This window comes from Moraxella sp. CTOTU47915 (genome assembly GCF_031986685.1).
Lineage (GTDB): Bacteria > Pseudomonadota > Gammaproteobacteria > Pseudomonadales > Moraxellaceae > Faucicola > Faucicola tetraodonis.
The window spans coordinates 115,344-346,029 of record NZ_DAMAAE010000001.1; the positions used below are offsets into that span (position 1 = coordinate 115,344).

200 protein-coding genes, 6 tRNA genes and 3 pseudogenes (2 of these 209 only partly in view) are annotated in these 230,686 nt (G+C 44.0%); 100 read left to right on the top strand and 109 right to left on the bottom strand.

Going from position 1 to position 230,686, the window contains the following annotated elements; genetic code table 11:
* Nucleotides 1-360: the 5' end (the start) of a glycerol kinase GlpK gene (gene glpK / locus RTL34_RS00530; RefSeq protein ID WP_312113748.1), read on the bottom strand. 1,239 nt of this gene lie to the left of the window's left edge; the window shows 360 of its 1,599 coding nt (coding positions 1-360); it begins with the start codon at nucleotides 358-360; the stop codon falls past the left edge of the window.
* Nucleotides 361-663: 303 nt separating this feature from the next.
* Between glpK and RTL34_RS00535 the strand changes: the two genes are divergently transcribed.
* Nucleotides 664-3,315: an AAA family ATPase gene (locus RTL34_RS00535; protein ID WP_312113750.1), complete on the top strand. Its 2,652-nt coding sequence runs from the start codon at nucleotides 664-666 to the stop codon at nucleotides 3,313-3,315.
* 19 nt (nucleotides 3,316-3,334) lie between these two features.
* Here the strand turns inward: RTL34_RS00535 and RTL34_RS00540 are convergent, their stop codons facing one another.
* Both RTL34_RS00540 and ftsY read right to left on the bottom strand, forming a co-directional pair.
* Complete coding sequence (locus RTL34_RS00540) at nucleotides 3,335-3,868, bottom strand: methylated-DNA--[protein]-cysteine S-methyltransferase (RefSeq protein ID WP_312113752.1); 534 nt, start codon at nucleotides 3,866-3,868, stop codon at nucleotides 3,335-3,337.
* 1 nt (nucleotide 3,869) lies between these two features.
* Nucleotides 3,870-5,027 (bottom strand): signal recognition particle-docking protein FtsY, encoded by a 1,158-nt coding sequence (gene ftsY / locus RTL34_RS00545; RefSeq protein ID WP_060995291.1) that lies wholly within the window; start codon nucleotides 5,025-5,027, stop codon nucleotides 3,870-3,872.
* A 313-nt stretch (nucleotides 5,028-5,340) separates the two neighbouring features.
* Here ftsY and RTL34_RS00550 point away from each other — a divergent pair, with 313 nt between their 5' ends.
* Nucleotides 5,341-6,855, top strand: a complete 1,515-nt coding sequence (locus RTL34_RS00550; RefSeq protein ID WP_312113754.1) for a M16 family metallopeptidase — start codon at nucleotides 5,341-5,343, stop codon at nucleotides 6,853-6,855.
* 97 nt (nucleotides 6,856-6,952) lie between these two features.
* On the top strand, nucleotides 6,953-8,425 hold the full coding sequence (locus RTL34_RS00555; RefSeq protein ID WP_312113756.1) for a M16 family metallopeptidase: 1,473 nt from the start codon (nucleotides 6,953-6,955) through the stop codon (nucleotides 8,423-8,425).
* Nucleotides 8,426-8,457: 32 nt separating this feature from the next.
* On the opposite strand, the gene RTL34_RS00560 is transcribed toward RTL34_RS00555, so the two are convergent.
* Nucleotides 8,458-9,396: a D-Ala-D-Ala carboxypeptidase family metallohydrolase gene (locus tag RTL34_RS00560; RefSeq protein ID WP_312113758.1), complete on the bottom strand. Its 939-nt coding sequence runs from the start codon at nucleotides 9,394-9,396 to the stop codon at nucleotides 8,458-8,460.
* 337 nt (nucleotides 9,397-9,733) lie between these two features.
* On the opposite strand from RTL34_RS00560, the gene rodA reads away from it, so the two are divergent.
* Nucleotides 9,734-10,879, top strand: a complete 1,146-nt coding sequence (rodA, locus tag RTL34_RS00565) for a rod shape-determining protein RodA (RefSeq protein WP_203171722.1) — start codon at nucleotides 9,734-9,736, stop codon at nucleotides 10,877-10,879.
* Nucleotides 10,880-11,305: 426 nt separating this feature from the next.
* On the top strand, nucleotides 11,306-11,890 hold the full coding sequence (locus RTL34_RS00570) for a septal ring lytic transglycosylase RlpA family protein (RefSeq protein WP_099833790.1): 585 nt from the start codon (nucleotides 11,306-11,308) through the stop codon (nucleotides 11,888-11,890).
* A gap of 113 nt (nucleotides 11,891-12,003) precedes the next feature.
* On the opposite strand, the gene RTL34_RS00575 is transcribed toward RTL34_RS00570, so the two are convergent.
* The 5 genes from RTL34_RS00575 to leuA form a co-directional block, all read right to left on the bottom strand.
* The gene (locus RTL34_RS00575; protein WP_312113762.1) at nucleotides 12,004-13,191 is read right to left on the bottom strand and encodes a vWA domain-containing protein; all 1,188 of its coding nucleotides are present in this window, start codon (nucleotides 13,189-13,191) and stop codon (nucleotides 12,004-12,006) included.
* 9 nt (nucleotides 13,192-13,200) lie between these two features.
* Nucleotides 13,201-14,103 carry an AAA family ATPase gene (locus RTL34_RS00580; RefSeq protein WP_312113764.1) on the bottom strand — a complete coding sequence of 301 codons (903 nt, stop codon included), beginning with the start codon at nucleotides 14,101-14,103 and terminating at the stop codon, nucleotides 13,201-13,203.
* Nucleotides 14,104-14,251: 148 nt separating this feature from the next.
* Nucleotides 14,252-14,707: a resolvase gene (locus tag RTL34_RS00585; RefSeq protein ID WP_076774248.1), complete on the bottom strand. Its 456-nt coding sequence runs from the start codon at nucleotides 14,705-14,707 to the stop codon at nucleotides 14,252-14,254.
* Between the two features lie 66 nt (nucleotides 14,708-14,773).
* The gene (locus RTL34_RS00590; RefSeq protein ID WP_312114226.1) at nucleotides 14,774-15,094 is read right to left on the bottom strand and encodes a YcgL domain-containing protein; all 321 of its coding nucleotides are present in this window, start codon (nucleotides 15,092-15,094) and stop codon (nucleotides 14,774-14,776) included.
* A 206-nt stretch (nucleotides 15,095-15,300) separates the two neighbouring features.
* Nucleotides 15,301-17,031, bottom strand: coding sequence for a 2-isopropylmalate synthase (gene leuA / locus RTL34_RS00595; protein WP_312113765.1), 1,731 nt, complete (start codon nucleotides 17,029-17,031; stop codon nucleotides 15,301-15,303).
* 164 nt (nucleotides 17,032-17,195) lie between these two features.
* On the opposite strand from leuA, the gene RTL34_RS00600 reads away from it, so the two are divergent.
* Entirely contained in the window at nucleotides 17,196-17,666 is a 471-nt protein-coding gene (locus RTL34_RS00600) for an Lrp/AsnC family transcriptional regulator (RefSeq protein WP_065263477.1), read from the top strand.
* Between the two features lie 65 nt (nucleotides 17,667-17,731).
* On the opposite strand, the gene RTL34_RS00605 is transcribed toward RTL34_RS00600, so the two are convergent.
* Entirely contained in the window at nucleotides 17,732-18,541 is an 810-nt protein-coding gene (locus tag RTL34_RS00605) for a hypothetical protein (RefSeq protein ID WP_312113767.1), read from the bottom strand.
* A gap of 500 nt (nucleotides 18,542-19,041) precedes the next feature.
* Between RTL34_RS00605 and ahcY the strand changes: the two genes are divergently transcribed.
* Both ahcY and metF read left to right on the top strand, forming a co-directional pair.
* Nucleotides 19,042-20,430 (top strand): adenosylhomocysteinase, encoded by a 1,389-nt coding sequence (gene ahcY, locus RTL34_RS00610; RefSeq protein WP_312114229.1) that lies wholly within the window; start codon nucleotides 19,042-19,044, stop codon nucleotides 20,428-20,430.
* Between the two features lie 157 nt (nucleotides 20,431-20,587).
* On the top strand, nucleotides 20,588-21,439 hold the full coding sequence (gene metF / locus RTL34_RS00615; protein ID WP_312113769.1) for a methylenetetrahydrofolate reductase [NAD(P)H]: 852 nt from the start codon (nucleotides 20,588-20,590) through the stop codon (nucleotides 21,437-21,439).
* A 240-nt stretch (nucleotides 21,440-21,679) separates the two neighbouring features.
* On the opposite strand, the gene dld is transcribed toward metF, so the two are convergent.
* The 3 genes from dld to mdh all read right to left on the bottom strand — a co-directional run bounded on the left by dld (nucleotide 21,680) and on the right by mdh (nucleotide 25,034).
* Nucleotides 21,680-23,383 (bottom strand): D-lactate dehydrogenase, encoded by a 1,704-nt coding sequence (gene dld / locus RTL34_RS00620; protein WP_312113771.1) that lies wholly within the window; start codon nucleotides 23,381-23,383, stop codon nucleotides 21,680-21,682.
* 37 nt (nucleotides 23,384-23,420) lie between these two features.
* Nucleotides 23,421-23,720, bottom strand: a complete 300-nt coding sequence (locus tag RTL34_RS00625) for a hypothetical protein (protein WP_312113772.1) — start codon at nucleotides 23,718-23,720, stop codon at nucleotides 23,421-23,423.
* 141 nt (nucleotides 23,721-23,861) lie between these two features.
* Complete coding sequence (gene mdh, locus RTL34_RS00630) at nucleotides 23,862-25,034, bottom strand: iron-dependent methanol dehydrogenase (RefSeq protein WP_312113773.1); 1,173 nt, start codon at nucleotides 25,032-25,034, stop codon at nucleotides 23,862-23,864.
* A 554-nt stretch (nucleotides 25,035-25,588) separates the two neighbouring features.
* Here mdh and lldP point away from each other — a divergent pair.
* The 3 genes from lldP to lldD all read left to right on the top strand — a co-directional run bounded on the left by lldP (nucleotide 25,589) and on the right by lldD (nucleotide 29,324).
* On the top strand, nucleotides 25,589-27,262 hold the full coding sequence (gene lldP / locus RTL34_RS00635; RefSeq protein ID WP_409455427.1) for an L-lactate permease: 1,674 nt from the start codon (nucleotides 25,589-25,591) through the stop codon (nucleotides 27,260-27,262).
* A gap of 13 nt (nucleotides 27,263-27,275) precedes the next feature.
* Nucleotides 27,276-28,049: an FCD domain-containing protein gene (locus RTL34_RS00640; protein ID WP_239741939.1), complete on the top strand. Its 774-nt coding sequence runs from the start codon at nucleotides 27,276-27,278 to the stop codon at nucleotides 28,047-28,049.
* A gap of 126 nt (nucleotides 28,050-28,175) precedes the next feature.
* Nucleotides 28,176-29,324: an FMN-dependent L-lactate dehydrogenase LldD gene (lldD, locus tag RTL34_RS00645; protein ID WP_138019086.1), complete on the top strand. Its 1,149-nt coding sequence runs from the start codon at nucleotides 28,176-28,178 to the stop codon at nucleotides 29,322-29,324.
* 266 nt (nucleotides 29,325-29,590) lie between these two features.
* Here lldD and exaC read toward each other — a convergent pair whose 3' ends face one another.
* The gene (gene exaC / locus RTL34_RS00650) at nucleotides 29,591-31,102 is read right to left on the bottom strand and encodes an acetaldehyde dehydrogenase ExaC (protein WP_312113780.1); all 1,512 of its coding nucleotides are present in this window, start codon (nucleotides 31,100-31,102) and stop codon (nucleotides 29,591-29,593) included.
* A gap of 197 nt (nucleotides 31,103-31,299) precedes the next feature.
* Between exaC and RTL34_RS00655 the strand changes: the two genes are divergently transcribed.
* The 7 genes from RTL34_RS00655 to RTL34_RS00685 all read left to right on the top strand — a co-directional run bounded on the left by RTL34_RS00655 (nucleotide 31,300) and on the right by RTL34_RS00685 (nucleotide 42,463).
* Nucleotides 31,300-32,475: a transcriptional regulator gene (locus RTL34_RS00655; protein WP_312113781.1), complete on the top strand. Its 1,176-nt coding sequence runs from the start codon at nucleotides 31,300-31,302 to the stop codon at nucleotides 32,473-32,475.
* A 133-nt stretch (nucleotides 32,476-32,608) separates the two neighbouring features.
* A complete protein-coding gene (locus RTL34_RS00660; RefSeq protein ID WP_065252473.1) occupies nucleotides 32,609-33,970 on the top strand; it encodes a CitMHS family transporter in 1,362 nt (453 codons plus the stop codon).
* 221 nt (nucleotides 33,971-34,191) lie between these two features.
* Nucleotides 34,192-35,583 carry an adenosylmethionine--8-amino-7-oxononanoate transaminase gene (bioA, locus tag RTL34_RS00665; protein WP_312113784.1) on the top strand — a complete coding sequence of 464 codons (1,392 nt, stop codon included), beginning with the start codon at nucleotides 34,192-34,194 and terminating at the stop codon, nucleotides 35,581-35,583.
* A 277-nt stretch (nucleotides 35,584-35,860) separates the two neighbouring features.
* Entirely contained in the window at nucleotides 35,861-36,745 is an 885-nt protein-coding gene (locus tag RTL34_RS00670; protein WP_312113786.1) for a 16S rRNA (uracil(1498)-N(3))-methyltransferase, read from the top strand.
* A 2-nt stretch (nucleotides 36,746-36,747) separates the two neighbouring features.
* Entirely contained in the window at nucleotides 36,748-38,592 is a 1,845-nt protein-coding gene (locus RTL34_RS00675; RefSeq protein WP_312113788.1) for a putative bifunctional diguanylate cyclase/phosphodiesterase, read from the top strand.
* 148 nt (nucleotides 38,593-38,740) lie between these two features.
* A complete protein-coding gene (locus tag RTL34_RS00680; RefSeq protein WP_312113790.1) occupies nucleotides 38,741-40,534 on the top strand; it encodes an acyl-CoA dehydrogenase C-terminal domain-containing protein in 1,794 nt (597 codons plus the stop codon).
* A 144-nt stretch (nucleotides 40,535-40,678) separates the two neighbouring features.
* Nucleotides 40,679-42,463, top strand: a complete 1,785-nt coding sequence (locus RTL34_RS00685) for an acyl-CoA dehydrogenase C-terminal domain-containing protein (RefSeq protein ID WP_312113792.1) — start codon at nucleotides 40,679-40,681, stop codon at nucleotides 42,461-42,463.
* Between the two features lie 59 nt (nucleotides 42,464-42,522).
* On the opposite strand, the gene RTL34_RS00690 is transcribed toward RTL34_RS00685, so the two are convergent.
* The 3 genes from RTL34_RS00690 to clpB form a co-directional block, all read right to left on the bottom strand.
* Nucleotides 42,523-42,765 (bottom strand): hypothetical protein, encoded by a 243-nt coding sequence (locus RTL34_RS00690; RefSeq protein WP_312113794.1) that lies wholly within the window; start codon nucleotides 42,763-42,765, stop codon nucleotides 42,523-42,525.
* A 200-nt stretch (nucleotides 42,766-42,965) separates the two neighbouring features.
* A complete protein-coding gene (gene dcd, locus RTL34_RS00695) occupies nucleotides 42,966-43,541 on the bottom strand; it encodes a dCTP deaminase (protein WP_007116249.1) in 576 nt (191 codons plus the stop codon).
* A 105-nt stretch (nucleotides 43,542-43,646) separates the two neighbouring features.
* Nucleotides 43,647-46,244, bottom strand: a complete 2,598-nt coding sequence (gene clpB, locus RTL34_RS00700; protein WP_312113803.1) for an ATP-dependent chaperone ClpB — start codon at nucleotides 46,242-46,244, stop codon at nucleotides 43,647-43,649.
* 655 nt (nucleotides 46,245-46,899) lie between these two features.
* Here clpB and RTL34_RS00705 point away from each other — a divergent pair.
* From RTL34_RS00705 to RTL34_RS00740, 8 genes are all read left to right on the top strand, one after another.
* Nucleotides 46,900-48,063 carry a zinc-dependent alcohol dehydrogenase gene (locus RTL34_RS00705; RefSeq protein ID WP_036605031.1) on the top strand — a complete coding sequence of 388 codons (1,164 nt, stop codon included), beginning with the start codon at nucleotides 46,900-46,902 and terminating at the stop codon, nucleotides 48,061-48,063.
* 49 nt (nucleotides 48,064-48,112) lie between these two features.
* Complete coding sequence (otsB, locus tag RTL34_RS00710; RefSeq protein ID WP_096488725.1) at nucleotides 48,113-48,946, top strand: trehalose-phosphatase; 834 nt, start codon at nucleotides 48,113-48,115, stop codon at nucleotides 48,944-48,946.
* Nucleotides 48,934-50,349: an alpha,alpha-trehalose-phosphate synthase (UDP-forming) gene (locus tag RTL34_RS00715; protein ID WP_312113807.1), complete on the top strand. Its 1,416-nt coding sequence runs from the start codon at nucleotides 48,934-48,936 to the stop codon at nucleotides 50,347-50,349. The genes otsB and RTL34_RS00715 overlap by 13 nt, the downstream gene beginning before the upstream one ends.
* 54 nt (nucleotides 50,350-50,403) lie before the next feature.
* Nucleotides 50,404-51,501 carry an acyl-CoA dehydrogenase gene (locus tag RTL34_RS00720; RefSeq protein ID WP_312113809.1) on the top strand — a complete coding sequence of 366 codons (1,098 nt, stop codon included), beginning with the start codon at nucleotides 50,404-50,406 and terminating at the stop codon, nucleotides 51,499-51,501.
* Nucleotides 51,489-52,310, top strand: a complete 822-nt coding sequence (locus tag RTL34_RS00725; RefSeq protein ID WP_201664374.1) for a PIG-L deacetylase family protein — start codon at nucleotides 51,489-51,491, stop codon at nucleotides 52,308-52,310. Before RTL34_RS00720 ends, RTL34_RS00725 begins: the two co-directional genes overlap by 13 nt.
* The gene (locus RTL34_RS00730; RefSeq protein WP_138019072.1) at nucleotides 52,303-52,905 is read left to right on the top strand and encodes a class I SAM-dependent DNA methyltransferase; all 603 of its coding nucleotides are present in this window, start codon (nucleotides 52,303-52,305) and stop codon (nucleotides 52,903-52,905) included. Before RTL34_RS00725 ends, RTL34_RS00730 begins: the two co-directional genes overlap by 8 nt.
* A gap of 14 nt (nucleotides 52,906-52,919) precedes the next feature.
* Nucleotides 52,920-53,651, top strand: coding sequence for a glycosyltransferase family 2 protein (locus tag RTL34_RS00735; RefSeq protein ID WP_312113813.1), 732 nt, complete (start codon nucleotides 52,920-52,922; stop codon nucleotides 53,649-53,651).
* Nucleotides 53,652-53,995: 344 nt separating this feature from the next.
* Nucleotides 53,996-54,208 carry a cold-shock protein gene (locus RTL34_RS00740; RefSeq protein WP_007116258.1) on the top strand — a complete coding sequence of 71 codons (213 nt, stop codon included), beginning with the start codon at nucleotides 53,996-53,998 and terminating at the stop codon, nucleotides 54,206-54,208.
* 210 nt (nucleotides 54,209-54,418) lie between these two features.
* Here the strand turns inward: RTL34_RS00740 and RTL34_RS00745 are convergent, their stop codons facing one another.
* Together RTL34_RS00745 and RTL34_RS00750 are read right to left on the bottom strand one after the other, a co-directional pair.
* A complete protein-coding gene (locus tag RTL34_RS00745) occupies nucleotides 54,419-54,979 on the bottom strand; it encodes a response regulator transcription factor (RefSeq protein WP_312113816.1) in 561 nt (186 codons plus the stop codon).
* Nucleotides 54,980-54,988: 9 nt separating this feature from the next.
* The gene (locus tag RTL34_RS00750) at nucleotides 54,989-56,296 is read right to left on the bottom strand and encodes a sensor histidine kinase (RefSeq protein WP_312113818.1); all 1,308 of its coding nucleotides are present in this window, start codon (nucleotides 56,294-56,296) and stop codon (nucleotides 54,989-54,991) included.
* A gap of 326 nt (nucleotides 56,297-56,622) precedes the next feature.
* On the opposite strand from RTL34_RS00750, the gene msrAB reads away from it, so the two are divergent.
* The gene (gene msrAB / locus RTL34_RS00755; RefSeq protein WP_312114231.1) at nucleotides 56,623-58,356 is read left to right on the top strand and encodes a bifunctional peptide-methionine (S)-S-oxide reductase MsrA/peptide-methionine (R)-S-oxide reductase MsrB; all 1,734 of its coding nucleotides are present in this window, start codon (nucleotides 56,623-56,625) and stop codon (nucleotides 58,354-58,356) included.
* A 129-nt stretch (nucleotides 58,357-58,485) separates the two neighbouring features.
* On the opposite strand, the gene RTL34_RS00760 is transcribed toward msrAB, so the two are convergent.
* The 5 genes from RTL34_RS00760 to RTL34_RS00780 all read right to left on the bottom strand — a co-directional run bounded on the left by RTL34_RS00760 (nucleotide 58,486) and on the right by RTL34_RS00780 (nucleotide 63,825).
* On the bottom strand, nucleotides 58,486-59,298 hold the full coding sequence (locus RTL34_RS00760; protein WP_062334977.1) for an SDR family oxidoreductase: 813 nt from the start codon (nucleotides 59,296-59,298) through the stop codon (nucleotides 58,486-58,488).
* Nucleotides 59,299-59,709: 411 nt separating this feature from the next.
* Nucleotides 59,710-60,513, bottom strand: a complete 804-nt coding sequence (locus tag RTL34_RS00765; protein WP_159375678.1) for an SDR family oxidoreductase — start codon at nucleotides 60,511-60,513, stop codon at nucleotides 59,710-59,712.
* Between the two features lie 100 nt (nucleotides 60,514-60,613).
* A complete protein-coding gene (locus RTL34_RS00770; protein WP_096488717.1) occupies nucleotides 60,614-61,390 on the bottom strand; it encodes a histidine phosphatase family protein in 777 nt (258 codons plus the stop codon).
* Between the two features lie 8 nt (nucleotides 61,391-61,398).
* On the bottom strand, nucleotides 61,399-62,466 hold the full coding sequence (locus tag RTL34_RS00775; RefSeq protein WP_312113821.1) for a phosphotransferase family protein: 1,068 nt from the start codon (nucleotides 62,464-62,466) through the stop codon (nucleotides 61,399-61,401).
* 120 nt (nucleotides 62,467-62,586) lie between these two features.
* Entirely contained in the window at nucleotides 62,587-63,825 is a 1,239-nt protein-coding gene (locus RTL34_RS00780; protein WP_312113823.1) for an acyl-CoA dehydrogenase family protein, read from the bottom strand.
* A 135-nt stretch (nucleotides 63,826-63,960) separates the two neighbouring features.
* Here RTL34_RS00780 and RTL34_RS00785 point away from each other — a divergent pair, with 135 nt between their 5' ends.
* Nucleotides 63,961-64,908 carry a LysR family transcriptional regulator gene (locus RTL34_RS00785; RefSeq protein WP_312113825.1) on the top strand — a complete coding sequence of 316 codons (948 nt, stop codon included), beginning with the start codon at nucleotides 63,961-63,963 and terminating at the stop codon, nucleotides 64,906-64,908.
* 39 nt (nucleotides 64,909-64,947) lie between these two features.
* Here RTL34_RS00785 and gmk read toward each other — a convergent pair whose 3' ends face one another.
* On the bottom strand, nucleotides 64,948-65,565 hold the full coding sequence (gmk, locus tag RTL34_RS00790) for a guanylate kinase (RefSeq protein ID WP_312113826.1): 618 nt from the start codon (nucleotides 65,563-65,565) through the stop codon (nucleotides 64,948-64,950).
* Nucleotides 65,566-65,761: 196 nt separating this feature from the next.
* Here gmk and ispH point away from each other — a divergent pair, with 196 nt between their 5' ends.
* Nucleotides 65,762-66,730 (top strand): 4-hydroxy-3-methylbut-2-enyl diphosphate reductase, encoded by a 969-nt coding sequence (gene ispH / locus RTL34_RS00795; RefSeq protein WP_312113827.1) that lies wholly within the window; start codon nucleotides 65,762-65,764, stop codon nucleotides 66,728-66,730.
* Nucleotides 66,731-66,974: 244 nt separating this feature from the next.
* Nucleotides 66,975-68,945, top strand: a complete 1,971-nt coding sequence (gene htpG / locus RTL34_RS00800; protein ID WP_312113829.1) for a molecular chaperone HtpG — start codon at nucleotides 66,975-66,977, stop codon at nucleotides 68,943-68,945.
* Between the two features lie 138 nt (nucleotides 68,946-69,083).
* Here htpG and RTL34_RS00805 read toward each other — a convergent pair whose 3' ends face one another.
* Complete coding sequence (locus RTL34_RS00805) at nucleotides 69,084-70,031, bottom strand: pilin (protein ID WP_050324205.1); 948 nt, start codon at nucleotides 70,029-70,031, stop codon at nucleotides 69,084-69,086.
* A 126-nt stretch (nucleotides 70,032-70,157) separates the two neighbouring features.
* On the opposite strand from RTL34_RS00805, the gene trmB reads away from it, so the two are divergent.
* Nucleotides 70,158-70,994, top strand: a complete 837-nt coding sequence (gene trmB / locus RTL34_RS00810; RefSeq protein ID WP_409455428.1) for a tRNA (guanosine(46)-N7)-methyltransferase TrmB — start codon at nucleotides 70,158-70,160, stop codon at nucleotides 70,992-70,994.
* 211 nt (nucleotides 70,995-71,205) lie between these two features.
* Nucleotides 71,206-72,693, top strand: coding sequence for a sodium/proline symporter PutP (putP, locus tag RTL34_RS00815; RefSeq protein ID WP_312113835.1), 1,488 nt, complete (start codon nucleotides 71,206-71,208; stop codon nucleotides 72,691-72,693).
* Between the two features lie 202 nt (nucleotides 72,694-72,895).
* Here putP and RTL34_RS00820 read toward each other — a convergent pair.
* Nucleotides 72,896-72,972, bottom strand: a tRNA-Met gene (locus tag RTL34_RS00820).
* Between the two features lie 346 nt (nucleotides 72,973-73,318).
* On the opposite strand from RTL34_RS00820, the gene RTL34_RS00825 reads away from it, so the two are divergent.
* The 6 genes from RTL34_RS00825 (at nucleotide 73,319) to RTL34_RS00850 (ending at nucleotide 79,219) form a co-directional block, all read left to right on the top strand.
* Entirely contained in the window at nucleotides 73,319-74,503 is a 1,185-nt protein-coding gene (locus tag RTL34_RS00825) for a PhoH family protein (protein ID WP_312113837.1), read from the top strand.
* 3 nt (nucleotides 74,504-74,506) lie between these two features.
* Nucleotides 74,507-75,133 (top strand): rRNA maturation RNase YbeY, encoded by a 627-nt coding sequence (ybeY, locus tag RTL34_RS00830; RefSeq protein ID WP_312113839.1) that lies wholly within the window; start codon nucleotides 74,507-74,509, stop codon nucleotides 75,131-75,133.
* A gap of 8 nt (nucleotides 75,134-75,141) precedes the next feature.
* Nucleotides 75,142-76,236 carry an asparaginase gene (locus RTL34_RS00835; RefSeq protein ID WP_312113841.1) on the top strand — a complete coding sequence of 365 codons (1,095 nt, stop codon included), beginning with the start codon at nucleotides 75,142-75,144 and terminating at the stop codon, nucleotides 76,234-76,236.
* A 61-nt stretch (nucleotides 76,237-76,297) separates the two neighbouring features.
* Nucleotides 76,298-77,104: a tRNA pseudouridine(38-40) synthase TruA gene (gene truA, locus RTL34_RS00840; protein ID WP_138019055.1), complete on the top strand. Its 807-nt coding sequence runs from the start codon at nucleotides 76,298-76,300 to the stop codon at nucleotides 77,102-77,104.
* Between the two features lie 127 nt (nucleotides 77,105-77,231).
* Nucleotides 77,232-77,453 (top strand): translation initiation factor IF-1, encoded by a 222-nt coding sequence (infA, locus tag RTL34_RS00845; RefSeq protein WP_007116282.1) that lies wholly within the window; start codon nucleotides 77,232-77,234, stop codon nucleotides 77,451-77,453.
* Nucleotides 77,454-77,698: 245 nt separating this feature from the next.
* On the top strand, nucleotides 77,699-79,219 hold the full coding sequence (locus RTL34_RS00850) for an OmpP1/FadL family transporter (protein WP_312113845.1): 1,521 nt from the start codon (nucleotides 77,699-77,701) through the stop codon (nucleotides 79,217-79,219).
* Nucleotides 79,220-79,353: 134 nt separating this feature from the next.
* Here RTL34_RS00850 and RTL34_RS00855 read toward each other — a convergent pair whose 3' ends face one another.
* Complete coding sequence (locus tag RTL34_RS00855) at nucleotides 79,354-80,478, bottom strand: energy transducer TonB (protein WP_312113847.1); 1,125 nt, start codon at nucleotides 80,476-80,478, stop codon at nucleotides 79,354-79,356.
* Nucleotides 80,479-80,822: 344 nt separating this feature from the next.
* Nucleotides 80,823-80,984, bottom strand: coding sequence for a hypothetical protein (locus tag RTL34_RS00860; protein ID WP_157819367.1), 162 nt, complete (start codon nucleotides 80,982-80,984; stop codon nucleotides 80,823-80,825).
* A 167-nt stretch (nucleotides 80,985-81,151) separates the two neighbouring features.
* Between RTL34_RS00860 and RTL34_RS00865 the strand changes: the two genes are divergently transcribed.
* The 4 genes from RTL34_RS00865 to pncB all read left to right on the top strand — a co-directional run bounded on the left by RTL34_RS00865 (nucleotide 81,152) and on the right by pncB (nucleotide 85,074).
* The gene (locus RTL34_RS00865; RefSeq protein ID WP_312113850.1) at nucleotides 81,152-82,129 is read left to right on the top strand and encodes a DUF1852 domain-containing protein; all 978 of its coding nucleotides are present in this window, start codon (nucleotides 81,152-81,154) and stop codon (nucleotides 82,127-82,129) included.
* Nucleotides 82,130-82,206: 77 nt separating this feature from the next.
* The gene (locus RTL34_RS00870; protein ID WP_138019049.1) at nucleotides 82,207-83,262 is read left to right on the top strand and encodes a methionine synthase; all 1,056 of its coding nucleotides are present in this window, start codon (nucleotides 82,207-82,209) and stop codon (nucleotides 83,260-83,262) included.
* A 20-nt stretch (nucleotides 83,263-83,282) separates the two neighbouring features.
* Complete coding sequence (locus tag RTL34_RS00875; RefSeq protein WP_144917429.1) at nucleotides 83,283-83,789, top strand: flavin reductase; 507 nt, start codon at nucleotides 83,283-83,285, stop codon at nucleotides 83,787-83,789.
* Nucleotides 83,790-83,880: 91 nt separating this feature from the next.
* On the top strand, nucleotides 83,881-85,074 hold the full coding sequence (pncB, locus tag RTL34_RS00880; RefSeq protein ID WP_007116292.1) for a nicotinate phosphoribosyltransferase: 1,194 nt from the start codon (nucleotides 83,881-83,883) through the stop codon (nucleotides 85,072-85,074).
* 104 nt (nucleotides 85,075-85,178) lie between these two features.
* Here the strand turns inward: pncB and RTL34_RS00885 are convergent, their stop codons facing one another.
* From RTL34_RS00885 to RTL34_RS00940, 12 genes are all read right to left on the bottom strand, one after another.
* Nucleotides 85,179-86,633 (bottom strand): NAD-dependent succinate-semialdehyde dehydrogenase, encoded by a 1,455-nt coding sequence (locus tag RTL34_RS00885; RefSeq protein WP_312113854.1) that lies wholly within the window; start codon nucleotides 86,631-86,633, stop codon nucleotides 85,179-85,181.
* Between the two features lie 515 nt (nucleotides 86,634-87,148).
* A complete protein-coding gene (locus RTL34_RS00890; protein WP_312113856.1) occupies nucleotides 87,149-87,640 on the bottom strand; it encodes a GNAT family N-acetyltransferase in 492 nt (163 codons plus the stop codon).
* Between the two features lie 27 nt (nucleotides 87,641-87,667).
* The gene (locus RTL34_RS00895) at nucleotides 87,668-88,282 is read right to left on the bottom strand and encodes a hypothetical protein (protein WP_312113858.1); all 615 of its coding nucleotides are present in this window, start codon (nucleotides 88,280-88,282) and stop codon (nucleotides 87,668-87,670) included.
* Nucleotides 88,283-88,293: 11 nt separating this feature from the next.
* Entirely contained in the window at nucleotides 88,294-92,406 is a 4,113-nt protein-coding gene (locus RTL34_RS00900) for a Pls/PosA family non-ribosomal peptide synthetase (RefSeq protein ID WP_312113860.1), read from the bottom strand.
* A 252-nt stretch (nucleotides 92,407-92,658) separates the two neighbouring features.
* On the bottom strand, nucleotides 92,659-92,991 hold the full coding sequence (locus tag RTL34_RS00905; protein ID WP_312113862.1) for a hypothetical protein: 333 nt from the start codon (nucleotides 92,989-92,991) through the stop codon (nucleotides 92,659-92,661).
* A gap of 266 nt (nucleotides 92,992-93,257) precedes the next feature.
* On the bottom strand, nucleotides 93,258-94,829 hold the full coding sequence (locus RTL34_RS00910; protein ID WP_312113863.1) for a sensor histidine kinase: 1,572 nt from the start codon (nucleotides 94,827-94,829) through the stop codon (nucleotides 93,258-93,260).
* A complete protein-coding gene (locus RTL34_RS00915; protein ID WP_312113865.1) occupies nucleotides 94,826-95,494 on the bottom strand; it encodes a response regulator transcription factor in 669 nt (222 codons plus the stop codon). The genes RTL34_RS00910 and RTL34_RS00915 overlap by 4 nt, the downstream gene beginning before the upstream one ends.
* Before the next feature lie 110 nt (nucleotides 95,495-95,604).
* Entirely contained in the window at nucleotides 95,605-96,549 is a 945-nt protein-coding gene (locus RTL34_RS00920; protein ID WP_312113867.1) for an alpha/beta hydrolase, read from the bottom strand.
* Nucleotides 96,550-96,711: 162 nt separating this feature from the next.
* The gene (locus RTL34_RS00925) at nucleotides 96,712-96,915 is read right to left on the bottom strand and encodes a hypothetical protein (RefSeq protein WP_312113869.1); all 204 of its coding nucleotides are present in this window, start codon (nucleotides 96,913-96,915) and stop codon (nucleotides 96,712-96,714) included.
* 192 nt (nucleotides 96,916-97,107) lie between these two features.
* A complete protein-coding gene (gene cydX, locus RTL34_RS11540; RefSeq protein WP_219298841.1) occupies nucleotides 97,108-97,320 on the bottom strand; it encodes a cytochrome bd-I oxidase subunit CydX in 213 nt (70 codons plus the stop codon).
* Between the two features lie 32 nt (nucleotides 97,321-97,352).
* Nucleotides 97,353-98,489 (bottom strand): cytochrome d ubiquinol oxidase subunit II, encoded by a 1,137-nt coding sequence (cydB, locus tag RTL34_RS00935; RefSeq protein WP_203172548.1) that lies wholly within the window; start codon nucleotides 98,487-98,489, stop codon nucleotides 97,353-97,355.
* On the bottom strand, nucleotides 98,482-100,110 hold the full coding sequence (locus RTL34_RS00940) for a cytochrome ubiquinol oxidase subunit I (RefSeq protein WP_076774300.1): 1,629 nt from the start codon (nucleotides 100,108-100,110) through the stop codon (nucleotides 98,482-98,484). The genes cydB and RTL34_RS00940 overlap by 8 nt, the downstream gene beginning before the upstream one ends.
* Before the next feature lie 456 nt (nucleotides 100,111-100,566).
* Between RTL34_RS00940 and cydD the strand changes: the two genes are divergently transcribed.
* The 7 genes from cydD (at nucleotide 100,567) to RTL34_RS00975 (ending at nucleotide 110,589) form a co-directional block, all read left to right on the top strand.
* Entirely contained in the window at nucleotides 100,567-102,264 is a 1,698-nt protein-coding gene (gene cydD, locus RTL34_RS00945; RefSeq protein ID WP_312113872.1) for a thiol reductant ABC exporter subunit CydD, read from the top strand.
* Nucleotides 102,265-102,268: 4 nt separating this feature from the next.
* Complete coding sequence (locus tag RTL34_RS00950; RefSeq protein WP_312113874.1) at nucleotides 102,269-104,068, top strand: amino acid ABC transporter ATP-binding/permease protein; 1,800 nt, start codon at nucleotides 102,269-102,271, stop codon at nucleotides 104,066-104,068.
* A 224-nt stretch (nucleotides 104,069-104,292) separates the two neighbouring features.
* Nucleotides 104,293-105,198, top strand: coding sequence for a PepSY domain-containing protein (locus tag RTL34_RS00955; RefSeq protein WP_312113876.1), 906 nt, complete (start codon nucleotides 104,293-104,295; stop codon nucleotides 105,196-105,198).
* Between the two features lie 131 nt (nucleotides 105,199-105,329).
* Nucleotides 105,330-105,998 (top strand): response regulator, encoded by a 669-nt coding sequence (locus RTL34_RS00960; RefSeq protein ID WP_312113878.1) that lies wholly within the window; start codon nucleotides 105,330-105,332, stop codon nucleotides 105,996-105,998.
* Between the two features lie 68 nt (nucleotides 105,999-106,066).
* Nucleotides 106,067-107,947, top strand: a complete 1,881-nt coding sequence (locus RTL34_RS00965) for a sensor histidine kinase (protein WP_312113880.1) — start codon at nucleotides 106,067-106,069, stop codon at nucleotides 107,945-107,947.
* Nucleotides 107,948-108,079: 132 nt separating this feature from the next.
* A complete protein-coding gene (locus RTL34_RS00970) occupies nucleotides 108,080-109,861 on the top strand; it encodes a TrkH family potassium uptake protein (protein WP_312113882.1) in 1,782 nt (593 codons plus the stop codon).
* A 23-nt stretch (nucleotides 109,862-109,884) separates the two neighbouring features.
* The gene (locus tag RTL34_RS00975; RefSeq protein ID WP_065263424.1) at nucleotides 109,885-110,589 is read left to right on the top strand and encodes a potassium channel family protein; all 705 of its coding nucleotides are present in this window, start codon (nucleotides 109,885-109,887) and stop codon (nucleotides 110,587-110,589) included.
* 365 nt (nucleotides 110,590-110,954) lie between these two features.
* Here the strand turns inward: RTL34_RS00975 and RTL34_RS00980 are convergent.
* From RTL34_RS00980 to RTL34_RS00995, 4 genes are all read right to left on the bottom strand, one after another.
* Nucleotides 110,955-111,031, bottom strand: a tRNA-Asp gene (locus tag RTL34_RS00980).
* Nucleotides 111,032-111,067: 36 nt separating this feature from the next.
* Nucleotides 111,068-111,143: transfer RNA gene (locus RTL34_RS00985), tRNA-Val, on the bottom strand.
* Between the two features lie 87 nt (nucleotides 111,144-111,230).
* On the bottom strand, nucleotides 111,231-111,905 hold the full coding sequence (locus RTL34_RS00990; protein ID WP_312113886.1) for a DUF2059 domain-containing protein: 675 nt from the start codon (nucleotides 111,903-111,905) through the stop codon (nucleotides 111,231-111,233).
* Between the two features lie 8 nt (nucleotides 111,906-111,913).
* Nucleotides 111,914-112,363, bottom strand: a complete 450-nt coding sequence (locus RTL34_RS00995) for an acyl-CoA thioesterase (protein WP_312114239.1) — start codon at nucleotides 112,361-112,363, stop codon at nucleotides 111,914-111,916.
* Between the two features lie 394 nt (nucleotides 112,364-112,757).
* Between RTL34_RS00995 and RTL34_RS01000 the strand changes: the two genes are divergently transcribed.
* The 4 genes from RTL34_RS01000 to RTL34_RS01015 all read left to right on the top strand — a co-directional run bounded on the left by RTL34_RS01000 (nucleotide 112,758) and on the right by RTL34_RS01015 (nucleotide 114,285).
* Nucleotides 112,758-112,833 (top strand) — tRNA-Asn (locus tag RTL34_RS01000).
* A gap of 193 nt (nucleotides 112,834-113,026) precedes the next feature.
* Nucleotides 113,027-113,102: transfer RNA gene (locus RTL34_RS01005), tRNA-Asn, on the top strand.
* A gap of 174 nt (nucleotides 113,103-113,276) precedes the next feature.
* On the top strand, nucleotides 113,277-113,765 hold the full coding sequence (locus RTL34_RS01010) for a hypothetical protein (RefSeq protein ID WP_312113888.1): 489 nt from the start codon (nucleotides 113,277-113,279) through the stop codon (nucleotides 113,763-113,765).
* 214 nt (nucleotides 113,766-113,979) lie between these two features.
* On the top strand, nucleotides 113,980-114,285 hold the full coding sequence (locus tag RTL34_RS01015; protein ID WP_312113890.1) for a CopG family transcriptional regulator: 306 nt from the start codon (nucleotides 113,980-113,982) through the stop codon (nucleotides 114,283-114,285).
* Between the two features lie 76 nt (nucleotides 114,286-114,361).
* Here RTL34_RS01015 and RTL34_RS01020 read toward each other — a convergent pair whose 3' ends face one another.
* Nucleotides 114,362-115,699 (bottom strand): dicarboxylate/amino acid:cation symporter, encoded by a 1,338-nt coding sequence (locus RTL34_RS01020; protein ID WP_007116316.1) that lies wholly within the window; start codon nucleotides 115,697-115,699, stop codon nucleotides 114,362-114,364.
* A gap of 478 nt (nucleotides 115,700-116,177) precedes the next feature.
* Between RTL34_RS01020 and RTL34_RS01025 the strand changes: the two genes are divergently transcribed.
* From RTL34_RS01025 to RTL34_RS01040, 4 genes are all read left to right on the top strand, one after another.
* A tRNA-Ser gene (locus RTL34_RS01025) sits at nucleotides 116,178-116,267 on the top strand.
* Nucleotides 116,268-116,330: 63 nt separating this feature from the next.
* Nucleotides 116,331-117,041: a 16S rRNA (uracil(1498)-N(3))-methyltransferase gene (locus tag RTL34_RS01030; protein WP_312113893.1), complete on the top strand. Its 711-nt coding sequence runs from the start codon at nucleotides 116,331-116,333 to the stop codon at nucleotides 117,039-117,041.
* A gap of 242 nt (nucleotides 117,042-117,283) precedes the next feature.
* Nucleotides 117,284-118,066 (top strand): acetoacetate decarboxylase, encoded by a 783-nt coding sequence (locus RTL34_RS01035; protein WP_188875108.1) that lies wholly within the window; start codon nucleotides 117,284-117,286, stop codon nucleotides 118,064-118,066.
* Between the two features lie 80 nt (nucleotides 118,067-118,146).
* Nucleotides 118,147-118,947: a 3-hydroxybutyrate dehydrogenase gene (locus RTL34_RS01040; RefSeq protein ID WP_036589350.1), complete on the top strand. Its 801-nt coding sequence runs from the start codon at nucleotides 118,147-118,149 to the stop codon at nucleotides 118,945-118,947.
* Nucleotides 118,948-119,086: 139 nt separating this feature from the next.
* Here RTL34_RS01040 and RTL34_RS01045 read toward each other — a convergent pair whose 3' ends face one another.
* The 7 genes from RTL34_RS01045 to dnaQ all read right to left on the bottom strand — a co-directional run bounded on the left by RTL34_RS01045 (nucleotide 119,087) and on the right by dnaQ (nucleotide 127,421).
* Nucleotides 119,087-120,460, bottom strand: a complete 1,374-nt coding sequence (locus RTL34_RS01045; protein ID WP_312113898.1) for a 3-deoxy-D-manno-octulosonic acid transferase — start codon at nucleotides 120,458-120,460, stop codon at nucleotides 119,087-119,089.
* A gap of 131 nt (nucleotides 120,461-120,591) precedes the next feature.
* A complete protein-coding gene (locus RTL34_RS01050) occupies nucleotides 120,592-121,125 on the bottom strand; it encodes an inorganic diphosphatase (protein ID WP_065252420.1) in 534 nt (177 codons plus the stop codon).
* Between the two features lie 199 nt (nucleotides 121,126-121,324).
* The gene (gene nth, locus RTL34_RS01055; protein WP_312114241.1) at nucleotides 121,325-121,969 is read right to left on the bottom strand and encodes an endonuclease III; all 645 of its coding nucleotides are present in this window, start codon (nucleotides 121,967-121,969) and stop codon (nucleotides 121,325-121,327) included.
* Nucleotides 121,970-122,050: 81 nt separating this feature from the next.
* Entirely contained in the window at nucleotides 122,051-122,860 is an 810-nt protein-coding gene (locus RTL34_RS01060; RefSeq protein WP_312113900.1) for an RnfABCDGE type electron transport complex subunit B, read from the bottom strand.
* Between the two features lie 126 nt (nucleotides 122,861-122,986).
* The gene (gene nudC / locus RTL34_RS01065; RefSeq protein WP_312113902.1) at nucleotides 122,987-123,796 is read right to left on the bottom strand and encodes an NAD(+) diphosphatase; all 810 of its coding nucleotides are present in this window, start codon (nucleotides 123,794-123,796) and stop codon (nucleotides 122,987-122,989) included.
* An 18-nt stretch (nucleotides 123,797-123,814) separates the two neighbouring features.
* Complete coding sequence (locus RTL34_RS01070; protein WP_312113904.1) at nucleotides 123,815-125,491, bottom strand: hypothetical protein; 1,677 nt, start codon at nucleotides 125,489-125,491, stop codon at nucleotides 123,815-123,817.
* 247 nt (nucleotides 125,492-125,738) lie between these two features.
* Complete coding sequence (dnaQ, locus tag RTL34_RS01075; protein WP_312113906.1) at nucleotides 125,739-127,421, bottom strand: DNA polymerase III subunit epsilon; 1,683 nt, start codon at nucleotides 127,419-127,421, stop codon at nucleotides 125,739-125,741.
* A gap of 135 nt (nucleotides 127,422-127,556) precedes the next feature.
* On the opposite strand from dnaQ, the gene RTL34_RS01080 reads away from it, so the two are divergent.
* The 3 genes from RTL34_RS01080 (at nucleotide 127,557) to RTL34_RS01090 (ending at nucleotide 129,888) form a co-directional block, all read left to right on the top strand.
* Nucleotides 127,557-128,102, top strand: a complete 546-nt coding sequence (locus RTL34_RS01080) for a hypothetical protein (RefSeq protein ID WP_312113908.1) — start codon at nucleotides 127,557-127,559, stop codon at nucleotides 128,100-128,102.
* A gap of 111 nt (nucleotides 128,103-128,213) precedes the next feature.
* Nucleotides 128,214-128,501 carry a hypothetical protein gene (locus RTL34_RS01085; protein ID WP_312113910.1) on the top strand — a complete coding sequence of 96 codons (288 nt, stop codon included), beginning with the start codon at nucleotides 128,214-128,216 and terminating at the stop codon, nucleotides 128,499-128,501.
* Nucleotides 128,502-128,562: 61 nt separating this feature from the next.
* Complete coding sequence (locus RTL34_RS01090) at nucleotides 128,563-129,888, top strand: LD-carboxypeptidase (RefSeq protein ID WP_312113912.1); 1,326 nt, start codon at nucleotides 128,563-128,565, stop codon at nucleotides 129,886-129,888.
* Nucleotides 129,889-129,982: 94 nt separating this feature from the next.
* On the opposite strand, the gene apbC is transcribed toward RTL34_RS01090, so the two are convergent.
* A complete protein-coding gene (gene apbC, locus RTL34_RS01095; RefSeq protein WP_312113914.1) occupies nucleotides 129,983-131,209 on the bottom strand; it encodes an iron-sulfur cluster carrier protein ApbC in 1,227 nt (408 codons plus the stop codon).
* Nucleotides 131,210-131,421: 212 nt separating this feature from the next.
* Between apbC and metG the strand changes: the two genes are divergently transcribed.
* Complete coding sequence (gene metG, locus RTL34_RS01100; RefSeq protein ID WP_312113916.1) at nucleotides 131,422-133,533, top strand: methionine--tRNA ligase; 2,112 nt, start codon at nucleotides 131,422-131,424, stop codon at nucleotides 133,531-133,533.
* 158 nt (nucleotides 133,534-133,691) lie between these two features.
* On the opposite strand, the gene RTL34_RS01105 is transcribed toward metG, so the two are convergent.
* Nucleotides 133,692-133,853 carry a hypothetical protein gene (locus RTL34_RS01105; protein ID WP_007116336.1) on the bottom strand — a complete coding sequence of 54 codons (162 nt, stop codon included), beginning with the start codon at nucleotides 133,851-133,853 and terminating at the stop codon, nucleotides 133,692-133,694.
* A gap of 454 nt (nucleotides 133,854-134,307) precedes the next feature.
* On the opposite strand from RTL34_RS01105, the pseudogene RTL34_RS01110 reads away from it, so the two are divergent.
* A pseudogene (locus tag RTL34_RS01110) lies at nucleotides 134,308-135,365 on the top strand (ABC transporter substrate-binding protein).
* A gap of 79 nt (nucleotides 135,366-135,444) precedes the next feature.
* Here RTL34_RS01110 and RTL34_RS01115 read toward each other — a convergent pair.
* Nucleotides 135,445-135,954 carry a hypothetical protein gene (locus RTL34_RS01115; RefSeq protein ID WP_312113918.1) on the bottom strand — a complete coding sequence of 170 codons (510 nt, stop codon included), beginning with the start codon at nucleotides 135,952-135,954 and terminating at the stop codon, nucleotides 135,445-135,447.
* 492 nt (nucleotides 135,955-136,446) lie between these two features.
* Between RTL34_RS01115 and RTL34_RS01120 the strand changes: the two genes are divergently transcribed.
* The 4 genes from RTL34_RS01120 (at nucleotide 136,447) to RTL34_RS01135 (ending at nucleotide 139,959) form a co-directional block, all read left to right on the top strand.
* Entirely contained in the window at nucleotides 136,447-137,439 is a 993-nt protein-coding gene (locus RTL34_RS01120) for an ABC transporter substrate-binding protein (RefSeq protein ID WP_409455429.1), read from the top strand.
* 180 nt (nucleotides 137,440-137,619) lie between these two features.
* Nucleotides 137,620-138,525, top strand: a complete 906-nt coding sequence (locus RTL34_RS01125) for an ABC transporter permease (protein ID WP_050324121.1) — start codon at nucleotides 137,620-137,622, stop codon at nucleotides 138,523-138,525.
* A gap of 78 nt (nucleotides 138,526-138,603) precedes the next feature.
* Complete coding sequence (locus RTL34_RS01130) at nucleotides 138,604-139,398, top strand: ABC transporter ATP-binding protein (RefSeq protein WP_036593505.1); 795 nt, start codon at nucleotides 138,604-138,606, stop codon at nucleotides 139,396-139,398.
* 228 nt (nucleotides 139,399-139,626) lie between these two features.
* The gene (locus RTL34_RS01135) at nucleotides 139,627-139,959 is read left to right on the top strand and encodes a hypothetical protein (protein WP_312113925.1); all 333 of its coding nucleotides are present in this window, start codon (nucleotides 139,627-139,629) and stop codon (nucleotides 139,957-139,959) included.
* A gap of 77 nt (nucleotides 139,960-140,036) precedes the next feature.
* On the opposite strand, the gene radA is transcribed toward RTL34_RS01135, so the two are convergent.
* From radA to RTL34_RS01195, 12 genes are all read right to left on the bottom strand, one after another.
* On the bottom strand, nucleotides 140,037-141,434 hold the full coding sequence (gene radA, locus RTL34_RS01140) for a DNA repair protein RadA (RefSeq protein ID WP_138019017.1): 1,398 nt from the start codon (nucleotides 141,432-141,434) through the stop codon (nucleotides 140,037-140,039).
* Between the two features lie 171 nt (nucleotides 141,435-141,605).
* Nucleotides 141,606-142,040, bottom strand: coding sequence for a PACE efflux transporter (locus RTL34_RS01145; protein WP_312113927.1), 435 nt, complete (start codon nucleotides 142,038-142,040; stop codon nucleotides 141,606-141,608).
* A gap of 38 nt (nucleotides 142,041-142,078) precedes the next feature.
* Nucleotides 142,079-142,822 (bottom strand): LPS export ABC transporter ATP-binding protein, encoded by a 744-nt coding sequence (gene lptB, locus RTL34_RS01150; protein WP_312113929.1) that lies wholly within the window; start codon nucleotides 142,820-142,822, stop codon nucleotides 142,079-142,081.
* 57 nt (nucleotides 142,823-142,879) lie between these two features.
* Nucleotides 142,880-143,389: a lipopolysaccharide transport periplasmic protein LptA gene (gene lptA / locus RTL34_RS01155; RefSeq protein ID WP_409455430.1), complete on the bottom strand. Its 510-nt coding sequence runs from the start codon at nucleotides 143,387-143,389 to the stop codon at nucleotides 142,880-142,882.
* Nucleotides 143,390-143,572: 183 nt separating this feature from the next.
* Nucleotides 143,573-144,145, bottom strand: a complete 573-nt coding sequence (gene lptC / locus RTL34_RS01160; protein ID WP_096489616.1) for an LPS export ABC transporter periplasmic protein LptC — start codon at nucleotides 144,143-144,145, stop codon at nucleotides 143,573-143,575.
* Between the two features lie 177 nt (nucleotides 144,146-144,322).
* The gene (locus RTL34_RS01165) at nucleotides 144,323-144,847 is read right to left on the bottom strand and encodes a KdsC family phosphatase (protein WP_312113932.1); all 525 of its coding nucleotides are present in this window, start codon (nucleotides 144,845-144,847) and stop codon (nucleotides 144,323-144,325) included.
* A 57-nt stretch (nucleotides 144,848-144,904) separates the two neighbouring features.
* Nucleotides 144,905-145,873, bottom strand: a complete 969-nt coding sequence (locus tag RTL34_RS01170) for a KpsF/GutQ family sugar-phosphate isomerase (RefSeq protein ID WP_312113934.1) — start codon at nucleotides 145,871-145,873, stop codon at nucleotides 144,905-144,907.
* Between the two features lie 341 nt (nucleotides 145,874-146,214).
* The gene (gene hfq, locus RTL34_RS01175) at nucleotides 146,215-146,760 is read right to left on the bottom strand and encodes an RNA chaperone Hfq (protein WP_219333040.1); all 546 of its coding nucleotides are present in this window, start codon (nucleotides 146,758-146,760) and stop codon (nucleotides 146,215-146,217) included.
* Nucleotides 146,761-146,918: 158 nt separating this feature from the next.
* Entirely contained in the window at nucleotides 146,919-147,971 is a 1,053-nt protein-coding gene (miaA, locus tag RTL34_RS01180; protein WP_312113937.1) for a tRNA (adenosine(37)-N6)-dimethylallyltransferase MiaA, read from the bottom strand.
* Between the two features lie 27 nt (nucleotides 147,972-147,998).
* Nucleotides 147,999-149,594, bottom strand: a complete 1,596-nt coding sequence (mutL, locus tag RTL34_RS01185) for a DNA mismatch repair endonuclease MutL (protein ID WP_312113939.1) — start codon at nucleotides 149,592-149,594, stop codon at nucleotides 147,999-148,001.
* Nucleotides 149,587-150,024: a tRNA (adenosine(37)-N6)-threonylcarbamoyltransferase complex ATPase subunit type 1 TsaE gene (gene tsaE / locus RTL34_RS01190; RefSeq protein ID WP_076774430.1), complete on the bottom strand. Its 438-nt coding sequence runs from the start codon at nucleotides 150,022-150,024 to the stop codon at nucleotides 149,587-149,589. Before tsaE ends, mutL begins: the two co-directional genes overlap by 8 nt.
* A 78-nt stretch (nucleotides 150,025-150,102) precedes the next feature.
* Nucleotides 150,103-150,696, bottom strand: coding sequence for a 6-pyruvoyl trahydropterin synthase family protein (locus tag RTL34_RS01195; protein ID WP_007116356.1), 594 nt, complete (start codon nucleotides 150,694-150,696; stop codon nucleotides 150,103-150,105).
* Nucleotides 150,697-151,022: 326 nt separating this feature from the next.
* Between RTL34_RS01195 and RTL34_RS01200 the strand changes: the two genes are divergently transcribed.
* From RTL34_RS01200 to RTL34_RS01210, 3 genes are all read left to right on the top strand, one after another.
* Nucleotides 151,023-151,658: a response regulator gene (locus RTL34_RS01200; protein ID WP_040403691.1), complete on the top strand. Its 636-nt coding sequence runs from the start codon at nucleotides 151,023-151,025 to the stop codon at nucleotides 151,656-151,658.
* A gap of 3 nt (nucleotides 151,659-151,661) precedes the next feature.
* Nucleotides 151,662-153,305 (top strand): sensor histidine kinase, encoded by a 1,644-nt coding sequence (locus RTL34_RS01205; protein ID WP_312113943.1) that lies wholly within the window; start codon nucleotides 151,662-151,664, stop codon nucleotides 153,303-153,305.
* Nucleotides 153,306-153,509: 204 nt separating this feature from the next.
* Complete coding sequence (locus tag RTL34_RS01210) at nucleotides 153,510-154,676, top strand: acyl-CoA desaturase (protein WP_312113945.1); 1,167 nt, start codon at nucleotides 153,510-153,512, stop codon at nucleotides 154,674-154,676.
* An 89-nt stretch (nucleotides 154,677-154,765) separates the two neighbouring features.
* Here the strand turns inward: RTL34_RS01210 and RTL34_RS01215 are convergent, their stop codons facing one another.
* The 9 genes from RTL34_RS01215 to RTL34_RS01255 form a co-directional block, all read right to left on the bottom strand.
* Complete coding sequence (locus RTL34_RS01215) at nucleotides 154,766-155,515, bottom strand: histidine phosphatase family protein (protein ID WP_312113947.1); 750 nt, start codon at nucleotides 155,513-155,515, stop codon at nucleotides 154,766-154,768.
* Nucleotides 155,516-155,630: 115 nt separating this feature from the next.
* On the bottom strand, nucleotides 155,631-156,422 hold the full coding sequence (locus RTL34_RS01220) for a metallophosphoesterase (protein ID WP_312113948.1): 792 nt from the start codon (nucleotides 156,420-156,422) through the stop codon (nucleotides 155,631-155,633).
* Between the two features lie 17 nt (nucleotides 156,423-156,439).
* On the bottom strand, nucleotides 156,440-157,141 hold the full coding sequence (gene pyrF, locus RTL34_RS01225) for an orotidine-5'-phosphate decarboxylase (protein ID WP_312114246.1): 702 nt from the start codon (nucleotides 157,139-157,141) through the stop codon (nucleotides 156,440-156,442).
* Nucleotides 157,142-157,218: 77 nt separating this feature from the next.
* Nucleotides 157,219-157,578 (bottom strand): lipopolysaccharide assembly protein LapA domain-containing protein, encoded by a 360-nt coding sequence (locus RTL34_RS01230; RefSeq protein ID WP_050324106.1) that lies wholly within the window; start codon nucleotides 157,576-157,578, stop codon nucleotides 157,219-157,221.
* Nucleotides 157,579-157,739: 161 nt separating this feature from the next.
* Complete coding sequence (locus RTL34_RS01235) at nucleotides 157,740-158,036, bottom strand: integration host factor subunit beta (RefSeq protein WP_007116365.1); 297 nt, start codon at nucleotides 158,034-158,036, stop codon at nucleotides 157,740-157,742.
* Between the two features lie 270 nt (nucleotides 158,037-158,306).
* Nucleotides 158,307-159,977: a 30S ribosomal protein S1 gene (rpsA, locus tag RTL34_RS01240; protein WP_312114248.1), complete on the bottom strand. Its 1,671-nt coding sequence runs from the start codon at nucleotides 159,975-159,977 to the stop codon at nucleotides 158,307-158,309.
* Nucleotides 159,978-160,099: 122 nt separating this feature from the next.
* Nucleotides 160,100-160,849, bottom strand: a complete 750-nt coding sequence (gene cmk, locus RTL34_RS01245; RefSeq protein ID WP_312113951.1) for a (d)CMP kinase — start codon at nucleotides 160,847-160,849, stop codon at nucleotides 160,100-160,102.
* A 297-nt stretch (nucleotides 160,850-161,146) separates the two neighbouring features.
* Nucleotides 161,147-161,494 carry a PilZ domain-containing protein gene (locus RTL34_RS01250; RefSeq protein WP_007116499.1) on the bottom strand — a complete coding sequence of 116 codons (348 nt, stop codon included), beginning with the start codon at nucleotides 161,492-161,494 and terminating at the stop codon, nucleotides 161,147-161,149.
* 61 nt (nucleotides 161,495-161,555) lie between these two features.
* Entirely contained in the window at nucleotides 161,556-162,719 is a 1,164-nt protein-coding gene (locus tag RTL34_RS01255) for a DNA polymerase III subunit (protein WP_312113954.1), read from the bottom strand.
* Nucleotides 162,720-163,017: 298 nt separating this feature from the next.
* On the opposite strand from RTL34_RS01255, the gene RTL34_RS01260 reads away from it, so the two are divergent.
* The 4 genes from RTL34_RS01260 (at nucleotide 163,018) to RTL34_RS01275 (ending at nucleotide 169,035) form a co-directional block, all read left to right on the top strand.
* Nucleotides 163,018-165,405 (top strand): site-specific recombinase, encoded by a 2,388-nt coding sequence (locus tag RTL34_RS01260; protein ID WP_312113956.1) that lies wholly within the window; start codon nucleotides 163,018-163,020, stop codon nucleotides 165,403-165,405.
* Between the two features lie 52 nt (nucleotides 165,406-165,457).
* Nucleotides 165,458-166,234 (top strand): Nif3-like dinuclear metal center hexameric protein, encoded by a 777-nt coding sequence (locus RTL34_RS01265; protein ID WP_409455423.1) that lies wholly within the window; start codon nucleotides 165,458-165,460, stop codon nucleotides 166,232-166,234.
* Between the two features lie 684 nt (nucleotides 166,235-166,918).
* A complete protein-coding gene (locus RTL34_RS01270) occupies nucleotides 166,919-168,382 on the top strand; it encodes a transglycosylase SLT domain-containing protein (protein WP_312113957.1) in 1,464 nt (487 codons plus the stop codon).
* 131 nt (nucleotides 168,383-168,513) lie between these two features.
* Nucleotides 168,514-169,035 (top strand): thioesterase family protein, encoded by a 522-nt coding sequence (locus RTL34_RS01275; RefSeq protein WP_312113959.1) that lies wholly within the window; start codon nucleotides 168,514-168,516, stop codon nucleotides 169,033-169,035.
* A 27-nt stretch (nucleotides 169,036-169,062) separates the two neighbouring features.
* On the opposite strand, the gene RTL34_RS01280 is transcribed toward RTL34_RS01275, so the two are convergent.
* Nucleotides 169,063-169,893, bottom strand: coding sequence for a symmetrical bis(5'-nucleosyl)-tetraphosphatase (locus tag RTL34_RS01280; protein WP_312113960.1), 831 nt, complete (start codon nucleotides 169,891-169,893; stop codon nucleotides 169,063-169,065).
* Nucleotides 169,894-169,942: 49 nt separating this feature from the next.
* Complete coding sequence (gene rsmA / locus RTL34_RS01285; protein WP_312113961.1) at nucleotides 169,943-170,797, bottom strand: 16S rRNA (adenine(1518)-N(6)/adenine(1519)-N(6))-dimethyltransferase RsmA; 855 nt, start codon at nucleotides 170,795-170,797, stop codon at nucleotides 169,943-169,945.
* 324 nt (nucleotides 170,798-171,121) lie between these two features.
* On the opposite strand from rsmA, the gene ychF reads away from it, so the two are divergent.
* The 16 genes from ychF to RTL34_RS01365 all read left to right on the top strand — a co-directional run bounded on the left by ychF (nucleotide 171,122) and on the right by RTL34_RS01365 (nucleotide 187,642).
* Entirely contained in the window at nucleotides 171,122-172,213 is a 1,092-nt protein-coding gene (gene ychF, locus RTL34_RS01290) for a redox-regulated ATPase YchF (protein WP_062334373.1), read from the top strand.
* A 192-nt stretch (nucleotides 172,214-172,405) separates the two neighbouring features.
* Entirely contained in the window at nucleotides 172,406-172,834 is a 429-nt protein-coding gene (gene rplM / locus RTL34_RS01295) for a 50S ribosomal protein L13 (protein ID WP_007116509.1), read from the top strand.
* A 10-nt stretch (nucleotides 172,835-172,844) separates the two neighbouring features.
* The gene (gene rpsI, locus RTL34_RS01300) at nucleotides 172,845-173,231 is read left to right on the top strand and encodes a 30S ribosomal protein S9 (protein ID WP_007116510.1); all 387 of its coding nucleotides are present in this window, start codon (nucleotides 172,845-172,847) and stop codon (nucleotides 173,229-173,231) included.
* Between the two features lie 250 nt (nucleotides 173,232-173,481).
* Complete coding sequence (gene petA / locus RTL34_RS01305) at nucleotides 173,482-174,066, top strand: ubiquinol-cytochrome c reductase iron-sulfur subunit (protein ID WP_007116512.1); 585 nt, start codon at nucleotides 173,482-173,484, stop codon at nucleotides 174,064-174,066.
* Between the two features lie 19 nt (nucleotides 174,067-174,085).
* Nucleotides 174,086-175,303 (top strand): cytochrome b, encoded by a 1,218-nt coding sequence (locus RTL34_RS01310; RefSeq protein WP_175405749.1) that lies wholly within the window; start codon nucleotides 174,086-174,088, stop codon nucleotides 175,301-175,303.
* Entirely contained in the window at nucleotides 175,303-176,016 is a 714-nt protein-coding gene (locus RTL34_RS01315; RefSeq protein WP_007116514.1) for a cytochrome c1, read from the top strand. Before RTL34_RS01310 ends, RTL34_RS01315 begins: the two co-directional genes overlap by 1 nt.
* 148 nt (nucleotides 176,017-176,164) lie before the next feature.
* A complete protein-coding gene (locus RTL34_RS01320; RefSeq protein ID WP_312113966.1) occupies nucleotides 176,165-176,776 on the top strand; it encodes a glutathione S-transferase N-terminal domain-containing protein in 612 nt (203 codons plus the stop codon).
* 25 nt (nucleotides 176,777-176,801) lie between these two features.
* Nucleotides 176,802-177,236 (top strand): ClpXP protease specificity-enhancing factor, encoded by a 435-nt coding sequence (locus RTL34_RS01325; RefSeq protein ID WP_312113968.1) that lies wholly within the window; start codon nucleotides 176,802-176,804, stop codon nucleotides 177,234-177,236.
* A gap of 81 nt (nucleotides 177,237-177,317) precedes the next feature.
* The gene (gene rpoZ / locus RTL34_RS01330; RefSeq protein ID WP_007116517.1) at nucleotides 177,318-177,584 is read left to right on the top strand and encodes a DNA-directed RNA polymerase subunit omega; all 267 of its coding nucleotides are present in this window, start codon (nucleotides 177,318-177,320) and stop codon (nucleotides 177,582-177,584) included.
* A gap of 368 nt (nucleotides 177,585-177,952) precedes the next feature.
* Nucleotides 177,953-180,118 carry an HD domain-containing protein gene (locus RTL34_RS01335; protein WP_081454559.1) on the top strand — a complete coding sequence of 722 codons (2,166 nt, stop codon included), beginning with the start codon at nucleotides 177,953-177,955 and terminating at the stop codon, nucleotides 180,116-180,118.
* Between the two features lie 27 nt (nucleotides 180,119-180,145).
* Complete coding sequence (locus tag RTL34_RS01340; RefSeq protein WP_224053597.1) at nucleotides 180,146-180,526, top strand: Rid family detoxifying hydrolase; 381 nt, start codon at nucleotides 180,146-180,148, stop codon at nucleotides 180,524-180,526.
* 148 nt (nucleotides 180,527-180,674) lie between these two features.
* Nucleotides 180,675-182,915, top strand: a complete 2,241-nt coding sequence (locus tag RTL34_RS01345; protein WP_312113973.1) for a primosomal protein N' — start codon at nucleotides 180,675-180,677, stop codon at nucleotides 182,913-182,915.
* Between the two features lie 131 nt (nucleotides 182,916-183,046).
* Nucleotides 183,047-184,117 carry a cation diffusion facilitator family transporter gene (locus RTL34_RS01350; protein ID WP_312113975.1) on the top strand — a complete coding sequence of 357 codons (1,071 nt, stop codon included), beginning with the start codon at nucleotides 183,047-183,049 and terminating at the stop codon, nucleotides 184,115-184,117.
* A gap of 292 nt (nucleotides 184,118-184,409) precedes the next feature.
* Nucleotides 184,410-185,165, top strand: coding sequence for a hypothetical protein (locus tag RTL34_RS01355; protein WP_312113977.1), 756 nt, complete (start codon nucleotides 184,410-184,412; stop codon nucleotides 185,163-185,165).
* A gap of 18 nt (nucleotides 185,166-185,183) precedes the next feature.
* The gene (locus RTL34_RS01360; RefSeq protein ID WP_312113978.1) at nucleotides 185,184-187,052 is read left to right on the top strand and encodes a monovalent cation:proton antiporter-2 (CPA2) family protein; all 1,869 of its coding nucleotides are present in this window, start codon (nucleotides 185,184-185,186) and stop codon (nucleotides 187,050-187,052) included.
* Between the two features lie 62 nt (nucleotides 187,053-187,114).
* A complete protein-coding gene (locus RTL34_RS01365; RefSeq protein ID WP_050324091.1) occupies nucleotides 187,115-187,642 on the top strand; it encodes an O-acetyl-ADP-ribose deacetylase in 528 nt (175 codons plus the stop codon).
* Between the two features lie 109 nt (nucleotides 187,643-187,751).
* On the opposite strand, the pseudogene RTL34_RS01370 reads toward RTL34_RS01365, so the two are convergent.
* The 3 genes and pseudogenes from RTL34_RS01370 to RTL34_RS01380 all read right to left on the bottom strand — a co-directional run.
* Nucleotides 187,752-187,853: pseudogene (locus RTL34_RS01370) on the bottom strand (hypothetical protein); the annotation flags it as partial.
* Between the two features lie 88 nt (nucleotides 187,854-187,941).
* Nucleotides 187,942-188,226, bottom strand: coding sequence for a YbdD/YjiX family protein (locus tag RTL34_RS01375; RefSeq protein WP_007115971.1), 285 nt, complete (start codon nucleotides 188,224-188,226; stop codon nucleotides 187,942-187,944).
* Between the two features lie 85 nt (nucleotides 188,227-188,311).
* Nucleotides 188,312-190,402 carry a carbon starvation CstA family protein gene (locus tag RTL34_RS01380; protein ID WP_409455431.1) on the bottom strand — a complete coding sequence of 697 codons (2,091 nt, stop codon included), beginning with the start codon at nucleotides 190,400-190,402 and terminating at the stop codon, nucleotides 188,312-188,314.
* A 535-nt stretch (nucleotides 190,403-190,937) separates the two neighbouring features.
* On the opposite strand from RTL34_RS01380, the gene RTL34_RS01385 reads away from it, so the two are divergent.
* From RTL34_RS01385 to scpB, 5 genes are all read left to right on the top strand, one after another.
* Nucleotides 190,938-191,927 (top strand): LpxL/LpxP family acyltransferase, encoded by a 990-nt coding sequence (locus RTL34_RS01385; RefSeq protein WP_312114253.1) that lies wholly within the window; start codon nucleotides 190,938-190,940, stop codon nucleotides 191,925-191,927.
* A gap of 136 nt (nucleotides 191,928-192,063) precedes the next feature.
* Nucleotides 192,064-193,143: a tryptophan--tRNA ligase gene (gene trpS, locus RTL34_RS01390; RefSeq protein WP_312113985.1), complete on the top strand. Its 1,080-nt coding sequence runs from the start codon at nucleotides 192,064-192,066 to the stop codon at nucleotides 193,141-193,143.
* A 10-nt stretch (nucleotides 193,144-193,153) separates the two neighbouring features.
* Nucleotides 193,154-193,759, top strand: a complete 606-nt coding sequence (locus RTL34_RS01395; RefSeq protein WP_312113987.1) for an O-methyltransferase — start codon at nucleotides 193,154-193,156, stop codon at nucleotides 193,757-193,759.
* Nucleotides 193,759-194,547 carry a segregation and condensation protein A gene (locus tag RTL34_RS01400; protein ID WP_312114255.1) on the top strand — a complete coding sequence of 263 codons (789 nt, stop codon included), beginning with the start codon at nucleotides 193,759-193,761 and terminating at the stop codon, nucleotides 194,545-194,547. Before RTL34_RS01395 ends, RTL34_RS01400 begins: the two co-directional genes overlap by 1 nt.
* A complete protein-coding gene (scpB, locus tag RTL34_RS01405) occupies nucleotides 194,544-195,089 on the top strand; it encodes an SMC-Scp complex subunit ScpB (protein ID WP_065252380.1) in 546 nt (181 codons plus the stop codon). The genes RTL34_RS01400 and scpB overlap by 4 nt, the downstream gene beginning before the upstream one ends.
* 53 nt (nucleotides 195,090-195,142) lie before the next feature.
* Here scpB and RTL34_RS01410 read toward each other — a convergent pair whose 3' ends face one another.
* Complete coding sequence (locus RTL34_RS01410) at nucleotides 195,143-195,841, bottom strand: DUF805 domain-containing protein (protein WP_099833685.1); 699 nt, start codon at nucleotides 195,839-195,841, stop codon at nucleotides 195,143-195,145.
* Between the two features lie 234 nt (nucleotides 195,842-196,075).
* Between RTL34_RS01410 and rluB the strand changes: the two genes are divergently transcribed.
* Nucleotides 196,076-196,939 (top strand): 23S rRNA pseudouridine(2605) synthase RluB, encoded by an 864-nt coding sequence (rluB, locus tag RTL34_RS01415; protein ID WP_036591148.1) that lies wholly within the window; start codon nucleotides 196,076-196,078, stop codon nucleotides 196,937-196,939.
* A gap of 96 nt (nucleotides 196,940-197,035) precedes the next feature.
* Here the strand turns inward: rluB and RTL34_RS01420 are convergent, their stop codons facing one another.
* The 5 genes and pseudogenes from RTL34_RS01420 to RTL34_RS01440 all read right to left on the bottom strand — a co-directional run bounded on the left by RTL34_RS01420 (nucleotide 197,036) and on the right by RTL34_RS01440 (nucleotide 201,126).
* Nucleotides 197,036-197,758, bottom strand: a complete 723-nt coding sequence (locus tag RTL34_RS01420) for a hypothetical protein (RefSeq protein ID WP_203171622.1) — start codon at nucleotides 197,756-197,758, stop codon at nucleotides 197,036-197,038.
* A gap of 200 nt (nucleotides 197,759-197,958) precedes the next feature.
* On the bottom strand, nucleotides 197,959-198,279 hold the full coding sequence (locus tag RTL34_RS01425) for a hypothetical protein (protein ID WP_007115494.1): 321 nt from the start codon (nucleotides 198,277-198,279) through the stop codon (nucleotides 197,959-197,961).
* Between the two features lie 117 nt (nucleotides 198,280-198,396).
* Nucleotides 198,397-198,705, bottom strand: coding sequence for a hypothetical protein (locus tag RTL34_RS01430; protein WP_188875439.1), 309 nt, complete (start codon nucleotides 198,703-198,705; stop codon nucleotides 198,397-198,399).
* A 35-nt stretch (nucleotides 198,706-198,740) separates the two neighbouring features.
* Nucleotides 198,741-199,493: a ribulose-phosphate 3-epimerase gene (rpe, locus tag RTL34_RS01435; RefSeq protein ID WP_312113996.1), complete on the bottom strand. Its 753-nt coding sequence runs from the start codon at nucleotides 199,491-199,493 to the stop codon at nucleotides 198,741-198,743.
* 556 nt (nucleotides 199,494-200,049) lie between these two features.
* Nucleotides 200,050-201,126: pseudogene (locus tag RTL34_RS01440) on the bottom strand (endonuclease/exonuclease/phosphatase family protein).
* A gap of 317 nt (nucleotides 201,127-201,443) precedes the next feature.
* Here RTL34_RS01440 and asd point away from each other — a divergent pair.
* From asd to RTL34_RS01455, 3 genes are all read left to right on the top strand, one after another.
* The gene (gene asd / locus RTL34_RS01445; RefSeq protein WP_312113997.1) at nucleotides 201,444-202,586 is read left to right on the top strand and encodes an aspartate-semialdehyde dehydrogenase; all 1,143 of its coding nucleotides are present in this window, start codon (nucleotides 201,444-201,446) and stop codon (nucleotides 202,584-202,586) included.
* Nucleotides 202,587-203,028: 442 nt separating this feature from the next.
* Nucleotides 203,029-204,462, top strand: coding sequence for a type IV pilus assembly protein FimV (locus RTL34_RS01450; protein WP_312113999.1), 1,434 nt, complete (start codon nucleotides 203,029-203,031; stop codon nucleotides 204,460-204,462).
* Between the two features lie 157 nt (nucleotides 204,463-204,619).
* Entirely contained in the window at nucleotides 204,620-206,125 is a 1,506-nt protein-coding gene (locus tag RTL34_RS01455; RefSeq protein ID WP_312114001.1) for a hypothetical protein, read from the top strand.
* Between the two features lie 81 nt (nucleotides 206,126-206,206).
* On the opposite strand, the gene RTL34_RS01460 is transcribed toward RTL34_RS01455, so the two are convergent.
* The 4 genes from RTL34_RS01460 to RTL34_RS01475 all read right to left on the bottom strand — a co-directional run bounded on the left by RTL34_RS01460 (nucleotide 206,207) and on the right by RTL34_RS01475 (nucleotide 209,650).
* Nucleotides 206,207-206,743 (bottom strand): gamma carbonic anhydrase family protein, encoded by a 537-nt coding sequence (locus RTL34_RS01460; protein WP_096488635.1) that lies wholly within the window; start codon nucleotides 206,741-206,743, stop codon nucleotides 206,207-206,209.
* Between the two features lie 105 nt (nucleotides 206,744-206,848).
* A protein-coding gene (gene prfB, locus RTL34_RS01465; protein WP_099807750.1) for a peptide chain release factor 2 occupies nucleotides 206,849-207,944 on the bottom strand; the annotation gives its coding sequence in 2 pieces (ribosomal slippage) (nucleotides 206,849-207,871 and nucleotides 207,873-207,944; 1,095 coding nt in all).
* Between the two features lie 101 nt (nucleotides 207,945-208,045).
* Nucleotides 208,046-208,750 (bottom strand): HAD family hydrolase, encoded by a 705-nt coding sequence (locus tag RTL34_RS01470; protein ID WP_312114006.1) that lies wholly within the window; start codon nucleotides 208,748-208,750, stop codon nucleotides 208,046-208,048.
* 30 nt (nucleotides 208,751-208,780) lie between these two features.
* Nucleotides 208,781-209,650, bottom strand: a complete 870-nt coding sequence (locus RTL34_RS01475; RefSeq protein ID WP_312114008.1) for an energy transducer TonB — start codon at nucleotides 209,648-209,650, stop codon at nucleotides 208,781-208,783.
* A gap of 344 nt (nucleotides 209,651-209,994) precedes the next feature.
* Between RTL34_RS01475 and RTL34_RS01480 the strand changes: the two genes are divergently transcribed.
* Complete coding sequence (locus RTL34_RS01480) at nucleotides 209,995-210,711, top strand: hypothetical protein (RefSeq protein ID WP_312114009.1); 717 nt, start codon at nucleotides 209,995-209,997, stop codon at nucleotides 210,709-210,711.
* An 88-nt stretch (nucleotides 210,712-210,799) separates the two neighbouring features.
* Here RTL34_RS01480 and RTL34_RS01485 read toward each other — a convergent pair whose 3' ends face one another.
* The 17 genes from RTL34_RS01485 to rplU all read right to left on the bottom strand — a co-directional run bounded on the left by RTL34_RS01485 (nucleotide 210,800) and on the right by rplU (nucleotide 229,804).
* Nucleotides 210,800-211,669: a ferredoxin--NADP reductase gene (locus tag RTL34_RS01485; RefSeq protein ID WP_312114011.1), complete on the bottom strand. Its 870-nt coding sequence runs from the start codon at nucleotides 211,667-211,669 to the stop codon at nucleotides 210,800-210,802.
* A gap of 94 nt (nucleotides 211,670-211,763) precedes the next feature.
* The gene (locus tag RTL34_RS01490) at nucleotides 211,764-213,284 is read right to left on the bottom strand and encodes an NADH-quinone oxidoreductase subunit N (protein ID WP_060996377.1); all 1,521 of its coding nucleotides are present in this window, start codon (nucleotides 213,282-213,284) and stop codon (nucleotides 211,764-211,766) included.
* Nucleotides 213,285-214,871 (bottom strand): NADH-quinone oxidoreductase subunit M, encoded by a 1,587-nt coding sequence (gene nuoM, locus RTL34_RS01495; RefSeq protein ID WP_312114015.1) that lies wholly within the window; start codon nucleotides 214,869-214,871, stop codon nucleotides 213,285-213,287. It lies immediately after the preceding gene.
* Nucleotides 214,872-214,876: 5 nt separating this feature from the next.
* On the bottom strand, nucleotides 214,877-216,778 hold the full coding sequence (gene nuoL, locus RTL34_RS01500) for an NADH-quinone oxidoreductase subunit L (RefSeq protein WP_036591264.1): 1,902 nt from the start codon (nucleotides 216,776-216,778) through the stop codon (nucleotides 214,877-214,879).
* Nucleotides 216,779-216,785: 7 nt separating this feature from the next.
* Entirely contained in the window at nucleotides 216,786-217,109 is a 324-nt protein-coding gene (nuoK, locus tag RTL34_RS01505; RefSeq protein ID WP_007115476.1) for an NADH-quinone oxidoreductase subunit NuoK, read from the bottom strand.
* Nucleotides 217,109-217,753, bottom strand: a complete 645-nt coding sequence (gene nuoJ, locus RTL34_RS01510; protein ID WP_312114018.1) for an NADH-quinone oxidoreductase subunit J — start codon at nucleotides 217,751-217,753, stop codon at nucleotides 217,109-217,111. The genes nuoK and nuoJ overlap by 1 nt, the downstream gene beginning before the upstream one ends.
* On the bottom strand, nucleotides 217,750-218,301 hold the full coding sequence (gene nuoI, locus RTL34_RS01515; protein WP_007115474.1) for an NADH-quinone oxidoreductase subunit NuoI: 552 nt from the start codon (nucleotides 218,299-218,301) through the stop codon (nucleotides 217,750-217,752). Before nuoI ends, nuoJ begins: the two co-directional genes overlap by 4 nt.
* Before the next feature lie 15 nt (nucleotides 218,302-218,316).
* Nucleotides 218,317-219,372 (bottom strand): NADH-quinone oxidoreductase subunit NuoH, encoded by a 1,056-nt coding sequence (gene nuoH, locus RTL34_RS01520; protein ID WP_007115473.1) that lies wholly within the window; start codon nucleotides 219,370-219,372, stop codon nucleotides 218,317-218,319.
* Nucleotides 219,372-222,374: an NADH-quinone oxidoreductase subunit NuoG gene (gene nuoG, locus RTL34_RS01525; RefSeq protein WP_312114021.1), complete on the bottom strand. Its 3,003-nt coding sequence runs from the start codon at nucleotides 222,372-222,374 to the stop codon at nucleotides 219,372-219,374. The genes nuoH and nuoG overlap by 1 nt, the downstream gene beginning before the upstream one ends.
* A 9-nt stretch (nucleotides 222,375-222,383) precedes the next feature.
* The gene (gene nuoF, locus RTL34_RS01530) at nucleotides 222,384-223,856 is read right to left on the bottom strand and encodes an NADH-quinone oxidoreductase subunit NuoF (protein WP_065263348.1); all 1,473 of its coding nucleotides are present in this window, start codon (nucleotides 223,854-223,856) and stop codon (nucleotides 222,384-222,386) included.
* Nucleotides 223,853-224,362 carry an NADH-quinone oxidoreductase subunit NuoE gene (nuoE, locus tag RTL34_RS01535; protein WP_076774498.1) on the bottom strand — a complete coding sequence of 170 codons (510 nt, stop codon included), beginning with the start codon at nucleotides 224,360-224,362 and terminating at the stop codon, nucleotides 223,853-223,855. Before nuoE ends, nuoF begins: the two co-directional genes overlap by 4 nt.
* 13 nt (nucleotides 224,363-224,375) lie before the next feature.
* Complete coding sequence (gene nuoC, locus RTL34_RS01540; RefSeq protein WP_284034369.1) at nucleotides 224,376-226,160, bottom strand: NADH-quinone oxidoreductase subunit C/D; 1,785 nt, start codon at nucleotides 226,158-226,160, stop codon at nucleotides 224,376-224,378.
* 164 nt (nucleotides 226,161-226,324) lie between these two features.
* Nucleotides 226,325-226,987: a NuoB/complex I 20 kDa subunit family protein gene (locus RTL34_RS01545; RefSeq protein WP_007115468.1), complete on the bottom strand. Its 663-nt coding sequence runs from the start codon at nucleotides 226,985-226,987 to the stop codon at nucleotides 226,325-226,327.
* A 93-nt stretch (nucleotides 226,988-227,080) separates the two neighbouring features.
* On the bottom strand, nucleotides 227,081-227,614 hold the full coding sequence (gene ndhC, locus RTL34_RS01550) for an NADH-quinone oxidoreductase subunit A (protein ID WP_159374373.1): 534 nt from the start codon (nucleotides 227,612-227,614) through the stop codon (nucleotides 227,081-227,083).
* Nucleotides 227,615-228,143: 529 nt separating this feature from the next.
* On the bottom strand, nucleotides 228,144-228,833 hold the full coding sequence (gene lolA / locus RTL34_RS01555) for an outer membrane lipoprotein periplasmic chaperone LolA (RefSeq protein WP_312114024.1): 690 nt from the start codon (nucleotides 228,831-228,833) through the stop codon (nucleotides 228,144-228,146).
* A 355-nt stretch (nucleotides 228,834-229,188) separates the two neighbouring features.
* On the bottom strand, nucleotides 229,189-229,452 hold the full coding sequence (gene rpmA, locus RTL34_RS01560) for a 50S ribosomal protein L27 (protein WP_036591251.1): 264 nt from the start codon (nucleotides 229,450-229,452) through the stop codon (nucleotides 229,189-229,191).
* Nucleotides 229,453-229,492: 40 nt separating this feature from the next.
* Nucleotides 229,493-229,804: a 50S ribosomal protein L21 gene (rplU, locus tag RTL34_RS01565; RefSeq protein WP_062334263.1), complete on the bottom strand. Its 312-nt coding sequence runs from the start codon at nucleotides 229,802-229,804 to the stop codon at nucleotides 229,493-229,495.
* 443 nt (nucleotides 229,805-230,247) lie between these two features.
* On the opposite strand from rplU, the gene RTL34_RS01570 reads away from it, so the two are divergent.
* Nucleotides 230,248-230,686: the 5' portion of a polyprenyl synthetase family protein gene (locus tag RTL34_RS01570; RefSeq protein ID WP_312114258.1), read on the top strand. It continues 482 nt past the right edge of the window; only the first 439 of its 921 coding nucleotides appear in the window; it begins with the start codon at nucleotides 230,248-230,250; its stop codon lies off the right edge, out of view.

The window sequence follows — 230,686 nt, forward strand, 5'->3', positions numbered from 1 at the left end:
ATCACGCCAATCTCTGCACCACTGATGGGTACGTCTATCTTGCCAGACAATGGCGGGTGCGACAGGCTTACCCGTCTTTTTATGCCAAATTATGGTGGTCTCACGTTGGTTGGTGATACCGATGGCTGAAATATCTGTCGCCAATAATCCTGCTTTGGCAATCACTTCTTGGGCGGTACTAATTTGGGTTTGCCAGATGTCATTGGCATTTTGCTCGATAAACCCGGCTTTTGGGGTGATGATACTCAGCGGCTTTTGGGCAATGGCGATGGGTGTTAATTGGTTATCAAAGATGATACTGCGGCTTGAGGTAGTGCCCTGATCTAGCGCTAAAATAAATCCGTTTTCTGTTTTAGCCATGTTGTTGTCTCAAACGATTGTGTTAAGCGTCAATATGTTATCTTAGCAAATACTTACCCATCAACTTTTATATTACTGCGGCTGAAACCTTAAGGCAACGATTCGCGAAAAAATAGCCATTGATTTTATCAACAAAAAACCACATCATACTGATACTTTATTACCACTTACCAAAACCTATCTGTTAACTATAAGTGACCCTAAAGCTTAGACTTCAGACCCTAAGCATTGTCACTCTAACTGTCACTGTCATTGTTTATCTTTACTACTACCGCTTTTTAATGCGTTGATGAAACTTGTTTTATGAAAAATACCCTTGCAAAATCTGTTCGTACTACCCCTGTGACTACAAAATCCTCTTCTATCATTACCGATACCATCAAATCTGACAATTTACAGCCTGTTGCAATCTCGCAGTTGCGCCGTTATACCGACCCAGCGACCTTGCCAAAAGATAGCCACCATACCAAAACCCTTGAAATTGGCTTTGGGCAAGAGCGCGCCTGTAAAGCGATTGCCACTGCGCTTGATATCAATGCCAATGGTTATCATATCTTTGCTGCAGGTGAAAACGGACTGGGCAAACGCACCTTAATCACTCGCCTGCTACAAGCACACGCCAAACAAAAACCTACACCCAATGACTGGGTATATGTGCATAATTTTGTTGATGCGCGCACCCCGATTGCACTTGACCTTCCTGCTGGCATGGGTAAGCAATTAGCGGAAGATGTCAAAACCTTTTGGCTAACCACCAAGCGTCAGCTCAATCAGCGTTTTCGCAGTGAGCACTATCAAAGTAAAGTAGAAGCGATAAAGAATGAAATTAGCCTTCGTGAAGAACAGGTCTATCATGCGCTGCATGAAGAAGGCAAACAGTATTCACTTGCATTGGCGCTGCGACCTTCGGACAACAAACCGATTTTTATCAAATCTGATTTTAGTGACAACCGAGCCGATGGCAATGACAATGACAGTTACAATGATATCGAGCCAAGCGATGGTTATTTATCAATCAAACCTGCTAATAAATTGGGTCGCCAAAAATCCAGCGGTAAAGCACCAGTTTTACCACTTAAAGCCAATCAAACCTCTAGCACCACTAATAATACCTCAAGCGCAACCAATCAAGCCAGCTTTGGCTTAACCCCAAAATCGCCGTATGTTGCCAATTATCAAGATAAGAACCACATGCAAAAACGCTTGAGCCAACTGACCGTTGAGCTTGAGCAAATTGAAGATGAAGCCAATCAGACCCTACAAGCGCTACACCACTCATTGACTCGGCGTACCTTAAAACCATTGATTGAGCCGTTATTTGACAAGTATCAAGCCTTACCAAAGGTTCGTAAGTATTTGCAAGACGTGCATGACGATATCGTCAATCATGTAGAACGAATCATCAATGAAGATGATGAAGAGTTTTTGCCCAGCCATTTCTCGCCATTACCAGCGCGCTATTTTGTCAATGTGATTGCCAGCCATGCGCCCGATCAAGGCGCACCGATTGTGTTTGAAGACTTACCCACCCATCTAAATTTACTCGGTCATGTCGAGCAAATTACCCATTTGGGTACTGTCTCAACGGATGTCAGTCTGATTCGCGCCGGTTCACTGCACCGTGCGAATGGCGGTTATTTGGTGCTTGAAGCAACTAATTTGCTTGAATATCCGTATGCGTGGCAAGGTCTCAAACGTGCGCTGCAAAGCCGCCAAATCAAGATGTCGAGCCTTGAGCAAATGCTGACATTGACAGGCAGTATCAGCCTTGAGCCACAACCGATTAAGCTTGATGTCAAAGTCATTTTACTCGGTGAGCCAGACTTGTATTATGACCTGCTAGATTTTGAGCCTGAATTTAATGCGGTATTCAAAATCCGTGCAGATTTTCACGATCGCGTGGTACGCAGTCACGCCAACGAACAAGCGATGACCGCCAAAATTGCTGATATGATAAGCAAATATCAATTGCTAACGTTTGATAACACCGCGTTGGCGTGTTTATTGGATTATCTTAGTGAGCAAGCGGAAGACCAGCATGAGTTAAGCCTACATGGGGACAGATTGGCGCAGCTATTACTCGAAGCCAATCGTCATGCTATCATCAATCAAACAGAGCTTATGCCTGAAAACACAGTAACCGCTAGCCATGTCCGTCAAGCCATTGAGGATATTCGCCACCGCTCGGGCTATTTACGGCAATTGTTCTGGCAAGAACTAGAAAAAGGGCAACAGCTGATTAGCACCCAAGGCAAAGCGATTGGTCAAATCAATGCGCTGACAGTCATCAGCTACGCAGATAGTGAGTTTGGCATGCCTGCACGATTGACGGCATCAGTGCATCACAGTGCCGCGCATGCCGATATTGTTGATATCGAGCGCGATGTGGATTTAGGCGGCTCTATCCATGCCAAAGGGGTGCTGATTATGAGCAGTTACCTAAAAGCATTGTTTGCAGAAGACCACACGCTCAACTTTACCGCATCGCTGGCTTTTGAACAAAGTTATGGCGGTATCGATGGCGATAGCGCAACAGTAGCCGAAACTTGCGCGCTGCTGTCTGCCCTATCGCAAACCCCGATTAATCAAAGCTTTGCAGTTACAGGATCGATGAACCAATTTGGTCAAGTCCAAGCGGTCGGCGGCGTCAATGCCAAAATCGCTGGGTTTTATGATGCGTGTGTCGAGCAAGGTTTGACGGGTAAACAAGGGGTGATTGTGCCCAAAGCCAATTTGGCGCAATTGATGCTACGTCAAGATATCATCGATAGCGTGACGGCAGGTAAATTTGCCATCTATGCCGTAGAGCATGTCAATGAAGCCATGTATCTATTGACGGGTCTAGCGCCGGATGAGATGACCAAAAAAGGCAAATATCGTAAAAATACCGTTTATGGTCGTATTTATGAACGCTTAGAAACTTGGGAAGAAAAAGATGCAGATGATAAAGAATAACGCCTCATTGGGTTATTGTTTATCGCTGATAACTTGCTTGCTCTATATCAAGCAATGTTTGCTTAATCTCAATCCCACCGGTATAACCGCCCAATTTGCCATCGCTGGCAATCACGCGATGGCAAGGAATGATGAGACTTAGTGGGTTGCGGCCATTGGCCTGCGCGACTGCGCGAAAGCCTTTGGGATTATTCACTTGTAGCGCAAGCTGTGCATAGCTGATTGTTTGACCGTAAGGGATTTGTCGTAATGCTTGCCAAACTTTTTGCTGAAAAGGTGTGCCTGTGTAGATGGCGATGCGCATATCAAACACTTGTCGCTGACCTGCCTGATACTCTTTTAGCTGAGTGATGGTCTCTACTAGCACTTTTGCATCGGCATCAATCGAATGACTTAATGCTACCGAATTCATGACGGCTACTTTTGCCTTGTGCTTAGCTAATAGGTCATGGGTCTTTTGCGTATGCCAATCGAGCGCAATCAAACAGCCTTGATGCGCCACAAGTGTCACGGTTGGCAAATTTTTCGCAAGTTGATAAGACGTCATTATCATGTTATTCATCTTTTTCAAATAGCGCTTTGACAAAATCATCGGCTTGAAATGGGCGCAAATCATCAATTTTTTCACCCACACCAATAAAACGAATCGGCACATTGGTATTTTCAGCGATATTAAATACCACGCCGCCTTTTGCCGTGCCATCTAATTTGGTGACGGTCACGCCTGTCAGTGGCACTGCTTCATTGAAGATTTCTACTTGATTTAGGGCATTTTGTCCTGTACCGGCGTCGAGCACAATCATGGATTCATGCGGCGCTGTCGGATCGGCTTTTTGCATGACGCGAATCACTTTTTTCAGCTCTTCCATCAAATTAGTTTTATTTTGTAGACGCCCTGCGGTATCGGCAATCAGCACGTCAATGCCACGGGCTTTGGCAGATTGAATGGCATCAAAAATCACCGAGGCACTGTCTGAACCATGACCTTGGGCGACAACTGGGATATTATTGCGCTCCCCCCAAACTTGCAATTGCTCGGTGGCTGCCGCACGAAACGTATCGCCCGCTGCTAACATCACTGATTTGCCTTCACCTTGCAGACGTTTGGCAAGTTTACCGATGGTGGTGGTTTTACCCACGCCATTGACCCCCACGACCAAGATAACAAACGGTTTTGTGCTAGCATCCACCACCAGTGGCGCAACTTTGGGTGTCAAGATATCGGTGAGTTCTTTTTGCAGCGCTTTATACAGTGAATGAGAATAAATCAAATCACCGCGGGCAGTGGCTTCGGTCAAGTTTTTGATAATGCGATTGGTGGCATTCACACCGATGTCGGCGACCAACAGTTGGTCTTCGACTTCTTCTAGTAGTTCATCATCAATTTCTTTACCACCAATCAAAATATTGGTTAAGCCTTCGGTCAAGTTTTTACGACTTTTTGACAAGCCTTGCTTCATGCGGCTAAACCAGCCACCTTTTTGTTCAGGTTCTGCGGTTGGCTCAGCCGTATTGGCAGATGGCTGTTGTGTGGGTGCAGGTGTTTGCAGCGTTGACGTTTGGGCGGCTTCAGCGATACGCGGCGTTTCAATAATTGGCACATCTTGCACAGGCAGATTGGGCATCGTAGCATCATCAAAATTAGTCGGTTGGTTATTAAAATTAATTACCACCTTATTAGAAGCATTGTTATTAAATTGGTTGCTACTCATATCATCGCCTATGGTTAAATTTGTCATTAAAATATTGAGATGTATAAAATTATAACAGTGTTTGTTCGCAGTTTGAAATAAACATGCTGTCAATCCCTTACACTCAGATTAATCATGGTCTTGCAAAAAACTATCCGTTCACAGCTTGTTGCGCTAAAAATTTGCAGGTGGTATTTATTCAGATTTAATCGTGCAATGGGCTTTCAAATAGCAATCAATGCCAACATCCGTTATCATGGTTTATCTTTTATAATGCCTGCAAACCCCATTGCCCCACAATCAAAAAAACCAGATTAAAAGTTAAAGAGAAACTATGTTAAATCAAAAACCTGTGTCAAAACCCACATTTTTTAACCTTACCCTCCTCGCTGCCGCCTTGACCTATACGCTCTGTGTATCAGGTTGCAGCACTGCGCAGACCATCGCAGCCAAAACCATGCCGACTAAAACTACCCCGACTTTAGCCAATACGCCTATTAACGCGCATCCAACTGCTAACGCGGTAACTGACACAACCCAGCAAACGCCGAGCCCCACAGATTTTGACAGCGCTAGGGCAGCAACGCGCCATGAATATACGCTGGATAATGGATTAAAGGTGATAATCAAAGAAGATCACCGCTCTCCTGTGGTGATAAGCCAAGTATGGTATCACGTGGGTGCTGCGGATGAACCCACTAACTTAGGCGGTATGTCACATTTGCTTGAGCATATGATGTTTAAGGGAACAAAAAACGTGTCCTCAGTAGATTTTGAACGCCTTATTGCCAAATTTGGCGGTAGCAATAATGCCTTTACCAGCTATGACTACACCGCATATTATGAAATTTTCCCTGCCAATCGCTTAGCGCTCGCCCTAGAGCTTGAAGCCGATCGGATGACCCATTTACAGCTAAAGGACAGCGACTTTACCGCTGAGCGCCAAGTGGTGATGGAAGAGCGCCGCCAGCGAACCGATGATAACCCAAACGCCCGCGCCTATGAGCAATTTAGCAAAATGGCTTACCCCAATAGCCCAAAAGGAGAATCGGTCATTGGTCCCATGGCAGAAATCGAATCCATTAGGTTAAACGACCTAACCGATTGGTATAAAACATGGTATGCACCCAACAATGCGACCTTAGTAATCGTGGGCGATGTCAATCCCACAAACGCCATCAATGAAGTCAAAAAATACTTTGCCGATAAAAAACCGCAAACCCTGCCAACGCGCCCCAGTGTGATACAGCCAGGGTTTCGTGGTTATCAAGAAAAAACCACCCAATTGCCGGTACAGGTGCCTATGGTCATGATGGCGTTTAATGTGCCAACACTTACCACAGCAAAAGACCCCAAAACCGCCTATAGTCTATCACTACTAGCCGATGTGCTCGATGGCGGTCTATCTGCACGCCTAGAAAAACGCCTAGTACGGGAAAAACAGCTACTAGCGTCAGTCGGTAGTGGTTACAGTGCCTTTAGTCGGGGCGATGGGCTATTTTTAATCCAAGCCACCCCACGAGACGGCGTTACACTTGCCCAAGCCAAACAAGCAATCATTGCTGAGATTGACGCGCTCAAAACCCAACCGATTGCACAAAGTGAACTGACCCGTGCCAAAACCAACACCATGACTAGCTTGATATATAGCCAAGATAGTATCAGCGGACAAGCGCAGATGATTGGCAGTCTAAACAGCATTGGGCTTGATGACCGGATGGTGTTTAACCTGCCCAAAACCTTAGATGGCATCACAGAAAGTGACTTACACGCCGCCGCTAACAAATATTTGGTTAACGACAATCTAACCGTGCTCAATGTGGTGAAAGCAAACAAACCCACCCAATAGCTGTAAACTCGGCAAATAAACTTGCTCTCATTTAATTTGCCCTCACTTGACTTGCCCACATTGCTGTCAGACCATCCTTAGAATTTTGAGAAAAAAAATGAAATCACGCTTAGCTAAAATCTTATTACTAATGACCACCATTGCCACGCAAGCGGGCTATGCTGAACCTGCCACCCATAGCGATGCTCACAGTAGTGGCAATATTGACCCCACTGCACCCATTGCCGCTTTAGACAAATTAACCAGCCTAAAAACCACAGCGCCGTTAAAAGTGACATTACCCGATATCATCCACTTTACGACGGATTCGGGTACCCCAGTCGCTTTGGTACAAACCCACAATTTACCGATTGTGGATGTCAGTGTGTATTTTAATGCAGGCTCGGCTCGTGATGAAGCCATTAAAAAAGGCGGTTTTGGGATCGCCAGTCTGACCGCGAGTATGCTCGATCAGGGCACACGCCATAAAAGTGAAGATGAGATTGCCGAGACTAGTGAGCAGCTTGGGATTGATTTATCTGCCCGTGCTTATAAAGACATGTTTATCGTGAGTTTGCGCAGTCTATCCGATGAGGCGCGTTTATCCTCTGCGCTTGGTTTAATGAGCGATATGATGACCGAGCCTACGTTTCCAAACAAAAATTTTGAACGTACCAAAGCCCAGTATTTAATTAGCCTGCAACAGGCCAAAGAAGACCCAGATAGCATCGCAAGCAAAGCCTTTGCTGCGGCGCTTTACGGGAATCATCCCTACGCCCACCCCACCCAAGGTACGCAAGACAGCATTGCCAAAATTAATACCACCGATCTTAAAGCTTTTAGCCAGCAGTTTTTGGTAGCGAAGAATGCGAATATTGCTATTACAGGCGATATCAGTCTTGAGCGCGCGCGGGCGCTTGCCAATCAGCTAACCGCTCAAATGCCCGTTGGCACAGCTGCCCTAAAGCTTGCCGATGCCAAGCCTTTGAACGCCGCTAAAACGATTCATATTCCATTTGACAGCACCCAAACCACCGTATTGATGGGGCAATTGGGTCAAAAACGCGTGGCGGATACCTTAGGCTTGCAGCATCAAACCAACTTTGCCATTGCCGATGAAATCGTCGGGGGCGGCAACTTTCAAGCCAGATTGATGGAAGATATCCGTAAAAAACGCGGGCTCACCTATGGCATTTATAGCAGCACCACGCCGATGCTTGCCCAAGGTAGCTATACCGTTAGCTTTTCTACCCGTAACCAAAAGTCGCAAGAAGCAATTGAGGCGACCAAGCAAGTCATCAAACATACGCTAGAAAAAGGGGTAACGCCAAACGAATTGGCTTTAACCAAAGACAGTCTAATCAACAGTTTCCCAACTAGCTTTGCTAGCAATGCCGCCATGAATTCCACGATTGGTATGATGGGGTTTTATCAGCTGCCAGATAGTTACTTGACCGATTACGTGATGCGCGTACAGCGCGCCGACCTTAACGCTGTCAATCAAAGCTATAAAGACCTCATTGACCCTAACAAGTTTTTGATTGTGACGGTTGGCAGCGCCACGCCAAACACAACAAAAACCGCTAAATAGCCAATGTCAACAGCTTAACAGTTGCGACAGGGTTAAAAACGACAGGGTGATGAGCTTGAGCTATGGCTTGCGCCCCATTTTCGAAAGCCTTGCGTATCAAGATGCACTGAGCCTGTCGGATACAAGCCAAGTCCAAAATTATAGCTTTGCCCGTTGGACTGCCAAAACTGGCAAAGCCCATCAAAGGTGCTTTCTATCGCCCATTTATTGGCTTCGTTTTCAGGTATCCAAATATCAATCGCGCCATTGGTCATGTGCTTACTCTCGCCCGCACCGCCCGCACAATCATTCAATGCAGGGTTTCGATACACGGAGCGTATCACTGTCGAATACGGCAAATAACCTTGTTTTTGCAGTTGCTGCAGCATTTGTAGGGTGGGCACGATATTTTGCCATAGTGACGCAGGCGGTACTTCATACGGCTCAAAACCGCAGCGGCGCGCATCTCTGGCACTCGCGATTAACTGATCCATCGGCGGAATGGTGCCTAATTGGCTTTGCAAGTAATTTTGATACGCCAACACTTCTGATTGCTGATAACTGTGGCTAGCTAACCAATCCTTAAAATCTGCATCATTGGTATAGACAACGTTACTATTGTATCGTGTGCTATTTTTGAGTGCGCCATAATCTGTTGTAGGTCGGGTTGTGTTTTGACGGTTGAGAATAAGGCCGCGCATATTGTCAGTCTGCGTGACAGTGGTATTTTTAGGGTTTGGCTGGGTTTGACGAACGATGGTCGTAGTCGGTTTTCGGTTATCGATGGGTGTGACCGGATGATTACACGCGATAAGCAATGTCATTATCATCCCTGAGCCAACAATGCCTGTTAAAATCTTGGTTTTGGTATTCTGAGTCTTGGTAGTGTTGATATTCTTGGTCTTGGCACTTTTGATATTGCCATACTTTGCTGTTTGCGCATTATCTTCGATAATGGTTGGTTTATTTTTGGTCTTGTTTTGATGTGTCATGGACTGCCTATTCACGTTTCGTCAAAATGGAAAAACACCACGGACTTATGAGCAACTGTCAAAAAAGTAGGCTTAATATACTTAGCTAATCATGCCTACTTGATAATTATTTTCACTTAACTTTTACTTGATAGTTATGTTCACTACATAATTAAGACATAATTAAGCTTAATTGATAGCTCACTTAATATAGTGACTTATTTCTATGAAACAAGTGTTATAAACTATTACATTATTAAGACTACCAAAATCACATTAAGCCATATAAACTATTGAGCCTATTTTTGTGTCTTTTTACAGACTTATTGTCACCGGGTTAATTTGATGTTTGGTGTGTATGGTAGATAAGATTGGACAGTACCGTTTTTCTAGGCAAGCTCATCACTTTGGTAATGACAGTCTACCCTCTTTTTGGCAGCGCGTGCATTTAGACCCTTGGTTATTGATGCTATTGTTTGTCACAGCTTTGTTTGGTTTAGCCATTTTATATAGTGCCTCTACTCAAGACATGGGAATGGTCATCCGTCAAACCATTAGTTTTACCATCGCGTTTGTGGTGATGATTGTCATGGCGCAAATCCCGCCCAGTCTTTACCGTGATTTTACCCCGTTTTTTTATGTGGGTGGTGTGGCGTTACTGATACTGGTCAAAATTATTGGTGAGGTGCGACTGGGTGCGCAGCGCTGGATTGGTATTCCTGGGTTTGGTAGTGTGCAGCCGTCAGAGTTTATGAAGCTTGGCATGCCGATGCTCACTGCTTGGTTTTTATCCAAACGCGACTTGCCGCCAAGTTTATCGACAGTGCTTATCACGCTGGTGGCGATTGGTATTCCAGTGCTGCTAATTGCTGAGCAGCCCGACTTGGGCACCTCTTTATTGGTGGCGTCTAGTGGCTTATTTGTGCTGTTTTTGTCGGGTTTACCTTGGTGGATGATTGGCTCTGCGGTGGCGCTGTTTATTCCCTTTGTTTTTGTGGCTTGGGAATACCTGTTACACGACTACCAGCGCAAACGCGTCCTAACTTTGCTAGACCCTGAAAGCGATGCCTTGGGGGCTGGATGGAATATCATGCAGTCAAAAACCGCGATTGGCTCAGGGGGGCTCACAGGTAAAGGCTACTTGCAAGGCACACAATCTCATCTACATTTTTTACCAGAAGGTCACACCGATTTTATCATTGCGGCTTTTTCTGAGGAGTTTGGCTTAATCGGTGTCAGTTTACTGATGTTCCTGTATTTTTGTATTCTATGCCGCGCCTTATTTATTGCTTACTCCAATACTGCTGTCTATAGCAAATTACTCTCGGGCGCGATTGCTATGTCATTTTTTGTGTATGTGTTTGTAAATGCCGGCATGGTGGCAGGCATTTTGCCAGTGGTCGGCGTTCCTTTGCCATTTATCAGCTATGGCGGTACCGCTTTAATTACTTTGATGGCAGGATTTGGTTTAGTGATGTCAATTGCCTCGCATAATGGTAAATAACTCTTAGGCTATTTTCGAAACTATTTTGTTTGTAAATAAGCTATTTATAAACAATTTTTTATGTAACTATTTATGTAAATAGGTATTTTTAAATGTAAAAAACGTAAAAGAGTTAGCATAAAAGATATCATTTTTATGAGTAGTTTTAAACAATTATTATGGTAAAACTTAATAATTTTTACCATTTATCTATTTTTTTATACCGTTTATCTAAATAAATCGTGATTTTAATCACGTAATTGCTTATTGTGGGTCATCAAGATTGAGCAATTACATACCGAAACAAAGTAAAATTTGTAAACTAATTGTTAAATCTCATAAATTTTCTTGGTGCCCTATAAGCGATTTGTATGCATGACATATCAAGGCTTATTGGCTCCCAAATATAAGGCGCTCATTGTAAAGAGCGATTGTTCAGAGGTCATTATGTCAAAGCGTCAATCGAATTTAGCTAATGTAGCGACGTTACTTTGCTTTTGTGGCGTAACGGCGCTTAGCTCAACTACCCAAGCAGCCACGAGCAATTTAGATCACGTACTTAATGAGTTAACCCGCCAGCACAACAATGCATCAGACTTAGTCAAATCCGCGCGTCAACCTCGCAACCTTGCCTTAGAAAGCCAACTTATCAGCCAAGACACTTCACAAGCTAGCAAAGATGCAGACGTGTTAGAGCGTCTTTCTGCCGTTGCATCTAATACGGTCAATCGTTTTAGCCAAACGGGTGTCGCCTCTTGGTATGGTCGTCAGTTTCAAGGTCGTAAAACTGCTAGCGGCGATACTTTTGATTCCAATTCGTTGACAGCTGCCCATCGCTCATTGCCAATGAACTGTTATATCAAAGTGACCAACAAATCAAACGGCAAAAGCGTTGTGGTAAAAGTCAATGACCGCGGTCCATTTTCAAGCCATCGCGTATTAGATTTATCGTATGCCGCCGCCAAACAAATTGGCTTAGCAAGCACGGGTACAGGCAACGTCGTTATTGAGCGTGTGGCCGGTCCAAACTAATATTAGCTGACTAGCAGCTTTTAGCTTAGTATCAACTTTTAAGTGACTATCAGCCGTTCATCACAAAAAAAAGCATGAAATTGATTCATGCTTTTTTAATTGACTTAACCATATTACCGCGCCAAATACTTGGTCATATCTTCAATACCATGCAAGGTCATCGGGTACATATGACCTTGCATGATATCTTTGATTAAGCCGATAGTCTGCGTGTATTGCCAGTAGCTTTGTGCCTCAGGGTTGAGCCATGCGACTTTATCAAAGTGGTTAGTGATACGTTTTAGCCACGCCTGCCCCGTATCTTGGCTCATATACTCAACGCTGCCGCCGACAGATAACAACTCATAAGGCGACATTGCGGCATCACCCACAAAAATCACCCGATAATCACTGCCATATTTGTGTAGCACATCTAATGTGGGCACCGCGCTGGCGTTACGGCGGGCATTTTCTGTCCAAACATACTCATACACGCAGTTATGAAAATAAAAAAATTCAAGCGTCTTAAACTCATTTTTTGCAGCGGCAAATAAGCGCTCACACGCTTCGATATAGCTATCCATGCTACCACCGATATCAAATAGCATGAGCACTTTGACACGATTGCGGCGTTCGGGACGCAGCTGCACATCGAGCATCCCCGTTTGCGCGGTTTTCTTGATGGTTGAGCCAATATCAAGCTCATCAGCCGCCCCATCACGGGCGAATTTACGTAGTTTTCGCAGTGCCATCTGCATGGAGCGGGTTTCTAACTGGTTATCCGTGTCCAAATCGCGGTATTTGCGCTGCTCCCACACCTTAACCGCGCTGCGTTTTCGGCTTTCACCCCCTACTCGTACACCTTCAGGATGGTCGCCATACGCACCAAAAGGCGATGAGCCGCCTGTACCAACCCATTTGCTACCGCCTTGGTGTCGCTCTTTTTGTTCTTTTAGCCGTTCCTCTAGGGCTTTCATGAGTGCTTCAAGCGAACCATATTTTTTGAGTAGGCGCCGCTGGGCTTCGGTGAGATTGTTGGGGTCAAGTTTAAGTTCCAGCCATTCTTTGGGGATATTACCCAATTTTGCCATCAGCTCGTCGATATCGAGTGTATCAATACCTTCAAAATAATCCGCCATGGCACGGTCAAATTTATCAAAGTATTTTTCGTCTTTGACCATACATAGGCGAATCAGCTCGTAGAATTGTTCACGGTCGGCAAACACAATGCCTGTTTCTAGCAAAGCATAAAGGTCTAGCAATTCACGGGTGGTCACAGGCACGCCATAAGTGCGTAAGGTGTAAAAAAGATTGATAAACACACCAATCCCCTATCGACTACGACGCAGCATAAAGCCCATACGTTCAAGTAAACTCAAGTCATTTTCATTCTTTAATAACGCCCCCGCCATGGGCGGTAAGTTATCGCTTGGATTTTTCAACCGCTCAATCGCATTTTGACTGCCCGCTTGCAACTCATCTGCCATCAGCAAACTAATCCAATCTACCAATTCAGAGGTGGATGGCGGTTTTTTTAAGCCTTTGACTTCACGCAGACCGTAGAACACCTTGAGTGCTTCATCCACCAAGTCTGCCTGTAGATTGGGGAAATGCACATCCACAATTTCGCGCATGGTTGCTTGGTCAGGAAAATCAATATAATGAAAAAAGCAACGACGCAAGAAGGCATCAGGCAGTTCTTTTTCATTGTTTGACGTGATAATAACGACAGGACGATGATCGGCGGTAATCGTTTCGCCAGTTTCATACACATAAAATGACATTTTATCGAGCTCATGTAGCAAGTCGTTAGGGAACTCAATATCCGCTTTATCAATCTCATCAATGAGCAGTACCATACGCTCAGGACTGGTAAATGCTTGCCATAGCTTGCCTGCCTTGATGTAGTTAGCAATATCATACACGCGGTCATCGCCCAATTGACTATCCCGCAGGCGTGATACCGCATCGTACTCATACAAGCCTTGTTCAGCTTTGGTGGTTGATTTGATGTGCCAAGTTAACAGTGGCATATCTAAACTTTTTGCCACTTCTTCAGCCAGTAGCGTTTTACCCGTGCCAGGTTCCCCTTTGATGAGTAACGGTTTTTGCAATCGAATCGCAGCGTTGACGGCAAGTTTTAGGTTGTCAGTGGCGATATAACTATCGGTGCTTGCAAAACTGCTTTGGGTTGCGCTGTTTTGGATGGCAGCATTTGGCTGATGGTCAGACATAAAAAAACCTATGATAATCGTCAAAAATGAGTTTCAGACTATCATAAGTTTTAGGGAAAGTTAAGCTATAAGTAAAAGGTTAAGCTGTAAAAGATTAAGCTATAAAAAGTTAAGCGGTTACAGCTTGCTGGCTTATCACTATCATAGCTTAGCGGCTAGGCTGGCTGATATTGGCGTTATTTAGCGCATGTTTTTTGTTGGTTTTATCGATGCCCATTCGAAGAATTTGCCAAATAAAACCCAAAATACAGCCCACTGTAATGACAACCATAATTGGTAGCAACCCATTAAAGATAATTGCTGGATCTTTGAGTAAAATCCCATACACCACGGAAATACTCGCTGGTGCGATGTCAGGCGGGGTGCCAAGGGAAGTGGTGGGCGTGAGCAAAATCGCAAATAGAATAATCCAACTCAAACCTGCAAGCGTTTTTGGCAAAATCCGTACCACTAAAATCCAAAGCAGTAATACCACAATGGAAGATCCCACATAAGCATATAAGGGTAATTTGTCTGGCGGCACACCTTGAACCAGCTGCGCCCACCAAATGATGATTTCGCCTAGCACATTACCGATTTGCTCGAGTGATAAAAATGCAAACATAATTTTGCCTTGCCAAAAATAGATAGATTATTTTAGCATGATTCAACTCATTTTGTTAAAATTTTGCTACTGCCACTTGTTCTGCTGCGCTTCTGCCATATTCAATTTTGCTTGGCGTAACAGCACATCTTCAGGCGGCATTTGCACAAAATACCCCTGACTTTGCAGTTTTTCTAACACTTCTGCTTTATTGACTCGTGCAAGCTTTGTCGTATTCGTCAAATCCAAATGCATCACAAAGGTTTCGCGTCCAATCGCTTGGCGAAAATCCTTGGGTAACACTGACAACCAATCACGAATCTCGTCAGTGTCATTGGGATAATTTGGACGAGCAATGTACACATACAGGTCATCTTTTTTGCTAAATTTATAAATATCGCAATGCATCATACAACTCTATTATTACTGTAAAATTTAAAGTGCCTCTATCATACCATAAAATAGTATGTCTGGAATTGCACCCCTTTTGCTATTAGCCCTGTTTACTATTAATCTAGGCATTTCACATGTTAGCCCATAAAAAAAGAGCAACTAGGGCAATTGCTCTTTTGGGGATAAAAGCTACTGATAAATTTGCGCTTTATAAAAGCTAATTAATGATGCTCAGTATCGGCAATCTGCGCTTGTGCCAACGCAGACAATGCGGCTTTTAACATGGCTGATACAGTGCTTGAGCAAGTGCCGATACCTGAATAAATCTCACCTTCAATATTCAACTGTAAGTAAGCAACGGCATTGGCATCACTGTTATTTTGGGTGAGCGGGCTTTGACTTTCAACCGTTAACGCATGTTCTGCATAGTTGATAACGTGAATATTTTTGTTCAATTTGGCGGAGATGGCATTGATAAAGGCAGACAACGGACCATTGCCATTACCAACGACGTCTATGATATCATCCCCCATGCGCACAGAGCCTGCAAAGCTTACTGAGCCAGCCGTGTTTTTGATTTCATAATCTTGCAATGCCAAAGTAGATTGGTTCAAATAGGTGTTTTCAAACACGCTAATGACATCATCTGATGTCAACTCTGTCTGGCGGCTTTCGGCTTCTTGCTGAATAACACGGCTAAAGTCAATTTGCGTCCAACGTGGCAAATGAAAGCCAAAGTCACGTTGCAAGATATAAGCAACACCGCCTTTCCCTGACTGGCTATTGATACGTACGACATCCTGATAGCCGCGTCCGATATGAGCAGGATCAATTGGCAAGTACGCCACATCCCACAAGCCTTGGGTGGTTTCGGCATTTTGCTCATTATAATCTAGCGATTTTTTGATGGCATCTTGGTGCGAGCCACTAAAAGCGGTAAATACCAACTCGCCCACATAAGGATGGCGTGGATGAATCGGCAACTGATTGCACTCGCTTACCACTTGGGCGATTTCGCTCATGTTACTAAAATCAAGCTGTGGGTCTACGCCTTGGCTATACATATTCATCGCCATGACCATGATGTCCATATTGCCTGTGCGCTCGCCATTGCCAAAAAGCGTGCCTTCAATACGGTCAGCCCCTGCCATCAAACCCAACTCACTGGCAGCCACGGCACAGCCACGGTCATTATGGGTGTGAAGGCTCACAATCACATGCTCACGCATGGGTAAGTTTTGGCAAAAATATTCAATCTGATCGGCATAGATATTGGGCGTTGAGCTTTCTACTGTTGATGGCAAGTTAAAGATTACCTTCTGGCCTAAGTCCGGGCGCCAAACTTTACACACTTCATCACAGATTTTGACCGAAAAATCGACCTCGGTTTGTGAGAAACTTTCAGGGGAATATTCAAAAATCCATTCGGTTTCAGGGTATTCTTTCGCCAAATCACGCAACAATGTCGCGCCTTCAACCGCAATCGCAATGATGTCATCATAATCTTTTTGATACACTTTTTCACGTTGCACTTTTGAGGTTGAGTTATACACGTGGACGATGGCACGTTTGGCACCTTTTAACGACTCAAAAGTACGGCGAATCAAATGTTCGCGTGCTTGCACCAATACTTGCAAGGTCACATCGTCGGGTACGTGTCCGCCTTCGATCAATTTGCGGGTAAAGTCATATTCAACCTGCGCGGCTGAGGGAAAACCAATCTCAATTTCTTTAAACCCCACTTGCACCAACAAATCAAAGAAGCGCATTTTTTGTTCAATGCTCATCGGCTCAATCAAGGCTTGGTTACCATCTCGCAAATCCACCGACGTCCATATGGGCGCTTTGGTGATCGTTTTATCGGGCCAAGTACGCTGGGTCATCTTTGGTGCAAATGCAAAGGGTTGGTATTTTTTATGATTAAAAGCCGTATTTTTGGGTTGTATTGACATGCTAATGCTCCACATTTAATTTTACTTAAAATTCTATGATGAAATTATATCCATTTTTTTGTAGTTGAAGTAACTAAATTTTGCTATAAAAAACATAGAATTTGATATTTATGGCTACTATAATTATATTGTTTAGTTAAAATCACTAATATTGAGAATTTATGATGGCTTCATTAGATAAAATAGACAGACAAATTTTAGCGCTATTACGAGAAAATGCACGCATGAGTAACCTTGAATTGGCAGAAAGCGTAAACTTAAGCCCTACCCCCTGTGCGCGCAGAGTCAAGCAATTAGAGGATGCCGGTGTGATCACGGGTTATAGTGTCACCACCGACCCTAGAAAATTAGGCTATCAACTGTCAGTCTATATTGCCATTAGCATGGATAAACATACGGCAGAACGCTTTAGCAATTTTGAAAAAAAACTACGAGAATTTCCTGAAGTGGTCAGCTGTAGTATAGTGACAGGGCGCAGCGAAGACTATCTTATCAAAGCTTTGGTCAAAGATATGGCGCATTATGAAGAATTTTTATTGCATCGTCTAAACCGTATCGAAGGTATCGCACAAGTGCATACCAGTTTTGAATTACGAGAGGTATTTTCTCTTCCCGTTATCACAGATACTATATGATGCTGTATTAATCATATAAAAAAAGATACCCACGAATGAGTATCTTTTTTAGTAATTGACTGAAATTAGAAACGGTAAGTTGCACCGATTTTAGCGATTGGATACCATTTTGAATAATTTGAATCATCCAAATCTTGTTGTAAGTCAGATTTTAGACGATTATTATCAAATACTGCAGCTTCTTCACCATTGGCATCTAGAACTCGTGTTTTAGCATCAGTCACTTTTAAGCCACCAGTATAAGCTGCACCGATTTCACCAAATACACCAAAGTTATTAGTGATATTAGGACGGAAACCGATAGTTAAGTATGGATTTAAAGTGTTTTTATTTTCAGCTGACGCTTCAATGTTACCATAGTAAGTGTTACCATTGATTTTAACTGGTTTGGTTTCAGTTGCTTGTTTTTTCAAAGTGATTTCGTTGTCACCAAAAATAGTACCAACACCCACAGTAAACCAATTTCCAGCAGGGCGTAAATTCACACCAAGATACGGATTGCTTGAATCTGTTTCTAAATCATATTTAACATCTTCAATTTTGATAGTGTCTTTTAAATCACCGATATCGCCACCAGCCCAACCAGCTACAAGTTCAGTTTTATCGTTTAAAGCCCAACCAATATTGACACCATAACCTAAAGTACCTACTTCGGCACTGATAGCAGCAGGATTTGTTACGGTATCAAAAAACGTTCTAGTACCAGTAACCAATTGAGTTGTTGTGTTTCTTACTACACCTGCGTTTGGATCGTAAGTGGTAGTAGATACGGCAACCGGCTCTGCAACAATTTGTTGATCAACAACGACAGTTTCAGCAAAAGCAGAAGTTGCGATTAAAGCAGCAGGAATAGCAGCTAATTTCAAAACTTTCATATAAATCTCCTAAGGACAGGATAAAGTAAATTTACCATTTCTCTTAAAAATCTAAAAGACTTTCAAGCGACGAATGACATATAAAGAAAAAGTAAATTAGTTGACATATTTTGTTACGTTTCTCTTAGGTATATTAAAACGTAATTTTTCAGCAATGTCTTTTAATTTTGTATAACTTTTCTATATGTTTATGTAATTACATAGGATGAAGTGTAATATTTTATCAAAAATGTTGCTTTTTTAAAAGACTTAATGTTGCTTTTTTAAAAGACTTAAGTTGATGTTGCAATTAAGAGAATGACTTTTATGTTAATTTTTTTTACAATACACCTATCGAGAGATGCTGCAGCTTAAGGTTCGCTTAATTTATATTTGCTTGCCTGCGCTAGGCTCGTTTTTTGTATTTTAACCAAAATAAATCCAAAATAAATAACGGCATCTGCGTTTTTACTTTAACTTTTTTTACTGGTTATTAAGGAGTGGACGCAGTGTCCCTGTCTATCAATTCTACCGATTCAAATTTTTCTGATTATAAAGTTGCCGATATTAGCCTTGCCGACTACGGTCGCAAAGAAATCAAACTGGCCGAAACTGAAATGCCTGCTTTGATGGGCTTACGCCAGCGCTACCAAGCCGAGCAGCCTTTAAAAGGCGCCAAGATTGTGGGTTGTATCCACATGACCATCCAAACGGCTGTCCTCATTGAAACGCTCGTGGCGCTGGGTGCTGAAGTACGCTGGACTTCTTGTAATATTTTTTCAACCCAAGACCATGCCGCTGCCGCCATTGCAGCAGCCGGTATTCCTGTGTTTGCTTGGAAAGGCGAAACTGAGGAAGAATACGAATGGTGTCTTCGCCAGCAGATTTTTGAAGGCGGTGAAGCCACGGGCAAGCTGTGGGATGCCAATATTATTTTAGATGATGGCGGTGACTTGACGGCGCTGATTCATAACGACTACCCGCAAATGCTCGACAACATCCACGGTATCTCAGAAGAGACAACAACCGGGGTACATCGTCTAATTGAAATGCTCAATGCAGGCACGCTAAAAGTACCCGCCATTAATGTCAATGACGCAGTGACCAAATCAAAAAATGACAACAAATATGGCTGTCGTCATAGCCTAAACGATGCCATTAAACGTGGTACCGATATGCTTTTAGCGGGTCGTCGTGCGCTTGTTGTCGGTTATGGCGATGTGGGTAAAGGTTCTGCTCAAAGCCTACGTCAAGAAGGTATGATAGTACGAGTGACGGAAGCCGATCCAATTTGTGGTATGCAAGCTTGTATGGATGGCTATGAATTGGTCTCGCCATTTGTGGAAGGCGACCCTGCCAAAGGTATCAACAACACCCTTATGCAAGATACTGACTTGGTAGTCACTACCACTGGTAACTACCATGTCTGTAATAGCGATATGTTAAAAGCCTTAAAAGCCACCGCAGTGGTTTGTAATATTGGTCACTTTGATACCGAGATTGATACCCAGTTTATGCGCGACAACTGGAAATGGGTGGAAGTGAAGCCTCAAGTACACCAAGTCTATCGCTCAGAAGATGAAAACGATTACTTGCTTTTATTGTCGGAAGGTCGTTTGGTCAATTTGGGCAATGCCACAGGTCACCCATCACGTATTATGGATGGCTCTTTTGCTAACCAAGTATTGGCGCAAATGCATTTATTTAAAGAAAAATTTGCCGATTTGCCTGCGGACAAAAAAGCGGACAATCTATACGTCAAAGTGTTGCCAAAAAAACTCGATGAAGAAGTGGCAGCGGCGATGGTCGCAGGCTTTAATGGGGTACTGACTAAATTAACGCAGCAACAAGCCGATTATATCGGTGTACCAGTTGAAGGTCCTTTCAAACCTGATAGCTATAAATACTAATAGCTGAAAATACTATTTGTTAAAGGTTCAATCGAAGTCATGCCCATGTGCATGACTTTTTTATGCCGTTTAACTCAATATTTATGCCAAAAAATTCAATTTTTTCACTGTTATACCCGTTATAATGGTGCTATGTTTTATCATTTTGGATACTTTTATGACCACCCTGACAACGCCGTTTTCTTTTGAGTTTTTCCCCACCAAGACCGATGACGGTCAAACCAAATTATTGACAACCTTTGATGAATTAAATGCTTTAAAACCTAAATATTTTAGCGTCACGTATGGCGCAGGTGGGTCAACCCGTGAGCGCACCTTAGGCATTGTTAAGGCACTGAGTGAAAAAAGTGACACGCCCATTACCCCGCATTTATCCTGCATTGGCGATGATAAAGCCAAAATTGGCGAGTTATTGGATTATTATAAATCGTTAGGCATTAATCGCTTGGTGGCGCTGCGCGGTGATTTGCCATCAGGTATGGTAGGTCTTGGCGAGCTGCCGTTTGCTGTCGATTTGGTTAAATACATACGTGAGCATAGCGGTGATTATTTTCGTATCAAAGTCGCTGCTTATCCAGAAATGCACCCGCAAGCCAAAAGCTTTGACGCCGATATCCAAAATTTACTCAATAAATACCACGCAGGCGCGACTGAAGCGATTACCCAGTTTTTCTACAACGCTGACAGCTATCTATATCTGCGTGATGCCCTTGCCAAAAAAGGGGTGACACAAGATGAGTTCCCGATTATCGCAGGCATTATGCCCATCACCAATGCGTCAAATTTGATTCGATTTGCCGATGGCTGTGGGGCAGATATTCCACGTTTTATCCGTAAACAGCTTGCCGACTATAGCGATGACAAAAAAGCCATTCGTCAATTTGGGTTTGAAGTGGTGGTCAATCTATGTGAGCGTTTGATTGCCGAAGGCGTGCCGTCAATGCATTTTTACAGCATGAACCAAGTCAACCCAAATAAACAACTGATTGAAGCGCTTGGATTGGTTTAATTGCGGATAGACCTTACCCACTATCTGGCAGTAAACCTGCCACTAAACAAAAAAATGATAATGGCGATGTTAAACTGTCTGTTCAACATCGTAAAATTGGGGCATCGCAAGATAACGCTTATCTTAAACAATTTATCTGGAACAGTTTATCTTGAGCGGTTACTGTTCGATAAAATTTTATAGTGCGATTGCCCTGATAGTCGGATGCTTACCTAATTATGCTTGCCTAGTTAAATGTCTTCATACGTTAGGTTTGCGCCAATATTTTAACTTTGAAGTGTGACCAATTCCCACATTAAAGGTGTTGGTAGGGTCTAGCTTGCGATAAAAATTGGCTAATGCTGGCTTAGCAACATATAAATGACCCACATTGTGTTCTGCGGGATATTCTGCTCTACGCTCGTCTAGCAGCTGCCACATCTGATGTTCAATATCCAGTGGATTAGTGCCTTTTTTGACAATGTAATCTTGATGAAATACATGACAAAAAAAGTGCCCATAATATAATTTATGTAACATATGTTGTTCGAGATCTGCTGGGATTTTTTCTACCCATTCTCTATCGTTACGTCGTAACGCAATATCCAATGCCACAATATCCTCAACCTCTGCTCGGTGGGTATCACGATATCGTATCGCCGCCCCGGCAACAGCAAAACGGTGTAAGAAAGCTTTGCGACCTTCTTCCTCCGTACAGGCAAAATACGAGCCAGTAGAATGAACGGCAAAATACTCATTTAAAAACTGCTGTGTCTGTTCTGCGCTTTGCTCATCTACTCGTAGAATCAAATGATGCTCAAAACGCTGATGAAACGCTAGCATGCGCTGCGGTAAATGACTGGGTAAGAAAAAGGTAATAGCTTGTAAAATTTGATCAGTCAAACCCCGTATCTTGATTTTCTCTAACCACCCGTCAATGCGATCTTTGAGTGCTAATGCTCTGGGTATATTCACCGTGCCAAAACGCTCAATAAACAAGAAAGTGTCTTTGCCATACTTTGCACCAATACTAAAGGCATCACGATGAATATATTCCCCAGCAATCGGCAAGCTGGGTAGTGATGTCAGCAAATAACGACGTATCGCCGTTAAGTCATCATGGTCATTTGAGCCGATATAAAAAACCTTACTCTCAACTTTTTCAAAGGTATCGAGTCGTACCGCAAACACACAGACTTTACCCGCTGAACCCGATGCTTCATATAATCGTGTCGGATCTGCATTAAATCTAGCAGGACTGTCTGCATCGACTTGCTTAACGTCATGCGCGTAACGATTGTCTGATGCTAGCTGAGTGGTTTGCGTGGTTATCTGACCGGTTTCATAGTCTTGTTTTTGCAGTCTGGTGAGTATTTCTTCGGCCGTGTTGCCTAAATCAATACCTAGATGATTAATCAATTCTAACTTACCCGATTCATTGACACGCGCATACAACGCCATTTCAGTATAAGCAGGTCCACGACGTACCAGTGCGCCCCCTGAGTTGTTACACACCCCACCTAAAACTGATGCGCCAATACATGATGACCCAATCACAGAATGCGGTTCACGATTATAAGGCTTTAAAGTACGTTCAAGATTATCCAAAGTAGCGCCGGGTAAACACACCACTTGTTTGCCATCTAAAATCACTTGGATACCTTGTAGGCGCCGAGTACTCATAATGATGACTGGACGATCATATTCATCCCCATAAGGAGTAGAGCCGCCTGTCAGTCCTGTATTGGCGGCTTGCATAATTACCACACAATCTGCCTCAATAATTGTTTGTAGTGCCTGCCATTGTTCAAGTAAGGTGCCGGGACATACCACAGCCAACACTTTTCCCTCACCAAAACGTATGCCTTGTCGATAATGACGGGTATCTTGTTCATCGATGAGTACATGAGACTTCCCTACGATCTTCGCTAATTTATCGAGTGTCGGCTTATACTGTTTTAACATGATAAATATCCTTATTGATTAAATGAGTCATGATGTTTTATTGGCGATTATATTGACTTGTTGATAGTTGAACCGGTCTGGTTTTATCAAAGATAGGATTGTGTTTGATAGTAGAGCTACGCATAGCGTTAAAATGGTCAAGTGTGCGTCTACCATCGGTGGCTCGCTTGTAGATGCGGTTATCGCTGATTTGTGGTACTAGATTTTTTATTAGGAGATTTTTTGCTACCAGATTTTTTGCTAGATGAGGCTTGGCATAGTGACTAAGTGGGTAGCTTTCTTGGGTTAGCAGTAAGCATTGGCAATGGTATAAGCGAGTGATAAGTTTTTGTTTCATCCCTTTATGCTACTATATTTTAATCAATTTACGCAAAAATTTATGCGCTTTGTATCAGCGCTCAATGTAAAAGGAGACTATTAAAGTCCCCTTTTTCACTGCTGTGAGTCTGTTTTAGTTTGATGTTAGATTGTTACAATGTTACATCGCAGCTGCGAAGATTGCTACGACCTGTTCATGATTTGCCTTACGTGGGTTGGTGAGCATACAAGCATCGTTCTGGGCATTGGTTGCCATGATGGCAAGGTCTTCTTGTTTAACACCAAGTTCAGTAAGTCCCGTAGGAATACCTACCGATTGGGATAGCTCACGAATTGCATTGATGCCTGCCTTACCTGCTTCTGCTCGAGTCATGCCTTTGATGTCAATGCCCATAAATTCTGCAATATCTGCATAACGCTCAGGTGTTGAAATCAGGTTAAATTCACAGACGTGCGGTAACAAAATCGCATTACAGACACCATGTGGCAGATTGTAGAATCCACCTAACTGGTGCGCCATTGCATGTACATAGCCTAGCGAGGCGTTATTAAACGCCATGCCTGCTAAGTATTGGGCGTAGCTCATAGCCTCACGCGCTTCAATGTTTTCGCCATTCGCTACTGCTTGACGCAACCATTGTTGAATCATTCGAATGGCTTTTTCAGCACAAGCATCTGTAATCGGATTTGCAGCAGTCGATACATACGCCTCTACCGCATGGGTTAGCGCATCCATACCTGTTGCCGCAGTTAAAGATGCAGGTTTTGCAGTCATCAGTCGAGGGTCATCAATAGCAATGAGTGGGGTACAACGCCAATCTACAATCGCCATTTTGACGTGGGTATCGGTATTGGTGATAATACAAAAACGTGTCATCTCTGATGCCGTTCCTGCAGTGGTATTGATAGCAATCAATGGTGTCATTGGCACTTTACTTTTATCAATACCTTCATAGTTACGGATATGACCACCGCCTGCCGTCACTAGACCAATCCCTTTTGCACAGTCATGTGACGAACCACCACCCAATGAGATGATAAAATCACAGCCGTTATCCTGATACGCTGTGACGCCATCGTGGACATTTTTGTCAGTTGGATTTGGCTCTGCGCCTGCAAATACGTAGCTATCAATACCTTGTTCGCTTAAATGTTTAATGATGATGTCTGGAACACCTGCTTTGTTCAGCCCTTGGTCAGTTACAATAAGCGCTTTTTTAGCACCTAGATCTTTGGCTTTTGAGCCCACTTCTTTGACACAGCCAGGTCCAAATAATGATACACAGGGAATAAAAAAGCCACTGGTTTGATCGGAGATTTGCTTATAAGCCATGATTAAATTCCTTTTAATCTTTTATGTTAGGGGTCTATAGTAATTTTATTCGTACGCCTAGTTTTTTGTCATCATTACAACTAGATAAGATGTACCAATATATTTTTATAAAATCACTATGACTTGATTTTAGTTCAGTCATCCAATGCGCTCTACCTACTATTAACCTACCTTAGTCAAAAAATTATTCTAGTTGATGTATTTTGAAAAAATAAAGCACGCTACTTGCGTCCCTCATGGCTTGTGCTGTCAACCATACAGCAAAATACTGGGTAGCTTTCATCACGCACCCTGACAGTAAAAACTTGAAACTCTGCTGACTTCAATAACAAGCTTTTTTGTATCTATCTACACAATAAATCACATTACTACCACAAACTGGTATTACCAATTTACAAAAAACCTTATAAATATCGCTGTTTTTTTAAAATTCAATTGAATTAAAGCATAATTTTCTTTATTATTTGACCAATTATTGACACTCAGACTATTTTGGTAATACCAATTATTTCATGGAGGAAATGATGCAACATTGGCAACAAATTTATGATCCCATGGGTAATATTTGGCTTTCAAGTGCCATTGCCCTCATTCCGATTATCTTCTTTTTTCTAGCCTTGGCGGTATTTCGTTTAAAAGGTAGTGTCGCAGGCACCATTACCGTTATTTTGGCGTTGCTTGTTGCTTTATTTTTATATCAAATGCCGGTGACGTTAGCGTTATCATCCGCGATTTATGGATTCTTCTACGGGCTTTGGCCCATCGCATGGATTATTATCGGTGCGGTATTTTTATACAAAGTCACGGTAAAAACAGGGCAATTTGATATTATCCGCTCCAGTATTTTATCGCTGACCGAAGACCAACGCTTACAGATGTTATTGGTCGGGTTTGCCTTTGGTACTTTTTTGGAAGGCGCAGCAGGCTTTGGTGCCCCTGTGGCTATCACAGCAGCGTTATTGGTCGGATTAGGGTTTAAGCCTTTGTATGCCGCTGGACTTTGCCTCATCGTCAATACCGCCCCTGTTGCCTTTGGTGCGATGGGAATTCCAATCATTGTGGCAGGACAAGTATCTGGGGTAGAAACCCATGCCATCAGCCAAATGGTCGGCCGTCAGTTGCCTTTTATTGTGCCGATTGTGTTAGTGTGGATTATGGCGATTATGGATGGGTGGCGAGGGGTTCGTGAAACCTTCCCAGCGATTGTGGTCGGTGGTGGGTCATTTGCTATTGCGCAGTTTTTGACCTCAAACTACATTGGACCTGAGTTGCCTGATATTACCGCTGCTATTGCCTCGTTAATTAGTTTGACGTTGCTATTTAAAGTGTGGCAGCCCAAGCATGTGTTCCGTTTTGAAAATCAAGTCGATGGCAAAAATCAGATGGGTGATACCACAAGCGTATCAGCACCGTTGCCAACCACCCATTACTCGCCCGCTCAAATCATCAAAGCTTGGATGCCGTTTGCCATTTTGACAGCGATGGTGTCGTTATGGAGCATTAAGCCGTTTAAAGATTTGTTTGTCAAAGGCAAAGATGGTCATCCTGATGGGGCGTTGGTCGATATGGTGATGAGTATCAATGTGCCGTATTTGCACAATGCAGTACAAAAATTACCCCCAGTCGTCACCAAAATTACCGACTATGCGGCCATTTATAAATTTGATTGGTTCTCAGCAACAGGTACTGCCATCGTGCTCGCGGCGATTATCTCCATCGTGATGCTAAAAATGCGTCCTAAAGAAGCGTTAGCGACGTTTGGCGAGACCGTTAAAGAACTACGCACCCCGATTTATTCTATTGGTATGGTGTTGGCATTTGCGTTTATCGCCAATTATTCGGGGTTGTCTGCTACATTAGCGTTAGCATTGGCGCACACGGGCAAAGCTTTTACCTTCTTTTCACCATTTTTGGGTTGGTTAGGGGTATTTTTGACAGGCTCAGACACTTCAGCCAATGCGTTATTTGCCGCACTTCAAGCCACCACCGCTCAGCAAATTGGGGTGCCTGAGGTGTTGTTAGTGGCAGCAAACACCTCGGGTGGGGTGACCGGTAAAATGATTTCTCCGCAATCCATTGCCATTGCCTGTGCCGCTACAGGTTTGGTCGGTAAAGAGTCAGATTTGTTCAGATTTACCGTCAAACATAGTATTATTTTTACCATTATGATGGGCGCACTCATCACGCTACAAGCGTATGTCGTGCCTTGGATGATTCCACACGGATAATGATGGGTAAGTTATGAAGGTTGCAACGCAGGTTATTGAACAATTAATTTCGCTAATAGACCGTGAAGGGCTAAAAAATGGCGATAGATTACCTGCCGAGCGCCATTTGTGTGAGCGACTAGGCGTATCTCGTACCGCACTGCGTGAAGCGATACAGCAGATGAATAGTGTCGGTATTACCGAAAGTCGTATTGGGTCGGGAACGTTTGTCAAAGATGTGCAAAAAATCAAACAGAACCAACCCCTTGTAGCGCTGTCTGATAATCTGATATTACAAACCCTAACCCCGCTATTGGATGCTGATCCACTGTATCGACTTGATGTGCAAGAAGCAAGAATTGTACTAGAAGGCGGTACAGCCTGGTACGCTGCCAAAAGAGCTACAAAACAAGACATTGAGAAAATCCGCTTTTACTACGAGCAGTTAGCAAATAGTCAGGCACATGGCGATACCGAACAAGCCGCTATTGCCGATGCCAATTTTCATTTAGCGATTGCCGAAGCTTCCCAAAATGCGGTATTGTTGCAGATGATGAAAAATGTTTTTCACCTAATGAGACATAACGTGGTATTAGCTCGGCGAAAAATTTACACCGAGCATTATGGCTTTGAAACTTTACATACGCAGCACATGGCAATGATGAATGCGATTATCGCGCGTGATAGTGAACTAGCTCGCAAAGCCGTGGGTGAGCATATTGAGTTTGTGATAAAACAGGTTGCCAAAATCGATGAGGCAACGGCTCGCAGACAGCGAGTTTCCCGGTTGGCCACTGATGCTTTTTAATACAGATGCTTTTTAATACAGATGCCTGTTAATGCAGGCGCATTTTATAAACGTATGTTAGTGTAAACAGTTTTGAGTGCCAGTGGCTATTTCTACCATTAATAACATAGTTAAGATAGGGATATTATGATTATTTCCTCTGCCAATGATTACCGAGAAGCGGCTCGCCGCCGTTTACCCCCCTTTTTATTCCACTACATTGATGGTGGCGCGTATGCAGAATACACCCTAAAACGTAATGTTGAAGACTTATCAAGTATTGCCTTACGTCAGCGGGTATTAAAAGACATGACGCAGCTTGATTTATCTACTGAGATTTTTGGTGAACAGCTGTCTTTACCTGTGGCGCTCTCGCCGGTGGGTTTGACAGGGATGTACGCTCGCCGTGGTGAAGTCCAAGCAGCCATGGCTGCCGACAAAAAAGGCATTCCATTTACCATGTCAACGGTATCAGTCTGCCCTATCGAAGAAGTCACCCCAAAAATCAATCGCCCTATGTGGTTTCAGCTGTATGTGTTGCGTGACCGTAAGTTTATGCAAAATGTGCTGGAGCGTGCCAAAGCGGCAGGCTGCTCAACGCTGGTGTTTACCGTCGATATGCCTGTACCTGGGGCGAGATATCGCGATGCGCACTCTGGTATGAGTGGACCCAATGCCGCCATGCGCCGCTATCTACAAGCATGCACCCATCCGCACTGGGCAATGAACGTGGGATTGCTAGGAAGACCCCATGACTTGGGTAATGTTTCTAAATATCTTGGTAAAGCAATCGGATTAGAAGATTATATCGGTTGGCTTGGTAATAACTTTGATCCCTCGATTTCTTGGAAAGACTTAGAATGGATTCGTGATTTTTGGGATGGCGCTATGGTCATCAAAGGTATTCTTGACCCACAAGACGCCAAAGATGCGGTACGTTTTGGCGCTGATGGTATTGTGGTTTCCAATCATGGTGGACGTCAGCTTGATGGGGTGATGTCAACTGCCACTGCCCTACCCAAAATTGCCGATGCTGTTAAAGGTGATATCAAAATCTTGGTCGATTCGGGTATCCGTAATGGCTTAGATGTGGTGAGAATGCTGGCATTGGGAGCGGATTTATGTATGTTAGGACGTGCATTTATCTATGCGTTAGCCGCCGATGGTGAGGCCGGGGTGACCAATTTACTCAACTTGATAGACAAAGAAATGCGCGTGGCAATGACATTGACCAGTGCAAACCGAATTCAAGATATCAATCGAGACTGTTTGGTAGATTTTAGTACTTTGACTTGATAGACTGACAGTGACTAGTCAACCTTAGCGTCTTTTTGGGATTTTTTTATTTTGGTAGATGCTAAGATTTTATGGCTAAACTATAAGTTTTTTAAACTAAGTACGCCACTTGCTTCTTTAAAATCTATCAACTTAATTGCTCAATAACCGCTTATTGTGATTGTCTGATTGAGCAAGTGTGAATGAATTTAATATTGATACTTTTTATTTTCGATAAAAAAACCGCTCTATAAGAGCGGTTTTTGTTGTTTATGACCTATCAAATTCTAGAAAAAGCCCATCGGTTTTTCAGAATAGCTAACAAGTAAATTTTTGGTATTTTGGTAATGCTCTAACATCATTTTGTGGTTTTCACGCCCAATGCCTGATTTCTTGTAACCACCAAATGCGGCATGGGCTGGATAAATGTGGTAACAGTTTGTCCATACTCGCCCAGCTTCAATGCCACGCCCCGCACGGTAAGCAGTATTACCACTACGTGCCCACACGCCAGCACCTAGCCCAAACATAGTATCATTGGCAATACGCATCGCATCATCAAAGTCCTTGAAGGTTGTCACAGACAATACTGGGCCAAAAATCTCTTCTTGGAAGATTTTCATATCATTATTGCCTTTAAAAATCGTCGGCTCGATATAATAACCTTCACCCACCTCATGTCTTGCATTACCACCGGTTAAAAGCTCGGCGCCTTCTTGTTTACCTGTGGCGATACAGCCTAAGATTTTGTCTTGTTGTTCCTGAGAGGCTTGCGCACCAATCATGGTTTCCGTATCCAATGGATGACCTGTTTTGATACGTTTTACCCGTTCTACGGCTTTCGCCAAAAAGGCATCGGCGATACTTTCATGCACTAAGGCTCTCGAAGGACAGGTACATATTTCACCTTGATTGAGCGCAAACATAGTAAAACCTTCAAGCGCTTTTTCTAGGTAATCATCTTCTTTATCCATAACATCGGCAAAGAAAATATTGGGTGATTTACCGCCTAATTCTAAAGTAACTGGAATAATATTCTCTGTCGCATACTTCATAATAAGCTGGCCGACAGGGGTTGAACCAGTAAAGGCAATTTTTGAGATACGTGGGCTTCTAGCTAAATGACTACCCACCTCTTCGCCATACCCATTCACAATATTTAAAATACCGGCTGGTAGCAAATCTTGAATCAATTCAACAAGCACCAATAAGCTTACAGGCGTCTGCTCGGCAGGTTTTAAGACGATGCAGTTACCCGCGGCTAGTGCAGGCGCTATTTTCCAAGTAGCCATTAAAATTGGAAAGTTCCAAGGAATGATTTGTCCAACCACACCTAAAGGTTCATGAAAGTGATAAGCGACCGTGTCATCATCAATGGGTGAAACACCGCCTTCTTGCGCGCGGATTGCACCGGCAAAGTAGCGAAAATGGTCAATGGCAAGTGGTATATCCGCAGCCAAGGTTTCACGGATGGGTTTACCGTTTTCCCATGTTTCAGCTACCGCCAATAACTCAATATTTTGCTCAAGGCGATCTGCGATTTTTAATAATAGATTAGAGCGCTCTGTGGGTGAAGCCGCATTCCACTTAGTTTTAGCGGCATGGGCGGCATCAAGTGCAAGTTCAATGTCTTCTGGACTTGATTTGGCGACTTTGGCGAAGGGCTTGCCGTTGACGGGTGAGATGTTATCAAAGTACTCACCTTTAACAGGCGCAACCCATTGGCCGCCAATAAAGTTGTCATACTTTTCTTTAAAATTGATTTTAGCACCGTCAGTATTAGGGTCAGCATAACGCATAATGACATTTCCTTTTGTCAGTTGATAGATAAACTGCTTCGTGCAGTTGGGGGTTTACAAATTCATATTATTACAGAAACGGTAGGTAAAAGGTAGGTGTTTAATTATCCTTTACAATAAGGGATGGACATTATACTATTGAGGATAGCTTATTTTAGAAACCAAGGATTGGTTAGTGCATTAGGATATTTTAAAATATGAATAAAAATAGACTGTTAGAGCTAAGGCATCGGATTGATAAGAGGCGTTTTAACATTACCTTTACCGATAATAATGCAGACCTTATTCAACAAAGTATCGTTCAGTCATGGCACCGCTCAGACAGTGCTAACATTCCAACTGAGCGCCAACAAGCACCCATTAACGCTACCAAAAGCGATCAATCGTATTATCTAAAAAAAGCCTTAGGCTATTGTCAAAATCAATTACAACATATTACCTTGCAATCCTCCATGGTGATGGCTGTGGCTGATATCGGTAGTACGATTATCTGGACGACTGCCAGCAAGTCTATGCAAAAAGCGGCAGAAGCGGTTAACTTTATTGAAGGTGGATGCTGGGGGGAAAGCCAAGTTGGCACAAATGCGCTTGCTTTATCGCTAAGAACGCAGCAATCAACTTGCGTTTTTTCCAATGAACACTATATGCCTTCGGTTCATGAATGGGTCTGTTATGCCACGCCTATCATTGAACCGCATACCAAACAGGTCATTGGCGTACTGGATTTATCGACCACTTGGCAGAATCACAACCATTTTGGCATATTTGCTGCCGAACGCTGTGCCAGTATTTTACAATCCGCTTTGAATGAGTGCCAAAGACACTATCTGTATATTCAAGGATTTAATGAACCCAGGGTGATATTCAATGGCAAAACTTTGCGGTTGACCCCTCGGCAAGTCGAGATATTGACAGTGTTAGCACTTTGTCCCCAAGGCATGAGTTTAGATGCGTTACACCAAGCGATCTATGGTGAGCGTAAAGTGTCACAAGGTACGCTAAAGACTGAAATGTCGCAGTTACGTGATACACTTACTGGTTTATTGGGTTCGCGTCCGTACCGGCTGTTAATGCCTATTGATGGTGATTTTTTACGGGTTGAACAATCATTAAATGCAGGTTATTTAGAAGCGGCCATCAAATTGTATACTGGTATATTTTTTAGCAAAACTGAAAGCCCTTTTTTATGCACTTGGCGCACTTGTTTAGAAGCTCGCTTGAGCCAAGCCATATATCATTCAGATCAGGTTGATTTATTACTCATGCATTTGGCAAATTGCCCCGATGCTAGCGATGCTATAGAAAGGCTGATTGAGTTAATGCCAGATAACCTCTCAATTCACCAACATTTAGAGGTACTGTCAAGTCGGTAACCATCAATTTTTGCTTAACCGTCAATTTTCCCCTAATCATAAATTTTTCGTTGAAATAGAAATTATCAAAAAAACACAAATTATTATGCTAATATTGCCACCTTTGTAAATGACCATGTAAAGGATTACAACTATGTTAGCGCTGTTTGGATTATTAATTGTGATCGGGTTTATGATACTTATCATGACCCGCAAAGCGTCCCCTTTTACCTCTCTTATTTTAGTGCCTTTAATTATTGGTGTTATCGCCGGAGCCATAAACCAGTGGGGGTTTTCTGCACTTGATATTCCTAAATATGCTATTGCAGGGATGATCAGCGATGCCGATTTAAAAATTAAAGGTGTTGCAGGTACAGCACTTATGCTGTTATTTGCGATTTTATACTTTGGTTTAATGCTGAGTGCTGGATTGTTTCAGCCATTGGTCAATTTTATTGTCCGAGCAGTCAAGGGCGACCCTTTAAAAGTCTTGGTTGGCACAGCGATTCTTGCACTAGGCATCTCAGTTGATGGCGATGGATCGACGACCACTCTTGTGGTCTGTTCAGCCATGCTACCTGTATATCGCAAATTGAATATGAAAATGATGGATTTAGCAGTATTAATTGTCTTAGCAAACTCTATCATGAATTTATTACCCTGGGGAGGACCCACCGCACGTATCATCACAGCGCTGCATGTTGATGAGGGGGAGTTATTACGTGCAATCATGCCGGGGATGATTATCGCCGCCATATGGGTCATTGCTGTGGCTGTCATACGGGGTTTAGCAGAGAGAAAACGACTGGGTATCACCAATCTAAACACAGACGGTATGGTACATCTAATCGATACACCACATGAGGACGATGCTAAATTTACTAGACCCCACCTCATTTGGTTTAATTTTGGCTTGACGCTGCTTGTCATGATTGAACTTATTTTTGGTGGTATGTGGTTTCTACCAAAGGTAAATTCAGCATTAATTTTTGCGATTGCATTAGCCGTTGCTTTAATGGCCAATTACCCGAAACAGGCCGATCAACGTGAAATTATTGAAAAATATGGCTCATCAGCTGTACAAGTAATTTTCATGGTGCTGGCAGCGGGTGTGTTTATGGGGATTTTATCTGGCACAGGTATGAGTCATGCCATGGGCGAAGCCCTAGCGACTTGGATTCCTGAGCGATTTGGTAATCACTGGCCGTTGATTGTTGCCTTGATCTCTGTACCTGGTACGTTTTTGCTAAGTAATGATGCTTTTTATTTGGGTGTGTTGCCAGTATTAAACCAAGTTGGGATAAAATATGGTTTTAGCTCAATGGATATTGCGATTGCTTCAACCGCTGGTCAAGCATTTCATTTATTAAGTCCATTGGTTGGATTTATCTATCTATTGCTGCATATTACAGGTGTTGAGATGGGTAAATGGCAGATTCAATCAGCCAAATGGGCGATTGGTATTTTTGTCGCATTTTCCTTAGCGATATTCACGGTGGGTGGTGTGCCACTTTGACAGGCTATCATCGGGTATTTTAATTATACGATTTTAGTAACCATTATAAATTTACTGTTTATACAGGCGTCTAAAAACGACATTTTTTAGACGCTTTTTTATCGAAAATTTATAGTACGTAAATTCTGTGATAATTACCGTTCCTATTATTACCATATAACTCATAGCATTAGAAGGCTGGCATTTTCAAGCCTTTTTTCTTGGGTCAAAAGTGCTACAATGTGACAAAAAATTTTGAGACCCTTATGAATAACGCGTTATGGCTTCCTTGCACCCAGATGCAAGCCCTTGAAAACAATCCCCCACTCCACCTCGTCAAAGCTCAAGGCAATCAATTATACGACCACGACGGTAACGCCTATTACGATATGATTAGCTCATGGTGGGTCAATTTACATGGACATTGCCATCCCTTTATCAACGAAAAAATAAAACAGCAGCTCGATACGCTTGAGCATACTTTAATCGCTAGTGTCACTCACCCGCCGATTTTGACGCTTGCAGAAAAATTGGTTGCCATCACGCCCAAATCATTCACCAAAGCTTTTTTTGCCGACAGTGGCTCAGGGGCGGTGGAAGTCGCACTTAAAATGAGTTTGCAGTACTGGCAGCAATCAGGGCAAACGCAAAAAACCAAATTTATCTCATTGGAACACGGTTATCACGGTGAAACCGTTGGCAGTCTTGCGGTGACAGATATCCCGCTGTTTAGTGAGCAATACAAAGATTTGATTGTCAGTCAAATTCGTATTCCTTCCCCCGCGCATATTTTCAATACTGACGCTATCGCAGCGCAGCTGCATGAGCAAAAAAGCTTAGATGCACTAGAACGCATCTTGGCAGAAAAATCCCGCGATATCTGTGCGATTATCCTTGAACCTCTGGTACAAGGGGCGGCGGGCATGGCGATGTATTCTGCTAATTATTTGCTTGGCGTTGCCAAACTTGCGCACCATTATCACATCCATGTGATATATGATGAGATTGCCGTGGGTTTTGGTCGTACAGGTACTATGTTTGCGGTAGAACAAATGCTAGCCTTGGCAGATGCGGATAAACAAGACGATTATTGCCCTGACTTTATCTGTCTGTCAAAAGGTCTAACGGCAGGCTATCTGCCAATGTCTTGCGTCATGACAACCGATGATGTTTATCAAGCGTTTTATGATGACAAAGTGGAAAAAGGCTTTTTACATTCGCATAGTTTTACTGGCAACCCATTGGCTTGTAGCGCAGCTTTGGCATCGCTTGAACTGTTTGAACGCGATAATGTCTTGCTACACAACCAATCCCTTATCCAAGCGATGGCGCATGGCTTACAGCAATTAGCTGATGCCAATTTACCCATAAAGTTTGTACGTCAAACCGGCATGATTGCAGCTTTTACCTTGGATTTTTCTCAAAATTTGGGCAAAGCCTTTGCCCAGTTATGCCTTGATCAAGGCGTGATGATTCGTCCGATTGGCAACCATGTTTATCTTATTCCGCCTTATTGCACCACCCCAGCAGAGATTGGGCACATTTTTGGCATATTAAATCATTGTTTGCAAAAGCTTTGTGACAATATTCCCCAAATCCCCCAAGGCTCGTTGCAAGCGATTGATTTGCCTTAACGCCTTTACTAACGCCGCATGAAATTTACTGACTAATTAACCAATCAATTGTAAATAGATGTTTGTTATTATAATTTATCGTCAAAAGTTAGGATTTGTTACAAAGGTTCAATTCTTACAGCATTCTAAAAAATTGTATTAAAATTCACAGCTTATGTCTACATTGCTAATATTTAACGTATAATCAATGAGATTATCGTCAAAAAAAATATTTAACTTTTGTAGGCATTTTAACCTACTTAACTTAACTCAATCGTGAAACTTACTTAGATGATTTATGCGTAGATTTTTTTATAACCAACCAAATTTGCTACAAGTTGGCAGCACTGTGCCTTTGACCGAAGATATTTTTCATCATTGGTGTAAAGTGTTAAGAGCAAGTATGGGTGAACAAGCGTTATTCTTTGATGGTCAAGGTGGTGAATATACCGTCACTTTAACGGATGTCACTAAAAAACAAGCGCTCGTTACCATCAACGATTTTAATCCAATCAATCGGGATTTGCCATTTACTGTCAACATTGCCTTGGTTATGAGCCGTGGCGAGCGCATGGATTATGCCATTCAAAAAGCCACAGAGCTTGGGGTGTCATCGATTCAACTACTCACAAGCCAACATGGCGAAGTACGCCTAAAAGTAGACCAAACCGATAAAAAACTTGCCCATTGGCAGCAGGTTGCGGTATCGGCTTGTGAACAATGTGGGCTTAATATCGTGCCAACATTACTTGCACCAAAATCTTTTAGCGACTGGATTGGTGAGCCAGCAGGCATGCCCACTTCTACCAACGTGACCAAATTAATTTTAGCCGTTCCTCCTGATGACAGTGGCGTAGTGACATCTTGTAATCAAATTGAAGGTAGCGACATTGAGCGTAGCGATGTTGAGCATAACGATATTGAACCCATCACGCCCTATACCCCATATCCCAACCCACTACCTCAGATAACAAACCAGTTTAGACAGTGTTCTTTAGCCCAATTTTGGTTACTTATTGGGGCAGAAGGTGGGTTTTCAGAGCAAGAAATAACGCAAGCTATCGAGCGAGGTTTTATGCCTTGGCAAATTGGCGAGCGTGTGCTACGAACTGAGACAGCCCCTGTCGTCGCATTGTCTTCATTGTTAACGTTACATCAAACTTTGACCCTTGCACAGGAATAATCATGTCACCGAACAACGATCCCGTCATGCCAATAGACCATCGTGATTGCTTTGCGGGAGCTAACAAATTTTGTCATGATGAGTTAAGTCAGTATGGGTTTATTGTCGATAGCCATTTTTTTGATCAACAAATTTCGCTTGAACATCAAAATGCGGTGTTTGCCTCGGTTTTTTCAAAAATCCATGATGGCATTTTTATGCTTGATGAACATCTACGTTTTATCTGTGTCAATCAGCAATTTTTAAACATTACCGCCTTGCCACGCGATCAGGTGATAGGTAGCCCGTTTTATTTTTATCCGTATAAGACCTACGCCCCACACTTACAGCAAGCGATTGCCACCATCATTACCAAACTGGATAATCGACAATCAATTTCGACCAATTTAGTGCTTTGTTATCACAATTCACCTGAAGTGGCGGTTTGGCTAGATATCTGCGTGTGTGAAGTCGATGATAATCGGGTGGTGTATGTCGGGCTACTTACCAATTTAACCAAAAAAGATGCGCAGCTTAGCCACACCTTACACCTCTACAATTATGATGAATTAACGGGTCTGCCCAATTACGATACTTTTTATGACAAGTTAAAAAGCTGTATTGACTATTACCAGGCAGCTGATAATCAGCGCGAGTGTATGGGGGTATTGCTACGCATCAATATTGATAAATTGCAATCTTTTAACATCAGCCTTGGCATTGAAAATACCAATACGCTGATTCAAGGTTTTGTCAAACGGGTAAAATCCTTAAAAATTTCGGGTGCCAGTTTAGTCACTTTTTCGCGGTTTGGGGGTGATAGTTTTGCGGCGATGATTTCGGTACAACACCTTGATGCCGCGCATCACTATGTGGCAGCGCTCAAACAGTTATTTGACTTACCTTTTAGCATTGACAACCAATCAATTTATTTAAGGTTGTCGATTGGTGCTTCGGTTTTCCCAACCCATACCCAAGATGCTCAGACATTGCTATTGCAAGCAGACACGGCGTTAAAACATGCGCGGCTTATCAGTGATGAAGATTGTGTTTGGTATGATGCCAACCAGCAAAAAGGCAATTTTAAAGACATTCATTTGCTCAGTGCCTTTAAAAATGCGTTATTAAAACAGCAAATTTTGCCCTATTTTCAGCCTAAGTTAGAGTTTGCACAGCCTGACTTGCCGATGTTTGAAGCGCTGGTGCGCTGGGAGCATCCCACCCTTGGACTTCTCTATCCCAACGATTTTTTGGCGGAGGTGCTCGATAAGTCATCGCAGCCGCTATTTGAAAAAATCGTGTTAGTTTGTATCGAGCAGATTTTGACATGGCGTGAGATGGGCTATAACTGCCTCATCTGTATCAATATTGATACTCGCCAATTGATTAGTGACAAATTTATTGCGTTTATTGAAGGGACGATACAGCAGTATAGTTGGCTTGCCCAATTAATCAGTTTTGAAATCACCGAAGTCTGCAACATTCAAGATGAAGTAAAAGCGCAAGCGATGTTATCAAAACTGCGCCAGTATGGTTTTAGTATATCGATTGATGACTTTGGTACAGGCTTTGCCGCGATGCAATATTTGATTAAATATCCGATTGATGTGCTCAAAATTGACCGCTTATTTATCACGGATATTTTACAAGACCCAAAAAAACAAGTGATTGTCAAATCAGTGATTGAGATGGCGCACTCGTTATCCATGAAGGCCTTGGCTGAGGGCGTCTCAAACCGTGAAGAAATCGAATATTTGCGTAGCCTTGGTTGTGACTTGATTCAAGGCTTTGGTTTTGCTAAACCCATGTCTAGTCAAGATACCACTGAGTGGCTTAAAGCCAACTATAAACCAAACTATTTGCTATAAGTTTAAATTAGACTAATTAGATTTTTTTATGACCCTATAGTCATGTTAGTACCTTGTCACCTTTGTCAAATTTTCCTATCTTAGAGATATAAAACCTTAGTATTGGGGTAGGTTTTTTTCTTTTTAAAACACTAATCAAGGATATCGTATGCAATATAAAGCACCGCTTCGTGATATGAAATTTGTCATGCATGAATTATTAAAATTTGAAGATCACTACAAAACCATTCCTAGCTATGCCCATACGGATAAAGAAACGATTGATAGTTTCATAGAAGCAGGTGCAAGCTTCTCAGAAGCAGAATTGTCACCCCTTAACCGTTCAGGCGATGAAGAAGGCTGTCGTTTTGAAAATGGTAATGTATATACGCCAAAAGGCTTTAAAGAAGCCTATAAGCAATACTGTGAATTAGGCTTTCCTTCTTTATGTGCCGATGAAGAATTTGGCGGTCAAGGCATGCCATTGTCATTGGGTTCAGCGGTCAGTGAAATGGTAGGTACGGCTAACTGGTCTTTCTCAATGTACCCAGGTCTATCTGAAGGTGCTATCCGTACGCTAGAACACCACGGTACCGATGAACAAAAACAAAAATATTTATTGAAACTCGTCAGCGGTGAGTGGACAGGTACCATGTGTCTGACTGAAGCACATGCAGGTTCTGATTTAGGTATTACCCGCAGCAAAGCTGAACCCAATGAAGACGGTTCATACGCTATCACCGGTCAAAAAATCTTTATCTCAGCCGGCGAACACGACATGGCAGACAACATTGTCCATATCGTACTAGCGCGTTTACCGGGTGCGCCAGCAGGTACCAAAGGTATCTCATTGTTCATCGTACCAAAATTCAATGTCAACGAAGATGGCTCTATCGGTGAGCGTAACACCGTTACCTGTGGTTCGATTGAACACAAAATGGGTATTAAAGCCTCTGCAACTGCGGTACTAAACTTTGATAAAGCCAAAGGTTACTTGATTGGACCTGAAAACAAAGGTCTAAACTGTATGTTTACCTTTATGAATACCGCCCGTATTGGTACTGCGATTCAAGGTCTAACTGCGGCGGAATTGGCTTTCCAAGGTGGCTTAAGCTACGCCAAAGATCGTCTTGCGATGCGCGCATTAAGCGGTGCAAAAGCCCCAGAACAAGTGGCTGACCCAATCATCGTCCATCCAGCAGTGCGTAACATGGTATTAACTTGTAAAGCGTTTGCAGAAGGTGGCCGTGCCCTCGTCTACTATCTATCACAATTCTCTGATGTGGTAACTAAAGGTGAAGGCGAAACACAAGCTTACGCTGACCAAATGTTGTCTTTTTTAACCCCAATTGCTAAAGCCTTCTTAACTGAAACAGGTTATGAAGCAGCCAATCACGGTGTGCAAGTGTATGGTGGTCACGGCTTTATCCGTGAATGGGGCATGGAACAAAACGTACGTGATACGCGTATTGCTTGTATATACGAAGGTACCACTGAAATCCAGTCACTCGACTTGTTAGGTCGTAAAGTATTGGGTTCACAAGGTAAAATGCTAGCTAACTTTAGCAAAGTCATTTATCAATTCTGTGAAGAAAACAAAGACAACGATGCGATGGGTGAATTCATTCGTCCACTGGCACGTCTGAATAAAGAATGGGGCGATTTAACTGCTCGCATTGGTATGCAAGCCACTGAAAATCCTGATGCAGTGGGTGCAGCGGCTGTTGACTACATGTACTATAGTGGCTACATCACCCTAGCTTACTTATGGGCGCGTATGGCGTTAGTCGCTCAGCAAGCGCTCCAAGGCGAAACCACTGAGACCAAATTCTATCAAGCGAAAATCAAAACTGCTCAATTCTACTTTGCAAAACTATTGCCTCGCACCTTAACTTACGTCAAACGTATTGATACAGGGCTTGAGCCATACATGACTATGGAAGTTGACGAATTCCAATTCTAATTTTTTACTAAGCTTTCCAGTGTAGTAATAAAATTATGATAGAATCATTGATAGTATAATTTTTTATTCAATCCTTAGGTAGCAAAAGCTATTTAAGGATTTGTCTCATTTCGAATTACGAGCTAACCCATAAAAGGAAATAATATGCCTATTTATAATGCGCCAATTCAAGACATGAAATTCATTTTAAATGATGTATTCAATGCATCTGATTTTTGGCAAAAAAATGAACAGTTAGCCCATGTTGACAGTGATACGGTCAATATGATTTTAGAAGAAATGTCAAAATTTGCTAAAAATACGTTACTGCCCATCAACCGCTCAGGCGATGAAGAAGCAGCACAATATCTAGGTGAAGGCAAAGTAAAAACCCCAACTGGTTTTAAAGCAGCATTTGACGAATACGCACAAGGCGGCTGGATTGGTTTGGGCGGCGATCCAAATCATGGCGGTCAAGGCATGCCAAAAATGGTGACTATGCTCGCTGAAGAGATGGTATTTACCGCCAACCAATCATTCGCGCTCTATCCAAACCTATCAGGTGGCGCGTGCATGTGTATCTATAACGCAGGCTCTGAAGAACAAAAACAAACCTACTTAGAAAAAATCTACTCAGGTGAGTGGACAGGTACGATGTGTTTGACCGAACCGCACGCAGGTACGGATTTGGGTATCATCAAAACCAAAGCCGTGCCAAACCAAGACGGTAGTTACAGTATCACAGGTACCAAAATTTTTATCACCGCAGGTGAGCATGACTTAGCGGACAACATCATCCATTTGGTATTGGCAAAAACCCCAGATGCCCCAGCAGGCTCAAGAGGGATTTCATTGTTTATCGTACCCAAATTCCATGTGAATGCCGATGGCTCATTGGGCGAGCGTAACGCGGTAAGCTGCGGCTCTATCGAGCACAAAATGGGTATCAAAGCGTCAGCCACTTGCGTCATGAACTTTGATGGTGCCAAAGGCTTTATGGTAGGCGCAGAAAATACAGGGCTGGCATCCATGTTTATCATGATGAACTATGAGCGTTTGACCATGGGGTTACAAGGTATCGGTGGCGCTGAGTTAGCGTATCAAAACGCCACAGCTTATACCCTTGACCGTATCCAAGGTCGCGCCGATAGCGGTATCCAAGAGCCAAACAAAGCCGCTGACCCAATCGTATTTCATGCCGACGTTCGCCGTATGCTGTTAAATGCTAAAACCATCAGTGAGGCCTCACGCTGCTTTGCGATGTATGTCGCCAAAGAGCTTGATACCAACAAATATACCGATGATGCTGAAGCAAGAAAAGCCGCTGATGACCGTGTTGCTCTTTTGACGCCCGTTGCTAAAGCATTCTTAACCGACCGTGGTCTTGAAGCGTCAATTGACGCACAGCAATGCTTTGGTGGTCATGGCTATATCCGTGAATGGGGTATGGAACAAATCGTACGTGACACCCGTATCTCGCAAATTTATGAAGGGACCAATGGTATCCAATCACTTGATTTGTTGGGTCGTAAAGTGGTGAAAAACGGCGGTGCGTTTGTGACAACGTATGTGCAAGAAATGCGTGATTTTGCCAATAACATGAAAGCAGACCATGCCATCAAACAAGCAATTTTAACATCAGCGGATAAACTTGAAGACGTAACCAAAGCGGTGGTAGCGGCGGCAGCGGTCAACAAAGACGAAATCAATGGCTGTGCGGTTGATTATTTACAAGCCTTTGGTTATGTCAGCTTTGCTTATATGTTTGGCTTGATGGTTGAAGCCGCAAATGGCAAAGAAGGCGACTTCTATGCCAACAAAGCAAAATTAGCAGACTACTATGTCGGTCGTATGTTGCCGCGCTTAGATGCGCATATTGCGATGGTAAAAGCAACAAGCCAACCTATCATAGCGTTTGACCGCGATTATTTTGCGGCAACCATTGCTTAATCCCTACTTAAACATAAAAAAATCGGCGCTAGTAGCCGATTTTTTTATGAATTAACATGTTAGCGAAGCATATCGTCATCGTCATCTGCCAACGATTCATTTTCATCAAAATCGAAGTCTTCATATTCAAAATCCGCTGAGTCGTTTTCTTCAACGACAGCAACACACTCTTCATATAATTCAAAAATATATTCTTTGATATCACTTTCTTGCTGGTGTTTATTTGGCGTGAGTTTGGCTTCTTCTTCATAGATGAATTTTGCCAAATTTAGCGCGACATAGTTATTACTTAGTTCAATCATGGTGTTATCCTTCTTATGTGCGGTATTATTATGTTAAAACGATAGCGATAGCGCATCGTTAGTATGACATATTCAAAAATAGAAAGCTTAAAGCAGTTGTAAGCTCGTGTAAAATTTGAGCGTTTAACAATTTAACGCCATAAAATATAAAACCCACCGAAGTGGGTCTATATGACTGCTTACTGCTTATCGTTTGCCATTTACGCTTTGGGTAAGGTCACGCCCATTTGACCTTGGTACTTACCACCACGGTCTTTGTAGGAAGTTTCGCACACATCATCCGCATCACTTTGGAAAAATAGCATTTGCGCCACACCCTCGCCGGCATAGATACGCGCGGGCAAGTTAGTGGTATTACTAAATTCAAGCGTCACATGCCCTTCCCATTCTGGCTCAAGCGGCGTGACATTGACAATAATACCGCAGCGCGCATAGGTAGATTTTCCCAAACAAATGGTCAATACATCGCGGGGAATACGAAAATACTCGACAGTACGAGCCAAGGCAAATGAGTTGGGCGGGATGATACATTCATCGCCCACGATATCAATAAAGCTACGCTCATCAAAGTTTTTTGGGTCAACGATGGCAGAATGTACATTGGTAAACACTTTAAATTCGCGCGCGCAGCGCACATCATAACCATAGCTTGAGGTGCCGTAGCTGACCAATTTTTGTCCCTGCTCGCCCACACGTACTTGACCTGCTTCAAATGGCTCAATCATGCCATGCTCTTGTGCCATTTGGCGTATCCAGCGGTCGGATTTGATCGACATTTTGTTTCCTCAAATTTTAAATTTAGGCAGAATTATACTGTAATTTACTACATATAGGCGAAAAAAAACGGCTCTCACTCGAAAGCCGTTTTTTCTGTGAGAAAATTAACTCATACGCAATTTATCAAAGGTCAATTTATCTTGGGCATCGACATCCACTTTGATGGTATCACCCGCCACAAACTCGCCCGATAACAATTTGACTGATAGCGGATTTTCGATTTCCTGCTGGATGGCGCGTTTTAGCGGTCTTGCACCATACACAGGGTCATAACCCACAGCGACCAATTGACTCATGGCTTCATCTGACAATACAATATTCATGTCACGCTCTTGAAGACGTTTGCGTAAGCGTGACAGTTGAATATCTGCAATACCTGCCATTTGCTCTTGCCCAAGTGGATGGAATACCACGATTTCATCAATACGGTTGACAAACTCTGGGCGGAAATGCTGATTGACTGAATTCATTACTGCCGCTTTGATTTCTTCGTAGCTATCGCCTGCCATCTCTTGGATTTTATGCGAACCAAGGTTTGAAGTCATGATAATGACGGTGTTTTTAAAGTCCACAACGCGACCTTGACTGTCGGTCAAGCGACCATCGTCTAGCACTTGCAGTAAGATATTAAACACATCAGGATGCGCTTTTTCTACTTCATCAAACAATACCACACTGTAGGGTCGGCGGCGTACCGCTTCGGTCAATACCCCACCTTCTTCATAACCCACGTAACCTGGGGGTGCACCGACAAGACGGCTGACACTGTGTTTTTCCATAAATTCAGACATATCAATACGAATCATGGCATTTTCATCATCAAACAAGAAACTTGCCAACGCTTTGGTCAATTCAGTTTTACCCACCCCTGTCGGACCTAGGAACAAGAACGAACCGCTAGGACGATTGGGGTCAGATAGCCCTGCACGACTACGGCGCACCGCATTGGCGACTGCTTGTACCGCTTCATCTTGACCGACTACGCGCTCATGCAATTTTTCTTCCATGTGCAGCATTTTTTCACGTTCGCCTTGCATCATTTTGGTAACAGGGATACCTGTTGCAGCAGCAACGACTTCAGCGATTTCGTTTTCGGTGACTTTGTTACGTAGCAGTTTGACGCTTGGCGCTTCCCCTGCTTGCTCTTTTTGCTCAGCCAAGTCAGAATCTTTAATACGTTTTTCCAGTTGTGGAATGGTTTCGTATTGCAGTTTTGACATGGTCTCGTAGTCACCTTCACGCTGGGCTTTTTCATAGGCGATACGTGCTTTATCAAGCTCATCTTTGAGCTGTTGGCTACCTTTAACGAGGGCTTTTTCTGCTTGCCAAATTTCATTTAAATCTGCGTATTCTTTTTCAAGCTCGCTGATTTGGGTGTCGAGCAGTTTTAGCTGTGATTTTGCGCCTTCGTCATCTTCATGCTTTAAGGTTTCACGTTGCATTTTGAGCTGAATCAAACGGCTGTCTAGTTTGCCCAAGGCTTCTGGTTTACTATCAAGTTCCATTTTTAGACGGCTAGCCGCTTCATCCACCAAGTCAATGGCTTTGTCAGGTAGCATACGGTCGGTGATATAACGGTTACTCATCCGCGCGGCGGCAATAATCGCACTGTCTTGGATATCAACCCCATGATGCAGTTCATAGCGCTCTTTTAGACCACGCAAAATGGCAATGGTATCTTCCACGGTAGGCTCATCAACCAATACTTTTTGAAAACGACGCTCAAGGGCGGCATCTTTTTCGATATATTGTCGGTATTCATCAAGCGTAGTGGCGCCCACGCAGTGCAGCTCGCCACGTGCTAACGCAGGTTTGAGCATATTACCCGCATCCATCGCGCCATCGGCTTTACCCGCACCGACCATAGTATGAATTTCATCAATGAATAAAATGACTTGCCCTTCGCTTTTTGCTAGGTCATTAAGTACCGCTTTTAGGCGTTCTTCAAACTCACCACGGAATTTTGCGCCCGCTATCAGTGCCCCCAAATCAAGCGATAATACACGTTTGTTACGCAAGCCTTCTGGCACGTCACCATTGACGATTTTTTGTGCCAATCCTTCGACAATGGCAGTTTTACCCACACCCGGCTCACCAATGAGCACAGGGTTGTTTTTGGTACGGCGTGACAATACTTGAATGGTACGGCGGATTTCGTCATCACGCCCAATCACGGGGTCAAGTTTGCCCGATTCAGCACGTGCGGTTAAATCGATGGTATATTTGTTTAAGGCATCACGTTGGTCTTCGCTATTTTGTGTATCCACTTTATCACCCCCACGAATAAAATTAATAACTTGTCTTAGTTTTGGCTCATTGACCCCTGCTTTTGTGAGCAGTTTTGCGGTGTCGCCCGTCTCTGCTAGGGCAACCAGCACCCAGTCAGTAGATAAGAACTGATCGCCCGCTTTTTGCGCATGACGCTCGGCTAGATTTAAAATCTTAACCGTATTTGGGCTGAGATTGACATCACCTGTGGGTGTACCAATCACCGCTTGGTTGTTGAGCGATTGTTGCACTTCGGTTTTTAACTGATTTAAGTTTGCGCCTGCCTGTTCATACACATTGGCATTACTCGGTTCATTGAGTAGCACTGACAACAAATGAATCGGCTCAATCGCGGTATGATCACGAGTGACAGCGAGCGTTTGTGCCTGCTGAACCGCGTGTTGTAAGGCATTAGTAAATTTATCAAATTGCATTATTATTTTTCCTTTTAGCTTTTAACTAAAATTGATATGGTGTTTTGATAAATCGTTTCAATATCCACCTTTAAATTTTTTTAATTGTCAATGTTTTTTTTGATGATTGATGATGGCTGTATTTTCAATTATCACTTGTGTCAATAGCTTGCAGAATTCATCGTGTTACCTATTAAAAATTGACAATAAAAATGTCAATAAAGTCATGGATAACCAAAGCTTGGCTTAATATATAACTTCCAAAGGGATACACCTAATCAGTTTTACTGACTAAGTTGACTGACTGGGTTTTGTTGTTGGCTGATATGCGTTTCCTTTTAATACCTAATAGCGAATTAGCGGCTTGACTTTTATTATGCGCGTTGACCGTTATTTTTTAAAAAAATTACGCGAACTAAAGTTTAAGCCATAGCTAAAAATTGATACTAAAATTTTATGGACAATTATTAAAATTATATAATATTTTCAATGGTTTATTTTAAGATTACTTACATTACATTAACCTATCTACTACATGAATAGACAACAACCATGCATGGCGCATGTTACTCTGCAAAACGTCAAATGATAACGCCACATAATATATCAGTTCAGTGGCGCTGCTTTATTTGGTCAAATAACAATAACAGCAAAACAACAATCAGGAGTAATACCCATGCGCGCATTAACCTACCACGGTGCCAAAGATGTTCGAGTCGACAATGTTCCCGACCCACAGTTACAAGCCAAAGATGATATTATCTTAAAAGTTACTGCTACCGCCATTTGTGGCTCGGACCTACATTTATACCGCGGCAAGATCCCTGCGACCGAAGAAGGCGATATTTTTGGTCATGAATTTATGGGAGTGGTCGAAGAAGTGGGCGCTGACGTCACGGCGGTAAAAAAAGGCGATCGCGTGGTGATACCCTTTGTAATCGCCTGTGGTAGCTGCTTTTTTTGTCAAAATGATTTGATGGCAGCCTGTGAGACCACCAATGAGGGTCCCGGCGCGGCGATGAATAAAAAGCTTATCCCACCACCTTCGGCATTGTTCGGTTTTAGTCATTTATACGGCGGTGTGCCGGGTGGACAAGCAGAATATGTGCGTGTCCCAAAAGCCAATTTTGGTCCTTTCAAAGTTCCAGGCTCATTGCCTGATGAGAAAGTGTTGTTCTTATCGGATATTTTGCCGACTGCATGGCAAGCGGTGACGAATGCCAACGTCACCAAAGGTTCGACTTTGGCTATCTATGGTGCAGGACCTGTGGGCTTGCTATCAGCCGCTTGTGCCAAAATGTTAGGCGCGGCACAAATATTCATCGTTGACCACAATGACTATCGTCTGCAATACGCACAAGATACATATGGCGCAATTCCTGTCAATTTTGACAAAGTTGATGCCGCAGAAGCTATTATTGAGCAAACTGCGGGGCATCGTGGTGTCGATGCGGTGATTGATGCCGTTGGTTTTGAATCAAAAGGTAGCATAGTTGAAACGGTATTGACGACGCTCAAACTCGAAGGCTCAAGTGGCGCGGCATTACGTCAGTGTATGGCAGCGGTACGCCGCGGTGGTACAGTCAGTATTCCTGGGGTATATGCAGGTCCAATTCATGGTTTCTTGATGGGTGATGCGTTTGACAAAGGATTAACCTTTAAAATGGGTCAAACTCATGTACATAAATACTTGCCACAACTGCTGGAACATATTGAAAATGGGGATTTATCGCCTGAAGCGATTATTACCCATCGTATGAATCTATCGGATGCGGCAAAAGGTTATGAAATCTTTGAAAAACGTGAAGAAGAATGTCGAAAAGTGATTTTGACACCGTAATTTTACCTTGTCATGGATAGATTTAGCATGGTTAATTTAGAATGATAAAATGAGCGTTAATCAGCTTGATACCATGATTAAGCATTCCATCACTAGCCCCTCACAACTTTTAGCCAATAATTTAGCCAAAGTTGTGCAAGGGGTTGGTGATTTTTTGCTATTGTTAGATATTGATGGGACGCTTAGTGAATTTCACTCCGATCCCCAACAAAGTTTTATCAGCAATGATAATTTAGCAATTTTAGCGCAGTTACAAAATCATCTACCCCTTTGGCTAGTAACAGGGCGGTCGGTTGCTGATGCTAGGCGTTTGACAGCGCCGTTAAAACTGCCTGTGATTGGTAGTCACGGTTTGCAATGCGATACTCTAATCGATAGCTATTGTTTGGTGGATATTGATTCAGCGCAGCTACAACAAATTAATCAAAGTATCGTTAACGCCACTGGTAATCATCCACACTGGCGCATTGAGCAAAAACCTTTTGGTGTGGCACTGCATTTTCGTGAGCATCCCGAACTTGCCGATAGCGCTTTAACTATCATGCAAGCTATTGGGCATGATTTTAATGATTGGCAACTTAAAGCGGGCAAATGTGTGTATGAGCTATTGCCGCAAGGTGTCGATAAGGGCAGTGCCATTAACCATGTTTTAAAACACTATCACCCTCATTGCCGTCCGATATTTATCGGCGATGATGTGACCGATGAAGCAGGATTTATTGCCGTACAAAGTTATGGTGATACATCAAATAAGAAAGGTAGTGATATCAAAGGAATTGGTGTCAAAGTCGGTTGTGAACCCACCCATGCCCATTATTATGTGAGCGACGTCTCAGCCGTTACCGCGTTACTTCAAGGATTATTGACCCTATGTCAAAGTTGATTGTGTTATCGAATCGGGTTAATTTACCTAGTAAAAAGTCACCTAAAGCCGTAGCAGGAGGGTTAGCAGTAGCGCTTCAAGAAGCCCTTGCCAAAGATGGCGGTATTTGGGTCGGTTGGAACGGTCAAGTAGTGACAAATATCAGCGATATGCCCGATACCGTCAATCAATTTGCGACTGAGCAGCATGACAAGGTCACCTATGTCACGACGGCTTTTTCACCCATGCAATATGAAAAGTATTATTGTGGTTACGCCAATAATCGACTTTGGGCGGGGATGCATGACCGCACGGATTTGATTGTATCAAGTAGTGAAGATTTTAGCGTTTATCAAGCTGTCAATCGTATGTTTGCCAAACAGCTACAGCAAATCACGCAGCCTGACGATATGATTTGGATACAAGATTATCATTTTTTTGCGGTAGCAAGGCATTGCCGTGACTTAGGCATGAAACAGCGCATTGGCTTTTTTTTGCATATTCCGTTTCCCCAGTTATGGGTGTGGGATTTTTTGACTTATGGACAAACTTTAATCCATCAATTACTCGATTATGATGTGGTTGGACTACAAACCCAACAAGACGCTCAAAATTGTGTCGCGGTGGTTGAGCAGCTACTCCCCCACGCCAACCAGATTACTCAAACAAATGGGCGTACGCTGATTAGCCATGGCAATCATACCACCTTAATACAAGCCTATCCGATTGGTATCAATCCCGTCTATATTCATAAACTTGCCAGTCAACCGCTGTCCGACCAAGCTGTATTAAAAAATCTCAATTCAACCATCACCACGATTTTAGCGGTGGAACGACTGGATTACACCAAAGGCATTCCCGAACGCTTACAAGCTTTTGCCGCCTTTTTGCAGCGTTATCCGCAATATCTTGAACAAATTCAGCTGTATCAAATTGCTTGCCCGTCCCGTCTCGATATTCAGACCTACCAACAGTTACGACAACAAGTGCACACCCTAGTTGAGCAAATTAATAGCCAATTTGCTACTGCCAGTTGGCGACCGATTATCTATCAAGAAGACCCTGTCAGTCATGACAATTTAATGCCTTTATTTAGGCAATGCCAAATTTGTTGGGTTAACTCGCTAAAAGACGGCATGAATTTGGTGGCAAAAGAATACATTGCTGCACAGGATGAACAAAACGCAGGGATTTTGATTTTGTCTAAAAATGCGGGGGCAGCGCACCAACTTCAGCAAGCTATCTTGGTCGACCCGAATAGCAACGACAGCATGATAGAGGGCTTATACCAAGCATTGACCATGACCAAACAACAACGGGAACAACGTCACCAATCGCTACTAAAGAGCATCTATGAGACCGATATTGACACGTGGCGAGCGCATTTTTTGGCAGATTTGACCCACATGGAAAAAACTCCATAACCCAATGAAAGAGACAATAAAACAAACCATAAAACAGCCAATGAGAAACTCACAATGACACCAGTGTTGGATCATGCTTTACCTACCGACTATCACCAATCGGACTTGAGTAAATTAATCACCGCTATCTTGCAAGACTTTCGCAGAACGGTTGATACATCACCTAAACTAAGCGATGCTGCTTATGTCACACAATTAAAGCAAACTTTGTCGCAGTTGGTGCTTTTATCCGCTCAAATTGCCTTGCCCGCAAACGGTCATACTTTACAGCGCTGGCAAGTATTGGCACAGGTTGCCGCTTGTGATTTGAACTTGGTCAAATTTTTTGAGTCCCATCTTGATGCATTGGCGATTCTGGCAGAATTGGGCGTGGACGATATCGCTGAAGGCCTATGGGCCGTATGGGCAGCAGAAGGCGGTGATGAGCCACTGCGTTTTGATGGCGAAACATGCACGGGACAAAAACTGTGGTGTTCGGGTGCAACCTTTGTCGATCATGGCTTGGTTAGTTTCCGAGATGCCCAAAATAACGCCCAATTGCTGATGTTAGCCATGAACCAACCGCAAGTGACCATTGATGACAGCGGTTGGTACGCGGTTGGTATGCCCTACACGGCGACAGCCACGCTCCATCTAAAAGGTGCTAACGCCACCCAAGTCATATCAAATGCGCTTGCCAAAGGTAGCAGCCCTTATCTCGACCGCCCAGGATTTTGGCAGGGTGCGGCAGGGGTAGCGGCTTGTTGGTATGGCGCGGCAGCCCAGTTGGCACAGTTTTTATTGGACAGTTATCAGCAAAAACCCCAAGCCTTTAAAGCACTTTATCTTGGCGAAGTGTCGCAAGCACTCAGTGTCACCCAAGCGTACTTTTATCAAGTTGCGCAATTAATCGATAGTGAGCCTACCCAAAGTCATGCACTCCCCATCCGTATCTTAAGAGCGCAAGTGGAGACTACCGCCATGCTAGTGCTTGAAAAAGTTGGTAAAGCTTTGGGCGCAACGCCTTATTGTAAAAACGCCCATTTTGCACGGCTAGCGGCAGATTTATCGGTATTTATCCGTCAAACCCATGGCGCATTTGACAGTGAAGCGATTGGCAAATTGACTGCCGAACAGCTAGGCGATTCACAAGGGGCATTATGGCAACTGTAGATTCTAAGCCATCCCCACTGCATCCGATTGTGGGTGACCGTTTAATTGCAGGCGACGGCACCTCTGCACAAGACTGGCAAGCGTGGCAAGGGTTGCACAGTATCACCAGACTAGATATATCGACCCATTTTCCCACCCATCGGCGTGTGTGTATTTTTGCGCCGCACCCAGATGATGAGATTTTGGGCTGTGGGGGACTGCTGCAAGCGTTGGTGGCTCAAGGTAATCAGGTATTGATTGTTAGTGTCACCCAAGGCGAGAAAAGCCACCCTAACTCACCGCTGTATCCGACCGACAAACTGGCAAAAATCCGCGCACTTGAAAGCCAGCTTGCACTTGAAACGCTCGATAGCAGTTTAGATTTGCCCAATGTGTCGATGACTACTTTGAATTTTCCTGATGGCGAAGTTTTTGGGCGACAAGCGGATTTTTTTGACAAGTTAACATCGCTGATTCAGCACGCTGATATTTTAATCACCCCATTTGCGTACGATGGTCATCCCGACCATGAAGGCACTGGGCAAGTGGTGCAGCGTTTTGCCCATGCATTTAAAAGTCGCTTAAATTTGACCTGCTATCAAGTGCTGATTTGGGCATGGCATTGGGCAAAACCTGGCGATAGACGTATTCCATGGCACAAGGCATGGCGATTTGATTTAAGCGAATTGCAGGCGCAGCGAAAAAGTTATGCCATGCGCTGTTTTAGCAGCCAAATCTATGCTGACCCAACAACAGGAACAGCGCCTATTTTGTCAGATACCACGTTAACCAGGCTTAGCCAACCATTTGAGGTATATCTTCATGACTGATGTGTCAGCGTATTTTGCCCAAATTTATGCCGATAGTAGCGACCCTTGGCAATATGAAAAACGCTGGTATGAAGTGCGAAAACGCGCGATTTGCTTGTCATTGTTGCCCTATCCGCATTTTGCCAAGGCGATTGAACTGGGCTGTAGCAATGGCGTATTTAGTGAGCAGTTAGCCCAGCGCTGCGATTATTTGCGGTGTGTGGATGGGCAACTTGAGGCAGTCAAACTTGCCAGTGAGCGTCTGCAAAACCAGGCACATGTGCAAGTTATGCAAGGTTTGATACCGCAGGATTTGCCCAGTGAGCGATTTGATTTGATTGTGGTCAGTGAGATTTTATATTACTTGGCGCCTGCAGCCCTGACCGAAGTCATCGCTTGGCTCAACACTGCATTAACCGACAATGGCGTGATTTTAGCCTGTCATTGGCGCTATCCGATTGACGGGTTTCAACTGACAGGCGAAACAGTCCACGACAGTTTGCAACAACAGCTGCACTACCGTCAGCAAAGCCATGTGATTGACCAAGATTTTTTGTTGACCATTTGGCAAGCCAATCACCAAAGCCTTGCCAAGCAAGAAAATCTAGTGGAATAACTGAGAAAAGCATTATGGCAAATACTACTGTCCCACAGCGGCTACCCAAAAAAATCGGCATAGTCATCCCTGCCCATAATGAAGCCGATAGCATCAGCGCGTGTTTGGATGCCATTAAACAGGCGATTGCTCAGCTATCAAGCGACATAGCGGTACAAATGGTGGTCGTGCTAGATAGCTGTGATGATGATACTTTATCAAAAGTACAAAACGCCCACGTAGACTGGCTGCGCTGTGAGTTTCGCTGCGTGGGTAAGGTCAGAGATTTGGGCGTGCGTTACTTGATTGAACAGGGGGCTGATTGGATTGCTTGCACCGATGCCGATAGTATGGTGGAAGCTGATTGGTTAATGGCACAAATCAAACATCTAAAAGCTGAGCCCACAACTACGCCCACCACTAGGCCCACAGCCATGATATGTGGCGTAGTGAGCATCGATTGTTGGGATGCGTTGTCAGAGAGTACCAAACAGCAATACCTCGCCCATTATCAAGATTGTATGGATCATCGCCATATTCATGGGGCAAATTTGAGCTTTGCCAGTCAAGATTATCTGGCGGTGGGTGGTTTTGATGAATTAACTTGCCATGAAGATGTGGGTTTGGTGAAAAAATTTGAGCAAGCCAATTTACCCATTATTTGGAGTAATTTGGTACGCGTGGTGACTAGCAGTCGCCTTGATGCTCGTGCGGATGAAGGGTTTGCCCATTTTTTAAGGGGCTTAGAGAATCAGCCTTCGGCTTAAATAAGAATCCGCCTTTGTTTTAAATGAAAACCAGCCTTTGGCTTAAATAAAGGTAAAAAGTTGGGTTTAACACAGTTCACTTACAAAACTATTGTGATATTCCTTGCTATCTGCCGGTATTACTATATACTGGACAACAGCTAGAAAGCAGTCAGAAGTTTCAATCGCATTACATTAAGTCTATTCTAAGTTCGTTTCCATTACGCTTGTGTCCTAGATTTTAAGTCAATCGTGTATCAAAACTACCGCAATTCTTTCATACCGAATAGAATCGTGTTGTGGCTTAGTTCCAGCTTTAGGGTCAGATGACCACTTTTAAAATCTATCTAATCAAGGACAATCCTATGTCAAATACTGTAAACGGCACCGTAAAATGGTTTAACGAATCAAAAGGCTTTGGCTTTATCGAACAAGACAATGGCGGCAAAGACGTTTTCGCACATTATAGCCAAATCGCAAGCTCAGGTTTCAAAACATTGAGCGAAGGTCAACGCGTATCTTTCGTTGTGACCCAAGGTCAAAAAGGCGATCAAGCTAGCAATATCGTTGCTATCTAAGGTTAGCTAAGCCTACTATCGTAAATGGTTTGATAACGCGTGGCGTGAATAACGCTGCATTGATTGATTAGCCATTTGCCTAGATATCAGAAAATAGCTATCAAAAAAGCGCTTATTTATTATAAGCGCTTTTTTTGTGTCTTTTGCTCACCCAACTTTTTGGCTGCCTCGGCCGATAATTTGTGGGCTGCTGTGTGCGGTTAAAAAAGGTTATTGCGCATCCACTTTACGTTTTTTTTGTAGTTTGCGCTGTAGTGTGCGCCGGTGCATTTTTAGTACCCTCGCGGCTTCACTGATATTGCCTTGGCATTCATCTAATACTTGGTGGATGTATTCCCATTCGTGATGTTCAAGTGACAAACGTTCATCTGTGGCATTACCGATTGACTTTGTAGGGGCTGCTACAATATCCAATACTTTATAGATTTCATCTAGACTACAAGGCTTAGGCAAATAATGATATGCGCCCATTTTGACCGCACTGACGGCGGTCGCAATGCTGGCATAGCCAGTAAGCATTAAAATTTTGGCGTTAGGCGTAATAGCGAGTAATGGCTTAATCAGATGAATGCCGTTGTCATCACCGATGTTGAGATCCAATATAATAAACTTGGGTAATTGCTTCTTTGCCAGTTGTAGCGCGCTATCGGCATTGGTGGCAGTCAATACCTGATTGCCCTGTTTTTCCAACGACTTTTTTAAAATACGGCAAAACACCTCATCATCATCAATGATAAGCCATGTCTCTGCTAACAGGGGTGGGTGTTGCAACCTAGTCTCCTACAACAAACTGGCGGGCGCATCGATTACTGGTAACGTTATCTTCACGCACGTACCTGAATCATCTAACCTTTTTTGCAGGGGTGAATTTTGCTTATTGGTCAGCTCAAGGTGTCCGCCAACATATTCTATAACTGTTTTGGCAATCGTCAAGCCAAGCCCTAAGCCATGATCAGATTCGATGGCGATTTGGTGTTGGATACGCTGTACCATGCTACTGTCGATACCCTGTCCGTTGTCTTCAATTATAATCATCACGTTTTGAGCAAGCTGTACGCTAATACTAAGCATTGTGGCTTGTGCCTGCATGGCATTATTGAGCATATTCATCACAATAGAATACAGCTGTTCTTCACTCAAGGGCACATCGATCGGTTGTGGTGGTACATTGAGTGCTACTTCAACATGGGGGTTGATAAATTGCCAATCATTGACGACTTTGGGCAATAGCGTTTGTAAATTTGATGACGTTACCCATGCCAATGGCTCTGATTGCGCTGGCGGGAGCGCATTGGATTGGATATGGGATTTGAGCTTGTGCAGCGATTGGCGGCAGACGTCGATTTGTGACTGTAACAGTTTTATGTCATCCAACAGTTCGTCGTCTTCCTCTAATTGCTGGGCAATATCATCGCTTAGTAATTGCATCGACGCAATCGGCGTGCTCATCTCATGGGCGATATTGGCCGCAAGACTACTGATGGCAAGCAACCGACGTTGTTGGTGAATGGCTTGCTGCGCTTGCTCAAGCGCCTGATAACTACGGCTCATCGCTTGTTTAAAATAAACCGTTAAGGCAGTTAACATGATGGCGGCAAAAATAAACACCCCAAACATACCGAGTAAATGGAGTTTTTGACCCACCGCATGATCATGGTGGCTCAGGGTCAGCGGCACATAACAATACCATAACAGCGTATATAGCCCAACTGACAGCACCGACAAGCTGATGATGTGCATGGTTCGCATCACCATAGACGCCACAGCAATCACCGTCAAAAATAAGGTAATCAACGGATTGGCAGCCCCACCTGAATAATAAATAAAGGCTGACCACGCCAGTAAATCCCCGATAAATCCCGCCAACATGAGCCAAGATTGTTGTGGGTTAAAGTGTCGAATAGCCATTAGGCGTTTAGTTAGCTCAACGCTGACCCCATAAATAATGGTAATCGTGAGTAGATGATTGATTTGCTGTTTGGCAACGCCCCATTGGTCAGCACAAATCATAGCGGCGACCATAATAGCTAACCACGTATAGCGAGCAATCATGGGGGCTTTTGCGACGTTCTTGATGGCTTGATGCATGGGCAAACTTTTGACGAACCATAAAACAAAATTTTAGCATGAAGCAGCCGCACTGTGAGCGAACTTCGAGCGAATTAACGTGTCAAAAGTAAATCAATGGCTAGTCAATGCTAGGATAACCATCAATACACCAAAAGTTTTCTTCTTAAACCCTATGGATGATGGCATAATTTTTTTAATGTTAATTTTTAAAACTTTAAAGTGTGCTTATTTGCTGATTCAGTTACAATCAGATAAAGACTCACTTTATGTTTGTAATCAAAAATTTATTTGAGTGCCAACTCACCGCTATCTTTGACGCTTTACAAATAGATGAGAAATGTACCATGGTCAATTTTCCTCAAAGTGCTAAGAATTTAACCGTTACCCTGCTAATAACCAGCCTGCTGTTGCTGGGTTGTCAAAAAATGAATGCCAAAGAAAACGCTGGCTCTGCGCGTACTACCAGCAAAGCGGATGTATTACCGACCGATACGTTAGCAACCTTACAAGGTTTGAGCCAAATCAATCCCAAATTAGGCAAAATGGGTCATCATGTGATTGACCCCAACAAGCCAACTGTGGTGAAATTTTGGGCAAGCTGGTGCCCGCTGTGTTTGGCAACGCTCCAAGAAAGCAACGCATGGGCAAAGCAGTATCCCAATATGAATGTCATCAGCGTAGTCAGTCCAGGTCATTTGAGTGAAAAATCCCCCCAAGATTTTCAAACTTGGTACACAGTGCTTGCCAAAGACTATGCTAACCTACCGGTGCTTATGGATAACAATGGCAAGCTGATTAAACAATTTGGCGTGCAAGTCTATCCCAGTTTTGCGATTTTGGATAAACAAGGCAATTTATTAAAACTGGTCAAAGGCAATCTTACCCCAACACAAATCCAAGCCTTATCAGACAATGCTAGCAACGACTTTGCAGAACTCAAAGCCATGAATCAAGCAAAAACTCCGCCTAGCCAGTCTGACCAAGCTGATGAGCAGGCTAATAACCAAGCTAACAAGCAAGCCGCTAGCGCCAAAGCTTTAGCACCGATTAACCATAACGGTGTATATTATCAAGCAGATGGTAAAACTCCGATTCGCACGCATACTATCTATCTAGCGGGTGGCTGTTTTTGGGGACTAGAGGCCTATATGGAGCGCGTGGATGGCGTGGTCGATGTGATATCGGGTTATGCCAATGGCAATAGCGCGAACCCGAGCTACGAGCAGGTGATAGCAGGCTCAGGGCACGCAGAAACCGTCAAAGTTATTTATGATATCGATAAAACCAATCTTGAGACCCTCTTGGCGTACTACGTGCGAGTGATTGACCCGACCAGTCTCAACAAACAAGGCAATGACCGCGGGGCGCAATACCGCACCGGCATTTATTATACCGATGCCAATGATAAGCCAATCATTGATAAAACCCTTGCCGATTTGGCAAAAAAATATCCGCAAAAAATTGTGGTAGAAAATAAACCCTTGGCGAATTTTTATGACGCAGAAAATTATCACCAAGATTATCTGAGCAAAAATCCCAATGGCTACTGCCATATTGATATTAGCCTTGCCAATCAAAAAATCCCCGTTATCAAAGCCTTAGCGCCTGCCACGACGGTCACCGAGGCGCTCAATCCTACCCGCTATCAAAACTACGATAAAAATGTAAAAAGTCGGTTGACCCAAGCGCAGTATGATGTCACCCAAAACGCAGCTACTGAGCGCGCCTTTAGTCATCAATACGACCATTTATTTGCTAAAGGTTTATATGTGGATATCGTCAGTGGCGAGCCGTTGTTTTTATCTACGGATAAATATGATTCGGGGTGTGGCTGGCCGAGTTTTACCAAACCCATTAGCGTAAACGTCATTACCACCTCAACCGATAGCAGTTTTAACATGACACGAACGGAAGTGCGCTCGCGGGTCGCCAACTCACATTTAGGGCATGTGTTTGATGATGGCCCCAAGGATAAAGGCGGATTACGCTACTGCATCAATGGCGATGCGCTACAATTTATCGCTTTGGCAGACATGCAAGCGGCAGGCTATGGCGCACTTATGCCATTGGTAAAATAGCCAGTCAATTAGGTAGCACGTTGACTGGTAACGATATCAAAAACGCTTTGACAAGCCATCAGCTGCCAATGCGTTTTTAATAAGGCGTTTTTGATTATGCCGAGACTTTAAAATTTTTTAAAAATGCGCTTATAAAAATTTGGTCATCACCCTGAGCGGTAATATTTTCATACCAATTCCAATCGGCAGCCAAGGCCATGCTGGGACAAAGGCTTCATTCACTTTGGCTTCAATCGCTTCGACAATCGCCTCGACGCCCTCTTCTTCTGTACTTTCAAACGGCAAATATTTGGCACCGATATTGAGCTCGGTACGGATATACCCAGGGTAAATCGTGGTGACAGTTATCGGACGTTTTTCCTGCATCATATCAGCGCGAATGCCTTCGGCTAGATTTGCCAGTCCCGCTTTGGCAGCGGCATAGGTGGTAAGATGACGGGGTAAACCGCGCACCGCTGACATACTTGAGATGACCACCAACTGACCGCTGTTTTGCTGGCGAAAAATCTTCATCGCCGCCTCACACTGGGCAATCGCTGCGATAAAATTGACTTCAGCGGTATGGCGATTGGTCTCAAAGCGTCCATGACCAATGACGCGGCTATCGCCCACCCCTGCATTGACGATAATTTTATCAATCGTTTTCCCTCGGGTTTTGCAGTCACTCACAAAGCTATCAAATACCGTAAAAATCTGATTATAGTCGGTCACATCCAAAGTTTTGACAGAGGCTTTGACAGGGTACTTGCTTTCAATGTCTTGCTTCAACGCATTTAATCGCTCTTCTCGTCTCGCGCAAATTGCCAAATCATAGCCTAGATAGGCAAATCGGCGTGCCATCATCGCGCCAATCCCTGAGCTGGCACCGGTAATCAATACGGTTTTGCCTTGACCGATACCTTGTAGCTCAGCTAATGAGCGTCGATTGACCAGTTTTTTCATCACAAATTGACCGTATTTATCAATTTTTTGTAGCGCGTTTTCAAGTTTTTTCATCGTTTGGTTGCCTGTACCACTCAGTTATCGTAACAATAAAGAAAATTCATCAAGGAGTCGCTGATTTTATCATTACGACCCTTGTTTAGCCTACTGCAAATATCGCTATAGGCGTTAAATGCCTCACATGAAAAACTATAGGTACAGTATAGGTATATGGTTAATGATGACTGAAACCCTTTAATCCTACATACTGGTTAGCCCTTCATACTCATTATTTTTATAACATCCTTTTACTGGGTAATGTCAAATCTGTCGCCAAAGGCAAATATACAGGCTGGCAGTACCCTATATGAAGACAATAAAAAACCCAAATCAGCGCAAAGTCTCATTTGGGTTGTTTTAGAAATTTTTGGGTTATGCCAAACCATTGACCCATGTCAGTGGGGCGTTTTTCATCCAGTCACTCATCAGTGTCCACGGTTGTTCAGGGACGCACGCTTCATCAGGCTCACCTTCAATCGCGATTGCCAATGCTTTGGTGCCGATTTCTTCACTCACTTCAAAGGGTAACGGTTTAGCACCTTCGTTAATCTCAGTGCGTATATACCCTGGATATATCGTTGACACTTTAATCGGTAACTCAGATAGCAGCATATCGGCACGAATCCCTTCAGCAAGCTGTGCAATCGCTGATTTACTTGCCGCGTATACTGACATATGTTTTGGCAGACCACGGAACGCCGACATACTTGAGATAACCACTAAATGACCGCTATTTTGGGCGCGAAAAATTTCCATCGCCGCTTCACACTGGGCAAGACCTGAGATAAAATTGATTTCGGCAGTTTTGCGATTAATCTCAAAATTACCCTTGCCAATACGGCGACCCTCACCGACCCCTGCATTGATGATGATACGATCAAGCTTGCCAAACTCTTGGGCAAATTCATGAAACACTTTAAAAACCTGCGTATAATCAGTCACATCGAGTGCCTTGACACTGACTTTAATCGTCGGATTATCCGCTAACAGGTTGGCTTTGAGTTGTTCCAGGCGTTCGGTGCGGCGTGCACAAATTGCCAGATTATAGCCCATGCGAGCAAAATGGGTCGCCATGCCTGCCCCCAGTCCTGAGCTTGCGCCAGTAATCAAAATAGTTTTACCTTTGCCCACTTGGTTATCGATAAAACCAGATAAGTCAGTGTTCGGGGGTGTCATTGTGGTTTGAACTTGCTGCAGTAATTCCGGTAGTGTTTGCATTATTTCTTCCTTAATTATTTATTAAATTTTTTTAAACGTTAAAATGATAAGCTAAATTTTAGCGCCAAGTCACCATCTGCTCGCCTTGTTGATACAAATAGCTAAACTCATTAAAGGTCTGTAAAAAAACACCCTGGTCACTCACGCGAAATTGGTGAACACTGGCGTTGGCGATATGCCAGTTTAAATCAAAAGCTTGGACATCTGATAGTTTCATCACTTGCTGCATGATACTGGCAATCACGCCACCTGAGGTAAATACCATCGCATGTTCATGCTCCCCAGTTTGCGCCATCAAACGCTCAAAACCGTTCCAAGTGCGCTGTAAAAAGTGTTGCCAACTTTCATCATAATCACTGTCGTACTGACCGCTTTGCCAACGGCTCATGGCTTGGGTAAAAATCTCAGTAAAGCTAATTTCAGGGTGTGTTTGACTGGACAAATACGCCATAAAACTGGCCTTATCCGCAAATGGCAACCCCGCTTTATAAAGAATTTGCTCATGATTAAACTCATTAAAACTGCTATCTTCACCCAACAATAGCGGCATGGTCAAACTGGGATTTGCCTGATTTTTTAAAGCGTTTTGCACATGGTGGGTGATTTCGGTCAGTTCAATGCCTTCACGGGTGACATAATAATGGCTCAAAAAATGCTTGAGACTATCCTTTTGCCGCGCCATACTGCCTGACATCAGCGCGTGTACTTGCCGACCTGACTGGCGAAAACTATCACCAAGCCATTGGGTCTGAGCGACACCTTTTGGGGACAGTTGGTCATAATTGTCTGCGCCAAATGACGCTTGCCCATGACGGACAAGGCTGATGAGTTTCATGAGAATCCCTATGATTTATTGTTATTTTTTTCGATGAGTTCGATACAGCGGTCGTGCAAGGCGTTGACAATCACGCCAAAATCTTTGAACGCCGGATTATCCGTCTGCCCATGATAATAGCGGTAATAAATCTGCTGCGCAATCGCTGCCAAACGAAATACCCCAAACACTTCGTAAAAGCGCCAGTTGTCCACTTTCAGCCCTGTTTTTTGCAGGTAATATTCGACCACTTCGGCACGGGTCATCATGCCTGGCAGATTGGTCGGCTGACGGCGCGTAGCTTTCATCACCGCATTGTCATCGGCTTGAATCCAGTAAGCTAACGCACAGCCCAAATCCATCAAGGGATCGCCTATCGTTGCCATTTCCCAGTCGAGCACGCCAATGATGTTGGTTGGATTGCTTGGGTCTAAAATCACATTGTCAAAACGCCAGTCATTATGAATCACGCTAGTTTTGACATCGGTTGGGGTGTTGGCTGTTAACCACTGACGCACATCGGCAAAATCAGGCACATCAGGCGTGCGGGCTTGCTCATAGCGCTTATCCCAGCCCATGACTTGGCGCTCGCAGTAGCCTTCACCTTTGCCAAGTGCCACCAGATCAGGGTTTTGGGTGTAATCGACCTTGTGTAAATCAATCAGCGCATCAACCACCTGCCGGCACAGCTCGCTGACTTGCTGTTCGCTTAACGTCAATGCTTTTGGCAAATTGGCGCGGGGAATAATGCCTTCGATGCGATCCATGACATAAAAATCGCAACCAATCACGCGGTCATCGGTACACAGGGCGACCATATTGGGGACGCGTGGGTATTGTGATTGCAGTGCTTTTTGCACTTTGTACTCACGCACCATATCATGGGCGGATTTGGCTTTGGTACCTTTGGGTGGGCGGCGTAAAATCAAATCACGGTTGGCATATTTTAGTCGGTATGTCCAGTTGGATGCGCCCCCTGAAAACTGGGTGACTTCTGGCTGACCTTGCAGAGCGATGCCTTGGCTCATTAAATACTCGGTGACCGCGTTGCTGTCAATCTCTTCGCCTTTGCGTACTGGGTTTGCAGTATCAAGCATAGTTTCATCCTTGTTTTTTTATCTTGTTTTTTAACTTGTATTTTTAACTAGGTCAAATAGCAAAATGACGTAAACTGACATTACGTCTTTTTTGTTAACTAGCTATTAGTTATCTATTAGTTATTTGGTCGTCGCTTGTTGGCGTTTTTTCACTTCCAGTTTGGCAATCATGCCTTTATGCACTTCATCAGGTCCATCGGCAAGGCGTAGGCTGCGGGCTTGATTAAAGAACATCGGCAACAGCGTATCTTGGCTTACACCCATCCCCCCATGCAGCTGAATCGCCATATCGACGACTTCTTGTAGTACCGTTGGGGCGACCACTTTAATCGCTGAGATTTCGGTCAACGCTGCTTTGGTGCCAAGTTTATCCATTTTATAGGCAGCATACAGGGTTAACAGACGCGCTTGGTCAATTTTGACACGGGCATCAGCGATACGTTCACGGTTGCCACCTAAATCAAGCAGTGGTTTGCCAAATGCACTACGGCTTAGCCCCCGATCGACGGCAAGCTCCAGCGATTTTTCTGCCGCGCCAATACAGCGCATACAGTGGTGAATCCGACCCGGTCCTAAGCGCCCTTGTGCAATCGCAAATCCCTCGCCTGCCCCGCCGATGACGTTGCTAAGCGGCACACGCACATTGTCAAAATGCATTTCGCCATGCCCATGCGGTGCATCATAATCATTAAATACTTTGAGCATACGTTCAATCTTGACGCCTTTGGCATCAATAGGTACCAGTACCATGGTGTGCTGATGGTGGCGATCTTTGCTCTCATCTGGGGTGTGTGCCATAAAAATAATAAGTTTAGCATTTGGATCGCCCAAACCTGAAGACCACCATTTGCGACCGTTGAGCACAATTTCATCGCCTTCGACAATCGCCGTGGCTTGCATATTGGTGGCATCACTACTGGCCACTGCAGGCTCTGTCATGCCAAACACGGAGCGAATTTCCCCTGCCAATAACGGCGTTAACCATTGCTGTTTTTGGGCGTCGTTACCGTAGCGCCAAATCAATTCCATATTGCCACTATCGGGCGCATTACAGTTAAACACATGGGGGGCAATAAGACTTCTGCCAGACAACTCAGCAATATGGGCGTATTCTTGAACGCTTAATCCTTGACCCAGTTGCTCATCTGGCAAAAACATATTCCATAAATTTTGCGCACGGGCTTTGGTTTTTAATTCTTCAAGTTTGGCAGGCCATTGCCAAGTCGTCCAATCGCCTGTGGGATTAAGCTTATGCGCGGCTTGCCAAAATTCTGCTTCAATCGGTTCGATTTCGGTTTCAATAAAAGCTTTGGTACGGGCGATGTAGTCTTTTGCTTTATCGCTAAGTTGGAATTCCATTGGGCGTTGTCCTTATTTGGCTAAAACAATCATTGAATCAGCTTAACGGATTTATTATCATGAATAAAATGATTTTAATTAGTAGAATACTATAAATAAAATTCATACAACTGAGGTATATCTGGTGTTATCCAAATGTTGCATAAAAACCCGTTAAAGCAGCTTGATTTAAATTTGCTTAGGCTATTTATTTATATTTTTGAGCTTAAAAATCTTACTCATACTGCAGAAGCTTTGCATTTGAGCCAATCTGCCATTAGCCATGCGTTAGGTCGGTTACGCCAAGCGCTGGGGGACGAACTTTTTTATCGGGAAAAAGGTGAACTGCACCCCACCCTGTATGCCAAACGGCTTTATCCCACCGTCAAACAAAGCTTTGAAAATCTCGAACAAATATTTCAAACTAACCATTTATTGAGCGAGGACAAACTTGGCGAGCTGGCGCAGCAGAGCTTTGCTACGTTGACGATTGCCATGCACGATGAAATTGAATTGATTGTGTTTAACAAATTGGTCAGCCAAATTCATCAAGTCCTGCCCAATTGTCAAATCACCAGTAGCCGGCTCAATCGCTCAGCGCTTGTGCATGAACTAAAAGTTGGACAGCTGGATTTTGCCATTGATGTGGCGCGGGTGGTGGATAGTGAGATTGTGCATCAACCCTTGTTGCGAGATGAGTTTGTGCTGGTGTTGTATGCGCCAAATTTTGCGGCTGAATTGGCGAATGAACCAACTATCACCCAAGCCCAGTATTTTGCCAGTCAACATATAACTGTGTCATCAAGGCGGCTAGGTCTGTCGATTGAAGATAGTTTATTGTCCAAAGCAGGTTGGCAGCGGCAGAGTAAAATCCGTTGCCAACATTATGCCACGGCTTTTCAATTGCTAAAACAAGACAAGCTATTGCTTACCTTGCCGCGCCAGTTAGCCACCACATTTTTGCCACCCGCCCAAGGCTGGCAGATTTTGGATTTGCCAATTGAATTGACTCATATCGAGTTACACGGCTATTGGCACCAACAACAACAGGTTGACCCGCTGTATGGGTGGCTAAGACAGCAGATTTTTAGTGCGTTTCATTAGCGCGTTGCGCTTATTGATTATTTATAGGCTATTGATGATTTATTCAGACAATAGCTGCTCAATACGGCCAGCGTGACGCTCTTGCTGTTTAGCGAGAGTCAAACGATTGGCGATGATGATTGATTTTAACTCCGCTAATGCCACGTCGAAATTGTCATTAATCACCACATAATCAAAATTCACGTATTGCGACATTTCATTGACCGAACCGGCAAGACGTCTTTCAATCACTTCTTGACTGTCTTGTCCGCGATTGGAAAGCCGCTGGCGCAGCGATTGGCGGTCGGGCGGTAGGATAAAAATGGTCGTGGCATCGGGACGTAATTTTTGCACTTGCAGCGCGCCCTGCCAGTCGATTTCTAAGATGACGTCTAAGCCATTGCTCAGCATAAATTCTACTGTGGACTGGGCGGTGCCATAGTAGTTTTCAAACACTTCGGCATGCTCCAAAAACTCACCTTGCTTAATCATATCAGCAAATATCTCGCGGCTGACAAAGTGATAATGCTGCCCATCAATCTCACCAGGACGCGGCTGGCGAGTCGAATGCGAGATACTAACCGCCAAGTCATTGGTCGTTGCAATCAGCTGTTTGACCAGCGATGTTTTGCCAGTACCGCTTGCTGCGGTGATGATAAATAATGAGCCTTTGGTCATGACATATCCTTAGGGGTTTGATTAAATAAGTAGTAGCCATTTTTGAATCGGCTATTTTAGCAATTTTTGCTAACAATTTCTGCGTAATTTAGCCCTTCAATACCGATTCGCTGATTTTTTACGTTTAACATATTTTGCGTGTATGAACTCATGGTAAACTAGCCACATGAATCATCAATGACTGAAGAACTGCGTTATGAAAATTTTACTCGCCAATCCCCGTGGTTTTTGTGCTGGGGTCGATAGAGCCATCGAAATCGTTAATGTCTGCCTTGAGCGCTTTGAACCGCCTATTTATGTGCGCCATGAAGTGGTACACAACAAGTTTGTGGTGGAAGACCTTGCCAATCGCGGTGCGGTATTTGTCGAAGAGTTGGATGAAGTGCCAGATGGGGCGATTGTGATTTTTTCAGCGCATGGCGTATCCAAAGCCGTGGAAGATGAAGCCGAACGCCGTGATTTGACGGTGTTTGATGCCACTTGCCCACTGGTTACCAAAGTCCATATCGAAGTCAATAAATTTGCTAAAACAGGCGTAGACGCGGTGTTGATTGGTCATGCAGGTCATCCAGAGGTAGAAGGCACGATGGGGCGCTTCGATCCACAATACGGTGGGCGTATTCACTTAATTGAAGATGTGGTGGATGTTGCCAATCTTGACCTACCGACCGATACTGATTTGGCATTTGTCACCCAAACCACCCTATCGATGGATGACACCGCAGAAGTGATTGATGCGCTAAAAAATAAATTCCCAAAAATCCATGCGCCGCGTAAAGATGATATTTGTTATGCCACCCAAAACCGTCAAGATGCGGTCAAGGAGCTTGCGGCGCGTTGTCAAGTGGTGTTAGTGGTGGGCTCACCCAACTCATCCAACTCTAACCGCTTGCGTGAACTCGCGGAGCGCTTGGGCGCCAAAGCGCATTTGATTGATAATGCCGGCGAAATGCAAAAAGACTGGTTTGCCGGTGTGGATACGGTAGGCGTGACTGCGGGTGCATCCGCGCCTGAAGTATTAATTCAAGAAGTGTTAGATACCTTACAATCTTGGGGCGGCGAAAAACCTGAAGAATTATCAGGTATTTTGGAAAACGTGATTTTTAGCTTGCCCAAAGCATTGCGTTCACCACAACTGCGTAATCCTAGTGAATCCAAGATTTAAAAGAGATATAGCATCGGATAGATAGCAAGTAAAGCCGGGTATAAGTCTGCTCGGCTTTTTATTGGTCATTTAATTATTGAATATTTAAATCCTGCTTGCATCATTATTTTCATTTTTTAAAAATTAAAAAATTGTGCCGCTTGTGCTTGAAATAGTTTTGCATTCACCCTAACTATGACAACGAACCATCATAAATTGGGTTAATTATTTTTATTGTTATTCTTATTTTTAGGAGTTACTTACTATGGCAGATTCAAACAAACCTGAGCCAAAAAAACATAGCTTTGAAGCTGAAGTCGCGCAACTATTACATCTAGTCACCCACTCGCTTTATTCAAATGCGGATATCTTTGTGCGTGAGCTGGTCTCAAATGCGTCTGATGCCTGTGACAAGTTGCGCTTTGAAGGCAATCAAAACGACGCGCTGTATGAAGGTGACAGTGAACTACGCATTCGCATTGATATTGATAAAGATGCCAAAACCATCAGCTTTATTGACAATGGTATCGGTATGAACGAAGCCGATGCGGTAGAGCATTTGGGTACTATTGCCAAATCAGGCACCAAAGCTTTCTTAGAAAAATTATCCGATGCACAAAAACAAGACGGCAATTTGATTGGTCAATTTGGGGTGGGTTTTTATTCAGGTTTTATCGTAGCGGACACCATCACGGTGGAATCGCGTAAAGCAGGTGAGCCTGCCAGCCAAGGCGTACGCTGGGTTTCAGACGGTACCGGTGAATTCACCACCGAAACCATCGAAAAGCCTACCCGTGGCACGACAGTGATTTTACATATCACCGATGAACACAGTGAATACCTTGACCGCCAAAAAATCAAATCTTTAGTCAATAAATACTCTGACCATATCAGCCTGCCAATCCAAATGCGCAAAGAAGTTTGGCAAGAAGAAGAACTCACTGACGCGCAAAAAACTGCTAATTCAGAACCAGGGGGCGAAACTGTCAAAGGTGAGATGCCCCAAGGTCAAATGATAACCACTGACGAATGGGAAACCATTAACCAAGCCAATGCCCTATGGACGCGCTCACCTTCAGAAATAGAAGACGAAGAGTATCAAGAATTTTATAAAAATCTTACCTACGACTATGATGAGCCGCTAACTTGGACGCACAACCGTGTCGAAGGACGTCTACAATATACCCAGCTGCTATATATCCCTAAAAAAGCGCCGTTTGACCTGTACCAACGTGAGCAAAAACACGGTCTAAAACTGTACGTCAAACGTGTATTTATCATGGATGATGCCGAGCAGTTATTGCCGATGTATTTGCGTTTTGTCAAAGGGGTGATTGATACCGCTGATTTACCGCTCAATGTCAGCCGTGAAATCCTGCAAGAGTCTCGCGATGTCAAATCTATCCGCGATGGTAACGCTCGCCGTATATTGACCGTGCTAGCTAGCCTAGCCAATAGCGATGAAGCCGAAAAACAAGAAAAATATAAACAATTTTATGCTGAATTTGGCAACGTCTTAAAAGAAGGCTTGGGTGAAGACCAGAGCAATATGGATAAAATTGCCAAATTATTGCGCTATGCCACTACCACTGATGACAATGTGGTCACCAGCTTTGACGACTATAAAGGTCGTATGAAAGACGGTCAAAAGGCGATTTATTATCTAACAGCTGAAAACCTTGCCGCCGCCAAAGCCAGTCCGCAACTTGAAGTGTTCAAGAAAAAAGGCATTGAAGTCATCTTGATGACCAACCCGGTTGATGAATGGGCAATGAACTTTATGTTTGAGTACGATGGCACACCGCTACAAAACATCGCCAAAGGCGCGGTAGACTTGGGTGATTTGACCGATGAAGCCGAAAAGGAAGAAGCCAAAAAAGCGGAAGAAACCTTCAAGCCTGTGGTAGAAAAACTCAAAGGCGTGTTAGGTAGCCGTGCTAAAGATGTGCGCGTGTCAAATCGTTTGGTGGATAGCCCTGCTCTGCTCGTTACCGCTGATGGTGAACTATCACCACAGATGATGCAAATGCTCAAACAAATGGGTCAGCCTGTGCCGGAGAGCAAGCCAATTTTGGAAGTCAACCCAAACCATCCACTCATTCAAAAATTGGAAAGCGCAGAGCAGTTCGATGACCTCGCGCAAGTGATTTTTGACCAAGCATTACTTGCCGAAGGCGGTCAGCTTGAAGACCCAGCCGCTTATCTAAAACGCATCAATGCGTTGTTGATGAAGTAAGTTATTTTGCTGGCTTCAAAATAAAGCCGATAAATAAAAATAAATAAATACCGAAGCCTAGGCTGTTACTTAGGCTTCGGTTTTTTTTGAAAACCACCGCCATCGTATCGGCTAGTGGTTGTAAACACTATTATTTCATCAGCGCTCTGCCAGCATACATTGTTTGGGGATTTGCTTGCGATTGAGTGAGGTGATACAGCCCCAACTACCATCGACTTTACTATCACCAATACGGTACATGGTCAGCGTCTGACCATTGAGCCAGCGATTGGGAAACGGCACGCCTCGTACTGTCGCTTGAATCATGCAATGACTGTCAGTTGGAATACTTTCTGCTTGGGTCAACACTTTTAACACCACTTTTTGGTTATCTGTGCTTAGCGGTGTATTGACAGGACATTGACCGGTGGCTTTGTAGATGGCATCGACTCGTCCCTGTGCGCTTTCTACGATATCAAGCACCTCAAACAGCGTGGCATTGGCTTTTTGTTTGGCATAAATCGGCAAAAACTGCACTTGAATCACAAACAAAGAAAACGCATAAAACCCAAACGCCAGCGCCAAACCTACCAAACTCACGCCGCCGTGCCTGCGGATATGAGCCAGCTGTTTTTCTTCATCCCGCGGATACATTTCAATCGCATCGGCGATTTCACGGCGCGCCATCCGATAATAATAAGCATCGCTCCAACGTGCTACCATTACCGACCAAAACAGCCAAATCGCAAGCCCAATGCCAATACGTAGCGGCATACGAATCGCTTCATCAAGATTGCGTATCAATAAGTACTCTATCGCCACCAAAATGATGGTGACATTAAGCTGAATAAATGACCATCCCGCCACCGAATAGACAATGCTATCTAAGAATCGCTTACGGTATAACAGCCAAGGAAACGTCATCAAAAAACCTGCCCAATGCCACTTTGCCGTCAATCGCCCTGCTTGATCAAACTGGGCAAAACGCTTGAGATAATACGCCTGCGAACGATTGCCGATAAAGGCTTTGTCATACATCAGACGCTGTTTATCAGTTAGCTGTGGCTGCCAAAATGGCGGCGGTGATGTTTTTTCAAGAAATAACATGGCGATTAGGGATTATCCATTGGTTGTTTTCACTTGTTGAGGTTTTCACTTTTTGGGGTTTTCACTTATAATAGCCGAATTTTATCACAACCACCCCTTATCACACCAACTACGATTTTGCAAATGATGACACCCCAACACACCCAAATTTCTGAGACAGTCGATGCGGCTAAACCCGATGCCCAATGCCTTTCTCCCAATCCATCCACTGCCCTACAACCAAATGATGAAAACCCTGATTCATCCCTGCACTATCGCGCCATTCAAACTTTTATGAAGCGCAAAACCCATGTGGGCAAAAAGGCAGAAGCTGGGTTACAGTCAGACTTTGCCCATTTTTTTGTTCAGCCCAATTTGGATGCAATTCAAGCAATGGATATCGGCGGCATAACCAATTTGCGTGAGCTATTTTCAAACCCTGATGCGCCTTTGACACTCGAAATTGGCTTTGGTATGGGCACAAGCTTGGTGGAAATGGCAAAAAATGAGCCAACACGAAACTTTGTCGGCATTGAAGTGCATGAGGCAGGACTGGGTAATTGTGCATTTTTGGCAGGGGAACTCGGTCTAAATAACCTCAAACTCATCAGTGGCGATGCCATTGCCCTGATGCAGCAATTACCGGCGGCGCATATTGACACGCTGCAGTTGTATTTTCCCGACCCTTGGCAAAAAAAGCGCCATTACAAACGCCGTTTTGTCAGTGCTGATCGCATGAGTGTGGTGGAACAGGTGCTTAAAAAAGGCGGCATATTTCATGCTGCCACCGATTGGGAACATTATGCCCACTGGATGATTGAAGTCATGGATGGTTTAACCGCGTTTGCAAATGTAGAAGGCAAAAACAGCGAAGGTATAGGTAACTTTTTGCCACGTCCTGATTTTCGCCCACTAACTAAATTTGAAAAACGGGGTATGGAGGAAGGTCGCGCTATTTACGATATTATGTATCGCAAAGTTTAGCGCGTTGACAATTTTATGCCATAAACAGGATAATCACAGCGATTATCCTTTTTTTATGCCTAAAATTTTTCTACAATGTGACTTTTCGTTATTAGATGGTATCTATCAGGATGTCGATTAGCGTGTGATGCCAATTGTAAAATCTCTATGACTGCTATCAATTTTTAGTGGTTTTATTACCTTGAATCGGGATGACTTTAGGAGTGATGGGATGACACCCGTTTATATTACATTTACGTTGTATTTGATTTTGGTATTGGGCATCGGGTTTGCGGCATATTTTGCCACGCGTAACTTTGATGACTATATTTTGGGTGGCCGTAGTCTAGGCAGTTTTGTGACCGCGATGTCGGCGGGTGCGTCAGATATGTCAGGATGGCTGCTGATGGGGTTACCTGGGGCGATTTATGTATCGGGGTTGAGTGAATCTTGGATTGCGATTGGCTTGGTGATTGGTGCGTATTTTAACTGGCTTTTGGTGGCGGGTCGACTGCGGGTGCATACTGAGTTTAATAACAATGCGCTGACTTTGCCTGAATACTTTCACCACCGTTTTGGCGCCAACAATAAATTGATTAAAATTGCTTCAGCGGCGATTATTTTGTTTTTCTTTACGATTTATTGCGCCTCAGGCATTGTCGCAGGTGCGCGACTATTTGAAAGCTTGTTTGAAATTGACTATGCCACGGCTATGTGGCTAGGGGCATTTGCCACCGTTATCTATACCTTTATTGGGGGCTTTTTGGCGGTAAGCTGGACGGATACGATTCAAGCAAGTTTGATGATTTTTGCGCTGATATTCGCGCCCATCATGGTTTATTTAAATTTAGGCGGTATGGATGAGATTCATGCGGCGGTCAGTATGGCGGCACAGGCAAACAACAAAAACTACGGTAACTTGCTGTTTGGTACGTCATTCGTCGGTATCATCAGTGCGGCTGCGTGGGGCTTGGGTTATTTTGGTCAGCCGCATATTTTGGCGCGTTTTATGGCGGCAAATTCGGTCAAATCACTAAATAATGCCCGCCGTATCGGTATGACTTGGATGATTTTGTGCCTAGCAGGCGCGGTGGCGGTCGGTTATTTTGGGCTTGCCTATATGACGGTGCATCCTGAACAAACTGCCATCTTAAAAGATAACAACGAGCGTATCTTTATCGGTTTGGCACAAGTATTATTTAACCCTTGGATTGTCGGTGTGGTGTTGTCGGCTATTTTAGCGGCGGTCATGAGTACCCTAAGCTGTCAATTATTGGTATGCTCAAGCGCGATTACAGAAGATTTTTATAAAGGCTTTATTCGCCCTACTGCCACGCAAAAAGAGCTGGTTTGGATTGGTCGCTTCATGGTGCTTTTGGTCTCAGCAATTGCCATTGTCATCGCCCAAAACCCAGACAGCAAAGTGTTGGGATTGGTCTCGTATGCTTGGGCAGGTTTTGGCGCGGCGTTTGGTCCTGTGGTATTGATGTCATTATTTTGGCGACGTATGACTGGCACAGGTGCGTTGGCGGGCATGCTTGTAGGCGCGTTGACGGTCATCGCTTGGAAACCATTAACCGGTAGTAGTCTGTATGAAATCGTACCAGGCTTTATTTTAGGCATGATTGCCATCTATGTGGTGTCGCTGTTAACGCCAGTGTCGGATAAAGTCATGGCACGTTTTGATGATGCCGATAAAGCCTATAACGATGCTCGTTAATATTGGATGCCAATTTAAATAGTCATTTAAATGACAAAAAGGGTGATACAGCTATCGCCCTTTTTTTGTTTTTCTTTTTCATTTTTTTATTGTCAAATGACAAACAACCAAATGACAAGCAACAAAAAAGCCAAACATCAAAATGCTTGGCTTAGCAAAACACGGGACTTGTCAAAATAGCGTGCGTTAAGTTATTTGCAAATGGTGGCGATGAAGAGACTTGAACTCTTGACCTCACGATTATGAGTCGTGCGCTCTAACCAGCTGAGCTACATCGCCATGTTTGGCAAATTTGCAGGATTTAGGCAGAATTTTGAAAGTATTTCTTGCCTGTCATGGGGTGCATATTATGCGTATTTAACCCTATGTCGTCAAGCATTTTGTCACATTTTTTTTCATTTTTTCAAAATTTAATTTTTTGCCTGTCGTGGCTGAGCATTGGCTGAGTATTGGCTTCAAAATCACTTGAAATGACAAAAACCCGTGAACGTCACTTGAATTTTTGCATATATTTACCATAATAGTATCAACGTGCCAAAATATTATATTGGTTACTGTGATACTCCCCTAATCTCTCAACCTTATGATTTATCACAACTATAAAAACCCATAAAAGGAAGCACTCTTGAGCGATACCATCAGCAGAACGGTCGATTTATCATCTCTAAAAGCCCACCAACTCAAAACCTTACTTGGCGAATACAATAACCACATTAAGTACCTTGAACATCGTCTGTCAGTCCACATTCACCAACGCAAAACCGATTTTGTGATTTCAGGTGAGCTTGATTCAGTCACACGTGCTGAGCGTATCTTGGCACAGCTTGCCGATGAAGCACAAAGCAACGACGTCATCTCGCCAGAAGATTTGCACCTGCTCGTGCAAACGAGTTTTAGCCGCGAGCAAGATTTAGCGCTAGAAAATGATGCCGCTAGTGAAAATGGCAGCGAGCGCGCAGATAGTACTGATTTCACCCCAATTAGTTTGAGAACCCGTAAAGGAAAAATCATTCCCCGCGGTTACAACCAACAGCAATATGTCAAAAAAATCTTACTGTCTGATGTTTCGTTTGGCGTAGGGCCTGCAGGGACGGGTAAGACTTACTTGGCGGTGGCTTGTGCGGTGGATATGCTAGAGCGCAATGAGATTGAGCGTATTTTGCTTGTGCGCCCTGCGGTAGAAGCAGGGGAAAAACTGGGCTTTTTACCAGGGGATTTGACCCAAAAAATCGACCCTTATTTACGCCCACTTTATGACGCTTTATATGAAATGCTAGGGTTTGAAAAAGTGGCAAAACTGATTGAAAAACAAGTCATTGAAGTAGCCCCCCTCGCCTACATGCGCGGTCGTACCTTAAATAATTCGTTTGTGATTTTGGATGAAGCACAAAACACCACCCCTGAGCAGATGAAAATGTTCTTGACTCGTTTGGGTTTTGGCTCACGGGCGGTCATCACGGGCGATATGTCACAGGTGGACTTACCTCGCGGCACCAAGTCAGGCTTGCGGCATTCGCTAGAAATCTTGGCGGATATTGAAGAAATTCATGTGACGCGGTTTGATAGCAAAGATGTGGTACGCCATCAATTGGTTCAAAAAATCGTGCAAGCCTACGATAAATACGATGAAGCGCAAGAAGCGATTAAAGAAGCCAAAAAGCAATCGCGCCTACTTGAACAAAGCCAAGCACAGTCCCAAGCCGCAAGTTCGGCTATCGGGGTAACGGATAACAACGCCCCGATTGATAAAGCACCGGTTGATAACGCTCCGATTAATAACGCACCCATTGATATAGGTATTGCGGAGTAGCTTATGTCATCAGCTTTGCCAACCCAAATTGATTTAACAGGTGATTTAGCAGGTGCTTTGCCGCAAGCGCCGATGAGTCAAGTGCCGATGAGTCAAGTGATAATTAGTTTCGCTGAAGACTTAATTGAACTGCCAAATTTTGGCGAACTTGAAGCCTTGTACCAACAAGACAAGATTGTCGCTATTTTGCAACAAGTGATGCATTATTTTCAAACCCACGGAGATACCACCGAAATACCTAGTCAACTGGGTGAATTTATCTTTCAAAAAACCGTTGAATTAGAAATTTATGTCACGGAGCCTGTGGAAGCTCGCGCCATCAATTTGGATGCGCGTGGCAAAGACTACGCCACCAATATTTTATCCTATGCCAGTGAATTGCCTGAAGCTGTACTAGAATTACTGCCTGCATTGCCGCTAGGTGAATTAGTGATTTGCCATGCGGTGGTGGTCAGTCAAGCCGCTGAGCAAGGCAAAACGGCTCAGCAGCATCTGACCCATTTGCTGGTGCATGGTATGCTGCATTTGCTGGGTTTTGACCATGAACTTGGGCAAGCTGAGCAAGATGAAATGGAAGCGATTGAAATCGCTGTCCTTGATAAGTTATCCGTTGCCAACCCTTATGAGTAAAATTTCAATTGAGTAAATCTATCACCAAATCAGGTATTGGCATTATCTACGCGGGCGGCACTTTTGGCAGTTATGGCAAACCGCTTGCTAGCTTAGATGCCGATATTTTTTTACCTGTGTTATCACATATTTTACACACCCATTTTGCCACCTACCCAAACCATGCACACGACCCTGTGGATTGGCAAATATTGGATAATGATGTCATTAAAGACAGTAGCCAGTTAACGCCTGCCGATTTTGCGCATTTTTATCAATTAATTGTACAAGCCATTGCGCAAGGGATTCGCCAATTTGTGGTGCTAACAGGCACCGATACGCTCAGCTACCTCGCGGCTTTTTTGGCAGAGTGTTTTGCGGGTAGTCATATCAGTATTGTGGTGACAGGGGCAATGAGACCTTTGCTTGATAGCAATGTGTTAACTGATTACCTTATCGACACGCAGAGCGATGCCACGCAGAATTTATTTGATGCCTGCAAATTAGCCCGTCATGGTGAGCCTGGGGTACGGGTGTGTTTTTCTGGTGAAGATTGGCCTGCCCAAACTGTGCAAAAAATTCATAGCCATGATTTAATGGCGTTTGTGGGGCACCACCGTGCTGGTTATCCCGCCAATAGCTATACCGCAAAAATCACCCAGGCTCAGCATCAACTTTGGCTAGAAGATCGGTTGAGTGAATTGCCGCAAGTGTTTGACAGCTTGTCCCATGCCAACATTGCCACACTCTATTTGACGCCCGTAGATACGCAGTTGCTCGCCACTCGCTTGGATAATTTATTGTCTGAAAAACCTGATGCCATCATTATTTTGGCATTTGGTGCAGGCAATGTGCCGTATGCCGAATCCATCAAAAACCAATTATTACAGGCGAAAAAACAAGGCTGTCTGGTTGCAGTGACGACCCAATGCGCGTATGGCGGCGTCAGCCAAGCGTATGAAGCGGGGGCATGGCTGGCTCAATGTGAGGTTTTGATGACGGGACGATTGACCTTACCTGCCATATTTGCCCGTCTGCTTTGGTTGATTGGCAGTTATGATAACCCTGCTCGCCGCCGTCAGCGCTGGGCGCATTGTCTAAAAGATACCCACACCGTCGCCTAATAACTGATTAGTTGTTATACTAGGCTTTTTTATCGTAGGTTTTGGCAAAATTGGCTTTTTTATGACTGTAAATACTTATGCGATCAGCATCGAATTTATTGGTACTCGCTATCGCGGCTGGCAACGACAACAAGAAGTTGATAGTATTCAGCAGCATGTTGAAGCAGCGTTATCAAAGATAGCCAATGAACCCATAGAAGTCATTGCTGCAGGTCGTACTGATGCCGGCGTCCATGCGTCAAATATGATTGCCCATTTTCAAACCAGTGCCACGCGTCAGCCTTATAATTGGCTGCGTGCCGCAAATTCTCTACTACCTGATGATATCGCGGTGCGCTGGATACAAGTGATGCCTGCTGAGTTTCATGCGCGCTTTTCTGCCATTGCTCGACGCTACCGCTATATTACCCTCAATCACCCCTTTCGACCTGCGATACTCAATCAGCAAATTACTCATGAATACGCCCCACTGAATGTCCAACTGATGCAGCAGGCAGCGACCTATCTGGAAGGCACTCATGATTTTACCAGTTTTCGTGCCGCTTCCTGCCAATCTAATCAGCCTGTGCGCCATGTCCATTTTGCCAAATTGATTCAGCATGGTGAGCTATTGGTACTGGATATCCAAGCCGATGGTTTTTTGCATCACATGGTGCGAAATATTATGGGTACGTTATTTGAAATTGGGCGCGGTGAAAAGCCAGTCGCATGGATTGAAACATTGCTACTGAGCAAAAACCGGTCACTTGCGGCAGCGACGGCCTCTGCTGATGGGCTGTACTTTATCAACGCGCTGTATCCACCCCAATTTCAATCACTGTTGCCGGTAACAAGGCTATCCCCTATTTGGCTAAATTTGCCTGAATAAGGGCGCGATGTGCGCAAATCTTCTAGCTGTTTTTTTCAATTGATTGATTTAGGGCTTAAAAGTTGCGATAACACACGCATCAGCGTATAATCTGCATTTATACATTTGACTCATAGATATAGGTATTATGGCAAAAAAAGACGATGTAATTGAATTTGAAGGCGAAGTGGTTGATACTTTACCTAACACATTATTTAAAGTGCGTTTAGAAAATGGGCATGAAATTATTGCGCATATTTCTGGAAAAATGCGTAAAAACTATATTCGTATCTTAACAGGCGATAAAGTTAAAGTTGAAATGACACCTTACGACTTGTCGAAAGGACGTATTACTTACCGCGGTCGATAGTTGTTTAGCTAGATATAGTCAGTAAAAAGAGGGTGTTAACTCATTGGGTTAACACCCTCTTTTTTTCGTGACTGCTCAGGTCAATAAATTCTTACAAAAATGTGATTCTATGGTTGTCAATTGTTAAAATTTTGATTATTCTTTGACTGACGAAAGGAAGGTATTACGTCAATTCTAATTTATTGATAAGTTTTTATTAAATTAGCTGTTAGACGTGATGATTAAAATCAAACAGGGAGCTTCACATGTCATTTAAAATTTCTTCTCTTGCGCTAGCCGTTGCTACGCTTTCTACTGTTTCTATCGCAAACGCCGCTGGTCTAGACCGCTCTACCCAACCAAGCTGGGCTTTTACCGAGCAAGGTACTTTTGCCTATGTTGAGCACATTACTATTGATCCAACAATCGAGGGTAAAGATAACGCAAAGGTTGCGACGACTGAGGCAAACTTTACCGCTGGTCGCAATGTCCCTGATATGGCCGATGACTACCAGTTTTTAAATTTCGGGGCAAAAGCCGATGTCAATGATACCATCAGCGTAGGGGCATTTTTTGATCAGCCTTGGGGCGCAGATGTTAATTACTCAGGTGACAATAATTTTGTGGGTGCGCCAACAAATGTTGTTAATGGCATTTATTCAGATGTCACCAAAGCCTTACAAGCCAGTAATTCTGAGGCACTACCCGTAACCAATGCCAATGATTTGCAAGGAGTGATTGACACAATTAATGCAGGACAGGCGAGTTTACCCACCCTACAAAACCAGCTTGCTCAAGTTAATGCAGGTTTAACCACCCCCAATTTGCCCACTGCCGTTAAAGATCAATTGACGTTTCAAAAAACCCGGCTTGAAACAGGTATTGCTACTATCAATAAAGGGGTAGCAAGCCTACCAACTTTATTACGGGCGCAGGAAGTCACAGGCAATCTGTCGAAAGTTGATGGTGGTACCAATGTGAGCATCACTAGCCAAAATTTCACAGGACTGTTGGGGGTAAAACTGGGTGAAAAGAAAAACATTCAAATCTATGGTGGTCCTACGATTCAGCGTTTAGAAGGTGATGTCCACTTACGTGGTAACGCGTATGGTACTGCATCAGGATATGATGCAAATATTACGCGTGATACGGCTTATGGTTGGATGGCTGGGATTGCTTATTTAAAACCTGAAATTGCCCTCAAAGCCGCGTTAACCTATCGCTCTGAAATCGACCATGATGTCAATATGGCGGAAAATTTTCCTGCACTTGGTGCAGCGGGTGTCGGCACCAATGAAATTACTATCACCACGCCAAAATCTGTTAACTTAGATTTCCAAACAGGTCTCAATCCAACAACCCTTTTAACTGCAAAAGCGCGTTGGGTTCCATGGAGTGATTTTGCAATTAAACCAAAAATTTATAATGCAGCAGCAATAGCTAGTGGAAATGGTGACCTTAATTTGGTTGATTATTCTAAAGACGCTTGGACTGCTGAAGTCGGTCTAGGTAAGAAACTATCGCCACAATTGGCTATTTCGGGCGCTGTGGGTTATGACTCAGGCGCAGGCAATCCCATCACTTCTCTAGGACCTGTCGAAGGTAACTGGAATGTGGGCTTGGGGGCAAAATACAATTTGACACCTGAATGGGCTGTCTCAGGTGGCGTTAAATACTTAATGTTTGGTGATGCCAAAGCAAATCTACCCGATGGTAGTATTGTTGGCGATTTCCAAGATAATGATGGCTGGGTATATGGTCTACGTTTATCTTACCAAAAGAAATAAGCTAACTTTCAATAACATGAAAGCCAATCTGTTCATCAGGTTGGCTTTTTTTATGTGTCTAGTTAATCAATATTGACACAGTAAGCCTTTCATGATTATCACATAGATGCCGCTTCAACGATATATTCTATAATTTAATTTGCAAGATTGGTCAGTGCTATGGTGAGATTGCCAATGCTTGGTACCGTGACGCCATTGGTTTTTTTTGGGTAAAGTTTGGCTTTTTGCACTTGTTGGCAAATAAATTTATCCACCTCTGGATCACCCGATGTTTGCGTAATCCTGCATTTTTCCACGCCACCTTGGGCATTGACATTGAGTTTTACTTGTAGGCTGGATAGCTGTTTTAGTGTCACAATACGGGATAAATTGGGTGGTAACTGCGTGTTAGGTCTTTTCTGCCAACTTGCCTCCGCATTGCCAAAGGTGATGGGTGTTGCTGGTTTTGGTGACGAATTAATAGTTGGGACAGCGGGGAAAGCTGAAATAATTGGGCTAACGGGCCGATTTGGCGTTTTTTGTATTTGAGAACGCATCGAGTCTTTAGATGATTTAGCAGATAATTTAGCACGCTCATCGTGAGTTATAGGTTTTAAAGCATACTCAGCATTGGTATGGCTTTGGTCAGTAGTAGCTGAGTTGGTGATAGTAGCTGATTTGGGTTGAGCAAGAGATTGGCTAGTGTTTGAACTTATGTTACGTTCTATTTGCACCGCTTGCTGTTGTTCATAGTGAGCGTTATTTTCATGGGCGTTTATTAATGGCGGGTTAGGAATATCCAGGGTTTTTGCTTGATTTTCAGTTTGAATATGACTTGCTGTAGATAACGCAGTTTTAGGTTGACTGGCTTTTTTTTGGTGAGTCGAATTATCTATCGTTGGTCTGCGTTCGTTTGGCTTGTGGTTATTATCTTTTGCTGGGTCATTTACCGGTTTAGCGGGTGTAGGGTTTGGTGTTGGGAACGTTTTTTCTTTAATATCAGCCGCTTGTGTGTTAGTGCTAGGATAAGCTTGCTTGGTAGGGTTTGCATGATTAATGGCGACAGGCGGTTGTGAATGGTAGGTCTGTGAAGGGTGAGGCTTCAGCTGGATAAAGCTGATTTCGAGCGGCTGTGTGGTTTGCGGTTTGATTTTTAATGGCGTTTGGTACTGAAAAAATAGATATAGCAGCAGCCCATGCAACGCGGTAACGATGCCAACTACCACTACCCTAATATATAGTTTTGACGATTTGTTATGAGATGATGGGGTAGATAGCATAACAGGGGAATCGCTTGATGCACGCTTTAATGATGACAGATGATATTGCCATCTTAATTTGACTTCCTCCCCTCCCTAAAGCGAGGGGATTCCTTCTGCAAGACGGTGAAGCCCCACCGCAAACCTTAAATAGTGGCAACCGCCCGTACGACACACCGTACATTTAAGGTTCTTATTTTAAACTAATCCTACCATTAGGATTGTCAATAGACACGGATTAGCTTAAGTGTGTGTTTGGAGTGCCTTACCAGTTAAGTTACTGCGTACTCGCAATTTAGTCTTAACTTAACTGTTGAGTGCAAGACATTAAATATAGTGATATGAGTATAGCAAATCTTATAGAGTTAAGCAATTGCCTTATATCCACCACCTGAAGTCGGTGGTTTTACGGCAAGGTCAGATAAAGCCGCTTGTCCAATAATGACGCTTTTTTGCCTATCAATTGATTCAGCGGGCTTGGCAAGGCAGGCATTTTTTGCATGGGTGGCAATCCAATCTTTATGCAAGAAAAAACCTAAAATGAATAAAATTCATCATTTTTAAATTTTAATTCGTTTTTATTCATCTTAATTTTAGCGTATAACTGTCTTTGTACTTTTAGCCGTGACGATTTTTAGTAATCGTAGGGTGCTAAAAGAAAATTTTTTGCGCGACTATTACGGAGATTATAGACATGACTTTACCGATTGATTGTCATATCAAAACCACTGCATTTGATGAAAACTACCAACCTGCCAAAGATACTAGGCTGACTACCAACTTTGCCAATCTGGCACGGGGTGAACACCGCCAGCAAAACTTACGCAATACCCTGCAAATGATTAACCATCGATTTAATGACTTGGCACATTGGGACAATGTGACGGGCGACCGCTATCAGGTCGAGCTTGAGATTGTCTCTGCCAATCTTGAGATAGCGGGTACGGGAGACAGCTTTCCGGCTATTGAGATTTTAAAAACCGTTATCTTTGACACCCAGACCCAGCAGCGAATCGATGGCATCGTGGGTAACAGTTTTTCTTCCTATGTGCGCGATTATGACTTTAGTGTATGGCTATTGGCGCATAACAAAAACCAGCCATCGTTTAGCGTGCCTGAGCGCTTTGGGGATTTGCATGGTAAGTTGTTTGAGTATGTGCTGAACTCGCCTGCCTATCGTGAGCAATTTAACAAACCACCGGTGATTTGTCTGAGTGTATCGACCACTAAGACCTACACCCGAACCGCCAATTGTCATCCGATTTTGGGCACTGAATATGTACAAGACGCGTATTCGCTGACAGATGAGTACTTTAGCAAAATGGGGTTATCGGTGCGTTATTTTATGCCGCCAAAATCAGTGGCGCCTTTTGCATTTTATTTTAAAGGTGATTTGCTCAATGACTACACCAACCTTGAGCTTATCAGCGCGATTAGCACGATGGAAACGTTCCAAAAAATCTATCGTCCTGAGATTTATAACGCCAATAGCGTGGCAGGTCAAAGCTATCAGCCGAGTTTAAATCATGAGGATTATTCACTGACCAAAATCGAGTATGACCGTGAAGAACGTAGCCAGCTAGCGATTCAACAAGGTCAATACACAGAAACCCACTTTATTAAACCCTACCAAACCTTATTACAAAACTGGTTAAATTCGCAAGTCGCTTAACCCAAGTAACTTAACCCAAGTAGCTTAATAAGTCGCTTAAGCAGTTTTGCTAACACCAAACAATTAAAGAGAAAACAATGACGACACTTTTTCCAACATCAACGGCAGGTAGCCTGCCTAAACCAAGCTGGCTTGCTGAACCTGAACAACTTTGGTCACCTTGGAAGCTGACAGACAGCGCGCTTGTCCAAGGCAAACAAGACGCGTTATTGGTATCATTGCAGCAGCAATTAGCGGCAGGCATTGATATTGTGAGTGACGGCGAGCAAACCCGCCAACATTTTGTCACCACCTTTATTGAGCATCTAGATGGGGTTGATTTTGCCAATCGCGCTACGGTAAAAATTCGCAATCGCTATGAAGCCAGTGTGCCGACTGTGGTAGGTGCGGTGTCGCGCCCGCAATCGGTATTTGCTGAGGACGCCAAGTTTTTACGTCAGCACACAGACAAACCTATCAAATGGGCGCTACCTGGACCCATGACCATGATTGATACCTTAAGTGACCAATACTACGGCAGCCGCGAAAAACTGGCTTGGGAATTTGCTACCCTACTCAACCAAGAAGCCAAAGAACTCGAGGCGGCAGGGGTTAATATTATTCAATTTGATGAGCCTGCCTTTAATGTATTTTTTGATGAAGTTAATGATTGGGGCATTGCGGCACTTGAACGTGCTATCGAAGGGTTGAAATGTGACACTGCCGTCCATATCTGTTATGGTTATGGTATCAAAGCCAATACTGATTGGAAACAAACCTTGGGCAGTGAATGGCGACAATATGAAGCCATCTTCCCCAAACTACAGCAATCGGCGATTGATATGGTGTCGCTAGAATGTCACAATTCGCGCGTACCGATGGAACTTATCGAATTGATTCGTGGCAAAAAAGTGATGGTGGGCGCGATTGATGTGGCGACGCATCAGATAGAAACGCCTGAGCAAGTGGCAGCAACGCTACATAAAGCCTTGCAGTTTGTGGATGCTGAAAATTTGTACCCTTGTACCAATTGCGGGATGGCGCCGCTCCCCCGTCATGTGGCACAAGGCAAGTTGTCTGCCTTAGCACAAGGCGCCAAGCTTGTCCGAAATGACTATTTAGCCACGCATCAATTGGACGACCTCATAATTTAAAAAGTACTTTGGAAAAAATAATGGTTGACGTTACTGATTTTAGAAATGCCATGTCGATGTTATCGGCTGCGGTCAATGTGGTCACTACTGATGGCCCTGCGGGTCGTCATGGCTTTACTGCATCGGCGGTGTGCAGTGTAACCGATACCCCACCGACCTTGCTCGTATGCATGAATACCGCCTCACGCTCGTATGAATATTTCGTGCAAAACAAGGTATTGGCGGTGAATGTGCTTGCCGATCATCATGCACCATTATCTGCGGTTTTTGCATCAAAACTCGAAGCGCAAGCGCGCTTTGAGCATGGCACATGGCATACCTTGATGACCCAATCACCGATTTTGGACAATGCCTTGGTGAGCTTTGATTGCCAAATCGAGCAAATCCAAGAAGTCGGCACACACGGGATTTTTATCTGTCGTATCGAAGCCATACAACAAGGCAAAGACCAGACAGGCTTGGTGTATTTTAACCGTGAATACCATGCCGTCAATAAAATTAAAGTCGATACGCCCAGCCAACCATAATGCCAAGCACAGAGTCAGATTTTGTACAATCCAAGCGAATTAATGCTAAAGTAGTCACTCTTATCAATAGTTACAGAATTTAGGATGGGTAATGGCGATTATTAAGTCTTTGTTGGACACGGATTTATACAAATTTACCATGCTACAAGTGGTACTACACAAGTTTCCACAGACGCATAGCGTATATGCGTTTCGCTGTCGCAACCTTGAAGACACCGCCTATCCTCTATCAACGCTACTCGATGAAGTCAATGCCGAGCTCGATGCGCTTTGTGAACTACGCTTTACAGCTGATGAGCTGCAATACCTTCGTGGTCTGCGCTTTATCAAAAGTGATTTTGTTGATTATCTGGAATTATTTCAACTCAAACGGCGTTTTATCAAAGCGACCCTTGATGCCGAAGGTCGGTTAGACATTCGTATTGAAGGCCCGATGATTCAAGCGATGATGTTTGAAATCTTTGTGTTGGCGATTGTCAATGAACTGTATTTTAGTCACCTTGATCAGCAATCGGCTTGGCAAGTCGGTGAACAACGGCTAAACGATAAACTGCTACTGTTACAAGATTATCGTCGCCAAATGGCGGCTTATGACGTCCCGTTTTTGGTATCAGATTTTGGTACGCGTCGACGTTATAGTGTCGCTTGGCAAGAACAAGTGATTGAGCGGTTGATGGCAGTGCCGGAAATATTTCGCGGTACCAGCAATGTGTATTTTGCCAAACAGTTCGATATCACCCCAATTGGCACAATGGCTCATGAATTTCTGCAAGCCTTTCAGGCGCTCGATGTGCGCTTGCGTAATTTCCAAAAAGCGGCACTCGAAGCTTGGGTTCAAGAATATCGAGGAGACTTAGGTATTGCATTGACAGACGTGGTCGGAATGGATGCCTTTTTGCGCGATTTTGACTTGTATTTTGCCAAGCTATTTGATGGACTGCGTCATGACAGTGGTGACCCGTATGAATGGGGCGAAAAAGCCTACGCGCACTACCAACAACTCAAAATTAACCCAAAAACCAAAATGTTAAATTTTAGCGATGGGTTGACGTTGCAGAAGGCGTGGGCGCTGTACTTGCATTTTAACGACCGTTTTCAACTTGGGTTTGGTATCGGGACTCACCTGACCAATGATATGGGGCAAACACCGCTCAACATCGTCCTAAAACTGGTTGAATGTAACGGGCAATCGGTTGCCAAAATATCCGATAGCCCGGGCAAAACCATGACCGATAACGATACCTTTTTGGCATATCTGCGCCAAGTATTTGATATCGCTGAGTAAAAATTCTAAAGCGCTCATTGCAAAAAACCAATAAACTAAATCTGCGCGTTCAATCTCACGCCCAATCATGGCAATGTATGCCATGAATTTGGACGATTGAACTATTATTGCACATCAATACACCAATATTTGGTAGTCACATAATCTTCAATCCCATATTTTGAGCCTTCACGACCGAAACCGGATTGCTTCACACCGCCGAATGGTGCAACTTCAGTTGATAACAGTCCTGTGTTTTGCGCAACCATACCATATTCGAGTCCTTCACACACTTTCCACGAACGCGCAACGCTTTGGGTATAAGAATACGCCGCTAGTCCATAAATCGTATTGTTGGCATGGGCAATCACTTCGTCATCGGTATCAAAAATAAATACCGGGGCGACGGGACCAAAAATCTCTTGGCTAGCGATGTCCATGTCATCGGTGATACCCGTGATAATGGTTGGCTCAAAACTTAAATCTGACGCGCTGTGTTTCTTTCCACCGGTGACCACGGTCGCGCCTTTGTTGACCGCATCTTCAAGTAACTGCTCGACTTTGTCCATTGCATCTTGGTTGATGAGCGGACCGATATTCACGCCCTCTGTCATACCGTTACCAACTTTTAAGGCTTCTACTTTTTGTTTGAAGATGGCTAAAAATTTGTCTTTAATACTTGATTGCACATACACGCGGTTTGCACAGACACAGGTTTGCCCCGCGTTACGGTATTTGGAAGCAATAAGACCGCTTGCCGCTTTTTCTAAGTCGGCATCATCAAAGACGATAAATGGGGCATTACCCCCTAGTTCCATCGAGAGTTTTTTGACCGTGGAGGCGCACTGCGCCATCAGCACGCGACCAACTTCGGTAGAGCCGGTAAAGGATAGTTTATGGATACGTTCATCTTGGGTGAGCACTTCGCCAATGACGGATGACTTGCCGGTGACGATTTGTAGCAAGCCTGCAGGTAAGCCTGCACGTATGGCAAGTTCGCCCAGTGCTAATGCGGTCAAGGGTGTTTCAGTGGCAGGTTTGACAATTATGCTACAGCCAGCAGCTAAGGCAGGGGCAACTTTGCGGGTAATCATGGCGGCAGGGAAGTTCCACGGGGTGATTGCGGCACAGACACCGACGGGCTGTTTTAACACGACGTAGCGTAAGTCTTGGTTGGTTGAAGGGATGACATCGCCATAGATGCGTTTGCCTTCTTCGGCAAACCAGCGGATAAAGCTGTTGGCATAGCCAATTTCACCGCGCGATTCGGTGAGTGGCTTGCCTTGTTCGGCGGTCATGATGGTGGCTAAGTCGTCTTTGTGTTGGTCGATTAAGTCGGCCCATTGGGTTAATATGTCTGCTCGCTCTTTGGCGGTTTTTTGTGCCCAGGCAATTTGTGCGTGATGCGAGATGGCAACGGCGTCTGCAACTTGGGCTTTTTGTAGACTCGGTACGCTACCAATCACTTGGTTGTCAAATGGGTTGGTGACGTCGATGGTTTCGCCATTGGTCGCCCCTATCCATTGGTTGTTAATGAGTGCTTGGGTTTGCAGTAAGTTAGGGTCTTTTAGGTTTAGCATGTCAAGTCCTTGTGTGGTTGTTTATATTATCTGACTCATTATAGGCTGTTACCTACGGTCTGCAATACCCCTATAATGTTGCATTATATGTCTCGCCTGCAAACATTTGAGATAAACAATTGAGAAAAAACCGAGTTGATTTACTCAGCTCGGTTTTTTTATAGCAAGGTTCAAACTGTCAGCAACCTACGCTATTAGCATCTGATGGCTTAAAGTGTTATCACATACACATCAAGTTTATCAATTTGGCTGATGAATAACTGCCCGATTAAATAATGCAAATATTGAGTAAAAATTTTAATTTCATGCAATAAATTGTTATGCCAAAAAAACACATACCAGCAAATACCAACGCTGCAATGCCTTTTAAAATTTCATACAGCGCGACTAGCAGCATGGATCGACTGGTTGCAGCGTGGTTATTTTTTGATGAAAAAAACATAGTTTTCTGATTATGATCGTTTTTGATTAGCCATCGCCTAATAGGATTGATAAATTATCATACCTGTCTTAATTTAATCAGGCTGTACCATGACATTGACCGTTTCGCCTTGAAAGTCAAGCGTTTGAATCATCTGCCAGCCCCAGTGTTGGTAGCGCGCCGTTTCATCACTGGCATATAAATAAACCTTGTCAAAGCCTAATCGATGCGCTTGTGTCACCGCATAGTTGGTCAACTGCTTGGCATGGCCTTGCCCGCGATACCGTGGCTCAACATATAAATAACCCAGCCAAGGATTACGGGCGGCTGGTTGGCATTGACCCATCTCATCAAAGCTTAATGTCACCGCCCCGACCAAATCGTTGGGAAAGCGTTTATCAGTGTCAACTAACAGCCAAGTGCGAGGCATCGCCGCGCTAAATTCTTGCGCAAAAAATTGTAGCAAGTCTTCACGCCTATCATAGCCCCATACTTGCCATTGTTGATCTACTAACGCATCAAGATAGTTGGGATGGTTTGTCAAACTTAATAGGTTGAAATGCGCGGGTAAGGTTGTATCTGTCATAAGCTTTTGATGCTCTAATTAAGCAAATTAATTGCAACAAGGTGAAAATTGATGATTAACCGTTAATTGTGACAAGCTCAGCCAATAGCGTTGATTGCGGTAAAAAAATGACTCGTGCATACTATCAACTTGCGCAAATTGCTCTGCCAACTGACCGTCAAATTCTTGTAACGGTAAGTTTAAGGCTTTCAGGTTGGCTTCATACGCCGACCACTGTTTTGCCAAGTCATTTTTATTGGGTATCCCGTTTTTTAGTAAGTCTGGAAAATATAATTGACAAAAATCATTAATCTCATCATCACTCATGTCACTAAACGCCGATGGTGGGCAAATATCTAGGGCAAGAGGCTGCGCCGACCAAGTCACCGCCGCCAATGGCAATGCATAGCTGATTGCCAAGCGGTAGTCCTGTGTGTCTACCTGTTTTGGCTCTGTTAAGCTTTGCAGTACCAATGGCTCAAGTCTCAGCTTGGCAGGTTGCGCCGGTTGGTGATACAGATAACTTGTTTGGGCATTGTCAAAAAAATAATCGGTAAGCTCACTGTCCAACATAGTGCGTCGTCGGTGTCGCTGCGCGCTTGTGATGCCTAAGTCAAACAAGTGAATGGTTTGACTGCCAAGGGTTAGGTGATCGACATACATGGCTAAGCTCCTTATGGAGTAGACACACCGCGGGTAATCGACTGCGCAGGCGAGCCACTCCAAACGCTATCGCTTGGCAACTCCTCACCTTTCATCACCAGCGTCATCGGTTCAATGATGACGTTATCATGAACTTGGGTGTCATACAGTACCGTACTACGCGAACGCACTGTGACCCCATTACCGATTTTGACGGTGCCAATTTTCATAATACGGTCTTCAAACAAATGGGTTTGCGGCCCGGTATGGTTGTTTAACTCACAATCATCGCCAAGGCTGACACAGTCAAACTCCGTCATATCGGTGCTATCAAGCCAGGCACGTTTACCGATTTTGGCACCGAATAACCGCATCACCCAAGGCAAATATACCGTGCCACGTAGGTAGTTATTGATACTGGGTACCACAATTGCTTCGTATAGACTGGTCACCGCTTCCGATAGCCACACAAACAGTGTCCACATCGGCGCCGAACGTGGGCGATAACGTCCAACCAATAGCCATTTGAGCAGTGCCACAAACACAATACTGCCAAGTCCATACAGCACACCACAGCCCAATAAGGCTAGCAGCGCAATGCCCGTGTTATAGGCATCTTCCATATTAAGCACGACTTGGACTATCGTATAACCCACCCCAATGGTAAAGGCAAGCGGCAAAACAATACGCAGTCCTTCAATCAAGGCACGGCTCATACGCCTGCCGATACTAGGCGCAAAGGTCAACGCTGGCGCATAACTGTTAATCACTTCACGCGCTGGTAAACGAATCGCTGGGGTACCAAACCAGGTGTCGCCTTGTTGCATTTGCTCATTAACAGGCACGCGAGATTGCACACCAATGAGCACATTATCAGGGATGTTACTACCATCTGGTACATAGGCGCCATTACCAATAAATGAGCGATTGCCCACCACGGTTGGTTTTAGGTGCATCCAGCCTTGGCGCACCTCTTCATCACCGAGCATGACCGCATCGGCGATAAAGCTGCCTTCACCCAAGGTGAGCATATCAGGTACCACGCCCATAGCCGTCGAGATTTCGGCATTCTTGCCCACGGTTGCCCCAAGTAAACGATACCATGACGGCGCATACACTGTGGCATATATCCCATGCAAGGTCTGCAAACTTGCCTCTTGGATTAAATTGGCCAGCCATTTACGGCGATATAGACTACCGTGTACCGGATGCATACCAGCTTGCAACTTTGGTACGGCTATCCAACGAATCATGGCAGAGACAATGACTGTTAAAAAAATCATCACCGCAGTGGCAGGAATGGCCAACACAAAATAGCGTAACATGATCCAGTGATAGTCTACAGTCTGGAAAAACGGCATCACAAATTTATCATCAAACCAATCCACCATGATAAAGGTCGGGAAAATAGGCATAAAGAATAGACAAGCAATCGCCATCATCCCTAAAATGTAATATAAATGCAGTCCCAGCGTGATCGTTTGCGGATGTGAGGCAGGCATCGGCGCAGGTTTGTTCATGGCTTGAAGCGGCGCCCCTTGCCACGCACTATTTTCAGGCAAAACAGCCCCGCTTACGAGGGCTGATAACCCGTCTAAATGACTGCCCTCTTTCATCATGGTATTGCCTTCAAGCACGGCATACGAGCCCACGTAGGTATGATCGGCCAAGTCAATATTACCAAGGTGTAGCCAGCCTTTTTCCACATAGGCGTTATCAAGATTGACCCCATTACCGATATCCACATGACTGCCAATACTCAGTAAATGCGCATTGCGAATAGTAATTGAGCCAATGTTGACATGCTGTCCCACCGTCGCGCCCAACGCTCGCAAATAACTGGGGTAAAGACTTGAGCCTGCGAGCAAATAATTTGGTGCTAAATCGGTCAACCGGTCGGCAAGCCACCAACGGGTATATACCATGCCCCACAATGGATATTTCCCTGCTTTTACCCCAGTCATCAGTAAGCGATTGCCGATAATCGCGACCACAAACCCCAAGACTTCCACCACGATAAAGGTCAATAACGACCAGACTATCGCTAATATCATTGAATCATTGGAACCACCGGTAAAATAATGGTAAGTAAAGAAAGGTGCCAGCCACTTCATGATTTGTAAGGCGATAATCACCGGCAAATACAGGGTTTGCAATACCGTTGCTGTCAAGCGCTGCATGCTAGTTGCTTGATAGCGTTCATGCTCTTGGCGATCTATTGATAAAACATCTGACAAATTGCGCTGTTGACTTCGCATTTTTTCGCTAATGCCTGCCACCGTGCGCGCTTGGTAGATATCAGCAATGGTCAAATGGCTATAGGCAGGCACTTGACGTAGCTGGGAAATCAGCCGAGCCACTAAGAGCGAATGCCCGCCCAAATCATCAAAAAAGTCGGCTTGTCGTGAGATGGCCTGCAGACCTAACAAGCTTTTAAGTTTATCAAACAACACGGCTTCAGCCTCATCCGTAGGCTCATCGCCTGCCACATCGCTTTGCAGATCGGCTAACGGCATGGCTTTTAGGGCTTTGCGGTCGATTTTGCCCGATGGCAAACGCGGTACTGCACTATCTTCAAGCCACTCAAAGCGTGCAGGCACCATATAGCTTGGCAAGCGTTGCCGCAATAAATGGCGTAAATCTTGTTGACTATAGCCTTCGCTTGATTGTTGTTTTTCGGCGTCATCTGCCACCACAAAGGCGACCAGTTGGTCAACCTCATTGAGTGGACGCAACACCACCGCTGAGGTACCGATATTGTCAATATCCACCAACGCCGATTCGATCTCGCCAAGCTCTACCCGAAAGCCACGGATTTTGATTTGGTCATCGGCGCGCCCAAACATATAGATGTTGCCAGTGGCATCAATTTTTGCCAAATCGCCAGTGCGGTATAAGATTTTTTCATCGTCAGTCTCAGCGACTGGGTTATCAATAAATTTTTCAGCCGTGAGTTCTGGGCGACCCAAGTAACCGAGCGCCACACCACGACCAAAGATACACAACTCGCCCGTTTCGCCCAAGGGTAAAATATCCCCGGTTTCGCTTCGCACCAACATACCGTAATTGGGCAAAGGAATCCCAATGGTGACCGGCTCATTGGGCTCAAGCAGCGCCAGACTTGCCGACACCGTGGCCTCAGTCGGGCCATAGGTATTAAACAATTGGCGATTGGGGATATTAGCAGGTTTGGCAAAACGACGCACCACCGCATCGGGACACATCTCACCGCCCAAATTCATGATGCGAATACTGGGCACATCATTAGGCAATAACGCCACCAAGGTGGGTACGGCATGCAGTACGGTGATATGTTGTTCGGTTAACGCTTGATACAACGCCTCAGGGTCTGCCACAATCGCTTTTGGCGCAATCCAAAGACTTGCCCCAACCAAATAGCTGATCCAAATCTCTTCAAACGACATATCAAACGATACTGAAAACCCTTGATACACTTTATCGTCAGCAGTAATGCCTAGACGGGCATTTTCTGAGCGCAAAAAGTGGCAAATACAGGCTTGCGACAACAAAATGCCTTTGGGTTTGCCCGTACTACCCGACGTGTAGATGACATAGGCAGGGTCGCTTGGTTTTACCTCACCCCGTCGTCGCCAACTGTGCTGTGGATAATCGCTTATACTTGGCATACTGCTCCGCAGTTGTTCTACCGTCCATAGGCTTATCGGTAGCGGTGCTAACAGCTCAGTAACCACCGGCGCTAAATCATCGGATGTGACCAGCCCCACAGCATTGGCATCTTCCAGGCAGACCAAAATCCGCTCGGGCGGGATATCGGCATCCATCGGCAGCCAGCCGGCGCCCGTTTTGGCAATCGCAAGCTGGCTAATCAGTAAGTCTAAGCCACGATTTTGCCAAAGCCCTACCAACTGCCCTGCAGTTACCCCTTGCGCCATCAGTCTGTCAGCCAGTAGATTGGCAGCGTCATCAAGCTGTTGATAAGTCAAGCTTTTACAGCCAAAGGTTAACGCGGTTTTTTGTGGGTAAGCTTGCGCGGTTGTCTCAAAGATATCTGCAAGTGATTCATTTTTTATAATACTAGGGACAGTCGCACCACGCACAATCGATAAGGTAGGATGGGTTTGGGCAACAGAAAGGTTAAAGGGGTTTAACACCAAATTATTCATAGCAATAGGCTCTTTTTTCGCCGGCTATTTCGCTTCGCCGATTTCAATTCATCAGTGCCATGATAAAGGGTCGTTATTAGTTCGAAATTAGCAGATTCCGCACTAATGTAATTTTATGTAAACGCGATTTGTGCCATTTTTGAATAAAAAAAAGACTGGTATTGACCAGTCGTTTAAGGTGTTTAGATGAAGTTTAGACAAAGTTTTTAGACCTTGTTTTTTAATCCTTGTTTTTTAATCCTTGTTTTTTGCTTATTTAGCAATACCGCCATGACCTGAGCACGCACCACGGGTTGACTTAGCATTCGATACTGCGCCATCTTTACATTTAAAGCCAGTGTTTACTGTAGTGTTTGCAGGTACGGCTTTGGTGGCTGGCACAGCGGGTGTCGCTTTAACAGGCATAGGTTTAGTAGCTGTTTTGGTAGTCGTTACTGACGCTGTTTTTGCAACAGGCGCAGTGCTTTTCACAACAACGGCTGGTTTTGCAGGGGTCGCAGGCATGGTTGATTGCGTAGTAGCGGCAAAGCTTGCAGTCGCAACGGCACTGGCTAGGGTTAATGCGATAACTTGAGTGATTTTCATAATATAATCCTTTAAACAATAGGCAACGGTGAGTATACGTTTACCAAACAAGTCTTGATAATCGCTTGTTTGTTAGGGTTATTATGACAATGCTCACTTAGGCAAGACTTAGAAAATGAAATTTTATCGCCAAATTTTCTCAAAAGATGTAAGCAATCTTGCTATAGTTTCTCAGCAAGTAGGTTTACCACACCCCTATATGCTAAGTTGTCAATGTTACAAGGTCTTAGCATTAAATATTACAAGGATTTACTATTATAAGGCATTTATACGGTGATATCCCACGTGACTGTGACATCAAGCCCAGTAATGCTGGTAGGTTGGGAGGGCGGGTAGCGATTTTGCATCATAAGCTTACCACCACTATTGGCAATCAGATTGCTCACAATGGACAAGCCGAGCCCAAAGCCGTTTGCCGTATGGTCGGTTTGTGTTTGATAAAATGGCTCAAGCACTTTGGCGATGTCAGCCTCTTCGATACCCTGCCCAGTGTCTTTTACCGATAACACAGCTTGCACAGTGGTGCCACTGACTTGTTGGTAGACGGCGACATCAATACTGCCGCCGCTTGGCGTGTATTTAATGGCATTTTCAATAAGATTTTGGGCAATGATGTTAAAGCCTAATTCACTTATTGGTAATTGAACATCCATTAACTCATCAACACCCAGATTGAGCTGTTTTTGCTCGGCCAATGGGTAATAATCAATTAATAGCTGTGAAATAATCGCACTGGTTGAAAACGCCGTTAACTTTTCAAACGGATGCAGTTGTTCAGTTTTGGCAAGTAGCAATAACTGGTTCATTAAATGGTTATTTCGCTTGATACTGGCGAGTAACTCATCAACCGCCTGCTCAAAATTTGGTGTGCCAACCGTTAAATTTTTAAGTTGTTCTGCTTGCAACAACACGGCGGTCATTGGCGTACGCAGCTGATGCGAGGCATTGGCAATAAAGCGCTGATTGCTTGCCATCATGGTCATTAAGTCATTAATCTGCTGCTGAATCAGTCGTAAAAACGGCTGAATTTCGGTGGGCAGATTAGCAACCAAGTCATCATTGATAAGTAAGCTTAAATCATTACGGTAGGCAGTCTTGGCAAGTTTTTGTGGCGAGTTGGCACTGTGCTGCAAAATCTCTGTGACGGTGCGTAATGGTAAGAATAGCTGGTTGATGGTTAACACCAATACCAACACGAGCAGTGGAATCAATAATAGTAATGGCAAAATAATTTGTTTGGCGCTTTGCCAAGCGAGGGTATGACGAATGCCAGATTTTTCGGCAACCAGTAGCCGCCTTGTCAGCAAATTATTGTCTGCATTGTGAGGATCTGCCGTAAACAAATATACCCGCCAACCCCCTGTCTTGGTTTGTATGTCATACAGACCATCAGCCCGATTTTTCAACGCTTCTAACTGACTGACACCAAAAAAAGATTGCAGCCGTGGGTCGTGCAGCCAATAAATAATGGTTCGATTTTTTTGCTTATCGTTATTAAATAATTCAATATCAATGGCATTTCTATCATTATCGCTTTTTACCTCTGATAACGACGGCAAATCATAGTTAAAGTTTACATTGACTTGATCTTGTTGAAACGTCAAATCATGGCTTTTTGCCAAGCTCACCAAACTCGCTAATTTCATATCTTGTAGTTTTTGGGCTTGTTTGTAGCCTTGCCACGCACCAAACCCTGCAACCACACAGCTAAAGAACAGCACAACGATTGTCAACGTGACCACCAATCGCCATTGTAGCGAATGGCGAAATTTGGCTTTTGGCATTGTCGGTTGACTGTTAGCTAACGGGGCTAAAGTAGTAGTGAGCGGCTCACTCACGATTTTTTATCCACAAACCAGCCCAAGCCTCGAATATTTTTAATAACATCGGGGCTTAATTTTTTGCGAAGGCTATGAATGATAAATTCAATGACATTGCTTTCAATGTCATTGTCCCAAGCGTAAATTTTATCTTCAAGCGCTTGCCGTGATTGCACCGCGCCTGCATGGCTCATTAACGCGTACAGTACGGCATATTCTCGATTGCTTAAAAATTTCCACTCGCCTTGAAACTGCACTTGCCGGCTGTCCATATCAAGTGTTAATACATCATTGCTGAGCTGATTGGACTGATAGCCAAGTTGCCGACGTTTAACTGCACGAATGCGCGCGAGTAGCTCACTTAAATCAAACGGTTTAACCAAATAATCGTCTGCGCCCAAATCCAAGGCCTTGACCCGCTCTTGCACACTGTCATTGGCAGTAATCATAATGATGGATAAATCTTTGCCATACGGCTGTTTACGCGCATGGGCAATTAAACGAATGCCATCTTGATATGGCATATTCACGTCCAGCAAAATCACTTCATAGACGTTATCTCGTATCGCAAAATTGGCTTGTTTGCCATCGGTGACCCAATCAATCGCATCGCCATTGACTTCAAAGGCGCCTTGCAAGGCTCGCCCAATTTGTTTGTCATCTTCGGCTAATAAAATACGCATAATTTCCAATGTTTATATTTTAATGGCTTATCTTATGTCAGTTAACCGCTGAATAAAAGGCCTAACAACTTAAAACTCACTTAGCGAATACTCGCCATCGCTACCACCGATCACTTAGCGTTTGGTAATTGACGCTGCATAAACGCATTGACCTTGTTAAAGGTGGGATAAAACGACTGCAACGGTGTTGCCAGTCCAATGACGACGCCTGCATGAGTGGCAGGGACTTGCACCCGCTCCACCTTGCCGCCTGCTTGGGTCAGCGCTTTTTGTAGGCTATCAGCATTTTGTGGGTAGACAAGCATATCTTTACTGCCTGTGACCAACAAATGCGGGGGTACATCTTGGCGGATATGATACACAGGCATCACTTGCTGGCGGGTGCTATCAGCTGGAAAGGCGACTTTGGTAGTACCGCCACGAAAATCATAATCATACGGCCCTGCTAGTCCAATCACGCCTAACACCGCTTTATCAGGAATGCCTGCTTGTGACCAAAACCGTTTATCATCAACCGCTGAGACCACATTAAAAGCACCGGCTGAATGCCCCATGACAAATAGCTGATTAGGGTTGCCGCCATACTGATTAATATGTCGATACACCCAACCCATCGCATTGGCCGTGTCTAGCACATAATCAGGGAATACGTTTGCAGGGGCTAAGCGATAATCCACCACCACTGTGGTATAGCCCGACTTGGCAAACTGCTTACCGACAAAGCCATAGGTTTGGCGTTTGCCATGTTGCCAGCTGCCCCCGTATACAAATATCAACACAGGGTGACGCTGACCGTCTGCAGGGGTATAAATATCGAGTTGTTGACGAGTATCCGTGCCATAGGCAATATTTTTGATGATTTTAATACCATTTGATACCGTGCTAGTGCTATCAGCTTTTGCAGCAATTGGTGCGTTTTTTGTCGCCATGGCATGACAGCCTGTCAAACTTAACCCCACAAGGGCTATAACCGCAGCAGCCCCAAGTTTGAATTTATTCAAGCGGACGGTGGCGGATGACAGGTGTTTTGTAGCGTGGGTCGATGAATTCGGCATAGGTTTCGCTTTTTTAAGGGTTTCGCTTTTTTAAGATTTTCGCTTTTTTAAGATTTTTGCTTTTTTAAACAATTACGTTTTTGAGTCAGGACGTTAAATTTGAAATGATTAAATATTTATGTAAGAGGATGGCTTTTTGTTAAGTATAATCGCTTATAAGCGTTAATCAAATGCCCGCTGTAGTGAATTGGTAACAGCGGTAACCACCCACATCACATTTTGGTAGTCATATAGCTGCTCATTGGTGGGCGTCGCAGCGTACACCGAGGAATGTTGATAAAAAACCATCACGGATAATAGCCATTTATAGGCTTTATTAAGCCGTTTACCCGTATGCCGTTGAACCGTATTGTTTAACTTTCTCATGAAGCTTTTACCCTTATGCCCTTATGCCCTCGATAAAAAATTATCGCTCAAGTATTAATCAGTTTTGCCAAGACAGGGAATGCAAATTGTGTACCAAATAAGAAAATAATTAAAAAATAGCGGGTTTTGAAAACGCATAAAAAAGCGCTTTAAGCCGTGATGACTTAAAGCGCTAATGGTTGAGGTTGATGGCTATAAGGACTCGTTATCTGAAGTGTTACCTGTTTTATGGATATCTTCAGTGGGATTGCCTTCTGTCACCGTACCATCATTGGTGGGATTATCGCCCTTTGCTTTTGGATTAAAGGCTTTATTACGCGCATCGGCATTTTCAAGCCATAGCGCGTTTAAAATCGCCAATAATACCGCAAACCCCAATCCTAATATCCACGCAAAATACCACATTGTGTTCTCCTATTGAGTTGCCTTGATTTGGGTCAGTAAAGTGAATGCTCTTGCTCTCGAACATAAGCCTTGGTCACTTTACCGCGCATCACGCTATATGCCCAGCTGGTGTAGCCTACAATCATCGGTAATAACACCACCACGACAAACAACATAATCATCAAGGTAAGATGACTCGATACACTGTCCCAAATCGTCAAGCTTGAACGTGGATCGCTAGAGGATGGCATGACAAACGGAAATAATGCCACCCCTGCGGTCATAATCACACTAAGCACAGCAATACTGGAGGCAATAAATGCGGTTAAGGTTTTACGCGCTTTTAACAATATCGCCGTGACAATCGGCATGATGACACCAAGTACAGGGAATGCCCATGCCAGCGGATACTCATGATAATTTGCCATCCATGCGCCCGCTTGACGCGTCACCTCTTTATTAAGCACATTTGGTAAGGCTTGGGGGTCAATGTGGCTGGTGATACGATAGCCGTCAATCGATTGTATCCATACCCCTGCTATCACAAACAGTACTGCCATCACCATACTACTGATAGCAGCGTAGTTAAGGGTACGATTTTGTACCTCATCAAGGGTGCGATGCGCCAAATACGCCCCACCTTGCATAATCAACATAGACGCGCTGATCAAGCCGCACAGTAGGGCAAATGGATTAAGTAATGCCCAAAATGAGCCTGTATAAGTCGATACCAAATGGTTATTAAAACTAAAAGGCACGCCTAAAAACAAGTTGCCAAATGCCACGCCAAACACCACAGCCGGGATAAATGAACCGACAAACAACCCCCAGTCCCACGCTTTGCGCCAGGTTGGATTGTGTATCATACTGCGATATTTAAACCCCACCGGGCGGAAAAATAACGCCCACAATACTGCCATTAACGCCCAATAAAAACCGCTAAAAGCGGTGGCGTACACCATCGGCCATGCCGCAAAAATCGCGCCACCTGCCGTGATAAACCATACTTGGTTACCCTCCCAGTGCGGACCAATGGTATTGATAATCACCCGCCGCTCTTCATCATCTTTGCCGACAAAAGGCAGTAACGAACACACGCCCATATCATGCCCATCCATGATAGCAAACCCAATGAGCAGCGCACCGACTAATAACCACCAAATAATTTTGAGTGTTTCATAATCAAACAACATGATTCACCTCGGCTGTATCATGGGGCAAATTTAATGAAGGACTCACATGAACCTTGTGAGTATCTTCGCCGTAGTATTTGCCTGTACCTAGACTTGCGGGTCCTTTACGGGCATATTTCACCATCAAGTACATTTCAATCATCAGCAGCACCGTATAAAAACCAACAAATCCCGCCAGCGAGGCATACACATTCGCCACGCTAATGTTGGAGACTGAAAAATAGGTCGGTAACATGCCATAAATCGTCCAAGGTTGACGCCCATACTCGGCAACAAACCAACCAAATTCCGCAGCAAGCCAAGGCGCAGGCAGCATCAATAATGCCCAACGTAACAGCCAAGGTTTTTGGATAAAGTTATCTTTGACACTTGACCAAAGACTAATCGTAAACAATGCCAACAATAAAAAACCCAAGCCCACCATGGCACGGAATGACCAAAACATCGGAATAATAGGTGGAATAGTGGCATCGGTGGCCTGTTTAATCATGGCAGGCGTGGCTTTGCTGACATCTGGCGAATAGCGTTTGAGCAATAACCCAAAGCCCAAGTCTTTTTTTACCTTTTCAAATTCTGCCACTGTCACAGGATTTGGGGTTGAACCTGGGGGCGCACTGCGTAATTGATCCAGTAGCAACACCGCTTTTTGACCATTGATGATGCGTTTTTCATTGATGATTTTGATGTCATGGATACCCAAAATCGGGGTATCTAGTGAGCGCGTCCCAATCAAGCCCATCACATACGGAATTTGCACTGCCCAGTTGTTTTTTTGCTCGGCTTGGTTGATATCTGCAATCAAATTAAAACTGGCAGGCGCAGGCTCGGTTTCCCACATCGCCTCTATCGCTGCCATTTTGGTTTGCTGTGCCAAGCCAATGGAATAACCCGACTCATCACCCAGTACGATGGTGCTACAAATCGACGCAAAACCAAATGCCGCCGCGACTTGAAAGCTGCGTTTGGCAAATTCGACATCGCGTTTTTTGAGCAGATACCACGCTGAGATGGCAAGCACAAAGGTCGCTCCCACCGTATAGCCGGCAGAGACGGTATGCACAAATTTGTTTTGCGCATCAGGGTTAAATAATACTGCCGCAAAATCGGTCATTTCCATGCGCATGGTTTGGTAACTAAACTCTGCGCCAACCGGATTTTGCATCCACCCATTGGCAATCAAAATCCACAACGCGGATAGATTGGTACCCAGTGCCATCAATATAGTCACCAGCAAATGCTGTCCGCGTGACAGTCTATCCCAACCAAAGAAAAACAGTCCGACCATGGTCGATTCTAAAAAAAATGCCATCAAGCCTTCAATGGCAAGCGGTGCACCAAAAACATCGCCGACATATTGTGAGTAGTACGCCCAGTTGGTACCAAACTGGAATTCCATAGTGATGCCTGTGGTGACACCCAAGGCAAAGTTGATGCCAAACAGTTTGCCCCAAAAACGCGTCATGTCCTTCCACACTTCTTTGCCTGTCATCACGTACATCGATTCCATGATGACCAGCAGCCACACCATGCCCAGTGTGAGTGGTACAAATAAAAAATGATATAACGCCGTGACTGCAAACTGCAGACGGGAGATATCGACGAGATGTTCTGTTATCATGTTGACTCCTTGGTTTGACAACCAATTCAGATGTCAATTACCCTCATGCGTGGTTTAAAAAAGGGTAATTTTTTATTTACAAACATTATATAAATCTATAAATTATTTGTCATGCGGCATAATGTCGCACCCGACTACAAAATACTATGATTAGTATTCCGTTGCTGCTACCATCTTCTCATACCATGTCAAAGATGGTGATAGTTGAATGAGCGATAGTTTATGGGTCTCTTGAAGGTAATATTTTAAAGTGGGCTCGTTCATCGCTTTACTTATTTAATTGTCTTTTATATGGCTTTTTATATGCCTTTATCAAGGTTTTATCAACCCTCATTGGTGGGCACGGTGTTTACACTTTTTTGTCTCATTGCCTTGATGAGCATGATTTGTCGTACCTAACCCGTGCTTGATACGCTATGATATGTCCATTGATTTTATCGTTACTGTTAACCAACCATGTCTGAAAATTCTGCTGTCAACCAAACCCTTCGTCACTATGCTGCTATGGCAAAGCGACCGATTTATATAGCATGGGGACTGTCAGTTGTCTCTACGCTGATATTGATCCTTCAGTCTTGGCTGATTGCGGTCATCTTTGCAGATTGGTTAACACAAATTACCCATCACCGCCCTGCCACTGACGTATTTTTTAATTATCTGCCGTGGCTGATGGGGTGTCTGTTGCTACGTCCTTTACTGCATTTTTGTAAAGACCAGCTGGCGTTAGACGCGGGGCTACAAGTAGCCGGCATCCTACGAAAAACGCTAGTTGAAAAACTGGCACAAGTAGGTGCGGCGCGCTACCAGTATGGCAGTGATGGCGGGCTTGCCAGTATGGTGATTGAGCAATGTGATGCCTTAACGGGCTATGTCAGCCGTTTTTATCTGCAGCGACTGATTGTGGTGAGCACGCCTATAATGCTATTAGTCGCCGCTGCGACCCAAAGCTGGATAGCGACGCTGATTTTACTGCTGACTGCACCGCTAGTCCCTGTATTTATGGTATTAATTGGTCATGCCACCGCCCGTAAAAGTCGGCAACAATTTGCCGCGATGGCACAGCTGAGCGGGCGATTTTTGGATTGGTTACGTGGCACGGCGACATTGCAACGGCTGTATGCTGTCGGGCACGCGAGTCAAGACATCGACGCCTCAGCCGAAGCCTATCGTATGCGCACCATGTCGGTACTCAAAATTGCGTTTTTAAACACCGCAGCGCTAGAGCTGTTAGCAGCGCTGTCGATTGCGCTACTTGCCGTATATTTGGGTTTTGGTTTAATCGGTATTTTACCTTGGCAAAAAAACATGGTGCCTGTGCCTTACCAATCGGCCCTATTTTTACTGCTGTTGGCACCCGAATTTTATGCCCCGCTACGTCAGTTGGGCGCGGATTATCATGTTAAAGCGCAAGCGGAAGGTGCGATTGCTGAATTATCACCGTTGTTAGCGTTTGCGTCAGCGGAAAAAACAAAAGCTAACCCCTTTATATTAACTGCGCCCCCTGCCATTGACGCAGATAATATTTGGGTCAATCATCAGCAGCGCACACGGCTCGCGCCGTTAAGTTTCGCTATTGCCGCAGGGGAACGATTAGCGATTGTCGGTCAAAGTGGCAGCGGCAAATCCACCCTATTGCAAATTTTTTTGGGTTTTTGTGCCTACCAAGGCGATATTTTTATTGACAACCAAAATTTTAACACCATCAATTCCACGCAATTTCGCCACCAAATCGCCTATTTGTCACAGCAAACCATGCTACTGCCGATGAGTATCGCCGATAATTTGCGCCTGCCAAACCCAACCGCCAGTGATGACAAATTATGGCAAATTCTTGCGCAAGTAGGATTAAAACCTTTGATAAAAGCCCTACCAAATCAGCTAGATACTCAGTTAGGTGAGCGTGGTAGCGGGTTGTCCGGTGGACAACAGCGACGACTGGCAATAGCCCAGTTACTATTACAAGACGCGCAGCTTTGGCTGCTCGATGAACCCACTGAGCATTTAGATAGTGATACCGCAGCCGAGATTAATGCGCTATTACAACAAGTGACTAGCGGTAAAACCGTGTTATGGGTGACGCACGATGCCACAAAACTACCTTGGCTGGATCGGCAAATAAGCCTTGATATTGCATCTACTTTGGCGAAGGCGTAACGGTATGACAGCCCCTAATAGTGAAAATAAACTTGCTAGTGAAAATAGGCTTATTAATCAAAATAACTTTGTCAAAACTCACCCGCAAAAAAAAGCAAACAGTCATCAAACCTTTCGTTTAACCCAGCTGTTTAGCACGCAGCTAGATAAATGGCTCATTGCTGCCTGTTTAGCCATGATGACTGCGTTATCGGTGATTGGGCTATTGATGACGTCAGGATGGTTTATTTCTGCGGCAGCAATGGCGGGGATGGTGGCGCTGGGCTCACACAGTTTTAATTATCTGGTACCGGCAGCGATTATCCGTGTGATGGCGATGATACGTACCGCAGGACGCTATGGTGAAATGATGGTGTCCCACCATGCGGTGTTTGGTTTGTTGCAGCGGCTGCGAGTGCGGTTTTTTAACCAGTTTGCACGCCTGCCACTGGCAAATTTATCAAGTACCCTACAATCTACCCATGCCATGCACCGTTTAACCCATGATATTGAGGTACTCAATGAGTTGCCACTGCGCGTGGTATCGCCTTGGCTAGTCGCGACAACCGCTAGCTTGCTAGTAGCCACCTTACTTTATCAGTATGAGGTTAACCCCGTCTTGATTGCCACATTTTTAATCGCGGGTTTGATGCTACCTGCCTTGCTGACATGGCGCAGTATCAAGCACGCCCGCGCTCATCAGGCATTGGCAGAGTCTAGGCGTGTCAGTTTGCTCAATCCGCTATCGGCGCTTACCCATTTATTGATTTGGCAGCGCTGGCAATCCGAATTGACTGCTTTTAACAGCGTCGACACTCAACATACGCATCAGCAAAAGCGCATCCAGCGCGCCCAATCATTGGTCATGCTAATCATGCAGTGGCTGATTGCAGCGGTTTTGGTCGGCTTGTTAGTGGGTTTTTATCACACGCCCCTTGTCATCAGTGTGCCGATGTTGCTTGCGCTATCCCTCGGTATTATGGGCATGACTGACTTGCTAACACCGTTAGTCACCCATTCGCTAGCCCTTGGCAATAGTTTGGCAGCAAAACACCAACTCAATGAATTACTCAATCCTTCGCTACAACCTAGCCATCATTTAACGCCTGATTTAACCAATCACTTAAACCATGATTTAGCCCCTTTACCCATCGATGTTGCGCGCCTAAGTGCACCACTCACACTCACCATCCATCAGCTAGCTGCCAAAATGCCGCAGGCGATTGTCGGTTTCAAAGCTATCAGCTTGACTGCCACCCAAGGCATCCCTGTATTGATTACTGGGCGCTCGGGCGCGGGCAAATCAACACTGTTACAAGCGCTGGCTCGTGAACTAGCACCGCAACAAGGCAGCATAGAGCTCAATGGTAGGGATTGGCTAGCGTTACACGATACGCCCGCGCTCACAGGTTATTTGGGGCAACAGATTGATATTTTTGACCAGACCTTGGCGACCAATTTAAGATTGGGCAACGCCGATGCCAGTGATGAACAGCTTTGGCAAGTGCTGGGTAAGGTTGGACTCAAAGACTGGGCGCGCAGTCAGCCGCTACAATTACAGACCCCGCTAGGGGAATACGGGCAAGCTATTTCCGGTGGACAAGCCAGACGTATTGCCTTGGCACGGCTATTACTTAGCCCAAAAAAAATCTTGCTGCTAGATGAGCCATTTGCGGGACTTGATAAAAAAAGCCGTGAAGCACTGTGGCAAATGCTGGTACAGCATCAGCAGCAAGGCATTTTAATCATTGTCACCCACCATCTTTGGCAAACTGAGTGTCCAATTAATATCGTGCAATTACCTGAGCCTGGTGTTTTTATTTAACCTGTCAGGGGTCAGGTTTGATTTGACAGACAAAAAAATTGATAAAAACATTTTTGAACGTTGCTGTGGGCGTTTATGCAAAACAAATTTTTTTAATCCGATTGCTATAACCTACCTAGCCCGATTCTGCGTTATCGCTAAGTTTCTGCTGTCTTAATTTCTGTATGATAGTACTATCCAATCAAGGGTTATCAACAACTATATTAACAACCGCAGGAAAACCTATGAACTTAGCAAAATTTAACCCCTCATTTTTAGCCACTGGACTTAGTGTAGCTCTGCTTAGCATCGTTACAGGTGCGACAGTCACCGCCTGTGCGAGCACCTCAGCGGCACCACAAGCGCAAAAAATGCAAAAGCGCCATCCAGCCAATGCCAAGAACTTTGAGCAACGCTTACAAGCCATGCAAGCCAACGCCCGAGCAGCCGCCAATGCGAGCATCAGTGCCTCTCAAGCGGTCGCCTTGGTACAAAAACAAACCGCGAACACACGCATTGTTGGTGTACATTATTATGACAGTAGCAACCGACCCAACCCAAACCCTGCCCGTATCGCCAACAACGCCAATAACAACATCGTCGGCTACCGGGTCATGACCCTTAATGCGAATGGTCAGCCACAGCTATATATCGTCAATGCCTCTAATGGTCAAGTGAGCCAAGCAACTATGCCATCACGGCCATCACGGCCATCACGGCCATCACGCCCAGCGCGTCCGCCACAACCTAATACCCCCAATAACCCTAATAGCCCCAACAACATCGGCAACCCCAACAATCAACTAACTGCGCCGCCTGCCATCAATATCAGCCTAGAACGCGCCATGCAATTGGCAGCGAACCAAGTCGGTGGTGAAGCCATTGGCGCCCATTTAGGTGGGAATAAAATGGGTGGTCATGGTCCTCGTGACGGTCAACGCCGCCCTAACAGAGACCCACAAATGGACAATACAGGCATGCCGCCTGCACCAAACCCTGCCCAGAATCAATCACCAAGAACCCCAAGCTATCAGATTGAAGTGGTAAAAGGTAAAGAAGTCTACCATGTTAAAGTTGATGCCCAAACAGGTGCCGTGAGCGATGTCAAATCATTGAACGACTTCAAACGTCGTGCGCCCACTCAGCCATAATTGAGCGACAAATGGCAACCTTGCTTATGAGCAACTATGAGCAACTATGAGCAACACCGTCATTCTTAGAATGGCGGTTTTTTGTGTTATAGTCTATTTGTTTAACAGTATTCGTGTATAAAGGTAACCCAATGAGAGTATTACTCGTCGAAGATGACGTCTTTATTGCCGACAGTCTGATTGATAGTCTAGAAGAAGAAGCGTATGCGGTAGACTGGGCAAAAGATGGGCGAGAAGCGATTTTGACCCTCAAAGTCGAAGCGTATGACGTGATTTTGCTGGATTTGGGCTTGCCAGAAATTGACGGCATGAGCGTGTTAGAGACGCTTCGCAGTGCCAAAATCGATACGCCTGTACTGGTGCTGACCGCCCGAGACCAAATCAAAGACCGCGTGAAAGGGCTGGATGCTGGGGCAGATGACTATATGACTAAGCCATTTGCGATGAGTGAATTACTCGCTCGTATGCGTGTGTTGGTGCGCCGCTCACAGGGCAATAGCCAAAACACCCTACAAGTCGGCGACTTAACCCTTGATATCAATGCCAAACGCCTCAAACGTGACGGCATAGAAATCGATATTACTGCCAAAGAATACATGCTGCTCACCACTTTTATGACCGCGCCCGATAAAGTGTTTTCTAAAAGTGAATTGGAAAATTCTATCTATAATTGGGAAGCCGGGATAGAGAGCAATGCCATTGAATTTTTAATCTATGGACTGCGCAAAAAAATTGGTCAAAAACGGATTAAAAACATCCGCGGTTTAGGCTGGTATATCAGCGCAGAAGCCCAAGATTAACAAAAAGTGATACCAAAAGGCTAAAAAAACATCCAGACAATGGCCGCCAAATAGCCGCGAAAATGACCATGACTACCCCTACAAAAACCGCCCTGCCGCTGCAAAAATCGTTGCAAAAATCACTGCAAAAACAGTTGCTGGTCTGGATCCTTGGCACGTTACTATCGATTGGCATTTTGGTACAGATTGCGGTATTTTGCTATACCTATCAAGAGTTTAACACCTCACAAGAAACCAATCTTAGCTATCTTGCTGAGCTGGTTAGCTCGCGCGCGGCCCTGCGACCCCCTCCCCGTAACCTGAAGCCTAATAGGCGTCTATCAAACCCAGATAACGATTTTGCACCGCATGACTTACCACCGCCTAGACCACCTCTACCAGCTAAGATAGCTTCTGCCCCTAGCAGTAGCACGCCGACCACGGTTTTCTCATCCAATGATGAAAGCAACGTACTACAGTATCAAGGCGTTAAAGACGGTGTGCAAGTTGATATCTTCCCGGCCCGTTTTGGCAAAATTGACACCAATTTTATTGAGCCAATGGCTCACCCGCAATTGATTAACACCCCTATTGGTTTTAGTGAATTAACCCTCGATGGTGAAATCTGGAAAGTCTTTCGTAAAGACACCCCAAGGCGGGTGATTTTTGTGCGTCAACCTGTCGAATGGCAGAAAAAAATTGCGTTAAAATCGGCTTGGCAATCTATTATTCCAATTTTACTAACGACCCTATTGCTGCTTGCCCTATTGCCTTGGGTATTAAAGCGCGTATTGCGTCCGATTCAGATATTAGCTAGGCAAATGGCAAAACGTCATGGTCAAGATCTCAGCTTGATCGAGCTACCCACTGACAGCCAACATCGCTCGATTCTGCCCAGCGAGCTCATGCCCTTGGTCATTGAAATCAATGCCTTGTTACAACGGCTTGACACGCATATCCAAAACCAAAATCGCTTCATCGCGGATGCCGCGCATGAGCTACGCTCGCCATTGACCGCCATCTCGCTGCAAGTGCAACAACTGCAAAAATACAGTCAAGACGCGGCGATGTATAGCGACCCTGCAAGGCAAGCCAAATTCAAACAAAACATTCATAAGCTCGCTGTCAGAGTGGAACACAATCAACATCTGGTGGAACAGCTACTTACCCTTGCCCGTATGGACGCCCAGCAATCACAGCTGACCGAGCGCACCAACACGCCCACCGCCACCGATTTAATCGCAGTGCTACGAGAAGCCATCAAACTGCTATTTCCGATTGCCGATAGCAAAGACCAAACCCTGTCGGTTGACAACCATCTCGCCGCGCTGGGTACGTCAGCGACGCAGGTCAGTCTAGATGAAACTGCCTTGTTTATCCTCCTCAAAAATTTACTGCAAAATGCCATTTTATATACCCCAACCACAGGCAATATCGCTGTTGTCATTGACCACATGACTATCGAAGATTTAACGCAGTCGTCAAGCAGCACCGATTCGACCCATGCCACCCATACCAACTTCGCCAACGCATTGACCCCGACCCCGGTGTTGGTGAACAACGCTAGCAACACACCCAATCACCGCGCAAAACGACTCATCGTCCAAGTTGCCGATACGGGCATTGGCATTGATGCAGCCCATTATCAAGACGTCTTTCAACCTTTTTACCGCGTCAATCAAAATGCGTCGAGCGCATCACTAGCACAAGGACAAACAAGCAGTACACAAACCCATAGTGATACTGCCAAAAAATCTTTTTCCTCCAAAGACACAAGTACCCATTCAGGTTTCACGGTAATTGGCGGTACAGGCTTAGGTTTATCGATTGTTTATCAAATTTGTCAACAAGCCCATATCGATATTTATTTGAGTCCTACGCAAGTGGTTGAGAATAACGCCCAAACCACTGCCACCACCCAAGGCTTAACGGTAACCTTGGTGTTTCAGCCTGCCTCAAAAACAACGTAATTTTATCAAATCATCGCTGCTTTTTTTAAATCATTGCTCAATCTAGTTTTCTCAAACGTATAATTGCGGTATAAAGTACAACAACTATGCTTGGGTAAAACGGAAGTCAACTTTACGATGTTTGATTTTATATTGAAAAAAAATAAAAAAAATGCGCTGGAGTCAATGCATGACAAGCCATCGGGTGTGTTTAATAAACTGGTATTTTATAGCAGTTTATTCGCTGTATTGCTTGCGATTATTGAGACAGGGTTTGATTTTAAAGTTTGGTTGCATGGCGTGGCTTCGACGTTTTATTTAATCGTGCTTGGGCTTAATTTTATTGAGTTATTGAGTCAATATGTGCAAAAAGGTATACGCTCAAAGCTTGTGCTAACGTTTGATTTGTCCATTGCTTTATTAGTCATTGCGCTATTGGTGACACATTTTTTTGCCGATAATAGTTCTTTTTTATACAAATTCCTGTTTGAAAAATCGCTGATAAAAATTGCGTTGTTGGTTTCTTTTATTCGTAAGTTATTGGTGATGGAGTTCAGCTTTAAGATAGTCGTTGCCCATCCTGCCCAGTTGTTTATTTTAAGTTTTCTATTGCTTATTTTGCTCGGCACGTTTTTGCTGATGATGCCAAATGCCACTTATGGTCATATTGCGTTTGTTGATGCTCTATTTACTGCCACGAGTGCGGTGTGTATCACAGGTCTGGCGGTAAAAGATACAGGCGCTTTTTTTACCCCATTGGGTCAAATCATTATCATGTGTTTGTTTCAATTGGGCGGCTTAGGGATTTTGACTTTTGCCACTTATTTTAGCTATTTTTTTCGAGGGCGCATCAGTTATCAGACACAGCTACAGATTGGGCATGTGACCTCAGCCAATCGTATGAGTGATGTGCTAAAGACGCTCAAAGTAATTTTTGCGGTCACGTTTGCGGTGGAGTCCGTGGCAGCCATGGCGATTTATCTCAGTATGCTTGATGTCCCTATGAGTATCCATCGCCGCATCTTTTTTTCGGTTTTTCATGCCATCTCTGCATTTTGTAATGCAGGTTTTTCAACGATGAGTGATAGCTTATATGAGTTACAACTGCGCTTTAATTATCCGTTACAAATGGTTGTGGCGGTGACGTTTTTGTTTGGGGGGTTGGGGTTTGCGATAGTTGCCAATGTCGTGGAATATTTGCGCCATCAGGTGATGCGCCTGCTGTTTCCTAACCGCTCACGATATGGTGCCAAGCCGTGGTTACTAAGTATCAATAGTCGCATTAGTTTAGTGACGACCCTGTCCTTGCTAGTGCTTGCCTTTGTCAGTGTGCTTGCCTTTGAGTGGCAAGGTACCTTAACTGAGCATACCAGTGTCATAGGCAAACTTGTGACAGGGTTTTTTGTGGCAGCTGCACCGCGCTCATCAGGAATCAACGTGGTAGACATGGCACAGCTAGCGCCACCGACTGTGATGCTTACCATTGCATTGATGTGGGTCGGGGCAGCCCCAAACTCTACAGGCGGTGGTATCAAAACCACGACTTTTGCGGTCGCTGTGCTCAATATTGTGTCACTGGCACGCGGCTATTCTCGTATCGAAGTATTTCGTCGTGAAATTGCGGATATCTCAGTGAAGCGGGCATTTGCGATTATCTGTTTGTCAGTGATTATCATTGCGTTTGGTTGTACGTTAATACGCTGGGCAGAGCCCAACATGAGTATGACAGAAGTGTTATTTGAAAGTGTTTCTGCTTACACCACCACAGGTTTAAGCTTAGGTATTACCCCGCATTTAAGTGCGTTTAGCAAATCCGTACTGATTGGGCTGATGTTTTGTGGACGGGTTGGGGCATTGACCATCTTAATTGCCTTATTAAATCGCCCAAGGCATCAAAGCTATCGCTATCCTAGCGAAGAGATTATTATCACCTAAAGATAAATTGATAAGGTATAGATATGAAATACATCATCGTCGGTCTAGGCAATTTTGGCTCATCACTCGCCACCAAACTCACCAGTCAAGGGCATGAGGTCATTGGTATTGATATCGATATGGATAAGGTTGAGCGCTACAAAGAATCCATTTCGCACACGATTTGTATCGATTCTACCAGCGAAAACGCCGTCTCAGGGTTACCCATTGCCCAAACAGATGTGGTGCTCATTACCATTGGTGAAGACCAAGGGCAAAACGTGATGGTCACTGCCCTATTCAAAAATCTTAATGCCAAATATATCATTAGCCGAGCGATTAACCCACTGCATGAAAAAGTGCTACAAGCATTGGGGGTGGATGATATTATCCAACCTGAAAACGAGGCGGCAACCCACTGGGCAAAGAAACTGTCGCTAACTGGCTTAATTGATTCGTTTGAACTCGATAACGATTATAGTATCGTTCAAATACAGACACCGCCTACATTTTACGGTAAAACAGTTCACGCCCTTGATTTAATCAATCAATTTAATGTGATGCTGTTAACCACCATTTCATTTCACCAAACCCAATTTGGTTTTGGTCGAAATCAAACAAAATCCAAAATCGATGGCATTGTGCATCCAGATTTTGTCATTGAGCCTGATACAGTTTTAGTATTATTTGGGGAAACCAATGACTTAAGACGGCTGTTCAAGTATATGCACGCCTCACAGAATAGTTGACAATACTCCATCAAAGCACTTATTCATTGTCGCCAATGTTTTTGATTTTCGATAGACTTCTTGTGTTTTAACAACGGCTTGCGACCTTGTAGGTCGTCAGCCAAAATTTTTGGTCACAAAATGGTCACGTTTTGGTCACAAGCATTTGGTGACGTTAGTTTTACTAACCTATCTTTCAGAACATGTTTGGTAATTTAACAATCAGTCAGTAAAAACACAGTTGATAAGTAAAAGATTTATCGAAAAAATAATATTTTTTATATTCAATTACTTAACTAAATACCAAGACGAAAAAAAACCTCAAATCAGGGGAGATTTGAGGCATAAAACTTTAAAAATTTCGTTTTTAAATCCACTAAAATAAGTGGCGCAGCGGACGGGACTCGAACCCGCGACCCCCGGCGTGACAGGCCGGTATTCTAACCAACTGAACTACCACTGCACGGTAGTTGGCGACGATGACCCAAACTTGTCAAATTGGTGGGTCGTGACGGATTCGAACCGCCGACATTCTGCGTGTAAGGCAGACGCTCTACCAACTGAGCTAACGACCCTGACAGGCAATCTATAAGCCAATCAAGTTGCTTCAATATCATCGAAGTGACGCGTATTATATAGACTTATCATGGATTGTCAACTAGTTATTTAAAGATTTTTTCGATATCTTTTTGCAAACTTGGCATCGCTTTTTCAAATTGGCTTGTGTCACCTATCAGGGTCGGCATCATCACCTGCACAAACTCACTGGAAACTTGCGATTGTTTGCTCAAGATGCGTTGTCCCATTGGGGTCTCATAGAATTGGTTAAGGGCATCGACTTCAGCTTGGGTATAGGTTTTTTTGGCAATCGCCTGATAAGCTTGTTGCAGTTGCTGTTTAGAGATGGGTTGGTCTAATTGCTGTCCCAAGACGGTGCTATATTTGACAAAGATATTTTTAAGCTGTTTTTGCGCATGACGGCTAAAAATGCCTGCGTTTTCATCTGTAGGGAATTCTTGGGGTAACCCTTTCATCATACTGGCCGCTTGCTGGCGTTGGGCAATCATTTCATCAATCATTTTATCGATATGTAGCACCTTGATAAGCTTGTCAAGCGATGCATCCGTGGGCTGGGTTTGCAATTCGTTAATAGTCGTAACTGGTGGTTGAGCACTAACTGGGTTGTTCTGAATGATTAATTCGGCGTAAGCAGGATGAACCAGCATAGTCATACCAGTCGAGGTCAATAAGGCTAGCAAGGCTAATTTTTTAGCATTTAATGCCCCTGATGGATTTAACGGTTTGTTGGGTTTTTTAGAGGGATATTGATGACGCATTTTTCTGCCTATTTGATATCACATTGGGGAATGTTATCACTTTGAAAACGCAATGCTTTACGCATCTGTGCGGCTTTTTGGCGGCATTCTTGTGGGCTATCTTTGATTTCAAGGGGTGGTACACGGGTTGGCTTGCCATGTTGATCCACCGCTACCATGGTGAAATAACAACTGTTGGTATGGCGTATCGTACGGTTTTGGATATTTTCTGCCTGCACTCGAATGCCTACTTCCATCGAAGTTTTGCCCACATAATTGACGCTTGCTAAAAAGGTGACTAACTCCCCTACATGAATCGGCTCACGAAAAATCACTTGATCCACCGATAGCGTCACCACGTAGCTACCGCTATAGCGACTGGCACAAGCATAAGCCACTTGGTCAAGCATCTTTAATAAATCGCCGCCATGCACATTGCCGGTGAAATTTGCCAAATCAGGCGTCATCAGTACAGACATGGTAAGTTCGTTTTGTAAAGGGGCAACTTGCAAATTTTGCTGTAATTCAACCGAATTGGCCACAATGAAGATCCTTCTTAATTCATATAACAACTATCATAAAAAATTATTAACCTCGGCATCTCAGATGTGAACTAACATAGCTGTAAATCAATGCTGTGAGCCAACTTGACCCATATGGCGATGCCTTAATCGCTAAAGTAGCAAATTCGTCTTATCACCACAATAGCCAATCAGTAACTGACTGATTACTAGCTACAATCTGGTCAAAAATAAAAATTTCCAAAGAATTTTTTGATATAGGGCTTGACAGTCACGGTTAATTTGCTAAAATACGCACCACTTAAACGCTGCGATGATTTTTGCAGGTTTAACAAAAAATTCTACCGCTTATTCTCCAATAGCTCAGTCGGTAGAGCAATGGACTGTTAATCCATGTGTCCCTGGTTCGAGCCCAGGTTGGAGAGCCATATTAAGAAGACCTTTAACATCGCTTGTTAAAGGTCTTTTTTTTATGTAGCATTTTTCTCTATCGTTATTGCTATGAATCATTTTGATTACTATAGGTCATTTTGCATCATGAATTTTATTGATATTTTTTGCTAAAAAATGCTTGACTCATTTTTTAAATCTCAGTAATATACGCACCACTTGATTATCTGTTCTCCAATAGCTCAGTCGGTAGAGCAATGGACTGTTAATCCATGTGTCCCTGGTTCGAGCCCAGGTTGGAGAGCCAATCAAGCCAAATTCTGTTGTATATTTTGAACCCGTTCCCTTGTGAATGGGTTTTTTTATGAGCAAAGTTTTTTATGAGCAAAGTTTAACAATTTGCTGTTTAATACGCCTTTGTTTGATACCCTATTCTCTCACTTGCTAAAGTACTTAAGATACTATTGATAAGGTACTAGTTATGACGCTGTCGTTTTCCCCTACCCAATCTCAATTTTTGACCCTACAACAAGCGATTAATAAAGACCGCATCACCCAGCTAGTGAGCGATCAGCAGCAAGGTAAACTGTCATCAGATGATAAATCTTACTATGAAAACTTAATCACCCAATTTATCGAGCTAATCAAGCTGCCTGATAGCGCGCATTTAGCCATGCAGCTTTTACCAGAATTCAAAATCACCGTGCCAGCCTTGCTTGATGGCATGGCTTATCGCGCAGTGTCCGATAAAAGCCCGAAAGCGTGTGTGTTTGCGGCATATATGATTGACCAATCGCTGTTGCAGCGCGATATGACGCCCCTGTTTAATGTGATTATTGAACTCGGTACGCCTGAGCTGTGGGTTGAATTGGTAAAAAAAGTGAATAATGCCCCTGCCGATCGCATCGTTGAGAAGGTTTATCAATGTGATAAATCGGTACAGGCCTATTGGGAACAACAAATTTTGTAAAGAAATTTCGCCTGATTGTCGCGTGCAGCGTTAAGCTAATGCAACATTTGGCTAAGATTTTTGTAGGAATTTTACGTTTGCCTTGCTTGTTTCTCGCCAATGAAATAATTACACTAGGTTAAAGATATCTAATTGTGCTAAATTTTCCGTCTAATTGATAAACTGGTTACATCTAGCTTCATTGCTAAAAATTGATCACACGCGAGGCATGCAAATGATTACTAAAATCAAAAAAAATCAACAAGTCATGGTTCCTATTCATATCAAAATCACTGAAGAAATGCGGGATTTGTTAACCCAAGTCGCCAAAAATCATGGTTTTCCACGTATTCAAGGCTTGATTCGCTTATATATTCGCCGGGGACTCGATGCCGAGAATGTCGGCTACTCACTCGCCAAAGACAGCCGTTTTATCGAAAAGCTGAAGCGTCAAGGGGTGGCTGATGAGGTGATTTTTGAAGCGATTGAAGAGACAGCCAATGAGCCAGAAGCCAAAGCAAACGATACGGCAAAACCTTAGGCATTTTTAGCCCCATAAAAAAACCCAAAACGCATATGTTTTGGGTTTTTTACGATTCATCAACGCTTTTATACGCTTATACAGTGGGATGATGCTCAATAGGCGGTAATGGCTGACCATTGAGCGCTGCGTCCAAGCGCTGTTTGTCTAGCGCATTTTCCCAACGTGACACGACAATCGTCGCACAGGCATTACCCGTTAGGTTGGTCAATGCACGGCACTCTGACATAAAGCGGTCAATCCCTAAGATAAGCGCCATACCTTCGATGGGCACAGTTGGCACCACCGCCAAAGTCGCTGCCAAGGTGATAAAACCAGCGCCCGTGATACCTGCCGCGCCTTTTGAGCTTAACATTGCGACCAATAATAACGTAATCTCTTGGGTCAATGTCAAATCAATATTACAGGCTTGCGCGATGAATAACGCTGCCATGGTCATATAAATGTTGGTACCATCTAGGTTAAATGAATACCCTGTTGGAATCACCAAACCGACCACTGATTTTTCGCAGCCTGCGCGTTCAAGTTTTTGCATCAAGGTTGGTAGTGCCGCTTCTGATGAACTAGTCCCTAACACCAATAGCAATTCATCTTTGATGTATTTAATCATCTTGATGATTGAAAAGCCGTTGTAACGTGCCACAGCACCGAGCACCACCAGCACAAATAGCAATGAAGTGATATAAAAACAGGCTATCAAAAAGGCTAAGTTACCCAGTGAGTGCACGCCATACTTACCAATGGTAAATGCCATCGCACCAAACGCCCCAATTGGCGCAGCTTTCATCAAGATTTCAACCGCTTTAAACACAGGCGCAGATAACTCTTGAAAGAAGTTTAACACGGGACGAGCACGATCACCCACGGATGCTAATGAAACACCAAACAGCACTGAAACAAATAACACTTGCAGGATATTCCCTTCCGTCAGTGGACTTACCATGGTTTCCGGAATGATATTCATCAAAAAACCGGTAATGGTACTATCGTGCGCTTTGCTAACATACTCAGACACTTTAGCCGCATCTTTCCCTGTTGCCAGTGTGGCTGGATCAATATTGAGACCCGCGCCGGGTTGCAACACATTGGCAACCACAAGACCGATGATCAATGCCAAGGTTGAAAAGGTAATGAAGTACAGCATTGCTTTACCAGCAACACGACCGACTCGCTTCATATTGCTCATACCAGCAATACCCGTCACCACTGTCAAGAAAATAACGGGGGCGATAATCATTTTAACCAATTTAATAAATGCATCACCCAGTGGTTTCATTGCCTCGCCCACTTCTGGGGCAAATACACCAAGCAAGATACCCAGTACAATGGCGATAATCACTTGTACATACAAAATTTGGTACCATTTACGGGGTTTGGGGGGTTCCACGAGTGTCGTGGTATCGATAGGTATCATGACAGATACACTCCTTTATCTGACGAACCCTAAAACTGGGATAAGGTTACATTTTCGATAAAAATTGTGGAACAAATTTAGCCAAATAGTCGCACAACCTTTAGAATTTTATCAACAATCATTAGAAAATCTAATGGATTGCAGTGCTGCGTATATTAACAATGTGATAACGTATCAGCAAGGTAATTTTCAACATTATTGTTAAGCTGCAATGGGTCACATGGAGGCACTAAAACAATCCGTTGTATTAATATGTTTAGACGGAGGATTAGTGGGTTTTTGAGCGTTTTTCGCTTCAATATTTTGCTTAACATCAGCGCAAGTTATGAAGCCCAGATATTAAGCCAAAGTGTTCAGCATAGTTATCCAACTTTCTGTTTAGCTTTCTATTTAGCTTTCTTTCGCTAATATTTTTTGCATTAACGTAAAATAATGCTTGCATTGTTATTTCACTTGTATATAATAGCCACCACAATTTGGAAGCTTGGCAGAGCGGTTGAATGCACCGGTCTTGAAAACCGGCAAGGGTGCGAGCCCTTCGAGAGTTCGAATCTCTCAGCTTCCGCCATATTTAAAAAAACCCCTAACTTGATTAAGTTTTGGGGTTTTTTATTGCCTAAGATTTATCCTTATGAATATCATTCTTTTACCGCAAAATACCTTATCGACCGCTATTATTGATGATAAAACGAGCGTGATGCACTTAAAACAGGTGCTTAAAGTGACATTGGGCGATACGGTGAAAGTCGGTATCAAAAATGGTCATTTAGGCACAGCGGTTGTCAGTAATATCCACGATTCAAGCATCGAATTATCGCAAATCCACTGTACTATTGCACCACCTGCCAAACTGCCGCTGACTGTTATTTTGGCAATTCCCCGCCCCAAGGTATTGCGTCGTCTATTTTTGGACATGACGGCGATGGGTGTCCAGCATATTATCTTGGTCAATAGTTACCGTAGTGAAAAAAGCTACTGGCAGACCCCTTTTTTAACTCAGCTCGATAACTATATCCATGAAGGCCTACAACAAGCCTGCGATACCGTAAGCCCGACCGTGAGCCTCAAAAAACGCTTAAAACCCTTTGTTGAAGATGAACTCCCTGCTTTAATCGCAGGCAAACAGGCGATTTTGGCACATCCTTATGCCAAGGAGCAGTTTACCCAAGTGTGGGACAATGCCCTGCCACATGTGCTAGTGATTGGAGCTGAAGGCGGCTGGCTCGATTATGAAGTCGAATTATTCAAAACTGCTGGCTGCCAAGCGGCGCATATTGGCAATCGCATCTTACGCACTGAGAATGCCGTGAGTGTGCTCTGCGGTCATGCCCTGTTATGTTAACTAGCCCATAAAATAGCCCATAAGAACAGCCCTACATTGCCGTCAGATAACCTGCTATCGCCAAAGTTAAGCCGATGCAGGTGTGAAAAAATCATTACAAAATCATAACAATTTTGTCTTGGGATTGATTTTGCATAAGGGTGTATGATATTTCCTGCTTTATGTCATAACGATAAAATTAAATAATATTGCATAACTAAACAACATGACTAGATAACATAACGAGATAAAAAGGAAAGCTCATGAAAGCGAGTGATATCTTAGATAACGCAACGTTTATGCCTTTTACTGCCCCACCTTGTTCGAATGGTCCTTACGAATTTTTTGACCGCGAATACTTTATCATCACCTACCGCACCGATGCCGAAAAACTGCGCGCTATTGTACCTGAGCCACTCCAAATCACTGATGACGCGCTGGTGAGTTACGAGTTTATCCGTATGCCCAACAGTACAGGTTTTGGCAACTATACTGAATCAGGACAAGTGATTGAAGTGATTGATGCCGAAGGTCGTCATGCCAATTATACCCATTGTATGTTTTTAGATGACTTTGGACCTACCGCGGGCGGGCGTGAGCTGTGGGGTTTTCCAAAAAAAATGGCATCGCCTGTATTAACCGTTGACAATACCGACACCCTACTTGGCACCCTCGACTATGGCAGTGTGCGCGTAGCCACAGGTACTATGGCGTATAAATATGATGAGCTGGACAAAGCCACTGTCAAAGCCAATATGGAAAAAACGCCCAATTATTTGTTAAAACTTATTCCCCATGTCGATGGCACGCCGCGTATTTGCGAGTTGGTGCGTTATTATTTGACTGATGTAGAAGTTAAAGCAGCCTATACAGGGCCTGCTACCTTACAGTTATTTGACCATGTGATGGCACCCGTGTCAAAATTACCTGTGCTAGAAATCGTCAAAACCTCTCATATTATTGCAAATCTCACCCTGGCGTTGGGTGAAGTAGCGGTAGACTATATTGCCGATGCGCAAGCCCGTCCCGATAGTAACTTTCAATAATTAACTTTTAATAATTAATTTTCAATAATTAAAACCGTCATAATAAAACCACTTTGTCATAAAAAATTAAGGAGAAAATCATGGCTACTCAACTCACTACTGATTTAACAGGTAAAGTCGCACTCGTCACTGGCTCTGCAAGTGGTATCGGCCGCGATATCGCAGAAACCTATGCCAAAGCAGGCGCTGCGGTAGGTATTGCAGATATCAACCCAGATGCGGCGCAAGCAACCGTGGATGCAATCAAAGCTGCAGGCGGCAAAGCGGTTGCCATTGCCATGGATGTGACCAATGAAGACGCGGTAAATGCTGGCGTGGATAAACTGGTACAAGAATTTGGGGATATTGATATCTTGGTGTCCAATGCCGGTATCCAAATCATCAACCCAATCGACCAATTTAGCTACGCTGATTGGAAAAAAATGATTGCCATTCATCTAGACGGTGCTTTTTTGACTACCAAAGCGGCACTTAAATACATGTATCAAAATGACAAAGTAGGTACCGTCATTTATATGGGCTCAGTACACTCGCATGAAGCATCAGCCCTAAAAGCGCCGTACGTCTCTGCCAAACACGCGCTATTAGGTCTAGCCCGCGTATTGGCTAAAGAAGGCGCCGCTCACAATGTGCGCTCATATGTGGTATGCCCAGGCTTTGTCAAAACCCCACTGGTTGAAAAACAAATCCCAGAACAAGCCAAAGAAAAAGGCATTTCTGAAGAAGAAGTGGTGAAAAATGTAATGCTGGGTCAAACCGTTGACGGTGAATTTACCACAACCGATGATATCGCTCAATTAACCTTATTCTTAACGGCTTTCCCAACCAATGCAATGACCGGTCAATCATTTATCGCAAGTCATGGTTGGTTTATGAAATAGCTGAATGCTGTCCTATAAAACCAAAGTACAAGAAAATCTGAAGTACAAAAATAAATTACAAAACTGACTGATAAAAAAGGACTAGCTTGGCTAGTCCTTTTTTTGTGTTTGCAATCTATATAAATGGTTAATTCATGAGTTACAAATCGTCAATGAGCTTTCGACCATCACTCACCACAGGTTCATGGTCAATTTTTTGAATCTCTGATTTTATAAGCTGTTCCTTATTATCAGCGATACATTGCATGATCATGGCAAGTTGTTGCTTGGTCGCATCTTGATATTTTTCTGCTAAAATTTGCCCGACGTGACCCGCGGTTTGGGCAGATTTTGGGTTGGCAAGCCAGCGAGCTAGTTGCTGCGTTAATTCATCACTACCATTGACTTGCACCAATGCACCGGATTGTTTTAACTGATCCACAATCAGTTGGCAAGATTGGGTATATTGCCCCATAATAATCGGCTTGCCGACAATGGCTGCTTCAATCGGATTATGCCCCCCAATGTTGACCAAAGTCCCACCGACAATGGCAATGTCCGAAAGAGCATACCACACGCCAAGTTCACCCATACTATCTGCCAAATAAACGCTTTCATTTTTGGCAGGTTCGCCATCTTGACTACGCCGAATCACCGGCAAATTTTTGGAATCAATCAATTTAGCAACATCATCAAAACGCTCGGGGTGACGGGGTACGATAATGAGCAGCGGATGACGGTTGGCATACTGGGCTTTCACGGTTAAAAAACTGTCTAAAATTGCCAATTCTTCGCCTTCATGGGTGCTGGCTGCCAAAATCACGGCACGATCTGACAAGTTCCAAGTTTCTCGTAACTTTTCGGCACGGCTTAGCATCAACGGGTTGGTTTTACTAGACCATTTAAGCGAGCTGGCAATACGAATTTTGTCACTGGTAGCGCCCAATTGGCGAAAGCGTTTGGCAGAATCGCTGTCTTGGGCGATGATAAGGCTTAAATTCTCCATCATACTTTGGCTCAGCTTGGCAGCTTTTTGATATCCCTTAAAAGATTTTTCAGACAAGCGACCATTGACCAAAATCGTGGCAATTTGACGATTGTTGAGTTCAGCAAGCGTGGTGCCCCACAATTCAGTCTCGATAAATAACGCGGCGACGGGTTGGACATGGGTCAAAAATTTATCAATCACTGCTTTGCTATCGACCGGTACAAAACTATGGTACGCCTTACCTGCTGCTATCTCAGGCGCAAACAGCTGCTCGACGCGGTTAAAGCCTGTATGGGTGGTATTGGTCACCCACAACGCATAGCCTTGCGCGAGCAAATCTCTTAAAATCGGTTCGGCGGTATTGGTTTCACCGAGGGACACCGCATGACACCAAATTATCGGCTGATGGGTGTGAATCTCGGGAAACACTTGACCGAAGCGTTGCTGCTTTTCATTAGGCAAGGTGGTTTTGCTCGCAAGTTTTAGTTGGTATAGTGGCTTTAACAGCGACATGGCGAGACGATAGTATAACGGTGTGGCTTGCATAACGACTCTTGAAACAACTCAATAAAAAATGGCGTTATTGTAAAAAACGAGGGCTTAAATAGCAATAAAAAAACCCTACTTTGTGGGTAGGGTTTTTGAACTTAAGCGTTAGCTAAATTCAAGACCAGCCATTAGGCTTGTTCTGTCCAGCGTTTTTGTGATTCTTTAATCACCGCTTTGGCTTCTTCAATGTCGCCCCAGCTTTCAACTTTGGTTGTGCCCGCTTTTTTCAAATCTTTATAGTGATTGAAATGGAACTCGATTTGCTTAATCAGCTGCTGTGGTAAATCTGCTAGGGTATTGATAGCGTTACCGTTGTTGCGGTCATCTGCAGGTACGACGACTACTTTATCATCTACTTCACCATCATCGACGAATTTCATCACGCCAATGACTTTGGCTTCCATAAAGATGCCTGTTGGTAGCGGGGTGTCAGTGATAATCAGTGCGTCTAATTCGTCGCCATCTTCATCAAGGGTTTGTGGGATAAAACCATAGTTGGTAGGTTTGGCAAATAATTGTGGCTCTACGCGGTCAAGTTGCATCACGCCAAGTTTACGATTCCATTCGATTTTGTTGTTTGAACCCGCTGGAATCTCGATAACCACGTTAATCACGCCGCCATCAACATCACCCGCATCAAGAATTTGGTTAAAATCTGCCATGAGTTTTTCCTTTTTGTTAGTAAAGTTGTTTACAAAACTGCTTGTAAAAAAGTAGCCTAAAAGTGGGTCGATTATAGCAAAGTCTGTTGGCTTTCTCTATTTATTCCCGCCACAACTTGTAGGAGATTATGAATATGCATAGGCAAGTTTGGAATTAAAAAAATTGCTCGTTTAACATCCTGTGTGAATTTAAATACACTTACTTTTCAATAAACTTGGCTTTGTCTTTAAACATACATTCGTCATACACCGGGCATTTGCCACATTCGGGACTTCTGGCTTTACAAGTATAACGCCCATGCAAAATCAAATAATGGTGCGCGTCCAATATATAGTCCTGTGGTATGCGGGCGATGAGTTTATCTTCCACTTCTCGCACATTTTTACCCGTTGCCAAGCCTGTGCGATTGCCGACACGAAAAATATGGGTATCCACTGCCATGGTGGGCTGCCCAAAGGCGGTGTTGAGCACCACATTGGCAGTTTTTCGCCCTACCCCTGCCAGGCTTTCAAGCTCGTGGCGGGTTTGCGGTACTTTACTAGCAAATTTATCCACCAAGTCTTGGCAGCATTTCATCACATTTTTGGCTTTGCTATTATATAGCCCAATGGTTTTGATATAACTTTTTAGCCCAGCTTCACCCAAATCCAAAATTGCTTGCGGGGTATTGGCAACGGCATACAATTTACGGGTAGCCAGATTGACACTGACATCGGTGGCTTGTGCCGACAGTATGACCGCGATCAACAATTCAAAGTTGCTCTGATATTCCAGTTCCGTCTCTGGTTTTTCAATGGCTGCGGCTAGCTTTTGGAAAAACGGCAACACGTTTTTATTGGGCATGCGCCGTGATGGCGGCGTCTCTGCGGTTTTGGGCACTTGGATTTTTGGTTTGATGTTGGCAACCATGATGCACTCTTTAGGTTATGGCAGTGTCGCAAGTTGCTGCTGCAAGGCTTGCACCAAGGCTTGTTTGTTGTCATCAGCGCGTACGGCAAGTTGTTTTTCTAATTTTTTGATTTGGGTGCGTAGTTTTGCCGCTTCAATGGCGTTTTTAGCCGCTGCTTCATCGATATCGACTTTGATATCGTTGAGTTTGGCTTGTACCATACTGACCACAGGTTTGGCATTGGTGTTGTCATTGACCTGACGTTCAATACGCTCAAGGTGGGCGTAATAGCGCGCGCGTAATCCATCTTGCTCGGTTTGCCTTGTCGCGTCATCCATTAACCGTGTGAAGGGCACCAGCTCGATGCAGTCCACGGGACAGGGTGGCAGACACAGCTCACAACCTGTGCAGAGGTCGGTAAAAATGGTGTGCATACGTTTGCCTGAGCCAATAATGGCATCGACAGGACACGCAGGAATACATTTGGTACAGCCAATGCAATCTTCTTCTCGAATGATGGCTCGCATTTCCATCGGACGATTGGTAGCGGGATCGGTTTGCCACTTTGATACTTCAGCCGTCAGCGGGATACGCCCAAGCAACTTGCCGATTTGGTCGGTGACTGATTGTCCACCGGGCACGCATTGGTTATGCGATTCGCCCAGTGTGACAATGGCGGTGGCATACGGCAGACAGCCTTCAGGATGACCGCATAGCCCGCATTGGGTTTGCGGCAGGACTTGGTCGATTTGTTGTATTAATCGTTGATGCTCGATACTTAGGCTATTTAAGTTTAAATTATTAAATAGATTGGGTACCTCGAAAACAGGTTGGCTATCAGACATGGCTCAATTTTTATTCACTATAATCATCAATGTGTATTTTAGCATAGCTCATGCCTATTTCGCCTATAACCTATTAATACAAATCATCAAGACAAATAATGAAGACAAATCACTGAATCAATCTGTTTAAGATTGGTAATGCTGTTTAACCCATTGGATCAGTTGGTAAGCAATCGTGCCTTTTGGCGGAATGATAGGGCCGTTTTCATCTAAGCTATCTATATCAAAAAATTGGGCATCCATCAGCTCATTGTTATCTATGGTGATATCGCCACTTTGGTACTCTGCAATAAACCCTACCATTAAATTGCTGGGAAAAGGCCACGGTTGGCTGCCAAAATAGCGCAAATTACTGACAGATAACCCCACCTCTTCCATCACTTCACGATGCACGCATTGCTCTAAGCTCTCACCGACTTCCACAAAACCTGCCAGCACGGTATACATTTTGCTATCTGTCGCCCGTAGATGATGCGCCAACAAAATCTGTGGTTTGTCCGTGGTGGTTTTGATGATGGCGGTGATCATACAAGGCTGCACTCTAGGATACTGGTGATAATGGCAGCTGGGGCAAACGGTGGCATTTTCAGTGGGGTGTAAGTCCGTGGGCGTACCGCAGCGGCTACAAAATTGATGATCTTGATGCCAGCGCAATAACTGCATGGCTTTGGCTAATTGGCTGGTTTGTAGCGCATCAAGGCTGCCAATCAGATGTCGAAAGCGCAGAAACTCAATCTGTCCTGTAATTTCTTCTGGCAATTGTGACAAGTCGATATCTTGATGGGCAATGGCATAAATACTGTTGCCTACCTCATCGGTGTTCACCTTAACTGCCTGAGCGGGCACGTCCTCACAACGATAAAAAAAAGGAAGTCCGCCTATACAAGCGAACTTATCGTTATCACAAATAAGCAAATAATGGTGTAATGCGGTCATATTGGTTACCAAATCACCCTAAGCCACAAGCATGTGTTGTAAGCTGCGATAGCCTACATACATTGCATGGTTGCCGGCGGGTTTGTTCGTTTCAAGACTTTCTAAATAATAATCTGCTGACATCACAATATCAGCAATTTTAGCAAGCTCATGCTCTGATAACTCACGACCCTGTTGCTCAATTAAGTTTTGTAGCACTGTGGCACCGCGTTTGAGCAGTTGGCTTTGTCGAGGTAAGTTTAAAAATAAGCAAGCACCCGAGATAGTGCGCATGATATCAGGCACAGGCGTGATATGTAAAATATCTTTGTCGGTGTCATTTAGATAATCATTGAGCGCAGTTTCAATGGTGGCAATCGCGGTACGGCTTTCTTGGACGAGGGTGTTGTGCGCTGTTTCGATTTGATGTAGCGAAATAGTTTGGTTGTACACGGGCAATGTTACCGCACCTGGGGTATGTGATTTTGCCAGGTTAATTGCCGCATTTTCCGCCATCATTAAAGTGCCAAGCAATTCATCAAAATCATCAGGCGTTGGCTGTGTCCAAGTTTTTAATTTGCCAATTTGTTGAGTCAGTGCTGCACTCACCTCATTTAAATTTAAGGTTTTAAACACGCTACTTAAATCATGCAAATGCTGCGCCATGCTATCAATCTCATCTGTACTTGAATTGAGATTAACTTGGCGAGCATAACTGTCACTGGCAGATTTAATCAAATCAATTTCTTGCTGGATGAGCTGGTTAAGCGTACTGGTCACTTCACGGTCAGGTCCAAACAAGAAGCGGCGCATGGTTTTTAGCTGGGTTTCGTCTAAGGTATTGGCCGAGAATTTGCGCTGAACTTGCAAGGCAAGCTGGCTATCTCTTGAGCTGGCAAATTGCACCAAATCAGCAAAACGAGAATCATTGACAGGTAGATAGTCATTAAACTGTTGTTCGACAAAAATGAGCGCCCGCTTTTGCAGGTTACTAAGCGGTAACACCCATGCCAAATCTGATACCGCAGCATCAGCGGCATGCCAAAACAAACTGTCGGTACGTTTTGAAACCATTTCACACGCAGCTTGCATGGCGTTGAGTTTTTCTAGCTCTTTTGGCGATAATTGATTGCTCTGTGCAGTGAGTGCTACGCTCAGACCTGCGCGATAAGCTTCCACCAGTTTTTTTGGGTCAATGCCAAGTGATTTTAACGGTTGGTAATTTTGTTCTGGATTGGCAATCACGATACTGCTGTTTTTGTTGGCAGTTAAGTCTGATAGCTGCAGCGCTGGCTGATTCAAATCGCTGTGAAGTTGATTGATAATCGGCAACAACAACGAAGGTTCAATGGTCTCTTTAAGTAATACAAACTCGATATAACGCGCCAACGTCATGATACCTTCTGACACATCCATCATCATGTCATTATTGGATTGGTCGCGTTCGTCATAGAGTTTTTGCAGTCCTGCTGATAGACTATTGGCGAGTTCATAGCCTTCCTCTAATTGAATCAACCGCAATACTTTTGCCAGTTGTGCCAAGGTATCCACGGAATCGAGTAGCAACGGCGCTTGACTACTGTCGTCATTAAACTCACTTAAATGCATCTCGGCATCATGTAGCGTCACGGCAATTTCAGGTCTTAATAAATGCAATGAAGGCAAATCAAAATTGGTGGCCGTTAGTTTTTGTGAGTTAGGACTTGGCAGACTCATGTTTTTTTATCCAAAATGATTTTAGGGTGATAAAGATAAAATGACAGTGTTTAGGCGTTTCTAACGTAGACTTGCATATTAATCCAACGCGCCTATGACAGCTACGCTTATTGCTGATTATTGTAAGACGTCCCTATGCCAGTGTCTATGTCAAAGTGTTAATACCCGCACAATAATTACACTTTATCATGAAATTTTGCCCATCAAAGAAATGACGTGACAAAATTTAATGAGGCATTTTTTATTGTTAAACACTCGCCCAGTTTTCAGCCAGCTGTGGGTTGTTATCTTTTAAGGCGTTAAGCCACTCTAGATGCGCCTGCTCAGCCTCGCTACTCGCCAAAAAGCGCTTGATAGTCGTGCTAAAACGCTGATGCTCAGTCGCACCGCCCACACCGCCGCCGACCTCATCATCGATGGCTAACGCAACCTGTCCGCCAGTCATCGCCAGATACACTTCCGCTAAAATCTCGGCATCGAGTAACGCCCCGTGGAAGGTACGGTCTTGTTTACCGACATTGAGACGTTTAACCAGCGCATCCAAGGTATTGCGCTGCCCTGCGAACATGCGTTTGGCGATGGCAAGGCTGTCTGTCACGGTGACGGTTTGGTTGATATCGGGCAAGCCAAGGCGCGCAAACTCAGCTTGCAAAAAGCTCATGTCAAACCCCGCGTTATGCGCGATGAGTTCTGCGCCTTGCAAAAAGTCATAAATCGCTTCACCGACTTGCTCAAACACGGGCATATCATTTAAAAACACATTGTGAATGCCATGAACGCGAATGACTTCCTCACCCATTTCAATTTTTGGGTTGATATACACATGCAGTTTTTCACCGGTAAAACGTCGATTAATCATTTCAACGATACCGACCTCAATGATACGGTCACCATTTTGCGCTTCAAACCCTGTGGTCTCAGTATCGAGAATCAGCTGGCGATTGGCAGTCCCTTTGTGTTTGGCAATGGGTAATAAAGGTATAAAGGTCGGGTTGGGCTGACTGGTAATACCGTTAAACACGGGACGCTGAGCAATCAAGCTGTCATCTTGCGCGACAAATTGCCCTTGTGGATTGGTGAACACCGCAAAATGTGGGTTAGCACTGGTTGGCAAGTGAGTTGTCTGCCCCCCTAACGATGATTGAGTGGATACATCGATGCTGGTTTGAGCCTTGCTTGTTTGGGTGGTGCTTGTTTGAATAGTGCTTGCGGCGGGTTCACCGTCGAGTGCCTGCAAAAAGATATCCCCCATTATCTCACTGTCGGCAAACTCTAGGTCTTGCGCGTCATCAAAAGACGTATCGCTAAAATCACGGGTTGACTCTGAGTGATTGAGGACTGGGTTGTTATCGGTTGACATTGGGTTCATGGGCGGGTCTTTTTTTTTATCATCAAAATCAGGGTTTTTATCACTAAAATCCGATTTAACATCTAAATCAGTGATAGGATTGGGTGGATTTTTAATCACTTTGTTAAAGGTTTTGGGCAGTTGGTCAATGCCTTGGTTTGCAAGCTTATCGGCATACTCATTGCCATCATGACCGGCATGTCCTTTGACCCATTGCCAGTCAATTTGTCGCTGCTGGCACAGCTTATCAAGTCGCTGCCATAATTCCACATTTTTGACATTTTTCCAATGTTTCTTTTTCCACCCTGCCAGCCATTCGCTGATGCCTTTGATGACATAGCTAGAGTCTGACCAGATTTGAATCGGTAACGCTTTTGGGCTGTTTTCCAGTGCCGCAATCGCACCCATCAGCTCCATGCGGTTGTTGGTGGTATGCGCCTCACCCCCGCAAATATCAATTTGCTCACCCGTAGGTAAAATCACCACAGCACCAAAGCCGCCTTTACCAGGATTGCCACGGCAGGCGCCATCAGTGTAAGCAAGGGTTCGACCCACAAGGGGCGTTAAGGCATGATTTGACATAGATAACAACCCATATGAAACAGCAAAACAATCAAAAAAACAGCCCTCAGTATAAGAAAAAAAAGCATAAAAAGCCATGCCAAAACGTCTATAATAACCGCCTATAGTTGCTATCTGCAGGTTTAAAGGACGTCTATGCAAAAAAAATCTCGTGCGCGCGTGTCAGCTGTGTTGACCAAGTTGGGTATGGCTATGGTCTGTGCGCTAAGCCTAAATTTGGCGGCTTGTAACAAGCCCCAATCGCCTGCAACGACTAGCAGCGATGGCGCAAAACAGTCGCCAGCGTTATCACAACCTGCCGCTAGCGATGATGTGTTTGTGGGCTGTTACACAGTCAGCCATACGGAACCTGCCCAAATCAAAATTATCAAAAATGGTGACAACTATGCTATGCAAATGCGCGAATTTAACGACCCCAGCAAAAACTGGGACAAACCTGAAGCCATGCAAGTCATCGCAACTGACAGCCCAGATATACAAAAATACTTTGACATCAAAGCCGATGAACATCAATACTTAGAAAAAGTCATCGCCCGTCCCGATCGCGTGTTCGTGCTCGCCAAAATCACCGATAGTTTTGCAAGCCTAAACCCGCAATTTGACAGTCCCTATCTGGGTTATATCTACAAAGGTAGTAATACGGTCTATAAAGTGGCATGCGAGCAAACCACCAAACTTTAATCACCTGAGTCGCTGCTTGATTTGATGAGCTTGATTTGATGCTTGATTTTATGCTTGAATTAATATATCTCATCCAAATTTTAACCCCAAACGATTGATAGAGAATAAGCGATGAATTTTTTTGCATGGTTAGTGCTGGGCTTGGTGGCATACACTAGTGGCTTTAGTATCCGTCATTTTCACTACAAAGACGCCGCCATCCCAACTGATAAAAAATGGCAATACACGGCGATTTTTTTTGTGATCGCACTCGTGGTCTTTGCGCTATTGAATTTATATGTTATGCACAAAGCTGCGCTTGATATGATGTTTGTGTTGGTATCGAGTTTGGTGGCGACAGGGGTTTTTTATTATGGTATTTCGGCAGATACCAACAACAAGATGAATATACCTGATTAAACATACCCGATTAGTTGAACCATGATTTTTTGTAAGTCGATGAATTTGTTTGGATAATAAAATGTCTCAAAAAACGGCGAATACTCACGCCCCCATGACTACCACCCACTTGGCTGGCTTAACGCGGCGCCGACTGCTAAAGACAGGGATAGCGCTATCGGCAGCGACGGTAACGGGTGCAAAAGCGGATTTGACCATTAGCGGGCAAGTGATTAGCCAACCTTCACAGCGGTATGGGTCAAACAATGATGCTGATAACATGGCTTTTGGCGAGCCAAGCGCTATGCCCAATGGCAATACGCCCATGGAAACAGTGCCCATCAATCCCCAATGGCCCCAATGGGACTTTGCGACAATCAAAGCCAATTGTGAAGCCCTCAAAGGTCGCGGCGTCCACCTCCATCTGGTAGCACCATCGGGATTTGGCAGTGATGAACAGCGTAACTTACTGGCGATTCACCGACTCACCCAAGCGGGATTTTATATCGACAATCCAGAAGTGATTAGCCGACGTTATTTGCGTTTTGCAGGTTCAGACAGTGAGCGCTTGGGCGATATTACCGCGTTACTCAATCGACCTGTACACCAATTGCCCAAGGTATTACTCGGCGTGCGTGGCGGCTATGGTGCAATGCGTTTGCTCAACAAACTAAGTGATCATCAGTGGCGAACGTTGACACAAAAACTCAAAGATCGCGGCACACTGCTGATGGGATTTAGTGATTTTACTGCGTTGCAACTTGCTATGTACGCCAAAGGTCATCTCCCTTATGTAGCAGGGGCAATGCTCAGTAGTGACTTTGGCAAAACAGCGGTGAATACCGATACCATCCAAAGTTTTATCAACCTTTGTACCCAAAACCAGCTACGTATCCAAGTGCCAGAAACTCAGCTGTATCGTGACACTGCGCGTCCTTTGGCTAAGCCGATAAAAGGCATCTTATGGGGCGGTAATCTTAGTGTGTTATCTGCAATGGTAGGCACGCCGTATATGCCAACTGTCGACAATGGGATTTTATTTTTGGAAGATACCGGTGAGCAGCCATACCGTATTGAGCGTATGCTACAAACCTTGGTGTTATCAGGCATTGTGGCAAAACAGCAAGCGATTGTGCTGGGCAAATTTAATTTTAGCGGCATCAGTGATGCTTATAATGGCGATTACACCTTTGATACCGTCATCCGTACTATCCAACAAGCGACAGGGCGACCCATCTACACCGATTTTCCCTTTGGGCATGTGGCAAGACGCATTAATTTTCCGTTGGGGGTTCCTGTCACACTTGACAATGTGGGTAGTGGCTATCAAGCGACATTCAACCAGTTTTATCATCTTAAAACCGATGCAAACTTTGGCAATTTAGATTTACGCCAATTGTTGGTCTAGGGTATAGCGGTGTCTTATGTATGTTAGTTAAAACCTGTTTGTATGCTACCCAAACAGGTTTATTTAACACATATTCTTTGACTGTCCAATCGCGCTAGAAAATCCGATTGTTATCATGCGTTTTGGCAAATTTGGTGATATTGGCTTCGATATTTTTAGCGATATTGAGATAATAGTCGGCAAATTCATCGCCTGCGCCTTGATTAGCAATGACGGACGGCTCGCCCTTATCGGCTTGCTCGCGGATGCCTTTCGCCAGTGGTAATTGCCCCAGCAGCGGCACTTGATACTGTGCTGCCATTTTATCACCGCCGCCTTCGCCAAAAATCGCTTCGGTATGCCCACAGCTGCTACAAGTATGCAGCGCCATATTTTCTACCACGCCCAGCACAGGGATATGGGTTTTGCGGAACATCTCAATGCCTTTTTGCGCATCTAGCAAGGCAATATGCTGCGGTGTGGTCACAATCACCGCACCGGTCACAGGAATACGCTGGGCGAGCGTCAACTGAATATCCCCTGTCCCAGGTGGCATATCAATCACCAAATAATCAAGATTTGGCCAGTTGGTTTGGTTGTAAAGTTGCATCAGTGCGCCTGTGGCTTTGGCACCGCGCCAAGCAATCGGGGTGGTGTCATCACTCAACAAGCTACCGATAGATAGCATCGGTATGCCTTGCGCGGCAATCGGTACGAATTGCTCATGCTCGAGCTGCGGCTGCTGACCTGCCACGCCAAGCATACTTGGAATACTGGGGCCGTAGATATCGGCATCCAGCACGCCCACGCGTTTGCCCAATTTTTGCAGCGCCAAGGCGATATTCACTGTCGTCGTCGATTTACCAACGCCGCCTTTGCCCGAAGCCACCACAATAATATGCTCGATACGTGGATGCGGTGTTAATTCAGCTTGGGTGGTGGCTTTTTTGGCAATCGCAGGTTCAGGGGTTTCTGTGACTAATTTGTCACTTTGTGGCGCGGCCTGAGTGACGGGTGGCATGGCATTGGTGGTTTTGGGTAGGGTTGAGCCACTACCTTTGGTCGTAGGTTTTGGCGCAGTAGTGCTGTCAAACAAGGTAATATTCATATTCACTTCACTGACCCCATGAATATGTAGCTTTTGGCTCAAATCATGATGGATTTGTTCAGGATTGCAGTCATCGGGCAAGCGCAAATCCAATGTCAGACTATTACCTTGCTGTTTAACCCCTTTGACATACTGGCGAATTGGCTGGTTATTGACGCGATAGTCATCAAATAACTGATTAAGCGTGGATTCATCCACTGTCGCCACGGTTTTTGGTTTGATAAAGTTAAACATGATAGTTGCTTACCCCAATGTTGTAATTTTAACGATTTTAACCCCTGTTAAGTGGGGTTTATTGCCAATTTTCACAGAGACAGATTGAACATATCTGTGTGAAAAGTAATTTTTCTTGTTTGATTGATGCCCATTGGTTGGGAAATGATGCGATTTAAGCTATCATACAGCAATAATGACATTTTTTTAAACAAATCAATGATAGGTGTATTGTGAGAAAAATTTTAGTTACTAGCGCCCTACCCTATGCCAATGGTCCGATTCATTTGGGGCATTTGGTTGAGTACATCCAGACCGATATTTGGGTACGCGCCATGAAATCATTGGGTCATCAAGCGACGTATGTGTGTGCCGATGATGCCCATGGCACAGCGATTATGCTCAAAGCAGAAGCCAACGGTGTCACCCCTGAAGAGCAAATTGCCGATGTCAAAGCCTCCCATGAAAAAGATTTTGCGGGATTTTTGGTTGATTTTGACAACTACTACTCAACCCATAGCCCAGAAAATGAGCATTACTCTCAGCTGATTTATAATCGCTTGTATGAAAACGGTCATATCTCGCACAAAGCAGTTGAACAGCTGTATGACCCAGAAAAAGGCTTGTTTTTGGCAGACCGTTTTGTCAAAGGCGAATGCCCAAAATGCGGCGCAAAAGACCAATACGGCGATAACTGCGAAGTCTGCGGCACCACCTACAATGCCACCGAACTCAAAAATCCATACTCAACGCTTTCAGGTGCAACGCCTGTTTTGAAATCATCCATCCATTACTTCTTTAACCTGCCAAATTTTAACGAATTTTTGCAAAATTGGACGCGTAAGGAAGGTCGCCTGCAGACCTCTATCGCCAACAAATTACAAGAATGGTTTGATGCAGGGCTTGCCAACTGGGATATCAGCCGCGATGCGCCGTATTTTGGCTTTAAAATCCCAAACACCCCAGCCAGTGAACCCGACAAGTATTTTTATGTGTGGCTCGATGCGCCTGTCGGTTATATGGCAAGTTTCAAAAACTTGTGTGACCAACAAGGTGCGCAGTTAGGCTTAAATTTTGATGAGTATTGGTCAAAAGAAAATCATAACAACACGGAAGTTTATCACTTTATCGGTAAAGATATTGTGTATTTCCACGCCCTGTTTTGGCCAGCTATGCTTGAAGGCGCAGGATTTAGAACCCCAACTGCCATCAACGCGCATGGCTTCTTGACCGTCAATGGCGAGAAAATGAGTAAATCTCGCGGCACCTTTATCAAAGCCGATACCTATTTACAAAACCTTGACCCTGAATACTTGCGTTACTACTTTGCTAGCAAATTATCAGCCAGTGTCGAAGATATCAATCTGGATCTTGAAGACTTCATGCAAAAAGTCAATTCTGACTTGGTGGGTAAGGTCGTCAATATCGCTAGCCGCTGCGCAGGATTTATCCATAAAAATCATGGCAGTAAACTAGCACTGACAATTAGCGAGCCTGCTTTGGTGCAACAAATCATTGATGCGGGCGAAGATATCGCTGCCGCTTATGAAGCGCGCGAATTTAGCAAAGCCATGCGTCTGATTATGGCGTGCGCAGACAAAGCCAATGAGTACATCGATGACAAAAAACCGTGGGCTCTTAACAAAGTCGAAGGTCAACAAGCTGAAGTACAAGCGGTGTGTACCGTCGCGCTTAATATCTTCCGTCAGTTGGTGGTTTATCTTGCCCCTGTATTGCCATTGATGTGTGAAAAAGCACGAATTTTTCTCAATGTTGACAGCCTAGATTTTGATAGCCGTCATGCGTTATTGGTCGGGCATACCATCAACGCCTTTACCCCATTGATGCAGCGTGTTGACAAAGATAAAGTTGCTGCGATGGTGGACGCTTCAAAAGAAGATTTAAACAAACAGCCTGCTATCGCCAATCAACCAGCAAATGGGCAAGCGGGCACTAGCAAAACCAAAGCCGCCGCTAGCGAACAACCCACTGATGCTAACGCATTGATTGGTATCGATGACTTCGCCAAAGTCACGATGACCGTAGCAAAAGTACTAGCCTGCAACAACGTGGAAGGTGCAGATAAATTGCTGCAATTTACCCTAGATGTGGGTGAGACAGATGCGCAGGGCAATGTGAAAACGCGCAATGTGTTTAGCGGTATCGCCAAATTCTATAACCCTGAACAATTGGTGGGCAAAACTGTGGTGTGCGTCACCAACCTTGCACCACGAAAAATGAAGTTTGGCATTTCTGAAGGTATGATTTTATCGGCTGAAAAAGCCGGTCAATTGACCGTGGTTACTTTAGATGACCATATCCCTGCGGGTGCGACCCTTGCTTAATGGGCTTAACTGGCTTAACTGTGATTGATTGCGATGAGCTGAAACATTTTGACACATTCTTAATCATTTTTTTGATCACAACAAAAAACCGCTGATAATTACCAGCGGTTTTTTTATTAAGCTATCCTAAATATCAAAAAATCGATAATGTCGCCCGATTAACGGTCGCTTTTGCTAACGCTAATGCGAACAGGTATAGATTTTCGATTGGCTCTAACCGGATTAGCTGACTTATTGTATTGGCAATAATGGGGTGCTTCAGCCGAAGGTAGAATAGCACCAACTACTAATACGCCTGCCATCAAGTTTGATGAGTTCATATAGCCTCCTTGTTGAGTTAGTGTACGATGATTCCATCTGTGAATCATTTACCTTTACTAAGCACAGACATGTTTAACTTAATCAACGCTGCAACGAATCGTTTAAAAAAGATAAATAATGCTGCGAGTAGAAGTTCTATTCTAAAAGATATCGAAAGATTTTCATACCATTTTATTATGACAATTTCATGAAATATTCAATAATATTTATACTTTATGTTTCAATTAAGGTCTTTTTGTTTCCACTAAGCGCTTTATGTAATTAAACCTACTCAGACAGCAATATTTACAACATTTTTTTAATAGACCAATATTCATAAAAACCGCTAAACAATAAAAAAACTTATGTATGATATGTATAGAGGATAGCAAACTTTCATTTATGTTATAGCAAACTAGTACATTGAAATGATATACTCTGCTCACAAAACAATTTTGATTATTGGGGAATACTATGTTGTCATTCACACGCGGTCAATTATCCGCTATCTGCGCCCTTCTTGGTTTATCTTTAGCCGCCTGCTCACCTCAGAAACCACCCGCGCAAGCTGCAGACACGTCTAGCAAACCCTCAGCCACTGCCAGCCAAAAACCCAATAAAACCATCGCCATTTCTGCGATTGTGGCGCACCCATCGCTCGACGCCATTCGCCAAGGTATCCTTGATGAATTGGCTGCTGAAGGGTATATCAAAGGGCAAAATCTGACGGTAAATTTTCAATCTGCACAAGGCAATACGGCAACGGCAGGACAAATATCCAAACAATTTGTTGCTGACAAACCTGATGCTATCGTGGCAATCTCCACCCCTACCGCTCAGTCGTTGGCTGCCGCTAGCAAAGAGATACCGATTGTTTATACAGCGGTGTCAGATCCTGTTGCCGCCAAACTCATTACTCAACAAAACACCCCGACTCAGCCCAACATCACAGGTTTATCCAGCCAATTACCGCTAGCACCGCAGCTTGACTTTATACAAAAAATCATGCCGTCAGCCAAATCCATTGGCTATGTGTTTAGCGCAGGTGAAATGAATTCAGTGGCGCTGCGAGATAAACTCAACATTGCGCTGCCAGAGCGTGGCATGAACTTAGTGGATATCCCAGCCAACCGTCCGACTGATATTGCCATGGCAACTAACAGTCTTGGCGGCAAAGCCCAGTGATTTATACCTCAATGGACAATAACGTGGCATCGGCATTTGAATCAATGGTGCAATCAGCCAATGCGTTAAAACTTCCCATCATCGCCTCCGATGAGTTTAGCGTCCGCCGCGGTGCTACGGCAGCACTCGGTGTCAATGATTATGACTTTGGACGTACCACAGGCAAAATGGTAGGCAAAATTTTGGATGGTACACCTGTCACTCAAGTTAAACCCGAAGTGATGAACCAATTAACTTTATACGTGAGCCCAAAACACGCCCAAGCACAAGGCTTAACATTAAATCCTGAACTATTAAAAGGTGCGATTAACGTTGATACTACACCCGAGCGAAAAATTGACAAATAATTGTTATGGGTAAATAAGAAAAAACCCGCCTAACTAAATAGACGGGTTCTTCAAACTGGGCAGTAAAATGATGCGTTATTTAAAGCACATTTAAAATAACACGTGTCGCTTCAATGACATCAAGTACGCGATTGTCAACACGTAGGCGAACTTCACCTGGGCGCGGGTGACTGATAACCTTTGCCTGGCGATAAGCATTGTTATTTAACACATAGACATTACGGTCATTATATCGCTTGACGCTGTAATAACGACTATCTAGTTTTTTTGCCCAGCCTGGTGGTACCGCTTTACCATGTGCAACATTTTTTTGCAGACCTGGGGGCAATTGGCGATACTGCTCGTGGGTTAGGTAGCGACCCGTACGACTATCGTAGTATCGATTGTCGCTTCTGTCGCGGTCTCTATCATGGTTCGTGTTGTAGCGTTGGTTTTCTTTGCGGTCATCTTTATAGTGTTTTTGTTGCTGTTTCCAGTTTTTTTCTTGTTTATATTGAGCTTTACCATGACCGGGGTCTGCCAAAACAACGGGTGAAGCCACGAACGAGCCCGCTAAAAGTAAGCTAGTTAATAATGTCGATTTTTTCATTGTCATACACCTTTATCTGTACCTTGTATAAGTAATTTTGTATGAAGCTATATTATTATGAAATTAAAATGTAACTTAATATGACAATGCTGTGGTAATTTTCTTTCTACTTAAAAACAATACGCTATGGCTTATTGGTGAGCTTATGACTTAGCGAATTATTATTGAAAAATGATACATTAGCGAAATGAGGCAGATTGTTATGTTATAGGAATTTATCAGATAATGCCTTTTTAATCAGTTACCCAAAGCTTTAATCATGGTTGGCAAACTTGCCTGCTGCATATAACGCTATGCGACTGCAAGATTAGCTGATAAAATGTAAATAATGTTTAACAATGCTGTATGATATTGTTATTGAAGTGTAAGATTTACCTTTTTAATTGTTACCCTATGGATGGATTTTTGGAGTGATATATGTTGAACGCTACATTTGGTGTTTCTCGTTTGACCAAAGCAATGATGCTAGGTGGAATTTGTATGGCAAGCCTGATGGGTTGCAGCCAATCTAACAATAAAACAGCTGATGCCAATACTGCAAGCACAGCAAGCGCAACGACAGCTGCGTCAGGCGATACCAAGTCTGTCGCTATCACGGCAATCGTTGAGCACCCAGCATTAGATGCCGTCCGTCAAGGTGTGATTGAAGAGCTGGGCAACGAAGGCTTTAAAGAAGGTCAAAACCTAAAAGTAAATTTCCAATCAGCCCAAGGCAATACGGCGACTGCCGGTCAAATTGCCAAACAATTTGCTGCGGATAAACCCGATGCCATCGTTGCTATTGCTACCCCATCGGCGCAATCCGTCATTGCAGCGACCAACTCAATTCCTGTTATTTTCTCTGCGGTTACCGACCCTGTCGAAGCGAAACTGATAAAATCTTGGGAAGCATCTGGCACCAACGTGACAGGCGCATCAGACATGTTGCCACTTGAGCCACAGATTGAGCTGATGAAAAAAGTCGTACCAAATCTCAAATCAGTCGGCTATGTATACAGCCCAGGGGAAGTCAACTCAACGGTAGTACTCAAAGAGCTTGAAACAAAATTTAAACCGATGGGTATCAACATCGTTGCGGCACCTGCACAGCGCACTACCGATATTCCCCAAGCCACTCGCGGTCTACAAGGTAAAGTTCAGCTCATCTATACCTCACTTGACAACAACGTGGTATCCGCTTATGAGTCGCTTTACCAAGCGGCTAAAGAAATCAAAGTACCCCTAGTGGCGTCCGATACTGACTCCGTTGCACGTGGTGCAGTCGCAGCAATGGGTATAAACTACAAAGACTTAGGCATCGAAACAGGTAAAATCGTTGGACGCGTCCTAAAAGGCGAGAAACCAGGTACCATCAAGCCTATCACTATGAATAAGCTTGACTTATACCTTAGTCCAAAACACGCGCAAGAAGTCGGTATTACGCTGCCACAAGAGTTAATTAGTCAGGCAGCCCAAGTAGAACCTGCGCCAAAAGCTAAACAATAAATCATTCGTTAGTTTTAGCTGTTTTAATGTGATTGCAAATTTGATTTCCCAGTGGCAACTAAAGTTTCAAAGCGCGTATTTTTACTTTAGTCGCATTACGCTTAACGCCACTTGGTTTACCTTAACACCTGACTGCTTGTTGAATTAACAAGCGGTCTTTACTTTTTTGTGTGAACAGTTATGTCGTTACTTGCTTTATTTGGTGCCCTAGAAAGTGGTCTAATCTATGCGTTAGTGGCTTTGGGCGTATACATTTCATTTCGGGTGTTAGATTTTCCAGATTTGACCGCGGATGGTAGTTTTCCCTTAGGCGGTGCTGTCGCAGGCGTGGCAATCATCGCGGATGTCAACCCTTGGCTGGCTTGTATCTTTGGTATGCTTGCTGGGGGTGTTGCAGGTTTAGTAACGGCTTGGCTACATGTCAAACTTGGTATTTTACAGCTGCTCTCCAGTATTTTAGTGATGGTCGCGCTGTATGCCGTCAATTTACGTATTATGCAAGCGCCAAACTTGGCGTTGCTCGGTGAGCCAACGATATTTGGCGAACTGGTGACTGATAGTAACGGCTATTGGATGCGCTGTGTGGTGATTGGTGGTGTGGTGATTGCTGCCAAGTTTTTCTTGGATTGGTTCTTTAGCACTGAGATGGGCTTGGCGATGCGAGCAACTGGCTCTAACCTTAGAATGTCACAAGCTCAAGGGATTGCTACCTCTCGTAGCATTTTGTTAGGTATGGCGATTTCTAACGGGCTGATTGCGCTTGCTGGTGCGATTTTTGTGCAAACCCAAGGCGGTGCCGATATTTCTATTGGTGTTGGTACCATTGTGATTGGTCTTGCTGCCGTTATCATTGGTGAGACCATCATCCCTGCCAAAAAAATGCTGTGGATTACCCTATCTGCTATTGTCGGGGCGATTCTTTATAAATTCTTTATCCAAATTGCGTTGTCAAATGATACCTTACGTGCGATTGGTTTTGGTCCTCAAGATGTTAACTTAGTCACCGCACTGCTGGTGGTGATTGCTTTAATCCTACCAAAAATCAAATCAAAAATTTTAAGCAATCGCCATAAGCATGCCGCTTAACTTGGTATCAAAGAGTTGATTTTAACTTTGGCACTTAACAACTTATAAAGTAAAAGTAAAGTAAAAGGACAATGCCTTATGATGAACGCAGACAATCTACGATTGACCTTCAATCCTGGTACGCCCATTGAAAACCCTGCCTTACGTGGTATCAGCCTGCGTATTGAAGCAGGTGAATTTGTCACGGTCATTGGTACCAACGGCGCAGGTAAGTCGACGTTTTTAAATGCCGTCGCTGGCACGATTCGGGTCGATAGCGGCAAAATTACCTTAAACAATATTGACGTCACCAAAAAATCTGCCCACCAGAGGGCACACTGGGTAGCGCGCGTTTTCCAAGACCCAATGGCAGGTACTTGTGAAGCCTTAACCATTGAAGAAAACATGGCACTTGCTTACAAGCGTGGCGAATCGCGTTTTTTAAAAGGCGCATTAAATCACAAAAACCGTGAAATTTTCCGTGAAAAACTGGCGATTTTAAAATTAGGGTTAGAGAATCGACTCACTGACCGTATGGGTTTATTATCAGGCGGGCAACGCCAAGCGGTTAGCCTATTAATGGCATCCCTGCAGCCGTCAAAAATTTTACTACTCGATGAACACACGGCTGCCCTTGACCCAAAAACCGCCGCTTTCGTCTTGGAACTGACCGATAAAATCGTCCAAGAAAACAATCTCACCACCATGATGGTTACTCACTCCATGCAGCAAGCGCTCAATCACGGCACGCGCACCGTCATGCTACACCAAGGGCAAGTGGTACTAGACGTATCAGGCGATGAACGCAAAGGTATGACTGTTCATGATTTACTCAATATGTTTGAACGCACCCGTGGCGAAGTGGTAGAAGATGACAGCTTAATTTTGAGCTAACTTAACTGGGCCCAATTAAATAGGATGGGTTAAATACGATGGGTTAAATAGAATGAGTTAAATAAACGCTAGCACTTAACATGATGAAGATGGATAACATAAGTTATCCATTTTTTTACACACAGTGATAAATTAATTCTTCATAATAACAGTTGATAAGCAAGCAGTGACAATACTGCTATTTTCCCTAAATTTTAATTATAAAAAACAATATACTTTGAGGTCACTATGTTTGATTTAAAATCGCTTGTTACGAAAGCTGTCGAAGACAAAACGTTAAATGTCAATGAATACATCTTTATGCCAGAGCGCGTGGATATGATGATAAAAGATGGACGGTTAAGCTGTGTACTAAACACCAATGGTAAAGTCGATTTTATTTACCATAAAAATGGTATCACCGAAGTGCGTTCAGGTCTACGTAAAAGTCCGTTTACCTCATTTCGCAATGAACTTCACTATGGGGTGTATGATGATGTGGTGGATGAAGTGATTGAAGCGGTTGAAAAAATCATTGGCAGTCAATCCAAATACTTTAATTTTGCCGCAGATGCAGAATAAAAAAGTCAATCATAAAAAAGCTGAAAAGTAACATTTCAGCTTTTTTTATGTCTTTTATTTATAGATGATTCCTTTATTTATAGAGAATTAAAGGCGCTATCAATCGCATCATCTAATCGCTCAACCGCGATGATTTTGAGACCTTGATATTGCTCTAATTGCGTTTTTGGGGCATTGGCTTTGGGTACAATCGCATGGGTAAAGCCATGTTTCACCGCTTCTTTTAGACGTTCTTGACCATTGGGAACAGGTCTGATTTCACCAGACAACCCCACTTCACCAAATACCGCTAGGGTATAAGGTAAAGGCTTTTCTTTAATGCTAGACGCACAGGCCAATAAAACCGCCAAATCTGAGCCGGTTTCAAGCACCTTGACCCCGCCTACCACATTGACATACACATCTTGCCCATTGGTTTGGATACCGCCATGGCGGTGCATGACTGCCAGCAACATGGCTAAGCGCTGATAATCTAAACCTAGTGCCATGCGCCTAGGTTGTCCTTGAGATTCATCGACTAGCGCTTGTACTTCAACCAGTAGCGGCCTGGTACCCTCACGGCTAACCATGACCACTGAGCCTGCAATCGGTTTATCATAGCGACTTAAAAATATCGCCGATGGATTTGCCACTTCTTTGAGTCCTGCATCTGTCATGGCAAAAATGCCCAGCTCGTTGACGGCACCAAAACGATTTTTCACCGCACGAATCATTCGAAAACGGCTGTCCGACTGCCCTTCAAAATACAGTACCGCATCTACCATATGTTCTAGCACGCGAGGGCCTGCCAGCGCCCCTTCTTTGGTCACATGCCCGACCAAAAATAACGCTGTACCCGTTTGCTTGGCATAGCGCGTCAGAATCGCTGCTGACTCACGGATTTGACTGACCCCACCTGGCGCGGATTGGATGGCTTCGGTAAACAAAGTCTGAATTGAGTCAATGATGGCGACGGCTGGTTGCTCTTGGGTCAAGGCTTGGCAGATCATTTCAACATTGGTCTCTGCCAATACTTTTAAGTTGTTATTGGGTAGCCCCAAACGACTAGCCCGCATCGCCACCTGTGACAACGATTCTTCACCCGTGATGTACAGCGCACTTCCTGCTAGACTTTGATTTTCTGCCATGTGAATCGCCGTCTGTAGCAAGATTGTGGATTTGCCAATACCAGGATCGCCCCCAATCAGCACCACAGAACCTGCTACTAAGCCGCCGCCTAACACCCGATCAAACTCACCAACACCCGTTGGTAGCCTAGTATCGAGTGACATAGGCACGGCATTAAGTGGCATGACGCTCGATTGTTCGCCCGCGTAGTTACTAGCTTTTTTGGTGACAGGTTTATGATGTGGCATGCTGACCGTCGGCGCTTCGACAAGGCTATTCCAGGCGCCACATTCGGCACACTGTCCCGACCATTTACCGAAGTTTGCGCCACATTGTTGGCATACGTAGGATGATTTTGATTTTGCCATAGATTCCAATTTGCAATGAAAAATTTAAAAATAAAGAAAAACTAAAGAATAAAGAAACTTAAAGCGTATTGGTGGTGGTGAGAGGGATAAACTATGCAATGAAATTAATGCGATGACATTAATGCGATGAAATTAAGGATAGCGAGCTATGTTTGACATGCAAGATTGCTGTTATTTGCCACTATATTTATGGGCGACTAGGTCATAAATCCAGTAAAAAATAAACCCATATACCAAAATAAGTAAGGTCAACGAAATATCGAGCATAAACGCCTGCCACAGTCCAATATTCATCACCCACATGACCAGTGGTAAGGTAAAGCCCACCAAGCCACCTTCAAACCCCACTATATGCAGTACCCGTAGCCATAGCGGACGAGCCAGTTTTTCACCGGTAAAAAATTTATCAAACAATAAGTTATAAATAAATGTCCAAATCATGGCGATAAGTGAAATGCCAATCAGCAGCGCCAATATACTTGAGTTATGCTGTGATTCACTACCGGTAAAGCCAAAAAAGCTGAGTAATTTTACCCAGCCTAATGATAGCAGTATGGCGATTGTCTCAAATAACATCGCTTGCCAGATGCGTGCTTTGGTGGTCATCACGTTTTGCCTCTAACCATCTTACTAAACCCTGCTTGCTAGACCACGAAGTTTTCACCCAAGTAGACCTTACGTACCAACTCATTGTCTAAGATATGCTCTGGTGTACCTGCTGCAATAATTTGTCCTTCACTAACAATATAGGCATGTTCACAGATAGCCAAAGTTTCACGCACATTATGATCGGTGATGAGCACGCCGATGCCGCGCTGTTTGAGCTTAATAATTACCTCTTTGATATCGCCTACTGAAATCGGGTCAACCCCCGCAAAAGGCTCGTCAAGCAAAATAAACTTGGGATTTGAGGCAAGGCTGCGGGCAATTTCACAGCGTCTGCGCTCACCACCAGACACGCTCATCCCCAATGAGTGGCGCACATGTCCCAAATTAAATTCCCCAATCAGCTGCTCAAGTTGCTGCTGCTGCCCCGCTTTATCCAAATCTGTGCGAGTCTGCAAAATCGATAAAATATTTTCTTCAACGGTTAATTTGCGAAAAATTGACGCTTCTTGCGGTAAGTAGCCAATGCCTGCTGCGGCGCGCTCGTGCATGGACAATGCCGACAAATCCCGATTACCCAGCTGTATTTGCCCTTTGTCCATATTGACCAGACCAACGACCATATAAAAGCTGGTAGTCTTACCCGCCCCATTTGGACCGAGTAACCCAACCACTTGCCCTTGTTCTACGGAAAAAGACACGTCTTTAACCACCCAACGCTTGCCATAGCGTTTGGCAAGGTGCTGCATGATTAGAGACTGGTTGGCTTGCGGTTGCGACATAATAAATCCTAGAACTAAACAATGGCAATGAACAGAGCGAAAGCAAGTTAAACAATACTAGCGATTGCGAACGCCCACACGGTTGCTCGCTTGTGGCGGAAACACCAGTTCAACACGTTGGTTATTCCCTGCTTTTGCCTCAATATCACCCACTTTTAGACTGTAATGGATGACATTGCCAGAAAAAATACCGCCATTTTGGGTCAAACGCGCATTACCTGTGAGGGTGACCAGCCCTGTTTTGACATTGTAATCAATTCGATTCGCCTGACCTTTAGCCAAGCCCTTCTCTTGTGTCACAATTTGTTGGATAGTGGCAGGACGCCCGGTTGCGACTGCGCTTTCGATGGCGCGGGTTGGCGTCAAATTGACGGTTAAATTATCCGCCGCCATTTTGAGCGTGCCTTGGCTGATGGTGACGTTGCCTGTATAGCTTGTCACCCCAGAGCGCTCACTGTACGTCGCTTTGTCTGCCAACAACCGAATCGGCTCATTGGCGTCTGATGGCAGGGCGTTTGCCACGTTCGATGCCGCAAGCATGCCAGCAACTGACACACCGCCAGCCATTATTAATTGTCGAGTCTTCACCACAATCATGTTAAACCTTTTATATAAAAATTTTAAAATCAACAATATAGATTAAATTAGCACCGAAGTTAAAGATTTTTGATACTCAATTGAATCCCGTCAACATCGCAACTGAATTACTGTCTTAACAGTAGCCACTCTACTCCATAGAGATAGGGTTAGCTACTGTGCAGGTTGAATCATCACACTCACTTGTCCAAAACCGTAATCACCCGTTGCCAAGTCACCACTAAATCGTTTGGCATCAAACCGATTATTCCCATGGATAAAGGTAAGCGGTTCATTAGTCATTACTGTATTATTGACCAAGTCACCGACAAAGTTTTTACCTATCATTTTAACGGGCAAATTCGACATACTGGTATTTTGGGTGAGCAACGGAACGCTGGTTAAGGTCACGTTACCTATCAGTTTGGCAATCTGCTTATTTTCATCCAATTGTGCTTGGTCTGCCACCAAGGTTACTTCACGCTCATTTTTTGGACGGATAACAATCTGCGGCTTGGACATCACGGCGGTATTGGCATTTTGGTAATGAGTTACTTGCGCCGCTGTTAACTGATAGCCAACACTACCTGTTTCCGTCGTTTGTAGCGCTTTGATTTGCTCTGCTTGGTAATCAATATCGGTCGGTTTGAGGGATACTTGGGTCAAGCGAGCATCGTTTTGCGCATAAAAATAGGCCGATACGATAATAAATAATAAGCCTAAAATAAATAGCGTTTTTGTTGACACGATTGCCACCTAACATTGCCAAAAAATTTGATAAAAACGGACGTTACCACACTAAACCGCATACGCAAATCACTTAAAACAAATTGCTTAAACTAAATCACTTAAAATAAATCACTTTCAAAAAAATCACTTAGAACAAATCCCTTAGCATAAGTCCCTTAAACCAAGTTATATAACCTAAATCACATAACTGGCCAAAATATCATCGTAATGACCCGTTGCTTTTAATATCAAATCACATAACTCACGAACTGCCCCTTGTCCGCCTGAGCGTGTGGTAACCATATCGACCCGTTTGATGACTTCGCCATTGGCATTTGCCACGGCTACAGCAAACCCGACGGATTGTAAGGCTTTGATATCTGGCCAATCATCACCGATATAAGCACATTCTACTAGCGAGATACCAATATTAGCTAACAATTCATTGAGCGCCGTCAATTTGTCTTCCCGCCCTTGCACGAGATGGGTGATTTTTAATTCTTTGGCACGATGAGTGACAATGTCGCTAGTACGACCGGTTATAATGGCAGTTTGAATCCCTGCTTGGTGAATACGCTGAATACCAAAGCCATCTTGAACATTAAAGCTTTTGGTTTCAACCGTGTTGGCATCATAGATAATTTTTCCATCGGACAATACACCATCCACATCCATAACCAATAGTTTAACGTTTTTTGCTTTAGTGAGCAGACTTTGCATGACTTTATCCTTATTATTGTAAGCCTAGTTACTTTAAAAGTAGTTATTTTAAGCCTATTAATTCACACCCGCATGCAGTAACTCGTGCAAGGTCAAAATACCCGCCAAAGTCTTATCATCATTAATGATTAATAGCTGATTTATCTTTTGTTCATTCATTAATGTGAGCGCATCAGACGCACGAACATCAGGATTGACGGACTTTGGATTGGTTGACATCACCTCACTAATCTGCGTATCAAGCCCCAATTGGCGCGCTAAGCTACGGCGCAAGTCACCATCGGTAAATACGCCCACGACTTGATTGTTCGCATTGGTAATCACCGTCATCCCCAGTCTACCACCCGTCATGCTAAATAAGGCTTCGTTAAGCGTCGAATGCTCATCAATAGTTGGCAGGTTATTTACATGCATCAAGTCTTTTACTTGGGTCAATAATTTGCGACCCAATGCCCCTGCAGGGTGTGATAAAGCAAAATCTTCTGAGGTAAAATGCTTACTATGCACCAACGCCACCGCTAACGCATCTCCTAACGCCAAAGTAGCTGTGGTACTTGATGTCGGTGCCAATCCAAGGGGGCAAGCTTCTTCAGACGCCCCTAAAGTCAAAGCCACATCGGCAGATTTTGGCAAAATACCGCGTTTGTCACGGCTGATACTAATGAGCGGAATGCCCAGTTTTTTTACCACAGGCAGTAACGTGCGGATTTCATCTGACTCACCTGAGTTAGAGATGCCAATTAACACATCGCCTTTGACCAACATGCCAAGGTCGCCATGACCTGCTTCACCAGGATGCATAAAAAAAGATGGCGTTCCCGTTGAGGCAAAAGTCGCTGCAATTTTGCGACCAATAAGTCCTGACTTACCCATGCCTGTCACCACCACACGCCCCTGACAGTTTTCGATCAAATGGCAAGCAGTCACAAATCGTTCATCTAGCTGTTCAATCAGCAAATCTAAAGCATGTTGTTCCGTTTTGATAGCCTCTTTGGCATGCTTTAAATAATCAACCGATGCATCCAAGATAATTCCTCACTAATTTTTCAAGATGGCTGTTGGTGCGCTTTTTTTGGGCACTTATCTTTATGCGCTTATTGGGGCATTTAATAGTTAGCATAAACAATCTTTAAAGCTAAAAATTTAAAATTTTTTACAGTCTGATTATCATAGCGTAATTTCAGCCAATATTCACGGGATAAGTCCGAAAATACATATTTTGACAACATTTCATCGAGTTTATATTAACAGTCTCCGCATTGCTAAATCAGTTCCAAATAACCTATAAAAGACAAGTTATAAAAGCTATAAAAAATGGCGAACACTGATAGGGTTCGCCACGTAATATCATATTTTAAATTTAAAAATTAATATTTGTCTTCACCATTGCCGTTTGCATCATCGTCAAAATTGGCATCGTCTTTGGTAGGCTCAAAATTCATAGTGTCATAGCCGCTATCAAAACCACGGTCAGCAAAACCACTGCGATCATACGGTGCTTGCGCAAACCCTGTACGCTCCTGCGGGTAGCCACGTTGGTCATTGTCATAACCGCCCCCATCAAAACCGCGATCGCCAAAGCCACCACGATTAGCAAACCCTGTGCGATTTGCGCCGTAACCTGATTGTTCAAAACCGCCTGCTTGACCAAAGCCCATTTGGCTAGATTGACCGTAGCCACTTGCCCCTGGCATTGGCGTAGCTGAACGTGGATTACGGGCTGGTACTACCGTTGAAATGGCGTGTTTATACACCATTTGGCTAACGGTGTTTTTAAGTAAAACAACGTATTGATCAAAAGATTCGATTTGACCTTGAAGCTTGATGCCATTGACTAAAAAAATAGACACTGGAATACGGTCTTTGCGTAAAGAGTTTAAGAAAGGGTCTTGTAGTGTTTGACCTTTTGACATAGGTTTCTCCCAGAAATAAACAGAAAGTTAGTTAAATTATTATATTTTTAGACGACTTTTTAATTATACCTTAAATGACAACTTATTAGCTTAATACGGATGGTCAAAGTTATACTAGACAAGTGCTTAGATAGTATTACCCAAGCATAGCACTGCTTTTAACTTGTTTTTATTAGCAGCGTTCTTGCCTGATCAATAGTTGTCAAGGGTGTTATATCAAACCGCTCAACCAATTGTTGTGTACTTACTAGCTTACGCATCCATGTATATTGGCGTTTTGCTAGCTGCCTTGTAGCATATAATGCCTCATTTTGCATAGTTTGTCTATAATCTTCAATTAGGGAGCTGTGCGTGTTTAGTAAAAAATGCGCCACATTATCATGGAAATTTTCTTCATTATTATCATGTGTAAACACTGTTGTATTTTGTATTTTTTCTAAAAAATCCCAAGCTTGCCGATAGCCAACGCAGCGCATAGATGGCAGATCAGCCGTAAGGTGATACTGTTGTCGCAGCGCAATCACTTCCTGCAAAAAGCCTTGTTGCCACATGATATCTAACCGAAGTGCGATACGCTTGTGTAACCAATCACGATCTGGCATCACAGCTAAAATTTGCCAACGCTGATGTGGATTGCCGGCTAACGCCCTAGCGGGCTGATTCTGCCAAGCGCTTAATGGCTTACCTGTTTGCAGATAAATTTCCACCGCTCTGCCAATTCTTTGTGTGTCTGTGGTTTTGAGTTGCTTAGCAAGGATGGGATCTACTTGGGTCAAATAAGCATGTAGCTGTTCAATCCCCTGCTCAGCGATCAGTTGGGTGACTTGTTGGCGAATCTCAGGCAAGGTTGCTGGGATATCATTAATACCTTGAATCAGTGCCATATAGTACATCATGGTTCCACCCACCAGCACAGCTGTTTTATTTTGCTGATGAGCAAGATTGATATGATAGTCCACATCGTTGACAAACTGGGCAACGCTGTAGCTTTGCTCAGGACTGATGATGTCAACGAGGGCATGTGGATAGTGTACCAATTCTTCACGTGTCGGTTTGGCGGTACCGATATTCATATCCCGATAAATCAAGGCAGAATCTACCGAAATAAGACGATATTTGCCTGTTTCGTAAAGTTCATACGCTAACGCTGTTTTACCACTGGCAGTAGGTGCTATAAGGCAAATCACGTCTTGTTTATCGGCTGTTATCATAGCTTATTCTGGGGATTGTTAAGGTTGCTAGCGATTAGGTAAATGCGAATGCGACAGCAGCCATTGTAGCATGTCAGTTTCACTGACTCGAATGGCATTATCAGCAATGTGGGTAAAATCAGCTTGATTCAAATAAGATTGAACATAGGCTTTATCATCACTGTCTATATGATGATATTGTAAATCAATCAGATAGAAATATCCTTGCCAAAAAATTAAAGCAAAAGTTTGATGCTGGTTTTCACATTGATGCTGTCTTTCAAATTCATGCTTGTTTTCAAATAAGGTTACTAGCTGTATCGAGTCGCTATCCGTTACCCTATCGACAGCACCCTTTATTGCTAGCTGATTTCCCATCTGGATTCCCAGCTGATAAAGCGACTGATTTTCGGCAACGTGAGTTATGTGATTGGTGGGTTTGTCATTAGGCTTTATATACTGAATGGACGTAGCTTTACCCGCAGGCAAGTTTTGAAATTTATCGACGTTACTGTCATCAGTATTTGTCATGCAAGCTTTTCGTTGCAGGGTGTTTAGCTCCATCATTTTAGGCGGCAATTGCTCTAGCATATGCTGAGACAACCAAGCTAATATATTGGTCAATGGTTGGATTTTGACTTGTTGTTTACTCGGGTGAATATTAACATTTATCCACTCGGCAGGCAGCTCAAAAGACAACGCATAGCCCATTTGTAGCGAATTATCGATGCCAATCCCTAGCTTGCGACCCACTTTTTGTATGGCCTGACTAATCGCCAAATCACTGACCAAACGATGATTGATATAAATCAGTTTTGGCAGATTATTTTTATGGGCGATAAAAAACCAGCCAGTGACTTGGGCCCTTAAATCCTCTGCCTGTGCTTGTAAACCTTGCAGCGATAAATAAAATGGCTGTGCAATGTCAGCCAATGGCAAATTTAACGCTTGTTCAAGCCGCGCCAAACTAAACGCGGGCAAAAAAGGCAATGCAGCACCCTCTAAATTTTGGTGAGGGGCTTGGGCTGACTGCGTTAAGCTAAAACGCAATTTGTCTTGATGATATAATTCAATCTGCACATCGGCAAAACTAATCGCTAATCGCTGCACGACTTGTTCAATATGGGCAAATTCTGTGGCGATACTTTTTAGGTGCGAGCGTCTGCCTGGCACATTGAAGTACAAATCGCGAACGCTGACACACGTGCCGCGATGTTTTACGATAGGACGAATAGTAGCTTGGCTTACCTCGCTACCGCTCACGCTCAGCTGCTGCCCTACACCGCTGTCATTGTGACTACTGGTTAATGTCAGATGCGATATTGCTGCAATGCTCGCTAGTGCCTCGCCGCGAAAACCTAAACTCTGAATACCAACCAACTCGTTGACATTAGCAAGTTTACTGGTGGCATGGCGAGTGACCGCAAGCATCATGTCATCAGGATGAATTCCCATGCCATTGTCACTAATTTGAATCAACCCAAGCCCGCCTTGTTCGATATCGATGCGAATATGAGTAGCGTTGGCATCGATAGCATTTTCAATCAGTTCTTTGACCACAGAAGCAGGACGCGTCACTACCTCGCCAGCGGCGATTTGGTTGATAAGCAGTGGGGATAATTTATGAATACGGTTGTCAGGCAAAACTTATCGTCACTTCTCGTTGTTCGTCATCCAGGCGTTTGATATCAAGGGTGGCATTGGGCGGCGTCAAATAGCCTGCTGCACGACTCGCCCATTCAATAATCACCAAACTATTTGGCTCATCTTGATATTCATAAAAACCGATAAATTCCAATTCTCCAGGATCATTTAGGCGGTATAAATCGGCGTGGTAAACCGGCTTAATTGTACCATCGTCCTGCGTAATACGATAAGGTTCAACCAGGGTAAAAGTCGGACTTTTTACCGCGCCTGTATGACCCATTGCCTGTAGCCAATAGCGGGTAAGCGTGGTCTTGCCCGCACCCAAATCACCCGACAGCCAAACGCTACCGGTCACATTCATTTCGGCAAGCTCTTTAGCTAAGGCTTGGGTGTCGGTTTCGGATTTTAGGAGGATAGTTTTATTCATGTCGATTAATTTCCCAACTTGCCCAATGTTTGTCCTAAATCAAAAATCGTTACAACAACCCCGTCAGATACCAACAGCTTAGTCAACTTGTAACACCACTGTCGGATTGACAAATTTTTCGCCTTTTTTTAATTTGTCATACATGTTTGGGTCATGCCATTCGGCTTTTACTTGCTCGCTAAATTCAAAATCACCCAGCGTCAACGCGCCCATTTGGGCATTATCGACATCGTCTTCAAAGCATTGGGCATAGCCTGTCGCTGTTTCGTGGGCGATGACGGAATACACTTTGACATCGGTTTCGCCATTTTGCATTTGGGTTTGTTTTAAGATTTCTCTTGCCCAAAAAAACACCACGCGGCTAAACTGCTCTGCCGAGGGCGAAACAGGCAAACTAATCCAGCGCGCGCTAAATTTTTTGCAAGCGTCAATATAGTCGGGGTCATCTTTATCCCAAAAACAAATAGCATGATCAAAACTATCAATGATGTCTTTAATCGATGATTTTAACAGCCCAAAATCGTACACCATTTGACCGTGATCGAGGCGGTGCGCTTCTAAAATCAGCTCGATTTGGTAACTATGCCCATGAATCGAGTACTTGCAGCGATCGGAGCTACAATTGCGCACGATATGGGCATTTTCAAATTTAAACAGCTTTCTAATTCTCATAATGGGATTCGCATTTTTTTAGCAGTAATAAAGGTTTGAATGCTGACTATTATAAAGCTATTGGGCAAGTTAAGCGAATTTTCGTCATGTGCCCAAATTTGCCTACCTAAATTTACCCATAACATGAACAAAAAATCTCGTCACATTTAAGACAGTAACTCACGTCTTAAATCGCTAACTGTGCTAATATAAAAACTTGGGGATAGACAGTTATTTTTGAAAAATGAGTTTTCTTTAGCTGACTCTTTTTTATATAAAGTGTTGTTGATACAAAACTTTGTTGGCATAAAGATAAGCATAGATAAGCGCGGTGGAGATAAAAAATGATGATTAGAGTATTGGTCGTTGACGATCATGATTTAGTCCGCATGGGTATCGTACGGATGCTGTCAGATAGCCCTGACATTGATGTGATTGGTGAAGCTGCCGATGGTGAAACCGCGATTATCAAAACCAAACAATTAAAACCCGATGTGGTGTTACTTGATGTCAATATGCCTACCATTGGCGGGTTAGAAGTCACTAAGCGCCTGCTTCAAACCGATAAAAATACTAAGATTTTGGCGGTCAGCTCTCTAGTTCAGCAGCCCTACCCATCCATGCTCATCAAAGCAGGGGTGAGTGGCTATATCACCAAAGGTACACCGCTTGATGAGATGATTAAAGGCATCAAAAAAGTCCACCAAGGCGGGCGTTATTTTAGCGCCGATGTTGCCGAGCAGCTTGCTGATATTTTATTCACTGACAATTCAGAGTCACCGTTTGATGCGCTAAGTGAGCGAGAAATGCAGGTAGCGATGATGGTGGTCAATTGTAAAAGTCCACAGCAAATCGCCGATCAGTTGTTTGTGAGTGTCAAAACAGTCAATACCTACCGCTATCGTATTTTTGAAAAGCTTAATATCGACAGTGATGTCAAACTTACCCATTTGGCTATGCGTCATGGTTTAGTTCAACCCTAAACCATGATTACCAATCCTGCGTTTTCATCGCTATTTGACAAGCCAAGCACCCAAGCTAGAACCAAAAAAATCGGTAACGTCTACAATGGTTACCGTATTATTATTGCTATCTTTTTTTCCTTTAGTTTTATGTTGGCACTAAAAAATGCCCAGCATGACTATTGGGTATTGATTAATCTTTTTCCCACTTTTTTCTATTTTTTGTTTAGTATTGCTTTATTTATTTTGTATTATTTTTATCCCAAAAATCCGCTGTTGATGGTCGGGCTAACTGTCGATGCGCTGGTACTCACTACCATGTTGTATTTTAGCGGTGGTAATGATTTACAAGTGATTTTGCTGTTTTTAGTGCAAGTTGCGGCGGCCTTTATGTTGGTGCGCTCCAACCAAGCTATTTTGCTGACTATTTTTGCCATCACGTTGGTTATTTATCAACAGTTTTATCAGACCCTAAAAAACGATGTGAACTACGCGCTGGTTAACAACGTGGCTTCGATGGCGATTAGCTTTATCGGGGTTGCTTATTTAAGTTATACGTTATCCAAACGGCTTAAACAAATTGAGCTGCTCTCTGAGCGCCAAGTCAATGAAGTCAATGCGCTAAATGCCATCAATAATAAAATTGTGCAAATCATTGATCAAGGGGTGGTGGTATTATCCCACGATTTAGAAATTTTTATCGCCAATGATACCGCACTCGAACAACTACATCTGCCCAAGGCCCTTGATAATTTTAATTTACTAGACATTTCCCCCTTATTAGCCGCAAGACTTGCACCCATCATCCAAGAGCCTGAAGAAACTTTAATAGTGCGGCTCGGCGCAGCGACTGCTAGCACACCTTTGGCCGTTGGCATTGAGCCCAATCACCAAAGCTTTAATGACTTGCGACTTCGTATCACCCAATTAAGACAGCAATATGCCATTATTTTTATTGAAGATTTACGCCACGAGTTTAGCCGCGCGCAGCAGTTAAAACTTGCGTCGCTGGGGCAATTATCCGCCAGTATTGCCCATGAGATTCGTAACCCGCTGGCAACCATTAGCCAAGCCAGTCAATTATTAATGGAGGAAGTTAATGAGGCTGACAGTGGCTTATCCGATGATAATATCCTGCTATATGAGATGATTTATCACCAAACCATTCGGGTCAATAAAATCATCGAAGATGTGCTTAAATTATCTCGTCAGCAGCGCCCTAATTTTGTTTATATTGAACCCAAAACTTGGCTAAACGATTTTATACAAGAAAACTTTAGCGGGCAGAATATTTTTCTGCACTGCCATACTGATAAAGGCTTTATGTTTGATAACTATCAGCTAGCACAGATTTTGGTCAACCTAATCAATAACGGGCTGCGTTTTAGTAGCAAAACCGAGCCCCATGCTTTTGTCACCCTTCAAGTGTATGAATCTGGCAAATCTATCCATATCGATGTGATAGATACGGGTCACGGCGTTGCCAAAGAAAATATTCAGTATTTATTTAATCCGTTTTTTACCACCGATAGTCAGGGCACGGGTCTGGGGCTTTATTTGTCGCAGGCCTTTTGTCAGGCAAACTATGCCAATCTAGAATATGTACGAAGTGAGGGGCAAACTTGCTTTCGGATGATTTGTCAAACCAAAACTTTACCGTTCGTCTAAAATATCTTTGTAGCTAAAATTTTTAATTGAATTTTTTGGCTAAAGCATTCATATTACAGTAAGTTTATCGATATCAATTTAGCAAAATTGTAGGGAATTTGAGTGTATATGTGTTCACTTTTTTCCATTTTTTCAGTACAATATAGCGTCAATGATTAAAAAAATACATGTCGTATTTTGATCATCCTCAGGACATTTATCTCTATGGCACAACCTCAATCTTTTGAAAACGCGCCCATCAATTGGATCCCTGCGTTTGTCTTAATTAGCACGCCTTTGGCGGCTTTATTGATTGTACCTTATTACTTGTGGACACATAGCGTCAGTTGGCAAGTTTGGGCAATTTTCGCATTCTTTATGGCTTGGAATGGGTTAAGTATTACAGTTGGTTATCACCGTTTATGGTCACATCGTACTTACCAAGCGCATCCGATTGTCAAATGGTTCCTTCTGATTGGCGGCACCTTAGCTGTTCAAGGCTCGGTATTTGACTGGTGTGCAGGACACCGTTTACACCACCGCCATGTCGATGATATCTATCAAGACCCCTACTCTGCCAAGCGTGGCTTTTGGTTCTCACATATCGGGTGGATGCTCAAAAACTACCCAAGCGGCCATTATGACTACAAAAATATCCCAGATTTAAAAGCTGATCCTGTGTTAGTGGCGCAAGATAAATATTATGCCCTATGGATTTTATTGGCCAATATTGGGTTGCCAGCGCTGTTTGGTTGGATGGTGGGTGATGTTGCGGGTACCTTAGTGCTTGCAGGGCTACTGCGTTTGGTGTTAAGCCATCATTTTACTTTCTTTATCAACTCGCTTTGCCATATGTTTGGTACCCGTCCTTATACCGATACCAACACCGCGCGTGATAATCCGATTCTGGCGATTTTCACTTGGGGCGAAGGCTATCATAACTACCATCACTTTTTCCAATACGACTATCGCAATGGGGTAAAATGGTGGCAATATGATCCTAGTAAATGGATTATTTATGGCTTGTCAAAAATCGGTTTGACTTGGGATTTAAAACGTGTCCCAGATGTTACTATTCAGCATGCGCAAACAGAAATGGCATTCAAACGTGCTGAGAAAAAAGTTGCGACTTTTTCAGGTAATTTAACTAGCGATTTCCAAGCGATAAAAGATCGTTTAAACAGTGAACAACAAGCCTTCAAACAAACGATTGCAGAATGGCAAGCGTTAAAAACGCAAGCCATTGAGATGAAAAAGAATGAGTTTGCCCAGCGTATTCATGAAGTCGATGATAAGCTAAAAGATCAGTTTAGTGGCATTGAGGATAAACTTCGCAATCATGCGCAGCAAATTGAAAATTTAGTTAATCATTTAAAAGGCAAACATGTTTGATTAAACCATAAACATGTTTAAAGGTTGACTGTGTCAAAAAAGGTAGGATAAAGTCCTACCTTTATTTTTGTGGTTTTGTTGGGTATCGATTAGTCTGCTAACGGATAAGAGGGTGAAAATGGGTCTAACAATTCAATCAATCGGCGTTCATAGCACCGCCCGCGCCAAATAAAATGTACTTTCGCCTCACTAAAGGGTTTATCATCAAACCACAAAAACACCCCTTCCATCATTTTTGGCCAGTCATCCCAGCTAATTTCACCCACGCCCATCATCACCGCTAAGAACGCTGACAATAGCGTATCATGACTAACCGCTAATAATAAATGCCCATGCTTTGGCTGATGCTGAAATAAAAGCGCTAATAAATCCAGACCGCCTTTATGTGGCGCTTTAATCCCTGCCATGTCGCCCGCCAAAAAACGATTGATAAAATTGAGCGCACCAATTTGTTTGAATACCTTACTCACTTCTTCATGGTCAACCACCAAACTACCTGGCTCTACCAACAGAGATTGGTGCGATACATTCCTTGAGATGCCGGCCCCTGCTTGCATTAAAATTGCGGTATCAATACAACGTTGTATCGGGCTACTGATGCTATCTACATCCATCGAGTAATCTAAGTTGGCAGCCAACCAACGCCCCCAAGACTCCGCCAACACTCTGCCTTTTGGTGTCAGTGGTAAGGCATAACTGGCAAAGCCATTTTTATCTGACATTTCGCGCAATGAATGACGGGTAAATAAGATTAATCGCTCATTTTTCGGCAGTAGCTTGACCGAGTCAATCATACTGGGCGGTAAATGAGCAGGCATGGTGTTGATTGAATTAGACATTTAACTACGCCTTCCTTATATCTTTTTATCTTTGCACCATAAATTGATACTATAAATTGATGAGGTCAAAAAATTTAAGCGATTAAATGGGATATTACTGGGGCAAACGCGCCAATCATACCATGACTTCAATGACTTTATGCCAGTCAAAAACTACCCCCGTACTACTGATTTCATTGGGGTAGGCTCTGGGATTGACAATAACACGTGTATGACCTTGCTGATAATCAAACGCTTCATGGGTATGTCCATGTAGCCAAATATCAGGCGCGAAATCGCGCTGTAACCATTCGCTCAAATCAACGACAAATCCCGCATTACTGGGAAAATTGGCATATTTTGGCGCGATAGATAATGGGCTGATGCTATGATGTGTCATGACCACGGTGGGCATAGCATCTTTTTCGCTTTGTTTTAAGGCATTTTGCAACCATGCCCTCTGCCGCTGGTGAATAGCTACAGTATCTTGGGGCGTTAACAGTCGGTTATCATAATAAATCTCGCGATAATCGCGCATAAACTGCTGAGCAATCTCTAACGTATTATCTTGTGGTTGATATTGATAATCCGTCCAAAGCGTTGTACCAATAATTCTAACACCCATAAATTCAAAGCTCGCACATTGTAAAAAATGCACTTGCGTATCTTGCGTCAATGCCTTTATCTGCTCATCGAGAGTAAGAATATTATGACCAAAATACTCATGATTGCCCACAATCACAAAAATTGGTTTCTCAAGTCGCTTCGATTCGCCGATGAGCCATTCGATGCCCAAAAGCCCATTGGATGTGTCGCCCGCTACTAAAATAGCATCGGCGTTTGTGTAAGGGATTTCACCAATGGGCAAATCCCTTCTTGCATAGCTATCAATATGTAAATCACTTAACACTTGAAAACGTACTGGCATACATGACTCGAAATTGATTATTTTAACGTATCCAAGATATATTGCAGTTTTGCGGTGGGATCCGCTGCCGCCGTGATTGACCGCCCAATCACCAAATAATCAGACCCATTTGCTATGGCATCTTTGGGGGTGCAAATGCGGGTTTGGTCATTACTGGCGTCTTCTGGTAGTCTGATACCTGGCGTGACTAACAGAAAATCCTTGCCGCATAAACCTTTAAGCATATTGGCTTCTTGTGCAGAGCAAACCACCCCATCAAGCCCAGATTGCTGAGTCAATAATGCTAGTCGCTTGACATGATTTTCTACCGAGTCGCTGATGCCCACCTCAGCCAAATCTTGCTGTGACATAGAGGTCAGCACCGTCACCGCAATCACTAAGGTTTGGTAATGTTGCGCCGATAAACGCGCTTTCACCGTTTGCATGGCGGTGCGCCCCGCACTGGCATGTACATTGACCATCCATACCCCCAAATCAGCCGCCGCTAATACCGCCTGCGCAGTGGTGTTGGGAATATCATGAAATTTTAAATCCAAAAACACCTCAAAATCACGCTGATGTAAGGCTGTCACTAAGCTACTACCATATTTGGTAAACAGCTCTTTACCAACTTTTAATCGGCACAAGGTAGGGTCTAACTTATCCGCCAAGCTTAATGCCTGACGGTCATCCATGTTATCCAATGCCACAATAATGGGTGACTTGATGGCTGATTTGATGAGTGATGTTGCTTGCGGTACTGCCACTTGATTCATAACAAACTGACTCTTTTTTTTAACATGATAGTATGGATTGCTTATCGTACGGGTGGTAAATTAGGGTTGGCTACGGTAGGTGCAATCGTTGCATTGCTAGTTTGCGCTAAATGCTGTTCATAATTATGCTGCGTTTGCATCAATTTTTCTTGGGTTTGCTTTAACTCTTTAGATAAGCGCTGATTTTCTAGCTTCATTTGTAACACACGAAATAAAATCACACCTATCAATAGCCCCGCAATGACCCCTAAAACAATGCTAATAATTAGCAGTAGCCCCAAACTCATTTGTGGTACTTGGCTAAACAGTAAATTTACTTCGACTTGGTTGTTATTCACCAATACCAGCATCAATGAATAACCAACGACCACGAACAACAAAATCGCTAACAGATAACGCATAGTTTTCTCCTTGGTTATTTTAATCAATCTAAATTTTTGAATGCCACTATTATTACAGATAATTCAAAAAAAAGAGTGGATTTTTTGTCCACTCTTTTTTGATCAATCATATATTAAACCATAGCGTAAGTTCAACAACGTTAAATGACTCAAAACCGCAACTAACGATGATGATTGACTGCCTCTCGCAAAGCTTTGCCAGGTTTAAAATGGGGTATCGCTGTTGCTTTCACGGTAACTTTCTCGCCTGTTTTAGGGTTGCGTGCCACACGTGGCTCACGATGATGCAAACTAAAACTACCAAAACCGCGTACTTCGACACGTCCGTTTTGAGATAAGGTATCGACCATCAAGTCAATGATTTGCTTGGTGGCTTCCTCAATGGTTTTTTCTGGTATATTCTCACATTCACTTGATAATCTAGTGATCAAATCAGATTTGTTTAACACTTTTTCCATACTACCCCTAACACGCTAAACGTAACTGTCGTAATCTAAATTACAGAATGATTGTTTTAAAAACTTCGTTACAGTCCAATTTCATCCAATAATCTAATAACAATTCTAATAATGAAAAATTACATTTCATTACTTTTCTTCGCATATTATAACAAAACCGCACTAAATTCGTCGTCTTTTTTTAGACTAAATCTTTCATTTTGTTACCTAAAAGGCAAAAATAAAAAAAGCGACTAAGTTAGTCGCTTTTTTTATTGCTCACAAAACCGATTATTGGTTTTGTTGTTGCTCTTTGATTAAGTCACCAATCGTTTTTGGTTGTGCATCTGCCGCAGCATTTGAACTTAATGCTTTAATAGCATCACGTTGCTCTGCTTCGTCTTTTGCACGAACGGATAGGTTGATACCGCGAGTTTTGCGGTCAACGCTGACAATTTTCGCTTCAACTTCATCACCGACATTCAGTACAGTGGTCGCATCATCTACTTTGTCCTGTTGGATTTCTGACGCACGTAAGTAGCCTTCTACATCGTCAGCTAGTTTTACTTTAGCGCCTTTGGCATCAACGTCAGTCACTACCCCTTTCACTACCGCACCACGATCATTTGATACTAGGTATTCATTGAATGGATCGCTGTTAAGTTGTTTGATACCTAAGCTGATACGGTTAGCTTCTGCGTCTACAGACAAGATGACCGCTTCAACGGTATCACCTTTATTGTAGTTACGAATCGCTTCTTCACCACTTTCAGTCCAAGAAAGGTCTGATAAGTGAACTAGACCATCAATACCACCTTCTAGACCGATAAAGATACCGAAGTCAGTGATTGATTTGATAGTACCAGATACTTTGTCACCTTTTTGATGGTTCTTATCAAACTCTTCCCATGGGTTTGGCATGGTTTGTTTGATACCTAGGCTGATACGACGACGATCTTCATCGATATCAAGGATTTGAACCATGATCTCGTCACCGATTTGTACCACTTTTGAAGGATGAATGTTTTTGTTGGTATGATCCATTTCAGAAACGTGTACCAAGCCTTCGATACCATCAGCGATTTCAGCAAAACAACCATAATCAGTCAGGTTAGTTACACGTGCTTTAACGTTAGTACCTTTTGGATAGTTGTTAAGAACGTCTTGCCATGGGTCAGTGCCTAATTGTTTTAGACCTAAGCTGACACGGTTACGTTCGCGGTCAAATTTTAATACTTTAACTTTTAATTCTTGACCCACTTCAACCACTTCTGATGGGTGCTTGATACGGCGCCATGCCATATCTGTGATGTGTAATAGACCATCGATACCACCTAGGTCTACGAATGCACCGTAATCAGTCAAGTTTTTCACCACGCCGACCACTTCTTGACCTTCTTCAAGGTTAGATAGTAGTGCTTCGCGCTCTGCTGAGTTTTCAGATTCCATCACAGCGCGGCGGCTAACAACGACGTTGTTGCGTTTTTGATCCAGTTTGATGACTTTAAATTCTAGCTCTTTGCCTTCTAAGTGCGCAGTATCGCGTACTGGGCGAGTGTCCACCAATGAACCTGGTAAGAACGCACGTACTGAACCGATATCAACTGTGAAACCACCTTTAACTTTACCAGAGATAAGACCGGTTACGATCTCATTGTTTTCGTAAAGTTTTTCAAGTACGTTCCAAGTTTCAGCACGTTTTGCTTTTTCACGTGACAATAGGGTTTGACCCATGCCATTGTCAACCGCATCTACAACGACTTGAACTTGGTCGCCAACTGCTACTTCAAGCTCGCCTTGTTCATTCAAAAATTCTGAACGCGCAACGATACCTTCTGATTTTAGACCCGTATCTACGGTAATCCAGTCGCTATCAATCGCAACTACGGTACCTGAGATAACTGCACCGCGTTCTACATCAAGTACTTGGCTTGCTTCAAACAGTTCAGCAAATGATTCCATCATAAAATTTACCTTTGTATAGCCGTAGCCTGTCCAGCACAGTACGGTTCAAATTAAGATTTTTTATAAACATAAGGCTGGTTTTAGTGCCTATAAAAAATCGATAAAACTTTTAAAAACACCTAGTTAATTGTCAAACCACGTTCAAGGCATAGTTGCCAAACTTGGTTAAACACTTGCTCAGCATCGATGGCTGAGCTATCAATCACTATCGCATCATCGGCAGGCTTAGCCGGTGAGGCACTGCGTGTACTATCACGCTCATCACGCGCAATAATTTGTGCCAAAATTTCGTCAAAATCTGCCTGTTTGCCAGCATGGGTTAACTGACTGACACGGCGCTCGGCTCGTGCCTCAGAGGATGCGACCAAATAAACTTTAAGCGTTGCATCGGGAAAAACCACTGTTCCCATATCACGCCCGTCTGCAATCAAACCCTTTTTTGGGTTGCCTTGCGACGTTGCCATATTTTTTTGTAAATCCAATAGCGCTTGACGCACCTTCGGGAATACCGCGACTTTTGACGCAAAGTTACCCACTTCTTCGGTGCGAATCACTTCGCTCACATCATTGGCATTCACGAGCACTGTCACATGCTCAGAATCCGCTTTTGCGGCTGCAAACTCAATTTTCAACGATTGGGTTAAATCAGCTAGCGCAGTTTCATCGATGCTATCGGTTAACAAACCCGCTTGGTGGGCTGCAAGCCCCACAATCCGGTACAGCGCCCCTGAATCTAAAATTTGATAACCCAGCAGCTTTGCCAGTCTTGCCGTCAATGTACCTTTACCTGCACCACTTGAGCCATCAATGGTGATGACGGGCAGGCTTGCGGTTAGATCAAAAGACGGTTGCGTTAACGTTTGTGACATGCCATTCTTAGGAACAAAGCAAAAATAGTCGTATATTTTACGCCTGAAAGCTATTTTATACAAGTAATTTGACACAAGGATTGACTACATTGCGTATTATTTTTGCCAATGAAAAAATGCACAAAAAACGGGCAAAAAATGAGAAATGCACCGATACGCAGAGTGATGATTAACCATTGCGCGATAGAAGAAAAAAAGCTAGCGACTTACAGGATTAAGCGTAATCTCACCTTTAGCAATCGCTGGCTTTTAACCATCACCGGCTAAAACTGCCGACGTTTCCAGAATTTCCAAAATTTATAGCGTAAAGGTGGGTTTATCGGAGCTGATATGACCCGCTAACAGGCGGTCGACTTCGTTTTTGATGCGTAACCCTGCTTCATCTTTGCCAAGCTGTAACGCATAGCCTGCGGGGCGCTGTGCTTGTGCACGGTGGTTGACCCACACCACTTTACCATGCAGCGGCATTCTCTCACTCGAATTTGGCAAAGTTATTGCCACAAAGGTTTGACTGCCTAGTTGTTGCTGCTGGTTAGTAGGAATAAATAATGCACCGTTTTCAATAAAAGGCAGGTAGCTCGCATACAATTTTTCGATCGTATCATAGTTAATGGTGGTGATACCGCCACGAGATGGCATTGCCATAATCACTGTTCCTTTTACTAACGCATGGTGAATGATAAGTAATATAGATTAATTGAATAAATTAGCAATCCAGCATGGTGCTAAAAATTTTATCATAGCATAACTTATCTTGGATATGTTGTTGTCTATCTTGCCAGATTTGATCGATGACCTGTTGTAACTGGCTAATTTGCTTTAATGTCGGTGGTGGCTGCAGCTTGCCAAAATCCAAGTCATGGGCGGACGCTGAGATACCGACGGCAAATTGCCCCAATGGTACTAACAAGGCTTGCGACAAGTATAAAAAGTCCGTCAATGTCAGCGTTTTTTGCCAATAGTTGCTGGCTTGTACAGGCGTACGTTGTCCGCTACGAACTGCTTGAAAGCTGTTTATCCAAGTCTGGCGGTGTTGATACCATTCGCTGTGTAACATTTGCAGTGCCAAAAAAGGCGCATAACCAGACCATCCATTGACTTGTTGTAAAGTCACGGCATCGGTATTGGGCATTAATTGCTGCATCACTTGCATTGATTGAGCGGGGGTCACATGGCTCACTGAAAATGCCTGTAGCCGCGAGCGAATCGTTGGCAGTAGCTGCGAAGGACTATCGCTAATTAATAGCATTAATACATTTTCGGCAGGTTCTTCTAATGTCTTAAGAAGCGCGTTACTGGCTGCTAGAGTCATCGCATCCGCTTGGTGAATAACCACAATTCTTAATCCGCCACTCGACTGCGTGACAAACGGCTGTAATTCCCGAATTTCGTCAATCTTGATGCTATAACTTGACTGATGGGTTGGGGCTTGCGCCACAAGAGCATTGTTTACTTTAGGTTTGGGCGACGCGTCACGCGCCACGGTGGGTGTGGGAATTTGATAAAGATCGGGGTGGGTATTGGCAATCAGCCATTGGCAACTTTGGCATTGCCCACAGGCAGTTGCCACACCTTGTACATTGTCCCGTTGATTCTCACACAATGCCCATGCGACAAACCGATACACAAAAGCACGTTTACCAGTCCCCGCATTGCCTGCAAACAACATCGCGTGCGGCAAGGCGTCTATATGGGTGGTCAAATACTGCCAAGTTGCCTGTTGCCACGGCAGTAAATCCATAAATAGCCACTGCTGTATCACCTGTTGGCTCACGGGATCTGGATAGTAGTATTGGGTTACCTCATTGTGTGTTGATTCGATATTGGGTTGTTTGGTGCTTTTTGCTTGGGTAGTTATAGTCGATGCCATAGAAAAAAATCAGTCAACAGAGTAACTATAGTATAATCGCTGCAGCTAGATAATCAATTAGGATAATCAGTCAGGTTGTTTTCTCGAAGACATGAATGCGGTAACACGTCGCGTTATTTTATCCCTTACTGTCTTTAAACCTTGGCCCATAAGATTTTTGTTGCAAATAAATGATGGATTTTTTTTGATGAGTCGATTAAATTTTCATCTTAAGATATCTATTTTCGTTTTTTTCTTATGTTTGTGATTCACCCTATTTAAAAAAACGATTCAATTTTCTGTTTACTTCGAGGTTAGTTTGACGAATTTATCGCAACCTAATAATCAAGATACGTTACTCAATGACCAACATCATTATGATGCGGCGGATATGGCAGACCAATTGAAGGTGATGCCAACCTTAGAAGCGCGTTTAACTACTATTTTAAACGAAATTAATGCGCTGCGTGACTTTCCGCAAGTTACCCTATTTAAACAACTGCTAGATACCTTGCGTAACCGTGCAAATGATGCTACGACCGCCAATGAACAGATGGCACTATTCGTTCGACTATTGCGCGGCAATCGTGTGTGGGCAGAAGGGTTTTGTGTGTTTATGCTTACCTTGATTAGTCGTTATCGTCAGGTGTCGCTATACACGGATTTGGGTATCTTGTCAGACGCTGGCTTTACTTCGCAATTTTTTGATTTGGTCGGTGAAAAGCTATTACCCTCCGTACCCGATGACCGCGATTTGATTGGGCTATTTAATGCGTTTTTTGCCACTCCAAAAACCCGCTACTGGGTGCGCTTAATCCATGAGCGCTGGTGGATTGAACTGATACTTATTCTTAAAGTACCTGCAGGCAAAGAAGCATTGGTGCAAGCGCTTGAAGCCAATGTGCTCAAAGCCATTACTATTTTAACTGCGCGTATCAACGGCATCGGGCTCAATGCCGATTTAATAAAGGCATTTCCCAATCCGATTGACAACCAAGATACTTTCATTGCGCTAAATCGCGAAGTCGCTGAATTTGTCAGTCAATACCAGCTCAGCATGCAGCCAGGGGATGACCAAGCGATGCCACAGCCTGAGGTGGATAGCAGTCAAATTCTAGTGTTGACCGACCAAGCGCGCACTATGATGCAAAACATCCGTCGCCGTATTCATCGAACGGGTATTACTGTGCGTACCACCAATATGTTGGTGCGCCTTGAGCAAAGCCTGCAGCGTCTTGAATTGTTGGTGTCACTGCTATCGGACAACGATCATATCAAGAAAAAAACCATCATCGAGCTCATTAACACGTTGTATGAAGATTCATACCACCGCAGTAGTTTTAGATATTTATTTGGCATCAATACCGCGCTGTTGTCGCGCCGTGTGACTGAGACTGCCAGTAAGGTCGGCGAGCATTATATCAGTACCGATAAAGCGGGCTATCGCCGTATGTATAAAAAAGCGGCATTGGGTGGTTTACTCATCGGCTGTATGGCGACCCTTAAAATCCTAGGGAAGACCCTACCCTTGGCACCGTTTGGCGTGGCTTTTTTAAACAGTATGATTTATGGTCTTGGCTTTGTGGCAATTCATATCATTGGCGGTACAGTGGCGACCAAACAGCCTGCCATGACGGCTGCCGCGATTGCTTCAACCATCTCAGAGGTAAAAGGGCGCAAAGCGGCACGATTTACCAAGCTGACAGAATTGGTCGTTGATATCATGCGCACCCAGTTTATTGCCATTATGGGTAATATTTCAATTGCCATGCCGATTGCGCTACTGATTTCGTCCCTGTGGCTGTATGGACTGGGTCGTCCGTTAACATCGGAAGCTAGCGCAGAGCACTTGCTGCATGATCTTAACCCGTTTACCTCGCTTGCTATCTTTCATGCCGCGATTGCTGGGGTGTATCTTTATATTTCAGGATTGATTGCAGGCTATTACGATAATCTTGCGGTACACAATAAAATTGGCGAGCGTATCCGCAACCATCCTACTCTAAAACGGATGATGACACCTGTGACGTTGTTGCGCTTTAGCGATTTTATCGAGCGCAATCTGGGTGCGATTATGAGTAACTTTTTATTCGGTTGCTTTTTGGGTAGTACGGCGACCATCGGTTATATTTTTGGCTTACCGCTTGATATTCGCCATATTGCCTTTGCGTCTGCCAACTTTATTCACGGGATTTTTAACATTTATGCCAACACGGGCGAGTTTCCAGAAATCGGTATTATTTTGGTCAGTCTATTTGGGGTGATGGTCATCGGTATGATTAACTTGTTGGTGAGTTTTTCACTCGCGTTAATGACCGCCTTACGCGCGCGTGATGTGAAAGTCTTTGAGTGGAAATTCTTATTTGAATTGGTCGCCTCGCATTTGATGACCCAACCCTCTGACTTTTTTATCCCGCGTAAACAGCCGATGAACTATGCGCTCATCGACAGCGATGGTAATATTATCTATGATGATAAACCGATTGCAAACGATGGTAAAAATAACAAGGCACATAAAACTGCCTTGACATCACAGCCAGAAGAGCATCCGCATGCTACTACGCCCCATATCGACAATATCAGTCATACGGAAAAATTGACCGATGAAGAAATTGCAGAGAAAAAACAGGCAATTAAAGAAAAAGTGGTGCAAAAGGCGGTCGACAATATCACCCCAAATGACACGGCAAGCAAGCTACCCAAATAATTGATGGAACACTAAACACGATAGAAATATGATGACTTTTTCGGAAACTACAATGAACCAGCCTGCAACTTCAATGAGTCCGACTCAATTGGCTCATCGGTTAAATGAGCTGTTAAAAATTAATGAATTCCAAGATTATTGTCCAAATGGTCTGCAAGTGGATGGTGGACAGCCGATACAGCACATCGTCACCGGTGTCACAGCCTCTGAGGCATTGATTGAACAAGCGATTGCGCACAACGCCCAAGCGATTTTGGTGCATCATGGCTATTTTTGGAAAGGGGAGCCTGCGCCCTTAATTGGCATGAAAGGCAAGCGTATTCGTTTGTTGATGCAACATGGTATTTCCTTACTGGCTTATCATTTACCGTTAGACGCTCATCCCCAATTGGGCAATAACGCCCAATTAGCGCGAGCGCTGGGCTGGAGTGATTTGTCGCCGCTATACCCTAATGAAAAACATCCGATTGGTAATATCGTGGATTTAGCAGCGCCGTTGTCGATTGCAGCTCTCACCAACAAACTATCGACTACCTTAACCCGTCCGCCCCTACATTTATCCGGGGGTAATCAAACAATTTCGCGCATTGGTCTGTGTACGGGTGGCGCACAGGATATGATTGAGCAAGCGGCACAAATGGGTTGTCAAGCCTATATCTCCGGTGAAGTATCAGAGCGAACCACTCACATAGCCCGTGAGCTGGGTATTGAGTATTTTGCCTGTGGACATCATGCCACTGAGCGAGGTGGTGTGGTTGCATTGGGGAATTATGTCAAAGAAAATCTTGCTTTGACCGTTGATTTTGTCGATATCGATAATCCCGTGTAAAAACGGGCAGTTTATTGACTAATTATTACCCGTTAGTTGCATTTTAGCGGGTTTTTTACGCTTTTTATCATAAATTTGCCATTCGTTACGTTCAAAAACATGACGCGTAACTTTAATTTCACTACAATACCCCCATTGTTTCATATAACTAACTGTATTGCCATGCAGTAAATATTGTTATTGTTTATTTATTTTATGCGTGCCATACGTTACCCTACGTTAAATTCTTTAGGTAAGTGCTTGGGCTTATTAAACAATTTTTAATTTGCCAGTACTTACAAAAATTTTAACCCTTTTTCGGGTTGTACTTGATTATTATTTATTTCGATAGTTCTCTACGATAGATAGGGAATTATCACCGTCCTAGGTATAAGGGGAGCCAACCTGTTTGGCTCTTTTTTTAGCGTTAAGTTAATAACGACCTATTTTGGATGGAAGCTTTTTTGGCTAGATTTAGGATAGAGTTAGATAGTTGGATTAAGCCATTTACTTATGTGGCTTGCCTGACTGGTACTTAGTGAATTAGTACTTAGTTAACTGGTACTTGGTTTAACTGGTGCTTGGTTTAACGGGTACTAGGTTTAACTATCGATTCGGTTCTTAGTTTCATAAAATGTTTTCATTTGGCATAGTTGTTTTTTATTAATTTAACGTATCTAACGTATGTGCACCGTGGAGTGACACATGCCGCTAAACTCATCATTTGAGTATTGTGATGATTTGGCTTTGACCTATCCTGCGTCGATTTCGATGTCGGTCAAAGCATTTTTAAGCCCTTTAACTTTATACCCGTTTCAACATCCTTTATTACGCTTTAGTAAATACGCGACCCAATTTAAACGCTTGCAATTCTTCCCGATTCAACACAAGCCTTGTTTGGGTGTGGTGATATCGCCAAAAATTGCCCAGTCTCGTGTGCCAGCGGTGCCTAGCCATGTGCAAGATTTGGCGCAACTGGCTAATCCGTCCGCTCAGCTCATTGATCGCTTTATCAAGCCGTTAAAATGGTTGGGCGCCAGTAAAAAGCTGGCAGCTGTGATGGGGATTGGTTTGCCCTTAGCTTATGTTGCCACCCAGGTGGGTATTACTGACAAAGTCGGCAATCCTAATACCCTTGCCTCACCTACTAGCGTGGTTGCAGCACCGAAAATGGCGACCTTTGATAGTATCCTATCTCAAAAGCAGCTACGTATTGCCACCGTCAATGGTAATACCACCTATTTTGCTCAAGATGGTTTTGAGCACGGCTTTGGCTATGATGTCATGCGCCATTATGCCAAACGATTGGATGTCACCCTGAGCACCCAAGTGTTTGCCACTGATGCGGACGCGATGGCGGCTGTCAAAACAGGCAAAGCCGATGTCGCCTTGACCAATGGGTCGGATTACCAAAACGCCACCGCCACTGCGTTATCATCGCTGAGTCTAAGCTGTGACAAAGATTATTTATCACAGCAGGGTCTCAATGAACATGTTGCCATACAGCTAAACCCCAATGATATCAAACTCAACAATGATGTAAAAAACTTCCTTTGTGGCGGTCAATCGCTCACCCGTAATCAACATTTAGCGGCGTTTTATAGTCAAACACCATTGGCAGAGCCGTTTAATCAACAACATTTTGCCGATACCATGACACGCGTGTTGCCCATCTATGAGGCATCTTTTAAGCAGACAGCAAACAAATACCGTCTTGATTGGGAACTGCTTGTAGCAATGGGGTACCAAGAATCGCATCTGGATGCAGAAGCCACTTCGCCAACGGGTGTGCGCGGTATCATGATGTTGACCAATGCCACTGCCAATGCGATGGGCGTTGATAATCGGACTGACCCGACACAGAGCATCCAAGGGGGCGCTAAGTATCTCAGTCAGCTGCAACATGAATTTGCCCAAGTACCCGCATCGGATCGGGTATGGTTTACCCTAGCGGCTTACAATATGGGTCCACAAGCGATTAAAGATATCCAGCAGATTTTGGAAAAGCGCGGTGTTGATGGCAACAATTGGGCAGCCGTGTATCAGTATTTGAAAGTCAATAGTCAAAGCAATAGCCGTTACGTGCAGTGCTTAGATTACGTGACCCATATTCGCAGTTATTTGGAAGCGTTAAAATTAGACAAAGTCAATCATCGTCAGTTGACTTGATGAGTGTGGGTATAAAAACTAAACATTTTCAAAAAAGAATGGTTTAACGCCATTCTTTTTTTTATGCTATCACTTTGTGGTTTTTAAAAATTACTGACTTATTGTTAACATTACCAACCTAAGGATACCACGTGACCCAGCTCCAGAATCAGCCCCACACTCAATTAAGCACTCAGCCTATTTATGCTACTCAATACCGTATTTATTTGGAAGATACCGATGCAGGCGGGATTGTATATCACGCCAATCATTTAAAGCTGTTTGAGCGTTGTCGCCGCGATTGGTTACGTGCATTGGGGATGACAAGTTATTTTTATCAAGCGCATTCAGCCGACGCTGTAAGTCAAGACGTTACTCACCAGAGCGATAGTGGCAAACCTGATATCCAATTTGTAGTGAGCCAAGCCAACATCCGCTATTTGCGTCCGATTCTGCTTGATAGCGAAGTCACCGTTGTGATTGAGACGGCAGACTGCAAATCTGCATCATTACAGCTTGAGCAACGGATTTATGATAGCCACCAACAGCTTTTAAGCCAAGCCGAGATAAGTATTGTATGCGTGGCTACTAGTAAAGATGAAAAAGGGCAAACCCAAGTTCGCCCTACCCGTTTGCCCAAAGCGTTTGTGCAGCTGCTGCAGCTCGCTCAGTAAATGTATGATTGTCCTGTCTTACAAAGGTTATTTTGCTTTACAAGTTTGACAGGTAACTTGCTCATCTTCTAGGCGGTATGCCATCATACTGCCGCCCCACACACACCCTGCATCCGTGGCTCTGGCATTTGCCAAATCCACTTTGGCTTTTAGCGCCGCCCAGTGACCAAATAAGATTTTACGTTCGCGCGGCACTTGCCATTCAAACCATGGACGAAACCCCTCTGGCATTTTATCATCCAAACTGGATTTAAAGCTAAACTCTAGCGTGCCGTCCATTTGGCACAGGCGCATACGGGTAAAATAATTGCAAATCGCCCGCATACGCGCGTAGCCTGTCAGCATATTTGACCAAGGAACAGCGGTATCGCTATACAGGTTTGGCAGCAGTCTATCGAGTTGCCATAAGCTACTTCGTAGCTGAGTTTGCAATTCTGACGCATGCATGGCTGCTTGGGTGATACTCCAGTTTGGCGGGATGCCTGCATGCACCATCACGGTTTTATCATTGGGATAGACAAGCAGCGGCTGGCGACGAAGCCAATTGAGTAATTCATCACAATCTGGGGCGTCAAAAATCGCTTGGGTTCTATCCTTTTTTTTGATCTTTATAACACCACGCCATACTGCGATTAAGTTAATATCATGATTCCCCAACACCATTTCGGCAGCCCCTGCTTGGCAAAGACGTTTTACCAGACGCAACGCGCTCAGCGAGTCTTCACCGCGTGCCACGATATCGCCGACAAACCATAATTTATCTTGCTTTTCATCAAACCCAATTTGCTTGAGCAGTGCCTGCAAATCGGCATAACAGCCTTGAATATCGCCAATGACAAATTGATGTCGAAAACCCATAACACCTCATAACATCTTCAAAGTAAAATTTTAAACAGCTACAAAAAAATTAACCATTTGCCGCGATGCCGTTAGCTAAAGTCACAAAATCTTGTACTGATAACGTTTCGGGACGCGCCAGTGGATTAAGTCCCCATGCCACAAGCTGGGGTTCTGTGACTGCAGGCAAAATCGGCGATTTTTTAAAAATCGCGCGCAGTGTTTTACGGCGATGATTAAATGCCTCACGCACCACAAGGGCAAACAGCTTTTCATCGTCAGCCACAATCGGTTTTTGTTGATAAGGTCTGAGTCGAAATACCGCACTCGTCACTTTGGGTGGGGGGTTAAATGCCCCATTTGGCACCGTCAGTAAATAATCAGTTTCACAATAATACTGCATCATGATGGATAAACGACCATATTCTCGGCTATCCACCGCTGCGGTAATGCGATCCACCACTTCTTTTTGTAGCATAAAATGCATGTCTTCAATGACATCGGCAAAACTTAATAAATGAAACAATAACGGCGTAGAAATATTGTATGGCAAGTTACCGACAATGCGCATTTTCTTGTCGGTTGTATCATTAGGGTAATCGCCAATGATTTGCTGGAACAGCGCACGGTAATCCACTTCCATGGCGTTGGCTTTGACAATGGTTAAGCCCTCATTGCTATTGGCGCCAATGCGAATGCGCAGGCTGTCTGCCAAATCGGTATCAAGCTCGACAACGGTCAAGCGATTGACTTCCTTGAGTAGCGGCTCAGTAATCGCGCCCATACCTGGTCCAATTTCAACCATCAAATCATCGCGACCTGCATGAATACTGTCAATAATTCTCCCAATAATCACCTGATCATGTAAGAAATTTTGCCCAAAACGTTTTCTAGGCTGATGCGATAAAAAAGCAGAGACCGTCACTCAAAACATTCCTATAAAAATGAAATAATTATCAATGTTGCGCAGTACACGATAACATTCACCGTCATCAGACACAAGTCACATCAAACTGATAATTATAGCATAGCTTGACGCTCCATTATGACAATTTCATGACAACTCGAGACTATCGCAATAGCATGACAACAATTTGCCCAATCGCTCAATTTGAATTTTTGTAGTTTATATCATGCTACAAATTTTTGATGGGTCAATTTTTTGATGCGTCAATCGCCTGTCGAATTCTGATGACTAAGTTGTTATAATGCAACAAATTTAACTAACCCTTTATTTAGTGAGCATTGTATGGGCTTTAATTGTGGTATCGTCGGACTGCCAAATGTTGGTAAATCAACCCTGTTTAACGCATTGACCAAAGCTGGGATTGCGGCAGAAAACTTCCCGTTTTGTACCAAAGATCCCAATACTGGGATTGTGCCTGTACCCGACCCACGTCTCAAACAACTTGCCGATATCGTCAAGCCTGAGCGCGTTGTGCCCACCTCAATGGAATTTGTGGATATTGCCGGTCTAGTGGCAGGCGCCTCCAAAGGCGAAGGCATGGGTAATCAGTTCTTAGCCAATATCCGTGAAACCGATGCGATTGCCCATGTGGTACGCTGCTTTGATGATGACAACGTGATTCACGTCGATGGACGCGTCAACCCATTATCCGATATCGAAACCATCAACACCGAGCTTGCCCTAGCTGACCTTGAAGCAGTGAGCCGTGCGATTATCAATGTCGGTAAAAAAGCCAAAGGCGGTGATAAAGACGCCAAAGCCATGCTGGATGTGTTTAACAAAATTGAGCCATTTTTAGCCGATGGTAAGCCGGCGCGCATGGCAAATTTGGATGAGGATGAGAAAAAAATCATCCGCAGCTATGGTTTAATCACCCTAAAACCCACCATGTATATTGCCAACGTGAGCGAGGATGGCTTTGACAACAATCCTTATCTTGACCAAGTACGGGAATTTGCGGCAAAAGATGATGCGTTGGTGGTCGCGCTATGCAACCAAATCGAATCTGAAATCGCCCAGCTGGATGACGATGAAAAACAAGAGTTTTTAGAAAGTATGGGTATGACTGAGGCAGGGCTTGACCGTGTGATTCGCGCAGGTTACGAGCTGCTTAATATGCAAACGTATTTTACTGCAGGGGTCAAAGAAGTGCGCGCTTGGACGGTCAAAGTCGGTGCGACTGCCCCTGAAGCAGCAGGCGTGATTCATACCGACTTTGAGCGTGGTTTTATCCGTGCCGAAGTGATTGCGTTTGATGATTTTATTGAATATAACGGTGAAAAAGGCGCGGCAGCGGCCGGTAAATCTCGCCTTGAAGGTAAAACCTACATCGTGCAAGATGGCGATGTCATGCACTTTAGATTTAATGTCTGATTGTGCACGCATACGCCGATTCATACAAATAGGCAATTTTAGTTGCCTATTTTTTGCAAGTTTATTTTTTAAAAATGCTTGACTTGTATTGCAAGTCACTATCTTAATCCCTATAATATGCGTTCGTAATTTTGAGAGCCCTCGTTTCCCAGACACTCACTCTCAACTATTAACTCAAAAAGGTTTTTAAACATGAAAACTATCAGTGCTAAACCACATGAAGTGACACACGATTGGTACATCGTCGACGCTGAAGGTAAAACATTAGGTCGCTTGGCGAGCGAAATCGCATCACGCTTACGTGGCAAGCATAAGCCTTCTTACACCCCTCACGTTGACACAGGCGATTATATCGTTGTGATTAATGCTGAGAAAGTTGCCGTGACTGGTAAAAAAGCGCAAGACAAAAAATACTACCGTCACACCGGTTACCCAGGTGGTATCAGAGAGACTAACTTTACCAAACTTATCGCACACAAACCTGCTGACGTACTTAACAAAGCGGTTAAAGGTATGTTGCCAAAAGGCCCATTGGGCTATGCGATGATTAAAAAGTTAAAAGTTTACTCAGGTACTGAGCATCCTCATACTGCTCAACAACCTCAAGTATTAGATATCTAAGGAGTAACACATGGAACGCAATTACGGTACAGGTCGTCGTAAAACTTCAACAGCTCGTGTGTTCTTATCTGCGGGTACAGGTAACATCGTCGTCAATGGTAAGCCACTTGATCAATACTTTGGTCGTGAAACATCAGTAATGGTTGTTCGTCAACCTTTAGAATTACTGGATGCCGCTAGCAAATATGATATTTATGTGACTGTAAAAGGTGGCGGTATCAATGGTCAAGCGGGCGCGATTCGCCACGGTATCACCCGTGCATTGATCGAGTCAGACGAAACCTTAAAACCAGCGCTTAAAGAAGCGGGCTTTGTGACTCGTGACGCGCGTGAAGTTGAACGTAAAAAATTGGGCTTACGTAAAGCACGTAAACGTCCCCAATTCTCAAAACGTTAATATTTTTCGTGGTCGAAATTCTCGTATCGACCGCGTTTTTTGGCGTTTACAAAAAAGACTCTTGTTTACTGCAAGGGTCTTTTTTATTTACCTTAGGTAATTTATTTTATTGCAAAAATAGCATAAAATAGCAAAATTAGCGTAATTTAGGCACAGCTAAGGTGGCAATTCTGTAACAACTGATTTACAATAGCCACAAACCCAGTGTGGGAATATGGTTACCCACTTCATTAATCTGGAGGAGTTCTTAATGAGCCATGCCGAAGGCGTCGACGTTAAGCGTCGAAGAGTTTTAATCGCATCCACTGCCGCTATGGGCGCAGTCGGTGTCGCTGCTATTGCTACGCCGTTTGTGCGTTCATGGTATCCAAGTGCAAAAGCAGAAGCTGCGGGCGCACCTGTTAGCCAAGACCTAAGCAAACTCGAAGCAGGACAAATGATTGTTATCAAATATCGTGGTAAACCGATTTATCTTGTCAAACGTACCAAAGAGATGATGGATAATTTATCAAAAGTAGAATCATCACTTGCCGATCCAAAATCAGAAGGTTCATTACAACCTGACTACTGCAAAAATAATAGCCGCTCAAAAGACAATAGTGAAGTTCTAGTGTGTGAAGGGGTTTGTACTCACTTAGGTTGTGCACCAGGTTATCGTCCTGATGTCGGCGCAGCAGATTTGGGTGGCAGCAGCTGGGTTGGCGGATTTTTATGCCCCTGTCACGGCTCAAAGTATGACTTAGCTGGACGTGTTTTTAAGGGTCAACCTGCGCCTCGTAATTTGCCAGTTCCTGAGTATAGCATCAGCGGTACTATCTTAACGGTGGGGGCATAATATGAGTGCAAAGAAATTTATGCATTGGGTGGATGCGCGCTTTCCAGCGACAGAAACTTATGAATACCATATGTCAAAGTATTACGCACCAAAGAATTTCAACTTTTGGTACTTCTTTGGCGTGTTATCTATGGTGGTATTGGTCAATCAGTTAGTGACGGGTATTTGGCTAACCATGATGTTCAACCCAAGTGCAGAAGGCGCATTTGCTTCTGTAGAATACATTATGCGTGATGTACAAGGTGGTTGGTTAATCCGTTATATGCACTCAACTGGTGCTTCGGCATTTTTCGTGGTCGTGTATCTGCATATGTTCCGTGGCTTGTTGTATGGTTCATACCAAAAACCCCGTGAACTGGTTTGGCTCATCGGTATGGGTATCTATCTGTGCTTAATGGCAGAAGGTTTCTTCGGTTACTTATTACCTTGGGGTAATATGTCATTCTGGGGTGCGCAGGTTATTTTGAACTTACCAGCAGCGATTCCATTTATTGGTGATGCATTGGGAGAATGGGTAAAAGGTGACTATATCATCTCTGGTATTACCTTAAACCGCTTCTTCGCGTTACACGTTGTTGCGATTCCTTTGATTTTAGTGGGTCTGGTATTTGTTCACTTGGTAGCATTGCACCATGTTGGTTCTAATAACCCAGATGGTATCGATATCAAAAAACTTAAAGATAAAAATGGTGTACCCCTTGATGGTGTGGCTTTCCACCCATATTACACCGTACATGATATGATTGGTATCGTGGTATTCTTTATCATTTTCTTTACTGTGGTATTCTTCTTCCCAGAAGGCGGCGGTTTCTTCCTTGAGCCACCAAACTTTGAAGCAGCAAACCCACTTAAGACACCTGCTCACATTGCCCCTGTTTGGTACTATACGCCTTTTTATGCAATGTTACGTGCAACCCCATCTATGTTTGGTTCAGCCCTGCCGGGTGTTATTGTGATGGCAGCATCAATTGCTATTTTATTTGTATTGCCTTGGTTAGACAAATCGCCTGTGCGTTCAATGCGTTATAAAGGTATTTTGTCAAAAATTGCGCTTGCTATCTTTGTTGTTAGTTTCTTGATCTTAGGTTACTTAGGGGTAATTCCATCAAGTGATACCGCAACGATTGTGGCACGTATTTGTACTATTTTGTATTTCTTGTTTTTCTTGCTAATGCCAATCTATACATCGATTGAAACTTGCAAACAGCCACCTGAACGTGTAACTGGAGGTCACTAATGAAAGCGGTTAAAAAATTAGTTGCTGGATTGGGTTTGACAGTTGCATTAGGTTTGGGCGCGACAGCCGCACAAGCTAGCGAAGGCGGCTGTGGCACTTATAAAACAGTTGATGGTAAAGAAGCGCATTTGGCGTGTGAAACCGCTCCTGTAGATTTGACCAATAAAGCGTCTATTCAACGTGGTGCCTCATTATTCATGAGTTACTGTGCAGGCTGTCACTCAGCGCAATATGTTCGCTACTCAAAAATGTACAAAGACTTGGACATTCCAAAAGAGTTGGTGGAAAAATACTTGATGCTGACCACTGACCAAGTCGGTGACCACATCAATGCAGGCGTAGACCCAGAGCTTCAAAAAGCTTGGTTTGGTGCCCAGCCACCTGATTTGTCACTTGAAACCCGTCTACGCGGTAACGATTGGGTTTATACGTACTTGTTAGCCTTCTATGAAGATCCAAGTCGTCCTTGGGGTGCCAACAACATCGTACTACCCAATGTTGCCATGCCGTTCGTCCTTCATGATATGCAAATGAACACCTCAAAAGAAGAATATCGTCGTAATATTGGTGATATCGTCAACTTTATGGCGTGGATGGCAGAGCCGCAAGCGCACCAACGTAAAGTATATGGTTTTTGGGTCATTTTATTCTTACTTGCGTTATTAATTCCAGTGTACTTACTCAATAAAGAATTTTGGAAAGACGTTAAATAAGGGTTGATATAAAAAAAGGTAGCTTAGGCTACCTTTTTTTATGCGCATTTATTGCTTGATTGGTATGATAACTTTCACAGTTATTGCTAATTCAGTCATTTTAAGCTAGGCTTATCCTTTACGCTGATATAGCTTATTATTTTTAACTATGTTGACCCCTACTTCGAATACCCCGTTGATTTATGCCGATGATGGCTACCTAAGTCACCAATTAAGACTGGTTTTACTTGAGAAAAAAATACAATTTAGCGAGACGAACATTCGTGATGATGAGGATTTTGCCGAAGATTTACCTGATATCAATCCTTACAACACGCTGCCGGTATTCATTCATCGTGAATTGATTTTATATAACAATCGCATTATTTTTGAATACCTTGAAGAGCGCTATCATCAGAACAAACTGCTACCTGAAAATCCGATTGAAAAGGCACAATACCGTCAATTATGGTGGCGCATTGAGAAAGACTGGATTAAATTAGCAGATACGCTATTGACCCATAAGGATACCTTAGATGTCAACCAAGCAAAGATTGCCAGAAAGCAACTGACTGAATCTCTTGTTACCATAGCGCCGCTATTTGCCCATAAAGCTTTTTTTCTTTCAGATACCATGGGTGTATGTGATTGCATTTTATCATCGATTTTATATCGCTTAAAACCCATGGGTATTGAATTGCCGCTGCACCTGTGCCGTCCGTTGTATCAATATATGGAGCGGATGTTTAATCGCCCAACCTTTAAAACTAGTTTAAAATAGTAATCATTAAAATAAGAGAATCACCATGGAAAACGACTTTCAACTCACCCCGACTCGCCCTTATATGGTACGCGCTATTTTTGAATGGCTTGAAGACAATAACCTGACCCCACATATCATGGTCGATACGACACAGCCCAATGTTACGGTGCCTGTCGAATATGTGCAAGATGGTCGTATCGTACTTAATATCGCCAGCCGTGCTACAGGTAATTTGGTCATTAATAATGACTTTATTAATTTTCATGCGCGATTTGGCGGTGTTTCGCAAGAATTATGGGTGCCGATGCAAGCGGTGATGGGGATTTATGCCAGAGAAAATTCACAAGGCATGTTCTTTGACCCAACGGAATACGATAATGTGCCGCAATCTGAAATCAACGCCAGTCAACCAGCCGAGTCCACCGATGCACAACGTCCAAAACGTGAGAACAAAGCAGGGTTAAAAATCTTGGATTAGTGCATTGTCACTGGCAATATGGGTTTAATTTTGTTAAAATAATCAATTACTTTTTTAGTTTTGAATAGGATAACCATAGTCATGGCACGTGTCACTGTAGAAGATTGTCTAGAAAATATCCACAACCGTTTTGATTTGATTCTTATTGCCAGTAAACGTGCGCGCCAAATCGCACGCGGTGTATCAGAACCTATGGTTGAGCGTGAAAATGATAAACCAACCGTACTTGCCCTGCGCGAAATCGCTGAGGGCCTTGTGACTAAAGAGATTTTAAATCAACCTGAGCGCGAATTGCCTAACAAATTTCACCATGTTGATTTGAGCATTTCAAGTGGTCATGGATTCTAATGGTAGCTTAAGCCACTGTTACTAGTTAGCGACTATTATTTTATAAAGAGTCACCTTTTTTAGGTGACTTTTTAGTTGAATTAAACGTGGAATGAAACGTGGAATTATATGTAACTTAGCTTGACAATTCGCAGTAATTTTGCGAATAATTAAGATATCTTTATAATACGTTTTTGCTAACTTTAGCTGGTTTGATACCAGCTATTTTTATCCAACCGTTTTTTATGATAGAGTTAACTGCTGACCAGGACAATATGAATTTTTTAGCAGGTTAAACCTATCGATCGTACGTTGAGGGCACATTTTTGAATATATCAACTTTACCAAAATTAAGCCATCCTGATGTGGATATTGCACAGTTTGACCTAATGCGTGTATTGGATTATTTGGATGATGACGAACAGCAAATTGTTCTCAAAGCCTGTGCCTTTGGCGACCAAGCCCATATCAAAGATAAACGCAAATCTGGCGAGCCTTATATCACCCACCCTATGGCGGTAGCGGAGATTTTGGGTAGTTTTCGCATGGATGTCGATACCATTGTGGCGGCGATTTTGCATGATACCGTGGAAGATACGCCTACCACTGAAGAAGATTTGACCCGAGAGTTTGGCAAGGCAGTTGCGCAAATCGTCAATGGTGTCACCAAATTAAAATCCTCCAATGAAAAACACATCAATAAAGCCGCGACTTTTTACCGCATTATTACCGCAACGCTAGAAGACCCGCGCGTGTTGATTGTCAAATTGGCTGACCGCTTGCACAATATGACCACCATTGAAGCTGTGCCTGAAAAAAAACAACAGGCAACCGCACAAGAAACGTTGGATTTTTATGTGCCGTTTGCTCGTACGCTTGGGCTTAATGATTTAGCCGACTATATCGAGATTTTATGTTATCGCAGCCTAAATGCGCCTATGTATAACAAGTTATCCGATAAGCTTATGCAGCATGGTTTGGGGCGCACCTTTCAACAAGAAGCTATTCATAACTATTTAAATATCGTTTTGAGCCGACTGGATGTTAAAGGTTATGTCAAAGATGTCGATAATCGCGTGACTTTGTTTCGCCAGTTCTTTAAAAACCGCGGCGAAATCACCGATTTGCTGTGGCATTATGAATTTATGCTGGTCATGGATAAAGTGGAAGACTGCGACCAAATCGCCAAGTATTTTATCAATAAATACCAAATTGCGCCTGAGTGTATCGAAGACAATATCCGCCATCCGCGTGCGGGGGGCAACCAATCACTGACCATTACCTATAAAAACGGCCATGATACCATCAAAGTGGTCATTCTGACTAAAACCATGCTCAAAACCACCCGTTTAGGGATTTTGATGGGTGAAGCAGCATCGCCTCTTAGCCAGTCGGTAATTCAGGCCTCTCTACGCAATCTGCAAAACTTGATTGCCGACAATGAAAGCGATATCGAAGAGCAGCCGTCTGATGCGGTGACGGTGGTCGATAAACTGATTGATTATCTTCACGAACGTAAAATTATTTGCTATACCCCAAACGGTGATGCTTATGAGTTGCCGCGCGGCTCCACAGCGCTTGACTTCGCCTATACTATCAGTACCCATATCGGTAACCGTGCAACCGGCGCTGAAATCAATGGCGTAGAAGCCAAACTGGGTACGATTTTGAAAACCGGCAATAGGGTCAAAATTCATACCGACCCCAATGCGATTCCAAAAGCGGAGTGGCTGGGTTTTGTGGCAACCAATAAAGCGCGGCGTGCCTTGTTTGAATGGTTAAAAGGCTTAAATCCAGAGCAAAAAGAGCACGAAGGTAAAACCGCCTTTGAGCGCGCGCTTAAAACGCAAAATCTTTCACTCGCTGATGTGAGTGATGAACAATGGCAATTGCTACTTGATTGGCGTGGCTTACAGGATAAAAGTGCGTTCTTTACGGAGTTTACCACAGGTAAATTGCTACCGCAGATTGCCGTTTCGCGCTTATTGACCCAAGAGCAGCTTGCTAAAAACCAAGCCAGCGCCCATGCCGCTAACCAACCGCAAAGCTTGATTGCGGATGCCGCCAATATGGAGATGAATTTTTCCAGCTGTTGTCATCCTGTGTATGGCGACCCGATTGTCGGGCATATTTCAAAAAATGGCTTGGTGGTGCATCGACATAAATGTTTTTCAATTGATGAAATTCGCCGTGTCAATGAATACCAAGTGATTCCGCTACATTGGCGAGTGTCTAACAGTGAGGATGAGATATCCAAGCGTATTTATTTTGATGCCGCGCTAAAAATTAATCAAAACCTGACCGATGAGCAAATCAGCGATTTAATCTTTATTGTACGTGATACTCAGGCGGGTTTTGAGTATATTGAACAGCGTAATGGCTATACCTTGCTGTTTGTGGTGGTGCAAAGCCGTGCCCAGATTGCAAGCTTAATTCAGCGCCTACGCACCTTCTTGGGCTATCCCAATATTGTAAGGCTGTATCAATGGAATGACGAAGTGCTACTTTCTCAGAGCCAAAACACGTCTGCGCCAAAAAATAAAGATATTTTATAAACCCATCATACTGTAATAGGAAATAATATGAGCCGTGACATCATTCATACTGACAATGCCCCTGCTGCGGTAGGCACTTATTCACAAGCCGTGAAGGTTGATAAGACTGTCTATATTTCAGGTCAAATCGGACTCGACCCAAATACCATGACCCTAGCCGATGGCTTTGTCAATCAGGCCAACCAAGTCATGTCAAACATCGAGGCTATCTGCCAAGCCGCAGGTGGTTCGCTTGCCAATGTGGTGAAATTTAATGTTTCGCTCACCGATTTGGCAGATTTTACGGCCTTAAATGAGATTTTTGCGGCGCGCCTAACTGCGCCTTACCCTGCCCGTGCCGCGGTGCAAGTGGCCGCCTTGCCAAAAGGTGCGGTGGTCGAAATTGAAGCGATTTTGGTTTTAGATTGATTTTGGTTTTATAATGTTAACCCGCTCAAATGGAAGGTGAGTTACAAGACTTGCCTTTTTTTATGTCAAATTTTTGCCTATCTGACAACAGTTTAATGCCTAGAATTGGGCTATAATTTAACCCTACAACAATTTTTAAAGGTGTGTTTTGCTGATACAAGTTGCCTTACCTGTCCCCATTGATTCGGTGTTCGATTATCGCGTTGTGGGCGATGCGTTGCCCGCGATTGGCTGCCGCGTCCGAGTACCGTTCGGTGCGCGCAAATTGGTCGGCATTGTGGTGGCGCATATTGAGCACAGTCAGCTTACGCAAAATGCGATTAAACCTGTATTGGACATACTTGATGAAGTGCCAATTGTCGATGAGGCTTTGCTAAAACTCGCTTATTGGCTGTCTGCTTATTACTGCTATCCGCTTGGCGATGTGTTCGCTGTCATGCTGCCGACATTAGTTCGCCAAGGCATGACGCTTGACTACCGACAATTATGTTGGCAACAACTACGCGATGCCACTGACGAGGATTTTTCCGCCAGTGCAAAAAAACAACGACAACAATTTGCTTTATGTGAATTGGTCATCAACTCGCATGGCAATTCGCATAGCAATTCACATAGCAATGCCACAAAGCTTGTAAGTGAGTTTGCGCTGATAGACCATGGTGTTGAGCCGGCTTATTTAAAAAAATTTGAGCAAAAAGGTCTAATTGCGCCTGTTTATCAAATGCCGTCTTTACCCAAGCTTGCTAAGCTTGCCACCACGCCGCTCACCTTAAATTTGCAGCAACAACAAGCGGTGCAAAAAATCACCCATGCCTGCCAGCAGCCACACTATGAAGGTTTTTTGCTCAATGGGATTACCGGAAGTGGTAAGACCGAAGTGTATTTGCAAGTGATGCAAACGGTACTGGCACAAGGCAAACAAGTGCTTATCTTAGTGCCAGAAATTGGGCTGACCCCACAGACCAGACAGCGATTTGCCGAACGATTTGACGCCCAAGTATTAATGCTACATTCGGGGCTTAATGACACCGTGCGGCTTGATGGCTGGCAACAATGCCGACTGGGCTATGCGCAAATTATTATCGGTACGCGTTCGTCAGTGTTATATCCATTTGCCAATTTAGGGCTGATTATTGTCGATGAATCACATGACCAATCTTACAAACAGCAAGACTCACTGCGCTATCACGCCAGTGATGTGGCGCTATATCGTGGGTTTCAGCTTAATTGTCCGGTGATTTTGGGCACCGCGACGCCATCGCTTGAAAGCCTATATTTGGTACAACAAGGTAAACTCACCGAGCTTACTTTGACCCAGCGTGCAGGCGATGCCAAACCTGCCATCATGCAGCTGATTGATGCGCGCCAACAGGCATGGCAAAACGGTTTGGCGCAAAGCTTAATTCAAGCCATTCGGCAAACGTTGGATAAAGATGAGCAAGTATTGGTATTTTTAAACCGTCGTGGCTACGCGCCTATCTTATTGTGTGATGCCTGCGGTTGGCAAGCAGACTGCCCGCGCTGTGATGCGCATTTGACAGTGCATTTTCAGCCAGTGGCAATGCTAAAATGCCACCACTGCGATTGGCAGCAAGCCATCCCGAACCATTGCCCTAGCTGTGGTAGTAGCAATCTTGACCCTGTGGGCATGGGTACTGCGCGGATGGTTGAAGGGTTAACTGAACTTTTCCCCGATGTACCTGTGATTCAGATTGACCGCGATACCACGCGTAAAAAAAACAGTTGGGAGCAAGTGTATCAGCGTATTGCTGATAATCCCAAAGCCATTTTGGTGGGCACGCAAATGGTGGCTAAAGGGCATCATTTCCCCAATGTGACGTTGGTGGCAATCCCCAATGCTGATCGTGGCTTTTTATCCTCAGATTTTCGCTCGCCTGAGCATACCGCCCAGCTGATTATCCAAGTGGCCGGTCGTGCGGGTCGTGCCGATAAAGCAGGTCTGGTACTGATACAAACTCTGCAACCTGAAAATCCGGCGTTACTGACTTTGGTACGTGAAGGATATCTGAGTTTTGCCCAGCAATTATTGGCTGAGCGGCGCATGTTGGGATTGCCGCCATTTACTTACGCTTGTTTGGTACGGGTGGAAAGCAAATCGTTAGAAAACAATCAGCAAATTTTGCATCAAGCGATGGCGCTGTTGCCATCACGCCAGCACATGACAGCCTTGGGCATTGCCATTAATGGCCCGGTGGATGCGCCGATGGCAAAGAAAAACAGTCGCTATCACTCGCATTTATTAATTTTGACCAAAACACGACACGTTCGCCAGCAGCTATTGTCGGACTGGTGGCGACAGACGATTGCGTTGCCATCGGCAAAGTATGCCAGACTGTCGATTGACATTGATCCGATGAGCTGGTCTTAACCTGACTTGCAAAACCATTGCTTTTGCTAAAGCGCTTATTTCACGATGATCTTTAAATGGGCTTTTTTCAAGTCGCTGATTGGGCTACAATTTAGCTAATTTTTACCATTAATTAGTGTAAGTAAATAACAATGACCTCACAACCGCTTCAAGATTCAAAGCAGCCCACTGGCGCGCACCCTAACGACCCTCATGTGCCACATCATGAGCAGCCTAATGCGCATGGTCATGGCAACAATCACCGCCATGAGGACGCTGACCACAGCCATAGTCATAGTCACAGCCATACGGATAATCAGCGTATCGTCACGATAGCGTTTGCCATCATTGCAAGCTATATGGTTGTTGAAGTCATCGGCGGTTATATTACCGGCAGTTTGGCGTTGTTATCAGATGCAGGTCATATGTTTAGTGATGCAGTGTCACTTGCCATGACTTTGTTTGCGTTTATCATCGGTAAAAAATCTGCTACCTCCCATAAAACTTTTGGCTATCGCCGTTTTGAGATTTTGATTGCGCTCATCAATGGTCTGACGCTACTGATTATCAGTGCAGGTATTATCTATGAAGCGGTGCTGCGTTTTCAGCAGCCGCCACAAATCGCCACCACGGGTATGCTAGTTATCAGTACTATTGGACTTATCGTCAATTTGGTGGTCGCCAAACTGATGCACGGTGGTGATACCGATAATCTCAACATGAAAAGCGCTTATTTACATGTATTAAGTGACTTACTAGGCTCGGTGGCTGCGATTATTGCTGCTATTGTGATTATGCTGTTTGGCTGGGTGTGGGCAGATGCGGCAGTGAGTATTTTGGTGGCGCTACTGATTGTTCGTAGTGGCTATGCTGTCGTCAAAAATGCCGCCCATATTTTGATGGAAGGCGCGCCCAATCATATTGACCAAAGCGTTATTATAGACACCCTCTCTGCCCACCCAAATGTGTTATCGGTTCATGATTTACACGTCTGGACGATTACCAGCGGCTTACATAGTTTATCTTGTCATATCATCGTCCCAAGCTCGCTTACCCTGCAGCAAACTGATGCGCTATTATCAGACTTACAGCATGAGTTACAGCATTTAGGCATTGGGCACAGTACCATTCAATTTGAGAGTGATTTGCATGCGCACTCCGCGCAGTTTAATTGTGACATTACCAGCACACCCCCTGTCCATGCGCATGCGCACGCGCACTAACCGAATTTTTGACCCGAAGTGCAAAAAGTCGATGTTGCCGTTCAGCGTTTTTAGTTTTTGTTTTGTGGGGTTTGCTGTTTGCTTGCTTAATTTTTCTTATGATTAACTGCTTAATTTTGCGCATTACTTAGGCTAAATATGTTAGGATGAATCAGCACGCTGCTGTGGCAAGCCTTATTTGCTAAACGCTTGCTAAACGTTTGCCAAACAATTAAACATCTGTATTTAATATCCACATTAGGTTTCTATTAAATCTATATAACAATCATTAGCTTACTGGAGGTAAACGCGTATGACACACCGTTCTGCACCTTTCGTGGCACCCAACTTGCATCTCACCCAATCTGATGGCTCAGACAACTCAGATAATGGCAATTCCTCAGCATTGCTGGTTGATGAAAAGGCGCATAAAAAACAGGTCAAGTTATTGCTCTCCACCTTGCAAGCCGATATTGCCCAGTTTCGGGATAATTTTTTTCCGCCGCCCTATCTCACCCAAATTCAAGACTTGCCTATTTATGCAGGCAATTTGGCAGAGGTGCAAAGCTATGAGCAAACCTGGCAAGCTCTGATTGATCGCGCCAAAGGGTTTTATCCTTCAGCAGGATTGCCGCCTGATTATCTGCCATTACCCGCAAGCCTTGAGATACCGCAGTTTATTTATCATGTGCAAAAACTGCATTTGACCCGTACCAAAGCCAAAGAATCCAAAAATTTTGGCTCGGTGGGTGCACTGGTTGAAAAATGCGGTCCGTATGAGGATGCCCAGTTAATGGCGATGGAAAATGCCCTAGCGAAAAGCGAAGACGTGCGGCTGGTGGCGCATCGTGAATTTATTGATTTACGCGCTTATGTGTTTTGTCGCAATCCCAAAGGTGAATTGCTAGAGCCTGAACGGATTCGTTTTTATCGCACAGGTCTGGTCATTCAAACATTAGCAGACTTTAAAGTGGTGGACAGTCGCCAGACTCCCCGTAAAAAACGCAATGACGCCTATAAAAATGCGATTGCCGATAATGGGATTTGGAAAATTTTTGTCAAAAATTAAAAATAATTGAGGTTTTGTATGTTTGTGCTTGCTGCCAGTGCTGATAGTTCTATGATGCTTGACGCAACTATCTTTTTGGGTACGGCAGTGATTTTGATACCGCTTGCAAAGCGTTTTGGTATCGCCACGGTATTGGGTTATTTGTTTACAGGCTTATTGCTGGGTCCAAGTTTTTTGAAAGTTGCGGGTAACCCCGATGACTTGCTGCATTTTTCTGAATTTGGGGTCGTGCTGCTATTATTTATTATTGGTTTAGAGCTACAGCCCTCTCGGCTTTGGGCACTTAGGCAACAGATTTTTGTGTTAGGCGGGCTGCAGGTGATTGTCACGGGCGTGGTGCTGATGCTGCTATCGTGGTATTTTTTAGATATTCGGCTATCAAATAGCTTTGTCATCGGTTTTGGCTTGGCGCTGTCATCAACGGCGTTTGTGTTGCAGTTATTGGGTGAAAAAAAGCAGCTTGCCACCACCCATGGTCAGCAAGCCTTTACTATTTTATTGTTTCAAGATATCGCGGTTATTCCTTTACTTGCCGCATTGCCATTTTTGTCGGGCGCGCAGGAGCAAAATTACGATTGGATTTATTTTGCCAAAGTCATCAGTATTTTTGCTGGCATGATATTTGTCAGTCGGTTTGTGGTACGTCCTTTCTTTAAGTTTGTAGCTTCTAGTAACGCCACCGAGCTGCTCACCGCCACGGCGTTGTTTATCGTACTGGGTGTGTCGCTATTGATGAATTATATAGGCTTGTCAATGGCACTTGGGGCATTTTTAACCGGGGTGCTGCTGGCTGACTCCGAATACCGCCACGAGTTAGAGGCGAGTATTGAGCCATTTAAAGGTTTGCTGCTTGGGCTGTTTTTTATGTCAGTCGGTATGCTCACCAACGTCAAATTAATTGTCGCCAAGCCCTTCCTCATCATTGGCTTGGCAGGATTGCTGATGCTCATTAAGTTTGTGGTGCTGACAATCATTGCGCGGCTCATGGGCAACAAAAACGAAAGCAGTATCCGTCTTGGGGTGACGCTAGCGCAAGGTGGGGAATTTGCGTTTGTACTGTTTAGCGTGGCGACCGCCCAGCATCTGTTAACCCGTGAACAACAAAATATCCTAAACCTTGTGGTGACTGTCTCAATGGCAATGACGCCTCTGGCATTTTTATTACTGGAAAAAATTGGCAATCCGCTATTTGCCAAAGCTACGCCCAGTAAAGAATACGACAAAATACCCAACCATGAGCACGCAGTGGTGATTGCAGGCTTTGGACGTGTCGGGCAAATCATCGGTCGTGTGCTACGCATGCACAATATTGAATTTACCGCGATTGAAAAATCTGCCAACCAAGTCGATTTCGTCCGCAAATTTGGTAACCAAGTATACTACGGCAATCCCAAAAACCCAGAAATTTTGCGGGCGGCAGGGCTGGAAAACGCCAAGGTTTTTATCATCGCGATTGGTGATATTGAACTATCTGAGACGGTCGCCGCTTATGTCGTACGCAATTATCCGCATCTGACCATCTTGGCACGTGCCAAAAACCGTGAGCATTATTATCGTTTGCGCGATGTGGGTGTTAAGTATATTTGGCGAGAGACTTACCTAACTTCGCTGGATATGTCACGCGAAACCTTGGAAATATTGGGCATGGATCCAAAAACCGCACGAAAAACCGTGCAAATGTTCCGCGATTATGATGACGCATTGATTGAACGCCAGCGCGCCATCTATGAAGATGAAGCCGAGATGATTGCCTCAGCACAATCGGCGATTCAAGAACTCGAAAGCTTATTTGATAGCGATATGACCACCGCGAAACATGAACTCCATAAAGACAAAGAGCGGTTTGAAAAATTGGCCGAGGAATCCTACTCGCAAACAAAAAAATAACCCAAAAAAACCATCAAAAGAAACGAACATTTAAAATGTTAAAAATCATAAGGAGTACAAGCATGCAAATCCGTGTCGTACAACAAGATATTACGACCCTAGCTGTTGATGCGATTGTCAACGCTGCCAACAATTCATTGCTCGGTGGCGGCGGGGTTGATGGCGCTATTCACCGTAAAGCAGGCACGTCACTGCTTGCGGCTTGTCGAGTGATTCATGATGAGCAAGGCGGTTGTCCTACTGGCAAAGCCGTGATTACCCCTGCAGGGAATTTACCCGCCAAATATGTGATTCACACCGTCGGACCTGTTTGGCATGGCGGACAGTCAAATGAGTCAGCGCTACTTGCAAGCTGTTACACCGAATCGCTGAAACTTGCTGAGCAAAACGGCGTTAAAACCATTGCTTTTCCCAATATTTCAACGGGTGTGTATCGTTTTCCAAAACAACAAGCCGCACAAATTGCGGTAAACACCGTAAAAGATTTCGTCAAGCAAAACGAAAATAATGAATTTGAAGACATTATCTTTGTCTGTTTTGATGCAGAAAATTATCAGCTTTATCTAAATTTAGTCCAACCCGAAAATTAAAATATGCAAATTTTACATGATGGCGAAGCTTTAACTATCGCAAAGCGGTATCTGAATGCAATGTCCAAATCCATGGGCGACTGCCAACTTGCAATCATGAAAAATGAAACAATAAACCGCCTAAAGGGTGCATGATATCAGAGCCTACACACACTGCGACCAGACCTGCCAACGGGCGATTGTGTATAAATCTTGGGTCATTTTTACCGACAATCATTGGCAATATTTACAAAAATTAACAATTCAATTTTGATAAAAAAAACAGCCTAATTTTAGACTGTTTTTTTAATGTTTTTTGATTAACAAGGGCATCGCTTCATGCCACCGCCATTACTCGGGTAGCGCGCATCGACGCAGTAGCGAAAAAAGGTCTTTTCATCCATTGGCTCTAGGTCAGGATGCTGCTCCTGCATATGGCTAACGTAGGTGGCATAATCAGGGACACCGACCATCAAACGAAAGCTTTGTTGCATCCGTTTGACCAACGTGATTAGGCGGGTCATATTTTTTGGGCTAAAAATCACCTCCTTTTGCGCTTTTAAGGTCATTTTAATCAAGTTGGCGATTAACGCATTATTACTCATGTGACGCTCCTTCTATCTGCCTAGCATGGTTTTGGTGAAAATCGAGCAATTGCACAATATAAGTGCAATCGCTGTTAATTTTTCACTAATGCGGTGCAGAAATATTCAAGGGTTTTGGATCTTCATAAATCGCCTCACCTTCAACCACAGTAGGTTTATCACTTGCCAAGGCTTTTGTTAATGCGCGAATCGTACCGAAAATCATTACAATCATCACAATCATAAAGAAGCCACAAAGCACGGCATCCACATAGTTTGAGAATACGATGGTTTGCATCTCATCCAAGGTTTTGGCAGGTTTTAACACTTCACCTTTGGCAATCGCGGCGCTGTATTTGTGCGCTTGCGCTAAGAAACCAATCGCTGGGTTTTCATGGAAGATTTTTTGCCAACCTGCCGTCAGACAGGTAATCAATAAGAAAACCGTGGGTGCCACAGTGACCCAAGCGTACTTTTGTTTTTTCATTTTAAATAAAACTGCGGTACCTAGGGTTAATGCCATGGCTGCCAAGATTTGGTTACCGATGCCAAATAGCGGCCACAATGAGTTAATGCCCCCAAGCGGATCAATGACGCCTTGGTAGACAAAGAAGCCCCAAGCGGCGACTGCAATCAAAGTTGCAAGCAAATGCACGCCGAGATTGGTTGAGCCACGTACCGATGGCACCACGATGCCAATGGTATCTTGTACCATAAAACGACAAGCACGTGTCCCTGCATCGACGGCAGTCAAAATAAACAAGGCTTCAAATAAAATCGCAAAATGATACCAAAAACCCATCATCGCGGTACTACCAAAGATAGACGATAGGATATGCGCCATTCCAATCGCAAAGGTCGGTGCACCGCCTGTACGTGAGATAATAGAGCTTTCACCCACTTGCTGCGCTAATGTCGTAAGCGCATCGGGGGTAATTACAAACCCCAATTTTTGGATAGCGGCTGCCGCTGTCTCTGGGGTTGTACCTAAAAGCGCTGCTGGGGCATTAATCGCAAAGTACATACCAGGGTCAAGAATGGTGGCACAGATCATTGCCATGATACCAACCATCGACTCCATGAGCATACCACCGTAACCAATGGCGCGAGTATCTACTTCATTGTCCACAAGTTTTGGGGTCGTCCCACTCGATACCAAGGCGTGAAAACCAGAGATAGCACCACAAGCAATGGTAATAAACAAGAACGGAAATAACCCGCCTTTAAATACGGGGCCCGTACCATCGATGAATTTGGTAACCGCAGGCATTTTTAACTCTGGCATGGTAAAGACAATCGCCAGTGCCAAACCTACAATCACCCCTATTTTTAAAAAAGTTGATAAATAATCACGCGGCGCAAGCAGCAACCACACAGGCAATACCGATGCTACCACACCATAAATCATCAATGCCCAAGTCAGCTGGGTACCTGTCAAGGTAAACAATTCAGCCATCGCAGGGTCTTTGGCAATATCGCCACCAAATACAATCGCTGCCATCATCAACACAAAGCCAATGATAGACACTTCCATGATTTTACCTGGGCGTAAATAACGCATGTAGATGCCCATCAGTAGCGCGATTGGAATCGTTGCCGCGATGGTAAATAGCCCCCAAGGACTGTGTGCCAATGCTTTGACGACTACCAGTGCCAGTACGGCAAGAATGATGACCATCACACCGAGTGCACCGAGCATCACCGTAATACCCGTAAAAGTACCCAATTCGTCTTTTGCCATTTCACCCAGTGATTTGCCATCACGGCGGGTCGAGATAAATAGTACAGTAAAATCTTGTACCGCACCTGCAAATACCACCCCAATAATGAGCCATAGCGTACCTGGCAAATAACCCATTTGTGCCGCTAAGATAGGACCGACTAATGGACCTGCCCCAGCAATCGCAGCAAAGTGGTGACCAAATAAGACGTATTTATTGGTAGGCACATAATCTAAGCCATCTTTTAGGCGATGAGCGGGTGTCACGCGGCGGGGATTGAGTTCAAAGACTTTTTTGGCGATAAATAAGCTATAGTAGCGATAAGCAATGCTATACGAACACACGGCAGCAGCAACAAGCCACACGGCATTGATACTTTCGCCGCGGTGAAGGGCAATTGTCCCTAATGCCACTGCGCCAATAATTGCAACAAGTAACCATACTATCTTTGATAGCATGGGGGAGTTACTTGTCATTGCGGAATTTGTCTGCATGTCAACTCCTTTTTATATGAAGATCATCCTAGGATAGAGATAAACGCAAGTATGTTAAAAAGCAATTGTGTTAAATGGAACTAAATCAACATGTAATTACGTTAAATAATCATTGCTAGTTTTTTGTAATATTTTGCAAATTGTAACATGGATTAATGGTTATTCGTCATTCAATGTATGACTGTTACCCAATATATACTAAATTTACTGGCTTTAGCCTGCGTCGTTGTTTGGTATAATGACCCAATCGGCTTAAATGCCTGTACATTTTAGCTTATATTTTTTGACCAGCTTTACAAACTTAATCGACCGAGTCACTGCCACGGCATTTATTTTTGCATTTTTTATGTCTTTTCTTATATTTTTTTATGCTTTTTTTAATGAAACATACCCTATGAAACCAACCCAAAATCATAAGCCCCAAATGTTTGACCCAACAGCCAAAATGCCTCCGGTTGATACTGCCAGTAATGCCGATGCCAATCTGCTACATCAGTCAACTGTAACACTTGAAGGCATGCCAAAGGTGAGCGAGTTGCAAAAACTGCAATCAGATAACCGTACAGCGCGTAAGCCTTTTCAGTGGCAGTTTTTGTTGCCGCAATATTGGGGGATTTGGCTTGGGGTCGCGCTGATTTTGCCATTGATTTATTTGCCGTTGCGCTATCAATTTAAAATCGGTCATTTTTTGGGAAAATTGTTATTTGGACTGATTAAAAGCCGCCGAGCCGATACTTTGACCAATTTGTCATTGGCGTTTCCAGAACTCAGCGAAGATCAGCGTTTAGAAATGGCAGAGAAGATTTTTATCAATGCCGGTGTGGGTGTGTTTGAGAGTCTGTGTGCGTGGTATCGACCTGATGTATTTACCCGCTGTGTCACCGTATCAGGGCTGCACCATGTCAAAAACGCCCAATCGCAAGGTAAAGCGGTGATTTTACTCGGCATCCATTCAACTTTGCTCGATTTGGGTGGACGACTGACCACCATGTTTACCCCGCTGGATGTGGTGTATCGACCGCAAAACAATGCACTGCTTGATTGGTTTATTTTTAACGCGCGCGCCAAGGTTTATAGCGATCAAATCAGTCATCGCGATATGCGCCATTTTGCCAAAAATCTTAAAGACAATCATGTGGTATGGATCACCCCCGACCAAGATTTTGGGCTTAAACAAGGCGTGATGGCAGACTTTTTTGGGGTACCCGCTGCCACCTTGACCGCACCACGTCGTATGGCAAAACTCGGCAATAAAGCCAATCCGCCTGCCGTGATGATATTGCATTTTTATCGTGAAACCCCGGATGAGATGCCAAAAGGTCGCAAACCGCATTATCACATCATCTTCTCGCCTATCATTGACAACTACCCAACCGAAGATGAATTAGCGGATGCCAATCGCATCAATCAGCTATTAGAAAATTATATCCGTATCGACCCGACCCAATACATGTGGTTTCATCGGCGCTATAAAACCCAGCCTACCGGTATCCGCTATTACCGCTAATTTTGCTCATGCGAGTCATGTGGCTCATGGGGCTCAGCCAATTTTTGGCATGAATTTGTAGACAAAAACCGCTATACTAACGGACAATTTTTTTGCCTATTTTGTACTTTTTTTGCTTTTGTTTGGAATTTTGAATATGAATGATAAAACAGCCGCGCCGCGCCGCATTTTAACCGGTATTACCACCAGTGGTATTCCCCATCTTGGCAACTATGTCGGTGCCATTCGCCCAGCCATACAATCTGCTATACAAGGCGCAATTACGGGAGAAAGCGACGCTTATTTTTTCTTGGCGGATTTGCACGCACTTATCAAATGCCATGACCCTGAGGCGATTCATGCATCGACCAAGGCAATTGCAGCTACGTGGCTTGCATGTGGTCTCGACCCTGAACGGGTGGTGTTTTATCGCCAGTCGGACATTATCGAAATTCCAGAGCTAACTTGGGTACTCAACTGTAACTGTGCTAAAGGTTTGATGAACCGTGCTCACGCCTACAAAGCCGCCGTAGATGCTAACCGTGAAACGCCAGACACTGACCCTGATTTTGGCATTTCGATGGGGTTATTTAGTTATCCTGTGCTAATGGCTGCAGATATTTTGATGTTCAATGCCACCCATGTCCCTGTGGGCAAAGACCAAATCCAACATATCGAGATGGCACGTGATATAGCAGGTACCTTTAATTTTCGCTATTGTGACCCGGAAAAACCGATTTTTGTATTGCCCGAAGCCATGGTAGATGATGACACGCCGCTACTGACGGGGCTTGATGGTCGTAAAATGTCAAAAAGCTATGGCAATACCATTCCGTTATTTGGCGACGACCCACAAGTAGATGGTGAAAAAGCGCTGCGAAAAGCCATCATGCGTATTGTCACCAATTCACAATTGCCAGAAGAACCCAAAAACCCCGATGAATCCACGATTTTTGAGATTTATCGTGCATTCGCTAGCACAGAAGAACAACAACTACTGCGTCAACGTTTTGAGCAAGGTATCGGTTGGGGCGATGCCAAAGAAATGTTGTTTGAAAAAATTAACAGCGAAATTGCCCCTTTCCGTGCTCGTTACAATGAATTGATGGCGAATCCAAAAGAATTGGAAGAAATCCTACAAATGGGTGCAGAAAAAGCCCGCCGTGATGCGCGCAAACGCCTTGAAAAAGTACGAAAAGCCATTGGTATTAAACCTCTTGCCAAACTCAAAAAATAACGAGCCACTCATGTCATTTGCACACTTTAAAGCCTATACCGATAGGCTTTATCAAACCGATAAAGCCTTTGACGATGCGCAGCCCAACCGTCTCAACCGACATCGCCACCTTGAGCCTGATTCAGCCGAGTTTCTTGCCAGTCTGGTTATCAGTAAACGGGCTAAAAATATATTAGAAATCGGTACATCAACGGGCTATTCTACCCTATGGTTAGGCTATGCGTTAGCCCAAATCAATCGCGCCAATACCGAGGATACTGCCACATTGACATCGATTGATATCGATGAATGGCGATTACTAACCGCGCGCAATCACCTGCGCACCTTGCAGTTTGACCACAATATCACGCTACAACAAGTCGATGCGAAGGATTTTTTACGTCAGTCAACTGCCCATTTTGATGTGATTTTCTTGGACGCAGAGCGTAGGTTTTATGTTGACTATGTGGCTGACTTTAAGCGGTTACTGACCTTTGGTGATATGCTGATTGTCGATAATGTGATTTCTCATGCCGATGAAGTAGCAGCGTTTTTGTCAGCCTTTGAACAGGACAGCAACTATCTGTGCTCTACCCTATCAATTGGGGCAGGATTGTTTGTGGCGGTTCGACAGTAGTGACCAATTTAGCCATTCGAATTTTTGAGACGCCTGTTCAAAGTCTGCCCGAAGACCTCTATATTCCGCCTGAAGCCTTTGCCATTTGGCTGGAACAGTTTGAAGGTCCGCTGGATTTTTTGTTGTACTTAGTCAAAAAAAATAACTTTGATATCACCACCACAGCGATTTTGCCGATTACCGAGCAGTACCTGACTTATATTGATGAGTTGGATGACAATCATTTTGAATTGGCAGGCGATTATTTGCTAATGGCAAGTACCTTAATTGCTATCAAAAGCGAATTGTTACTACCAAGTCCCCAACGGCCAGAGTATGAAAAAACCCCCACCAAGCAGCTGATTGACAGACTTGAACAATACGCCCAAATCAAACACGCCAGTCAGCGTATCGATGCGTTAATGCGGCTTGAGCGCGATGTGTTTTTGGCATACGCCAGTTTGCCAAGTCCTGATATATTAGCCAAAGAGATTGCACCCTATCCTGCCACCATGCTTGCCGACAGTTTAACCAAAATGCAGCTAAAACCCGATTACCAAATGCACCACGTCAAAGCTGATATCGTGCCTTTGGCAGAGCGTATGGCAAGCATTAGCCATATGTTGGCAAGCCGTGGTCAAGGCACTTTCCACGATATATTAGATAAATCACAAGGCAAACTGGGTGTGGTGGTGAGTTTTGTCGCCATTTTGGAATTAGCCAAACAGCGGATGCTAAAATTTGTCGCACAAGAGGATGACAACGCTTCCGATGTAAGCGAACTAACCTTGATATGGGCATCGTCATGACCGATTTTAACCAACAACATCAGCTTGCCCAGCAGCATAGCAAATCTATCGAAGCGATTTTACATGCCTCAGAAACCCCGATTACTGCCAAACAGCTATGTCACTGGCTATCGATTAATCCAAACCAACTGAGCATGGCGCTCACAGTCTTGCAGCAGCGTCTATCACAAGGCGCGTTAACCTTAGCGGATACCGCGAGCGGCTACCGATTGCAAATCGCCAATGACTTTAGCCCACTTATTCAGCAAGTTTTTCCCCAGCGTCAAGAAACCTTAAGTCAAGCGCTATTAGAGACGTTAAGCGTGATTGCTTATAAACAACCGGTGACGCGTGGCGATATTGAGCAAATTCGTGGCGTGACTGTATCGAGCAATATCCTACGGCAACTATTTGATAAGGGCTGGATTATTGAGCAAGGCTTTCGCGATACGCTAGGACGTCCTGCACTACTGCATACCACCGCAGCGTTTTTAGCCGCCTTTGGGCTTAAAAGCTTGCAAGATTTACCAAAGCTAGCTGATGTGCAACAGCTTGAGATATAAAAAGCTGCCGACTGGGCAGCTTCTTAAAAACCCTGCCTCAACAACAGCCTGCCTCAAGGCAAACGGCGAGCAGGGGCGCCCCACTGGTTGACATTCGGCTTGGTATCTGTGCAATACCACACCAGCAGCACAATTCCGCCAATGACGGGGATAAAAGCAATCAGCATCCACCAGCCTGATTTATTAACATCATGTAAACGGCGAACAGCTACTGCGATATTGGGAATCACCAACGCCAAAGCAATAAGCCCCGCCACAATGCCATCGGTGCCAATCATATAATCGATGATTGCCCCACCCAGATACAACATGAGCCACGCCAAATAAAAATACCAATATTCTTTACGTCTAGCGCGCCCTTTAAAATTGGCATAATTGCTGAGACTTTTTTTAACCCAATCAAAAAAGCCATAATTTTCTTCAATCGCCCATGCTGGATTGACAGCATTCATGCCCGCTGTGTGAATAACTTGACCATAGTTGGCAGTTGTAGGGTTGTCTGTATAGCCGTGAGGGATGGGCGCAATCATGCTATCCATCGGTTTGTTCAGATTGATTGTATTGCCTGCGGCAAGACCGACAACTGCCACCGCATAACCCTGCGCATCGACACTAAATTCTACTTGTTGTCCTGCTATCGGTGCCGTGGCTTGTTGCCATTGTTGGCTAATAAATGGGTAATTTTTGCCGTCATCCCCCATGATGATACCTTGCCCATGTTGCGGCGAGAAATTGGCTATTTGCCCTTTCATTGTTATTATTCCTTGTGTTGTTATTGATTTACTTATGTCGATAATTATAACGTAAAATAATTTTTACAATGTGACATTATTTATGTTAAATTTTTGGTTAAAATACTGGTTAAAATTTAGCCACATGACTTTATACTAGCATTCAACCATCGCTTGTCCTACAATAGGCACAGGCATGAAGTTTCATGCTAGCACAACATTGTGAAATGTTGCTACCTATTAAAGGATTATTGAATGAAAGACGAAAAACTGCAAAAAGCCCTCGCCCGTCTAGGCTTAGGTTCGCGCCGTCAAATGGAAGATGTGATTCGCGAAGGTCGCGTCAGTGTTAACGGCACTGTCGCTACCATTGGCGACCGTGTCGGACAGGGCGATGAAATCCGAGTCGATGGACGTTTGCTACGTTATACCGCAGAAAACGAAAAACGCCGCCGTATCTTGATGTATTACAAGCCAGAAGGCGAAATTTGCTCAGCCCATGACCCAGAAGGTCGTCCCACGGTGTTTGAGCGCCTGCCACCCCTAAATCATGACCGCTGGGTAATGGTGGGTCGGTTGGACATCAACTCAACAGGTTTATTGCTATTTACCAATGATGGTGAACTGGCTCACCGTCTGATGCACCCATCAAATGAAATAGAGCGCGAATATGCGGTGCGTGTGATGGGCGAAGTCACCCCTGAGATTATCTTAAATCTCAAACGAGGTGTCATGCTAGAAGATGGTATGGCACAGTTTGATGACATCGTTGAAAAAGGCGGTGAAGGTATCAACAAATGGTACCAAGTCAAACTCAAAGAAGGTCGCAATCGTGAAGTACGCCGCTTATTTGAATCGCAAGGCTTAAAAGTAAGCCGATTACTGCGTATCCGTTACGGCTCTGTCAGTCTCCCAAGGGAACTTCGCACGGGTCGTTATCTTGAACTAGATCGCCGTGAGATTGACACCTTAGCAGGTCTTGTCAACATTCGTCCGCGCCAAGGCACAGGGCTTTACGGCATTGCCAAACGCCGCCAAGAACGCTTTGAGAAAAAACCGCTAAAAGCGCGCCGCGGCGGTCATCACTTACGCCGCGATAAAGAAAAAAGAAGTAGCTAACCGCTATAAAACTTACAAAAAAGCAACTTACAAAAAAAGCGTATCAAATTGATACGCTTTTTTCATTTTAATGTACCAATGTTAATCTACCATCGACTACGTGCGATTTTTGACATAGCGGTAAGTTGACGCAAATTGCTGGCTGACTTCATGAAACATCTCATTGAGCAATTCATCTAATTGCAGATTGACCCGAGCCAATACCTCAATGAGCATCTCGCCTGCGGTCATCTCCCCCTGAATTTTTTGATTGAGCTGACTGGGATGATATTTGGCAATTTGGTCATACTGGTGTACAGCTTCGGGAATCGTCTGCTCTATCAAGCGATTGACCACAAACTTATTTTCAGTCAACCATTGGGTTTGCGGGTGGTCTGGTTGATTGGCTGACTGGCTTTGGTCACGTTGCCACGCCTGATAACGAATAAGTTTGTCATGGATGGTATCAAGCAGCATCACGGCAGCGGTTGGCATACGTTCAATTGACGCGCCATCAATACCTAAAATCGAAGGTGAAGATAATCGCGGTTGTTGATTTTTTGCTTTAAACCATTTTTTATTGCTTGCATTTTTGCTAGCACGTGGCATCAACTCAAAACGGCTATCACTACCGAAGGTATTGGGAATTGGCAGGTTTGATTGGTACGCCAAGCGCATGGTTTCTGGTTTTGCCAGTGATGCGGTGGGCGGCACAGAATATTGAGACATACCGACCTCAATACCCGCCATATCATGCAGTTTATACCAAGCCAGCCTTATCCATCGATACACCAAAAAGCTTATCAATACAGTCAACAATATACCGAGCAAAATATTCATCTATACGCCCTAACAGCTTGTCTATACAATAACAGCCTGCCTATAAAAAGCAAATATAGCATTACTATGATTGCAACTGTTTAAAAATTCAAGCATGTTAGCGTTGGCTAAACCTAAAAATTCATCGGTCGAAAAAAAGTATTGCGCAAAACTTTTAGCTATTACTTTTAGCTATTAACTGCTACCCTAAATCGTCATGTTTACATGGTATGCCAATAGCGAAGTTTATTGATTTCAAATAAGAATGCCACAAACATGCCGAGATAATACGCCAGTTTAAGCTCAAAACTGTCATCTCGTAACTTAAAAGGTAATGCGCAAAGGGTGACGGCAAGCGGAATCCACAATAGCATAAACACCCAATTTTCGATGACATTGAGCCAGCCTTGCATTCCCTTGCTACTGCGTAAAGCCGCCAACCCTAACAGCAAGCAAGCAACTATCAGTGTGTTGATTAAGCCTTTTGGAAGATTGCTGGGATAAATCGATAATTCTTGCTTAGTATAATGTGGCAATGCCATTCAATAAATTCCTAAATAATTACTGAGGATTGGTGTTATGTATAGCGTCAATGTCTAGCATCAATTTGTGGCGTTAATCTCAATGTCTTGATGGGTACCGACTTACCGAGCGAACCGTTACGAATATGCCGCCATCATCCATAGCATCGCCACACAGCTAAATAACAAACCCAAGGTTAACGCATTGCGATTTTGAATCGGTGCACGCCCTGAGTAGCGATTTAACACCTTCGAGCCCACGACAAAAGCCAGTGGAATACCTAGCCAAAAAATCGCAATGGTACTCACCAGTGAGGGCAGCATTGATGATAAACTATCGCCAAACATCAACCTAAACCCAAAACCTGCCAACCCTAGCAACACCGCAAATATTGCCAGCCCAATTGTCAGACCTTTGGGTACTAAAGACGGGGATTGAACGTCCATACCAATTTCCTTGTGTATCATTGCTTGTGTAGCATTTACGCTGGCAAGCGACCGACCAAAGCCAGTTCGGCACGCATCGCATCAATCGCTTGGGGATAATCAGGTTGGTTAAATATCGCTGAACCTGCGACAAACATATCAGCCCCTGCTTCGGCTACCGCACGAATATTACTGGCTTTGATACCGCCATCGACTTCAAGGCGAATATCGCGACCCGATAGCCTAATCATTTCGCGCACCGCTTCAATTTTTTTGAGGGTACCATCAATAAATGCTTGCCCACCAAACCCTGGGTTAACACTCATCAATAAAATCTGGTCAACTTTATCCATCACATAGTCTAGATAGTGTAGCGGCGTGGCAGGATTCAGCACCAGTCCACAGTCAGCGCCCCCATCTTTGATGAGCTGTAAAGAGCGATCGACATGTTGCGTGGCTTCTGGGTGAAAGGTAATGATGCTGGCGCCGGCTTTTAAGAACTGCTCAATCATACTATCAACCGGTGACACCATCAAATGCACATCTATCGGCGCAGTTACCCCATAATCACGCAGTGCCTGACAAATCATGCTACCAAAGGTTAAATTTGGGACATAATGATTGTCCATCACGTCAAAATGCACCACGTCCGCACCTGCGGCAATAACCTTCTCGACCTCCTCGCCCAGACGGGCAAAATCTGCCGACAAAATCGAAGGGGCAATCAAAAATTGGCTATCATTGTTGGAATGGGCAAAGTTACTAGGGGCTTGTTTAGGTGAGTCTTCAAGAATTTCAGACTGGTTCATCGTCATTGTCCGTCAGCTTTGATTAAAAAGTGCGGATATTTTAGCAAAGATTATTTTAAAAAACTTCGACTATTTGGTGACTATTACTCGGTGGCTATTATTTGGTGGCTATTATTTGCTAACTGTGACTATTGACAGCGATTATTTGCTGCCCATGAAAATAAACACCGTCATAAGGCTTACAAAATTTACATTCAAGTAGTCAAAACAAGGTAGCTAGACTATGCTAAATTAGGCTAGATTATGATTGATAAGTACCAAAAAAGATAAAACCCAAGTCTTAGGGCAATAGACTTGGGTTTTAGGGCACTTCATGTCAACTATGTTATTATTATTGGCTTTCCATGATATTACTCATCCTGAGCGTCTCAACACTACCATTCCTTGGTATCATCCTTGTGTTGATGAGTTCATTGTAGGTTGTTGCACGGTTGGTTACTAGCCGCAAAAATCGGAATCTGTTGTAAGCAAATGCTTACATGGAGTTTTAGCTTGCCCGCTGTTAGCTTTCTCATGAGCCTTTCAATAATTTGCTAGCATCACTAGCGCTATCATTCTAAGATTCGGATAGCTTTTCGCCTTCTTTGACGCCTTCTTTGATGGTTTCTTTCGCCTCCTGGTGATCGGCGATGCTTGGCAAAGGTTCAGGCTGCTCATCCATGACTTCAGGTTCATATTGTAAAGTAGTCAGCACAGGAAAATGGTCGGAGCCAATGTTCGGCATACGCGCCATCGATACCAGCGTGAAGTGATTGCTATGAAAAACATGGTCAAGCGCCCAGCGCAAAAATGGGTAACTGGCATGAAAGGTATTGATGAATTTACGCCCAATGCGAGGGTCTAGTAGGCCTGAGATACGCTGGAACATGCGTGTGGTATGTGACCACGCCACATCATTGAGATCACCTGCAACAATCACCGTCAAATCGTTGGCGTTGATATGTTTGCCTACCATTAACAGCTCAGCATCCCGTGTCACCGATTTATCGGCTTCGGTTGGACTCGGTGGCATGGGGTGCAAGCAGTATAGCCAAACAACTTTCCCCATTGCTAGGCGAACTTGGGTATGAATCGATGGGATATCATCAACCACCAGATATTTTACTTAGGGATTGATAAGCTCAAGCTTTGAGTACAAATGCATACCATACAAATTATCGAGTGGTACTTTGACGTTAAATGGATAGTCAGCCTCAATGGGGCTTAAAGCGTCTTGCCACACTTGGTCAGTTTCTAGTGTCAATACAATATCGGGTTGATGGGTATGGATAAGGTCAATCAAAGCTTGTTTATTTGGATTGGTCGTCAACACATTGGCAACCAACAATTTCACTTGATAATCGCGTGATTTTGGCTGTGCCGTTTGCACTTGTTTCTTCCACAAAAACGTATAAGGCAACACCATGTACGCTTGCATAGCCAGCGCAATAAGCAGCAGTAAAATCAATCCAATTTGCCAACGACTGTCAAAAGCGCCCAGCCAAAGTAAGCCAATGAGCGCCACTACCCCAAAAAAAATCAATTGATTTCTGGGAAAATCAGCAATCCTAAACCACCATTCAAACCTAGGGATGGTTGCCCAAAAAGTTGCAAAAACCACAAAACCTGCTAGCAACTGTAACAACAGCGTCATTGTCTATCCTTTCATGTTATATTGCGGTTCACATTGGTCAATATTAGCTTGTTATCATTAGCTTGTTATCATTAGTATGGCGATATAGTAGCCACAAAAATATGGCTGATAAATTGCAGTTGTGTTGCCAAACGCTATTTTTCACCCTGACATCGCTATCAGCCTACCATCTATAGCTAAATAGATGCCCCATGTAAAAAAAAATTCACTTGCAAAACATTACAAATACAGGCAAGGTAACAGGTTACTAATTGAAAAATCAATGTGGATTTTCTGCACTATTTATTTTATTTTGTTTACAGTAAGGAAGGGTTATCATGAGTCAGCTACGCGTAGGTTTGGTCGGATGGCGTGGAATGGTCGGTTCGGTATTAATGCAACGTATGATGGATGAAAACGACTTTGAAGGGATTACCCCAGTGTTTTTCTCTACCAGTAATGCCGGTGGTGATGCCCCTACCCCAAATGGCATTGCCCCTAGCAAGCTTGAAGATGCGCATGACTTAGCGGCTTTAGCGGCTTGTGATGCCATTATTACCTGTCAAGGCGGTGACTATACTAAAGAAGTCCATCAACCGCTACGTGATAAAGGCTGGACAGGTTACTGGATTGATGCAGCAAGCACCCTGCGTATGGCGGACAATAGCGTCATCGTCCTAGACCCAGTCAACCGCAATGTCATTGATGACGCTATCAAAAATGGTCAAAAAGACTTTATCGGTGGTAACTGTACGGTATCTTTGATGTTGATGGCGATTGGCGAGTTGTTCAAACGTGATTGGGTTGAATGGGTATCTGCGATGACTTACCAAGCGGCAAGTGGTGCGGGCGCCAACAACATGCGTGAGCTTATCAAAGGCATGGGCTACATCCATGATGGCGTCGCAGACGAACTCAATAATCCGGCAGGCGCAATTTTAGAGATTGACCGTAAAGTAGCCGAATTACAACGTAGTAGCGAGTTCCCAAAACAATACTTTGGTGCACCGCTTGCTGGTAGCTTAATTCCATACATTGATGTACAACTAGAAAACGGTCAATCAAAAGAAGAGTGGAAAGGCTGTGTTGAAACCAACAAAATCTTAGGCAATGATGCAGACAAGACTAATGCCAACATTGTGCCGATTGATGGTATCTGCGTGCGTATCGGTGCCATGCGTTGTCACTCACAAGGCTTGACCATCAAACTAAAAAAAGACATCCCGCTAGAAGAAATTGAAGCTGCGCTTCGTAACAGTGGTAATGAGTGGCTAGATGTGGTAGAAAATGACAAAGCAGCAAGCGTTGAGCGTTTAACCCCAGTCGCGGTCACTGGCACCCTTAAAGTTGCCGTAGGTCGTCTTCGTAAGATGAATCTAGGGGGCGAATATTTATCTGCCTTTACCGTGGGCGATCAATTGTTATGGGGCGCGGCAGAGCCATTACGCCGCACCCTTGCGATTATCCGCAATCAATTATAAACCCAAGGTTTTATAAAAAAAACACGCTTATTAAGGCGTGTTTTTTTATGCCTGAGTAGATAAACCTGATAGTGTTAATCCCTTATTTATCCCTAAAAAACGCCATGACCAGTAAACAGGGATTGCCGTTATCAGGGTATTGTCAGGGTATTGTCAGGGTATTGATAGTACAGCGTCATTATCCAAGCATCAATCCACGCTCAAATTGCTATCAACAGCGGGCTTTATGCCAATAATAAGCGAGCCAGACTATTGAGAGTTTTGGACAAAAAGTGTAAAGTTGAGCAGATAATTTGACTGAAACTTTTGTCAAGTTGTTGGACTATCGATTAATTTGATGTTTGAATATTGCCTGTCGGTATATTGACTACCATGCGACCACACAAGTAGGCATTTTTTAACACCCATAACTATACTGTGATACCTTCAGCAAGGATTTTTTATGTCTTGGCAAAAATACTCTGTACAATTGGTATTGGGTTTTCCTTTATCGCTTCCCATTGTTGCTTATGCTGTCAATATTGGCGATACTTATGTACAAACCCAACAAAACCAACCTTTAAACGCCAGTATTAATGTCAGTGATATCAATCCAAGAACTTTTTCTGTCAAAGTCGCCCAAGCTGATGTGTATCGCCAGCTAGGCTTGTCAAAAGATGCCGATATTCAAATCAAATTTGTCCCAACCAGTAGCAATGGCGGTCAGATTGTATTGACCACCAAACGTGCGATTAATGCCCCATTTACCGATGTGGTGCTCAATATCACGGAAAATGGCGTAACCAAAACGCTGCCAAAAACCTTGTTGATGCCCATCGACAGCGCACAAAAAATCACCACGCAAGCCAATACCACGGCTTTTCAATCACCCGCGCAAAACATCGTCATAGGTTCGGCCAATCCTGTGCAGTTGCCTGTTATGTCGCCCGACCCTATGCCCATGCAGCCGATAATGTTACCATCAACCACCATCAACCAGCTGCCTAATTTACCTACAACTGGTATGCCCGCTGGCGCCGCCCCAGTGACGCTGGCTAGCGAAAACAGTGACTACCTGCGTATCCAAGAGACGCGAACGGTTCGAGCTATTCGGCCAAATGGCACTGTCTATACCCCAGCCGTGCCACAAACGCAAAACCCCATCCAAACAAACACTGCAGACAATCAATTACCAAGCCCAGCAGCTGGTTATGGCAATCAACCTTCAGACAAATCCAAATTTAAGTATAGCGCCAAAAACCCGCAAATCATTGGCGAGACAACCACTTATACACTACAGCGCAATGACAACCTTTGGACCATCGCCAGTAATATCGCAGCGGCAAACCGCAAAGATGTCGATCAAGTGATGGCAGATATCATGGCAGCCAACCCGACCGCGTTCCCCGATAACGACCCAACCAAACTTGTCGCCAATACCCCATTACAAATCCCAAAATATAAAGTAGTCCCTTCACAAATTGGGATAAAATCGGCCAATAAAGCGCGACAACAATATCGTCAAAACAAAAAACGCGTCCCGAGCAAAAAATCTGCTGCTAAACAACCAGCCACCCTAAAAACGACAAAAAAGACACGTAAAGCACAAAAAACACCGCGGCCATACGCAGCGACTAAAAAATCTGAAATGACCATCATCGCACCTAATCATACCAATGGTTCAGTGCAGGGTCAAAGTACCAACAACAAATTAGGCAAAGCGATGCCATCCCAAGTAGCGGCGCAAGTGCAGCAAAAACGCCAAGCCACCGCCCAGCAAGCCACTAAAGTTAACAAACTCAATCAAGACTTAGTAGGCGCGGAAAATCGCTTGAAAATACAAAACACCAAGCTTGCCCAATTAGAAAAACGCTTAAAAGAGTTAAACAAAAAATAATACAGCGCGTGGATGATATTGCCTGTGTGCTGTGTCATTTCATACCGTACAACAAATTTGTGGTGATTCATTAGTCGCATAAAGCGGTAGCTTATATCTTGCTATGCCCTAATGATAACTATCTACCGTAACGATGAGGTGAAAGATGGATCCGATAATGATAGGTATCGCAGCAGTGGTGATTTTGGTAATTGTTACTGGCGTTTTCTTGATGAAAAAAGGTAAAAACCAGACGACAGTTGATACTCAGACCCAAGTCAAACGTCCAAAAACCTTGGCTGAGCAGCAACGCGAACTAGAACTGCAACGTCAATCACAGCAACCAAGCCCATATGCTGCGCCTAACCTGCCGCAATCGACTTTGCAGGCTGCTCAAACCCTCAATCTCAACGCCCAAGCCAATAACCTAAAAACGCTGGTAGATGAAGAACAATCGATAAACGCACGCAGCGCAGCGATGACCCATACCGCTGAAGCGGTTGAACCTGATGGACTTGATTTTGATTTGCCAGGGTTTAAACAAGACAGTGATAAACCCGCAATCAACAGTACCTTACATGTTGTCAGGCCGACCGTCACTCAAGTGGCACAGCCAGCGAACCCAGTTGATGGTATTAGCAGCAAAGCCGATAACGAGTCAGATTTTGACTTTGCACTCGATGTACCTGAAACCAAAATAGCCCCTGTCCCCACGGCAACTGAGCCTACTACCGAGACCACAGTGGCGCAATCACAATCAAATGAGTTAACTTTTGACGATTTTGATTTTGATCTACCTAGCAAACAGCCCGCGACCGCTGCGACTGTCGCTGCCCCTGTCCTAGAATCGCCTACCGAAATTTTTGCGCCGATAGATGAACCTGTAACCACCACTTCGGCAAGTAACGTCAATAACAATGCTATTAGCGACAGCGATTTTGACTTTGACTTTAGTTTACCAGAGACGCAATCAACACCTACTGCTACTGCTTTAGAACCAATGATAACGACCCCAACGGCTGCACCGAGCACTCACGAAAGCGCAGATGAGTTTGATTTCGACTTTGATTTGAACGCTGAGCCAGCGGTTACTCCAACCAATGACGCTACTACAGAAGCAGCCTTAAGCTTTGACACGTCAGATATTAAAGCATCTAGCAATCTAACTTCTGATGCGGTGACTTCTGTACCGGTTGCCAGTGATGAAGCCACAGATATTGCATCGTTTGCTTTGGATGATGAATTACTACGCCAAGCAGAAGCGGCTTCACTAGCCAAGCCTGCTACCCCATCGGTCGTTGACTTGGCAGAAGTCAACGCCCCTAACCCATCTGATTCGCTACTCATCTCAGATGACATGTTTGATTTGTCTTTTGATGACTCAACTACTCAGGCAGCTACTCCAGCAAATACACAAACAACTACGACCCCAATCGCTAGTCCTGAAACGACATCGATTGCAGATGAGGGAAGCCTAACAACTGCGCCAGTTGTTGAAGATTTATCAGAGATACTCGATGTCATTAAGGATATCGACACGGATACGCTAAACGTAGATTTGGCAGAACAGTATGTGAATTTAGGGGAATATGACAGTGCCAAACGCTTGCTTGATGAAATCAAAGATAGCGATAACCCGGCATTGCTAGAGCGTGCGGCAGCGTTAAGACAACGTATCGCTTAATCATGTTCTGCATAAAAAAAGGATAGTAAATTGACTATCCTTTTTTTTGGTCTAATTTTTTTTGAATTACTTTATAACAACTTAATACTCAATCGCTATGGGTGTAAGTCCCGTTTTAAAAGCATGGGCTTTTTCAACATAATGTAATGCGGATAGTTGAAGCATCACTTCGCGCCCCTGCGGCAAGGTTTTGACAACTTTCGCAGGGCTTCCCATCACGATGGAATTATCTGGGATTTGCATATTTTCGGTGACAAGCGCATTGGCACCGATGATGCAATTTTTGCCGATTTGGGCATTATTGAGCACAATCGCACCGATACCAATCAAGCTATTATCACCAACAGTGCAGCCGTGTAGCATCGCCAAATGCCCAATCGTCACGCCTTCGCCAATGGTGACGGCGATACCTTCATCAGTGTGTATCACACTGTTTTCTTGCACATTACTATTTTTGCCCAAATAAATCGGTGCATTGTCCGCGCGTATCACCGCGCCAAACCACACACTGACGTTATCAGCTAGATGTACATCGCCGATGATTTCAGCCGAGTCTGCGACCCAGCCTGTGAAGGGTGCTTGATAGGTGGGTTTTTTGTCTTGCCATTGGTACAGCATATCAAATCCTTATGAAAAAAAAGCGCGTCAACTAAAAAATTGACCCTCTAATTTTAGCAAGTGCGGATAAATTAGCAATGGGTTATTGTAGGCAACGCAGTTAAATCAAAGCCCTGCTTTTAGGCTCGCTTCGATAAATTTATCCAAATCACCATCCAGCACCGCTTGGGTATTGGACGTTTCCACCCCTGTACGCAAATCCTTAATCCGCGAGTCATCGAGCACATACGAGCGAATTTGACTACCCCAACCAATATCCGATTTGGTTTCTTCTAGCGCTTGTTGCTTTTCCATACGCTGCATCATTTCACGCTCGTACAGTTTGGCACGTAACATTTTCATTGCCGTGTCTTTGTTGGCATGTTGGCTACGTTCATTTTGACACGCAACCACAATCCCTGTCGGTTGGTGGGTGATACGCACCGCAGAGTCGGTGGTATTAACGTGCTGACCGCCTGCACCGCTTGAGCGATAAGTATCGATGCGTAAATCGGCAGGATTGATATCAATCTCGATATTATCATCAATTTCAGGCGATACAAACACCGCTGCAAACGACGTGTGGCGACCGTTGTTGCTATCAAACGGTGATTTTCTTACCAAACGATGCACGCCGATTTCGGTACGTAACCAGCCAAACGCATAGTCACCTTTGACATGAATCGATGCGCTTTTAATCCCTGCGACACCACCTGCTGATAGTTCCATGATTTCGGCTTTAAAGCCATGTGATTCACACCAACGTAAATACATCCGCAGCAGCATCTCTGCCCAGTCTTGGGCTTCGGTACCGCCTGAGCCTGACTGGATATCAACATAGCAGTTGTTGCCATCCATCTCACCGCTAAACATACGTTTAAATTCTAAATCTGCGACTTTGGCTTCGGCCTCATCGAGTTCCGCTTGTACGTCTGCCAATAGCGTCGCATCATCGGCTTCCACCGCTAAGTCAATCATGGCTTTGGCGTCTTCTAACTTGTCATCTAAAGCGGTAATCACGCCAATGACATTATCAAGCTGCGATTTTTCTTTACTGATTTTGGTGGCACGCTCTGGGTCGTTCCACAATTCTGGGTTTTCAAGCTCTAAATTGACTTCTTCCAAACGCTCTTGCTTGGCTTCGATGTCAAAGATACCCCCGAAGCTGGTTGCCACGGTCAGTTAAGTCTTTGATATGCTCTAAATACGGGTTGATTTCCATGCGAGGTTACCTTAACGTGTTACTATGAAAAATGCGCCATTATACCTGAATCTGTTACTGGATTCATCTTAGCTGTCGCCATTCATCTTGGCTGTTGCCCACTACACCTGTGCTTTTATCGACCAATCTTCCACCGCCCAATGATGCGCTAAGGCATGCGCGTGTAGAGTATCATCGGGGCATACCGCAATCGCTACATCCGCCCATTCTAATAACGGCAAATCATTTTTTGAATCCGAATAGGCGTAGGTTTTGGTATAAGTAATACCTCGCGCATTTTTTTGGGCAATCCAATTTTTTAAATGAATGATTTTGCCTTCTTTAAAGTTTGGCTGTCCTGCGACTTTACCTGTGTACCCCTGCTCGGTGACTTCAAGCTCAGTGGCTAAAATATTATCTTCCGCTACCAAAAATAATTTGTTAGCAATTGCTTTGACCACAAAGGCATTGGTGGCAGAAATTACCACCACATCGTGCCCTGCTTGTAAATGTGATTGGATAGCGTTAACCGCCTTTGGGCGTACGTTTGGTGCGATTTCATCTTGCAAATATTGCTCACGCCATTCGTGTAATTGGGCTAAGGTATGCTGTTTTAAAAAGCCTGCCACAAACTCATTATAGACGACCGCATCGAGCGTTCCTGCGATATAGTGCTCATAAAACTCCCGATTTTTAGCACGATACAGCGATTCTTCTACCAGATTATGTTTGACCAAAAACTCGCCCCACATATAGTCACTATCGGTATCAATGAGGGTGTTATCGAGGTCAAATAGCGCCAATTCTTTGTGTAGTACGGTTGACATAGGATAGCCTTTAGCATAGTTATTGAAAAGTTAAATTGCGGGGTTTTGGTCATCGACGGTTAAGGTATCACCAAATCGCCAAGTACGGATAATGCGCAGCTCCAAATAATCTTGCATTTGTTTTGAGAACTTACCAAATGGCGCGGCTTTACGCACCGAATTTTTTGCTGCTTCATCCAAGATGGTAGAGCCTGATGACTGTAACACTTTGATAGATTTGACTTGCCCGTTAGGCTCGATAATCACCATCAGCATGACATCGCCTTTGATGCCTTTGGCGCGGGCTTCTTGGGGATATTGCTGGTTACCAATATGATAGGCTTGTTGGCGAAAATTCTCGATATAGCGCGCGGCTTCACCCGTGGTGGTGGAGTTGCTGCTGATAGTTTTGACCGCAGATTTTTTGGCTAGTAATTGGCGGTTACTGCTGATTTTGGTTTCAAGGGTGGCAATTTGTGCCTGTACTCGCTGTTCTTGCGCGGCTAGATTTTCGCTATCATCTTGTTTTTTATTATTATTTTCTCTGCGGATTTTTTCAAAGCTTAACGTGGTACGTAGATAACTTTCTTGAAACGCTTCTTGGCGCGTTTGGCGTTCTTGACTCACGATATCATCGGTTTCATTGATTGCCTCGTCTTCTAAAGGGCTCATGGTATTGTTTTCAAGCCGTAGCTTTTCGTTGGGCTCACCGCCACCTTGCTGGCCGGCATTGGCGATAAAATCGGCTTTTTCATTTTTTTGCAGATTTTCGGTCAACACCGTGGTGACTTCTTGCACCGCTGCGGTTGGTGAGCTTTTATCTTCAAATTGGATACCAAAAATAACAGCCGCATGAATTGCCACCGCCATAATGGTAGCAAATAGCATGACGCTGTCTTTGCCAGACGCGGTATATGGCATTAACTTTTGAAAAAGATAACTGTGACTGTCTTTGCTATGCACCAAAATATAACCCTTTGAGCGATGACGACGCTATCTCCACAACCTTACTAAAAAAAATACAAATCACTCATGTATTATAACGCGCAGATAGTATAGATTAAATCAAACCTTGGCTGAAGCTAAATTCATACACCATTAGCAATCAGTGGTGAGCGATTAGCTGTTAGCAATCAATGTTTAGTAATCAATGTTACAAGATTTTTTGTAGACAGAACCACAAGTTGATTAGCAACTTTACAATGCCCAAAAACTGACTACAATAATAGCTTTCAATACAATTATAAAAAAACTGAGAAACGATCGTGATAACAAGCAAAACGCAACTGGATGAATTTTTTGCCACCCATTCTGAAGAAATCGCACGTGAACTGATGCAAAAATCGCAAACGTGGTATGAAAAAATTGAGGATTTTGCCGGTCAAGAGTTTATCGTGCCCGCCACCGAAAAACAGCTAAACGAGGCCATTCAAAAATTTGTGGTTGAAAAAGTCAAAGCGATATTGAGTATGCATCTGGAGATTCATGAAGGCTGGCTTCGACTGTATGCAACGGTTAACTATAAAGGCATCTACGCTGACCTTGCTGTCAATTTAGGTGTGGTACATGCCCAATTTGACCGTTATCGCCAGCGCCTGGTATTTCAGCAATTGACTGACACTGATGTCATTGGCTTGTATTCAGATTCGTATGTTAAATCAAAAGCGATTCATACAGCGCTTTGGTTTTTTAAACGGGTGTTAAAGAAAGACCCGCTCGGCATGATTTTGGAGAAAATCAATTTGGTGCACCAAAAAGATGATATCTTGTATCTCGATATTGGTCGCTGGCTGAAGAAAAACGAAAAAATCATGGCGACGCTGCGCAAGGTGCAAGTTAATCATGGCTATCTTGCTGAACAGCAGCTCCTAATGAGAGCCAATGCCAACGTCGGTGAAATTCTCAACATAGGTAGTAATGACCAATTGATTACTGAAGCGGATAATCCTGCAGTGACTAATAACGCCACAAAAGCAGCTTAGTATTTTTCATCGGTATCAACCCTCATCCTTTACCGCTTTTGTTTCACCAATTTTTTTACCGATTGTGTTTTGGCAATTAACGAGGTGATTACCAATAGTTTTCAACGGCGATATTGCCTTCACCGCGGCGATTCATGGTCAATCCAATCGATTTTAAGGCTTCTTTGGTATCTTCGACCATTTGCGGGTTACCACATAGCATCACGTGACTGCGCTCTTTATCCAGTTTTTGCCCTACCAACTCGGTTAACTTGCCCGACAATATCAAGTTAGGAACCCGCGCTTTTTCCCCGGCATAATCCGCTTCCCGCGTGACAATAGGCAAGAATACAAACGCTGCCCCATTGTCGCCATAGATTGACTTAATCGACCCAATCTCTGCTTGATAAGCAAGCTCTTGCGAGGTGCGTGCGCTGTACACCAAAATAATGCGCTGATATTGCTGCCATACCTCGATGGTCTTTAAAATCGATAAAAATGGTGCTAAACCCGTGCCTGTTGCCAGCAACCATAAATCATTGGGCAGGGGTAACTGGTAGCGGGCTAAGGTCAAATAGCCAAATGGCGTGGTATTGAGCAATAAACTATCGCCCACTTGGATATGATTAACCTTACTGGTAAATTCCCCCTCAGGAATGACCACCGAGAAAAATTCAATAAATTCATCATAGGGCGAAGATGCGACAGAATACGCGCGAAACACATAGCCATCAAGGTCAATGGGCTGACCTTGCATCTCATAACCCTGCGCCTCATGATCTTGGTTCTTAGAAGTTATTAACTTGCTCTCATGGTTTTGTGCAAAATATTGCAAATCTTTACCATGGATACCGAGCCTAACAAATTGCCCTGCGGTAAATTTAAAGCCATCGGGACGCGTGACTTTAAAACTTAGCAAGGTGGGCGCCCAACGGGTCACTTCAATCACTTTAACGCGAATACTTTTATCATCTGACATGTTATTTTGACCATTTTTTTGCATCATTATAAACAAAAAAGCGTACCTTAATGAACTAAGATACGCTTTTTTATGTCGCAGTACTAAAATTGGATTAATATATGCGAACTAGCGTGATAATTTTTGATAATGTTTCGGGGAAAATACCGAAGTACAATACCGCTAACGTCACCAACAACACCATGATGCCGCCTGCTTGAATACCCCAATGATTGACCGCATCGTGCGGCTGTACTTCTTGGGGACGTCTAAACAAGGTGACCATAAGATTTAGATAGTAATACAAGCTAATTGCACTACCCACGATAATCATGGCAGTGAGCCACCAACTTTGCGCAGAAACGGTAGCAAAAATCGCAAAGAATTTGCTGATAAACCCGGCGGTCAATGGAATACCTGCCAATGATAATAGCATCACAGTCAATACGGCAGTTAGCACAGGACGTTGCCAAAAAATCCCTTGGAAGTTTTCAACCAACTCTGCTTCACCCTGACGTTTATATGGGCTTGACATGATAGTCACGACACCGAACGCACCAATGGTGGTAAACGCATACACTGCCATGTACAGGCTGACAAAACCTGCTGATTCAACTTTTACGGCGCTGATAATCGCTAACACATAGCCGATGTGCGCAATAGATGAATAGGCTAACAGACGTTTTATATTGTGCTGACGAAGCGCCAGTACGTTACCGATAATCATCGATAAACTGGCAATCACCACAATCAAGGTATTGATTGCTGGCAAGGCTAAGGTCGCCGTAGACAATAAGAAACGTAATCCTAGCGCCATCATAGCTACTTTGGAAACACTGCCTAAGAAAGTCGCCACAGGCGCAGGCGCACCTTGGTAAACGTCTGGCGTCCAAGTATGGAATGGTACTGCTGAGAGTTTAAAGGCAATACCAAATAGCATTAATGCAGTCCCCACCACCAAAATCGGCATAACGATACCATTTTGAAACATGGGCACGATTGCCATACCAATTTGACGGAATGACAAAGTACCTGTGTTTGAGTAGATTAATGCCATACCCATCAACATGGTAGCAGAGGCTGTCGCTGATAAAATGAGGTATTTAAAACCCGCTTCTAACGATTTACCACGCGCATAAGTATAAGCCAACATACCATATAGCGGTACCGACAATAACTCTAAGCTGACAAAGAAAGAAGCTAAGTTATCAGCGCATACCATAAATAGCGCGCCCAATGTTGAGATAAGCAGTAGCAAATACAACTCTTCTTTATTATCGCGATAGCCCCCAATATAACCATACGCCAAGGTAAAACACGCAAGCGAGCTGATTAAAATAATCACCATATTGAACTGGGCAAAGCTATCCACCACAAATAAGGGAGCAATCAAGCCTTGCGATGGCGTAAATAATTCATACAGACCATGCAACATGCTATCAGGATTGCCACCCAATAATTGTATAAGGACAACAAACAAGGCGGCATTAAGGCCAATCACACTGATGGTACCTGCCACAAAATTTGAACGCTTCATGGCGATGGCAATCATCACCACCACCGTGGTGATTGAAATTAAAATCATTGGAAACAATGGCATGAGCACATTGCTAGCAAATGGAATAATAGGATTCATCTATTTTACCTCCATATGAGCAAATGGCTCTTGAGCAGTAGGTGCAACTTGCTGGACATGATATGCCTGACTAATCCAGTGCATACTATGGTCAGAGGTATCTAAGAATGATTGTGGATATAGACCTAACCATACTAAGCCAAACGCAAGCACCAACAAGATTGCCGCTTCACGCGCATTGATATCACGCATCGGTGACATTTTTTCAATCGTCGCTGTTGGCGTACCAAATAATGCTTTATAAACCATAATTAATGCGTATAAACCTGCAACGACTAAGCTAAAGGTTGCAAACACCACTGCCACAGGATGCGAGGCAAAAGACCCTAGAAGAATTAAGAACTCACCAATAAAATTACCGGTACCTGGAATACCTAATAATGCCGCGGCAAAGAACATAAGTAACGGTGGGTAATAACGCATTTGACCCCACATACCACCCATTTGGCTCAAATCACGGGTATGTAGACGCTCATAAAGCTGACCGCTCATGATAAATAATGCCGCTGAACTAAGACCATGTGCCAACATTTGAATCATCAAGCCTTGGAAACTAATTAACGTACCGGCATACAACGCAAGTACCACAAAACCCATGTGTGAAATACTGGTATAAGCCAGTAACCGCTTGATATCTTGCTGCATAAACGCAAGCCAAGCCCCATAAAAAATACCAATACCGCCCAAGGTAATCGCAATCGGTGCAAACTGAGCACTGGCTTCTGGGAATAATGGTAGGACAAACCGCAATAAACCATACGCCGCAGTTTTAATCAAAATACCAGCCAAATCGACCGAGCCTGCAGTCGGTGCTTGTGCGTGCGCATCGGGTAACCAGCCATGCAGTGGGAAAATTGGTAATTTAACCGCAAAGCCAATAAAGAACATCAGCATGATTGGATATTGCCATTTGCCAAGATCTGTACCGAGCAAGTCCATATAGTTAAAAGTTATTTGACCTGTCGTTGATGCATGAATCATCACCAAAATCAAAATACCAATCAACATAATCAGACCCGATGCTTGGGTATAAATAAAGAATTTGGTTGCGGCATATTCTTTGGTTTTACCACCAATCGCATTGTGTCCCCAGATTGCAATCAAGAAATAGATAGGAACTAACATCATCTCCCAAAAGAAGAAGAACAAGAACATATCGATTGCTAGGAAAACACCAATAACACCGCCCAAGCTCCAAAGTAGATTAAGATGGAAGAAGCCCACACGGCGAGTAATCTCACCCCATGAACACGCCACCGCCATCATACCTAAGAAGGCTGTTAGGCTCACCATCAACAGCGATAACCCATCAATAGCTAGATGGAAACTGACCCCCAATGAGGGCATCCAAGATAGTTGAAACTCTGCCAACCAAGTCGGTTTAGCAGTCACTTCCGCAATGGTTTGTGCTGAACCAATAAAGTTACCGTTTTGCCAAATAGCTACCGTAATCAAAAACGTTAATAGCATGCCAAGAAACGCAATCCAACGAGGAAAACGTTCATCAACTTTTTCAACCAACCAGCACAGAAAACCTGCAATGATTGGAATAAATATCAAGGCGGGTAATAAGAGATTATTTTGCATAACTGTTACTTCCCTATCATCATCATTACCAACACCAACAATACTGCCATGCCAAGACCGAAGCTTGCAGCATACCCACGAATCGAGCCAGATTGGAACCATGTCGCCACTCGGTTACCTGCCAGCGATAGGGCTGGTAAAATATTCCAAGTGCGGTCAATCGGGTCAATTTTAATTAATTTACCAATCAATAAGAATGGTTTAACAAATACAATGTCATACAAAGCATCAAAGCCTAAACCATGATAGCACCAGTAATTAAGCGCACGGCCCAAACCTGTTTGGTTAAACTTACTCACGATGCGACCTTTATCTAGGGCAAACAAGAAAGCACCCACAATCAAGCCCGCCAACATCGCAGCCATCACAATCATTTCTGCCGTGTGCTTACCGGATTCTACCTCAGGATGAATCACGCTAAAACTTTGTGGCAATACGCCTGCTAATGGTGGATGAATCATCGCCCCCACTGCAGTTGATAGCACCAACAATACCGCAAGCGGCAGCCAGTATGTCCAACCTTTAAGATCGTGAATAGGCGTTTTTTCTTCACCAAAGAACACAATCCAAATCATACGAAACGTATAAATCGAGGTTAAAAACGCACCTACTACTGCCATCCAAAATAAATTCATATGACCTGATGCGAAGGTTTCCCAAATGATTTCATCTTTTGAGTAATAACCCACTGTAATCCAAGGAATCGCAGCAAGTGCCCCACCCCCAATCGCAAACACCGCAAATAGAAATTTATTTTTATAAAATAACCCACCCATTTTAAAGATGTTTTGCTCATGATGGTAAGCCAAGATAACAGCGCCTGACCCTAGGAATAATAAAGCTTTAAAGAACGCATGGGTCATCAAGTGGAAAATCGCAACTTGCCAAGCGCCTACCCCTAATGCCAAGAACATATAGCCGATTTGACTCATGGTCGAATAAGCTAAGATACGTTTGATATCGGTTTGTGCAAGTGCACAGAAGCCAGCAACCAACAATGTTGTTGCCCCAACGATACCCACCCAACTTGCCAATACATCAGGGGTCAATAAAAACACAGGATGTAAACGGGCAATTAAATACACACCTGCGGTAACCATCGTTGCCGCATGAATCAAGGCTGAAACAGGCGTAGGACCTGCCATCGCATCGGCAAGCCAAGAATGTAGCGGAATCTGTGCAGATTTACCCATCGCACCCAGCACTAGCATCACAGCCGCAACTTTGATAGTAGGATAGCTATGACCAAAAATCGTCACCGTTGAGCCTGCCGACGTTAGCATTTGCGATACATTGGCATTGATATCTGAGATATTTAACGTACCCAATTCACGGAACAACAAGAATAAGCCAAATGCTAAAAACACATCACCCACACGGGTTACGGTAAAGGCTTTCATCGCAGCACGGCCGTTGGCGCGCTCGTGATAATAAAAACCAATTAATAAGTAAGAACAGATACCAACGCCTTCCCAACCTAAGTACAACAGCACTAAATTGTCAGCAAGCACAAGTAACAACATACTTGCGACGAACAGGTTCATATAGCTAAAAAATCTTGCGTAGCCTGTTTCACCGCGCATATACCATGACGCGAAAATATGAATTAAAAAACCGACACCGGTAATCACGCCCATCATGGTCACGCCCAAACCATCCAGCATGAGACCAAATTTTGGGGCAAAACTACCGACTTGCATCCACGTCCACAACGGCTGATTAATGACAGCGCCTTGTGGGTGGTTCATTAAAAAATCACTGCCTGCCATCAAGGCACACAAAGCAGCCAAACCCATACTGCCGACACCGACCACTGCGGCTGCGTTTTCGCTTAAGCGGTCACGCATGGTCGCTAGAATCAGAAAGCCAATCAGCGGCAGCATAAAGGTTAAAGGTAACATACTCATTTTGATTTCACCCTTTCATCTCATTTGCCGTATCGACATCTAAATGACCACGCTTATGATAAAACTGTAAAAGAATAGCCAACCCAATTGCGACTTCAGCGGCTGCCAAAGTTAGCACCAAAATAAACATAATTTGTCCGTCAGGACTGACCCAGCGACTACCTGCCACTACAAATGCTAAGGCAGCAGCATTCATCATAATCTCAAGACTCATCAACATAAACAAAAAATTACGTCGTACCATCACACCACAAAAACCAATGGCAAACAAAATCGCTGACAAGATTAGACCGTGCTCTAATGGCACATGCTCTAATGGAAAGTGTCCCATTATGCCTTCTCCTCCTGAACTTCGCGTAACACAGCCGGTTGGCTGGGCTCTTTATCAATAAAATTCGTTAAGGCAGGTTGTACGGTATTACCAAGCTCACTGTTATGACTTTCATTCTCATCATCCAAGGCAGATTTTGCCAAATGATAAGCCGCCACCAAACCCGCTAGTAATAAAAATCCTGCAATTTCGACCAACAATAAATATTCGGTAAATAATTTGGCACCGATCATTTTTGCCGTGACTGGCTCTACCCCAATAAACGCTGGCATCATTCCTTCAAAACCATGTTTCATGCCAATCAAACTAAACAAGGTCAAACCCACAATAAATGCAAGTCCTGCCGGCACTGCCCAAGCTGATGATGATAACCAGCTTTCTTCTTCTAAGGTACTTTGAGTGCCTAAGTTCAGCATCATTACCACAAAGACGAACAATACCATAATCGCCCCGGCATAAACGATGATTTCAAGCGCACCAGCAAATGGCGCACCTAAGGCAAAGAAAATACCTGATAACGCCAGCAGCGTGACAATCATGTTTAATAACGCATGCACAGGATTGGTACGAGTAATCACGCGCAAACTAGCCAAAATAGCGACAATCGCTAATAAATAAAACCCTATCGTTGCTCCGGTTATCATGGCAATAAACTCCGTAAATCAATCGGCGCAGACTCATTTTGGTGTGCCCCTTTAGGTTTATCTTTGGTCGCCATCCCAGTCACACGGTAATAATTGTAGTCAGGAAATTTACCCGGGCCTGAAATTAACAAATGCTCTTTTTCATACACCAAGTTTTGACGGTTGTATTCACCGAGCTCAAAATCTGGCGTCATCTGAATAGCCGTTGTCGGGCACGCTTCTTCACACATACCACAAAAGATACAACGCGAAAAATTAATACGGAAAAACTCTGGATACCAGCGTCCGTCTTCACGTTCCGCTTTTTGCAGTGAAATACAACCCACCGGGCAAGCGACGGCACATAAATTACAGGCCACACAGCGCTCATCCCCATCCGGGTCACGTGTCAGTACAATACGCCCCCGAAAACGCGGCGGTACAGGAACAGGTTGTTCTGGGTATAAAATCGTATCACGTTTACGGGTCGCGTGACTTGCGACCATGATTAGGGTGCGCAAGATTGAGCCAAAACCCGTAATCGTGTTTTTTACCATAGTCAAATACATACGTTAATCTCCACCTTACCCTACACCATGGGTGCGCCATAATACATAGGCCGCCGTCGCGAGTAAATTAATCAAGGTAATGGGTAGACAAATTTTCCAGCCAAAGTTCATTACTTGGTCATAACGTGGACGCATCAACGCCCCACGCGCCAATACAAACATGGTCATGAAAAATAGCGTTTTTAACATGAACCAAATAATCGGCGGGATAAAACTCAGTCCATCAAATAATGGCAACCAACCACCAAAGAATAAAATAGTAATCAGCGACGATACCAACACGATATTCACATATTCACCGACAAAGAACATACCAAATTTCATACCTGAGTATTCAACATGGTAACCTTCTGCCAATTCTTGCTCTGCTTCTGGCTGGTCAAATGGGAAACGGTGGGTTACTGCCACACCCGCCACCATAAAGGTTAAAAACCCTAAAATTTGACCAAACACATTCCAGTGCCAAAAACCACCGGCTTGTGAGTATACGATATCGCGTAAGTTAAATGACCCTGCCAAAGCCACCACACCCATTAGCGATAATCCGAGAAAGACTTCATAACTAATAGTTTGGGCAGCAGAGCGTAGACCACCAAGCAAGGCATATTTATTGGCTGATGCCCAGCCACCAAACATCACGGCATAAACCGCCAACCCTGCCATCGCAAAAAAGAACAAAATACCGATGCTCCAGTCTGCGCCACCGAGTGATGGCGTAACTGGTACAATGATATAAGCGGCTAAAGCGGTAAACAATGAAATTGCAGGCGCCAAGACAAAGATAAATTTATCGGCAAATTTGGGGGTCCAGTCTTCTTTAAAGAAGATTTTGAGCATATCCGCGGCTACTTGTAGCGAACCTTGCCAACCCACACGGTTTGGACCATAACGGTCTTGCCATAGTGCCAACATACGACGTTCATAAGGAATCATCAACGCGGCAAAAATCACCACCGCCAAGAAAATAACAATTGATTGCACTGCCAAAAATACAATTGACCAAGCTTCAGGGGACATTACCCCAGCCAGCCATGCAGGTAAATCGGGCATCTGTCTAACAGAATAATCCATTATACCCCCTCCCCTGGAGTTACTTGAGCTGTCACGCCACCATTATTAGCTGGTGGTACCGCTTGGGTGACAGTGTTGGTAGTTGCTGATTTTACGATACTGATGTCCGTATAAGGCTGCGCTAGCAAGGCTTCTAATTCACCCGCCTGACCCACAGGATACCCCACACAGCTTTCGGCTAAGTAATCGACAAGCTGCACAGGTAATGTGGTCGCTACACCATTCACTGTGACCGTTAACATATCACCTGAGTGCAGCTGCCATTTATCCGCATCATCCGTTGATACACTAAAAGCAGCTGGCAGCAATTGTGAGGCGACCACTTCACTACGGGCAGTTAATTCATCACTAGCAAAAATATTATACACCGGCACTAGCTGGGTTGAACCTTGTTGGCTAGCTGCCGCAGGCGCAATATACTCACGTTTTGGCAATGCGGTTAACGCATCAAAAATACGCACCCCTGGATCGCCATGTTTTAGATGACCACCCACTTTATCTTGGTATTTATTCCAAGCTTGCGGTGAGTTCCAACCTGGAGACCAAGCAAATGGAATCAGTGATGAATCCGTTTGGGTACCTACATAACCTTCTTGGGAGAAGGTCAAGCCCGTATCGATATCTTTCGGCTGCTCTGGCTCATGCACAGAAATCGGCGCCCGCATCGCTGTACGACCGGAATAACGGCGTGGCTCACGCGCGACTTTTAGACCAGTAATACGGTAATCGGCTGATGGCGCTGCTTGTCTGATTGCGGCTAATTGTGGATTGGTGTCTGCGACTGCAGTAATCACATCATCAAGCTGCGTCCAGTCAATCGCACGGCCATTGAGCTCAGACTCTACCGCATGTAACCAACGCCAGCTTTCTTTCACCATACTTTGCGGGCGATAGTAAACAGGATCATAAACTTGGAAGAAACGCTGTGCACGACCTTCTGCTGAGATTAGTGTACCGTCCGCTTCTGCAAAGGTTGCTACAGGTACCATCACATCTGCATGGTTATGCCATTGGTAAGTTTCATGATCAAGTACAATCAGTGATTTGTTGGCTACCAATTGGTTCATTTGCTCCGCGGTTAGGCGGCGGCTGATGTCATTTTCCATGACAATCACCACATCGGCATCATCATCTAATTCATCAATCGCTTTACCACCGAGTAAGTTGACGCCTATGCTATTGGCAGCAGGTACTGACAAGTATAAACCGGCTTTTTCTTGGTAGCCTTTGGTTGGGTTCATGCGGCTTGGACGTTTAACTTGCTTGGCTTGTTCAGCAAATGCCGCTTCATCCATCTCTTGTTTGAGTTTGGCTTGCTCTGCATCGATTTTGGCAATCTCTGCATCCACTTGGACGTTGTGGGTGTCAACCACGCCTTTTTCATAGATGACCACTTCACCGCGTTTTTGTTCGGCGATATTGGCAATTTGTGCCGCCGCTTCTATGATAGCGGTGTGATACAGCGACGAGCCTGAGATGATAAGTGGTTTGGTTGCTTTAAGCAGCGTCTGCGCGATATGTTTAGCAAATGCTTGCATATCAGCATTATCGTCTTCATCGATGACCAAATCTTTTGGTAGTTGCGAGGTGGCCAACGTTTTCATTTGCTCAGCGATGCTAAAGCCTAATTCAGCGATATCGCTTGGTGTAGCGACGCAGCTTACTTTGGCGATATCATCAAGGCGCGTATCTTTGACATCCACAATAAAGATTGGGCTGTAGTCTTTTTGACCGATACGAGCCACAGGCTCTGCCAAGAAATCTGGCGTTTTTAGCGCATCTGCCATTTGTTTGGCGCGATTTTTTGCCGCTTGGCGCACTGCCAGTGCAATACGTGGACTGGTTTGGGTAATATCTTCACCCAAAATCAATACCGCATCATAATCCTCAATCTCACGCATGCTTGGATTATGGATATTTTCTGTGGTCAACACATCGATACATTTTTGTACCACGGTTTTTTCTTGACTGGTAATACCAATGCTAAAATTTTCGGCACCGACTAAGCGTTTGAGTGCATAGTTTGATTCAAGGCTGGCAACGGGTGAACCAATACCGATGGCTTTTTTGCCTTGCAACCGGTTTTTGATGGTATCGATAGTATGGTCAATGCTCAGATTGGTTTGTTTACCGTTGAGTGTTTCAATCGCTTGAATTGGGCGGTCTTGGCGGTTGACATAGCCATAGCCGAAACGACCACGGTCACATAAGAAGTAAGCGTTGACTTCCCCATTAAAACGGTTTTCGATACGGCGCAATTCACCATAGCGCTCACCCGCTGAGATATTACAACCTGCCGAACAGCCATGACAAATGCTTGGGGCATATTGCATGTCCCATTTGCGATTGTAGCGCTCTGAGTGAGTTTTGTCGGTGAATACCCCAGTTGGACAAACTTCAGTGAGGTTACCTGAAAATTCACTTTCAAACTGACCGTCTTTATCACGACCAAAGTACACACGGCTTGCTGATGCGTAAACCCCTAAATCCTCACCACCTGCATAGTCTTTGTAATAACGCACGCAGCGATAACACGCGATACAGCGGTTCATCTCATGATTGATAAATGGACCCAAGTCTTGGTTTTGGTGGGTACGTTTAGTAAAGCGGTATTTACGATGATTGTGACCTGACATGTAGGTCATATCTTGCAAGTGACAATGACCGCCCTCTTCACAGGTTGGACAGTCATGGGGGTGGTTAGTCATTAAGAACTCAACCAAGCTTTTACGGAAGTTTTTCACTTCTGCATCCGTCACTGAGATCCACATGTCTGGGGTCGGATTGACCATACATGACATGACCAAACGACCACGACCCGCTTCATAATCTTCTTTGTTATTATATTGCTTGACGGCACACTGGCGGCAAGAACCGACCGAGCCCAATGCAGGGTGATAACAAAAATAAGGGATATCGATGCCAAGCGATAAACAAGCTTGTAGCAAGTTATCGGCACCATCAACTTCGACGTCTTGACCGTCTATATGAATAATTGCCATGCTAATTCCTTACACTGATTGCCCATTGGTGGTTTTAACAGGTTGATACACTTCAACTTTTCCGCTGTTTGCAGATGAAGGCACGCCCGTTGGGGACAATTGTTCTTCAGGCGCCACATTATTACCAATTTTGGCTTCAAATTCTGGTAAAAAGTATTTTAACGCACTTTGTAATGGCTCAACCGCACCCGGTGCGTGGGCGCAGAAGGTTTTACCTAACCACAAATCTTTGGTCAATTGGCGCAATACGTCAATATCAACAGGTTGACCATTGCCTGTATCGATGGCATGCAAGGTTTTGACCCCCCATGGCAACCCATCACGGCAAGGCGTACACCAACCGCAGGATTCACGGGCAAAGAATTTTTGCAAATTGAGCGACAATGACACCATATCTTGCGATTCATCTACCACCATAATCAAGCAGGTACCTAAACGGCTACCCGCTTTCATGATAGGTTCAAAGTCCATGGGTAGGTCTAAATGCTCATCACTGGCGGTTAAGAAGTCGGTTGATGCACCGCCTGGCAACCAAGCTTTTAGTTTACGACCGTCTTTCATGCCTTTGGCATAATCAAAAATAATTTCGCGAGCGGTAGTACCAAATGGCAGTTCCCATAGACCAGGCTCATTGACTAGACCTGAACAACCCATGATTTTAGTGCCGGGGTTTTCTGATTTGCCTTGTGCCAAGCCTTTATACCATTCTACGCCATGCAGCATGATGCCCGGCATGTTGTTTAAAGACTCTACGTTATTGACCACAGTGGGACGACCCCATGCCCCTGATACTTGTGGGAAGGGGGGTTTGGTACGTGGATTGGCACGGCGACCTTCAAGCGAGTTAATGAGCGCAGTTTCTTCACCACAGATATAACGACCTGCACCGGTATGCACGTGTAAATCAAAGCTATAGCCTGAACCTAAGATATTATCACCTAAATACCCTTTGGCACGGCACTCATCCAATGCATTATTTAGGCGTTTGGCGGCTTCAATATACTCACCACGGATAAAAATATACCCTGCGGTTGCACCAATGGCATAACCTGAGATTATCATCCCTTCAATCAGCTGAAATGGTAGGCGCTCCATCAATAGACGGTCTTTAAACGTGCCTGGCTCCATCTCATCTGCGTTACAAATCAAGTAACGAGGCCCGCCATCGGGTGGCGTCATAAAGGTCCATTTAAGACCTGCATTAAAGCCTGCACCACCACGTCCACGCACGTTGGCATCTTTAATCATGTTGCCCACTTCTTTGGCAGATTTGGCCAAGGCATTTTTTAGACCTTCAAACCCTTTTAGGCTTTCATAGGTTGCCAAATCTAGCACTGAGTCATAATGCGCCAAACGCCAAGTCAGGGGCTTGGTCTCACTGGTGGCTGTCGCTTTGTCACCATAAATAGGAATGCTTTGCTCGCCCAATTGACTGGGTGATTTGCCAATTTTTCGATTATTAATTTGACGGGTTATATTCATGCGTATTGCTCCAGCAATTCAGCAATCTCTTCAATTTGGACAGGACCGTAGGTATCTTCATCAATCAAAACCGCTGGACCTTTATCACAGTTACCCAAACAACAAATGGGTAATAAGGTAAAACGATTGTCTGGGGTGGTTTGACCAAAACTAATGCCTAAAGTGCGCTCAAAGGCTTGACCTAAATTCTCACCACCTACCAGATAACACCCAATCGAGTCACAGACCAAAATCACATGACGACCAACCGGTGAACGGTAGATACGGTTATAAAAAGTGGCAACCCCTTCCACATCGGTGACTGGGATTTTTAAGATATTAGCAATCGCGTTGACTTGTGCATCATCCACCCAGCCATTACGGCGTTGGACAATTTTTAGCGCATCAAGTGATGCCGCGCGGCTTTGTGGGTAATGATGCATAAATTCATGAATGTCGTGAATTTCTGCTTCGGTTAGAATGCTTGCGACATCCACCTTTGGGGTTTTATCAGTTACAATCTTCATCGGTGGTTTTCTCCTAACGATCAACGTCTGCCATAACAACGTCAATTGACGCTAGATAAATAATCAAGTCAGATACCAAGCTACCATTAATGACTGACGGCATTTGCTGTAAGTGCGCAAAGGTCGGGGTACGAATACGGGTACGGTAACTCATGGTTGAGCGATCAGACGTAATATAATAGTTGGTAATACCTTTCACTGCTTCCACCATAAAGGAGGACTCGCCTTCTGGCATGACAGGACCCCACGATACTGAAATAAAGTGGTTAATCAGGGTCTCAATGTCATTTAAGGTGCGGTCTTTGGGTGGTGGGACAGCCAGTGGGTGATCGGCTTTGTATGCCCCCATTGGCATGTTGTTAAGACATTGCTCAATGATACGCAGTGACTGACGAATCTCTTCAATTTTGACCAAACAGCGGTCATACGCATCGCCATTAAACTCAATTGGCACTTCAAAATCAAAATTTTCATAGCCAAGATAAGGACGCGCTTTACGCACATCGTAAGGGATACCTGTGGCACGTAGACCATGACCTGATACGCCCCAAGCCAGTGCAGATTTAGCATCGTATTGGGCAACGTTTTGGGTACGCAGTTGTAGCACCTTGTTTTTCATGGTGGCTTTGACGTATTCATCGATACGTTTTGGCATCCAATCTAAGAATTCTCGAACCAGTTTGTGCCAGCCATTTGGCAAGTCCATCGCGGTACCGCCGATGCGAAACCATGCTGGGTGCATACGATAACCGGTTACCGCTTCAATCACATCATACGCTTTTTGACGGTCGGCGAACATATAAAATACTGGCGTCATACCGCCTGCATCCTGAATGAAGGTACCCCAGTACAGCAAATTATTGGTGATACGGAAGAACTCACTCATCATGATACGAATGGTATTCGCGCGATCCGGCACCGTGATGCCTGCCAGTTTTTCCACTGACATGATGTAGGGTAATTCATTCATCACCCCACCAAGATAATCGATACGGTCAGTGTAAGGAATAAATGAATGCCAAGTTTGGCGTTCAGCGATTTTTTCAGCGCCGCGATGGTGATAACCAATGTCTGGAATACAGTCGATGACCTCTTCACCGTCTAGCTGAAGCACAACGCGAAAGGCACCGTGTGCCGAAGGATGGTTAGGACCCAAGTTTAGGAACATAAAGTCTTCGTCACGGCCACTACGTTTCATGCCCCACTCTTCGGGGACAAATCGTAGGTTCTCCTGCTCAAACATCTGCTTGCCTTTATCGAGATAATAAGGCGGTACTTCAGTTGCACGAGAGGCGTATTCTTTACGCAGTGGATGACCTTCCCAGTATTTTGGCAATAAAATACGGGTTAAATGGGGGTGACCATCAAAGGTAATACCAAACATATCCCACGCTTCGCGCTCATACCAGTTGGCGTTGGGCCAAATACGGGTTGCCGTAGGGATGTGCAAATCAGTTTCTTTGAGCGCCACTTTGATGCGAATGTCTGTGTTGCGCTCTAACGACATTAAGTGATAGAACACGGTGAAATCACTGTCAGGTAAGGCATTGCCATCCCTGTCTTTACGATGTTGGCGTAAGCGCTCATCAATCGCTGAAATATCCAGTAACATCACGTAAGGCTGTGGCAAGGTGCGAAGGTACAGGAGTACTTCGATGACCTGTTCACGGCTGACCCAAATAGTGGGAAAAGCGTCAAAGGTTTTTTGTACAACAAACTGCCCCTCAAACTTGCGATTTAATTCCGCAATCACTGCTGGGACATCAGTTTGTGCTTGATTATCAGTTACCGTTACCATGAGTGGCACTTTCCTCATTCACAATTATTAAGAAGGTAGTGGAATACCTTTTTTTGTTTTGAACGCAATCCGATAAGCTTTTACTTAGCGAAAATTCATCCTAAATCTATCCAGAGACTTACTCTAGCATTAATCAATGCTCTAGCATTAACCAATCTCTAGCATTAATCAATGTTATCTGGGCTGCGTAGATTTTTGACCGCAATGCGATCGGCTTGTTTACGGTCACGTTCTGGCTGCATGACAGGTTGGTAGATACCTTGGTCATTGACATGAATACCGAGTGGACGACGTTCTTTGGTAATCGATTCTTGCAGCAGCATGATGGCTTGAATCAAAGCTTCTGGACGGGGTGGGCAACCAGGGATATACACATCGACAGGAATGATTTTATCAACGCCTTGCACCACTGAATACACATCGTACATACCGCCTGAGTTGGCACAGGCACCCATTGAAATGACCCATTTAGGCTCAAGCATTTGCTCGTAGAGACGCTGAATAACAGGCGCCATTTTCATAAAGCAAGTACCTGCCACAATCATCACGTCAGCTTGGCGCGGTGACGCACGAATAACCTCAGCGCCAAAGCGCGACAAGTCATGCACGCCTGTCAATGTCGTTGCGTACTCCACATAGCAGCACGAGGTGCCAAAGTTAAATGGCCACAATGAATGCTTACGGCCCCAGTTGGCAAGGCTATGGGTCAAATCTTCTAATCGCGTCATGACGACGTTTTTATTGACTTCCTCTTCGTCAATAATTTGACGGGTTTGGTCTGGAAATCTGTCGGCATCTGGATTGGCTTTGGTTAATGTATATTTCATAATGCTCGATCACCTTGATTTTTAAAGCAGGATTTCGCTCTATATCACTACAAATGCAAACGACCTTGCAACACAGATTACAAAGTCGGATTATTATTTTACCGCGTTATTGTTTGGGTTTTGGTTCATTGCGCCAGACAACTGGGCCGGGATTTTACCAGTAGGGTCAATTTCTAACTCTTCAACACCATTAAAGCGGGTAATATCCGCCAGATTAAAGCCCGCAGGCGCAGCAGCCAAACGTTTTGGTTTAGGCTTTTTGTCAGCAGGTGACCAGTTAAGCGCCCCTAGTTTGAGCAGATAATATAGACCGATTAACAGCTCTACCACAAACAGCACAACGGTCCAAAATCCCAGCCAACCTGCTTCTCTGACCGATACCGCATAGGTATATAGATATAATGCTTCTAAGTCAAAGATAACAAAGAAGATAGCGACGATATAGAATTTTGCAGATAAACGGATTCTGGCAGAACCAGCACTGACCACACCCGACTCGAAATTTTCTTGCTTTTGAAAGCCTTTAGAAGTACCACCTAACAATCTTGGTACAACAAGCATGAAAATACAAAGTCCTATGGCTGCCAAAATAAATACAATTGCAGACCAATCAATGACTGGAATCATGAGGATACTCCTGGGCAATACGACTAACCGTTACGTAGGTTAAGCAATTCAAGTTGGGACGATATTTTTGATATTTCCACCAAGCCCGTCTGGCTCAAGCGTAATATCACAAAGACGATGGCAGATAACGTCTTAAGAACTATTTTCCTTAAGATTACCTCGTACCAGCTAACAAGCTGCCCCGCTGCACATCCATTGACCATTATTGTAATCGGTGAGTGATTGGCTAGTTACTAAACAGGCTAGTCAAATATATTGCTAAAACCACGATGAAAACCTAATATAAAGTGGCATTACATCACTTTATAAAAATGCGTATTCTAACAAAAGTAACTATATATTGCTGTTAACTGGCTAAAACACGGATAGTTTACTCATTTTATGTAAAAAATGCTAGTAGCAGGGTTCAATCTTCCGTTAATTAACCGTTAATTGAATAGCAACACTTTAGCAAAAAAACCCTGCCATAAGCAGGGTTTATCAGCCAAAAATCATTTAAATAAGGTATTTAATGAAATAGTTAAATACCTTATTGGTTAATCACATCCACGCCTTTAGGTGGCGTGAAGCTAAATTGATTACTGGCAATTGACGTATTGCGTTTCACATTAGAGAATCGAATAGTGGTGGTTTGTCCCAAATTATCATTTAATACCATCATGACAGGATTACCGCTGTTAAAAGCGATACCTAAGCTTTTAAAGTTGGCATTGCCATTTTTTGGATACAGCACATAATAATTTTTTGAGGCAATCGGCTGGGTTACATTAAAACTATTGGCGATTTTGCTAGGATCGCCTGACAAAATCAGTGCTGGGGTATCCCCTACTTGATTGCTCACGCTTTGCTTGGTCGCCTGATTTAAGTCTTTATCGTACACCCAAAGCGTATTGCCATTGGCAACAATCAGTTGCGATGCCGTACCATCGATCTGCCAACGAAACTGGTTTGGACGTTGCACAGCCATGTTACCTGAGAAATTTCTTGATGCCTTACTTAAGCCCTTACCACCCGTGCCAGAGGTGGTTTGACTAAAATTAGCGGTCATACTTTTGACATTTTTAAGTAGGTTATTTAAGTTTGTTGCCGCGCTTGCTGAGTTGGCGACAGCGGCATTGGCTGATTGCATGGCGACTGTCATCGGCATACTGGTAAGCAATAATGCTGATAATGTACCGGTGGCTAATTTACTGATAATTTTATTGGTAGATGTTGTCATGGTAGGTTCCTCATTCAATAAAAATTGTTAAAAGTTTAGAAAAAGTATTCAAAAATAATATTAGCCCAACTGGCTAATCAATCAATTAAAAATTAACAAGTTTAAGCTAAATTCGCTGACCGATATTGTCGCTAAATTTTTCTTACCCTACTAGACGCCCCATGCAATGATTGTTGTTGAAGTTGTAACAAATGTAACAATAGCTGAGTGATAAGAAAGTTTTGACTAGATAATGACTAACCACAGCCAAGCCATTGAAGACTATCCAAAACACGTTAACACGCTTGCTATAAGCAATAAAAAACCCAATAAGTGCGACTTATTGGGTTAATTTGTTTAACAACAAGCTGAGTGATTATTCAGCTGCGCCTTCAACAAATACGTAGCGACGATTGAATTTACCTTTAACAGCAAATTTTACGACGCCGTCAGTTAAAGCAAATAATGTATGGTCACGACCCATACCTACACCTTCACCTGCGTGAAATTCTGTACCACGTTGACGTACAATGATGTTACCAGCAACAACTTGTTGACCGCCAAAGATTTTTACGCCAAGCATTTTTGGGTTTGAATCACGACCGTTACGGGTAGAACCTGCGGCTTTTTTATGTGCCATGTCGATGTCTCCTAGAGATTAATGTGTTTGAAATAGTCAATTAAGCAGTGATTGCTTTGATTTTTAACAAAGTATACCATTGACGGTGACCTTGTTCTTTATGATAGTGTTTACGACGTTTGTGTTTTACAATACGTACTTTCTCACCACGACCATGTTCTACTACTTCAGCTTCGACCACTGCACCGGCAACCACAGGTTGACCAATTTTGATATCGCTGCCATCAACGACCATTAAAACGTCTTCAATTTTGATGGTATCGCCTTTTTCAGCTTTTAGCAATTCAACTTTTAAAAATTCATCTTGAACGACGCGATGTTGTTTACCACCACTTTTGATTACTGCATACATCTTGGTTGCTCCAATAAACCCGTACACCGTGGCTACCAAGGGCGATAACACTTCTACGACGGATACACAGGGAAATATAAGGTCGCGATTTTAACGTTTTTATTGTTTAAAATCAAGAAAAACTTCACGGATGCGGGTGCGATTTTGGCTGATAAATTATTGCGCGTTTCTCAACGTAATACCTGCTCAGTAATACAAGTCGCCAATAAAAATACACAGCTATAACTTACACAAAAAACGGCAGTATGGTATGATTTTGCCGACTTTCACCACAAGCCAAATTTCACGAATTTTCACTCCAAGCTTTGAGCCAACCTATGCTAGACAATCAACAATCAAATCCTACATCCACTGCTATCAATGTGAATGTTACTAAAGACAGTAACAGCACGCCTGTCACCTATCAGCAGATTCAATCTATTATCGCTGACGATTTCGAGATTATGGATAAGCAGGTGTATGGTAGTCTAAGCTCAAAAGTCAAACTGGTCATGTCGGTGAGTCAGCATGTCATCAACGCAGGCGGTAAGCGTATGCGCCCGCTTATTTCGCTGCTTTGCTCACGTATTTGTAACGATCAGCCCTCACAAGCTGCCATGCATTTAGGCGCAATCACTGAAATGCTGCATACCGCAACGTTAGTACACGACGATGTGATTGATGCGTCAGGTATGCGCCGTGGTAAGCCGACCGCGAATGCAACGTGGGATAATGCAACGGCTGTGTTGGTGGGTGACTATCTGATTGCCCGTTCATTTAATCTTTTGGTGGGTTTTGGCTCGTTGCCGTTATTGCAGTTATTCTCAGATGGCACCTGTGATATCGCTGAAGGGGAAGTATTGCAGCTACAACATCAGCATGACCCCCAAGCTACCGAAGCCG

Coding starts and splice junctions, on each gene's coding strand:
- RTL34_RS01470 (WP_312114006.1), bottom strand. CDS start 208,750: ATGTCAACCGTACTACACAAAGAATTGGCGCTATTTGACCTCGATAAC.
- RTL34_RS01410 (WP_099833685.1), bottom strand. CDS start 195,841: ATGAAAGGGCAAATAGCCAATTTCTCGCCGCAACATGGGCAAGGTATC.
- rodA (WP_203171722.1), top strand. CDS start 9,734: ATGGTAGATAAGATTGGACAGTACCGTTTTTCTAGGCAAGCTCATCAC.
- rpmA (WP_036591251.1), bottom strand. CDS start 229,452: ATGGCACATAAAAAAGCCGCAGGTTCTACCCGTAACGGTCGTGATTCA.
- RTL34_RS01030 (WP_312113893.1), top strand. CDS start 116,331: ATGAATATCATTCTTTTACCGCAAAATACCTTATCGACCGCTATTATT.
- RTL34_RS01250 (WP_007116499.1), bottom strand. CDS start 161,494: ATGGCAATGCCATCTCGTGGCGGTATCACCACCATTAACTATGATACG.
- rpe (WP_312113996.1), bottom strand. CDS start 199,493: ATGAACCAGTCTGAAATTCTTGAAGACTCACCTAAACAAGCCCCTAGT.
- apbC (WP_312113914.1), bottom strand. CDS start 131,209: ATGTTTAACTTTATCAAACCAAAAACCGTGGCGACAGTGGATGAATCC.
- RTL34_RS00765 (WP_159375678.1), bottom strand. CDS start 60,513: ATGACACCCCCGAACACTGACTTATCTGGTTTTATCGATAACCAAGTG.
- otsB (WP_096488725.1), top strand. CDS start 48,113: ATGAGCGTTAATCAGCTTGATACCATGATTAAGCATTCCATCACTAGC.
- RTL34_RS00735 (WP_312113813.1), top strand. CDS start 52,920: ATGGCAAATACTACTGTCCCACAGCGGCTACCCAAAAAAATCGGCATA.
- lolA (WP_312114024.1), bottom strand. CDS start 228,833: ATGACAACATCTACCAATAAAATTATCAGTAAATTAGCCACCGGTACA.
- nuoL (WP_036591264.1), bottom strand. CDS start 216,778: ATGAGTATGTTACCTTTAACCTTTATGCTGCCGCTGATTGGCTTTCTG.
- RTL34_RS00675 (WP_312113788.1), top strand. CDS start 36,748: ATGTCACCGAACAACGATCCCGTCATGCCAATAGACCATCGTGATTGC.
- RTL34_RS01420 (WP_203171622.1), bottom strand. CDS start 197,758: ATGAATATTTTGCTCGGTATATTGTTGACTGTATTGATAAGCTTTTTG.
- RTL34_RS01380 (WP_409455431.1), bottom strand. CDS start 190,402: ATGACAAGTAACTCCCCCATGCTATCAAAGATAGTATGGTTACTTGTT.
- rluB (WP_036591148.1), top strand. CDS start 196,076: ATGAAAGACGAAAAACTGCAAAAAGCCCTCGCCCGTCTAGGCTTAGGT.
- putP (WP_312113835.1), top strand. CDS start 71,206: ATGACACCCGTTTATATTACATTTACGTTGTATTTGATTTTGGTATTG.
- RTL34_RS00605 (WP_312113767.1), bottom strand. CDS start 18,541: ATGAAAGTTTTGAAATTAGCTGCTATTCCTGCTGCTTTAATCGCAACT.
- RTL34_RS01195 (WP_007116356.1), bottom strand. CDS start 150,696: ATGAGAATTAGAAAGCTGTTTAAATTTGAAAATGCCCATATCGTGCGC.
- RTL34_RS00560 (WP_312113758.1), bottom strand. CDS start 9,396: ATGACACATCAAAACAAGACCAAAAATAAACCAACCATTATCGAAGAT.
- dnaQ (WP_312113906.1), bottom strand. CDS start 127,421: ATGTCAAATCATGCCTTAACGCCCCTTGTGGGTCGAACCCTTGCTTAC.
- RTL34_RS01070 (WP_312113904.1), bottom strand. CDS start 125,491: ATGAGTCTGCCAAGTCCTAACTCACAAAAACTAACGGCCACCAATTTT.
- leuA (WP_312113765.1), bottom strand. CDS start 17,031: ATGTCAATACAACCCAAAAATACGGCTTTTAATCATAAAAAATACCAA.
- RTL34_RS00590 (WP_312114226.1), bottom strand. CDS start 15,094: ATGCATTGCGATATTTATAAATTTAGCAAAAAAGATGACCTGTATGTG.
- trmB (WP_409455428.1), top strand. CDS start 70,158: ATGACACCCCAACACACCCAAATTTCTGAGACAGTCGATGCGGCTAAA.
- RTL34_RS00870 (WP_138019049.1), top strand. CDS start 82,207: ATGACGACACTTTTTCCAACATCAACGGCAGGTAGCCTGCCTAAACCA.
- RTL34_RS00775 (WP_312113821.1), bottom strand. CDS start 62,466: ATGCTTGATACTGCAAACCCAGTACGCAAAGGCGAAGAGATTGACAGC.
- RTL34_RS00915 (WP_312113865.1), bottom strand. CDS start 95,494: ATGCGTATTTTATTAGCCGAAGATGACAAACAAATTGGGCGAGCCTTG.
- RTL34_RS00585 (WP_076774248.1), bottom strand. CDS start 14,707: ATGTTTGCATTTTTATCACTCGAGCAAATCGGTAATGTGCTAGGCGAA.
- lptB (WP_312113929.1), bottom strand. CDS start 142,822: ATGTCGCAACCGCAAGCCAACCAGTCTCTAATCATGCAGCACCTTGCC.
- RTL34_RS00905 (WP_312113862.1), bottom strand. CDS start 92,991: ATGAAAATCACTCAAGTTATCGCATTAACCCTAGCCAGTGCCGTTGCG.
- RTL34_RS00580 (WP_312113764.1), bottom strand. CDS start 14,103: ATGTCTGACCATCAGCCAAATGCTGCCATCCAAAACAGCGCAACCCAA.
- RTL34_RS00740 (WP_007116258.1), top strand. CDS start 53,996: ATGTCAAATACTGTAAACGGCACCGTAAAATGGTTTAACGAATCAAAA.
- RTL34_RS01080 (WP_312113908.1), top strand. CDS start 127,557: ATGCAAAAAAAATCTCGTGCGCGCGTGTCAGCTGTGTTGACCAAGTTG.
- RTL34_RS00705 (WP_036605031.1), top strand. CDS start 46,900: ATGCGCGCATTAACCTACCACGGTGCCAAAGATGTTCGAGTCGACAAT.
- RTL34_RS00680 (WP_312113790.1), top strand. CDS start 38,741: ATGCAATATAAAGCACCGCTTCGTGATATGAAATTTGTCATGCATGAA.
- RTL34_RS00770 (WP_096488717.1), bottom strand. CDS start 61,390: ATGAAACTCATCAGCCTTGTCCGTCATGGGCAAGCGTCATTTGGCGCA.
- lldD (WP_138019086.1), top strand. CDS start 28,176: ATGATTATTTCCTCTGCCAATGATTACCGAGAAGCGGCTCGCCGCCGT.
- nudC (WP_312113902.1), bottom strand. CDS start 123,796: ATGACCGCATTACACCATTATTTGCTTATTTGTGATAACGATAAGTTC.
- RTL34_RS01045 (WP_312113898.1), bottom strand. CDS start 120,460: ATGCAAGCCACACCGTTATACTATCGTCTCGCCATGTCGCTGTTAAAG.
- ndhC (WP_159374373.1), bottom strand. CDS start 227,614: ATGATTCCAGTCATTGATTGGTCTGCAATTGTATTTATTTTGGCAGCC.
- trpS (WP_312113985.1), top strand. CDS start 192,064: ATGAATGATAAAACAGCCGCGCCGCGCCGCATTTTAACCGGTATTACC.
- RTL34_RS00940 (WP_076774300.1), bottom strand. CDS start 100,110: ATGATAACAGAACATCTCGTCGATATCTCCCGTCTGCAGTTTGCAGTC.
- RTL34_RS01210 (WP_312113945.1), top strand. CDS start 153,510: ATGGCACAACCTCAATCTTTTGAAAACGCGCCCATCAATTGGATCCCT.
- RTL34_RS00780 (WP_312113823.1), bottom strand. CDS start 63,825: ATGGAATTCCAACTTAGCGATAAAGCAAAAGACTACATCGCCCGTACC.
- nth (WP_312114241.1), bottom strand. CDS start 121,969: ATGCCCAATAAAAACGTGTTGCCGTTTTTCCAAAAGCTAGCCGCAGCC.
- RTL34_RS00625 (WP_312113772.1), bottom strand. CDS start 23,720: ATGAAACAAAAACTTATCACTCGCTTATACCATTGCCAATGCTTACTG.
- RTL34_RS00750 (WP_312113818.1), bottom strand. CDS start 56,296: ATGCATCAAGCCATCAAGAACGTCGCAAAAGCCCCCATGATTGCTCGC.
- RTL34_RS01115 (WP_312113918.1), bottom strand. CDS start 135,954: ATGAAAAAATCGACATTATTAACTAGCTTACTTTTAGCGGGCTCGTTC.
- RTL34_RS01090 (WP_312113912.1), top strand. CDS start 128,563: ATGTCTCAAAAAACGGCGAATACTCACGCCCCCATGACTACCACCCAC.
- RTL34_RS00995 (WP_312114239.1), bottom strand. CDS start 112,363: ATGTCTGTACTGATGACGCCTGATTTGGCAAATTTCACCGGCAATGTG.
- cydD (WP_312113872.1), top strand. CDS start 100,567: ATGTCTGAAAATTCTGCTGTCAACCAAACCCTTCGTCACTATGCTGCT.
- infA (WP_007116282.1), top strand. CDS start 77,232: ATGGCAAAAAAAGACGATGTAATTGAATTTGAAGGCGAAGTGGTTGAT.
- ybeY (WP_312113839.1), top strand. CDS start 74,507: ATGTCATCAGCTTTGCCAACCCAAATTGATTTAACAGGTGATTTAGCA.
- RTL34_RS01135 (WP_312113925.1), top strand. CDS start 139,627: ATGTTTGATTTAAAATCGCTTGTTACGAAAGCTGTCGAAGACAAAACG.
- RTL34_RS00855 (WP_312113847.1), bottom strand. CDS start 80,478: ATGCTATCTACCCCATCATCTCATAACAAATCGTCAAAACTATATATT.
- rplM (WP_007116509.1), top strand. CDS start 172,406: ATGAAAACTATCAGTGCTAAACCACATGAAGTGACACACGATTGGTAC.
- RTL34_RS00670 (WP_312113786.1), top strand. CDS start 35,861: ATGCGTAGATTTTTTTATAACCAACCAAATTTGCTACAAGTTGGCAGC.
- RTL34_RS00640 (WP_239741939.1), top strand. CDS start 27,276: ATGAAGGTTGCAACGCAGGTTATTGAACAATTAATTTCGCTAATAGAC.
- RTL34_RS01455 (WP_312114001.1), top strand. CDS start 204,620: ATGATAGGTATCGCAGCAGTGGTGATTTTGGTAATTGTTACTGGCGTT.
- nuoK (WP_007115476.1), bottom strand. CDS start 217,109: ATGGGACACTTTCCATTAGAGCATGTGCCATTAGAGCACGGTCTAATC.
- ispH (WP_312113827.1), top strand. CDS start 65,762: ATGAAAATTTTACTCGCCAATCCCCGTGGTTTTTGTGCTGGGGTCGAT.
- radA (WP_138019017.1), bottom strand. CDS start 141,434: ATGGCAAAATCAAAATCATCCTACGTATGCCAACAATGTGGCGCAAAC.
- hfq (WP_219333040.1), bottom strand. CDS start 146,760: ATGTCAAAAGGTCAAACACTACAAGACCCTTTCTTAAACTCTTTACGC.
- ychF (WP_062334373.1), top strand. CDS start 171,122: ATGGGCTTTAATTGTGGTATCGTCGGACTGCCAAATGTTGGTAAATCA.
- msrAB (WP_312114231.1), top strand. CDS start 56,623: ATGGTCAATTTTCCTCAAAGTGCTAAGAATTTAACCGTTACCCTGCTA.
- RTL34_RS00550 (WP_312113754.1), top strand. CDS start 5,341: ATGTTAAATCAAAAACCTGTGTCAAAACCCACATTTTTTAACCTTACC.
- dld (WP_312113771.1), bottom strand. CDS start 23,383: ATGTTAAAACAGTATAAGCCGACACTCGATAAATTAGCGAAGATCGTA.
- exaC (WP_312113780.1), bottom strand. CDS start 31,102: ATGCGTTATGCTGACCCTAATACTGACGGTGCTAAAATCAATTTTAAA.
- RTL34_RS01485 (WP_312114011.1), bottom strand. CDS start 211,669: ATGTCAGATGATAAAAGTATTCGCGTTAAAGTGATTGAAGTGACCCGT.
- rpsI (WP_007116510.1), top strand. CDS start 172,845: ATGGAACGCAATTACGGTACAGGTCGTCGTAAAACTTCAACAGCTCGT.
- RTL34_RS01430 (WP_188875439.1), bottom strand. CDS start 198,705: ATGGACGTTCAATCCCCGTCTTTAGTACCCAAAGGTCTGACAATTGGG.
- RTL34_RS00730 (WP_138019072.1), top strand. CDS start 52,303: ATGACTGATGTGTCAGCGTATTTTGCCCAAATTTATGCCGATAGTAGC.
- clpB (WP_312113803.1), bottom strand. CDS start 46,244: ATGCAATTTGATAAATTTACTAATGCCTTACAACACGCGGTTCAGCAG.
- RTL34_RS00890 (WP_312113856.1), bottom strand. CDS start 87,640: ATGACAGATACAACCTTACCCGCGCATTTCAACCTATTAAGTTTGACA.
- RTL34_RS00920 (WP_312113867.1), bottom strand. CDS start 96,549: ATGCCGAATTCATCGACCCACGCTACAAAACACCTGTCATCCGCCACC.
- miaA (WP_312113937.1), bottom strand. CDS start 147,971: ATGATAACAGCCGATAAACAAGACGTGATTTGCCTTATAGCACCTACT.
- RTL34_RS01360 (WP_312113978.1), top strand. CDS start 185,184: ATGTTTGTGCTTGCTGCCAGTGCTGATAGTTCTATGATGCTTGACGCA.
- RTL34_RS01320 (WP_312113966.1), top strand. CDS start 176,165: ATGTTGACCCCTACTTCGAATACCCCGTTGATTTATGCCGATGATGGC.
- lldP (WP_409455427.1), top strand. CDS start 25,589: ATGGGTAATATTTGGCTTTCAAGTGCCATTGCCCTCATTCCGATTATC.
- RTL34_RS01235 (WP_007116365.1), bottom strand. CDS start 158,036: ATGGAAAAAGTGTTAAACAAATCTGATTTGATCACTAGATTATCAAGT.
- RTL34_RS01365 (WP_050324091.1), top strand. CDS start 187,115: ATGCAAATCCGTGTCGTACAACAAGATATTACGACCCTAGCTGTTGAT.
- RTL34_RS01200 (WP_040403691.1), top strand. CDS start 151,023: ATGATTAGAGTATTGGTCGTTGACGATCATGATTTAGTCCGCATGGGT.
- RTL34_RS01020 (WP_007116316.1), bottom strand. CDS start 115,699: ATGATACCTATCGATACCACGACACTCGTGGAACCCCCCAAACCCCGT.
- RTL34_RS01490 (WP_060996377.1), bottom strand. CDS start 213,284: ATGAATCCTATTATTCCATTTGCTAGCAATGTGCTCATGCCATTGTTT.
- nuoF (WP_065263348.1), bottom strand. CDS start 223,856: ATGAATATAACCCGTCAAATTAATAATCGAAAAATTGGCAAATCACCC.
- nuoI (WP_007115474.1), bottom strand. CDS start 218,301: ATGTATTTGACTATGGTAAAAAACACGATTACGGGTTTTGGCTCAATC.
- RTL34_RS01050 (WP_065252420.1), bottom strand. CDS start 121,125: ATGGCAGATTTTAACCAAATTCTTGATGCGGGTGATGTTGATGGCGGC.
- RTL34_RS00990 (WP_312113886.1), bottom strand. CDS start 111,905: ATGCGTCATCAATATCCCTCTAAAAAACCCAACAAACCGTTAAATCCA.
- RTL34_RS00895 (WP_312113858.1), bottom strand. CDS start 88,282: ATGTATGTCGATCACCTAACCCTTGGCAGTCAAACCATTCACTTGTTT.
- RTL34_RS01475 (WP_312114008.1), bottom strand. CDS start 209,650: ATGCCATATACCGCGTCTGGCAAAGACAGCGTCATGCTATTTGCTACC.
- RTL34_RS01085 (WP_312113910.1), top strand. CDS start 128,214: ATGAATTTTTTTGCATGGTTAGTGCTGGGCTTGGTGGCATACACTAGT.
- RTL34_RS00555 (WP_312113756.1), top strand. CDS start 6,953: ATGAAATCACGCTTAGCTAAAATCTTATTACTAATGACCACCATTGCC.
- asd (WP_312113997.1), top strand. CDS start 201,444: ATGAGTCAGCTACGCGTAGGTTTGGTCGGATGGCGTGGAATGGTCGGT.
- RTL34_RS00540 (WP_312113752.1), bottom strand. CDS start 3,868: ATGATAATGACGTCTTATCAACTTGCGAAAAATTTGCCAACCGTGACA.
- RTL34_RS00760 (WP_062334977.1), bottom strand. CDS start 59,298: ATGAAAAAACTGGTCAATCGACGCTCATTAGCTGAGCTACAAGGTATC.
- RTL34_RS01035 (WP_188875108.1), top strand. CDS start 117,284: ATGAAAGCGAGTGATATCTTAGATAACGCAACGTTTATGCCTTTTACT.
- RTL34_RS01310 (WP_175405749.1), top strand. CDS start 174,086: ATGCATTGGGTGGATGCGCGCTTTCCAGCGACAGAAACTTATGAATAC.
- mdh (WP_312113773.1), bottom strand. CDS start 25,034: ATGGCTTATAAGCAAATCTCCGATCAAACCAGTGGCTTTTTTATTCCC.
- rplU (WP_062334263.1), bottom strand. CDS start 229,804: ATGTATGCAGTAATCAAAAGTGGTGGTAAACAACATCGCGTCGTTCAA.
- RTL34_RS00720 (WP_312113809.1), top strand. CDS start 50,404: ATGACACCAGTGTTGGATCATGCTTTACCTACCGACTATCACCAATCG.
- RTL34_RS00725 (WP_201664374.1), top strand. CDS start 51,489: ATGGCAACTGTAGATTCTAAGCCATCCCCACTGCATCCGATTGTGGGT.
- petA (WP_007116512.1), top strand. CDS start 173,482: ATGAGCCATGCCGAAGGCGTCGACGTTAAGCGTCGAAGAGTTTTAATC.
- RTL34_RS00570 (WP_099833790.1), top strand. CDS start 11,306: ATGTCAAAGCGTCAATCGAATTTAGCTAATGTAGCGACGTTACTTTGC.
- RTL34_RS01130 (WP_036593505.1), top strand. CDS start 138,604: ATGATGAACGCAGACAATCTACGATTGACCTTCAATCCTGGTACGCCC.
- RTL34_RS01220 (WP_312113948.1), bottom strand. CDS start 156,422: ATGCCAGTACGTTTTCAAGTGTTAAGTGATTTACATATTGATAGCTAT.
- lptA (WP_409455430.1), bottom strand. CDS start 143,389: ATGGCTGGCGGTGTGTCAGTTGCTGGCATGCTTGCGGCATCGAACGTG.
- cydX (WP_219298841.1), bottom strand. CDS start 97,320: ATGTGGTATTTTGCGTGGATATTAGGATTGGGGTTTGCGGTATTATTG.
- RTL34_RS01270 (WP_312113957.1), top strand. CDS start 166,919: ATGCCGCTAAACTCATCATTTGAGTATTGTGATGATTTGGCTTTGACC.
- RTL34_RS00960 (WP_312113878.1), top strand. CDS start 105,330: ATGAGAGTATTACTCGTCGAAGATGACGTCTTTATTGCCGACAGTCTG.
- RTL34_RS01340 (WP_224053597.1), top strand. CDS start 180,146: ATGAGCCGTGACATCATTCATACTGACAATGCCCCTGCTGCGGTAGGC.
- cmk (WP_312113951.1), bottom strand. CDS start 160,849: ATGTCACAAACGTTAACGCAACCGTCTTTTGATCTAACCGCAAGCCTG.
- RTL34_RS01015 (WP_312113890.1), top strand. CDS start 113,980: ATGATTACTAAAATCAAAAAAAATCAACAAGTCATGGTTCCTATTCAT.
- RTL34_RS01040 (WP_036589350.1), top strand. CDS start 118,147: ATGGCTACTCAACTCACTACTGATTTAACAGGTAAAGTCGCACTCGTC.
- nuoH (WP_007115473.1), bottom strand. CDS start 219,372: ATGGATTATTCTGTTAGACAGATGCCCGATTTACCTGCATGGCTGGCT.
- RTL34_RS00850 (WP_312113845.1), top strand. CDS start 77,699: ATGTCATTTAAAATTTCTTCTCTTGCGCTAGCCGTTGCTACGCTTTCT.
- RTL34_RS00600 (WP_065263477.1), top strand. CDS start 17,196: ATGGCTTCATTAGATAAAATAGACAGACAAATTTTAGCGCTATTACGA.
- RTL34_RS01255 (WP_312113954.1), bottom strand. CDS start 162,719: ATGGCATCGACTATAACTACCCAAGCAAAAAGCACCAAACAACCCAAT.
- RTL34_RS01060 (WP_312113900.1), bottom strand. CDS start 122,860: ATGTCTGATAGCCAACCTGTTTTCGAGGTACCCAATCTATTTAATAAT.
- scpB (WP_065252380.1), top strand. CDS start 194,544: ATGACCGATTTTAACCAACAACATCAGCTTGCCCAGCAGCATAGCAAA.
- RTL34_RS00690 (WP_312113794.1), bottom strand. CDS start 42,765: ATGATTGAACTAAGTAATAACTATGTCGCGCTAAATTTGGCAAAATTC.
- RTL34_RS00955 (WP_312113876.1), top strand. CDS start 104,293: ATGAACTTAGCAAAATTTAACCCCTCATTTTTAGCCACTGGACTTAGT.
- RTL34_RS00715 (WP_312113807.1), top strand. CDS start 48,934: ATGTCAAAGTTGATTGTGTTATCGAATCGGGTTAATTTACCTAGTAAA.
- RTL34_RS01165 (WP_312113932.1), bottom strand. CDS start 144,847: ATGCAAAGTCTGCTCACTAAAGCAAAAAACGTTAAACTATTGGTTATG.
- RTL34_RS00975 (WP_065263424.1), top strand. CDS start 109,885: ATGAAATACATCATCGTCGGTCTAGGCAATTTTGGCTCATCACTCGCC.
- RTL34_RS01105 (WP_007116336.1), bottom strand. CDS start 133,853: ATGAACTCATCAAACTTGATGGCAGGCGTATTAGTAGTTGGTGCTATT.
- RTL34_RS00950 (WP_312113874.1), top strand. CDS start 102,269: ATGACAGCCCCTAATAGTGAAAATAAACTTGCTAGTGAAAATAGGCTT.
- RTL34_RS01230 (WP_050324106.1), bottom strand. CDS start 157,578: ATGCGTTATCTGTTAGCGATTTTGTTGTTCGTGGTCGTTGGTTATTCA.
- metF (WP_312113769.1), top strand. CDS start 20,588: ATGACCACCCTGACAACGCCGTTTTCTTTTGAGTTTTTCCCCACCAAG.
- RTL34_RS00900 (WP_312113860.1), bottom strand. CDS start 92,406: ATGAATAATTTGGTGTTAAACCCCTTTAACCTTTCTGTTGCCCAAACC.
- RTL34_RS01205 (WP_312113943.1), top strand. CDS start 151,662: ATGATTACCAATCCTGCGTTTTCATCGCTATTTGACAAGCCAAGCACC.
- RTL34_RS01265 (WP_409455423.1), top strand. CDS start 165,458: ATGAACCAGCCTGCAACTTCAATGAGTCCGACTCAATTGGCTCATCGG.
- nuoG (WP_312114021.1), bottom strand. CDS start 222,374: ATGGCAATTATTCATATAGACGGTCAAGACGTCGAAGTTGATGGTGCC.
- RTL34_RS01120 (WP_409455429.1), top strand. CDS start 136,447: ATGGGTTGCAGCCAATCTAACAATAAAACAGCTGATGCCAATACTGCA.
- RTL34_RS01145 (WP_312113927.1), bottom strand. CDS start 142,040: ATGACCACCAAAGCACGCATCTGGCAAGCGATGTTATTTGAGACAATC.
- pncB (WP_007116292.1), top strand. CDS start 83,881: ATGGCGATTATTAAGTCTTTGTTGGACACGGATTTATACAAATTTACC.
- RTL34_RS01325 (WP_312113968.1), top strand. CDS start 176,802: ATGGAAAACGACTTTCAACTCACCCCGACTCGCCCTTATATGGTACGC.
- rpsA (WP_312114248.1), bottom strand. CDS start 159,977: ATGGAATCATTTGCTGAACTGTTTGAAGCAAGCCAAGTACTTGATGTA.
- RTL34_RS00805 (WP_050324205.1), bottom strand. CDS start 70,031: ATGTTATTTCTTGAAAAAACATCACCGCCGCCATTTTGGCAGCCACAG.
- ftsY (WP_060995291.1), bottom strand. CDS start 5,027: ATGAGTAGCAACCAATTTAATAACAATGCTTCTAATAAGGTGGTAATT.
- RTL34_RS01460 (WP_096488635.1), bottom strand. CDS start 206,743: ATGCTGTACCAATGGCAAGACAAAAAACCCACCTATCAAGCACCCTTC.
- RTL34_RS01010 (WP_312113888.1), top strand. CDS start 113,277: ATGACGCTGTCGTTTTCCCCTACCCAATCTCAATTTTTGACCCTACAA.
- nuoE (WP_076774498.1), bottom strand. CDS start 224,362: ATGAAGATTGTAACTGATAAAACCCCAAAGGTGGATGTCGCAAGCATT.
- RTL34_RS01395 (WP_312113987.1), top strand. CDS start 193,154: ATGTCATTTGCACACTTTAAAGCCTATACCGATAGGCTTTATCAAACC.
- RTL34_RS01355 (WP_312113977.1), top strand. CDS start 184,410: ATGACACACCGTTCTGCACCTTTCGTGGCACCCAACTTGCATCTCACC.
- tsaE (WP_076774430.1), bottom strand. CDS start 150,024: ATGAATAAAACTATCCTCCTAAAATCCGAAACCGACACCCAAGCCTTA.
- RTL34_RS01385 (WP_312114253.1), top strand. CDS start 190,938: ATGCCAAAGGTGAGCGAGTTGCAAAAACTGCAATCAGATAACCGTACA.
- gmk (WP_312113826.1), bottom strand. CDS start 65,565: ATGACCAAAGGCTCATTATTTATCATCACCGCAGCAAGCGGTACTGGC.
- nuoJ (WP_312114018.1), bottom strand. CDS start 217,753: ATGATAACCGGAGCAACGATAGGGTTTTATTTATTAGCGATTGTCGCT.
- RTL34_RS00655 (WP_312113781.1), top strand. CDS start 31,300: ATGAATAAAAATAGACTGTTAGAGCTAAGGCATCGGATTGATAAGAGG.
- RTL34_RS01125 (WP_050324121.1), top strand. CDS start 137,620: ATGTCGTTACTTGCTTTATTTGGTGCCCTAGAAAGTGGTCTAATCTAT.
- dcd (WP_007116249.1), bottom strand. CDS start 43,541: ATGTCGATCAAATCCGACCGCTGGATACGCCAAATGGCACAAGAGCAT.
- RTL34_RS00785 (WP_312113825.1), top strand. CDS start 63,961: ATGTTGCATAAAAACCCGTTAAAGCAGCTTGATTTAAATTTGCTTAGG.
- nuoM (WP_312114015.1), bottom strand. CDS start 214,871: ATGCAAAATAATCTCTTATTACCCGCCTTGATATTTATTCCAATCATT.
- RTL34_RS01215 (WP_312113947.1), bottom strand. CDS start 155,515: ATGTCTAATTCAATCAACACCATGCCTGCTCATTTACCGCCCAGTATG.
- RTL34_RS01350 (WP_312113975.1), top strand. CDS start 183,047: ATGACCTCACAACCGCTTCAAGATTCAAAGCAGCCCACTGGCGCGCAC.
- rpoZ (WP_007116517.1), top strand. CDS start 177,318: ATGGCACGTGTCACTGTAGAAGATTGTCTAGAAAATATCCACAACCGT.
- RTL34_RS01425 (WP_007115494.1), bottom strand. CDS start 198,279: ATGGCATTGCCACATTATACTAAGCAAGAATTATCGATTTATCCCAGC.
- RTL34_RS00865 (WP_312113850.1), top strand. CDS start 81,152: ATGACTTTACCGATTGATTGTCATATCAAAACCACTGCATTTGATGAA.
- RTL34_RS00685 (WP_312113792.1), top strand. CDS start 40,679: ATGCCTATTTATAATGCGCCAATTCAAGACATGAAATTCATTTTAAAT.
- truA (WP_138019055.1), top strand. CDS start 76,298: ATGACTGTAAATACTTATGCGATCAGCATCGAATTTATTGGTACTCGC.
- RTL34_RS01375 (WP_007115971.1), bottom strand. CDS start 188,226: ATGAGTAATAATGCGTTAATCGCCAACTTGATTAAAATGACCTTAAAA.
- RTL34_RS01335 (WP_081454559.1), top strand. CDS start 177,953: ATGCGTGTATTGGATTATTTGGATGATGACGAACAGCAAATTGTTCTC.
- RTL34_RS00875 (WP_144917429.1), top strand. CDS start 83,283: ATGGTTGACGTTACTGATTTTAGAAATGCCATGTCGATGTTATCGGCT.
- RTL34_RS01280 (WP_312113960.1), bottom strand. CDS start 169,893: ATGGGTTTTCGACATCAATTTGTCATTGGCGATATTCAAGGCTGTTAT.
- RTL34_RS00925 (WP_312113869.1), bottom strand. CDS start 96,915: ATGAGAAAGTTAAACAATACGGTTCAACGGCATACGGGTAAACGGCTT.
- RTL34_RS01545 (WP_007115468.1), bottom strand. CDS start 226,987: ATGAAATATACATTAACCAAAGCCAATCCAGATGCCGACAGATTTCCA.
- RTL34_RS01315 (WP_007116514.1), top strand. CDS start 175,303: ATGAAAGCGGTTAAAAAATTAGTTGCTGGATTGGGTTTGACAGTTGCA.
- nuoC (WP_284034369.1), bottom strand. CDS start 226,160: ATGGTAACGGTAACTGATAATCAAGCACAAACTGATGTCCCAGCAGTG.
- RTL34_RS00535 (WP_312113750.1), top strand. CDS start 664: ATGAAAAATACCCTTGCAAAATCTGTTCGTACTACCCCTGTGACTACA.
- RTL34_RS00885 (WP_312113854.1), bottom strand. CDS start 86,633: ATGCTAAACCTAAAAGACCCTAACTTACTGCAAACCCAAGCACTCATT.
- htpG (WP_312113829.1), top strand. CDS start 66,975: ATGGCAGATTCAAACAAACCTGAGCCAAAAAAACATAGCTTTGAAGCT.
- RTL34_RS00660 (WP_065252473.1), top strand. CDS start 32,609: ATGTTAGCGCTGTTTGGATTATTAATTGTGATCGGGTTTATGATACTT.
- RTL34_RS00965 (WP_312113880.1), top strand. CDS start 106,067: ATGACTACCCCTACAAAAACCGCCCTGCCGCTGCAAAAATCGTTGCAA.
- RTL34_RS01450 (WP_312113999.1), top strand. CDS start 203,029: ATGTCTTGGCAAAAATACTCTGTACAATTGGTATTGGGTTTTCCTTTA.